This is a genomic window from Prochlorococcus sp. G4PB17, from assembly GCF_059772445.1.
Genome location: NZ_CM186288.1, coordinates 442,900 through 653,230 on the forward strand (window position 1 = coordinate 442,900; position 210,331 = coordinate 653,230).

General features: G+C 33.8%; 310 protein-coding genes, 3 tRNA genes and 4 pseudogenes (1 of these 317 cut by a window edge). 145 read left to right on the forward strand and 172 right to left on the reverse strand.

Annotated elements, in window-relative coordinates:
- Window positions 1-787, forward strand: the 3' portion of a protein-coding gene (locus AC6EJB_RS02620; protein WP_498492167.1) for a phytoene desaturase family protein. The gene continues 743 nt to the left of window position 1, outside the view; the window shows 787 of its 1,530 coding nt (coding positions 744-1,530); the start codon falls outside the window, past its left edge; its stop codon occupies window positions 785-787.
- A 23-nt stretch (window positions 788-810) separates the two neighbouring features.
- On the opposite strand, the gene AC6EJB_RS02625 is transcribed toward AC6EJB_RS02620, so the two are convergent.
- Both AC6EJB_RS02625 and AC6EJB_RS02630 read right to left on the reverse strand, forming a co-directional pair.
- Entirely contained in the window at window positions 811-1,041 is a 231-nt protein-coding gene (locus tag AC6EJB_RS02625; RefSeq protein ID WP_498492168.1) for a hypothetical protein, read from the reverse strand.
- On the reverse strand, window positions 1,025-1,249 hold the full coding sequence (locus AC6EJB_RS02630) for a hypothetical protein (RefSeq protein WP_498492169.1): 225 nt from the start codon (window positions 1,247-1,249) through the stop codon (window positions 1,025-1,027). Before AC6EJB_RS02630 ends, AC6EJB_RS02625 begins: the two co-directional genes overlap by 17 nt.
- A 243-nt stretch (window positions 1,250-1,492) precedes the next feature.
- Between AC6EJB_RS02630 and AC6EJB_RS02635 the strand changes: the two genes are divergently transcribed.
- From AC6EJB_RS02635 to AC6EJB_RS02670, 8 genes are all read left to right on the forward strand, one after another.
- Window positions 1,493-1,786 carry a hypothetical protein gene (locus AC6EJB_RS02635; RefSeq protein WP_498492170.1) on the forward strand — a complete coding sequence of 98 codons (294 nt, stop codon included), beginning with the start codon at window positions 1,493-1,495 and terminating at the stop codon, window positions 1,784-1,786.
- Between the two features lie 127 nt (window positions 1,787-1,913).
- Window positions 1,914-2,054, forward strand: a complete 141-nt coding sequence (locus AC6EJB_RS02640; RefSeq protein WP_498492171.1) for a hypothetical protein — start codon at window positions 1,914-1,916, stop codon at window positions 2,052-2,054.
- Between the two features lie 186 nt (window positions 2,055-2,240).
- Entirely contained in the window at window positions 2,241-2,504 is a 264-nt protein-coding gene (locus AC6EJB_RS02645) for a hypothetical protein (RefSeq protein ID WP_498492172.1), read from the forward strand.
- 133 nt (window positions 2,505-2,637) lie between these two features.
- The gene (locus AC6EJB_RS02650; protein WP_498492173.1) at window positions 2,638-2,811 is read left to right on the forward strand and encodes a hypothetical protein; all 174 of its coding nucleotides are present in this window, start codon (window positions 2,638-2,640) and stop codon (window positions 2,809-2,811) included.
- A gap of 208 nt (window positions 2,812-3,019) precedes the next feature.
- Window positions 3,020-3,580: a CIA30 family protein gene (locus AC6EJB_RS02655; protein ID WP_498492174.1), complete on the forward strand. Its 561-nt coding sequence runs from the start codon at window positions 3,020-3,022 to the stop codon at window positions 3,578-3,580.
- A gap of 192 nt (window positions 3,581-3,772) precedes the next feature.
- A complete protein-coding gene (locus tag AC6EJB_RS02660; RefSeq protein ID WP_498492175.1) occupies window positions 3,773-5,248 on the forward strand; it encodes a polysaccharide deacetylase family protein in 1,476 nt (491 codons plus the stop codon).
- Between the two features lie 90 nt (window positions 5,249-5,338).
- The gene (locus AC6EJB_RS02665) at window positions 5,339-5,530 is read left to right on the forward strand and encodes a hypothetical protein (protein WP_498492176.1); all 192 of its coding nucleotides are present in this window, start codon (window positions 5,339-5,341) and stop codon (window positions 5,528-5,530) included.
- Window positions 5,531-5,578: 48 nt separating this feature from the next.
- The gene (locus tag AC6EJB_RS02670; protein ID WP_498492177.1) at window positions 5,579-5,707 is read left to right on the forward strand and encodes a hypothetical protein; all 129 of its coding nucleotides are present in this window, start codon (window positions 5,579-5,581) and stop codon (window positions 5,705-5,707) included.
- Window positions 5,708-6,310: 603 nt separating this feature from the next.
- On the opposite strand, the gene AC6EJB_RS02675 is transcribed toward AC6EJB_RS02670, so the two are convergent.
- The 3 genes from AC6EJB_RS02675 to AC6EJB_RS02685 all read right to left on the reverse strand — a co-directional run bounded on the left by AC6EJB_RS02675 (window position 6,311) and on the right by AC6EJB_RS02685 (window position 7,330).
- Window positions 6,311-6,478, reverse strand: coding sequence for a DUF8642 family protein (locus AC6EJB_RS02675; RefSeq protein ID WP_498492178.1), 168 nt, complete (start codon window positions 6,476-6,478; stop codon window positions 6,311-6,313).
- A 379-nt stretch (window positions 6,479-6,857) separates the two neighbouring features.
- Window positions 6,858-7,121, reverse strand: coding sequence for a hypothetical protein (locus AC6EJB_RS02680; RefSeq protein ID WP_498492179.1), 264 nt, complete (start codon window positions 7,119-7,121; stop codon window positions 6,858-6,860).
- 5 nt (window positions 7,122-7,126) lie between these two features.
- A complete protein-coding gene (locus AC6EJB_RS02685) occupies window positions 7,127-7,330 on the reverse strand; it encodes a hypothetical protein (RefSeq protein ID WP_498492180.1) in 204 nt (67 codons plus the stop codon).
- Window positions 7,331-7,842: 512 nt separating this feature from the next.
- Between AC6EJB_RS02685 and AC6EJB_RS02690 the strand changes: the two genes are divergently transcribed.
- The gene (locus AC6EJB_RS02690) at window positions 7,843-8,025 is read left to right on the forward strand and encodes a hypothetical protein (RefSeq protein ID WP_498492181.1); all 183 of its coding nucleotides are present in this window, start codon (window positions 7,843-7,845) and stop codon (window positions 8,023-8,025) included.
- A gap of 102 nt (window positions 8,026-8,127) precedes the next feature.
- Window positions 8,128-8,253, forward strand: coding sequence for a DUF3764 family protein (locus AC6EJB_RS02695; protein ID WP_498492954.1), 126 nt, complete (start codon window positions 8,128-8,130; stop codon window positions 8,251-8,253).
- A gap of 176 nt (window positions 8,254-8,429) precedes the next feature.
- Here AC6EJB_RS02695 and AC6EJB_RS02700 read toward each other — a convergent pair whose 3' ends face one another.
- The 9 genes from AC6EJB_RS02700 to purT form a co-directional block, all read right to left on the reverse strand.
- Complete coding sequence (locus AC6EJB_RS02700) at window positions 8,430-8,579, reverse strand: hypothetical protein (RefSeq protein WP_498492182.1); 150 nt, start codon at window positions 8,577-8,579, stop codon at window positions 8,430-8,432.
- Between the two features lie 80 nt (window positions 8,580-8,659).
- A complete protein-coding gene (locus tag AC6EJB_RS02705) occupies window positions 8,660-8,992 on the reverse strand; it encodes a DUF1499 domain-containing protein (RefSeq protein WP_498492183.1) in 333 nt (110 codons plus the stop codon).
- 259 nt (window positions 8,993-9,251) lie between these two features.
- Window positions 9,252-9,554 (reverse strand): nitroreductase family protein, encoded by a 303-nt coding sequence (locus AC6EJB_RS02710; protein ID WP_498492184.1) that lies wholly within the window; start codon window positions 9,552-9,554, stop codon window positions 9,252-9,254.
- A gap of 59 nt (window positions 9,555-9,613) precedes the next feature.
- Window positions 9,614-9,802, reverse strand: a complete 189-nt coding sequence (locus tag AC6EJB_RS02715; protein ID WP_498492185.1) for a nitroreductase family protein — start codon at window positions 9,800-9,802, stop codon at window positions 9,614-9,616.
- Between the two features lie 151 nt (window positions 9,803-9,953).
- The gene (locus AC6EJB_RS02720; RefSeq protein ID WP_498492186.1) at window positions 9,954-10,223 is read right to left on the reverse strand and encodes a hypothetical protein; all 270 of its coding nucleotides are present in this window, start codon (window positions 10,221-10,223) and stop codon (window positions 9,954-9,956) included.
- A gap of 170 nt (window positions 10,224-10,393) precedes the next feature.
- A complete protein-coding gene (locus AC6EJB_RS02725; RefSeq protein ID WP_498492187.1) occupies window positions 10,394-10,570 on the reverse strand; it encodes a hypothetical protein in 177 nt (58 codons plus the stop codon).
- A gap of 379 nt (window positions 10,571-10,949) precedes the next feature.
- Entirely contained in the window at window positions 10,950-11,120 is a 171-nt protein-coding gene (locus AC6EJB_RS02730; protein ID WP_498492188.1) for a DUF4278 domain-containing protein, read from the reverse strand.
- 600 nt (window positions 11,121-11,720) lie between these two features.
- Window positions 11,721-11,978, reverse strand: a complete 258-nt coding sequence (locus AC6EJB_RS02735; RefSeq protein WP_498492189.1) for a hypothetical protein — start codon at window positions 11,976-11,978, stop codon at window positions 11,721-11,723.
- Window positions 11,971-13,134 (reverse strand): formate-dependent phosphoribosylglycinamide formyltransferase, encoded by a 1,164-nt coding sequence (purT, locus tag AC6EJB_RS02740; protein ID WP_498492190.1) that lies wholly within the window; start codon window positions 13,132-13,134, stop codon window positions 11,971-11,973. Before purT ends, AC6EJB_RS02735 begins: the two co-directional genes overlap by 8 nt.
- Before the next feature lie 438 nt (window positions 13,135-13,572).
- Here purT and AC6EJB_RS02745 point away from each other — a divergent pair, with 438 nt between their 5' ends.
- Window positions 13,573-13,788 carry a hypothetical protein gene (locus tag AC6EJB_RS02745; RefSeq protein ID WP_498492191.1) on the forward strand — a complete coding sequence of 72 codons (216 nt, stop codon included), beginning with the start codon at window positions 13,573-13,575 and terminating at the stop codon, window positions 13,786-13,788.
- Window positions 13,789-13,932: 144 nt separating this feature from the next.
- Window positions 13,933-14,325, forward strand: a complete 393-nt coding sequence (locus AC6EJB_RS02750; protein ID WP_498492192.1) for a DUF3804 family protein — start codon at window positions 13,933-13,935, stop codon at window positions 14,323-14,325.
- A gap of 441 nt (window positions 14,326-14,766) precedes the next feature.
- Here the strand turns inward: AC6EJB_RS02750 and AC6EJB_RS02755 are convergent, their stop codons facing one another.
- From AC6EJB_RS02755 to AC6EJB_RS02795, 9 genes are all read right to left on the reverse strand, one after another.
- Window positions 14,767-14,892, reverse strand: coding sequence for a high light inducible protein (locus tag AC6EJB_RS02755; protein ID WP_498492193.1), 126 nt, complete (start codon window positions 14,890-14,892; stop codon window positions 14,767-14,769).
- Window positions 14,892-15,038, reverse strand: coding sequence for a high light inducible protein (locus AC6EJB_RS02760; protein ID WP_498492194.1), 147 nt, complete (start codon window positions 15,036-15,038; stop codon window positions 14,892-14,894). The genes AC6EJB_RS02755 and AC6EJB_RS02760 overlap by 1 nt, the downstream gene beginning before the upstream one ends.
- Window positions 15,038-15,157 carry a high light inducible protein gene (locus AC6EJB_RS02765; RefSeq protein WP_498492195.1) on the reverse strand — a complete coding sequence of 40 codons (120 nt, stop codon included), beginning with the start codon at window positions 15,155-15,157 and terminating at the stop codon, window positions 15,038-15,040. The genes AC6EJB_RS02760 and AC6EJB_RS02765 overlap by 1 nt, the downstream gene beginning before the upstream one ends.
- Window positions 15,158-15,177: 20 nt before the next feature.
- Window positions 15,178-15,384 (reverse strand): high light inducible protein, encoded by a 207-nt coding sequence (locus AC6EJB_RS02770; RefSeq protein ID WP_269624973.1) that lies wholly within the window; start codon window positions 15,382-15,384, stop codon window positions 15,178-15,180.
- Window positions 15,385-15,515: 131 nt separating this feature from the next.
- The gene (locus tag AC6EJB_RS02775) at window positions 15,516-15,716 is read right to left on the reverse strand and encodes a hypothetical protein (protein ID WP_498492196.1); all 201 of its coding nucleotides are present in this window, start codon (window positions 15,714-15,716) and stop codon (window positions 15,516-15,518) included.
- 34 nt (window positions 15,717-15,750) lie between these two features.
- The gene (locus tag AC6EJB_RS02780) at window positions 15,751-16,482 is read right to left on the reverse strand and encodes a type 1 glutamine amidotransferase (RefSeq protein ID WP_498492197.1); all 732 of its coding nucleotides are present in this window, start codon (window positions 16,480-16,482) and stop codon (window positions 15,751-15,753) included.
- Window positions 16,483-16,489: 7 nt separating this feature from the next.
- Window positions 16,490-16,729 carry a non-structural protein (NS2)-like protein gene (locus tag AC6EJB_RS02785; protein ID WP_498492198.1) on the reverse strand — a complete coding sequence of 80 codons (240 nt, stop codon included), beginning with the start codon at window positions 16,727-16,729 and terminating at the stop codon, window positions 16,490-16,492.
- A gap of 157 nt (window positions 16,730-16,886) precedes the next feature.
- Window positions 16,887-17,132 carry a hypothetical protein gene (locus AC6EJB_RS02790; RefSeq protein ID WP_498492199.1) on the reverse strand — a complete coding sequence of 82 codons (246 nt, stop codon included), beginning with the start codon at window positions 17,130-17,132 and terminating at the stop codon, window positions 16,887-16,889.
- 190 nt (window positions 17,133-17,322) lie between these two features.
- Window positions 17,323-17,697 carry a hypothetical protein gene (locus AC6EJB_RS02795; protein ID WP_498492200.1) on the reverse strand — a complete coding sequence of 125 codons (375 nt, stop codon included), beginning with the start codon at window positions 17,695-17,697 and terminating at the stop codon, window positions 17,323-17,325.
- Between the two features lie 186 nt (window positions 17,698-17,883).
- On the opposite strand from AC6EJB_RS02795, the gene AC6EJB_RS02800 reads away from it, so the two are divergent.
- Entirely contained in the window at window positions 17,884-18,168 is a 285-nt protein-coding gene (locus AC6EJB_RS02800; protein WP_498492201.1) for an inward rectifier potassium channel, read from the forward strand.
- 60 nt (window positions 18,169-18,228) lie between these two features.
- Here AC6EJB_RS02800 and AC6EJB_RS02805 read toward each other — a convergent pair whose 3' ends face one another.
- From AC6EJB_RS02805 to AC6EJB_RS02815, 3 genes are all read right to left on the reverse strand, one after another.
- Entirely contained in the window at window positions 18,229-18,705 is a 477-nt protein-coding gene (locus AC6EJB_RS02805) for a hypothetical protein (RefSeq protein WP_498492202.1), read from the reverse strand.
- 334 nt (window positions 18,706-19,039) lie between these two features.
- Window positions 19,040-19,246, reverse strand: coding sequence for a hypothetical protein (locus AC6EJB_RS02810; protein WP_498492203.1), 207 nt, complete (start codon window positions 19,244-19,246; stop codon window positions 19,040-19,042).
- A 7-nt stretch (window positions 19,247-19,253) separates the two neighbouring features.
- The gene (locus AC6EJB_RS02815) at window positions 19,254-19,457 is read right to left on the reverse strand and encodes a hypothetical protein (RefSeq protein ID WP_498492204.1); all 204 of its coding nucleotides are present in this window, start codon (window positions 19,455-19,457) and stop codon (window positions 19,254-19,256) included.
- A gap of 288 nt (window positions 19,458-19,745) precedes the next feature.
- Here AC6EJB_RS02815 and AC6EJB_RS02820 point away from each other — a divergent pair, with 288 nt between their 5' ends.
- The 3 genes from AC6EJB_RS02820 (at window position 19,746) to AC6EJB_RS02830 (ending at window position 21,041) form a co-directional block, all read left to right on the forward strand.
- Window positions 19,746-19,916, forward strand: a complete 171-nt coding sequence (locus AC6EJB_RS02820; protein ID WP_269605936.1) for a hypothetical protein — start codon at window positions 19,746-19,748, stop codon at window positions 19,914-19,916.
- 191 nt (window positions 19,917-20,107) lie between these two features.
- Complete coding sequence (locus AC6EJB_RS02825; RefSeq protein WP_498492205.1) at window positions 20,108-20,521, forward strand: DUF1499 domain-containing protein; 414 nt, start codon at window positions 20,108-20,110, stop codon at window positions 20,519-20,521.
- A 139-nt stretch (window positions 20,522-20,660) separates the two neighbouring features.
- Window positions 20,661-21,041 (forward strand): hypothetical protein, encoded by a 381-nt coding sequence (locus tag AC6EJB_RS02830; protein WP_498492206.1) that lies wholly within the window; start codon window positions 20,661-20,663, stop codon window positions 21,039-21,041.
- Window positions 21,042-21,181: 140 nt separating this feature from the next.
- Here AC6EJB_RS02830 and AC6EJB_RS02835 read toward each other — a convergent pair whose 3' ends face one another.
- On the reverse strand, window positions 21,182-21,316 hold the full coding sequence (locus AC6EJB_RS02835; protein WP_498492207.1) for a hypothetical protein: 135 nt from the start codon (window positions 21,314-21,316) through the stop codon (window positions 21,182-21,184).
- 402 nt (window positions 21,317-21,718) lie between these two features.
- Here AC6EJB_RS02835 and AC6EJB_RS02840 point away from each other — a divergent pair, with 402 nt between their 5' ends.
- The 3 genes from AC6EJB_RS02840 to AC6EJB_RS02850 are packed head-to-tail and all read left to right on the forward strand — an operon-like array spanning window position 21,719 to window position 22,372.
- Window positions 21,719-21,961, forward strand: coding sequence for a hypothetical protein (locus AC6EJB_RS02840; RefSeq protein ID WP_498492208.1), 243 nt, complete (start codon window positions 21,719-21,721; stop codon window positions 21,959-21,961).
- 22 nt (window positions 21,962-21,983) lie between these two features.
- Window positions 21,984-22,232 carry a hypothetical protein gene (locus AC6EJB_RS02845; RefSeq protein ID WP_498492209.1) on the forward strand — a complete coding sequence of 83 codons (249 nt, stop codon included), beginning with the start codon at window positions 21,984-21,986 and terminating at the stop codon, window positions 22,230-22,232.
- Window positions 22,232-22,372, forward strand: a complete 141-nt coding sequence (locus tag AC6EJB_RS02850) for a hypothetical protein (RefSeq protein WP_498492210.1) — start codon at window positions 22,232-22,234, stop codon at window positions 22,370-22,372. Before AC6EJB_RS02845 ends, AC6EJB_RS02850 begins: the two co-directional genes overlap by 1 nt.
- Window positions 22,373-22,567: 195 nt before the next feature.
- Here AC6EJB_RS02850 and AC6EJB_RS02855 read toward each other — a convergent pair whose 3' ends face one another.
- The 3 genes from AC6EJB_RS02855 to AC6EJB_RS02865 form a co-directional block, all read right to left on the reverse strand.
- On the reverse strand, window positions 22,568-22,852 hold the full coding sequence (locus AC6EJB_RS02855; RefSeq protein ID WP_498492211.1) for a hypothetical protein: 285 nt from the start codon (window positions 22,850-22,852) through the stop codon (window positions 22,568-22,570).
- 184 nt (window positions 22,853-23,036) lie between these two features.
- Entirely contained in the window at window positions 23,037-23,270 is a 234-nt protein-coding gene (locus AC6EJB_RS02860) for a DUF1651 domain-containing protein (protein WP_498492212.1), read from the reverse strand.
- 452 nt (window positions 23,271-23,722) lie between these two features.
- Complete coding sequence (locus tag AC6EJB_RS02865) at window positions 23,723-23,899, reverse strand: hypothetical protein (RefSeq protein WP_498492213.1); 177 nt, start codon at window positions 23,897-23,899, stop codon at window positions 23,723-23,725.
- Window positions 23,900-24,689: 790 nt separating this feature from the next.
- Here AC6EJB_RS02865 and AC6EJB_RS02870 point away from each other — a divergent pair.
- The gene (locus AC6EJB_RS02870; protein WP_498492214.1) at window positions 24,690-24,914 is read left to right on the forward strand and encodes a hypothetical protein; all 225 of its coding nucleotides are present in this window, start codon (window positions 24,690-24,692) and stop codon (window positions 24,912-24,914) included.
- A gap of 97 nt (window positions 24,915-25,011) precedes the next feature.
- On the opposite strand, the gene pip is transcribed toward AC6EJB_RS02870, so the two are convergent.
- Window positions 25,012-25,962, reverse strand: coding sequence for a prolyl aminopeptidase (gene pip, locus AC6EJB_RS02875; protein ID WP_498492215.1), 951 nt, complete (start codon window positions 25,960-25,962; stop codon window positions 25,012-25,014).
- 99 nt (window positions 25,963-26,061) lie between these two features.
- On the opposite strand from pip, the gene AC6EJB_RS02880 reads away from it, so the two are divergent.
- Both AC6EJB_RS02880 and AC6EJB_RS02885 read left to right on the forward strand, forming a co-directional pair.
- Window positions 26,062-26,283: a hypothetical protein gene (locus AC6EJB_RS02880; RefSeq protein WP_498492216.1), complete on the forward strand. Its 222-nt coding sequence runs from the start codon at window positions 26,062-26,064 to the stop codon at window positions 26,281-26,283.
- A 944-nt stretch (window positions 26,284-27,227) separates the two neighbouring features.
- A complete protein-coding gene (locus AC6EJB_RS02885; RefSeq protein ID WP_498492217.1) occupies window positions 27,228-27,392 on the forward strand; it encodes a hypothetical protein in 165 nt (54 codons plus the stop codon).
- Window positions 27,393-27,497: 105 nt separating this feature from the next.
- On the opposite strand, the gene AC6EJB_RS02890 is transcribed toward AC6EJB_RS02885, so the two are convergent.
- The 3 genes from AC6EJB_RS02890 to AC6EJB_RS02900 all read right to left on the reverse strand — a co-directional run bounded on the left by AC6EJB_RS02890 (window position 27,498) and on the right by AC6EJB_RS02900 (window position 28,389).
- On the reverse strand, window positions 27,498-27,674 hold the full coding sequence (locus AC6EJB_RS02890; RefSeq protein ID WP_498492218.1) for a DUF4278 domain-containing protein: 177 nt from the start codon (window positions 27,672-27,674) through the stop codon (window positions 27,498-27,500).
- Between the two features lie 233 nt (window positions 27,675-27,907).
- A complete protein-coding gene (locus AC6EJB_RS02895; protein WP_498492219.1) occupies window positions 27,908-28,150 on the reverse strand; it encodes a DUF1651 domain-containing protein in 243 nt (80 codons plus the stop codon).
- 23 nt (window positions 28,151-28,173) lie between these two features.
- The gene (locus AC6EJB_RS02900) at window positions 28,174-28,389 is read right to left on the reverse strand and encodes a hypothetical protein (RefSeq protein ID WP_498492220.1); all 216 of its coding nucleotides are present in this window, start codon (window positions 28,387-28,389) and stop codon (window positions 28,174-28,176) included.
- 314 nt (window positions 28,390-28,703) lie between these two features.
- On the opposite strand from AC6EJB_RS02900, the gene AC6EJB_RS02905 reads away from it, so the two are divergent.
- From AC6EJB_RS02905 to AC6EJB_RS02915, 3 genes are all read left to right on the forward strand, one after another.
- Window positions 28,704-28,910, forward strand: coding sequence for a hypothetical protein (locus AC6EJB_RS02905; RefSeq protein WP_498492221.1), 207 nt, complete (start codon window positions 28,704-28,706; stop codon window positions 28,908-28,910).
- A gap of 977 nt (window positions 28,911-29,887) precedes the next feature.
- Entirely contained in the window at window positions 29,888-30,040 is a 153-nt protein-coding gene (locus AC6EJB_RS02910; RefSeq protein ID WP_498492222.1) for a hypothetical protein, read from the forward strand.
- Window positions 30,041-30,065: 25 nt separating this feature from the next.
- Complete coding sequence (locus AC6EJB_RS02915) at window positions 30,066-30,863, forward strand: TIGR01548 family HAD-type hydrolase (RefSeq protein ID WP_498492956.1); 798 nt, start codon at window positions 30,066-30,068, stop codon at window positions 30,861-30,863.
- Between the two features lie 159 nt (window positions 30,864-31,022).
- Here the strand turns inward: AC6EJB_RS02915 and AC6EJB_RS02920 are convergent, their stop codons facing one another.
- The 3 genes from AC6EJB_RS02920 to AC6EJB_RS02930 form a co-directional block, all read right to left on the reverse strand.
- Window positions 31,023-31,307, reverse strand: a complete 285-nt coding sequence (locus AC6EJB_RS02920; RefSeq protein WP_498492223.1) for a hypothetical protein — start codon at window positions 31,305-31,307, stop codon at window positions 31,023-31,025.
- 56 nt (window positions 31,308-31,363) lie between these two features.
- Entirely contained in the window at window positions 31,364-31,546 is a 183-nt protein-coding gene (locus tag AC6EJB_RS02925) for a hypothetical protein (protein ID WP_498492224.1), read from the reverse strand.
- Between the two features lie 193 nt (window positions 31,547-31,739).
- The gene (locus AC6EJB_RS02930; RefSeq protein WP_498492225.1) at window positions 31,740-31,949 is read right to left on the reverse strand and encodes a hypothetical protein; all 210 of its coding nucleotides are present in this window, start codon (window positions 31,947-31,949) and stop codon (window positions 31,740-31,742) included.
- Window positions 31,950-32,200: 251 nt separating this feature from the next.
- Here AC6EJB_RS02930 and AC6EJB_RS02935 point away from each other — a divergent pair, with 251 nt between their 5' ends.
- The 6 genes from AC6EJB_RS02935 to AC6EJB_RS02960 all read left to right on the forward strand — a co-directional run bounded on the left by AC6EJB_RS02935 (window position 32,201) and on the right by AC6EJB_RS02960 (window position 36,047).
- The gene (locus AC6EJB_RS02935) at window positions 32,201-32,797 is read left to right on the forward strand and encodes a hypothetical protein (protein WP_498492226.1); all 597 of its coding nucleotides are present in this window, start codon (window positions 32,201-32,203) and stop codon (window positions 32,795-32,797) included.
- A gap of 110 nt (window positions 32,798-32,907) precedes the next feature.
- Complete coding sequence (locus AC6EJB_RS02940) at window positions 32,908-33,072, forward strand: hypothetical protein (RefSeq protein ID WP_498492227.1); 165 nt, start codon at window positions 32,908-32,910, stop codon at window positions 33,070-33,072.
- 65 nt (window positions 33,073-33,137) lie between these two features.
- Window positions 33,138-33,209: transfer RNA gene (locus tag AC6EJB_RS02945), tRNA-Gly, on the forward strand.
- A gap of 106 nt (window positions 33,210-33,315) precedes the next feature.
- Window positions 33,316-33,660: a DUF8646 family protein gene (locus tag AC6EJB_RS02950; protein WP_498492228.1), complete on the forward strand. Its 345-nt coding sequence runs from the start codon at window positions 33,316-33,318 to the stop codon at window positions 33,658-33,660.
- 140 nt (window positions 33,661-33,800) lie between these two features.
- Window positions 33,801-33,923 (forward strand): DUF3764 family protein, encoded by a 123-nt coding sequence (locus AC6EJB_RS02955; RefSeq protein ID WP_498492229.1) that lies wholly within the window; start codon window positions 33,801-33,803, stop codon window positions 33,921-33,923.
- Window positions 33,924-34,352: 429 nt separating this feature from the next.
- Window positions 34,353-36,047, forward strand: a complete 1,695-nt coding sequence (locus AC6EJB_RS02960; RefSeq protein WP_498492230.1) for a protein adenylyltransferase SelO — start codon at window positions 34,353-34,355, stop codon at window positions 36,045-36,047.
- Between the two features lie 167 nt (window positions 36,048-36,214).
- On the opposite strand, the gene AC6EJB_RS02965 is transcribed toward AC6EJB_RS02960, so the two are convergent.
- From AC6EJB_RS02965 to AC6EJB_RS02975, 3 genes are all read right to left on the reverse strand, one after another.
- Entirely contained in the window at window positions 36,215-36,340 is a 126-nt protein-coding gene (locus AC6EJB_RS02965; protein WP_498492231.1) for a hypothetical protein, read from the reverse strand.
- A gap of 422 nt (window positions 36,341-36,762) precedes the next feature.
- Complete coding sequence (locus AC6EJB_RS02970; RefSeq protein WP_498492232.1) at window positions 36,763-37,008, reverse strand: hypothetical protein; 246 nt, start codon at window positions 37,006-37,008, stop codon at window positions 36,763-36,765.
- Between the two features lie 82 nt (window positions 37,009-37,090).
- On the reverse strand, window positions 37,091-37,237 hold the full coding sequence (locus AC6EJB_RS02975) for a hypothetical protein (RefSeq protein ID WP_498492233.1): 147 nt from the start codon (window positions 37,235-37,237) through the stop codon (window positions 37,091-37,093).
- Between the two features lie 195 nt (window positions 37,238-37,432).
- On the opposite strand from AC6EJB_RS02975, the gene AC6EJB_RS02980 reads away from it, so the two are divergent.
- On the forward strand, window positions 37,433-37,645 hold the full coding sequence (locus AC6EJB_RS02980) for a hypothetical protein (RefSeq protein WP_498492234.1): 213 nt from the start codon (window positions 37,433-37,435) through the stop codon (window positions 37,643-37,645).
- A gap of 448 nt (window positions 37,646-38,093) precedes the next feature.
- Here the strand turns inward: AC6EJB_RS02980 and AC6EJB_RS02985 are convergent, their stop codons facing one another.
- Together AC6EJB_RS02985 and AC6EJB_RS02990 are read right to left on the reverse strand one after the other, a co-directional pair.
- Entirely contained in the window at window positions 38,094-38,345 is a 252-nt protein-coding gene (locus tag AC6EJB_RS02985; RefSeq protein ID WP_498492235.1) for a hypothetical protein, read from the reverse strand.
- A gap of 218 nt (window positions 38,346-38,563) precedes the next feature.
- Window positions 38,564-39,025 carry a hypothetical protein gene (locus tag AC6EJB_RS02990; protein ID WP_498492236.1) on the reverse strand — a complete coding sequence of 154 codons (462 nt, stop codon included), beginning with the start codon at window positions 39,023-39,025 and terminating at the stop codon, window positions 38,564-38,566.
- Between the two features lie 160 nt (window positions 39,026-39,185).
- On the opposite strand from AC6EJB_RS02990, the gene AC6EJB_RS02995 reads away from it, so the two are divergent.
- On the forward strand, window positions 39,186-39,353 hold the full coding sequence (locus tag AC6EJB_RS02995; RefSeq protein ID WP_498492237.1) for a hypothetical protein: 168 nt from the start codon (window positions 39,186-39,188) through the stop codon (window positions 39,351-39,353).
- A gap of 8 nt (window positions 39,354-39,361) precedes the next feature.
- On the opposite strand, the gene AC6EJB_RS03000 is transcribed toward AC6EJB_RS02995, so the two are convergent.
- Window positions 39,362-39,508, reverse strand: coding sequence for a hypothetical protein (locus AC6EJB_RS03000; protein ID WP_498492238.1), 147 nt, complete (start codon window positions 39,506-39,508; stop codon window positions 39,362-39,364).
- A 236-nt stretch (window positions 39,509-39,744) separates the two neighbouring features.
- Here AC6EJB_RS03000 and AC6EJB_RS03005 point away from each other — a divergent pair, with 236 nt between their 5' ends.
- The gene (locus AC6EJB_RS03005) at window positions 39,745-39,951 is read left to right on the forward strand and encodes a hypothetical protein (RefSeq protein ID WP_498492239.1); all 207 of its coding nucleotides are present in this window, start codon (window positions 39,745-39,747) and stop codon (window positions 39,949-39,951) included.
- 147 nt (window positions 39,952-40,098) lie between these two features.
- Here AC6EJB_RS03005 and AC6EJB_RS03010 read toward each other — a convergent pair whose 3' ends face one another.
- The 3 genes from AC6EJB_RS03010 to AC6EJB_RS03020 form a co-directional block, all read right to left on the reverse strand.
- Window positions 40,099-40,431, reverse strand: a complete 333-nt coding sequence (locus AC6EJB_RS03010) for a hypothetical protein (RefSeq protein WP_498492240.1) — start codon at window positions 40,429-40,431, stop codon at window positions 40,099-40,101.
- Between the two features lie 903 nt (window positions 40,432-41,334).
- Window positions 41,335-41,508, reverse strand: a complete 174-nt coding sequence (locus tag AC6EJB_RS03015; RefSeq protein WP_498492241.1) for a hypothetical protein — start codon at window positions 41,506-41,508, stop codon at window positions 41,335-41,337.
- A gap of 119 nt (window positions 41,509-41,627) precedes the next feature.
- Window positions 41,628-42,182, reverse strand: coding sequence for a hypothetical protein (locus AC6EJB_RS03020; protein ID WP_498492242.1), 555 nt, complete (start codon window positions 42,180-42,182; stop codon window positions 41,628-41,630).
- 658 nt (window positions 42,183-42,840) lie between these two features.
- Between AC6EJB_RS03020 and AC6EJB_RS03025 the strand changes: the two genes are divergently transcribed.
- Window positions 42,841-43,011, forward strand: coding sequence for a hypothetical protein (locus tag AC6EJB_RS03025; protein WP_498492243.1), 171 nt, complete (start codon window positions 42,841-42,843; stop codon window positions 43,009-43,011).
- A 49-nt stretch (window positions 43,012-43,060) separates the two neighbouring features.
- On the opposite strand, the gene AC6EJB_RS03030 is transcribed toward AC6EJB_RS03025, so the two are convergent.
- Window positions 43,061-43,222, reverse strand: a complete 162-nt coding sequence (locus AC6EJB_RS03030; RefSeq protein WP_498492244.1) for a hypothetical protein — start codon at window positions 43,220-43,222, stop codon at window positions 43,061-43,063.
- 409 nt (window positions 43,223-43,631) lie between these two features.
- Window positions 43,632-43,814: a hypothetical protein gene (locus tag AC6EJB_RS03035; protein ID WP_498492245.1), complete on the reverse strand. Its 183-nt coding sequence runs from the start codon at window positions 43,812-43,814 to the stop codon at window positions 43,632-43,634.
- Window positions 43,815-44,070: 256 nt separating this feature from the next.
- On the opposite strand from AC6EJB_RS03035, the gene AC6EJB_RS03040 reads away from it, so the two are divergent.
- Window positions 44,071-44,235, forward strand: a complete 165-nt coding sequence (locus AC6EJB_RS03040; protein ID WP_498492246.1) for a hypothetical protein — start codon at window positions 44,071-44,073, stop codon at window positions 44,233-44,235.
- 22 nt (window positions 44,236-44,257) lie between these two features.
- Here AC6EJB_RS03040 and AC6EJB_RS03045 read toward each other — a convergent pair whose 3' ends face one another.
- The 8 genes from AC6EJB_RS03045 to AC6EJB_RS03080 all read right to left on the reverse strand — a co-directional run bounded on the left by AC6EJB_RS03045 (window position 44,258) and on the right by AC6EJB_RS03080 (window position 48,258).
- Complete coding sequence (locus AC6EJB_RS03045) at window positions 44,258-44,575, reverse strand: hypothetical protein (RefSeq protein ID WP_498492247.1); 318 nt, start codon at window positions 44,573-44,575, stop codon at window positions 44,258-44,260.
- A 311-nt stretch (window positions 44,576-44,886) separates the two neighbouring features.
- On the reverse strand, window positions 44,887-45,084 hold the full coding sequence (locus tag AC6EJB_RS03050) for a hypothetical protein (protein ID WP_269625030.1): 198 nt from the start codon (window positions 45,082-45,084) through the stop codon (window positions 44,887-44,889).
- 546 nt (window positions 45,085-45,630) lie between these two features.
- Window positions 45,631-45,927 carry a DUF3303 domain-containing protein gene (locus AC6EJB_RS03055; RefSeq protein WP_498492248.1) on the reverse strand — a complete coding sequence of 99 codons (297 nt, stop codon included), beginning with the start codon at window positions 45,925-45,927 and terminating at the stop codon, window positions 45,631-45,633.
- 156 nt (window positions 45,928-46,083) lie between these two features.
- Window positions 46,084-46,335 (reverse strand): hypothetical protein, encoded by a 252-nt coding sequence (locus AC6EJB_RS03060; RefSeq protein ID WP_498492249.1) that lies wholly within the window; start codon window positions 46,333-46,335, stop codon window positions 46,084-46,086.
- A gap of 363 nt (window positions 46,336-46,698) precedes the next feature.
- Window positions 46,699-46,902 (reverse strand): hypothetical protein, encoded by a 204-nt coding sequence (locus AC6EJB_RS03065; RefSeq protein WP_498492250.1) that lies wholly within the window; start codon window positions 46,900-46,902, stop codon window positions 46,699-46,701.
- A 477-nt stretch (window positions 46,903-47,379) separates the two neighbouring features.
- Window positions 47,380-47,553, reverse strand: a complete 174-nt coding sequence (locus tag AC6EJB_RS03070; protein ID WP_498492251.1) for a hypothetical protein — start codon at window positions 47,551-47,553, stop codon at window positions 47,380-47,382.
- A 128-nt stretch (window positions 47,554-47,681) separates the two neighbouring features.
- Window positions 47,682-47,954: a cytochrome oxidase gene (locus tag AC6EJB_RS03075; protein WP_498492252.1), complete on the reverse strand. Its 273-nt coding sequence runs from the start codon at window positions 47,952-47,954 to the stop codon at window positions 47,682-47,684.
- Between the two features lie 124 nt (window positions 47,955-48,078).
- Window positions 48,079-48,258, reverse strand: coding sequence for a hypothetical protein (locus AC6EJB_RS03080; RefSeq protein ID WP_498492253.1), 180 nt, complete (start codon window positions 48,256-48,258; stop codon window positions 48,079-48,081).
- A gap of 406 nt (window positions 48,259-48,664) precedes the next feature.
- Between AC6EJB_RS03080 and AC6EJB_RS03085 the strand changes: the two genes are divergently transcribed.
- The 4 genes from AC6EJB_RS03085 (at window position 48,665) to AC6EJB_RS03100 (ending at window position 50,878) form a co-directional block, all read left to right on the forward strand.
- Window positions 48,665-49,291 (forward strand): hypothetical protein, encoded by a 627-nt coding sequence (locus AC6EJB_RS03085; RefSeq protein WP_498492254.1) that lies wholly within the window; start codon window positions 48,665-48,667, stop codon window positions 49,289-49,291.
- A 525-nt stretch (window positions 49,292-49,816) separates the two neighbouring features.
- Window positions 49,817-50,143, forward strand: coding sequence for a hypothetical protein (locus tag AC6EJB_RS03090; RefSeq protein WP_498492255.1), 327 nt, complete (start codon window positions 49,817-49,819; stop codon window positions 50,141-50,143).
- A gap of 11 nt (window positions 50,144-50,154) precedes the next feature.
- A complete protein-coding gene (locus AC6EJB_RS03095) occupies window positions 50,155-50,460 on the forward strand; it encodes a hypothetical protein (protein ID WP_498492256.1) in 306 nt (101 codons plus the stop codon).
- Between the two features lie 136 nt (window positions 50,461-50,596).
- Window positions 50,597-50,878 carry a hypothetical protein gene (locus AC6EJB_RS03100; RefSeq protein ID WP_498492257.1) on the forward strand — a complete coding sequence of 94 codons (282 nt, stop codon included), beginning with the start codon at window positions 50,597-50,599 and terminating at the stop codon, window positions 50,876-50,878.
- A gap of 977 nt (window positions 50,879-51,855) precedes the next feature.
- Here AC6EJB_RS03100 and AC6EJB_RS03105 read toward each other — a convergent pair.
- The 3 genes from AC6EJB_RS03105 to AC6EJB_RS03115 all read right to left on the reverse strand — a co-directional run bounded on the left by AC6EJB_RS03105 (window position 51,856) and on the right by AC6EJB_RS03115 (window position 53,695).
- Window positions 51,856-52,407 (reverse strand): hypothetical protein, encoded by a 552-nt coding sequence (locus AC6EJB_RS03105; RefSeq protein WP_498492258.1) that lies wholly within the window; start codon window positions 52,405-52,407, stop codon window positions 51,856-51,858.
- Between the two features lie 312 nt (window positions 52,408-52,719).
- Entirely contained in the window at window positions 52,720-53,148 is a 429-nt protein-coding gene (locus tag AC6EJB_RS03110; RefSeq protein WP_498492259.1) for a hypothetical protein, read from the reverse strand.
- Between the two features lie 325 nt (window positions 53,149-53,473).
- Window positions 53,474-53,695, reverse strand: a complete 222-nt coding sequence (locus AC6EJB_RS03115) for a DUF2839 family protein (protein WP_498492260.1) — start codon at window positions 53,693-53,695, stop codon at window positions 53,474-53,476.
- Window positions 53,696-54,367: 672 nt separating this feature from the next.
- Between AC6EJB_RS03115 and AC6EJB_RS03120 the strand changes: the two genes are divergently transcribed.
- A complete protein-coding gene (locus AC6EJB_RS03120) occupies window positions 54,368-54,592 on the forward strand; it encodes a hypothetical protein (protein WP_498492261.1) in 225 nt (74 codons plus the stop codon).
- A 115-nt stretch (window positions 54,593-54,707) separates the two neighbouring features.
- Here the strand turns inward: AC6EJB_RS03120 and AC6EJB_RS03125 are convergent, their stop codons facing one another.
- Window positions 54,708-54,842, reverse strand: a complete 135-nt coding sequence (locus tag AC6EJB_RS03125) for a hypothetical protein (protein ID WP_498492262.1) — start codon at window positions 54,840-54,842, stop codon at window positions 54,708-54,710.
- A 248-nt stretch (window positions 54,843-55,090) separates the two neighbouring features.
- A pseudogene (locus AC6EJB_RS03130) lies at window positions 55,091-55,404 on the reverse strand (DUF3764 family protein).
- A 1,267-nt stretch (window positions 55,405-56,671) separates the two neighbouring features.
- Between AC6EJB_RS03130 and AC6EJB_RS03135 the strand changes: the two are divergent.
- The 3 genes from AC6EJB_RS03135 to psbZ all read left to right on the forward strand — a co-directional run bounded on the left by AC6EJB_RS03135 (window position 56,672) and on the right by psbZ (window position 58,012).
- Entirely contained in the window at window positions 56,672-56,815 is a 144-nt protein-coding gene (locus tag AC6EJB_RS03135; RefSeq protein ID WP_498492263.1) for a hypothetical protein, read from the forward strand.
- The gene (locus tag AC6EJB_RS03140; RefSeq protein ID WP_498492264.1) at window positions 56,816-57,187 is read left to right on the forward strand and encodes a DUF3104 domain-containing protein; all 372 of its coding nucleotides are present in this window, start codon (window positions 56,816-56,818) and stop codon (window positions 57,185-57,187) included. It abuts the gene before it with no gap.
- Between the two features lie 612 nt (window positions 57,188-57,799).
- The gene (psbZ, locus tag AC6EJB_RS03145; protein ID WP_498492265.1) at window positions 57,800-58,012 is read left to right on the forward strand and encodes a photosystem II reaction center protein PsbZ; all 213 of its coding nucleotides are present in this window, start codon (window positions 57,800-57,802) and stop codon (window positions 58,010-58,012) included.
- Window positions 58,013-58,860: 848 nt separating this feature from the next.
- On the opposite strand, the gene AC6EJB_RS03150 is transcribed toward psbZ, so the two are convergent.
- Window positions 58,861-59,025 carry a hypothetical protein gene (locus AC6EJB_RS03150; protein ID WP_498492266.1) on the reverse strand — a complete coding sequence of 55 codons (165 nt, stop codon included), beginning with the start codon at window positions 59,023-59,025 and terminating at the stop codon, window positions 58,861-58,863.
- Window positions 59,026-59,419: 394 nt separating this feature from the next.
- On the opposite strand from AC6EJB_RS03150, the gene AC6EJB_RS03155 reads away from it, so the two are divergent.
- The 15 genes from AC6EJB_RS03155 (at window position 59,420) to AC6EJB_RS03225 (ending at window position 65,394) form a co-directional block, all read left to right on the forward strand.
- A complete protein-coding gene (locus tag AC6EJB_RS03155; RefSeq protein WP_011125327.1) occupies window positions 59,420-59,527 on the forward strand; it encodes a high light inducible protein in 108 nt (35 codons plus the stop codon).
- 7 nt (window positions 59,528-59,534) lie between these two features.
- Window positions 59,535-59,654 (forward strand): high light inducible protein, encoded by a 120-nt coding sequence (locus AC6EJB_RS03160; RefSeq protein WP_011294968.1) that lies wholly within the window; start codon window positions 59,535-59,537, stop codon window positions 59,652-59,654.
- Window positions 59,654-59,803, forward strand: coding sequence for a high light inducible protein (locus tag AC6EJB_RS03165; RefSeq protein ID WP_498492106.1), 150 nt, complete (start codon window positions 59,654-59,656; stop codon window positions 59,801-59,803). The genes AC6EJB_RS03160 and AC6EJB_RS03165 overlap by 1 nt, the downstream gene beginning before the upstream one ends.
- Window positions 59,803-59,928, forward strand: a complete 126-nt coding sequence (locus AC6EJB_RS03170) for a high light inducible protein (RefSeq protein ID WP_498492267.1) — start codon at window positions 59,803-59,805, stop codon at window positions 59,926-59,928. Before AC6EJB_RS03165 ends, AC6EJB_RS03170 begins: the two co-directional genes overlap by 1 nt.
- Before the next feature lie 318 nt (window positions 59,929-60,246).
- Window positions 60,247-60,543, forward strand: coding sequence for a DUF1330 domain-containing protein (locus tag AC6EJB_RS03175; RefSeq protein WP_498492268.1), 297 nt, complete (start codon window positions 60,247-60,249; stop codon window positions 60,541-60,543).
- Between the two features lie 159 nt (window positions 60,544-60,702).
- Window positions 60,703-60,849, forward strand: coding sequence for a hypothetical protein (locus tag AC6EJB_RS03180; protein ID WP_498492269.1), 147 nt, complete (start codon window positions 60,703-60,705; stop codon window positions 60,847-60,849).
- Window positions 60,850-60,941: 92 nt separating this feature from the next.
- The gene (locus AC6EJB_RS03185; RefSeq protein WP_498492270.1) at window positions 60,942-61,088 is read left to right on the forward strand and encodes a hypothetical protein; all 147 of its coding nucleotides are present in this window, start codon (window positions 60,942-60,944) and stop codon (window positions 61,086-61,088) included.
- A 335-nt stretch (window positions 61,089-61,423) separates the two neighbouring features.
- Window positions 61,424-61,648, forward strand: coding sequence for a hypothetical protein (locus tag AC6EJB_RS03190; protein WP_498492271.1), 225 nt, complete (start codon window positions 61,424-61,426; stop codon window positions 61,646-61,648).
- 306 nt (window positions 61,649-61,954) lie between these two features.
- A complete protein-coding gene (locus tag AC6EJB_RS03195; RefSeq protein WP_498492272.1) occupies window positions 61,955-62,182 on the forward strand; it encodes a hypothetical protein in 228 nt (75 codons plus the stop codon).
- A 712-nt stretch (window positions 62,183-62,894) separates the two neighbouring features.
- On the forward strand, window positions 62,895-63,200 hold the full coding sequence (locus AC6EJB_RS03200) for a 2Fe-2S iron-sulfur cluster-binding protein (protein ID WP_498492273.1): 306 nt from the start codon (window positions 62,895-62,897) through the stop codon (window positions 63,198-63,200).
- Window positions 63,178-63,552, forward strand: coding sequence for a hypothetical protein (locus AC6EJB_RS03205; RefSeq protein ID WP_498492274.1), 375 nt, complete (start codon window positions 63,178-63,180; stop codon window positions 63,550-63,552). The genes AC6EJB_RS03200 and AC6EJB_RS03205 overlap by 23 nt, the downstream gene beginning before the upstream one ends.
- 62 nt (window positions 63,553-63,614) lie before the next feature.
- A complete protein-coding gene (locus tag AC6EJB_RS03210) occupies window positions 63,615-64,109 on the forward strand; it encodes an SIMPL domain-containing protein (RefSeq protein ID WP_498492957.1) in 495 nt (164 codons plus the stop codon).
- A 149-nt stretch (window positions 64,110-64,258) separates the two neighbouring features.
- The gene (locus AC6EJB_RS03215) at window positions 64,259-64,732 is read left to right on the forward strand and encodes a hypothetical protein (protein WP_498492275.1); all 474 of its coding nucleotides are present in this window, start codon (window positions 64,259-64,261) and stop codon (window positions 64,730-64,732) included.
- A gap of 79 nt (window positions 64,733-64,811) precedes the next feature.
- Complete coding sequence (locus tag AC6EJB_RS03220; RefSeq protein WP_498492276.1) at window positions 64,812-65,093, forward strand: DUF3104 domain-containing protein; 282 nt, start codon at window positions 64,812-64,814, stop codon at window positions 65,091-65,093.
- Window positions 65,094-65,154: 61 nt separating this feature from the next.
- Window positions 65,155-65,394: a hypothetical protein gene (locus tag AC6EJB_RS03225; RefSeq protein ID WP_498492277.1), complete on the forward strand. Its 240-nt coding sequence runs from the start codon at window positions 65,155-65,157 to the stop codon at window positions 65,392-65,394.
- A gap of 640 nt (window positions 65,395-66,034) precedes the next feature.
- Here the strand turns inward: AC6EJB_RS03225 and AC6EJB_RS03230 are convergent.
- Window positions 66,035-66,328 carry a hypothetical protein gene (locus AC6EJB_RS03230; protein WP_498492278.1) on the reverse strand — a complete coding sequence of 98 codons (294 nt, stop codon included), beginning with the start codon at window positions 66,326-66,328 and terminating at the stop codon, window positions 66,035-66,037.
- A 237-nt stretch (window positions 66,329-66,565) separates the two neighbouring features.
- On the opposite strand from AC6EJB_RS03230, the gene AC6EJB_RS03235 reads away from it, so the two are divergent.
- Together AC6EJB_RS03235 and AC6EJB_RS03240 are read left to right on the forward strand one after the other, a co-directional pair.
- Window positions 66,566-66,826 carry a hypothetical protein gene (locus tag AC6EJB_RS03235; protein ID WP_498492279.1) on the forward strand — a complete coding sequence of 87 codons (261 nt, stop codon included), beginning with the start codon at window positions 66,566-66,568 and terminating at the stop codon, window positions 66,824-66,826.
- Window positions 66,827-66,866: 40 nt separating this feature from the next.
- The gene (locus AC6EJB_RS03240; protein WP_498492280.1) at window positions 66,867-67,397 is read left to right on the forward strand and encodes a hypothetical protein; all 531 of its coding nucleotides are present in this window, start codon (window positions 66,867-66,869) and stop codon (window positions 67,395-67,397) included.
- Window positions 67,398-67,458: 61 nt separating this feature from the next.
- On the opposite strand, the gene AC6EJB_RS03245 is transcribed toward AC6EJB_RS03240, so the two are convergent.
- Window positions 67,459-67,608 carry a hypothetical protein gene (locus AC6EJB_RS03245; protein ID WP_498492281.1) on the reverse strand — a complete coding sequence of 50 codons (150 nt, stop codon included), beginning with the start codon at window positions 67,606-67,608 and terminating at the stop codon, window positions 67,459-67,461.
- Between the two features lie 906 nt (window positions 67,609-68,514).
- Here AC6EJB_RS03245 and AC6EJB_RS03250 point away from each other — a divergent pair.
- Together AC6EJB_RS03250 and AC6EJB_RS03255 are read left to right on the forward strand one after the other, a co-directional pair.
- Window positions 68,515-68,697, forward strand: coding sequence for a hypothetical protein (locus tag AC6EJB_RS03250; RefSeq protein ID WP_498492282.1), 183 nt, complete (start codon window positions 68,515-68,517; stop codon window positions 68,695-68,697).
- Window positions 68,698-68,893: 196 nt separating this feature from the next.
- A complete protein-coding gene (locus AC6EJB_RS03255) occupies window positions 68,894-69,241 on the forward strand; it encodes a hypothetical protein (protein ID WP_498492283.1) in 348 nt (115 codons plus the stop codon).
- A gap of 27 nt (window positions 69,242-69,268) precedes the next feature.
- Here AC6EJB_RS03255 and AC6EJB_RS03260 read toward each other — a convergent pair whose 3' ends face one another.
- Window positions 69,269-69,412, reverse strand: coding sequence for a hypothetical protein (locus tag AC6EJB_RS03260; protein ID WP_498492284.1), 144 nt, complete (start codon window positions 69,410-69,412; stop codon window positions 69,269-69,271).
- Window positions 69,413-69,618: 206 nt separating this feature from the next.
- Here AC6EJB_RS03260 and AC6EJB_RS03265 point away from each other — a divergent pair, with 206 nt between their 5' ends.
- Window positions 69,619-69,849 (forward strand): hypothetical protein, encoded by a 231-nt coding sequence (locus AC6EJB_RS03265; protein WP_498492285.1) that lies wholly within the window; start codon window positions 69,619-69,621, stop codon window positions 69,847-69,849.
- Window positions 69,850-70,097: 248 nt separating this feature from the next.
- Here AC6EJB_RS03265 and AC6EJB_RS03270 read toward each other — a convergent pair whose 3' ends face one another.
- The gene (locus tag AC6EJB_RS03270; protein ID WP_498492286.1) at window positions 70,098-70,283 is read right to left on the reverse strand and encodes a hypothetical protein; all 186 of its coding nucleotides are present in this window, start codon (window positions 70,281-70,283) and stop codon (window positions 70,098-70,100) included.
- A 580-nt stretch (window positions 70,284-70,863) separates the two neighbouring features.
- On the opposite strand from AC6EJB_RS03270, the gene AC6EJB_RS03275 reads away from it, so the two are divergent.
- The 7 genes from AC6EJB_RS03275 to AC6EJB_RS03305 all read left to right on the forward strand — a co-directional run bounded on the left by AC6EJB_RS03275 (window position 70,864) and on the right by AC6EJB_RS03305 (window position 77,206).
- The gene (locus tag AC6EJB_RS03275) at window positions 70,864-71,079 is read left to right on the forward strand and encodes a hypothetical protein (RefSeq protein ID WP_498492287.1); all 216 of its coding nucleotides are present in this window, start codon (window positions 70,864-70,866) and stop codon (window positions 71,077-71,079) included.
- Between the two features lie 132 nt (window positions 71,080-71,211).
- A complete protein-coding gene (locus AC6EJB_RS03280; RefSeq protein ID WP_498492288.1) occupies window positions 71,212-71,706 on the forward strand; it encodes a DUF2231 domain-containing protein in 495 nt (164 codons plus the stop codon).
- On the forward strand, window positions 71,706-72,356 hold the full coding sequence (locus tag AC6EJB_RS03285) for a DUF2231 domain-containing protein (protein WP_498492289.1): 651 nt from the start codon (window positions 71,706-71,708) through the stop codon (window positions 72,354-72,356). Before AC6EJB_RS03280 ends, AC6EJB_RS03285 begins: the two co-directional genes overlap by 1 nt.
- A 2-nt stretch (window positions 72,357-72,358) precedes the next feature.
- A complete protein-coding gene (locus AC6EJB_RS03290; protein ID WP_498492290.1) occupies window positions 72,359-73,291 on the forward strand; it encodes a cytochrome c oxidase subunit II in 933 nt (310 codons plus the stop codon).
- Window positions 73,292-73,300: 9 nt separating this feature from the next.
- Complete coding sequence (locus AC6EJB_RS03295) at window positions 73,301-74,992, forward strand: cytochrome c oxidase subunit I (protein WP_498492291.1); 1,692 nt, start codon at window positions 73,301-73,303, stop codon at window positions 74,990-74,992.
- Entirely contained in the window at window positions 74,993-75,586 is a 594-nt protein-coding gene (locus AC6EJB_RS03300; protein ID WP_498492292.1) for a cytochrome c oxidase subunit 3, read from the forward strand.
- A gap of 42 nt (window positions 75,587-75,628) precedes the next feature.
- The gene (locus AC6EJB_RS03305; RefSeq protein ID WP_498492293.1) at window positions 75,629-77,206 is read left to right on the forward strand and encodes a GMC oxidoreductase; all 1,578 of its coding nucleotides are present in this window, start codon (window positions 75,629-75,631) and stop codon (window positions 77,204-77,206) included.
- Window positions 77,207-77,455: 249 nt separating this feature from the next.
- Here AC6EJB_RS03305 and AC6EJB_RS03310 read toward each other — a convergent pair whose 3' ends face one another.
- From AC6EJB_RS03310 to AC6EJB_RS03320, 3 genes are all read right to left on the reverse strand, one after another.
- Window positions 77,456-77,632, reverse strand: coding sequence for a hypothetical protein (locus AC6EJB_RS03310; RefSeq protein WP_498492294.1), 177 nt, complete (start codon window positions 77,630-77,632; stop codon window positions 77,456-77,458).
- 133 nt (window positions 77,633-77,765) lie between these two features.
- Complete coding sequence (locus AC6EJB_RS03315) at window positions 77,766-77,954, reverse strand: hypothetical protein (protein WP_498492295.1); 189 nt, start codon at window positions 77,952-77,954, stop codon at window positions 77,766-77,768.
- A gap of 152 nt (window positions 77,955-78,106) precedes the next feature.
- Window positions 78,107-78,808 (reverse strand): esterase/lipase family protein, encoded by a 702-nt coding sequence (locus tag AC6EJB_RS03320; RefSeq protein WP_498492296.1) that lies wholly within the window; start codon window positions 78,806-78,808, stop codon window positions 78,107-78,109.
- Between the two features lie 69 nt (window positions 78,809-78,877).
- On the opposite strand from AC6EJB_RS03320, the gene AC6EJB_RS03325 reads away from it, so the two are divergent.
- On the forward strand, window positions 78,878-79,060 hold the full coding sequence (locus tag AC6EJB_RS03325) for a hypothetical protein (RefSeq protein ID WP_498492297.1): 183 nt from the start codon (window positions 78,878-78,880) through the stop codon (window positions 79,058-79,060).
- A complete protein-coding gene (gene psb28 / locus AC6EJB_RS03330) occupies window positions 79,032-79,388 on the forward strand; it encodes a photosystem II reaction center protein Psb28 (RefSeq protein WP_498492298.1) in 357 nt (118 codons plus the stop codon). Before AC6EJB_RS03325 ends, psb28 begins: the two co-directional genes overlap by 29 nt.
- A 30-nt stretch (window positions 79,389-79,418) precedes the next feature.
- On the opposite strand, the gene AC6EJB_RS03335 is transcribed toward psb28, so the two are convergent.
- Entirely contained in the window at window positions 79,419-79,775 is a 357-nt protein-coding gene (locus AC6EJB_RS03335; protein WP_498492299.1) for a DUF2834 domain-containing protein, read from the reverse strand.
- 198 nt (window positions 79,776-79,973) lie between these two features.
- Window positions 79,974-80,288, reverse strand: coding sequence for a hypothetical protein (locus tag AC6EJB_RS03340; protein WP_498492300.1), 315 nt, complete (start codon window positions 80,286-80,288; stop codon window positions 79,974-79,976).
- 496 nt (window positions 80,289-80,784) lie between these two features.
- On the opposite strand from AC6EJB_RS03340, the gene AC6EJB_RS03345 reads away from it, so the two are divergent.
- Complete coding sequence (locus AC6EJB_RS03345; protein ID WP_498492301.1) at window positions 80,785-81,051, forward strand: Nif11-like leader peptide family natural product precursor; 267 nt, start codon at window positions 80,785-80,787, stop codon at window positions 81,049-81,051.
- A 691-nt stretch (window positions 81,052-81,742) separates the two neighbouring features.
- Here AC6EJB_RS03345 and AC6EJB_RS03350 read toward each other — a convergent pair.
- Together AC6EJB_RS03350 and AC6EJB_RS03355 are read right to left on the reverse strand one after the other, a co-directional pair.
- Complete coding sequence (locus tag AC6EJB_RS03350) at window positions 81,743-82,147, reverse strand: ExbD/TolR family protein (protein WP_498492302.1); 405 nt, start codon at window positions 82,145-82,147, stop codon at window positions 81,743-81,745.
- Between the two features lie 2 nt (window positions 82,148-82,149).
- Window positions 82,150-82,746, reverse strand: a complete 597-nt coding sequence (locus AC6EJB_RS03355; RefSeq protein ID WP_498492303.1) for a MotA/TolQ/ExbB proton channel family protein — start codon at window positions 82,744-82,746, stop codon at window positions 82,150-82,152.
- 158 nt (window positions 82,747-82,904) lie between these two features.
- On the opposite strand from AC6EJB_RS03355, the gene AC6EJB_RS03360 reads away from it, so the two are divergent.
- Window positions 82,905-83,528 carry an energy transducer TonB gene (locus tag AC6EJB_RS03360; protein WP_498492304.1) on the forward strand — a complete coding sequence of 208 codons (624 nt, stop codon included), beginning with the start codon at window positions 82,905-82,907 and terminating at the stop codon, window positions 83,526-83,528.
- Between the two features lie 4 nt (window positions 83,529-83,532).
- Here AC6EJB_RS03360 and AC6EJB_RS03365 read toward each other — a convergent pair whose 3' ends face one another.
- The 4 genes from AC6EJB_RS03365 to AC6EJB_RS03380 form a co-directional block, all read right to left on the reverse strand.
- The gene (locus AC6EJB_RS03365; protein WP_498492305.1) at window positions 83,533-84,420 is read right to left on the reverse strand and encodes an ABC transporter substrate-binding protein; all 888 of its coding nucleotides are present in this window, start codon (window positions 84,418-84,420) and stop codon (window positions 83,533-83,535) included.
- Between the two features lie 54 nt (window positions 84,421-84,474).
- Complete coding sequence (locus tag AC6EJB_RS03370) at window positions 84,475-86,715, reverse strand: TonB-dependent hemoglobin/transferrin/lactoferrin family receptor (RefSeq protein WP_498492306.1); 2,241 nt, start codon at window positions 86,713-86,715, stop codon at window positions 84,475-84,477.
- 198 nt (window positions 86,716-86,913) lie between these two features.
- Entirely contained in the window at window positions 86,914-87,690 is a 777-nt protein-coding gene (locus AC6EJB_RS03375; protein WP_498492307.1) for an ABC transporter ATP-binding protein, read from the reverse strand.
- Between the two features lie 5 nt (window positions 87,691-87,695).
- A complete protein-coding gene (locus AC6EJB_RS03380) occupies window positions 87,696-88,715 on the reverse strand; it encodes a FecCD family ABC transporter permease (protein WP_498492308.1) in 1,020 nt (339 codons plus the stop codon).
- Between the two features lie 575 nt (window positions 88,716-89,290).
- Between AC6EJB_RS03380 and AC6EJB_RS03385 the strand changes: the two genes are divergently transcribed.
- From AC6EJB_RS03385 to thiD, 3 genes are all read left to right on the forward strand, one after another.
- The gene (locus tag AC6EJB_RS03385) at window positions 89,291-89,479 is read left to right on the forward strand and encodes a hypothetical protein (protein ID WP_498492309.1); all 189 of its coding nucleotides are present in this window, start codon (window positions 89,291-89,293) and stop codon (window positions 89,477-89,479) included.
- Window positions 89,480-89,721: 242 nt separating this feature from the next.
- Complete coding sequence (locus tag AC6EJB_RS03390) at window positions 89,722-90,348, forward strand: TenA family protein (protein WP_498492310.1); 627 nt, start codon at window positions 89,722-89,724, stop codon at window positions 90,346-90,348.
- A 31-nt stretch (window positions 90,349-90,379) separates the two neighbouring features.
- Complete coding sequence (thiD, locus tag AC6EJB_RS03395; protein WP_498492311.1) at window positions 90,380-91,162, forward strand: bifunctional hydroxymethylpyrimidine kinase/phosphomethylpyrimidine kinase; 783 nt, start codon at window positions 90,380-90,382, stop codon at window positions 91,160-91,162.
- A gap of 116 nt (window positions 91,163-91,278) precedes the next feature.
- Here thiD and AC6EJB_RS03400 read toward each other — a convergent pair whose 3' ends face one another.
- A complete protein-coding gene (locus tag AC6EJB_RS03400; protein ID WP_498492312.1) occupies window positions 91,279-92,295 on the reverse strand; it encodes an SDR family oxidoreductase in 1,017 nt (338 codons plus the stop codon).
- 41 nt (window positions 92,296-92,336) lie between these two features.
- On the opposite strand from AC6EJB_RS03400, the gene AC6EJB_RS03405 reads away from it, so the two are divergent.
- Together AC6EJB_RS03405 and AC6EJB_RS03410 are read left to right on the forward strand one after the other, a co-directional pair.
- Window positions 92,337-92,696, forward strand: coding sequence for a hypothetical protein (locus tag AC6EJB_RS03405; protein WP_498492313.1), 360 nt, complete (start codon window positions 92,337-92,339; stop codon window positions 92,694-92,696).
- Between the two features lie 154 nt (window positions 92,697-92,850).
- A complete protein-coding gene (locus tag AC6EJB_RS03410; protein WP_498492314.1) occupies window positions 92,851-92,994 on the forward strand; it encodes a hypothetical protein in 144 nt (47 codons plus the stop codon).
- Here the strand turns inward: AC6EJB_RS03410 and AC6EJB_RS03415 are convergent.
- The 3 genes from AC6EJB_RS03415 to AC6EJB_RS03425 form a co-directional block, all read right to left on the reverse strand.
- On the reverse strand, window positions 92,991-93,200 hold the full coding sequence (locus AC6EJB_RS03415; protein WP_498492315.1) for a hypothetical protein: 210 nt from the start codon (window positions 93,198-93,200) through the stop codon (window positions 92,991-92,993). The genes AC6EJB_RS03410 and AC6EJB_RS03415 overlap by 4 nt on opposite strands.
- A 659-nt stretch (window positions 93,201-93,859) precedes the next feature.
- Complete coding sequence (locus AC6EJB_RS03420) at window positions 93,860-94,171, reverse strand: hypothetical protein (protein ID WP_498492316.1); 312 nt, start codon at window positions 94,169-94,171, stop codon at window positions 93,860-93,862.
- Between the two features lie 69 nt (window positions 94,172-94,240).
- Window positions 94,241-94,408 carry a hypothetical protein gene (locus AC6EJB_RS03425; protein ID WP_498492317.1) on the reverse strand — a complete coding sequence of 56 codons (168 nt, stop codon included), beginning with the start codon at window positions 94,406-94,408 and terminating at the stop codon, window positions 94,241-94,243.
- A gap of 764 nt (window positions 94,409-95,172) precedes the next feature.
- Between AC6EJB_RS03425 and AC6EJB_RS03430 the strand changes: the two genes are divergently transcribed.
- The 4 genes from AC6EJB_RS03430 to AC6EJB_RS03445 all read left to right on the forward strand — a co-directional run bounded on the left by AC6EJB_RS03430 (window position 95,173) and on the right by AC6EJB_RS03445 (window position 96,494).
- Window positions 95,173-95,514, forward strand: a complete 342-nt coding sequence (locus AC6EJB_RS03430; protein WP_498492318.1) for a hypothetical protein — start codon at window positions 95,173-95,175, stop codon at window positions 95,512-95,514.
- Window positions 95,515-95,712: 198 nt separating this feature from the next.
- Window positions 95,713-95,946: a hypothetical protein gene (locus AC6EJB_RS03435; protein WP_498492319.1), complete on the forward strand. Its 234-nt coding sequence runs from the start codon at window positions 95,713-95,715 to the stop codon at window positions 95,944-95,946.
- Between the two features lie 15 nt (window positions 95,947-95,961).
- A complete protein-coding gene (locus tag AC6EJB_RS03440; RefSeq protein ID WP_498492320.1) occupies window positions 95,962-96,144 on the forward strand; it encodes a hypothetical protein in 183 nt (60 codons plus the stop codon).
- 209 nt (window positions 96,145-96,353) lie between these two features.
- Window positions 96,354-96,494 (forward strand): hypothetical protein, encoded by a 141-nt coding sequence (locus AC6EJB_RS03445; protein WP_498492321.1) that lies wholly within the window; start codon window positions 96,354-96,356, stop codon window positions 96,492-96,494.
- 528 nt (window positions 96,495-97,022) lie between these two features.
- Here AC6EJB_RS03445 and AC6EJB_RS03450 read toward each other — a convergent pair.
- The gene (locus AC6EJB_RS03450) at window positions 97,023-97,166 is read right to left on the reverse strand and encodes a Photosystem I reaction center subunit IX (RefSeq protein ID WP_498492322.1); all 144 of its coding nucleotides are present in this window, start codon (window positions 97,164-97,166) and stop codon (window positions 97,023-97,025) included.
- Between the two features lie 399 nt (window positions 97,167-97,565).
- On the opposite strand from AC6EJB_RS03450, the gene AC6EJB_RS03455 reads away from it, so the two are divergent.
- Window positions 97,566-97,727 (forward strand): hypothetical protein, encoded by a 162-nt coding sequence (locus tag AC6EJB_RS03455; RefSeq protein WP_498492323.1) that lies wholly within the window; start codon window positions 97,566-97,568, stop codon window positions 97,725-97,727.
- A 299-nt stretch (window positions 97,728-98,026) separates the two neighbouring features.
- Here AC6EJB_RS03455 and AC6EJB_RS03460 read toward each other — a convergent pair whose 3' ends face one another.
- The 7 genes from AC6EJB_RS03460 to AC6EJB_RS03490 all read right to left on the reverse strand — a co-directional run bounded on the left by AC6EJB_RS03460 (window position 98,027) and on the right by AC6EJB_RS03490 (window position 102,468).
- Entirely contained in the window at window positions 98,027-98,227 is a 201-nt protein-coding gene (locus AC6EJB_RS03460) for a hypothetical protein (RefSeq protein ID WP_498492324.1), read from the reverse strand.
- Window positions 98,228-98,772: 545 nt separating this feature from the next.
- Window positions 98,773-99,081, reverse strand: a complete 309-nt coding sequence (locus AC6EJB_RS03465) for a GIY-YIG nuclease family protein (protein WP_498492325.1) — start codon at window positions 99,079-99,081, stop codon at window positions 98,773-98,775.
- A 44-nt stretch (window positions 99,082-99,125) separates the two neighbouring features.
- A complete protein-coding gene (locus tag AC6EJB_RS03470) occupies window positions 99,126-99,524 on the reverse strand; it encodes a hypothetical protein (protein WP_498492326.1) in 399 nt (132 codons plus the stop codon).
- A gap of 2 nt (window positions 99,525-99,526) precedes the next feature.
- A complete protein-coding gene (locus AC6EJB_RS03475) occupies window positions 99,527-100,219 on the reverse strand; it encodes a helix-turn-helix domain-containing protein (protein ID WP_498492327.1) in 693 nt (230 codons plus the stop codon).
- Window positions 100,220-101,460: 1,241 nt separating this feature from the next.
- The gene (locus tag AC6EJB_RS03480) at window positions 101,461-101,649 is read right to left on the reverse strand and encodes a hypothetical protein (protein WP_498492328.1); all 189 of its coding nucleotides are present in this window, start codon (window positions 101,647-101,649) and stop codon (window positions 101,461-101,463) included.
- A 56-nt stretch (window positions 101,650-101,705) separates the two neighbouring features.
- Window positions 101,706-101,870, reverse strand: coding sequence for a hypothetical protein (locus AC6EJB_RS03485; protein WP_498492329.1), 165 nt, complete (start codon window positions 101,868-101,870; stop codon window positions 101,706-101,708).
- Window positions 101,871-102,078: 208 nt separating this feature from the next.
- Window positions 102,079-102,468, reverse strand: coding sequence for a DUF3804 family protein (locus AC6EJB_RS03490; protein ID WP_498492330.1), 390 nt, complete (start codon window positions 102,466-102,468; stop codon window positions 102,079-102,081).
- Between the two features lie 70 nt (window positions 102,469-102,538).
- On the opposite strand from AC6EJB_RS03490, the gene AC6EJB_RS03495 reads away from it, so the two are divergent.
- On the forward strand, window positions 102,539-102,709 hold the full coding sequence (locus AC6EJB_RS03495; protein ID WP_498492331.1) for a hypothetical protein: 171 nt from the start codon (window positions 102,539-102,541) through the stop codon (window positions 102,707-102,709).
- On the opposite strand, the gene AC6EJB_RS03500 is transcribed toward AC6EJB_RS03495, so the two are convergent.
- The 3 genes from AC6EJB_RS03500 to AC6EJB_RS03510 all read right to left on the reverse strand — a co-directional run bounded on the left by AC6EJB_RS03500 (window position 102,706) and on the right by AC6EJB_RS03510 (window position 103,542).
- Entirely contained in the window at window positions 102,706-102,861 is a 156-nt protein-coding gene (locus tag AC6EJB_RS03500; RefSeq protein ID WP_498492332.1) for a hypothetical protein, read from the reverse strand. The genes AC6EJB_RS03495 and AC6EJB_RS03500 overlap by 4 nt on opposite strands.
- 1 nt (window position 102,862) lies before the next feature.
- Window positions 102,863-103,039 (reverse strand): hypothetical protein, encoded by a 177-nt coding sequence (locus AC6EJB_RS03505; RefSeq protein ID WP_498492333.1) that lies wholly within the window; start codon window positions 103,037-103,039, stop codon window positions 102,863-102,865.
- A gap of 341 nt (window positions 103,040-103,380) precedes the next feature.
- Entirely contained in the window at window positions 103,381-103,542 is a 162-nt protein-coding gene (locus tag AC6EJB_RS03510; RefSeq protein WP_498492334.1) for a hypothetical protein, read from the reverse strand.
- Window positions 103,543-103,826: 284 nt separating this feature from the next.
- On the opposite strand from AC6EJB_RS03510, the gene AC6EJB_RS03515 reads away from it, so the two are divergent.
- The 3 genes from AC6EJB_RS03515 to AC6EJB_RS03525 all read left to right on the forward strand — a co-directional run bounded on the left by AC6EJB_RS03515 (window position 103,827) and on the right by AC6EJB_RS03525 (window position 105,048).
- Window positions 103,827-104,006 carry a hypothetical protein gene (locus AC6EJB_RS03515; RefSeq protein WP_498492335.1) on the forward strand — a complete coding sequence of 60 codons (180 nt, stop codon included), beginning with the start codon at window positions 103,827-103,829 and terminating at the stop codon, window positions 104,004-104,006.
- Window positions 104,007-104,462: 456 nt separating this feature from the next.
- The gene (locus AC6EJB_RS03520) at window positions 104,463-104,666 is read left to right on the forward strand and encodes a hypothetical protein (protein ID WP_498492336.1); all 204 of its coding nucleotides are present in this window, start codon (window positions 104,463-104,465) and stop codon (window positions 104,664-104,666) included.
- 184 nt (window positions 104,667-104,850) lie between these two features.
- On the forward strand, window positions 104,851-105,048 hold the full coding sequence (locus tag AC6EJB_RS03525; protein ID WP_498492337.1) for a hypothetical protein: 198 nt from the start codon (window positions 104,851-104,853) through the stop codon (window positions 105,046-105,048).
- A 406-nt stretch (window positions 105,049-105,454) separates the two neighbouring features.
- Here the strand turns inward: AC6EJB_RS03525 and AC6EJB_RS03530 are convergent, their stop codons facing one another.
- The 5 genes from AC6EJB_RS03530 to AC6EJB_RS03550 all read right to left on the reverse strand — a co-directional run bounded on the left by AC6EJB_RS03530 (window position 105,455) and on the right by AC6EJB_RS03550 (window position 107,211).
- On the reverse strand, window positions 105,455-105,622 hold the full coding sequence (locus AC6EJB_RS03530) for a hypothetical protein (RefSeq protein WP_498492338.1): 168 nt from the start codon (window positions 105,620-105,622) through the stop codon (window positions 105,455-105,457).
- Between the two features lie 591 nt (window positions 105,623-106,213).
- Window positions 106,214-106,342, reverse strand: a complete 129-nt coding sequence (locus AC6EJB_RS03535) for a hypothetical protein (protein WP_498492339.1) — start codon at window positions 106,340-106,342, stop codon at window positions 106,214-106,216.
- 3 nt (window positions 106,343-106,345) lie between these two features.
- Entirely contained in the window at window positions 106,346-106,585 is a 240-nt protein-coding gene (locus AC6EJB_RS03540) for a hypothetical protein (RefSeq protein ID WP_498492340.1), read from the reverse strand.
- An 85-nt stretch (window positions 106,586-106,670) separates the two neighbouring features.
- Window positions 106,671-106,865 (reverse strand): hypothetical protein, encoded by a 195-nt coding sequence (locus AC6EJB_RS03545; RefSeq protein ID WP_498492341.1) that lies wholly within the window; start codon window positions 106,863-106,865, stop codon window positions 106,671-106,673.
- Window positions 106,866-107,004: 139 nt separating this feature from the next.
- Window positions 107,005-107,211 (reverse strand): GIY-YIG nuclease family protein, encoded by a 207-nt coding sequence (locus tag AC6EJB_RS03550; RefSeq protein ID WP_498492959.1) that lies wholly within the window; start codon window positions 107,209-107,211, stop codon window positions 107,005-107,007.
- A gap of 114 nt (window positions 107,212-107,325) precedes the next feature.
- Between AC6EJB_RS03550 and AC6EJB_RS03555 the strand changes: the two genes are divergently transcribed.
- Window positions 107,326-107,574: a hypothetical protein gene (locus AC6EJB_RS03555; RefSeq protein ID WP_498492342.1), complete on the forward strand. Its 249-nt coding sequence runs from the start codon at window positions 107,326-107,328 to the stop codon at window positions 107,572-107,574.
- Between the two features lie 206 nt (window positions 107,575-107,780).
- A complete protein-coding gene (locus AC6EJB_RS03560) occupies window positions 107,781-108,380 on the forward strand; it encodes a PCC domain-containing protein (RefSeq protein WP_498492343.1) in 600 nt (199 codons plus the stop codon).
- A 4-nt stretch (window positions 108,381-108,384) separates the two neighbouring features.
- On the opposite strand, the gene AC6EJB_RS03565 is transcribed toward AC6EJB_RS03560, so the two are convergent.
- The 3 genes from AC6EJB_RS03565 to AC6EJB_RS03575 all read right to left on the reverse strand — a co-directional run bounded on the left by AC6EJB_RS03565 (window position 108,385) and on the right by AC6EJB_RS03575 (window position 109,467).
- Window positions 108,385-108,516 (reverse strand): hypothetical protein, encoded by a 132-nt coding sequence (locus tag AC6EJB_RS03565; protein WP_498492344.1) that lies wholly within the window; start codon window positions 108,514-108,516, stop codon window positions 108,385-108,387.
- A gap of 47 nt (window positions 108,517-108,563) precedes the next feature.
- On the reverse strand, window positions 108,564-109,097 hold the full coding sequence (def, locus tag AC6EJB_RS03570; protein WP_498492345.1) for a peptide deformylase: 534 nt from the start codon (window positions 109,095-109,097) through the stop codon (window positions 108,564-108,566).
- A 199-nt stretch (window positions 109,098-109,296) separates the two neighbouring features.
- Window positions 109,297-109,467 (reverse strand): hypothetical protein, encoded by a 171-nt coding sequence (locus tag AC6EJB_RS03575; RefSeq protein ID WP_498492346.1) that lies wholly within the window; start codon window positions 109,465-109,467, stop codon window positions 109,297-109,299.
- Window positions 109,468-109,771: 304 nt separating this feature from the next.
- On the opposite strand from AC6EJB_RS03575, the gene AC6EJB_RS03580 reads away from it, so the two are divergent.
- A complete protein-coding gene (locus AC6EJB_RS03580) occupies window positions 109,772-109,990 on the forward strand; it encodes a hypothetical protein (protein ID WP_498492347.1) in 219 nt (72 codons plus the stop codon).
- Between the two features lie 118 nt (window positions 109,991-110,108).
- On the opposite strand, the gene AC6EJB_RS03585 is transcribed toward AC6EJB_RS03580, so the two are convergent.
- Both AC6EJB_RS03585 and AC6EJB_RS03590 read right to left on the reverse strand, forming a co-directional pair.
- Window positions 110,109-110,315, reverse strand: coding sequence for a hypothetical protein (locus AC6EJB_RS03585; RefSeq protein ID WP_498492348.1), 207 nt, complete (start codon window positions 110,313-110,315; stop codon window positions 110,109-110,111).
- A 985-nt stretch (window positions 110,316-111,300) separates the two neighbouring features.
- Window positions 111,301-111,453 carry a hypothetical protein gene (locus AC6EJB_RS03590; protein ID WP_498492349.1) on the reverse strand — a complete coding sequence of 51 codons (153 nt, stop codon included), beginning with the start codon at window positions 111,451-111,453 and terminating at the stop codon, window positions 111,301-111,303.
- 220 nt (window positions 111,454-111,673) lie between these two features.
- Between AC6EJB_RS03590 and AC6EJB_RS03595 the strand changes: the two genes are divergently transcribed.
- From AC6EJB_RS03595 to AC6EJB_RS03610, 4 genes are all read left to right on the forward strand, one after another.
- Complete coding sequence (locus AC6EJB_RS03595) at window positions 111,674-111,838, forward strand: hypothetical protein (protein WP_498492350.1); 165 nt, start codon at window positions 111,674-111,676, stop codon at window positions 111,836-111,838.
- Window positions 111,839-112,151: 313 nt separating this feature from the next.
- Window positions 112,152-112,361: a hypothetical protein gene (locus tag AC6EJB_RS03600; protein ID WP_498492351.1), complete on the forward strand. Its 210-nt coding sequence runs from the start codon at window positions 112,152-112,154 to the stop codon at window positions 112,359-112,361.
- Between the two features lie 146 nt (window positions 112,362-112,507).
- Window positions 112,508-112,876, forward strand: coding sequence for a hypothetical protein (locus tag AC6EJB_RS03605; RefSeq protein ID WP_498492352.1), 369 nt, complete (start codon window positions 112,508-112,510; stop codon window positions 112,874-112,876).
- Window positions 112,877-113,380: 504 nt separating this feature from the next.
- Entirely contained in the window at window positions 113,381-113,662 is a 282-nt protein-coding gene (locus tag AC6EJB_RS03610) for a galactose oxidase (RefSeq protein ID WP_498492353.1), read from the forward strand.
- 61 nt (window positions 113,663-113,723) lie between these two features.
- Here the strand turns inward: AC6EJB_RS03610 and AC6EJB_RS03615 are convergent.
- The 7 genes and pseudogenes from AC6EJB_RS03615 to AC6EJB_RS03645 form a co-directional block, all read right to left on the reverse strand.
- Window positions 113,724-114,047, reverse strand: a pseudogene (locus AC6EJB_RS03615) (aminoacyl-tRNA hydrolase); the annotation flags it as partial.
- A gap of 148 nt (window positions 114,048-114,195) precedes the next feature.
- Window positions 114,196-114,360 carry a hypothetical protein gene (locus tag AC6EJB_RS03620; protein WP_413678143.1) on the reverse strand — a complete coding sequence of 55 codons (165 nt, stop codon included), beginning with the start codon at window positions 114,358-114,360 and terminating at the stop codon, window positions 114,196-114,198.
- A 573-nt stretch (window positions 114,361-114,933) separates the two neighbouring features.
- On the reverse strand, window positions 114,934-115,143 hold the full coding sequence (locus AC6EJB_RS03625; protein WP_498492354.1) for a hypothetical protein: 210 nt from the start codon (window positions 115,141-115,143) through the stop codon (window positions 114,934-114,936).
- Complete coding sequence (locus AC6EJB_RS03630; protein WP_498492355.1) at window positions 115,144-115,284, reverse strand: hypothetical protein; 141 nt, start codon at window positions 115,282-115,284, stop codon at window positions 115,144-115,146. It abuts the gene before it with no gap.
- Window positions 115,281-115,454, reverse strand: a complete 174-nt coding sequence (locus AC6EJB_RS03635) for a hypothetical protein (protein WP_498492356.1) — start codon at window positions 115,452-115,454, stop codon at window positions 115,281-115,283. The genes AC6EJB_RS03630 and AC6EJB_RS03635 overlap by 4 nt, the downstream gene beginning before the upstream one ends.
- A gap of 131 nt (window positions 115,455-115,585) precedes the next feature.
- A pseudogene (locus AC6EJB_RS03640) lies at window positions 115,586-115,863 on the reverse strand (cupin domain-containing protein).
- A gap of 176 nt (window positions 115,864-116,039) precedes the next feature.
- Window positions 116,040-116,552, reverse strand: a complete 513-nt coding sequence (locus tag AC6EJB_RS03645) for a site-specific integrase (protein WP_498492357.1) — start codon at window positions 116,550-116,552, stop codon at window positions 116,040-116,042.
- Between the two features lie 88 nt (window positions 116,553-116,640).
- Here AC6EJB_RS03645 and AC6EJB_RS03650 point away from each other — a divergent pair, with 88 nt between their 5' ends.
- A complete protein-coding gene (locus AC6EJB_RS03650) occupies window positions 116,641-116,802 on the forward strand; it encodes a hypothetical protein (protein ID WP_498492358.1) in 162 nt (53 codons plus the stop codon).
- A 41-nt stretch (window positions 116,803-116,843) separates the two neighbouring features.
- On the opposite strand, the gene AC6EJB_RS03655 is transcribed toward AC6EJB_RS03650, so the two are convergent.
- Window positions 116,844-117,008 carry a hypothetical protein gene (locus tag AC6EJB_RS03655; protein ID WP_498492359.1) on the reverse strand — a complete coding sequence of 55 codons (165 nt, stop codon included), beginning with the start codon at window positions 117,006-117,008 and terminating at the stop codon, window positions 116,844-116,846.
- A gap of 21 nt (window positions 117,009-117,029) precedes the next feature.
- On the reverse strand, window positions 117,030-117,362 hold the full coding sequence (locus tag AC6EJB_RS03660) for a hypothetical protein (RefSeq protein ID WP_498492360.1): 333 nt from the start codon (window positions 117,360-117,362) through the stop codon (window positions 117,030-117,032).
- 652 nt (window positions 117,363-118,014) lie between these two features.
- Between AC6EJB_RS03660 and AC6EJB_RS03665 the strand changes: the two genes are divergently transcribed.
- Window positions 118,015-118,296, forward strand: coding sequence for a hypothetical protein (locus AC6EJB_RS03665; protein ID WP_498492361.1), 282 nt, complete (start codon window positions 118,015-118,017; stop codon window positions 118,294-118,296).
- 157 nt (window positions 118,297-118,453) lie between these two features.
- Here AC6EJB_RS03665 and AC6EJB_RS03670 read toward each other — a convergent pair whose 3' ends face one another.
- The 7 genes from AC6EJB_RS03670 to AC6EJB_RS03700 form a co-directional block, all read right to left on the reverse strand.
- Entirely contained in the window at window positions 118,454-118,633 is a 180-nt protein-coding gene (locus tag AC6EJB_RS03670) for a hypothetical protein (protein ID WP_498492362.1), read from the reverse strand.
- A gap of 452 nt (window positions 118,634-119,085) precedes the next feature.
- A complete protein-coding gene (locus tag AC6EJB_RS03675) occupies window positions 119,086-119,256 on the reverse strand; it encodes a hypothetical protein (RefSeq protein WP_498492363.1) in 171 nt (56 codons plus the stop codon).
- Between the two features lie 68 nt (window positions 119,257-119,324).
- A complete protein-coding gene (locus tag AC6EJB_RS03680; RefSeq protein WP_498492364.1) occupies window positions 119,325-119,537 on the reverse strand; it encodes a hypothetical protein in 213 nt (70 codons plus the stop codon).
- Between the two features lie 82 nt (window positions 119,538-119,619).
- Window positions 119,620-120,846, reverse strand: a complete 1,227-nt coding sequence (locus AC6EJB_RS03685) for a di-heme oxidoredictase family protein (protein WP_498492365.1) — start codon at window positions 120,844-120,846, stop codon at window positions 119,620-119,622.
- Between the two features lie 157 nt (window positions 120,847-121,003).
- A complete protein-coding gene (locus AC6EJB_RS03690; protein WP_498492366.1) occupies window positions 121,004-121,987 on the reverse strand; it encodes an imelysin family protein in 984 nt (327 codons plus the stop codon).
- Window positions 121,988-122,147: 160 nt separating this feature from the next.
- Window positions 122,148-122,348, reverse strand: a complete 201-nt coding sequence (locus tag AC6EJB_RS03695) for a DUF2811 domain-containing protein (RefSeq protein ID WP_498492367.1) — start codon at window positions 122,346-122,348, stop codon at window positions 122,148-122,150.
- Window positions 122,345-122,635, reverse strand: coding sequence for a DUF2811 domain-containing protein (locus tag AC6EJB_RS03700; RefSeq protein WP_498492368.1), 291 nt, complete (start codon window positions 122,633-122,635; stop codon window positions 122,345-122,347). The genes AC6EJB_RS03695 and AC6EJB_RS03700 overlap by 4 nt, the downstream gene beginning before the upstream one ends.
- A 747-nt stretch (window positions 122,636-123,382) precedes the next feature.
- Here AC6EJB_RS03700 and AC6EJB_RS03705 point away from each other — a divergent pair.
- The 3 genes from AC6EJB_RS03705 to AC6EJB_RS03715 all read left to right on the forward strand — a co-directional run bounded on the left by AC6EJB_RS03705 (window position 123,383) and on the right by AC6EJB_RS03715 (window position 124,678).
- Window positions 123,383-123,571, forward strand: a complete 189-nt coding sequence (locus tag AC6EJB_RS03705; RefSeq protein WP_498492369.1) for a hypothetical protein — start codon at window positions 123,383-123,385, stop codon at window positions 123,569-123,571.
- 67 nt (window positions 123,572-123,638) lie between these two features.
- Window positions 123,639-124,217 (forward strand): S41 family peptidase, encoded by a 579-nt coding sequence (locus tag AC6EJB_RS03710; protein WP_498492370.1) that lies wholly within the window; start codon window positions 123,639-123,641, stop codon window positions 124,215-124,217.
- A gap of 200 nt (window positions 124,218-124,417) precedes the next feature.
- Complete coding sequence (locus AC6EJB_RS03715) at window positions 124,418-124,678, forward strand: hypothetical protein (RefSeq protein ID WP_498492371.1); 261 nt, start codon at window positions 124,418-124,420, stop codon at window positions 124,676-124,678.
- Window positions 124,679-125,108: 430 nt separating this feature from the next.
- Here the strand turns inward: AC6EJB_RS03715 and AC6EJB_RS03720 are convergent, their stop codons facing one another.
- The 5 genes from AC6EJB_RS03720 to AC6EJB_RS03740 form a co-directional block, all read right to left on the reverse strand.
- The gene (locus AC6EJB_RS03720) at window positions 125,109-125,267 is read right to left on the reverse strand and encodes a hypothetical protein (protein ID WP_498492372.1); all 159 of its coding nucleotides are present in this window, start codon (window positions 125,265-125,267) and stop codon (window positions 125,109-125,111) included.
- A gap of 126 nt (window positions 125,268-125,393) precedes the next feature.
- A complete protein-coding gene (locus AC6EJB_RS03725) occupies window positions 125,394-125,777 on the reverse strand; it encodes a hypothetical protein (protein WP_498492373.1) in 384 nt (127 codons plus the stop codon).
- Between the two features lie 42 nt (window positions 125,778-125,819).
- Entirely contained in the window at window positions 125,820-125,987 is a 168-nt protein-coding gene (locus AC6EJB_RS03730) for a translation initiation factor IF-2 N-terminal domain-containing protein (RefSeq protein WP_498461876.1), read from the reverse strand.
- Between the two features lie 34 nt (window positions 125,988-126,021).
- Entirely contained in the window at window positions 126,022-126,171 is a 150-nt protein-coding gene (locus AC6EJB_RS03735) for a hypothetical protein (RefSeq protein ID WP_498492374.1), read from the reverse strand.
- A gap of 28 nt (window positions 126,172-126,199) precedes the next feature.
- On the reverse strand, window positions 126,200-126,400 hold the full coding sequence (locus AC6EJB_RS03740) for a hypothetical protein (protein WP_498492375.1): 201 nt from the start codon (window positions 126,398-126,400) through the stop codon (window positions 126,200-126,202).
- A gap of 224 nt (window positions 126,401-126,624) precedes the next feature.
- On the opposite strand from AC6EJB_RS03740, the gene AC6EJB_RS03745 reads away from it, so the two are divergent.
- Together AC6EJB_RS03745 and AC6EJB_RS03750 are read left to right on the forward strand one after the other, a co-directional pair.
- Window positions 126,625-126,762, forward strand: coding sequence for a hypothetical protein (locus AC6EJB_RS03745; protein WP_498492376.1), 138 nt, complete (start codon window positions 126,625-126,627; stop codon window positions 126,760-126,762).
- A gap of 62 nt (window positions 126,763-126,824) precedes the next feature.
- Window positions 126,825-127,010 (forward strand): hypothetical protein, encoded by a 186-nt coding sequence (locus AC6EJB_RS03750; protein WP_498492377.1) that lies wholly within the window; start codon window positions 126,825-126,827, stop codon window positions 127,008-127,010.
- A gap of 17 nt (window positions 127,011-127,027) precedes the next feature.
- Here AC6EJB_RS03750 and AC6EJB_RS03755 read toward each other — a convergent pair whose 3' ends face one another.
- Window positions 127,028-127,228, reverse strand: a complete 201-nt coding sequence (locus AC6EJB_RS03755) for a hypothetical protein (protein ID WP_498492378.1) — start codon at window positions 127,226-127,228, stop codon at window positions 127,028-127,030.
- A gap of 265 nt (window positions 127,229-127,493) precedes the next feature.
- Here AC6EJB_RS03755 and AC6EJB_RS03760 point away from each other — a divergent pair, with 265 nt between their 5' ends.
- Entirely contained in the window at window positions 127,494-127,619 is a 126-nt protein-coding gene (locus AC6EJB_RS03760; protein ID WP_498461872.1) for a hypothetical protein, read from the forward strand.
- Window positions 127,620-127,672: 53 nt separating this feature from the next.
- Here AC6EJB_RS03760 and AC6EJB_RS03765 read toward each other — a convergent pair whose 3' ends face one another.
- The gene (locus AC6EJB_RS03765; RefSeq protein ID WP_498492379.1) at window positions 127,673-127,843 is read right to left on the reverse strand and encodes a hypothetical protein; all 171 of its coding nucleotides are present in this window, start codon (window positions 127,841-127,843) and stop codon (window positions 127,673-127,675) included.
- Between the two features lie 257 nt (window positions 127,844-128,100).
- Here AC6EJB_RS03765 and AC6EJB_RS03770 point away from each other — a divergent pair, with 257 nt between their 5' ends.
- Together AC6EJB_RS03770 and AC6EJB_RS03775 are read left to right on the forward strand one after the other, a co-directional pair.
- Window positions 128,101-128,247: a hypothetical protein gene (locus AC6EJB_RS03770; RefSeq protein WP_498492380.1), complete on the forward strand. Its 147-nt coding sequence runs from the start codon at window positions 128,101-128,103 to the stop codon at window positions 128,245-128,247.
- 197 nt (window positions 128,248-128,444) lie between these two features.
- Window positions 128,445-128,609, forward strand: a complete 165-nt coding sequence (locus AC6EJB_RS03775; RefSeq protein ID WP_498492381.1) for a hypothetical protein — start codon at window positions 128,445-128,447, stop codon at window positions 128,607-128,609.
- A gap of 143 nt (window positions 128,610-128,752) precedes the next feature.
- Here AC6EJB_RS03775 and AC6EJB_RS03780 read toward each other — a convergent pair whose 3' ends face one another.
- The 4 genes from AC6EJB_RS03780 to AC6EJB_RS03795 all read right to left on the reverse strand — a co-directional run bounded on the left by AC6EJB_RS03780 (window position 128,753) and on the right by AC6EJB_RS03795 (window position 129,892).
- Window positions 128,753-129,064 (reverse strand): hypothetical protein, encoded by a 312-nt coding sequence (locus tag AC6EJB_RS03780; protein WP_498492382.1) that lies wholly within the window; start codon window positions 129,062-129,064, stop codon window positions 128,753-128,755.
- A gap of 70 nt (window positions 129,065-129,134) precedes the next feature.
- Window positions 129,135-129,263 carry a hypothetical protein gene (locus tag AC6EJB_RS03785; protein WP_498492383.1) on the reverse strand — a complete coding sequence of 43 codons (129 nt, stop codon included), beginning with the start codon at window positions 129,261-129,263 and terminating at the stop codon, window positions 129,135-129,137.
- Between the two features lie 272 nt (window positions 129,264-129,535).
- Entirely contained in the window at window positions 129,536-129,703 is a 168-nt protein-coding gene (locus AC6EJB_RS03790; protein ID WP_498492384.1) for a hypothetical protein, read from the reverse strand.
- Window positions 129,704-129,892: a hypothetical protein gene (locus AC6EJB_RS03795; protein WP_498492385.1), complete on the reverse strand. Its 189-nt coding sequence runs from the start codon at window positions 129,890-129,892 to the stop codon at window positions 129,704-129,706.
- 768 nt (window positions 129,893-130,660) lie between these two features.
- Here AC6EJB_RS03795 and AC6EJB_RS03800 point away from each other — a divergent pair.
- The 3 genes from AC6EJB_RS03800 to AC6EJB_RS03810 all read left to right on the forward strand — a co-directional run bounded on the left by AC6EJB_RS03800 (window position 130,661) and on the right by AC6EJB_RS03810 (window position 131,472).
- Window positions 130,661-130,855 (forward strand): hypothetical protein, encoded by a 195-nt coding sequence (locus AC6EJB_RS03800; protein WP_498492386.1) that lies wholly within the window; start codon window positions 130,661-130,663, stop codon window positions 130,853-130,855.
- Window positions 130,856-131,007: 152 nt separating this feature from the next.
- Window positions 131,008-131,151 (forward strand): hypothetical protein, encoded by a 144-nt coding sequence (locus AC6EJB_RS03805; RefSeq protein ID WP_498492387.1) that lies wholly within the window; start codon window positions 131,008-131,010, stop codon window positions 131,149-131,151.
- Between the two features lie 18 nt (window positions 131,152-131,169).
- A complete protein-coding gene (locus tag AC6EJB_RS03810; protein WP_498492388.1) occupies window positions 131,170-131,472 on the forward strand; it encodes a hypothetical protein in 303 nt (100 codons plus the stop codon).
- Window positions 131,473-131,732: 260 nt separating this feature from the next.
- Here AC6EJB_RS03810 and AC6EJB_RS03815 read toward each other — a convergent pair whose 3' ends face one another.
- Both AC6EJB_RS03815 and AC6EJB_RS03820 read right to left on the reverse strand, forming a co-directional pair.
- A complete protein-coding gene (locus AC6EJB_RS03815; protein ID WP_498492389.1) occupies window positions 131,733-131,942 on the reverse strand; it encodes a hypothetical protein in 210 nt (69 codons plus the stop codon).
- A 3-nt stretch (window positions 131,943-131,945) separates the two neighbouring features.
- Window positions 131,946-132,185: a hypothetical protein gene (locus AC6EJB_RS03820; RefSeq protein ID WP_498492390.1), complete on the reverse strand. Its 240-nt coding sequence runs from the start codon at window positions 132,183-132,185 to the stop codon at window positions 131,946-131,948.
- A 943-nt stretch (window positions 132,186-133,128) separates the two neighbouring features.
- Here AC6EJB_RS03820 and AC6EJB_RS03825 point away from each other — a divergent pair.
- A complete protein-coding gene (locus AC6EJB_RS03825) occupies window positions 133,129-133,404 on the forward strand; it encodes a DUF1651 domain-containing protein (RefSeq protein WP_498492391.1) in 276 nt (91 codons plus the stop codon).
- Window positions 133,405-133,419: 15 nt separating this feature from the next.
- Here the strand turns inward: AC6EJB_RS03825 and AC6EJB_RS03830 are convergent, their stop codons facing one another.
- Window positions 133,420-133,563, reverse strand: coding sequence for a hypothetical protein (locus AC6EJB_RS03830; protein WP_498492392.1), 144 nt, complete (start codon window positions 133,561-133,563; stop codon window positions 133,420-133,422).
- A 213-nt stretch (window positions 133,564-133,776) separates the two neighbouring features.
- Here AC6EJB_RS03830 and AC6EJB_RS03835 point away from each other — a divergent pair, with 213 nt between their 5' ends.
- Window positions 133,777-133,938 (forward strand): hypothetical protein, encoded by a 162-nt coding sequence (locus AC6EJB_RS03835; RefSeq protein ID WP_498492393.1) that lies wholly within the window; start codon window positions 133,777-133,779, stop codon window positions 133,936-133,938.
- A 210-nt stretch (window positions 133,939-134,148) separates the two neighbouring features.
- Here AC6EJB_RS03835 and AC6EJB_RS03840 read toward each other — a convergent pair whose 3' ends face one another.
- The 3 genes from AC6EJB_RS03840 to AC6EJB_RS03850 form a co-directional block, all read right to left on the reverse strand.
- A complete protein-coding gene (locus AC6EJB_RS03840; protein ID WP_498492394.1) occupies window positions 134,149-134,370 on the reverse strand; it encodes a hypothetical protein in 222 nt (73 codons plus the stop codon).
- A 358-nt stretch (window positions 134,371-134,728) separates the two neighbouring features.
- Window positions 134,729-135,043, reverse strand: a complete 315-nt coding sequence (locus tag AC6EJB_RS03845) for a hypothetical protein (RefSeq protein ID WP_498492395.1) — start codon at window positions 135,041-135,043, stop codon at window positions 134,729-134,731.
- Complete coding sequence (locus tag AC6EJB_RS03850; RefSeq protein WP_498492396.1) at window positions 135,040-135,798, reverse strand: NAD-dependent DNA ligase; 759 nt, start codon at window positions 135,796-135,798, stop codon at window positions 135,040-135,042. Before AC6EJB_RS03850 ends, AC6EJB_RS03845 begins: the two co-directional genes overlap by 4 nt.
- 231 nt (window positions 135,799-136,029) lie before the next feature.
- On the opposite strand from AC6EJB_RS03850, the gene AC6EJB_RS03855 reads away from it, so the two are divergent.
- Both AC6EJB_RS03855 and AC6EJB_RS03860 read left to right on the forward strand, forming a co-directional pair.
- Entirely contained in the window at window positions 136,030-137,283 is a 1,254-nt protein-coding gene (locus AC6EJB_RS03855) for a tyrosine-type recombinase/integrase (protein WP_498492397.1), read from the forward strand.
- Between the two features lie 127 nt (window positions 137,284-137,410).
- Window positions 137,411-137,605, forward strand: a complete 195-nt coding sequence (locus AC6EJB_RS03860) for a hypothetical protein (RefSeq protein WP_498492398.1) — start codon at window positions 137,411-137,413, stop codon at window positions 137,603-137,605.
- Between the two features lie 139 nt (window positions 137,606-137,744).
- Here the strand turns inward: AC6EJB_RS03860 and AC6EJB_RS03865 are convergent, their stop codons facing one another.
- The 8 genes and pseudogenes from AC6EJB_RS03865 to AC6EJB_RS03900 form a co-directional block, all read right to left on the reverse strand.
- On the reverse strand, window positions 137,745-137,840 hold the full coding sequence (locus AC6EJB_RS03865; protein ID WP_498492399.1) for a CHAT domain-containing protein: 96 nt from the start codon (window positions 137,838-137,840) through the stop codon (window positions 137,745-137,747).
- Between the two features lie 153 nt (window positions 137,841-137,993).
- Window positions 137,994-138,278: a hypothetical protein gene (locus AC6EJB_RS03870; RefSeq protein WP_498492400.1), complete on the reverse strand. Its 285-nt coding sequence runs from the start codon at window positions 138,276-138,278 to the stop codon at window positions 137,994-137,996.
- Window positions 138,279-138,355: 77 nt separating this feature from the next.
- The gene (locus AC6EJB_RS03875; RefSeq protein WP_498492401.1) at window positions 138,356-142,063 is read right to left on the reverse strand and encodes a CHAT domain-containing protein; all 3,708 of its coding nucleotides are present in this window, start codon (window positions 142,061-142,063) and stop codon (window positions 138,356-138,358) included.
- The gene (locus AC6EJB_RS03880) at window positions 142,057-144,591 is read right to left on the reverse strand and encodes a CHAT domain-containing tetratricopeptide repeat protein (RefSeq protein WP_498492402.1); all 2,535 of its coding nucleotides are present in this window, start codon (window positions 144,589-144,591) and stop codon (window positions 142,057-142,059) included. Before AC6EJB_RS03880 ends, AC6EJB_RS03875 begins: the two co-directional genes overlap by 7 nt.
- Window positions 144,592-144,599: 8 nt before the next feature.
- The gene (locus tag AC6EJB_RS03885; protein ID WP_498492403.1) at window positions 144,600-145,832 is read right to left on the reverse strand and encodes a hypothetical protein; all 1,233 of its coding nucleotides are present in this window, start codon (window positions 145,830-145,832) and stop codon (window positions 144,600-144,602) included.
- Window positions 145,829-147,133, reverse strand: coding sequence for a hypothetical protein (locus AC6EJB_RS03890; RefSeq protein WP_498492404.1), 1,305 nt, complete (start codon window positions 147,131-147,133; stop codon window positions 145,829-145,831). The genes AC6EJB_RS03885 and AC6EJB_RS03890 overlap by 4 nt, the downstream gene beginning before the upstream one ends.
- A gap of 27 nt (window positions 147,134-147,160) precedes the next feature.
- Window positions 147,161-148,060: pseudogene (locus tag AC6EJB_RS03895) on the reverse strand (replicative DNA helicase); the annotation flags it as partial.
- Between the two features lie 209 nt (window positions 148,061-148,269).
- A complete protein-coding gene (locus AC6EJB_RS03900) occupies window positions 148,270-148,635 on the reverse strand; it encodes a hypothetical protein (protein WP_498492405.1) in 366 nt (121 codons plus the stop codon).
- A 478-nt stretch (window positions 148,636-149,113) separates the two neighbouring features.
- On the opposite strand from AC6EJB_RS03900, the gene AC6EJB_RS03905 reads away from it, so the two are divergent.
- Complete coding sequence (locus tag AC6EJB_RS03905) at window positions 149,114-149,530, forward strand: hypothetical protein (protein ID WP_498492406.1); 417 nt, start codon at window positions 149,114-149,116, stop codon at window positions 149,528-149,530.
- A 7-nt stretch (window positions 149,531-149,537) separates the two neighbouring features.
- Here AC6EJB_RS03905 and AC6EJB_RS03910 read toward each other — a convergent pair whose 3' ends face one another.
- From AC6EJB_RS03910 to AC6EJB_RS03925, 4 genes are read right to left on the reverse strand one after another with little or no spacing between them, the layout of a single operon-like run.
- Window positions 149,538-150,287 (reverse strand): neutral zinc metallopeptidase, encoded by a 750-nt coding sequence (locus AC6EJB_RS03910; RefSeq protein WP_498492407.1) that lies wholly within the window; start codon window positions 150,285-150,287, stop codon window positions 149,538-149,540.
- A gap of 36 nt (window positions 150,288-150,323) precedes the next feature.
- Entirely contained in the window at window positions 150,324-150,554 is a 231-nt protein-coding gene (locus AC6EJB_RS03915) for a hypothetical protein (RefSeq protein WP_498492408.1), read from the reverse strand.
- A gap of 56 nt (window positions 150,555-150,610) precedes the next feature.
- On the reverse strand, window positions 150,611-153,775 hold the full coding sequence (locus AC6EJB_RS03920) for a CHAT domain-containing tetratricopeptide repeat protein (protein ID WP_498492409.1): 3,165 nt from the start codon (window positions 153,773-153,775) through the stop codon (window positions 150,611-150,613).
- Window positions 153,776-153,798: 23 nt separating this feature from the next.
- The gene (locus tag AC6EJB_RS03925; protein ID WP_498492410.1) at window positions 153,799-154,119 is read right to left on the reverse strand and encodes a DUF805 domain-containing protein; all 321 of its coding nucleotides are present in this window, start codon (window positions 154,117-154,119) and stop codon (window positions 153,799-153,801) included.
- 278 nt (window positions 154,120-154,397) lie between these two features.
- Here AC6EJB_RS03925 and AC6EJB_RS03930 point away from each other — a divergent pair, with 278 nt between their 5' ends.
- Both AC6EJB_RS03930 and AC6EJB_RS03935 read left to right on the forward strand, forming a co-directional pair.
- Window positions 154,398-154,577: a hypothetical protein gene (locus AC6EJB_RS03930; RefSeq protein ID WP_498492411.1), complete on the forward strand. Its 180-nt coding sequence runs from the start codon at window positions 154,398-154,400 to the stop codon at window positions 154,575-154,577.
- A 123-nt stretch (window positions 154,578-154,700) separates the two neighbouring features.
- A complete protein-coding gene (locus AC6EJB_RS03935; protein WP_498492412.1) occupies window positions 154,701-155,330 on the forward strand; it encodes a zinc-ribbon domain-containing protein in 630 nt (209 codons plus the stop codon).
- A gap of 178 nt (window positions 155,331-155,508) precedes the next feature.
- Here AC6EJB_RS03935 and AC6EJB_RS03940 read toward each other — a convergent pair whose 3' ends face one another.
- From AC6EJB_RS03940 to AC6EJB_RS03955, 4 genes are all read right to left on the reverse strand, one after another.
- Window positions 155,509-155,874, reverse strand: a complete 366-nt coding sequence (locus AC6EJB_RS03940; protein ID WP_498492413.1) for a hypothetical protein — start codon at window positions 155,872-155,874, stop codon at window positions 155,509-155,511.
- Between the two features lie 105 nt (window positions 155,875-155,979).
- On the reverse strand, window positions 155,980-157,092 hold the full coding sequence (locus tag AC6EJB_RS03945; protein ID WP_498492414.1) for an AAA family ATPase: 1,113 nt from the start codon (window positions 157,090-157,092) through the stop codon (window positions 155,980-155,982).
- Window positions 157,092-157,376 carry a hypothetical protein gene (locus AC6EJB_RS03950; RefSeq protein WP_498492415.1) on the reverse strand — a complete coding sequence of 95 codons (285 nt, stop codon included), beginning with the start codon at window positions 157,374-157,376 and terminating at the stop codon, window positions 157,092-157,094. Before AC6EJB_RS03950 ends, AC6EJB_RS03945 begins: the two co-directional genes overlap by 1 nt.
- Before the next feature lie 655 nt (window positions 157,377-158,031).
- Window positions 158,032-158,105, reverse strand: a tRNA-Pro gene (locus AC6EJB_RS03955).
- A gap of 2,104 nt (window positions 158,106-160,209) precedes the next feature.
- On the opposite strand from AC6EJB_RS03955, the gene AC6EJB_RS03960 reads away from it, so the two are divergent.
- Window positions 160,210-160,608: a hypothetical protein gene (locus AC6EJB_RS03960; protein ID WP_498492416.1), complete on the forward strand. Its 399-nt coding sequence runs from the start codon at window positions 160,210-160,212 to the stop codon at window positions 160,606-160,608.
- A 528-nt stretch (window positions 160,609-161,136) separates the two neighbouring features.
- Window positions 161,137-161,604, forward strand: a complete 468-nt coding sequence (locus AC6EJB_RS03965) for a hypothetical protein (RefSeq protein ID WP_498492417.1) — start codon at window positions 161,137-161,139, stop codon at window positions 161,602-161,604.
- A 27-nt stretch (window positions 161,605-161,631) separates the two neighbouring features.
- Here AC6EJB_RS03965 and AC6EJB_RS03970 read toward each other — a convergent pair whose 3' ends face one another.
- On the reverse strand, window positions 161,632-161,808 hold the full coding sequence (locus tag AC6EJB_RS03970) for a hypothetical protein (RefSeq protein ID WP_257473381.1): 177 nt from the start codon (window positions 161,806-161,808) through the stop codon (window positions 161,632-161,634).
- Between the two features lie 219 nt (window positions 161,809-162,027).
- Here AC6EJB_RS03970 and AC6EJB_RS03975 point away from each other — a divergent pair, with 219 nt between their 5' ends.
- From AC6EJB_RS03975 to AC6EJB_RS03990, 4 genes are all read left to right on the forward strand, one after another.
- Window positions 162,028-162,318, forward strand: coding sequence for a hypothetical protein (locus tag AC6EJB_RS03975; RefSeq protein WP_498492418.1), 291 nt, complete (start codon window positions 162,028-162,030; stop codon window positions 162,316-162,318).
- A 603-nt stretch (window positions 162,319-162,921) separates the two neighbouring features.
- Window positions 162,922-163,128: a hypothetical protein gene (locus AC6EJB_RS03980; protein WP_498492419.1), complete on the forward strand. Its 207-nt coding sequence runs from the start codon at window positions 162,922-162,924 to the stop codon at window positions 163,126-163,128.
- Between the two features lie 155 nt (window positions 163,129-163,283).
- Entirely contained in the window at window positions 163,284-163,445 is a 162-nt protein-coding gene (locus AC6EJB_RS03985) for a hypothetical protein (protein WP_498492420.1), read from the forward strand.
- Window positions 163,446-164,491: 1,046 nt separating this feature from the next.
- A complete protein-coding gene (locus AC6EJB_RS03990; RefSeq protein WP_498492421.1) occupies window positions 164,492-164,635 on the forward strand; it encodes a hypothetical protein in 144 nt (47 codons plus the stop codon).
- Between the two features lie 433 nt (window positions 164,636-165,068).
- On the opposite strand, the gene AC6EJB_RS03995 is transcribed toward AC6EJB_RS03990, so the two are convergent.
- From AC6EJB_RS03995 to AC6EJB_RS04020, 6 genes are all read right to left on the reverse strand, one after another.
- Window positions 165,069-166,613 (reverse strand): SulP family inorganic anion transporter, encoded by a 1,545-nt coding sequence (locus tag AC6EJB_RS03995; RefSeq protein WP_498492422.1) that lies wholly within the window; start codon window positions 166,611-166,613, stop codon window positions 165,069-165,071.
- 79 nt (window positions 166,614-166,692) lie between these two features.
- Window positions 166,693-166,872: a hypothetical protein gene (locus AC6EJB_RS04000; protein ID WP_498492423.1), complete on the reverse strand. Its 180-nt coding sequence runs from the start codon at window positions 166,870-166,872 to the stop codon at window positions 166,693-166,695.
- 112 nt (window positions 166,873-166,984) lie between these two features.
- Window positions 166,985-167,281: a DUF3303 domain-containing protein gene (locus AC6EJB_RS04005; RefSeq protein WP_498492424.1), complete on the reverse strand. Its 297-nt coding sequence runs from the start codon at window positions 167,279-167,281 to the stop codon at window positions 166,985-166,987.
- A 35-nt stretch (window positions 167,282-167,316) separates the two neighbouring features.
- Complete coding sequence (locus AC6EJB_RS04010) at window positions 167,317-167,673, reverse strand: hypothetical protein (protein ID WP_498492425.1); 357 nt, start codon at window positions 167,671-167,673, stop codon at window positions 167,317-167,319.
- A 322-nt stretch (window positions 167,674-167,995) separates the two neighbouring features.
- Window positions 167,996-168,349 carry a hypothetical protein gene (locus AC6EJB_RS04015; protein WP_498492426.1) on the reverse strand — a complete coding sequence of 118 codons (354 nt, stop codon included), beginning with the start codon at window positions 168,347-168,349 and terminating at the stop codon, window positions 167,996-167,998.
- 35 nt (window positions 168,350-168,384) lie between these two features.
- Window positions 168,385-168,456 (reverse strand) — tRNA-Lys (locus tag AC6EJB_RS04020).
- A gap of 214 nt (window positions 168,457-168,670) precedes the next feature.
- Here AC6EJB_RS04020 and trmFO point away from each other — a divergent pair.
- Together trmFO and crtH are read left to right on the forward strand one after the other, a co-directional pair.
- The gene (gene trmFO, locus AC6EJB_RS04025; protein WP_498492427.1) at window positions 168,671-170,074 is read left to right on the forward strand and encodes an FADH(2)-oxidizing methylenetetrahydrofolate--tRNA-(uracil(54)-C(5))-methyltransferase TrmFO; all 1,404 of its coding nucleotides are present in this window, start codon (window positions 168,671-168,673) and stop codon (window positions 170,072-170,074) included.
- Window positions 170,075-170,091: 17 nt separating this feature from the next.
- Window positions 170,092-171,654 (forward strand): carotenoid isomerase, encoded by a 1,563-nt coding sequence (gene crtH, locus AC6EJB_RS04030; protein WP_498492428.1) that lies wholly within the window; start codon window positions 170,092-170,094, stop codon window positions 171,652-171,654.
- A 21-nt stretch (window positions 171,655-171,675) separates the two neighbouring features.
- Here the strand turns inward: crtH and AC6EJB_RS04035 are convergent, their stop codons facing one another.
- On the reverse strand, window positions 171,676-172,371 hold the full coding sequence (locus AC6EJB_RS04035; RefSeq protein WP_498492960.1) for a response regulator transcription factor: 696 nt from the start codon (window positions 172,369-172,371) through the stop codon (window positions 171,676-171,678).
- A 157-nt stretch (window positions 172,372-172,528) separates the two neighbouring features.
- On the opposite strand from AC6EJB_RS04035, the gene AC6EJB_RS04040 reads away from it, so the two are divergent.
- Entirely contained in the window at window positions 172,529-172,795 is a 267-nt protein-coding gene (locus tag AC6EJB_RS04040; protein WP_498492429.1) for a DUF6761 family protein, read from the forward strand.
- 34 nt (window positions 172,796-172,829) lie between these two features.
- On the opposite strand, the gene grxD is transcribed toward AC6EJB_RS04040, so the two are convergent.
- The 3 genes from grxD to AC6EJB_RS04055 all read right to left on the reverse strand — a co-directional run bounded on the left by grxD (window position 172,830) and on the right by AC6EJB_RS04055 (window position 174,154).
- Window positions 172,830-173,153: a Grx4 family monothiol glutaredoxin gene (gene grxD, locus AC6EJB_RS04045; protein WP_498492430.1), complete on the reverse strand. Its 324-nt coding sequence runs from the start codon at window positions 173,151-173,153 to the stop codon at window positions 172,830-172,832.
- Between the two features lie 10 nt (window positions 173,154-173,163).
- Window positions 173,164-173,394, reverse strand: coding sequence for a BolA family protein (locus AC6EJB_RS04050; RefSeq protein WP_498492431.1), 231 nt, complete (start codon window positions 173,392-173,394; stop codon window positions 173,164-173,166).
- Window positions 173,395-173,473: 79 nt separating this feature from the next.
- The gene (locus AC6EJB_RS04055; RefSeq protein ID WP_498492432.1) at window positions 173,474-174,154 is read right to left on the reverse strand and encodes a lysophospholipid acyltransferase family protein; all 681 of its coding nucleotides are present in this window, start codon (window positions 174,152-174,154) and stop codon (window positions 173,474-173,476) included.
- Between the two features lie 137 nt (window positions 174,155-174,291).
- On the opposite strand from AC6EJB_RS04055, the gene AC6EJB_RS04060 reads away from it, so the two are divergent.
- The 8 genes from AC6EJB_RS04060 to AC6EJB_RS04095 all read left to right on the forward strand — a co-directional run bounded on the left by AC6EJB_RS04060 (window position 174,292) and on the right by AC6EJB_RS04095 (window position 188,527).
- Window positions 174,292-175,029, forward strand: coding sequence for a pyridoxine 5'-phosphate synthase (locus AC6EJB_RS04060; protein ID WP_498492433.1), 738 nt, complete (start codon window positions 174,292-174,294; stop codon window positions 175,027-175,029).
- Window positions 175,030-175,056: 27 nt separating this feature from the next.
- Entirely contained in the window at window positions 175,057-178,350 is a 3,294-nt protein-coding gene (locus AC6EJB_RS04065) for an exodeoxyribonuclease V subunit gamma (RefSeq protein ID WP_498492434.1), read from the forward strand.
- A gap of 13 nt (window positions 178,351-178,363) precedes the next feature.
- Window positions 178,364-178,924 carry a methyltransferase family protein gene (locus AC6EJB_RS04070; RefSeq protein WP_498492435.1) on the forward strand — a complete coding sequence of 187 codons (561 nt, stop codon included), beginning with the start codon at window positions 178,364-178,366 and terminating at the stop codon, window positions 178,922-178,924.
- Between the two features lie 94 nt (window positions 178,925-179,018).
- A complete protein-coding gene (locus AC6EJB_RS04075) occupies window positions 179,019-182,801 on the forward strand; it encodes a UvrD-helicase domain-containing protein (RefSeq protein ID WP_498492436.1) in 3,783 nt (1,260 codons plus the stop codon).
- Window positions 182,801-184,522: an AAA family ATPase gene (locus AC6EJB_RS04080; RefSeq protein ID WP_498492437.1), complete on the forward strand. Its 1,722-nt coding sequence runs from the start codon at window positions 182,801-182,803 to the stop codon at window positions 184,520-184,522. The genes AC6EJB_RS04075 and AC6EJB_RS04080 overlap by 1 nt, the downstream gene beginning before the upstream one ends.
- A gap of 148 nt (window positions 184,523-184,670) precedes the next feature.
- Window positions 184,671-186,437 carry a DEAD/DEAH box helicase gene (locus AC6EJB_RS04085; RefSeq protein WP_498492438.1) on the forward strand — a complete coding sequence of 589 codons (1,767 nt, stop codon included), beginning with the start codon at window positions 184,671-184,673 and terminating at the stop codon, window positions 186,435-186,437.
- A gap of 11 nt (window positions 186,438-186,448) precedes the next feature.
- Window positions 186,449-186,724 carry a hypothetical protein gene (locus AC6EJB_RS04090; protein ID WP_498492439.1) on the forward strand — a complete coding sequence of 92 codons (276 nt, stop codon included), beginning with the start codon at window positions 186,449-186,451 and terminating at the stop codon, window positions 186,722-186,724.
- A 21-nt stretch (window positions 186,725-186,745) separates the two neighbouring features.
- Complete coding sequence (locus tag AC6EJB_RS04095; protein ID WP_498492440.1) at window positions 186,746-188,527, forward strand: ABC transporter ATP-binding protein; 1,782 nt, start codon at window positions 186,746-186,748, stop codon at window positions 188,525-188,527.
- Window position 188,528: 1 nt separating this feature from the next.
- Here the strand turns inward: AC6EJB_RS04095 and psbP are convergent, their stop codons facing one another.
- Complete coding sequence (gene psbP / locus AC6EJB_RS04100; protein WP_498492441.1) at window positions 188,529-189,074, reverse strand: photosystem II reaction center PsbP; 546 nt, start codon at window positions 189,072-189,074, stop codon at window positions 188,529-188,531.
- A gap of 119 nt (window positions 189,075-189,193) precedes the next feature.
- Between psbP and recR the strand changes: the two genes are divergently transcribed.
- Both recR and lipA read left to right on the forward strand, forming a co-directional pair.
- On the forward strand, window positions 189,194-189,793 hold the full coding sequence (recR, locus tag AC6EJB_RS04105) for a recombination mediator RecR (protein ID WP_498492961.1): 600 nt from the start codon (window positions 189,194-189,196) through the stop codon (window positions 189,791-189,793).
- A gap of 11 nt (window positions 189,794-189,804) precedes the next feature.
- Entirely contained in the window at window positions 189,805-190,728 is a 924-nt protein-coding gene (lipA, locus tag AC6EJB_RS04110; protein ID WP_498492442.1) for a lipoyl synthase, read from the forward strand.
- A gap of 20 nt (window positions 190,729-190,748) precedes the next feature.
- On the opposite strand, the gene AC6EJB_RS04115 is transcribed toward lipA, so the two are convergent.
- The 6 genes from AC6EJB_RS04115 to lysA all read right to left on the reverse strand — a co-directional run bounded on the left by AC6EJB_RS04115 (window position 190,749) and on the right by lysA (window position 196,413).
- The gene (locus tag AC6EJB_RS04115; protein ID WP_498492443.1) at window positions 190,749-191,249 is read right to left on the reverse strand and encodes a hypothetical protein; all 501 of its coding nucleotides are present in this window, start codon (window positions 191,247-191,249) and stop codon (window positions 190,749-190,751) included.
- The gene (gene trhO / locus AC6EJB_RS04120) at window positions 191,246-192,205 is read right to left on the reverse strand and encodes an oxygen-dependent tRNA uridine(34) hydroxylase TrhO (RefSeq protein ID WP_498492444.1); all 960 of its coding nucleotides are present in this window, start codon (window positions 192,203-192,205) and stop codon (window positions 191,246-191,248) included. Before trhO ends, AC6EJB_RS04115 begins: the two co-directional genes overlap by 4 nt.
- A 10-nt stretch (window positions 192,206-192,215) precedes the next feature.
- Window positions 192,216-193,256, reverse strand: a complete 1,041-nt coding sequence (gene bioB / locus AC6EJB_RS04125) for a biotin synthase BioB (RefSeq protein ID WP_498492445.1) — start codon at window positions 193,254-193,256, stop codon at window positions 192,216-192,218.
- 93 nt (window positions 193,257-193,349) lie between these two features.
- Window positions 193,350-194,105 carry an undecaprenyl pyrophosphate synthase gene (gene uppS, locus AC6EJB_RS04130; RefSeq protein ID WP_498492963.1) on the reverse strand — a complete coding sequence of 252 codons (756 nt, stop codon included), beginning with the start codon at window positions 194,103-194,105 and terminating at the stop codon, window positions 193,350-193,352.
- An 11-nt stretch (window positions 194,106-194,116) separates the two neighbouring features.
- Complete coding sequence (gene cdaA, locus AC6EJB_RS04135) at window positions 194,117-195,019, reverse strand: diadenylate cyclase CdaA (protein ID WP_498492446.1); 903 nt, start codon at window positions 195,017-195,019, stop codon at window positions 194,117-194,119.
- Window positions 195,020-195,048: 29 nt separating this feature from the next.
- On the reverse strand, window positions 195,049-196,413 hold the full coding sequence (gene lysA / locus AC6EJB_RS04140) for a diaminopimelate decarboxylase (RefSeq protein WP_498492447.1): 1,365 nt from the start codon (window positions 196,411-196,413) through the stop codon (window positions 195,049-195,051).
- A gap of 97 nt (window positions 196,414-196,510) precedes the next feature.
- Between lysA and rimI the strand changes: the two genes are divergently transcribed.
- From rimI to AC6EJB_RS04165, 5 genes are all read left to right on the forward strand, one after another.
- On the forward strand, window positions 196,511-196,978 hold the full coding sequence (gene rimI / locus AC6EJB_RS04145) for a ribosomal protein S18-alanine N-acetyltransferase (RefSeq protein ID WP_498492448.1): 468 nt from the start codon (window positions 196,511-196,513) through the stop codon (window positions 196,976-196,978).
- Window positions 196,979-197,150: 172 nt separating this feature from the next.
- Entirely contained in the window at window positions 197,151-199,718 is a 2,568-nt protein-coding gene (locus tag AC6EJB_RS04150; protein ID WP_498492449.1) for an ATP-dependent Clp protease ATP-binding subunit, read from the forward strand.
- 26 nt (window positions 199,719-199,744) lie between these two features.
- Window positions 199,745-200,857: an iron-containing alcohol dehydrogenase family protein gene (locus AC6EJB_RS04155; RefSeq protein WP_498492450.1), complete on the forward strand. Its 1,113-nt coding sequence runs from the start codon at window positions 199,745-199,747 to the stop codon at window positions 200,855-200,857.
- 12 nt (window positions 200,858-200,869) lie between these two features.
- Window positions 200,870-201,775 carry an alpha/beta fold hydrolase gene (locus tag AC6EJB_RS04160; protein ID WP_498492451.1) on the forward strand — a complete coding sequence of 302 codons (906 nt, stop codon included), beginning with the start codon at window positions 200,870-200,872 and terminating at the stop codon, window positions 201,773-201,775.
- Window positions 201,776-201,779: 4 nt separating this feature from the next.
- Window positions 201,780-202,427 carry a hypothetical protein gene (locus AC6EJB_RS04165; protein WP_498492452.1) on the forward strand — a complete coding sequence of 216 codons (648 nt, stop codon included), beginning with the start codon at window positions 201,780-201,782 and terminating at the stop codon, window positions 202,425-202,427.
- 1 nt (window position 202,428) lies between these two features.
- Here the strand turns inward: AC6EJB_RS04165 and AC6EJB_RS04170 are convergent, their stop codons facing one another.
- Window positions 202,429-203,316 carry a phosphatidate cytidylyltransferase gene (locus tag AC6EJB_RS04170; RefSeq protein ID WP_498492453.1) on the reverse strand — a complete coding sequence of 296 codons (888 nt, stop codon included), beginning with the start codon at window positions 203,314-203,316 and terminating at the stop codon, window positions 202,429-202,431.
- Between the two features lie 98 nt (window positions 203,317-203,414).
- Window positions 203,415-204,812 carry an Orn/Lys/Arg family decarboxylase gene (locus AC6EJB_RS04175; RefSeq protein ID WP_498492454.1) on the reverse strand — a complete coding sequence of 466 codons (1,398 nt, stop codon included), beginning with the start codon at window positions 204,810-204,812 and terminating at the stop codon, window positions 203,415-203,417.
- Window positions 204,813-204,912: 100 nt separating this feature from the next.
- Between AC6EJB_RS04175 and AC6EJB_RS04180 the strand changes: the two genes are divergently transcribed.
- From AC6EJB_RS04180 to AC6EJB_RS04195, 4 genes are all read left to right on the forward strand, one after another.
- Window positions 204,913-206,559 carry an ABC1 kinase family protein gene (locus AC6EJB_RS04180; protein ID WP_498492455.1) on the forward strand — a complete coding sequence of 549 codons (1,647 nt, stop codon included), beginning with the start codon at window positions 204,913-204,915 and terminating at the stop codon, window positions 206,557-206,559.
- A 49-nt stretch (window positions 206,560-206,608) separates the two neighbouring features.
- Window positions 206,609-207,067: a hypothetical protein gene (locus AC6EJB_RS04185; RefSeq protein ID WP_498492456.1), complete on the forward strand. Its 459-nt coding sequence runs from the start codon at window positions 206,609-206,611 to the stop codon at window positions 207,065-207,067.
- Window positions 207,068-207,137: 70 nt separating this feature from the next.
- Window positions 207,138-207,851, forward strand: coding sequence for a pseudouridine synthase (locus tag AC6EJB_RS04190; RefSeq protein ID WP_498492457.1), 714 nt, complete (start codon window positions 207,138-207,140; stop codon window positions 207,849-207,851).
- Window positions 207,852-207,868: 17 nt separating this feature from the next.
- Window positions 207,869-208,375, forward strand: coding sequence for a helix-turn-helix domain-containing protein (locus AC6EJB_RS04195; protein ID WP_498492458.1), 507 nt, complete (start codon window positions 207,869-207,871; stop codon window positions 208,373-208,375).
- A 33-nt stretch (window positions 208,376-208,408) separates the two neighbouring features.
- On the opposite strand, the gene malQ is transcribed toward AC6EJB_RS04195, so the two are convergent.
- Complete coding sequence (malQ, locus tag AC6EJB_RS04200; RefSeq protein WP_498492459.1) at window positions 208,409-209,899, reverse strand: 4-alpha-glucanotransferase; 1,491 nt, start codon at window positions 209,897-209,899, stop codon at window positions 208,409-208,411.
- Window positions 209,900-210,331 lie beyond the last annotated feature (432 nt).

The following is a 210,331-nucleotide window of genomic DNA, read 5'->3' on the forward strand; positions in this document are numbered from 1 at the left end:
ATTTGGAGGGAATCTTAGACTTAATTCAAAAGTAAGTCAGGTAATTATAAAAAGGAATAAAGCAATCGGAATTGAGCTAAAAAACGGTGAGAAAATATTTGCAGATCATATTGTTAGTAATGCAGACATTTGGAATACCCTTGATTTAATACCAAAAGAAATATCTCAAAAATGGAGGGATGAAAGGTGCACTACTCCAAAATGTAAGTCATTTCTTCATCTACATCTTGGGTTTAATGCAGAAGGTCTAGAAAATATTCCACTCCACTCAATATGGGTTGATGATTGGTCGAAAGGTATTACTGCTGAAAGAAATGTAGTAGTTCTCTCAATACCATCGGCTTTGGATCCAACAATGTCACCCCCCAACAAACATATTCTTCACGGATATACACCTGCTAATGAGCCTTGGGAAATATGGGAAAATCTTAAAATAGGTACTAAAGAATATGAAAAAACAAAAGAGGAGCGTTGCTCAGTCTTCTGGGAGCCGATAAAAAAACTAATCCCTGATATTCATGAAAGAATTGAAATAAAAATGCTAGGAACACCACTTACTCATCAAAGATTTTTAAACACAAAAAATGGAAGTTATGGTCCAGCCTTGTCGGCAGCAGAAGGGCTTTTCCCAGGAAATAAAACTCCAATTAAAAATCTTTTAATGTGCGGTTCAAGTACATTCCCAGGGATTGGGATTCCACCTGTAGCAGCCAGTGGTGCGATGGCTGCTAATACCATTCTGGGTTCCAAATTCCAAAAGAATTTAATTGACGAGCTAGGAATATAAAAATGCCTATATCTCATTGAAAATTACTTAAGATCAATCGTCCAACGTCTTTGCCCCATTCGATCTGACTCTGAATAACAATGTGCAATCAAATCTCCATTTCTTCTCCTAACTGAACATTCTAGGCCGTCCTCCGTTTTAAAGAAAGCAGAAGTAGCCGGTGAGACGTCGTTTGAAAGAGGAGAGCCTAGATTATTTAAAATCAAATTCCAAATCAAGTCTTCATTAGCATCTTTGCTAGCTGTGAATTGCATTTTCTGACGGTTCCTTCGCAGTGGAGACTGAATCTGAATTTAAAATATCAGAGCCAGGAATACCCTTTGCTACGGAACCAATAAGTGTTGTATGAGATTCAGGATCTTTCTTTAAAGTAGTAACTCCAAGATCATTTTTAGATATCAATATAAAAATAATTATCCCAACAAATGTCAAAATAATTCCTAAAGCCAATGATGAATCCATAATCTAAAATTTTCATGTCATTAAAAGCTAATATAAAAATAAAAAACTATCCCCTTAACAGAACAAAAATTTGTCGGGATTAATGCAACCATCGTTTATGAATTGACTATTTCAAAGTAAAAATAATCACAAAAACTAATGATGTATAAAATGAACTTAAAATTAGTAAAAGTTAAAAGCCGTTTATTTATAAATTATTAGATAATCCATCAAGTTTGCATTTGATGCCTGTCAAAAAATAGTATGAATTCTAGTAATCCTGAAACAGCAGACCATCATTGGTTCCCATTCTTAAGATACAAAAAAGAATGTGAAGCTGCTGGTAAAGAAGTCAGTGTTAATGAATGGATGAGGGCTTCAGGACAGCTTGATGCAAAAATTGCACATGAAGAATCAGTAGCATTAGCAGCAAAAATCGCTGCGGAAAAAGAAGCTGATGCAAAGAGAGCAATCGAGAAAGAAGCCTTAGAAAAAAAAGCCCAACTGAAAGAAGAAGAAATGAAAACAAACAAAAATCTCGAAAGTAAAGTTGAATAAAAAAGACGAAAACTAAATACGTTAAAAGAAAACAGCAATTAAAAAGAATATAATTTTACAACCTTTTAATAATTTCAGCTTTAAAGAATATTTAAGTGATAATTGAAATCTATCGATAATCAAATAAATGACTTTTGCGTTAGCAGCTACAGAACTTGGCGTGAGTTCATCAACCATAAATCTAGTACTCCTAACATCTGTAGTCGTTTTACTAGCATTACCAACTTTTTTCCTTATCAAATCAGCGCAAGGTAAATCAGCATTTTAAAAATCTATGAAACAATTTAATTTTTAATACATAAAGGCATTTATCTTTTTACCAACAAAAATGACTATAAACCTTCATGATCTTTTGTAAGTAAAAGGAGCGGACGAGGTTGATAGATTTCGTCATTACATATCAAAGATTTACTAGCTTAGGAGTCATGTTAGATAATATATAAAAACATATCTAATGACTAACTCAGTAAACAAAGCTTTTACAGGAGCAATAGCACTAGCTCTGATAGTGCTAGCTGTATGTCGTGTCCCCTTTTCCAGAGAAAAAGAGCTCTCAAATTTATGCAGAGAATACTACACAATGTACCTTAATCAGAATGACTACTCACTAAAAGAAAAAAACGCAAAGATCAGAGTGATTGCAAAAAAAACAGGTCTTAAAGCTGAGAAAAATAATGTTGGTAATTTTTGTAATTCGTTCTATTTCAACCAAAAATAGATTTTAAATAAAAAAAGAAAAGTTTTCCTCAAAAAATTTATTCAATTTCTAATAGGAACAAATACATCCGTAATTGTATCGATAGATTTAATATCAATTTAATAGTTAAATAAGGGTAGTAACGAGGAAAATCATGAAGAAAGACACTTCATCAAATATCCTTGAAAAAATTGAAGTCGCAAAAGAAAGAATCAAGGAATTACAAACAATGATTAATTATTGGGAAGGCGGGAAAGTTGCCAACTTTAGGGATACTGAATGCTTCGTAAATAAATCTTCTTCAGGTTGCCCTCTCTTTACTGAATGACCATCACTTAATAAAGGTCTAAGCCACAGCAAGGGAACCACGTCAGATCAGCTTCTATAATAGACATATTACAGAATAAAATCGAGACAACTCCCTGTTAATCATTGAATGCATGAAAGGTATATTTTTTTATCTGGTGATAACTATATTTTTGAACCCATGATTCAAAAAAATATTTAATAGAGTTATAAAAAATCGTTTATAAAAAATGTCAAAGCTATCAAAAGTTGTTTCATCCAGTGATTTTGATGATTGGTTTTCATTGAACGACACTGTTATGGGAGGCTCAAGTAAGGCCGTTTGTAGAGCCTCCTCAAAAGGCCTCTCTCTAGAAGGTATTGTAGTTGAGGAAAAAGGGGGTTTTGTTAGTTGCAAATCCCCAATATTTTCACCTCTTATAGATTTATCGAATTATCAAGGTTTTGAATTAAAAATTGAAGGTAAAGGTCGAACTTTAAAATTTGGAGTGTCATGTAAATACGGAATTTTTAGATTTAGAGAATTTTTCTTAGATAAGGCACCTGGTGGGCTCAGATGGGTAGCAGAAATAGAAACCAAAAGATTTGGTACAACAATTATCAAAATTCCTTTTAAAAGCCTTGAACCAACTGTTATTGCAAAAAAAATTTCCTTACCAATTGAATTCAAATCAGACTCTATAAGCCAATTTCAATTACTACATTCCAAATTCGGTAGACCAGGAGAAATTAATCCTAGCTTTAAGCCTGGCAAAATAAATTTTGTATTGAAAACGATTAGTGTTTATTAGTACTATTAGAAAAATAAACATTACTTTTCTAATTCTATAGGTTGTACAAATACATTTAATAGTAAAAGTATTTTCCAGGAATAGAACCGGCAAAGAAAATAAATCTATGAAAAAAATTTTATATTGTATATACTCAAATTAATTCAGAAAATGCCTTTAGCGGGATTGCAATAAATATATAACCTCAATCATATGAAAAACAAAGACTTACCACCGATATGTGGATATGAATTTGCAATTAATAAATTAGTAAATAAGAAAAGGGTTAGTAGACAATTCAAAAAAAAGTTAGGGATAGAAAATGTTAATTCAGGATTTGCATGTGCCCTCCATATGCATCAACCGACAATTCCAGCAGGTAAGAATGGAGAGCTCATTTCACATTTGCAATATATGTTTGAACACACTTCAGAAGGAGATAATCACAATGCCGAACCATTTTCTCAATGCTATAAACGTCTAGCTGAAATCATTCCAAGCTTGATAGATGATGGATATGATCCCAAAATAATGCTTGATTACTCCGGTAATCTTCTTTGGGGAATCGAACAAATGGGTCGTGAGGATATTCTCGCATCGTTAAAACTCCTAACGTGTGATCAAAGAGTTCAACCACATGTTGAATGGCTAGGGACATTTTGGAGTCATGCTGTAGCCTCTTCAACTCCACCGTCCGACTTTAAATTACAAATAACAGCGTGGCAGCAACACTTCTATTCATTATTCGGAGAAGATGCATTGTGTCGAGTGAATGGATTCTCTCTTCCGGAGATGCATCTTCCAAACCAACCAGATGTTCTTTTTCAATTAATCAAAGCTCTTAAAGAATGTGGATATCGTTGGGTAATGGTACAAGAACATAGCGTTCAAAATCTAGATGGCTCAAATCTAAGAGACGAGCAAAAATATATTCCCAATATGCTCAAAGCTCAAAGTAGTAATGGAGAGACAATATCTATTCTCTCCTTAATAAAAACTCAAGGGTCAGATACAAAACTTGTTGGACAAATGCAACCTTATTACGAGGCAATAGGTCTAAATAAACAAAAATTAGGTCAACATGTTATCCCCACGCTGGTTTCCCAAATTGCTGATGGAGAAAATGGCGGAGTAATGATGAACGAATTTCCTCAAGCTTTCATACAGGCTAATAAAAGAATTGGTCCAAAAACGAATAGAAGCTCCACGATTGCTATGAACGGATCTGAATACCTCGACTTCCTCGAAAATTTAAATATAGATGAAGATAATTATCCATTGATTCAAGCAGTCGATCAATACAAAATATGGGAGAAAATATCAGGGCCGATAACTCCTACTTCAGTTAAAAAAGCAATTAATGAATTAAAAGATGAAGATCAATCCTTTTCTTTAAGTGGAGCTAGCTGGACTAACGACTTGAGTTGGGAAGATGGATATAAAAATGTTTTAGAGCCAATTTCAAAACTTAGTTCCTATTTTCACGCAACATTTGACTATTTATTAGAGCAAAATCCATCGTTAACAAAAAACCATAGCTATCAAGAAGCGCTCCTATACCTTTTGCTATTAGAAACTAGCTGCTTCCGTTATTGGGGACAGGGTAAATGGACAGAATATGCTAGAACGATCTTCAGAAATGGGAAAGAGGTGATAAGAAACTTTGAAATTTCTAGGCAGAAAAGTTAATCTATTTTGTAAATGCATCAATCAAGATAAAGAAATAACTAGCAAAAAATAAATTTTTGCGTTAAGGTCACCGATCAAGGCTCTAATAAAATGACTACTACAAGTTTTGACAAATATGGACTTGATAAAGCAGGTATTCATTGGATGCAATATCTCTCAATGACATCAATGTCATTGCTTATATTCCTTATAGCCCTGGACAAAGCAGTTCCTAGCTTTCATCATTTTGTCTTACTTTCAATGGCCAAAGCAGGAATTATTTGTAATGGGATAGCTGGATAAAGCACTTTGACATATCGACTGACCTTGCCATAGAAAAAATATTAAAAGATGGAAGACGATTTGAATCCCGACAACGATTGTTATGATCCATCAGAGGAATACTTTAAAAAGAAGGGTGACACATATGAAAATGAAGAATATTTCCCTCAAGAGACTTCTAAGCCCCCACACTATTAAAGAACTAAGGAAGGGCTGAAGATAATTTAAAATAACTAACTATTAATATCTATTTGAAATGTATGTACCTTCAGGATAGAGCTTTGAGATAGCATTCAATCGCTTTGACATTTGTCGTTCTTTATCAATGTTGACTTTACGATTAAGAACCAACACGTTGTGAACAATCCAAAGAAAAAAACCAATAAGCCAATACCAAGAAATGGGATGAGCCAAAATTTTATATATCGTCTAAATTAAGGATGGCAATGTTGAGAGTCTTTTTCATAAGTATTTAAACCTTTTGTTATTACTCCAACATCAAAATAAATTTTGAGGAATGATTATTCAGAACTATTCGTTATCAATTAAATCCGCTGCTTTAAGGATTAGCTAAAAATGTGAAATATTTAGTAATTATGGAAACATTTGTAGTAAATGACACAAGAAATTAACAAACTTACTAATTGTTACTAGATCATTGCTAATGATTATCAACTGTTATTAGTCGCAGCATAAAACAGTTTAACTATCTATACCTCTAGCTTAAAATTGACTTCCCAAAGCAGATTGAAAAAGATCAGGGATAAAAATTTGACTACTTTATTTTTATTTACAAAAAATCTAAAAATATGAGATTTTCAAATGCCTTTCCATGCATATGGTTTGGCAGTCATTCTCTTCAGCGCTGCTTGATATTGAACAATATGTAACACACTCAAGATAATCATCAATTGGATCATCTTGTATTTTGGACATTTTTTGAGTTTCAATCGTATTCATAAAAATCATTCATATATTTTCTTAATCTATCGTTTCTTTTTAGTTTTATCTATCGGTATTACTTACTAAGTCATAAAGATAAGAAATACAAATAATAAATTGTTCAGTTTTATAGCTCAAAATAATAGTTATTTATGAAAATATCTTAATAAAAAGAAAAAATTCTGAATGAAACTAATTAAAATTAAAATTTAAATAAATATTTTTCTACTTTCTCAATCTTATTCTTATTACTATTCTTTCCCTAATAGCTTTTAACGGGATCATATCTTCCATTTGATCATCAATTTGCTTTCTGATTAAATTTCTAAATAATTGGACAAGCGGAATTAAAATCAAAAGCGATAATACAAGGATCACCAATGCTATTAATGAATAAGTTTCCATTTTAAAATTCTCTATATATAGCCCATTCGTCACCAGCAGCAGTGACCTCAGACAGTAAAGCAACAGCTATATCGGAATGATCAGAGCGCTTAACAATGATCTCTTTGCCACCCATATATGGATCATTGAACTCAGAGTGTGAACGGCTAGCCTCTAACTGTTCAGATGGTGACAGAACTCTAAGAATTTCAATCCATATCTCATCATCGGAAGCGAAAGGAGGAACAGAAAACTTACTCGGACTATTTTCTTTTTCTATATTCATATGATTTAATTTTTAGCTTTAATTTCCTTTACTTCGTTAATTAATCGCTCTTGTCGTTCAGGCGTAATATATCCAAGAGATCCACATTCATTAATGTCTTGAATTGGATCTGATAGTCCATCGTGTTTCTCCAGCCAACCCTCAGTGCATCCTTTACATGCTAATTCATTTAATTCATTAGCCAAAAACTTTGCTTTCAAGCTATCCATCAAAAAAAATTAATTACTTCAATCTTTTTACTTTACAGTCATTCAATAGATCAAGAAAAAAATTAATAAGGATAATCAACAATATTGAAAAGTTTAAAATTTATACCCTTTTCATAGATAAATGGAATAAAAGATAAAAGTACTAAAAACCATTAGAAATAAGGTCATGCAGCTTCCTTTTTGAATTCCCTATAAGTAGCTATATCTATAGGTCTATTAACATCAGATTGAAAATCAACAATGTCTTGATAAATCTCATTAGGTAAAGGTTCCATTTCGCATCTTGAATAACATTTGCTGTTGTCATGCTTTTTTATTGAAAACCTGTTGCTTAGGCGCTTAAAGATAAACAATGTCACAATGCAACTTAAATTAGTTATATCGTTAGAAGCTTTAGATGCAATACGCAAAACTACCAGCATTCCGTATTAACTAAGTAAGTAGTTATTACTAATATTATTTTTTTGTAGTAGTTGCCACTTCATATGATTTTGCATATAGAGCAATATTTAATGAAAATTACAAAAAAACAAATGACTTTATCTCAAAATGAGATGACTCCGTACATAAGAAAAATTCAACAGAAATTTGATGAAGCTCAAACGTTTTTAATGAAAAATGGTTTTCATCAAGCCACAAAAGGACTTTTACAAGATATTGAAAATGCAAACGGCATAAATAAAAAAACAAACTAATATTCTTCCCATACGATGGGATCGAAACAAAGTCTTTAGGAAGACTAGTAAAATGGAAGATAACTATATTCACTAATATTTACCCCTTCCATAGCAACTGAAATCAGCGATTTAGACTTCAAGCTTAGCAATACTTTTTCAGAGTATTGCAATCATATAAATGCGCCAGAGCAGCCGGTGATGTTTAGAGAGATGGGCATTAAACTTTTTATATCGGCGAATGTATAGGAAACTCAAAAAGAGGAAATTTAATGTTTAAATGACCAGAGAATGTTTCAAATAATATTTTTACCAGTCAGGATTCAAAGCCTATTCTTGAAACCTCTAATCATATTTATGAAGAAAAAAAATCACAAAATTGATAAACAATTGTTTTACTGCTAATTTTAACTTGTTAAAGTTTCTCAAGAAATCGTATCTGGAATCATAGGTATTGAATGTTTTTTGCCATCTGGGCTTACATATATATTCTCTTTCCCATATTCTGTATCTATGATTTTTTCAAAATGAGTCCCCTTTGGAAGATGTAAAAAATATTTTTGTGCTCTGTTCATCTTAAAAAATACAGCTATTTAAAAATAACTAAGATATTTCCCAACGACAACTAATTGCCTATTTTATGAAAGTTATGTAGCTAATTATTTAATTTTTCTAAAGCAGTTAATAATCTTCCCACTCTAGTTCCATTAACTCCAAGATCGCCCCCACCATATCTTGATGCTGATTTGATTTGAATCTTCTTGTCAATTTTTAAAATCTCTAAATCATCTGGAAATCTAAAAATCAAACTTCGACAAACCCCTTTCCAATAGTTCTCATTACTTACTAAAACTTTTGTTCTAGGAATTTCTTGAGCAATCCGGACAAGTTGCTCAAAGGTCTTGTCAACATCTTCAAATTCTTTCTGAAAGAAAACGCAATTAAGAGGATTAAAACAGGAACTAAGACCTGATTTAGGATCTGGCATATTTTCTATAAATTCATATATTGATCATGACAAAAAGTTTATTCCCCCAGGTCTTATTTTTTATTAACTTATTACTCAGTGATGTCTAGTTCTCCCTACCTAAAATACACATGGGAAAAAGATTATTCAATTAAAATAAATTAAAAGCTTTTTGAACATGAAACGATTAGATAAGACAGGAATGATGCTAATTGTTTTCAGTGTGGCCTCAACACTTCCTTATCAGTTTCATTATCTCTCTTCTATGAATTAAATAAAATTAATCCCTGTCTCGATAGATGGAGCTAATCAAAGGCCTTTTGATTAAAGGCGGCTCAGTTCCATACCCAATCCATATAAAACCAATAATTTCCTCTTCACTTGAATTTATCTGTGCAATTCTATAGGTATTAGGGTCTTTAGTGATTTTTCCCGTTGACCACTTGCAACCAACATCATTAGCAACAAGTGAAAGCGACAGGTTTTGAATCGCGCAAGCACAAGCAGCATAATCTTCGAGTTTTTGGACTTGATTATCAGTACATACTTGAGTGGCAATAAGCAAATGGGAAGGGTTTAGCATTTTGTCCCTTATCTTTTTCAAACTAGATTCATCTATTGTCCTATCACCAAACTTCAATGTCAGCTGTAGTTGATATAGAAGTTCCCTTTTTTTATACCAATGTTGGTAAAACGCCATGGGAAAGTCCTTCTATGGCAAGGTGCCTGATTAGCTGCAAATATTGATTTTTCAATTACTTCTGTAGGAACACGTCTATTAGAAAAAATATGAAGTGTCCTTCGTTTTTTAATTGCTTCATCTATTTCCATGATTTTTTCTTGACGTTATTAACTACACTATTGGTCATAGTGAAAATTTTACAAAAAGTTAGTTTAGAAGCTTGATTAAATAAAAGGCGTTTAAATCTACCCAGCTTGAATCATACATCTAAAAAAAACATGATGAGTTAAAAATCACTTATTAAGCAGCTTGGTCTTGAATAACATTTGATGGTTTTGAAAATAACGATACGACTTGGCCCATGGGTGTCTTGAACACGCGTTCGACAATTTCTCCATCATTGATAATTACTTTCGTATTCATGGACCCAGAAGGTAAATTTAAAGATCTTTTTTTAAGAACATTCTCTAGCTCTGGATAATGATCATTAGGTTTAAGAACCTCTTTTAACTCAGGATGCAGGTCTAAGATTGCGTCATCAAAAGCCTTAAACTTTTTAGTTAAAACCATATTTATTGAAAGCTGTTACGTATGACTTGTAACCTAATGACCTAATGACGTAAAGAGTATTTAAACCAAGATCGGCATAAAATTAATAAGACTTTAAATAAAGCTTTAGTGAATAAAGAATAAATTCGTATAGATAACTTTTACTGGTAGCTCAAAGCGCAACATAGTGATTAATATCTTGTAGCATCAATGACTCGTTGTGCATGATGAGAAATAGACGTTACCTCAGGATTTCTGTCATTTAAAACTGACTGTGTAAAAACAGTAATAGCTGCAATACTTGGTGTAATAGGTAAAAACATCAACAAAGCCAACACACTACTGTTAGGTCTAAATAATCTTTGCATTAATAAATAATGAATTCACTTATTATTCTCAACAACTTCTAAGTGATTTGCGTGTTCGGTTTCCCTTGAATAAAGCTATTAGTTAGACCTGTAGTACCATCTAAACACTTTTGGTCTTTTCCAGAGCATTGAATAAATAGCTTCAAGTGCCTTTTGAGTTTTAGGAAGCTTGCAACTTGGCCATGACTGTTGAGTAATCATTTTGATTATTTAGGAGTCATTATTATTTCTACATCGGATATAACCCATAAAACCAGAGTAATAGAACTCAGGCAAAAATACATAGAACCAGAACTATTTTTTCAGCTAGATATTTGTTGCGAAAATAAGCATAAAAAAATGGGGGAAATTTTATCCCCCATTTTAGATATCCTTTAAATTACTTTCGGTATGTATTACCTCTGTAAGTTAAGGATGCTTGCATATGGCTTTTAGCTTCTGCTTGCCTAGATGTGTAGACATTAGTTCTGTAACTAAGTTCTACAACTTTTTTTGGAGTAGCTTCTTTATGTTGAAGGTACTCTTTGCCTCTGTAAGTAAGAACAGTCATTGCTCTTTCTCGTAGTGCTCAAGACCCCGTTCCATGTCTCGAGTCTTACTGCAGCCTAAAATTTAGCTGAACGTGGTCTAAAAATAACATAAATCATCTTTAAATGATGTTCCTAGTGATACATAAAACAGTGAATTTTGTAGTGTTAACCGAAATAGTGGCATTTGTTGCTAATAAGCTCCCTTAAAACCAGGAAGAAAGTTAATTAATTATCCTCTTCTTTTTCTTTTTAAACTTTAACCAACCTTCATCATTGATCCTGCTTCATGAAAAAGTTATTAACGACTTAACCCCAGATGAAGCATTATTTTGAAAATTGAAGTAAATAACTTCCATAACATCTCAAGAAGGTAAACCATTTATTAACCACATAAAAGCCTCGTTATTTAATACCCAGTTTCTAAACCCTACTATCACAATTAAATTTGTCAAAAGAAGAATGAACAAACGAAGTTTTGGATCATCTATCCCCATAATTATATTGTAATTTAGTTTTGGCTAGGTAAGATCAGTTACAAAGACATCAACAATTTCGCAACTATAGGAAGTGGATAAGAAGTCAAAATCATATGTATGATGTATCAATATTACTTGTGATAATTAATCCGCTTTAAAAGGCTTACCACCTTTGCTTAAATAATCCATATATTTATCAGACTCTCTAAGGTAATGGTTCCTGCTCTGACCGATATATCTAGCTTCAATTAAGAGGTCTGTAACTTCCGGCCAAAAAGATTCAGGGACCAACTCAAGAGGGTTAATTGCGTTTGGATTCCAATTTAACTCAGTCAAAAATAGAAACCAAATCGACTTGCACTTAATGAAATCAGATAAAAATTCTGAATTAGAATTACTCATTTATAAATTTGACTGATTGAGCTGCTTTATCAGCTTTTATTCTTGCCTCATCGAGGGTTTCAGCTTTTGCTACTGCTACTCCCATTCGACGACCTTCAGTTGAGCTCGGCTTACCAAATATAAATACACTTGTATTTGATTGACTTAAGGCATCTTCAAGCCCCGAATAAGCAATGTTTGAGGTTGTCTGGGAAGCCAAAATCACTCGGCTCGCAGAAGCATCATGACAAACAATTTCTGGAATTGGGATACCTAAAACAGCTCTCAGGTGTAATTCAAACTCATTCAAATTTTGGCTAATCAAAGTTACTAAGCCTGTGTCATGTGGTCTTGGTGATAGCTCTGAAAAAATCACCTCTTCACCCTTAATAAAAAATTCAACTCCAAACAAACCAACACCACCAAGATTATCAGTGACACGCTTGGCAATCTTTTGAGCCTTATCTAAGACACTTTCTCTTAATTCAGCTGGTTGCCAACTACATTGATAATCTCCATTCTTTTGCTCGTGTCCTATAGGAGCACAAAATAATGTTTTACCATTAAGTTGTCTAATAGTTAATAAAGTAATTTCTAAATCAAAATCAATAAATTCTTCTAAAATAATTTTATTTGATTGACCTCTTGATTTTTCAATAGCCAATTTCCAAGCCTGGGCTAAATCATTTTTATTATTAACTAAGCTTTGTCCTTTACCTGAAGAACTCATTACTGGCTTAATTAATAAAGGATAACCAATTGCCTCTGCATGCATATCAAGCTCGGATTGATTCACCGCATAACTAAATTTTGCAGTTCTTATATTCAATTCGTTAGATGCTAAATCTCTAATTTTGTCTCTATTCATAGTTATTGCAGTAGCTCTTGCGTTTGGTATTACTGTTATCTTTTGTTCAATATCTTTTAATACATCTACTGCAAGAGCCTCGATCTCAGGAATAATTATATCAGGATTACATTTATATATTACCTCTTTTAAATCACTATAGTTATTCATATTTAAAACTTCAAATTGATCCGCTATCTGCATAGCTGGTGCATCATTATATCTATCACATGCAATAACATAACAACCTAATCTTTTTGCTGCTATTGCAACCTCTTTCCCTAATTCTCCGCTACCTAAAAGCATTATTTTCTTTGGAAAAATGTTCATAATCATATCTATAGGTTAAAAACTTAAATTAATATAATATCTCTTAAACAGAATTAATAATTGAAAAAAGAAGTAAAATTAACAGAGACACAAAAAGAAGAAATTATTCTCAGTAAATCAGAGCGCTTATTGTTGATGGATAAAATCAATTGATCATTCGCGATTGTTTTTCGAATCAATAAGATAAAAGGATGATATTTTGGCCACAACAATAATTTTTCGCTAACTACTTTTGAATACGGCAATGCTATTGATTTTGGACATTAGGTGCAACCCTTTTGACAATAATGAAAACGAGCTCATATAAGCAATTCCTAATCGGAAAACCATATTTAATTTTCACGTTAGTCCTAAAAAGAATCTATTGGCTATACATGCTCTTTACGAGTGGAGAAAAGTTAGTTAAAAGAAAAGTATAACTTCGACTTACTTATGGGAATGGTTTCTAAAAAGAAAATTAAAGACTTCAAGGATTTGGATCAGTTCCCAGATTTAAAACAAGCTATTGTACCAGCAATTAAGACATTGCCCTCAGGTTCAATAAATACTAAAGTAATCGTTACTGAAGGCGAAATTGTAGAGAGAGTTTATAAGACACCAAAAGGTGAGATTATATCTCTATTCGCAAAGAATTTGTCGAAAGAAGCTGCCTAAATTCTCTACTTAAAATCAATTATTCTAGTATTTCTCTATAGAAAGGGTTACTTCATATTGTCAGCACAACAAGAAAAGATGGCCAAAAAAACATCCAATATTGAACAAATATGTAATCCTAAATTTATTTTTTTTTATTAATCAATGTCTTCTAAAGAAGAAATCCTATCCATCCTAGAAGCCTTTGCCTCAACAGAGAGAATGGGATCATTCTTTTTAGACAATGCAACCCCCGACTTTTTGTTTATAAGACCAAGTGGAAATCCCATTGACGCAAAAGGTTTTCAAGAGATGTGGTCTTCTGGAGATCTTGTATTAGAAAGCGCAGAAATCTCAAAGGTCCACAAATTTGAACTTTTAGGTTCAAATGCTGCAATGTGCGTTTTCACTCTAGGCTCAAAGTTTACTTATAAAGGGACTCAAAATGATGACCTCCCTACAGTAACTTCCATTTTTAAAAAGATCGATGAGAAATGGAAAGTTGCGTGGATGCAAAGATCTTCAGGCCAGTCCGATATGACTTTGTGGAACGACTAATTTATACTTCCTTCTCAATGGTTAAGTATTCGTAAATTCTATTTATATCCTTATGTCTGAAGTAATCATTCAACAAGAGAGATATTTTAAAAGATAAATAGTTAATAGTCGTAAATGCAAGAAAAGCCAAATGTTGAAGAGTTGATTGCAGATTAAATTACATTACTCTTAATTCGAGCCCAAAAGCTACCTAAAAGAGAAAGGCTAGCAATTGCTCAAGAGTTTAGAGAATGGCTCTATGGTAGTTGCAAAGTAGAAGATATATTGATCCTAGATACAATAATCAAATAATATAACTACATCAAGTTGCTAATCATAAATATCACTGAATTAATTTGCATTGCGTTAATAACGAGCTGATCAAAAAAACATTAAAAAAAGCCTTTACCGTAATGACGGGGAAAAGGCTTAATTTATTTTTTTACTAGGGTTTAGACTAAATCAAACAATCCCGGGGATTATCCAGCCTGTTAATCCGTAGTTAAACACAGCAGCAAAGAAGCCCATCATCGCGAGGCGACCATTCATTTGCTCGGCTGTTTTCCAATAGTTGGTTTCTTTATTCATTACACGAAACCAGGAATGATTTGACCGGTTGTAAGATACGCACCAACAAGAGCTAAGCAGCCAATAGATGCAGCTAGACCATTAAGTCTTTCTGCAAACATTTTTTCTTCTTCGACTCTTGCAGTTTCAGTGGTTCGATTTTTCATTAAACGACACCTGGGATTAGTTGACCTGTTGTTAGGTAGATCCCTGTAAGTAGAACAAATGCCATCATGGCTGGCCTACCAATACTTCTTTCTAGGATTACTTTGTTAGATGGTTGCATTGTTATAAGTAGTTGTTGATTTAGAAAATTCCTGGAATGATTTGACCTGTTGTGAAGTATGAAACCAAAAGACTGATCATTCCGATCATTGCCCAACGACCATTTGTCTTTTCAGCTTCTTCTGGATAGCTGGTGTAATCCTCAACAAGCTGGGGCTGTGTTTCACGACCAAAGATGTTTTGCTTGCCGTACTCAGTGATTACTTGAGATGAGGATGAAGTTGTCATTACTGAAATGCGTTTATGTGAAGTAATGTAAAGTATGAATTTATTAAACGGAAGATACGGTCGTGTACGGCTTACTCACTTTAGGAAGATCTTAAAGTCGATTTTCTACAAAAAATTCCAATGAATATTTTCTAGTGGATTAAATAAAGAATTTCTAAATCCTGGTTAGATTCTGCGATTTTTTTTCTTAAAAAAGTTAAAGCCTCATCATTCATACTTGACTCAGCAATCATTTTTTCGGCTTCATTAATACCATACTCAAGATTTTTAATTTTTAATTGAAGAACTTCCCTATCTTTTTTGCACTGCGCCAGTGTGAAGTCATCAATCATCGTAGTAATTATTTTGAGAGCTAAAATTAATTGATTAGCTTAATAGGTCAAATAAAACGTTTAAAAACTCTAATCTAGAATCTAATGTTTTACGACCAAATTCCTTTTGTTGTTGTTTTAAAATGGATTGACCGTCTGGCCCTAATGCTGAAGCAATAAATTTCTGATCTTCTGAAATCCAAGTATTAACCATCTCATCGTCAATCTCAACATGAAATTGTATACCATAAGCTAATGGACCAATACTAAATAATTGCTCCTTACATCTACGACTACTAGCGATAAGCTCTGCAGAATTAGGCAATACAATTCTATCTCCATGCCAATGCAAAACAGGGAAAGGATGATTTATAAGTCTTTTAAGTTTGAAGTTATCCTCTAGTGGTTGAGGATAGATATTGTCCCACCCTATTTCAGCTAATGGTTGATGAGATACCTCCTCCTGAATCAATTCAACATCTCCGCCAGCTGCATAGGCTAAAAGCTGAGCTCCCAAACATACCCCTATTAACCCAAAGCCTTGATTTAAGGCTTGTTTTATCAGACCAACCTCTTCAAAAAGCCATGGATAAGTTGAAGTACCAATGTCTCTTATACCCATAGGTCCACCCAACACCAAAAGTAAATCTCCATTCCTAAGTTCTGGAAGAGAGTCTCCTAGATACAAACGAAAAATACAAACACTAAATCCTCTTTCCTTGGCAAGATTTACAAACAGTCCAGGTCCCTCGCGTTCTAAATGCTGTAGAATAAGTAAACGACTCATAAATAAATTAAAAATCTACATTTTCATTTGGAGTAAAAACCGAGCAATACAATTTGATGAATAGCTCTGCCTCACTTTCATTTTTACCCTCATATTTGAGTTTGAGGTCTTTTATTGCGACTAAAGCACTTTTCTCCTTCAACCTATATCTTGCACAAGTATCTAGAACTTTAAACATTCGAGTAGTAACTGCTTCAGAAGGAGTGCTGAGACCCAACACGACAATCACTAGAAGTAGATATTTCATATAGATAATTCAACCATCTTTTTTAGATAAAACTCCATAGCGTTGAAACTAGTTGTGCTTTTATACAAAAGGAAGAACATTGTAGAAAAAAATAAACGCTTCTAAATAAATAAAAAAATAATCATTTAAATTAATATTTTTCTTAATTTACATTTGATTAAAGTTGCTTTAGTTCTTCATCTGTTAATGGGCAAAAACCATCTGAACATCTCTCAGGCTTATTTAAATCTGCAACAGAATCCGAACCACCGATAATTAAATTATGTTTTGACATTTTATAAAACTTCTGATGAACAGCATGACTAAACTTTTTTTCCTTCTCATACTCTAATTCGCAAGGATCAATATTTTTATCAAACCAATCATCGTATTGAATACAATCTGGCTTTGCATTATATGTCATATAACTAGACTAATACGACATAGAAATAAATACCACCTAGTCAAGTCAAAGCTAGTTTGGGTGTTTCTCAACTAAATTTTTAAGATATTTCTTTTTGAGTAGCTTTTTTCTTTCTTTCAAGAATTTTTTTAATTGTTGCAACTTCACTTCGATTGATGAAAATATTCAGCAGATTCAATGTACATCAAAGTTAGTTTGATGGAGTGCATTTTGGAGAACTATCATTTCCATCAAGCTTTTGAATTTTGGATATATCCAAATCAGAAATCTCCAGCCCATAAAGTTCAGCGATCTTAGTCATCGCGAACACCTCTGCACCTGTCCATGCTTCTGCTAATACCGACCAAGTTTTTTGACTAAATTCAACTCCCAGATTTTCGTTGTTAGCTCTTTTCTTATCTATCTCAACAACTTTCTTTAGTCCCTGGGTAGATAGATGACTTTTGATCCGTAAGAAAACAACCTCCAACATTGAATAATAGAACTTTTCAATAGCTTTGTTATATGCCCATTCAGCTTCTTTTTGAGCTTTTTTTGCGGATTCGGTTGTAATCTCAATACTCATTTATTGCTTCAGGAATCGGATTCTTTCCTTTTATTATAGTTATCAGAATTAAGTCTTAAAAGATTGAATTCGAAAATCAGTTTTAATTGAATAATTTAGATAAGTGCTATGCTCAAAACAAAATAACTTATTAAAAACAGCCTTTTGTTTTAAACCTATGGATTTGTCGATTAGATTAACTGAAAAATGTCTTTAGAACTTACAGAATTAATCAAGGATTTTATAGCAACAAAACTGCTTTCAAAAGTTGAACTAGATTTCTTAGAGAGTGAACATTGGGAGACCCTCGAACATATCGATGAAATAACTTCCTTAACCTCTGCTCCAGTCAATATTTCTAAAGAATTGAAATTAAAAGATGGATCATCATGGCAATTATGTTGTGCAGCAGTACTTGATGCTGCCAGACCACAAAAAAACTCTCGGTCAGAAAAACTTAGAAAACTAATAGAAAAATTTTCTCTCCAATAGTTACTCTTCACAATGACTAAAATTTTAATAATTAAAAATGTTTAAACAGAGATTTAAATCTCACTTATTTGATAAAAATATCTTTCTAAATTTATAAAAAAACATTCCTGTTTTCTCATAAAGATGTTTTGGTTTTTGTTTAAGTTCTAAATTATATGGATTGATGAAAATAGTCAAAAATATTCTTAAGGCAGTATAAAAATTTTTACTAGACTTTATATCCTGATAATTTTCATTTCTCAATTTATAAATTTTATGCTTATCTAATAAAACCTCGAGAGCGTTAAGTACTCTGTCTTTCTCCTTTTTACTGATTGTAGATAACAAAACCATCAAACCTTTTATTGATGAATCATCTCCACTAATAACGTTTTTAAGAACGCTTTGATAGAGATTCTCCCATTTGTAGGGTTCATTCCTAAAAAGGTTTGAAGCAGGTTCCTCCGCATTAAGCATTAACAGTCTTTTTTTATCATCATTCTCATCTTGATCAGAATTCCAATATTCATACAAAGGAGATGATTGTGCGATATTCATGTCTAGATAGTGAAAACGGTGATTAAGGAAAATCAGAAAATAAATTTAACTGGCTATGCATTTTCTCACCAGTTCTTTGCAATTAGAATATTTTTTTACAACTGTATAAGTCTGTTTCAGTAAGTTCTATACATTTTAAGCCAGATTAAAGTAATGTTCCTACAAAGATATTGAAACACATCATTCTAGTAATATTGGAAAGGTAGAAAAAAAATTACAAGATATATTGAAGTTCTCGTTACTTATAAAAACATCTATTTTATCACAAGTGCATAATGTCGATGAGCAAGAATTACCTAACTGCAGTAGATATAAACATAAAAAAAATCAAAAATTACGCGCAAAATATTTTTGCAGTATTATTCACGCCTATTGAATAATCATCAATATTTAGATCTAATGCATCTAAAGTTTTAAAGGCGTCTATTTTACCTTCCGCAAAACTTTCACAAACTGAACTAATTTGATTAGTTATTAATGATTGAGTTTTTGTGGGAAATAAAAAGCATAAGGTTATCGGTAAAACAAGAAATAATTTCATTTTAATCTTAGCTTTTTTGAAAAGTTTTCTCTAATAAACTCACTTGAGCCCTATATGCATCACCTTTTGAACCGCACAATTTCTCATGATCTGTTAGTGGTATCCAAGACCAATCAAGTTTTAAACTTAAAGAACAAAACATGATGATGTGACCAATAAATAGTATGGGCCAATCAAGTCCAATAAATTCAGAATGAAAAACTGGGTGCATTATTCAATCAAACAAAACTAAAGAATCAAGTTGATGTGAACCAGCCATGATGAAAAGAATAGGAAGGTCACAAGTACCAGTATTTCAAGGCTATATGCTTCTTGAAAGCAAGTGATACAAGAAAATTTGATAATATGATCATAACCTCTTCAAGTTTTTCTAATTGGGTGTACAAGGTAGGGACAACCAGTAAGAGTGATGTAAAGCAAAAAGAAAAAAAACCTTAAAAACTAAAAATTATTCTCAATTTCGTCCTAAAAAATTATTCATTCAAAATTGATTCAATTAATGAGCGGCGACAATTTGCTAGGAGAGCAACCTCTAAAGTTTTACTCAGAAGAGGTAACTGAAACCAAAATCGAGCTGGTTCATCGCTTACTAATCCTTAATGCTCAAAAAAATTCAATAGTAGATCTAGATAGAAAACACAAAGAATGGGGAAATGAATTAGCAAGTTAAAAAAACGCCAGATAGGTGTTAAAAGGTCTTTTTATACATAATAATCCATAATTCCATTTACTAGCTTAGATAGTTCCAAGTTTAAGGACAGAAATTTATAAAAAGACTAGAGTTACATAACATTAATTTTTAAGCTAAGATATATTTATTTATGTGGTTTTTATTTCATTTAACTAGATGTTTTTTGATCAATGATTAATCGATTTTTAACTTTCTTCTTTTCAATTCTATTTGTTGTTACGTTTACCCCGAATAAAGCAAATGCCATAACAACTGATCTGCCAGATTGTGTTGTCATTACTCACTGTGTGAAAGAAGACTTTAAAGTAAATGATTTAGATAATGCTTTTAAGAAAGCTGCTAAAATAGTTTCTGAAACAGCAAGAACAAAAATAGTCGAAAAGACTGATTCATTCATTCATGCTGAAGCAAAGACAAAATGGAGAAGATATACCGATGATTTACTCCTCAAAGCAATTCCAGAAAAAGGTATTATCCAAGTCAGGTCAGAATCAAGAGTTGGAGTTGGAGATAATGGAGTGAATCAGAAGAGGGTTGATGATTTTGCCTATCGTCTAATGAAAGAAAGAGACCTCACTAACTAATACACAAAAAAACAACATTAAATACTCCAGTAAAGTCATTGATTTTGAACATACTAAATTTTTCGATTAAGTTTGTTTGCGAAGGTATGGCTTAAGGATAAAAAGTAAGTGATTTTTTATACAAATTGCTTTTCTTTTTATGCTTCTAGCAGCATTTGAACCAGGTAGAGAAATGGCCATCGCCAACTTTTTCCTAGCCATTTTTTGTCTGTTTACCGTTGCCCTTCCTTTCTTACTCATCACCCGTGGAGACAAAACAGAAGCTAATCGGGACTTCATTGCAGCAACAGTCAACCCATGGTCTCAAGTTGTTAAAGAAGCTGATTTAGCACAAGTGGTTCTATCTGAGATCACCTCGTCAGTAATAGCAGAAACCAATCTGGAAATAGCTTCTGAGCAAAATGTCGGACCTAATCCAGAATCAGGAAACGTTATTTCTCTAGAAATACAGGCAAGTGATGATTTGGATGAGTCAATAACTCAAGTATTACCAACTGAGGATGAACCATTAGCTGCTTGATAGCTTTAAACACAACTAGTAAATTTTGATTGAACGACAATTATCAAGGGGCTAGTAAAGTCCCTTGATAATTGTCGTATTAGCTTATATTTCTCATCTGATTCATACAAAGAACTTGAGGGTGCTTATTTCCTTCTTCACTAAACTTTTAGCCATTCTTTATCTTCCTCTCTTAATGCCTGACTGTCTTTATCTCCTAGTTCTTTTATTTTTAGAAGAATGTCGTTCATGGTCACGTCAAGTGTTCTTTTTAAACTTATAGAGGGTGTCTTCATACAAAATTGCCCACAATCGAATCAGCTATGAAAATACAAACCACATAGGCAAATGTTTTTGCTAAAGGTTTTTGAACTAGTTCAATAGATGAGTTTACAAAAATAGTTATCAACTAGCGAAGCATTCTAGTGAAGCATAATTAATAAAAAGCAAGCTCTTCTCCAATGGTTTGCTTGAAAAACGGAAAGGTAGAATTGAGTGGATTTTATTCAATTACGATCAAAACATTTTATAATTTTTGCGTATTCGAGTACCCCATATGACATTGCATACAAATGAGTTGTGAAGATTAGCATGATCGCCATCATGAAAACATGAAACGTTTATTTCCTCTATTGTTAATGTTCTTTGTTCTCTTTTTTTTCTCAGTCATATCAGTTAATGCTGAGTCGGAGTTTAAGATGTATTTAAATGATTTTCATCAAAAACAAGAGAAAGCCAGCAAAATACTGAAGGAAATTGAGACAGATCTAAAAGATGGTTCCAGAGACAATGTTTGTGCAAGACAAAGGGAAGCTGCTAGCTATGGAATCGAAGCTATGGAATCGTTAATTAAAGCATTTAAAATAAATGGTTCTAAAACTGAAATAGAGAATCTTCAATCAGGACTAAATAAATGGAGAGAGTTGAAAAACTATTGCTAAAACATTTTCTCATAAAAAATAAATGAATGTATTAGTTATTGTTTTTTTTATTGCCTTAATTTGGCTCATAAGAAAATTCGCATGGAATGTAGAAGAGGGAACCTATGAACAAAGAGTGCGGAATCCAGAGTTAAATACAAAAAACTTCGATATGCATGAAAGAAGACTTGAACAATTTTCAAAATCAAAATACAAAAACCGTATGTTCTATCTCGGTGCTGATGGTACTTGCTACTATTACTCAGCCACTGGAAGGAAAATTTTTTGCTAATGGATGAAATATTTCAATGGGAAATTGCTGCTTTAATTGGAACGTCTATTTCTGCCTTCTTGGCTTGGTTTAATAAATCCGGTTATGATTTTAAAGACGGATTTGAGCCAAAGAACAAAAGGACGAAAAGGAAAAAATAAATTGAATCCTTTAGAATATCAAAAAGCTTTGTGCATATACCATTTAGAACTCAATTACCCTAGAGGCAACAAGCATCTGAGGCACTACTACAGCAATTATATAAAAATAATCAATCTACTTAAACCTTAATATGGTAACTTATTTAAATGAATAAGCGCCTAAATATTTTTTAATCGCAAATTAATGAGTATTATCTACTTCCCCACTCCAGTAAAAACAAATCCATTAAGAATACAGAAATCATAAGCAAAAAGCTTCAAAACTTCAGGCATATCAATCCATTTCATTTCCTCAATTTTATTTAATTGCTCTGAACTTAGATTCTCTGCTTTAGCATATTCCTCCATCATCATTGACCAACTATCAGAATAAATATCTACGTAAAATGCCTTTTGATTTTGATTAAAGAAATTAATTTTATCTTGATTTGTACTAACCTTTTTAGACAGTTTTTTATAGTATTCAATGTCCGATATCATGATTATTTGCTTGTTTAGAACCCAACCTAATAAATTTGCTTTTAAATAGTGAAGAGATGTTCAAAATCTATACATTAAGTAGTCTGCGCAATCATACGTTGGTCTAATTTTCCTGTTGAAGTGGAAAAGGAAAACATAAAACTAATTTAATTTGAAGATTATGAGCACTTCATTATTTTGATTGTTAATCCCACTGCGGGGGAACACGTCTCCATCCTGTTGATAATAATTCCCTCCATAATTTTATTGCCAATCCTCTTCTCATCCTCCTACGATTTTTCAAAAGTGGGGGACCATTAGATTCAAGCCTTCCTCTCTCAATCCAAACCTTGGGATTTTGATCCCAACTCTCCCAATCATATCGAAACCTCAGTATCCATAGTCCATTTGGTTGCTTAATCCAGCCATCTCGCTTCATACGACCACAAGAATTAATAGTACAAGTGTATTATCGGTGTTGATGACATTTTTGATGTGACTTTTTGGTTATAACTTTACTTTTTCGTTTTGGAAGAGCTGTCATATCTGCCTTAGGGATGCTGAATGGAGTAAACAATTTCACAACGCTTACAAATCAAATACTACTAATAAACTTTAAGAAGACCAAAATTTAATGCATGGGTGAAACTACCCTAAAAACATTCGCATTGCACTACAACATGTGATGCTTTGGAGTAGCTAATTTCATCTAGATATAAGATTAAAATGTTTACTCCCCACCATGCCATATTGTTTGGAATTGTACTAATGACAGGTTCTGCATCTATTTTTCACGTGTCCGAAGGCAAAAACGGATTAAGAAAGAATCAAACAAAGATATCAAAATCAAAATTCGTTTGAACAGTTATTAATTTTTTACTGTAGTACTTTTTAAGCAAAGCAAGTCCAATCTAGGTTTCGATGATTTGTTAGAAATGGAGCTGGTGTACAAACCTTCTCACCATCTGGTGTTACGTAGCACCTTTCAATGCCCCAACTTCGTTCAATAATTTTTACCTCAGTTGAGCCTTTTGGCAAAGGAGGTGCGGAAATTTGAGCTCTCGTCATATGAATATGTAACTATACATTTTTAGCTACTGAAAAAGTTTTATCAATCGGTAAATAAATCCATTGACATTGAATCAAGTACAGCACATACAAACTTAACAAAAATAAATTTAAAGCTTTACGTTAGCTTTTTTATTCTGGAATTTAAAACGGCTAATTGAAGTTGGTATATCGATATTGACCTTTCAATTCTGAACCAAGACAAGGGATCATCAAAACTTGTTCTATTGAAGATTTTTACGAAATAAATAATTTCTCAGTTCTGATGCAAATAATACCACTACTGATGAATTTCATTAAATAGCCCATGAACTGGCTTTAACTTAAAGGGCGAAGAATCAAAGACGTTTCAAAAAACCTTCATGTTATTAAGTAAAAGGAATATGAAACCTATCCTCCTATAGCTTTGGTGAAAGAGTGAATTATAGGTTTTTTACAAAGAAACGAAATGAAAAGAATAAAGCTCAATCATGAATCTGAGGAAGTTGGGAACACTTATAAAGTGATCGTAATTTCTTTAACAGTTGGACTAAATATAATTATCTTTACGTGGTTTTTTCTCTTCTCAGGACTGACGAAATAAACTCGTTAAAAAAATAGAAGTTCGAATATGAAGTTAATCAAAGTATTCATAAATCAAAGGAAGCGGGATAATAATACTTAAATCACCAAATGAATTAGCTTTATTTACTTTTACAAGTATATTTTTTACATACAAATCACAAAAAAACGAGTCAAAAGAAAATACGTAGTTTTTTTTTATATGGTTCATAAATAATACACAAAAAAAATGAAAGTAGATCTAAATGAACTAGCAAATTCATACGAGGTCGTTCCCGTATCTCTTAGTGATCCTTTTAAATCTTTAGTTGCAGAACCTTCCACAATGGAAGTACTTAGATTCATACCCATTATTGCCTTCATTGCTTTAATAATTACAGCTATATGGAGACAGGGTAAGAAGTTCCCAGTAAGAGCTATTGGGGAATTAAACAAAGATGGCAAGCAAGATTAAATTTAAATTAATGGATGAAATTTAAGATTTTCTTGTAATTTCTAATGGGTGTAGGATTTATTAAATATAATTAAAATCAAATAACATCTACTAAAGATTAGAGATTAGATGAGGAATTAACTAACTTATTCGTCAACTCAATTAATTTTTTAGTAATTCCAGTCTCTTTCATTGAGTGTCCTGCATTGTCGATTACATAAAGTTTTGAAGAGGGTAATGATTTTTTAAGATCCCATGCACTTCTCATTGGACAAACCACGTCATATCTTCCTTGAACAATCGAAACAGGAATATCTTTTAGCTTAGTAATGTTTTTTAAAATATAATTTTCCTCTAAAAAAATATTATTAATAAAATAATGGCATTCTATACGCGCAAAAGAATCTGAGAAATTATCATTTGCAGCTTTTTTAATGGATAATTCTTTTGGCATAAGAAAGCTTGTTGACATTTCCCATCTCGTCCAAGCATGTGCCGCTTTGGCTCTCTCGGGACTATGTTGACTGGTTAATCTCTTATAGAAAGCATTAATCAAATCGCCTCTCTCATTTTGCGGAATAACAGACTGATAAAGATCAAATTCTTCAGGAAAAATTTCACTTGCACCTTTTTGATAGAACCAACTTAATTCATTTGTTCTGCACAAAAATATGCCCCTAAGAGTCAGACTTATAACTTTTTCAGTGTGTTGAATTGAATAAATCAGGCTTAATGTTGAGCCCCATGAGCCCCCAAAGACATGCCATGTTTCAATTTTTAAGAGTTGTCTTAATTTTTCAATATCTTCAATTAAATGATGTGTCGTGTTTTCTTTTAACTCAGAATGAGGAGAAGATCTACCGCATCCTCTTTGATCAAATTGAACAATATTGAATTTCTTTGGGTCAAAATATCTTCTATAGGAGGGACTACTCCCACCCCCGGGGCCGCCATGAATAATCAAGACAGAGGATCCATTTGGATTGCCACTTCTTTCCCAGTAGATTGAATGTAGAGGGCTCACTTTTAATATCCCTTGTTCCTTAGGTTCTATTTCTGGAAATAACATTTTTAATTAAATTCCGTCTTTTGCTTTTGAGACACTTCAATCAACTCAAGCATACATAGCAATATTAGCTATAAAGGATTATTAAAAAGGAATTGATCAATGCCTAAGAAAAATTGGCTCAAAAGCTTTCGGTTAAATATTCATTCCCCTGGAACAGGTTTTGCCTTGATGATCTTAGCTTTAACTCAAGTACCAGTAGGAATAAAAAATGCAGCTGAAGTTGTTTGTATTGGTCAAACTTCAAATAAGATTTGGAAATCAGAAAAGAATCATGCGGATGCAAATATGCTTGCAGTTCAAAGATGCAATGGAAGAAATTAATAGGAATCTTGTGTTCGTCTTCAAGCAAAATAAGATAAAAACCAAAAAATGTAACGTTGGTCTAGAACTTGATTTTTAACACGATAAAAAGGGAGTTATTTTAAAAATCTCATTATTTATTACTTCAGAGCTAAGAATAATCGATCAAGAACTAGCTCAGTTTGGATGGGTGGAGTCAATAGCGACTAATTCAATAAGTGATTTCACATCACGCAATATAGATGTTGAAGGACAAACAACTAATGAAAAAAAAATCTGATCTCATAGACACATGTATATGTCATGTGATCTTCTATGTGGTTTTTTGCTATTCCCTATTTCTACATATCTTGATTGACCTTGGTTTTGGTTCCTTTTTAAAAAATAAAGTGAATACATTTTTTAAACTGCAAAAACAATTTGAGTTACCTTCCTTTATCAGTGCTCATTCAAATTAATACAGACTAAGATTGTCCTTAAACAAATTATTTGGGTATTCATTACTATCGCACGATCTTAAATAATCTATTTATATTGGAAGGAAGTAATTCACTAACGGTCTGAGTCTGCACAGACCGTTTTTTCATTCTAAATGCAAAATTTCTTCGCTAAAATATTCTAATTTTATGGAAATGAAATTGGTTAATTCTTTGAAGAGCCCATCAGAGACGATTACTTCTATCCAGATTGGTAAATAGACATCACATCGTTTATCATCGTTCATTTCTAGATTTTGTATTATTACACAACCATTTAAAAAATAAGCCAATCAATTATTCATATGAATGGGAAGAACCACAGATTATATTTTTTTAACTTCGTAAAGCTTTAAGCATAGCTTTTGCTCCTATAATTCTTATCCTTAACTCGTTTATCTACTACTAGTTAATTCTACTTGAGTAAAAGCCGAGGTGTATAAATTTAACAAGATCGATTAGAACTTCTATATACCGATATGGTGGGTTATGAAACTAAAAACTCCTTTGAACATAATCAAAAATGCATTAAGTGATATTCGAACAATGCATGACTTTTCTTACACGGTTCCAAATGAAACTAGAGATGAGTTTTGGGAAAAAGAATGTAATAATCATCCAGCAGCATCTACATGCAAAATTTATGAGGGCTAACAATAATAAACTTTGTACGAGTTAATAGCTGTTCAACTAAGCATGAATCATCTAAGCAAGAAAAAAGGCCCTACCTAGCAGGGCCTTATAAAAAGAGTTAACAAACTAATGCTGATAGCGATGACCACGATAAGCAAAATAGGAATTTAGCTCGGATTTAGCATCGCTTCTGCATGTGTTGTAGTGATTACGCCGGTAAGTCAACTCAACACAATCCTTTTGCGCTTTTGGCTCTTTGTGCTGGACATAGTTTTGTCCACGATATAGAAGAGTTGTCATCATCCATACTCCGAATGTTGATTTAAGTCCCCGTTCCTTGGCTTAAATCGAGATGCGGCTCGCTATAAAGCGAGTTGAACGTTTTTGTAACGGTTGCTACAAAAACTATTATGTTATGACTGGATGGCACCCGTAGTTCATCTCGATACAAAACTATCTAGTGGTATATACTCAAATTTCAATTTTTTTTGTTAAACATCAATCGAAAGAGAATTAGGTTGATCTTTTATTAAGCTTTAATAGGCCTCCCATAAGGGTTTCTTAGAGACTTCCCATTCTGTTTCCACTAACGACCTCCATAAGTGTCGTGCTTTTGCATAAGTTAACTTCTCATTTTCATGTAACTGAACATGAGGTGTAATACCGTGTAGAAATCTGAGCCTGCAGCTAGCGTATTGAACCCTTATGTATTTAGTTCCATCTTCATCAGGGTGTTTATCTTTAAAAATCTTCATTGGCCAGACAAGATCATTTTTCACAAGCCAAGTTTAATTGTGTATTTTCAGTAGGATTTTGGATTATCTCTTTTATGCTGCCGAGCCTTTGAATGACAACTATCTGGGGACCAACGGTTTTTAACAACTTCAAGGAAATCACATATGAATTCATCCGGGCAATCAAGTTCGTCCTGCAATTCAGCTAATTCATCAATAAAGAATTCAAATGTTCTACTTATTAAACCTGACTTTTGCTTTTGGGACGGAATCCATTTTTCCATAACTAGTAAAACATTAATTACCCAAAGTTAAATTTAAACTATTATTCCATAACTTATTTGGTAAACACCTGATATTAAAAACGAAAAAGGAAGGTTTATTAAGACTAAAAGCTTAGCGGCAGTAATTTTATTAATTGCTGTCATAGCTAAATGTTATTAAAAAATAAATCAAAAAATTATCGAGAACATAACCAGAAATTATCCATCCCTAAAGGTCGGTTCAGGTAGGGCTAACCAGTTCGGGCACGAAAAGAGGTAATCACTACAAAAACTTGAATTAATTCCGGATAGAGTTGGTCAGTAGGAGAAGATCTATGAAACGCTATTTATTATTTTTCTCATCGGCTTTATTTTTGACAGGTATGAATGCACAAGCCGAAAGTTTTTGGTTGATCCTTCAAAACAGTAGTTACGGAATGGAAAAGATAGAAATGAAAAACATGTCGCAATGCGAGGAACAAGGCAAGCAGTACACAAAAAGTTCGGGTATTCCTCGTTATATTTGCTTAATTGGCAAATAAGAAAAAGTATCAAAAAAATACCTTAAGAAGAATAACAAGATAATTAACTAAGTGACTTTTGATTAGTAGACGTATGGAATTGGGTTTAACAATATTAACAACAATTTTCAATTGTAATTGAATTTTCTTCAAAAGTATCAGCAATATATTGAAGCATTAATGCAATAAATGGAGGAGGACATTGGAGCTCACTTGCATACTTAGCGTATTACTGAGCAGTTCCCTGCATTGCTGGAAAAATTATGTTTTTGATTTGATCTTCAGCGAGTGAGCACGTCTTTTCACATTTTTCCAGTCATAGTTTGCAGTCACCTAACAACAAAACCATAAATGTATTTTGCATGGAGTCAATGTATTAAATCCATTTACCCTTTGCTCAAGCATTTGATCAAACGACACCTAATTTCATTCCACTTTTCACCTTTGCAAGAATCATGTCGTCTAAGTCATTGTCTGTTTGAAGAACTAGCCACTCAATTGCACTGATAATAAAAGCTTTCATTTGTTTTTTGAAAAATTTTTTCAGCATCAAAAAAAGTACTGGCTTAAGTATTAAGAAAAGGAAACTAACCATTGGATTCCAATTTATTCAATATGGTTGTACCTCATATTCTCAAATTTTGGTGTAACCACCCCAAAAAACTTCGTATTGCACTACAACATCGACTTGATTAATTGGTTAGATTTCTTTTGTAATTAAGTTTCGTCATGCTTACTCCATATTACATAATTTTATTCGCAATCCTTCTGGTGGTTAGCTCTGCCTCAATTTTTCATATGTCAATTGCAGAGCAAAGCTGATGACATCATTTTTCATAATTGCTATGGCTGGTTATTTCTATTTAATGGCCTGCTTATGGAGAGATTTAAGAAGAACCAAAACGAGTTGAAATTCACTTAATATTTAATTTTTCAAAATTGCTTGGTAACTTCAAAGAAGACTCGAACAAAATCTTCTTCATTATCTAACAAAACGCATGAATAGCATTACAATATTTTCAGCTTTTGGTATACCCGCGATAATTGGGATGGGAATTGCCTGGGTCGGTAATCGAATTATTAAAAATGAAAAAGAACTCAAAGATCGTGAATTAGAACTTAAGCTTCAACTAAACAACAAATTTGATTGAACTTTTTGATAAGAAAAACTCAATAATGAATAATATAGGCCTAGTTTTATTTGATATCGATGGGGTTATTCGTGACGTAACCAACAGCTATCGATTAGCTATCCAAGAAACTGTACATTTTTTTTGTGGGTGGAGACCCTCGATAGAAGATATTGATTCTATAAAAAGCGAAGGCTGTTGGAACAATGATTGGGATTTGAGCCTAGAAATGATCAATAGACATCTACAAAAAAACAATCTTTCTTTTTCAGCTCCGTCTAGAAAAATATTAATTGAATGCTTTGAAAACTTTTATTTTGGTGGAGATCCAAACCATGACGCTAGTGAATGGTCAGGTTTTATTAAAGATGAAACGTTATTAATCAAACAAACCCTTTTTCATGAATTAACCCAGCGAAGAATTGGTTGGGGTTTTGTAAGTGGAGCTGAATTACCATCAGCGAAATTCGTCTTAGAGCAAAGGCTCGGCTTAGCCTCTGCTCCCTTGATTGCAATGGGTGAAGCACCTGAAAAAACTGATCCAACAGGATTTATTTCATTATCTTCTAAACTTTCAAAAAAACCTTTAGGCCTTTCCAACCATCCAATTGCGTATATTGGAGATACTGTTGCAGATGTTAAAACAGTTATAAATGCTCGAATTAAGATCCCAGATCAGAAATTTGTCAGTCTCGCTATTGCCCCCCCACATTTACATGTAGCTTCAAGTCGAGAGAAACGTCTCAGATATGAGGCAGAATTGAGAAAAGCAGGTGCAGACTTGATTATTAAATCGATGGACAATTTAAGAAATGAAATTCTAAATTTGTTCATAAACCAATAGATAATTCAATAATCTAATTTTTGAGTTCTCGCAATTGTTCATTTTCCCAAAGAAAAATCCATATAAGATAATCTCTTAAATTGAATTTGTTAAAAAGGTGCTTAAGAAAATTAGTTAATGATGAGTTACCAATCTTTAGAAGGTAACTGCAAAACTAAATCAAGCTGAAACTGCTTCAGCATTAATCACATCATCGCCAGAGATATTTACGTCATCATCATTTGATTTCTTATTCTGAAAAATATAGTAAGCAGCTCCGCCTGCGACTGTTGATGAGACAATTAATCCAGAAATAAGTGTAAGTGCAACAAATCCACCTATCAGACCACCTTTCAAACGAAGAAGGTTTGATTTAATTAAAAGAAGTAAAAGTAATGTTGAAGTTGCTTTTAGGGAAACGATTCTTAAAGCTGTTAAAGGCCAAAAAGGATTAAAGATTAACATTTTAAAATTTCTTTCTTCAAATGTAGAGGCTTTTTTGACTTAATGAGGGAAAAAAACTAGAAAATGGTGAAATTCCTTGTAGTTCCCTCAGGGGTAACAAAGTCTTGTACAACTTCCTCCTTCAAACATTCAGTTGGATAGGAGATCAGATTCTTTGCTGTGAATCCTGCACCAATAGCGACCACTCCAATCACAAAAATCCATTTTGATCTTTCACTTGAAATAAGTCTGTTACTCATTTACGAAATACCCATTTATTTTTATTCTGTCAAATAGACTGAGAATTAGGTCATAAAGATATTCTTAGAGAATTCTATCAGCATTTTGCGAAGTCATTACCCAATAAATAAAAACCCCATGAAGAGAAGAGTTAATATTTTCGGCCAAAAGTTTTCTGGATAATTCGAATCAGACTGAATTCATTTTCTTTTCTCATTGTTTCCAACGTATACGTTCTGGATGATGTTGTTCAATTTTCCTAAGTATCAAAACAACACTCACGATACTCAATGGTCCAATAACAAGAGCACCTTGGATAAAGGTTTTTATTAAAGGATCTAAAACAGCAAAACAATTCATCATCTCAACAACTGACGCCGCCATTACAACCAATAATCTTGAAAGTGAGTCTGCAGGAATCAAGAACATATCTTCTTACTGATTTACTTGTTGCTTTTATCTTAGTATTAGCTTGATTATAGATATTCAATTTAATTATTTTTCGAATGTGCGGTCAGCGTCCAAATATTCGACTTATCCGTCCTCGGTTTGTTATCTGTTAGACAACAAACCGGGTTTCAACCTCTGGTAAGTTTCTTTATAAAATATTAGTTGTTGTACTAAGAAGATTTCAATAATGTTGCTAATTTCAAATTAGCACCAAATTAATTTAATTGACCTTCAGAGCATTACTGTTATTAGTACATCTACAAGCAGTTCTCATCCCTTTACTTATTGGACTTAAGTCCATAAATAGATTCAAGCAAATTAGATTTCCTCTGCTACCGCCATTTGCCTTTATCTCATTAGGTCTTGCCTCAATGTTTGAGATGTTTGATCATACGACTACGGATTGGATATATGTAGATCACTCATCAATATATAATTGGCTGTTTTATTCATTTCTTTCTATTGGATTGTCGTTCTTTACTATTTCAGTAGCTAAAAACAAGTCGATTATAACTAGCAATATTTTATTAATAATTTCCGCGGTTCTTTCTTATTGGTTCCTAGGTAAGTCAACAACTCTTTTAATTCAAATTTTAATAAGTATTCTACTTATATCGCAATGGTGGATCCGATTTAAAGATTGGATCTTTTTTGTTTATCCAATCACCGGAGTAATATTTACAACATTTTTTGGGATTCTACTATCAAGTTCAGGTGAACAAATTTGGCATGTATTTATAGGTCCATCTGGAACTATAAGTGTTTTAGCTTTTTACTCAGTTTTAAAGAGATCAAGAAAAAAAGAAATAATTTCTGCTTAAAAAGATATTGATCAACATCAAGGTCCATATGATTTATTAAAATTACATTTGCGGTGATCTACTTAGATAATATGATTCATCCCGTCACGTTGATTAGTGTTTAAAAGCTAATGAGTCTGAGTTCTCATAGGCAACACAAAATTTATATTGCTGCAAAAATGGGATATGGAATTGGTTCTGAAGATCCAGAAGAATTGGCCTTTTATGAAATGATCAAGAACGAAATAGAAAAAGGCATCAAAAAAAGAAATATGGGCATTCAAATAACTGATTAGAATCTCATTTCAGAAAGTGTCTAAAGATAGAAGTAGGCCATTTGACTTCGCTAACTTAAAGATCTGCGGGTGTAGTTCAGTGGTAGAACGTCAGCTTCCCAAGCTGAATGTCGCCAGTTCGAGTCTGGTCATCCGCTTAAAAGAAAATCGAAACTAAATTCTAATTGTGTGGTGTAACTCACAACAGCAAGTTCAGTCCACAGTCGACAATTGATATCGACATAATTTTATTTTGGAGATTTCATGGATAAACCTACTAAGGAACAAATTCTTGCGGCATCTAGTGGATGGGTAGCTACAACATTAAATTTCCTGCCTGGCTTAGGTGCTGGATACCTTTACCAACGTCGCTGGATTCCTTACTTTATAACTGGAGGTGCAGCTACAGCTTGGTTCGTTCTTGGAGCTATATTAAATGGTGATTCAGAGCCAACAAAAGCCGAACAATTAATTGGAATAGGAGGCTTATTTTTGATCTCAATCACAACAATGGTTGAGGCTAAAATTGCTCAAAAGAAAGCGATATTAGCCGTAGAAGAACAGATTGAGGCAAAGACTACAAAGAAAAAAGGAGGTCTTTTTAGATAATCAGCTATTTAGAAAATTAATAGTGATGACATTAAAAAATCATAATTGTGTTAGAAGAGGTTGAAGATATGATTAATTAGACAGAATTTTATACAAAAATACGCATGCTTTTTTTGGTTCCTAATCATCTGATCAAATAAGTGGAACTTGAAACACCCCTATTCAGCTTAAAGATTTTAATTCCGTTTGAACAATGGGCTGCGATCTATGACAGTGAAGAAAACAAACAACTTATGAAAGAAGAAAAAAATTTTTTTTTATAGTTGAATAAAGAAAGAGGATCCAACTAGTGCCATTGTTATAGAGCAAGTTGAAGAAGGTAAATCAGTCGCAATGTTTTCCAATCCTGAAGTAAGACCTTTAATTTAAGAAGCTGGACACATTTATGATTCAACCGTCATCACTAGTTACTTGCAAAGTTAATTAAAAGATGAAACACTTTCTTTCTCTTGTTGTATTTGCTGTATTTATAAGTGGCTGTACCAAGAACACTTCTCGAGTCAGTTCCTTAAAACAAAATGTAATCTTTGAAACTCAAAGACAAAGAGATCATTGCCTAGATTTAGATTGGTATGCTTAAAAAATTCAAACTGCTAAAGCAATTTAAGAACATTAAAGCTTCGAATCTATGCTAGAGATATAAATAAAAGAATAATCGAATTTAAGACTTAACCAACTAAAAAAAAATCTAAATGAGCAGTACTAAACCTAAGCAGACAATAAGAACTTTCTCTGAGTTTTCAAAACAAGCTGACTACTCATTCATGGATTCACTCGAACCTGATCCGCAGGCAACAGATGATGGTGACGACCACCTAACAAGAGAAGTCTTTTCTGGTCACTATGTACCTGTAACTCCGACAGCAATTCCAAAACCAGAATATATCGCTCACAGTAAAATATTATTTAACGAGTTAGGCTTGAGTCAGGAACTTGCTCTAGATGAACTTTTTCTTCGTCTATTCTCTGGCGACATAAGTGTTGCAACAACACCGATGCGACCAGTTGGCTGGGCTACCGGTTACGCACTATCTATCTATGGAACTGAATATATTCAGCAGTGTCCATTCGGAACAGGTAACGGCTATGGAGATGGGAGAGCTATTTCAGTATTTGAAGGCCTCTTTAACGGCAAAAGATGGGAAATGCAACTTAAAGGAGGAGGGCCAACACCATACTGCAGAGGAGCAGATGGACGAGCAGTGCTTCGTTCAAGTGTTCGTGAGTTTTTAGCGCAGGAATATATGCAGTCACTCGGAGTACCGACATCTCGCTCTCTCACACTATATGTATCTAAATCTGAAACAGTCCGCAGACCTTGGTATACAAAAGACTCCAATTCAATTGATCCAGACATATTAGTAGAAACACCAGCTGCAATCTCAACACGAGTCGCACCATCATTTTTACGGGTAGGTCAGATAGAACTCTTTGCACGTAGAGTACGAAACAATGAGCATCAAGATGCAATGAAAGAGCTCGAGATGATTGTGAAGCACTTAATCGTAAGAAATTACAAGGAAGAAATTGATCCGACCCTTAGCTTTAGCAATCAAGTCGTTGAGCTCGCAAATTCATTCCGAGAAAGACTCACATCATTAGTAGCCAATTGGATGCGGATTGGCTACTGCCAAGGTAATTTCAACAGTGACAACTGCGCTGCAGGAGGTTTCACCCTCGATTACGGTCCATTTGGATTTTGCGAACTCTTCGATCCCCGATTCCAACCTTGGACAGGAGGTGGTGAACATTTTGCATTCTTCAATCAACCAGTAGCTGCCGAAGCAAATTATCAAATGTTTTGGGGGGCGCTTCGACCTCTGCTTGCCGAGAACGCAAATGCGCTGGACAAGCTAGATAGCATCCGCGATGAATTTACTAAAGTAATGAATCAGAAAATGGAGAACATGTGGACAGAGAAACTAGGCCTAGTCACCTATGACGCACCTCTAGTAAATGAACTACAACAGCTCATAATTAATACAAAGGTCGACTACACGATTTTTTTCCGTAAACTTTCAAGTATTCCAAAAACACTAAAGGACTTAAAAGATAGTTTCTATCTACCAATTCCAGAAGCGATTGAGACCAAATGGATCAATTGGCTACAAAGATGGCGGGAGCAAGTAATTAACAAAGGTGATCAAAATGAATTATCAGCCAAAATGAAACGCATTAATCCAAAATACACATGGCGGGAATGGCTCATCACTCCAGCATACGAAATGGCAGAGAAAGGCGATTATAGTCTAATAAGGGAACTACAAGCTGTTTTAGACAAACCTTACGAGGAACAATCGCTAGAGGTACAGAAAAAATATGACAGACTCAAGCCCAAGAAATTCTTTGGAGCTGGTGGGATTTCCCATTACAGCTGTTCCTCATGAATCAACTCCAGCATTTTAAATCGAGTTTATAGAAATTAAAACAAGTTTAATTATCTTCATTAGGAACAACAAACATAGAAAGATTCTTTGGATGGCTGTTTTATATAGGTAACCGAACTAATCATTTTCTCGTTAAAGAAATAAATAACACATAATTGAGGTTTAGTTTAAACGATGTCCGAAGAAACAAAATTTAAAATTAGAATTTTTCTTCCATTTAGTTGGTTCATTCCCGCTCTAATTTCTTTTGGAGTGATTAATTTCCACCAACTATCTGCGGGCATACCACCCATATCAATTTAAAACTATGTCATCACATATTCCTGATTCTACGAATCAATAGTTAAAAATTCCGATAGAGGAGAATTGTGGGGGCTAGATCTGTTTTCAAATAACATTAATCAACTTGAAATCAACTTTGACTTTTTTATGTAAAAATAATGTAACACCTATAAAACTAAATTCTCTGAAGCAAGAACGTACAGAATTACTTTCTTATTTGAAATATACCTTTGACTTTGGGACATAAACTATCATTAGGCAAAATGATGATGAGATAATTTATGAGAGCAAAGTATTACTTATTGAATATATTTAAAATTTATAAGGAGTAACAATATTTTCAACATAGAATTGTTTGATCAAGAGTTTTTTTTTTTCAAAAGGTAGAATTTTATAAATTTTCTAATACCTCCCAAAGTTAAAGAATGAAGTCTCAACTATTAATTTTTTGCCAAATAATTTCAGCATCTCTAAGAAGATAAATAGCTTCTTTCCTGCCAACGGCTCTTTCAGCATCACTCATTAACTTAATATACCTTTCTCTCAAAGCCTGCTTTTCTAGGACAACCTTGGTAAACATATGAAGCTTTTCATGTCGATCATCATATTTACTTTTGGCTACATTCCTTATTAAGCCATGCGGGTGTCTAGCTTTTATCCGAACATTGTGCCTACTCATTTAACAAAATCTTGGTAATTGATTTATCATCCGAATATTCTGAAAAGGGAAATTATCAACCGCGTGTAGGGTTAACCTCCATTTATTTATTAAACTTGGAAGCTGTAACTACTTCGATTCCGTAGTCTTTTGCGAGTTCAATTAACTCTTTCATTGACAAATCAACCAGATAACCTCTGATACATCGATAAGCATTAAAGCTTCCAATACTTTTTCTCTCATTAAACATTACACGAGAGATTCTCAAAGCTAAGGCTTCTTTGGTGAACAGTGCACAAAAAGATCTTTATGAATCTTATTCAACTTCTGAATATGTGTGTGTATAAATTATCTTAAAAAAAACAAAAAATAAGATCAATATAGTTGCCCTCAAAGTCACACTCTGAAAATTAACCTTTTAATATTTTATTTAAATAAAATAGCTATGACAGAATTAAAAAAAAACAAAAAAATTGGATTCATCCCAAAGACGTCAAAGAATTCACAGAAAAAAGAGGTAATTAAAGAGCCCAAAGGAAGACTTATCTCATGGTCTCCCTGGCCGCCTGCTAACTTCAAAACTCGTTACCCAGCATTCCCTTTAGTTACGACTGTTTTGATTTTAATAATTTTACGCTTGCTTTCCTTAACTAATTAGCGCAATTAAGTACTGGTAAATATTGAAAAGTTATATAAGGACAGGTGTTTTTCAAAAGTGAAAATAGGGTATTTCTCTTGGAGAGGCTGGACGCGTAGAACATATACCAAATTGTAAGCACTCCATCACATCATCATCATATTTTGGCTTGTAATTAGAAAACAACTCAGACATTTCATTTCCTTGAAAAGAACTCCCGGAAAAATTTCGAAATAATTGCTTGGAGAATGGCATAGTTAGACATCTAAACAACTTATTTAATTTCTACTCATATTGGTTTAAGAAATCTATGGGGAGGAACACTCAAGTATTTATACAGTCACAGAAAACGAATTCAATACATAGAGACAATGGTCAAAGAATTAATTAGTACTCTTCTTAAAAGACATAATTTTGTTGATACGAGGCAACTTTTTTCACGCATTACTTTGGCTTTTCACTATTATTTTTATTTGTCTCTTTGACTAAAGCTATCCGGAGACTGAAGATATGAAGTTTGGCCTAAATAGGGATCTTCACCAAAAAGATCGTTCATTTGCTTTTCTGTCATTGGCCCAGGAACTTGAACGGTTTCAGTAGGATCCGATTCTCTAAGCGGTGAATCTATTTCATCTGCATTAACAGCCGCAGGGCAAAGAATCAGTAGAAGACCAAGAGAACAAGAAACAATTCGAATTAATAATGCGTCGTTCATATTCATGCAATTACCTATCGGTAGGATCGGAACTATAAACTTGCTCAACCTTCTTATCCTGACTTGTTTTGTTCTTACTAGATAAAAAGCATCCACCTTCACCTCATGCAAAAACAAGAGCTGTTGTAAAAGAAAGGGCAAATACTTAAAGTACAATTTTATTAATAAGAAAAATTGGAAGCACAGCAATATTAAAGCCTCTTAAGAAAGTTCGTTTTACTGACTTAATTCATGTCAATTCCTATTTCCATTTCATTCATAGAAACCTCACTTTGATCATTATTTAATGGTCCTACACTAATTTCAGGCAAATTTTCTTCGCTTACATCAGGTAAAGATGGTTCAATAACTAACCCTAAAGGATTATCTCCATTGTCTTCCATAATTGGCGGCCCATCTAAAAGAAACTTGTCTTCATTTGTCACCAATTCTGATTCTGATAAAAGATTATTATCTTCACTAGCCATTCTCTCACTCTTATCCTCTATTAGTAATTTCGAAAGATCAACAACGTCTATAAGTACTGACTTCTGACTTTTATACATATCTTGTATGACATTAATTATTTCACCAGATTTTGTGGGTTGAGAAATAAAAGCAAAACAAGTCCAGCCAGCCAGAATAATAGAGATTAAGACAATAGAAATAAAAGCAGAATACATTGCTCTTATTATTGTTTTGATCATTCGGTAACTTTAAGATATTGTTAAATCTAGGCATATCATTTGGCACTTAAAACGACATCTTCACACCCTGTAAAGGCGTATAAATACTTTAGGGTTTACTCTCCAGGTTTTTGCTAGCCGGTTTGAGTAGAGATGTTAGAGGGAATTTAAGAACTTAATTATGTCTTTAAATCCATTCAATCTTTTAATTCACAATATCCAAGCATTATTCCTAAGTATTATTCAAACGGAAAAACAACGAAAAGATGAGGAAAAGGAATGCTTACAGTTTGGAATTTGTGGTGTGCAAGCCCAATCACCTAGACCAGAAGAGTTGTATTTTGGATGAAAATAAATTCAGAAATATGCCACTTCAGGGATATTTTCAATAAATTCATCTAATTCTTGATATTTTCGTTCTAAATAAATGATCTTTTTGGTTTTCGTCATTTCATCAGAATAAAATTTTACTTGCAAATGAGAAAGCAGGTTATCACCACTCATCAAAAAAGTTCCACTTAATTTTTACAAACTATTAAACCTAATAATCTAAAAAAGCCAAGCTGTACAACTATAAAAATGTTGTACGCCTCACTTAAAACGTTCACGGATTTGACAGAGAGACAAGTTTATCAAAATGTACAGATCTTGAGAGACTAACTTTTGACGATTGGAACGGAATAAATACTTGAGTGTTTATTCTCTATGTATCATTAACCCAATAGGAGTAGAAATAAATTGTGGATCTTCGACCTCCTATGTCCTACGGAAAACGCTTTGCTCAATTGACTACAGAAGCTGCAGAAAATGCAGCTCGACTTGTTCTTAGTCAATTATCAGAAAGACTGAGTTTTTCAAAGCATCCATCAAACAAAGACGAAGAAATGGAGTGTTTGCAATTTGGTATTTGTAATTATCAAGCTCAACCACAAAGAATAAATTTTTAGTGTCGAATGAAATACACTGAACTAATTTTAATATTTTCGTCATTATCTTTGACGTTTTTAGGTTTCTCTTTTCTCTCTATTTAATAAAGAACAAACCTCATGAAAATATTAGACTAAGTTTTTTTTAATTGTTTAATAGCTATAAAATTATTGATTATCCGAGTCCTCCAAAAGATCAGAATATTCAGATGACTTTGCTATCGGCAACTCAGATGCGCTATTAGTTGATCTCACTAACAAAGCAGTTAATTCTGCTGTCCTTTTGTTATTAACAACATTACTTCCATGAGCAGAAACCGCTGCCCCAGTGACAAGCGCAGAGATTGGCTTCCACCAAGGTAAAGATTTTAAGTCGTTCTTTTGAACTTCAGCCAGGAAAAAACCTACCCCAAACAAAATTCCAAATACAGCTCCTGACCATAAGCATATTTCGGCAGAAATCGTTGTGCTTTTTTCAGCAGCATTAATTTGATCTTCCATCAGTTAAAAAATCGAAAGCTAAAATTGTAATTTCATTATATATAAAAACACTTTTCAAATCTAATGAAAATAAGTAATTAATCCATTAACAAAAACTTAGGTAATATCTAATAAAAAACAAGCAAAGATATTCCTAAAAAAGAAAATGACAATGAGAAAAATATCAAAAGTAGTTCAGTAGTTTTCATTGCCACTCAGAATCTTCTAAAAGATTTGAACATTTCTCGTGATTGAGGGATATACCCTCCAGAGAGATTCTTGATATAAGTCATTTGACATTTCAGAATATTCTTTATCATCAAGCAGTACAAACAAAAGTGTGAGTGGGTGATATTCGGTTTACATGGTTCGGTTTGATGTACTTGTTGCTCTTCCACTATCTCCTTCAGGTCAGTGCAAGAGATGGCTTTGAAGAAAGTAAATAGCTTATCAACATGATTGGGAGCGAATAACACTTTATTTTTAAAAGTGTGGTGTGATAATTTTTTTATTTATTAATGAAACTTATTTAATTCATATGTGCTTCCTGATCAAGAAACACATATGAAAGTGCTAACGTTCTTGTTTAATATGTTGAAGGTGGTTGAGAATCAGACAAGCTTTAAGGTTTCGAAGTCATCAACAGAGTTTTGAATTCTGAGAGGACAAGTGGATGGGCGATTGTAAAAGCATCTGATCACAAAAAAGTTTGGAAAAGTCATGTTGTAAATGGTTTGTGAATGATGTTGAGGTCATTACTGTTCTTACGATAGTGAATATCTTGCTTTGCATAAAGAGTTGGATTAGTTATAAAAGCTTTAAGTCAATGGTTTATTTTAAACAAACCTATTAAAAACTTGTACTAGATGAAAAAAAATTAAAAGTATTTCTCGTATAAGTAATTATTAATGCAAACTAAAAGTCTTAATTCAAATGAAATATCTTATCGTTAAGCAGAAAAATCAAAAGTCCTATAGAACTCATTGCAAGTAAAATTCCACCAAAAATAAGAGTATTACTTTTTTCAGGTTGTCCTTGTTCAAGAACTTTTTGAACATTTTTGGTATTTGTTTTTATTGACTTCTTTTTCTTACTCATCAGCTTATGAGTACTTTGTTTGTAGGACTGAAACTATCTAAACACAACTTCTCATGGATCCCACTATTTCTTCTCATACCAATATTATTTACCAATTAATAGTCATGGACAAATACACTTCATTTTTCAATACTTTTGACTTGTCCCATTTTTAAACCAGTAATTTCAAATAATTCTTTTTTAAGTTTTTTGGAAGTTTTCCTTTTGAGTAGCCTAAAGTTTTGAGCAACGGTACTTCCTTCAGAATTCTGACCAGTTACTGAAAATAAAAAATTCTTCCCTTCCCCTACCTGAGATCCCAAACGACCTCCTCCATACACGCCTCCTAGCAGAGCTGGTATACACAGTATTCCTGCACTTGCACCACATACTGCAATGCCTACAACTGCTCCTGAATAAGTACCACCAGCCGCACCTGCGACACCAAGGATAAGATTATCATCTTGTCGAACTGAATACCACTGCGAAATACTATTCTTGGGGATGAACTCAGTTGGTCCTGAGAACCCCTCCTCTGAGAGAGTTATCAGACAATTAGAAACCTCAATACTAGAGTCGTCATTACTTGAAGTGGATTGATTAACATCACATAACGCATTATAGTCTTCTGCTCTCGCAGCAACTGGATATAATAGCCCTACTATTAGTAGAGAAGAAATAAACAATTTTGACATTTATTACGTGAGTCGAAGTCACGGAATTTTTTTAATTACTCTTCAAGACTACCCATTGTATTTAATTCAACCATCAAAACTAATAAAACTTACAAAGTATGTTTCTCCCTCTACCACTATTCAAATACAGGGTTTAAAAATCTAAAATCAAACACACATACTAAGGTTTCTTTACACCTTTACGCATCCGAATGAAGGGAAGGCTCTATCACTTTCGAAAGCTCATAAAAAATACTTTTACCTAACATAAGTACAAATAATCAATGTTTAAAGTAGATAAACGGCATAGATACTTTCATATTCTTGCAAAACTACAGCTATCAAGCATTCGGATATCATTTTGGAGGGAATAGCTATTTCCTTGACTATATGTTTGTACCCATGGGTATACTTATTATTTTATTTAATAAAAGATAAGACGGGTTGAATTAACTGGTAGCTCAAGGATGCGGAATCTTAATCAAAAGAGAAGTTTGAGGATAAATTATAGAAATTAAAAATTTATATAATTGCCGACTCTTAACTAGTGAAATTTATCAAAGCAAAGTCTTGGGTTTCTATCAAATCCAATACAACCATTTCTCAATAACTTTTACTAAGCCAGTGATCCAGAATGATAGATTTCGAATAAATTTTTGCTGACCATTTAAATAACATCATGCAGAATACAACTTTAGCGTTGGCTTTTTCAGAGTGGGGAATAGGAAGGTTCCCATTGGATTTAATAATATTCCTATCAGTGGTGCTGATCTTTGCTTTGCCAGCGGGTATTAATCGAAAAAAGATTTTTGTTGAAGGAGATGCATTCACAACTAGATTGAAAAACTAGTAGAAAAACAAAAATTGCCATCTAAATCATTACGATATATTGAAAAACTTTAGATGGTGGTCATGTAAGCAAGAAATCCAACAGGAATAAAAAGCAGGGCAGCAATGGAAAATCTTACAAATTTACCTGTTCCTGAATCTCTTGAATAGTCCGTGAAATGTTTTGTGTTGTTCCAATCGGACCAGTTTTTAGGACTTTTAGATGATGGCATTTTTAGAGTTTGATATGAGTGAGAGACTTTCGTCTAAAAATTTATAATATATATAATCTACAGACAAAATTCTTCTCAACGTGGTTTGGTCGCGGTAGTACTAACCCCAGAGATAAATTCCTCAATAAGTTTGTGACTCTCTAAAAAAATTTCCACCCATCAGAGGAGTTATTGATAATAGTTTTTATTGACCATGACAAATACATTTACCACCCTTCCAAGCAGAACACTTCTTCTTTTTGCATTTTTTCTTTTTCTTCTTATCTCCCATGTGAATTAAAGTCTAGAATTTAATTTTAGAAGAAGGGCATTTTGTTCTTTGATTATAAATTTAATTTTTCTTCTATGATATTTTTAAACAGTATCAGCAGCTATAAGAACTGTTTAATAAATAAGTTGAATTCAATTATTATTGATTGTAATACCTGATTAAATCAACGATCAAGAAAATCGCAAACCCAATAGCAAGAACTATTGGCAATATCTGATTTCTACGAATTTTTTGGATGATATTCGGAATATCATCCTTCTTTTGTTTTTTGATAACCCTGGGAGGCAAACCCTGTTCTTTTCTTCTTTTAGCTTCTCCCATTTTTTAAAGCCTTAACATCTACAATCATGACGGTTCTATAGGAAATTTCTCAGATCTTAAAGATTAAAACATGGAGTCCATAAAATATTGGTCCTTTCATGCCGATCCTATACAAAAAGGATTACATCATTAAATTACGTAGACAGTTAAATAAATACGGTGACTAGACTTATGAGAGAAAAAGTTCACTCTGTGACATTAAATACAACCTATTTAGATTCTTTGATACATCCTTATATCCAGAGACTTTATGAATATGACAAGAAAACTCACCTATCGATACGCATTCACATTATTGAAAATGAAGAATGCCGAAGTAAGAAATGAATATATGGATTTAGCAAAAGAAGCAAATTTAATATGGCATCAAAAAGTTAACCAAAAATCTAAGAACACTCCTCGAATCAACTACAGAAAATAGTTAATTTATAAATATTCTATAATCAAGCGAAAGCAGGTTTTTTCACAACAACAGTATTTTTTGCAATTTCCATCAACTGTTGAAATTGATTTTTAATTAACAACCCAAGGCCAAGATCAATAAGTATATGTAACACAAGGGAAATGCAAAAAACCGCATAAAAAATCATGTGACATATAAAAGTATTTATAAAATCATTTACCTCAGTAGCTTTATTTACTTCCGTTTCATTCAAATTTGATGAAACGAAATCAGCTAATGAATTTACACTTGCTGATTCAACCAATCCATGTTGCATCAATTCCTGATCTTTTACTGTTGGAGCAGCAGTAGCAGTCATAACCCAAGCCTTAACTAGATCTACCCTACTTTCTTATTCATAAGTTTGGCTTATGCCTGAATTATTTCGTTTTAAATCTTGTTCAAATAAGCAATTGTTTCTAGGTCTTTCTGCATCATGATTGGAACTTTTTGCACATCAAACCTTTTCTTTATTTTAGAAATCTTTTTTTTCAAGAAAGCTACAATGGTCATAAATCATTTATTTTGTCTTTATTAAAACGAAAAACTAAACAGATTCAATCCGTAAGAATTACCATTTAAAAAGGGGCACCAAGGCCCCAAAAGAAATCGGGTGTCAACTTATAAATGCTACTTTGTAAAAAGAGAGCTTTTAACCCCAGCTTGTTCCCACTTTTTAATTGTTGGCCTTAGGAATGACATGGGTAGAGCTGTCAAAATTGCGAACGAAACAACAAGAATTAGGTCAGTAGTGAAGTGATTTATTCCAAGATCTGTTCCAGCTAGCCAGAGCCAAGGAAATGCAGAAGCAAATAAAGTAGTTAGCATAAATTCTCTTTAATTCAGCCAGAGCTTATAAGACCATTGTATTCATTTTATTCATTGCTTAGTAAAAATTATTACTACCTTTTATCATTGTTTGGAATGTATTTATAGCCATACAAGAGTACAGACTTATTCTTATCAATAAGTCTTACCTTTCAGCAATACATAGGTACATAAAAAAGGATTTGCGATTACAACAATCCAAAAAATATAGGGGTGGACCAGCATCAACAAGAATGTCTGCATTTATTGTGTTGAACAGATCAACTATTAATAAGCAAGACATTAAGACCAACTCGCCTAAAAACTTTTCTAGCAGATTGGAAATTTCTAATGGAACTCGAAACAATTAACTAAAAACCTAGATCTAAATTGCATGCAGCAACAACAAAAGCGAAGCCTCTAACATAAAGCAATGTTTTTGCTGAAACAGATGGAGCAATCCTTTCTACTGAAAAACCAACATGCTTATAAGAAATACACCCAAAAGCAAATGAAGAGATCCAGTGGTTTTTAGAATCATCCTTATATTCAAATCTAGGATTTGCTCTATGGCTTAGTTTTTTTTAACAATGAGATTGTTTCTTCTAGATCTAAACAAGGTTGAATAGATATATCCATCAATTTTCTCCAAGGATGCCAAAGTTTCCAAATCGTATCTAAAGAATCTGCCCTGACCACGCAGTGACCAGTACCATTTTGAATCATAAAGACCCAGGAATGAACCTCATAAGTTTCTGGCCTATTCTCTACTCCTCCTGTTTCATACCATTTAATTAACATATCCCCACCAATTTCTTGATCTTCTCCATCATTAAATTCATAGGAGATCAGATAACGTTGCATAACTTAAGTGTAAACAGACTAATATAACTACATTGAATAAGGTAATCAATAATTCAATTAAATATCATGTTTCTATAACTTTGAGTTAGCAACTATTGATCTACAGAAAGAAAGAAAGAGAGAAAGTATGTATGTGTATATTTTTATACCAATAAATTAGTAAGAACAGCTCTTAATAATAGTTGTTTTGATCAATTTATTATTAATTGGGCTTTCCCAATTTTTTACTTTTCTAAGCTCAGAATTTGCAGGGAATTTACTAAATAATCTATTATCACAATCAATAGCTAATAAAAAGGAATCATCATTTGAAGCGGTTTGATCTTCTGGATTGATATCAGTGTGTTTAACAATAACTGAAAGAAAACCCTTATTATTATATTTAATTGAATTCGGGTTTATGGACAATAATTCATTACTTGTCCTCGAGACTTCCAACCATTCGATCTCCTCAGCAAATATTTTATAAGGTGAAGAGAAAAAAATTAAAAAAGAGATGATAAATAAGAGAATAAAACTGCTTATGTAATTTCTTAAAGTAATCATTATTAATAACCATTTTTACAATTATGCCTATTGAACCTAACCAATAAGAAAAAATAACCTATAGCTTATAGTAAATATATATAAATTATCTTTTCTTAAAGAGCTGAAGTTATACGTCTTGAACATTCTAGTAATAATTTCAATAAAAATTCATATCATACAAAAGAAGTTGATTTAATTCAATTCGATACTCTATGTAATTGTAATTAGCTTCTTATATTCCGCTTACTTATAAAGTTGATGATATGAAAAATGTTGCTCCATTTCTCTTCCTAATGAAAAAAGAACTTCATTAACCATTTTCAACTGCTTCTCCAATTCACATCTCTTAAACTGCAGATCGACAAATCTTCTTTGCATCTCTTCTTGAGACCTCCTTACATAATCTTCATTATGATTAGATGTTTTTTGTGAAACTTGGTTATTCATGGTTATGACATTAATTTAAAGAGAAGAGAAGCATTAAATACTTCCTATGCACTCAGTGGGAAATAGCATTAGTCGTGTATCTATTTCTTTTTTAATAGAAATAAACACCAACAGTAAATCCGTCTTAATGCGGGAGTATTTTGACGTCCGTTTTCTTACCTCAGTATTTACTAGTACTAGAAAAGCCTAGGAATGATTTGACCAGTAATTGCATAAGCACCTATGCAAGAAGTTATAGCAATCATGGCAGCTCAACCATTCTATTTTCAGCTTTCCCTGCATTAAAGTTCGAAGGAAGCCATTTAATAGTTAATTCTTTCATTAATTCTAAGTAATTAAATAAATAATAACAATAAGTTGTTTAATAACAGTTGTAACGGCTACATTCATGAGTAAGCAATATTAATTATAGCTATAAATATTTATAATACTAATAAAAGGGATTCTTGCATACCAGTAAAAGATAGACGTCTAAACTTAAATCAAATAAGTAGTAAGTGAAGAGTCATTAAAGCTTGATTTACTTTTCTTTGTATTTTTATGAAATGAAATCAGGGCTAAGTCATAAGAAGATAAACCAACCTCATTTTCAAAATAGAACTGCTTAACTATTGCTTTTTGCTTAGCAATCATTGCTTTTGTAGAATCCATGATAAACACCTATGTTTATTTTACTTAAATCTACAAATAGCTATTTTCAAGAGACATAAAGACACTTTTGAAATTGTTTAGTTACAATCTAGATTCTACACTTTACTATAAAGTTAAAAAATAAATCACTAGTCATTTAAATCTTTATTCTTTTTTCTTGGTTTTTTTAGCTTATAACCAAACTCAATAAGTTGATGATATGTCAACCTAGCTTGCAGAGCACTAAGAGATAGTCGTTTCTCATCATCTTTTTGAAAATAAAAATTTCCTCTATTATTAGAATTTTTCTCAATAGTTACAGACTCTTTCCCTTTCTTAAGAACCCAAGGCTCTTTTTGATAGTTATTTTCACCAACAGTGATATCCCACGGGACTTGTCCTGTCTTTTTGTTTAATGGCATCCTAAAAAAATTTATACCATATAAATTCATTTTACATCCTAACCTTGCTTTATACAAATTAAAGCTAATTATCTTTATGTATTTTGTTTATTAAAGAATATACAGGCAAGCTCTAGTATTCAAACTACTCTGAAATTAATATTGTTTTATTCGGATCGCTCTTTTGATGAGAAGCTATTAATTTAGAAGCAATTGGATTCAATAAATTCTCATATTTTCTAGATCTATAGATTTCAAATTTACAGATATCATCTCCACTTAAAAAACAATCATCAATAAAATCATCAAGTACTTGTGATGTCATTATAAAAAAAAAGATTAATCAATTAATGCCTTAACAATAAAATTTATCAAGTCCGTCTTAACACCTAATTTATGTGCTAATAATACCAAAAGCTAAAAAACACCTTATGGACAAGCCGCTATGTTGGCTGAATTCCCTGAATAGCTACTGCTCTAGTATTAACCAATGAGGAGGAATAGAAAATCGTATGTAGAAATAAGGTTAGTAGAAAGCTTGAAAATCTATATCTACTTTATTAAATCAATAAGAGCGGGACTTGCTTAGTCTTCTTCAAAAGGTCTCTTGAGCCCAGCTGTTTTGTGCTAATTAACTTTTAATGCCTATTAGTCCATCTCTATGCAAAAATTGATAAAGGATTATAAAGCTATGACTACTTACTAATGACTATCTCTGAAGTTCATGAAAAATGAATATATCTAAATTTCTATTGATTGATATTTTATTAGTAGTTACAGCAATTTCTCTACTTTCTTTACTTGAAGGTAAAAATATAAAGTCTCCTATATTCAGAGATTCAAAAAAAGAAGACTTTTTCAGGAAAAACTTATGGAACCTACCAAATAAAGAAAAGCTTTTAAATCTTGAAAAGATTGCAAAGGCCAAAGGAAGCGATATTAAAATTGATTCTCTTATCGGAACTTGGAAATTCAAATCTATATGGAAGAAAGATAACAAAGAGGAAGATTCTGTTTTCAGTTCATTACTTAGGATCTTTGCTGCAGAAATAGAATTCAAAAATACTAATTCAAAAGAGAACTCCCATGATTTATCTATAGTTACTTCAATTCGATTTGGACTTATTTTCATAAAGTTTTCTGGATTTGGATGCTTAAAAGGAGAGCAACCTTTCGTCACTTTCTTTTTTAACCTTATAGAACTAAAATTAAATAAAAATGTTTTATTGAGAAAAACTCTTAGGGAGCCAGAGGATGAGGGAAAGTCTTATTTTGAACTTATTTCATTAGAAAAACATGGCGAATGGCTTGCAGCCAGAGGACAAGGAGGCTCTCTCATCCTTTGGTTGAAAGATTAAAATAAACAAGTCAGATAACTCAAATGTATCTATGTAAAAATGTATTATTTTTTCTTAGTTGAACTGATGATCTTTCTTAGAAAAACGATTATATCGATAACATTTGCGCATGAAAGACACTGTAAAGACTTTTTTGTAGATCTTGCTATGAAGTCAAAAGCATGTAAACACTAACTCCAATAATTGGATCTTGTTCATTATATTATAGAATTTTTCATTCCTTATCAGCATGCATACATAGTATTACTAACAACTGCATATCAAAAAGTATTTTCTGAAGAATATTATTTTTGATCGAGATAAAAAGAAAGTTTAAATAAGTGAAAAGCCTAAATTTAACTTTTTAAAAGTCAAATATGAATATAGATTTTTAATTTATCAACTTAAAATAATAAATTCTAGGATCTGTAATGGATAGTAAAACTAAATAGTCGTATGTTGTCGTTAACATTACAAACAAAAACACTCAAAATCAAATATGTTAATACTAATGAATTAGTAGATACTCACTGCTAGAAAGACTTCATGAAATTAATTCTACCAATCTATCAAGACCTTAATGATTACTTTGCTGTAAGAACTAAGACGATATCCAGAATAGCAATTGCAGATATAATGGATAATAGTATGCTGATTAGATGGTATAGCAAAATTTTTGATAGCTACTTACTAGTAAAAGACTTGAAAGGCTTTGGATATTTTGAATCTGATTTTTCACACGGTTATTTACAAGCGACCTTTCGTTTTAACAAAATCGCATTAGAGGTGATCAAATTTCAATTAGATTTGCGAGGACTTAATAAAAAAAACACTAGAGAGATTTCGATAATTGAAGCAAGTATGAAAGTCTGAAAGGCAACTGAATGAAAAGTTTATTTCTTGGACCAGTATTACTATGGTTTGCTCTACCTGCCAACTCTGGTATCTATTACTATTCATTATATAGAGAAGGAATAGAAGTTCGTTGCAATGATGGGAAGCCAACTCTTTTAGTAGAAATCAAATCTGTCAGAGGTATGAAACTATTGGGACATGGAGAAGAATACAATTCATGGCCAACAATTTATTTGTATCCAGAAGTTCCGCCAATAACTATAAACACTTCCCAAGTACTGATGGCACACAATGTAGTTATCGAATACTTACCCCAGAGGAAAAATCAGCTTTAATACTAAAGACTTTTAAAATTTGCCTAGGAGTTGAATTGATACCCATAAAGCAAGATTGCTATGGATGGGATTAATCCATCCCTATAGCTAATCGCCAAACTATTGAGCTACTAAAGAAAAATCGCATTATCAGATTATGAACCGATTAAATGATCTAAGAGTTTTATTGAAAAGTGTTTTTAATAAGAAGCAGCCTAGGGAAAGAGAGTTGAAAAGAATTTTCCAGTGGAAAAGATATCTTGAATGGAAAGATTTAACGTCTGATGAAAAACTTTCAGCAAAAAGATTCTTATTAGTCCCTGTACTTGCTTATCTCATCGTTTGGATCTTTAATCAGAATTTTACATTAATTGTTTTACTTCTTATTGGATATTTGCTATATAGGAGATTCGAAAAAGGCGGGATTATAAAAAAATAAACAAACTAATTTATTCTTTTAGAACAGCTCATTGGAGTTTTATAAATAAAGAATGATGAAATACAAATAAGGTTAGCAAAATTTTCTAGAGCATCAGGATCTCAACAATCCCATAGGTAGCAGCTCTCTTATTGCACAATAAAGATGAAAATCACCGTTAGGATGACAAACTTTGCAAAAAAGAAATAGGGTATTAGCGATTTAGTTTTTTGGTGCTGTTGTAGTTTTTGTACCTGAGGTCATATAAGACCTAAATTCCCAAAAGTAATACCAATTCCGCAAAAGAATGCAAATTCTACTAAATCTCTGCATCCTGGCGGGATTGCATTTAAAACCACGTTAATTCGTTGAGCCATTTGACCTTGTACTCGCAGGTAGGTAAAAAAGATACATTAATATTAGAAATAAATAAAAAAATACGTGCCAGTTCATATGTGGGGTTTTCGAGAATTAGATGAACCTATAAGTTGGCGATCTCTTCTCCTGTCACCACTACTACTGCTACTAAGGCTGCTACTGCAAAAGCTGACAATTCCTTTTACAAAAGAACTATTAACAAATTAAATCTCACCCAAATTCGCTTCTACAACTTGAAAAGTGTATAAGATTGTGAAAGTGTTGGTCCATCAACATAAAAAAATTGTTTTAGAGTTTCATCTTCACTTAAGCAAATATCCCAAGGTTCACCTTTTAAAAATCAAAAACTAGGTGAAATTCGAGGCTTAACATTTGTCCCTAAAAGATCATAGATAGGCATCAATAAAGACTTTCAGCCCCAAGAACCACAACAAATCATACAAATGATGGAAGGCCGGTAAAACCATATGAGGTAATCGGACAACTGAACTTCTAACCAGATTGTGAATGCCCTCAAAGCCAAATAAGAATCAAATGAAAGTTTCTACACTTGAATCAAAAAAGTCTAGGCCAGCGCAAAAATCTTTTAATGTCCATAAAAATCACTAAAAACTCGAACATCAATAATTAGATTTATTAGCCTCTTGTTCAATATATTTTTTAAGAGTATATCCATGACAATCAAATGGATAATCTGCTCGTGTCATCTCACTTGCTTGAGTCTTATTAGCATCATTACCTCTAAATTTACGACAATCACATATAAAGTCCATATGAATTCCACTTTTATAATCTTTAACTCTCGCATCTAGCCATTTTTTTGCTTGTACTGGCATCTCTTGACAAGCAACCCAAGAACTCCAAAATAATGCATCAAACATTTTTATTGCCTCAGCTCTTTTATTAGGCCCTGCTAACTCCTCACAAAAATTATTAACAGGACAATCATCTCTACTTATATAAAACTTCTTTGATTGATTCTCCAAAGCTCTCACGTATTTATTTTGGTTCTTTACTGCATCTAAAGCAGCATTTAATTGATCTCCACCATATGTATTTATTATTCGCGCTTTATTAATTGACATCTGATCGATTTCCCCTGTTTTAGACTCAACGGAACAATCCTCTCGCCTGAAATCAAATTGTCCAAACACTTCAATTTGTTCTGTCATTAACAATTTCACCTAGAAGTCGAGAGCAGTAAATAAGGGATTGATGATTGTTTTTATAAGGAGCATTATCGATCATTTAATTTCACAAAAAAAAAATTTCAAATTTCAATAGAACTTTATAAAATCACGCTCGCATAGACGGAAGTAATTGTCAATATCAATTATGTTATTGGAATAATAAAGAGAATCAAACATACTATGGATTAATCGATCAAATAAATTTTTTAGTTGCTATGACTCCTACAAAAACATAGCAAAATCAAAGCTGTATTTATTTGGTATCACCTCAATAGTTGAAAGATCGAGAATAAATTAAATCTTTTTAGCTAAATATTCAATATAACTTTTCAGTGAATAGCCATGAGAGTCATCATTACCTTTTACATGGTCAATGTCATCTATAAGGTCAATGTTATGTCCAGCCATTAGATCCTTTACTCGTGCATTAAACCAATCATTAACGGGTTTCTCAAAAGAATCCTTTTGATGCTTAGACCACAGATCACTATCAAATGCTTTTACAGAATCTGCTCTACTCCACTTTGGTAGCCCTACAAAGTGATTCTTTACTGGGCAATCTTTACTATTAATAAAATACTTTTTAGAAGTTTTAGACATACCTCGTAAATATCGCTCTACAGCATTTTTATTTTTAACTAACAATTGACCTGCCTTATTTTCGTAATTGACTAGCACCTCTCTTCTTAAATCCTTTTTGCCTAAGACTTGTATTGGATCCATAGCTAATAAGCGCTTTTAGTTTGACTGAATTTCAACTGAAGATTTTTGAATACCTTTCTCCAGTAATTCATCACCGAATAAGGAAATGGATTATTTAGAGGCATTTAAAAAAATTACATCAACTCTTATTTTTACTCCTTACTTTGCCTTAAATAGAAATTGTTTAACATACTCACAAAATTGAGTTTCATTACATCTAAGTACTCTTGCAACAGATATACTAAACAAATAAAACATCTATAGCCAATTAAATTCGATTGTTAATTATCAATAATTACCAAATTGATTAATTTTCTATAAACAACACAGAACAATTTGTGGTAGTCTATGTATTACTCAATTGATAGCCTTTTACAAGGTTATATACGCCCCAACCAAGGCCTCCTAAAACAAGACCATAAAAAACAAATGGAACAATAGGATTTTTATATAAAAAAGACCTAACTTTTTTTTGGATATTTTCTTTATCAAGAACAGGCAATTTCAACTCAACTGGTTTTTCTCTTGGAGGCAAGCCTAGTTCCTTTCTCCTTTTTGCTTCTCCCATAGTTAGAGATTCTTATCCATTAACCCATCATGCTTGAAGGTTTCTTATTCTTGCTGATTATTAACATCTTGATTTGATTTGGGTTTGGAGCAACCACCTTCGTACTCGATCCCCAGTCAAGAGATGTTACAGGAATAACCGAAAGAACGGTCAAGGTGTTCATTTTATAGTTCTTCAACAATTGATAGTTGTATTTCTGAGAAAGGAGTTCTCATAGCAATCATCTCTTGGTATTCAAGGGGATTAAAAAAAGAACGTGTAAAAGATTCGACATGGCGTAGCAAATATCACCCTGTCCTTAAAAACGTAATCAAATCGACTAGAAATAGTTCCAAATACCCTTTAAATGGGAGAATACTTTGCAAGGTTCCATTAAAACAATGGCAACAAGGAACACCGATAAGAAGACAAATGCACCTAGCCCTTTTTGGGTTTCTTCGGTTTTGTCTTCAGGAACAGCAGTTCGAGTCCACTTGGTTGCCCCCAGCCGTAACTGATAAAGATTTAGTTACTACTAAAAAAAGATTGGTTATCTATTTACTGATTATCAAATTCTTAGATTATTAAATTCATTCCCTATGGGTGAAATTGGCAATAAATGAAGATATGATTTTAAATGTATAGCTGTTTATGGCCTAATACCTGAAGACATACGAACAATCCATACTCGTAATGGTGGTCAAGAAATTTGGACTATTTACGAAAAGTCAAGAGGTGGTAAGAAAGGAGAAAAGACTGAGGCTAGACGTTTTATATCCTTTGCTCATACATGACATTGATGGACCCATTAACTGGCATATAAAAGAACAATTGGCTATTTCCGTGAAAGAAGGTACGAACTTACTTCCCCCACTTGGTAAAGAGGCAACGCTGGCGATGCATGCAGAACTTACTTAAGTCGTAGAAAAGTTAGAGTTGCATCAGGTAAGAAATAAACCACGCGGCAAATATAATTTTTCCAAAAATGAGATAAGGAAAAAACTTAAAAGCCTTCTTTTCGAAATCTGCTTTATCAGCTGAAGTCATGAGAAAGAAGCAACTGAATTTCTAGCGGGGTTAAATCACTATTTTCTATTCCCCAAAGCTCACCTTTATCTGAGGCTTCGAGGATGGATTCGTAAAAATCAGGTGAAAAATTTGAAGGCATTGTTCTGATTAAACGATTACGGAATAAGCAACATCAAATGAACCTGATGCAAGTAGAAGGGCAGGGATACAGAAAAGAGCAAGGAACTTAGCTGCTGAAGAATTATTGATTGAGGTCATGATAGGTAGAGGTTGAAGAGGTTTTGGTGAAACAAGCGTTGAATATTTAATTCACCAATGCTTTAAATTTAAGAACAAACCATCTACTACTGATGTTCGGTTGAGGTAGGGCTAACCAGGTCTGGTTAATTAGATAAGCTTCGATACTTGGCAATTGGGGCACGTATTAATCCATCGAGTTATGATTGTTGGCTCATAAATATAACCGGAGGCCTCAACAATTGGTTTTGTCTCAGGATTGATGAAGATATCGTATAAAACATTTTCAGGTCCTTCAAACATAACGGTTGCTCTTTTGGGATCGACCTTGGATTGGCCGATATAAAAAGTCTTCACACCCATTTCCTTGAACATTGCTTGTTGTTCAGGAGCCTTCATATGTGTGCAGTATTCTTCAAATGTATTGCTCAACTTGAAGCTAAAACTGTGATTTCAGTAGCCATTGAGTCAGAAAATTTAGAAATTAAAGCACGGAGCCTATCAACATGACTGTTGAAGCAATAACAAAAAGGATCCTGCTAAAAGAATGTTTTTCGCTTTTTAGAAAAATTTAGGGGAGACTTTCCATCACAAGAATTATCTTCACAAGTAAAATTTTTGTCGTATCTATTTTTCCTGTAAACGGAATAGATGTTTAATTAAAACAAAAATTTTAGTTGGTAAAAAAAAGTTCTTAACAAAACCGCTAAGAACTTTTTCTAGATCTTTTCAAAAGGTTTTGAAAAAATTGTTGATATGATTTAAATGTATTGAGCTCCACCTAGAAAATTTCAGGAGTGATTTAACCAGTTGTTGCATATGCACCAGAAGCTGCAACTAAGCCAAGCATTCGTGCTCAAGCGTTAAACTTTTCTGCGACAGGAGTCATGGCAAAAATATAATATGGAGCAAAAATAAAGGGCGCTCATTATTGCCGTGAATTTTTACTCACGATTTTCAATCATGAGAATTGATGCTTTTTATAAGAAAAATTTATTTAATCATCGAGATGATTTGTGCTGAGTGCAATCTTTTCTCTTGCTCTTTTTTTCTGGCTAAGTAACTATTTAAGCTGGAGGAATTGGCACTGCATTTATGAGCAAGATTCAATTCCGACTGATGTATTGCTTTTCTTTTTGTCTTTTGCTTGAGTAGCCGAATATTTAGTTCGGTTGAATTTGAATGACTCGGTCTGGAGGAAAGAAACAGCTCAGCATTGTGGAGTGAGGTTTTCTTGCAAAGGCTTTTTCTGATTAAAGGAAGGTGATTCATCACGTTTCTCGGTAGAGGTAACCCCGTTCCCTGTTACCTAAACATGCATTTCCCAAGGGAAATCGAACGTACACAAAGTGTAGCGGTTGATACAGTTTTATGCGATCGGGCGAAATACTCAATTCTGATTTCATTAAAAAATCAACTTACCTTATTGCTTTTGGTTTGTTCCTTGTAGCGATTGGATACTTTGCTTAAACAGTGAAAATGGCTGAGATGTTTTGCTGGAAAAACAAGAACTAAAGCTAAAGCTATTACTTGGGAGTAAAAACTCAGGAGATCCCGCTGAGATCCCAGTCTCACTTTCGCATTAAAAAAACAGGCTGGGAAACCTACCTTTTTTAATGCTTTACTGCACCCAAAAATCACCCAAAAAGAATTTAAATAATTGGAAATAAAAAGATTTAACAGACTTAGAAAAATGCTCTTAAGATAGTGAATGTACTTACCAAGCTCAAAGTGAAAAAGGTTATTTCATTAGTTTTTGCTCTTTCAGTTATTGCTGGTCCCTCCCTTGCTTGGGGATGGGGTGAAGGTGGTTGCTCTAAAGACAAATCAAATCAAGATGCTAAAACTGAGCAAGTAGAAGAAACAGACACTTAATTGGAAGACCAAGAAAACAAACCATTATTTTTAAAGGTCAAATCCAGGGATACTGTTCTTGTGGGTGAGGATGAAATATGCAAGGTTCTTTCATTTACTGGAGGTTCCAGAGATCCAGACGCTCCCTCACTATTCCAAGTAGCGAATGTTGATACAGGCGAAATTAAACATGTTCATGCTGCTGAAGTTAAAGAGATAGTTTCTACTTACGAGCAAGAAGTAGAAAAAAGACTTGAATCTCCTAATGGAGGGCTGATAACTAACATCCTTCCAACGGTTGAAAACTATGAGAAAAAAATAGGCAAAAAGAAATTGAGTGGGAATGAGCTAAAGAAAAGATTGGATAGCCCTACCTCAACCGAACATCAGTAGTGGAGAAGTTTTTTTATATTGAACTTAAGCAAGAGCGAGTATCGAAAGGATGCGATAGCTCTGGTCAGAGAAGGGGACAGTTGCCGAAATCCTGTCCCTTTGCTCGCACATCATAAAAAGTTCATTAGGTCTGCACTTTTTTTGGTAAACAAATACTCAGGTTAAGCCTTGTATTTCCTACATATAAGGGATAACCCTCTTCAATCTTCGATTAGGAGCTTTGAGTAACTATTAAAGCTATTAAACCCTCCCTAAAAAGAGGGTTTTTTAGTGTCTATGGGGTACTTTTGCTACAACAGAAGCTTGGAAAAATTAGTTAGGTTTACAAAAATTGGTCATTGTTTTGTTCACTCCCTATCACGCAATAGTGTTTGGAATAATGCTCATTTCTGGTGGACCTTCACTCTGGCAACTGGGTGAAGGTAACGACTTTAGATAAAGATCAAAAATCAATTGACTGCTACACGCAACTCAAAACAAAGGAAAAGCCTAAGTTCGATCTTGGTGAGATTTTATTAACTCTAAGCATTAGGCTTGTTGTAGACAGTTAGCTCTTCGTGCTAAAAGTTAAGATACTTCGGCTTCATAAATTGACCTTTAGATTATCCAAAAATGTCTATTATTGCAGGCATACTTGCTAACGCACTTTTGTTCTCATCTTTGCTGTTAGTAGTAGGTGTTCCAGTTTTTTATATGACTCAAGATAGTCCAGAGGACAATAGAAATCCAAACATAAGAAAAATAGAAGCTCTTGGTGGTGTTTGGTTCGTATTGGTTTTATTGAATGGATTAGTGGGTGGAATTGCACAAGGTTATTCTGGTTAAATTAAAAATCAATTTATAGAATCATTGTTCAAAAAATCACGGTTTTTTTATGCCAATTAAATTAATTTATAGTAAATATAAGGCCATGAAACGGTTGAATAAAACAAGTATGTTTTTGATCGTAATCAGTGTTGCTACTACTCTGCCCTATCAATTTCATTACTTAGCATCAATTAAATAAATACAGCTTAAGTTTTTACTTCTATCCCCTTAAGGCTTCATTCAGAACAAATCATCTCAATGAAAAGGTGAAATCAACTTGAAAAACAAGAAAAGATTGGAAAGCCCTACCCCAACCGAACTTAGTTTTAGTGAGCTCACTCTTAGGTTTTTATAGAGTTGATGGGGTAATACGGAAGCACCTTCAAATAAATCAGTGGACGGCCGTCGAAATCCTGTCCTCTCTTCGCAATTCATAAAAAGTTCAACAGGTCTGCACTTTTTTTGGTAATCAAATACTCTGGTTGAGTCTTGCATTCCCTACATACCAGGCATAACCAGTCTCTTAAAGACATTAGTTAGGCGTTTTGAGTATCTATTAAAGCTAGAGAACCATCCTTAAAATGGTTTTTTTTTGTGTCTAATCTGCAAGCCATAGACCACCACCTAAAGTGGTAGAACTCAAGCCATAAATATTAAATTTACTTTTTTAAATGCTTTATGAGAGTTTCTAATTCTTTGATCCTCTTTTCAGCAGCTTTTATTCTTTCTTGTCTTGTCATGATTTAACCTCTCATCATATAAAAAAGAAATACAGAAAAGATTGATAATTTTGCTACTATGGCGTAGCTAATAACCTTCTCGAATCTGTTGTTATTTTTGCTCGTATTAGTTGAAGTCATTTAATTTTAGATAGTAGTCATATAAGCAAGGAAGCCAACAGGTACGAATAGTAAAGTAGCAATTGTAAAGCGAACAAATTTGCTTGTACCTGAATCTCTCGAATAGTCGGTGAAATGCTGGGTGTTATTCCAATCGGTCCAATTTTTTGGGCTGTTATTGAATGAATTCATTGTTAGTTAAGCAAATACAGTAGTAACAACTTCATAAGCACCCGCTAATAAAAAAAGTGCCGGAAGATTCAATAGAACGATTAGTTTTGCAGCAGTGGTTTTATTGATTGCAAGCATGACTAAAAGTTTTAATTAAGTTACAAGACGTTATCAACATATAAAGCAGGACCCATGTGCTGTAGGACGGTTGAAGTAGGGCTAACCGGTTCGGGTTATTTATACTTATAAGGATTATCAATAGATCTAATCATTGGATAAATATCTCTCTGATCACCTGCTGTTGTTAGTGTTTGAGGTTCATAGCTGTTAAGGGTTAGAAGAAGCCGTACCCGACCGTATCTTTGGTCTGCAAAATTAATACCTTACATTGATTCACATCTCCGCATTCAAAGTAATGACTCCTGAAGCAGAAAAGTTTAATGGTTGGGCAGCAATGCTTGGCTTCGTTGCAGCCTTCGGTGCATATGCAACAACAGGACAAATAATTCCTGGAATCTTCTAAATTTATTATGCAACCTTCTAACAAGACAATCCTAGAAAGAAGTATCGGAAGACCAGCAATGATGGCTTTCGTTCTCCTAACAGGTATCTACCTAACAACTGGCCAACTTATCCCAGGTGTCGTGTAATGACTATTCAAAACGACAACAACAGTAGGAAAATTGACCCCGAAAAGGTAACTGCTGAAAGACTTAATGGCTATGCAGCATTGTTTGGATGCATTGCTTTAGTTGGTGCATATGCAACAACAGGTCAAATCATCCCTGGTTTTGTGTAATGGATAAATCAACTAACTATTGGAAAACAGCAGAACAAATGAATGGCCGTCTTGCGATGATGGGCCTACTTGCAGCTGTAATTAATTATGGTTTCACTGGTTGGATCATTCCAGGAATTGTATAGTCCTAACTTTTAAATCTAATAAAAAAGGTCTCTTTTCTGTCATTAGGGTAGGGGCTTTTTTAGTGCTTGGTGAGTACTAGGTCGCAGGTTCGAATCCTGTTGCCCCGATCAGTCAGAAGCTATTTTTCCAGTCTATCTTTTTAATGGTGATAAGTCGTTTATATCATAAGTGAGATGAAAGCTATTGCTGCAGCTGCGGTTTGGCTTGAGGTTCTTTTGTTATGTGAAGAAAGTGCGAGCTTCAGTATTTGAATCTCTGATATTTCTATGCAAACCAGATGGAGTATGTAAAAATCTTTTGAATTGATTTTTTATTTGATGGCTAAAGGGTTTTGGCTCGTTACTACAACAGTTACGAATACAGCTTTTGCTGATTACGTTGAAGCCTTTCAGCCTTGGGTTGAATCAGTGGGCGGTTCAGTTTTTGCTAAGGATATGGAGGGACAAACTGTCGAAGGAAAGGGTGGAAAGTTAGCTGTCATTATTGAGTTCCCATCAAAGCAAGCTGCCATTGATGCTTACAACAGTTCGGAATATCAAGAGTTAAGTAAATTACGCTGGGCTAATTCAACAGAAACCAACATCACCATCATGGATGGCGATGTAACTCATTAAAAAGAAAAATTTTTAAAAGCCAGAGCATCCCAATTAACAAACCCGTTCCTGATTCTGTTATTAATTGCTAGAGAAAGGTTTTTCAAGATTTTCAGTCAAAATTCAGTGGTCCTAAACAATCAGTCTGAGATGATTGTAAGAAACAATAATTAAAGGCTAATGAACAACCTTGTCTATAACCTTTTAGCTCCTTGGCATCTTGGTCTTGATGAGACCTTATTAATTGGATTTCTTGCTTGGGTTTATTTTCATAGAAGGAATAAGGCTGGTAGTTTATGGAATAGCAATCACTTATGTCATTGTTAACCTTGCAGTGCTTGGAATGTTTTTTATTTCACCCATCGGATGACTAGAAAATTAAAAATGCATAATTTACATCTTTCTATTAGAAAAAGCTAATGAATCAATTAAAAGCAGTTTTCCCATTTCTTGCGTCACTTGGTATTTACTTCTTGGCTCTTAATTCGCCGATGTATCAACAAATGAATAAAAAGCCATCAGTCGAAAACGAAATCAAATCTATCCCTGTAGAGAGTTTTAAATAGTTGATCTAAAAATGAGTTTTTAGCTTCTCTTCTTTTATTAGTTTTGATCCTGCAAAGATCGCAGTTGTCTTTTTGAGGAATTGTGAAAGGAGTGAAGAGTTTCATAAGCCCTCCTGACTACACCTTTGGTCTACTCCTCCTATTTAAGAAAAGGAAGTAGTAAAACACTACCTCAACCGAACAGCTGTATTGAATCAATTCTTCCTGTTTTTGTAAATTAGGAAGGTTGGAATGTTCAACTTCGTTTCTCCAAGAACTTCCTCACACAATCTATAGTTAAAACTCCTCCAAGAGGATTTTCTTTTGTCTAATATTCTTTTAGTCAGATTGCTGAAATGATTGATTTAATTGAGAATTTTATAGTTGCTGCTGATGCATGGGCTGGGAATATTCAAAACGATATGGATGCTAGATATGTAGAACAGTCATCACTGACTAATCTTTTTACCGAGCATAAGTTTTGGGGGTGGGCAGGACTTCTTTCGATCTTTGTAGCGTTAGCCGCAATATTTTATTTCCAATTTCAAGAATGGGAACAACAAGACCAGGAACAAAAATGACGAATACAAATGAAGAACCTCAATATTTAACTGAATATTTTTCAGGCATAGAAATGGGAGATTTCTATGAAGAACCTGTCCAGGGCGAGTATCCAGATTGGTAGTTATAATGAATTTTGAGTATTAGTGCTGAGAGCTACAAAAGAGAGTTTAGACCTTTAATAGATAAAAATTCTGCCGATTCAAGAAATGACCAGAAAAGAGTTCATGGATAAGTATTTTGATCTTTGCAAGGACGCTCAAGAAGAAATTCCACAAAATGTGATATCAGAAATCCTCAGAGATTATGCCGATAGGTTGGATTAGATGAAAAAATTGATTTCTTTTGTTCTTGGTTTTCTTTTGTTTTTCTGTCCTATTGCAGTTCATGCAGATGATGTTGAGCCAATGCCTCAAGAGGAAATAGTTGAAGCACCTTCAGAAGACGCACTCAACTATTTGCTGGGTGAGGACATTTATCAAGGCACTCTTATTTGGCAAGGTAACAAAGCTTCTACCAAATTGAATTACGAGATGAACAAGGTAAAAAGATAGATGGCAATATTCGCTGTTTTAGTTCTCATTGGATTTGTCCTGTCTTGGTACTTCCGAAGCTGGAGAATTTTTAATCACATGCTTGGATATTTTGTAATTTTCTCCTCAATACCTTTGGGACTGAAATATGCGTCGGTGGCAGGTCTAAACCCAACAGCTGTTTTCTTAATTTACCTAGCTGTCTTTTGGATTGTTTATTTCTTTATTTATCTAAGAAACCGTAACTCATAGACCTCCTCCTGAAAGCAGTAGTGGTCTATGCCTTAAATGATCTCATTATTCTTCCCTTTTCCACTATCTGTACCATTAGCGATCATCAAGCCATTTAATTAAAGGCCAATTAATGAGTATGGATAAAATTAAAAATGCATAAGTAGAAAATCTTCCTGAATTGATAGCGAATGGAAGAGTTAGAGGTACTGACATTATTATCGATGTAAGGCAAGAACCTCTACCGGACATCTTTGTTCTCATTACTTGATCTTACACTCTCTTAGTGTTTATTCCTTCAGTAATTAAGTATCGAATAAGTTGCTAATTTATTTTTTCATATAGCTATAAGAAGGAGATGTATCCTTTTTCTTGATTTTGATGGTTCCTATCATTTTTAGTCTTTCAACCTAACAATAATGAACAAAATTACTTTCGTATAAAAAGATTTCCTCTGTTGTAACAAATAAGCCATAATCAACAACCGTTCGTCTTGGCAAAAGTGTCTGATCTCTTACTCAAGATAAATATTGAGATTGATCAAGTTCAGAAAAGTTTTAGTTGCAAGTCAGACCAGACCGTATTAGAGGCTGCGGCTGATGCAAATGTGGAACTACCGAGTTCATGCCTTGAAGGCATGTGTTGTACATGTGCCGCATTTCTCAAAGAGGGTTCAGTCGATATGGAAGCAATGGGGTTGAAGAGTGAATTGCAAGAGCAAGGTTATGTCCTTTTATGTCAGGCCTATCCCAAGTCAGATTTAAAAATAGTTTCAAATCAATTTGATGCTGTTTGGGATCAAAGATAAATTTAAAAATAATCCTAAAGTTGAATTACAAGTAGTTAAAAAGTTCTTTAATAGAATGACTGTTCATCCAGATTACGAAATTCAACTCAACATAAATGAGTTGATAGAAAAAAGAATTCCTTGCTGTGATTTACTACATCTAGAGCATTGTTTTACAGAACAACAGATTTCGGAGATAGCACATGATGTTAGTAGAGACTTAAATCTACATGACATTTATAAACAAGTTGATCAGCACATTATGAATTACGCAACTGCTGCTGGTGTTGATAATAAATCTCATTGGATAGAGCCAAATCTTCCCGACCTAGATAGGGATATGAAAGAAGAAGTGGAAATTGATTTTGAATAGTTAATTTGATTGTGTAGTCATTAATGCAATCAAATGGAAAGATAACTTAGTGAATGTGAAAAATTACTTTCCTTGATCGTTATGACGTTAATAACAATGACTACCAATCAGTTGCTCTATTACCAGCCTCAACTTCAAAAGAGATAAACAAGAATCCTAAAACAGGTGAAATAATTTCTAAGAAATGGGTCACGAAACAATGGATAGAAATTGAAAGCAATGATGTTTTTAATATTGATCAAAAATATAGACAGATGAGTGACCTACTGGGTAAAGGAGTTCTTGTAAGGGCAAGTCGACCAGAGTTCACATACACAAAACTCGCAGCCAAACGGGTAGATATGCTTGCAAAAGCAACAAAGGATGCACATACCAGAGCTGAAGCAATTGTCTATCAAACGGGTTCAGTACTTGGCAGTGTAAGGAAGGTTGATACTGGTGTTTTCCAAATTACAGTTCCCAAGTCAACAAAAGTCAGTAGCTGGGGTTCATACGACACAAGCACAATTAATAAAAATATCACCGCTGTGATGAGAGTCACCTTCGAAGCCAATTGAACAGGTTTAAAAAATGTCGTTCATGGAAACAGGTGACTGGCGCATCGTTATGTTGATTGATGGCACTGACACGGAAGGGAAAGCTACGTATCAACAAATCTATCAACATCAAGATGGTAGGAAGGCTTGTGTAGGACCTGGGTATTGCAGTGATCCAGATTTGGAATGGCTTCTATTACAAAAAGGTAGAAAGATTAAGGCATGTAATACAAAACGCACAAAAAGAAAAAAAAATTACTCGTTATGTTTTTTATACAGCTTGGATCTTTATTCTCATTCAGGGAGTTTTAGCAATTCCAGAACACGGAGCTTGGGTCCCATTCTCAGTATGGGGATATGGAGCAACACAAACATTCAGTTTTGGACTAATTCACGGCTTTAGAAATTTACTAATTCCTAGCTCAAATTATCTAGGTAAACCAAAAGATATTTCTCTCAATATCATTGGTTGTTTGATTTTTCTATTACTTAGCCCCTGGCTCATTGATATTGGAAGGTTTAATAGCTTATCGATTTTGTTTTTACAGCTACCACTTTTCTGGTTTAGCTGTTTCATGGGATTCATCGAAGAGTTATTACAAATTTGGACAGATAAAGTCCTTTTTATGAAACATCACTACTAGTTACAGCCGCTGCTTGAATTAATTAATTCGGTCAAAACGGATACTTCTCCTATCTTCTTATTTTTGATAAGAATAAATTATGGATACACCTTTGTTTTTAAAAGTCAGACCGGGTGACGCTGTTCTATATGAAAAGGACCAAATTGGAAAAGTTTTTACTTTTGTTGGCGGCTCTCGTGATTCTGATGCACCCTCACTCTTACAAATTGCCAACGTAGATTCTGGCGAAAACCGCTGTATTCATAGTGAGGAAGTTACCGAAATAGTGGGCAAATATCGGACAATATTTAAAAAGCTTTTTTTTACGAGCAAATACAACAGCAGCAACAGCAATAAAAAAACTCCGTTTAAAAGGTATTAATGCCGATAGCTTCATAAGAGAGTATGGGTTTTTAATAGACCAACGCAGCCAATCAAGGGGGATGAAAAAGCTCTTTTCGTTTGTTATTGGTCTTCTATTATTTTTCAGTCCTTTATCAGTACAAGCAGAAGAGATTGAAATAATTCCCCAAGATGAAATAGCTGAAGCACCTCCCCTTGAACCTATGACCGAAGAGCAACTAAACGATTTGCTGGGTGAGGAAATGTATTTAGGTACTCTTGATTTGCGAGGCAACAAGGTTGATATCAAGCGGGATTACAGCAAGAAAAAGAAAAAATAGATAGGAAAGCTCTAACTCAACCGAACATCAATTTTAAAAAATTTTATTTATGATTTTTTTAGGTTAGAGTGAGTATCGAAATGATGCGTTAGCTCTAGTCAGCGAAGTGGGACAGTCGTCGAATTCATGTCCATTTGATCGCTAACCATAAAAAGTAAAGTAGGTCTGCACTTTTTTGCTAAACAAAAACTCAGGTTGAGTCTTGCATTTCCTACATACCGGGCATAACCAGTCTCTTCAAGACATTGATTAGGCGCTTTCAGTAACTATTAAAGTTAGAAAACCCCCTTAAAAAAGGGGGTTTTCTATTGCAAAGCTCAAAATATACAAATTAGATAACCTTATTAGTCAGCTTTCCTCGGTTTGGCAATAAAGCTGCTAGGTTGCTTGCTTCGTTTTTATCCCATGTTGGATGAACTTTGAGAAACAGCAAGTCAAACTTTTGAAACTTCAAGCGAAAGCGGATGCTTGTACTTCAAGAAAAGAGGCTCTAAAAATTTTAAAAAAGTCTGATAAGGCTATCAGTAAACTTTCTAGGCCTTAGAGCACACCCCAAGATTGTGGAACTAAATCCATAGATTTTTGCAATCCTTCACAGCTCTAGACATATAAGCAAAATCAATTAATTGATTTTGGAAATTCAACCAATCAAACCTGTCTTTTGATAAGTCTCATCCACTTTGATCATTTCATTATCGTCTTCATGAAAAGAACAAGTGTACATAAGATTTATCACACGATCTAGATCAATCTCTCTGTCTGCGACATCCTGCCAAAGTCTTTTCGTTAACTCTTCATCACCTCTGTCAAATTGAGCCTGTACTAAGTCTCTTACAAGCTGAAAAACCGTTTGACGGTCATTTCTTGCTTTTACGTCTTCGTTCCCTACTGGAAATTTGGATAACTTTGCAATGAATTTTTGTTTGGTAGCCAATTTAATATTTCTCAAATTTGTATCTATTTTTACCAAAAAAACTCATTTAGCAATCAGTATTTATTTGGATCTCTCACAGAAGTTGCTTAATAAAAAGTTTTTAAAATCTAACTAGATGACCATCAGCACGACACAAAACCATGCTATTACGCGTGTAACGAATGTCATTTAGATTTTAAAATTTTTGTAATTTTGAGTGAGAACCAACAAGTCCTGCGACTTCGACTCGCTTAGTGTATGTCTTCCATAAAACTTCCTCATAATAAGGTTGCAAGACTTCTTATCAATATTTCTTTCATTGTTGGTTGGTACGCTTTAAGCGAGTTCATAATGAATTTTCTAGCTCACATCACACGTTCCTTCAATCCTGAATACAACACTTTTGGTGTGATTCATAACGTCATAGACTTTCTACTAATTGTGATCCCAATAGCTATTGTCACTAAATTCATCTGGTTTAAACAATCAAAATCACAACATCAATGGATGATTAAATGAAGCATTTACTTAATGCGTATCTTCCATCCCAAGACAATCCATGAATGTCATAAATAAAGAGACTTGGATATGGTGTGAATTTTCTTCCATAGATACAAATTATCTAACAAAAATTCAAGATAGAGTCCAAAATAAATTAATAGGACCTAAATTCAAAATACATTTGACCTTGGCTGGACCATTCCAAAATATTGATAATTCTTCCGTGGAAGGAATAAAAAAATACTGTGACCAAAATTCACCTCTTGTAGTCAATACTCATTGTTACGGCTACAAGGAAAAATTTTTTCAATCACTCTTTATTTCTATAGATAAGTCAAAGGAGTTAGAAGATCTAAGAAAAGAAATGTTTAAAATTAATTGTCAAAATCAAACTGAAAAATTTTTTCCTCATATAAGTTTGTTATATGGAAATTTTCAAAAGAAAATAAAAGAAAATCTAATCCTCTCTCTTCCAAGATTAAAAAAGAATCTTACTATAAATAAGATTTCTCTTGTTGAAATAAATGAGGATATAAACCTTTGGGAAATATCAAAAAGTTTCGCATTCAACTCTGCCTTACTTATTTGAAGTAAATATGAAATGTACGGGTCCTCCCTAGAGCTTCTCGTATGTCTCATCCAAAGTCATGTTAATTCTTGTTCTTCCAGCCGAACATTTCAGCCATTTTTCCAGTTGAGGCAAAAAATCCAATTGCTCCAAGGAACAAAGCAAAAGCAATCAGATTGGGCACGATTCCACCAATGATCTGGGCTTCTCCAAAAGTCAGAAACGTAATCACAACAAAAACCCTTGCCTAGTTTTCAGCGAAGTTCATTCTTACATCATTGCAAATGACATGAAAACATTGAACACTCTTAGTTTCTATCTATATTGAGTCGTTTTCATGTGAATTCTGATCTGTTCTATTAGGTATCGAATAAAAAATAACTATCCTAAGTCAGACCCATTCATTATTTGATTTGAGATCCCAAGTTTGATTAACCTACACCGGAGCAAGAGAAAGAACTAGCAAGGAAATTCTTGAGGATCGGTGCTTGCCACAATCCGTAGAGAGAGAGAAAAAAAAAATTGAGGAGATCCACGTAAGAGCAATCTTGGTGAATCTGTTTAATTTGATATTTGAATTTGGTAAGAGCTGAGTTCATGTGATTTTAATAATCAAATGAATCCAACAGTTCAAAAAATTCAGCCGTATTAATAAATACGTTGATACATAAAAGGGACTGACTTTTGCCAGTCCCTTTTATTCAATTACCCATCAGAGGGGATTGATTTGGCTTTTAAGGTTTATAAGCTAAAAACTTTTTCAATTTGGTCCTTTTCATATAGAACAGCGTCACCAGGTCTGACTTTTAAAAATAGAGGCTCATCCATAAGTTCATTGTCTCCAAATTCATCAATCAAGGGAAGTATCCTTTTTTACCAAATTTCTAAGTCCGTTAAATCCTTTTATTTCCAATAGTTTTAAATTATCTTTGCGTGCCTTTTGCGTTCCTCTAAAATTACCCATTAAAAAAGACAGACTGGGGAACCAATTGATTGGAAGCCACAAGAGCGGCTTGCAATTGGTGAATCACTTCAACCTTTAGGATCAGATGGAAAAGGAGGCGAAGCCCTAAGAACTCACCTCCGAAGTAAAAATGTATGGAATGTTCTACGCAAAGAGGCACAAATGATTGGTGAAGTGTTAGTCACTTATACATTCAGACATCGTTATGCAAAGGATTCTCATGCTAATGGTGTTCCTCTAACTAAGATTGCCGCTGCTATGGGTCACACCACAGAAGTGCATCATCAAAGTTATGCAAGATTGATTCCAGACGTTACGGCTGATCTGCATAGCAAGCGCAACGCCAGGGTGGCATAAATATGGAAAAAAGACTCAACTCGCTCAAATACTTTGCGCCTCTTGTTCAGATAGTCCTATGCCCTGTAACTATTCTGTTTTTATGGACTGTGTTTACAGGTCATGAAGTAATTCCTGAAGTAAATGAAGAATTAGTTCGTAAAGAATAGACAAAGGTCTAATGTTTACATCTCATCAAAGTTGACATAATAGACCTATGAAAAGTTTTTTTAGTTATGCCATAGCATTTCTTTTTATCCTAATCGCACCTTCATCACAAGTTAATAGTTTTGAAAATGAATCGATCCTAGATACGTCTCAAATACTAATTGCAGACAAATACGCAGAGAGATTTTGTAGTGCTAAAGCCGATCATTATTTTGAGGGATTGGACAATGAGAAGACTCTTAAATATTCTTACTTTAATTATATAGGTTTAAAAAGTGAAGAGATAATGTCTAAGGATATGTACAAGCAGTTAATCAATCAAATAAGAGAAAAGTGCTTCATCAGCAATGAAGAAGAAAAAGAAATAAATGAGTTTTTAATAGAAGCTGATATGTAAATGAAGAAACTAAAATAAGCCTATAAATCAGTTCTGATCAATGCTTACTTTTGGATTATCAAAAGGATCATCAGTTAAGGTTGGTAGACAAATTCTTTTTGGAGTCTCAAATTGTTCATGGTGGTGGCAATGTTCCAGACAATTAAAATACCTGTCTTGATTTGACTTCATTATAGAAATGAATTTCAGATAAATTAATCCATAAGGGGTATTATCATAAGTTGATTAAATATAAATTTAAAAAAATTAATCTAAAAGTAAAATTTGATATATAAATTCTGATTAAATAAAACAATTTAGGATGAAATACTATAAAACTATCAATAGATATTTGAAGAGTAATAAGTTTATAATCTAAAATATAAAAAAATAATTTAATGAGTCCTCAGATTTTATTTAATTTTTCTCTAGCACTTTTAACAGCAGGGTTGATTTTAATTTTTAAAGGACTCTTTATACTCGGTTTTGGGAGTTTAATAATATCGGTAGGAACTTCAATTGTTTGGCTTATGTCAGGTTTTTTTGGAAAATTCGAATATGAGCCTAGGGAATCCAAATCAGAAGATGAAAAAGATGAGGAAGGAAAGGGAGTCTTAAAGCCTTTCTAAATTGGGTTTATAAATAATTTATTGGTGATTTACAAAAGAATGAATAATCAAAGAAATTAATATCCCTGTCCAAATACCTTTAAAAAAAATCCGAAAATAAAACTTATTTATAGGTTTATCAATTGGCAATGGTGTTATTAATTCATTCATGTGAGTATTTTTATTCTGACTATATGCTGTTCTGAAAAATTTTGCATAAACAATTAATACGTTTAAGAGTTATATTTATACAAACTAAAAATGAAACTCTAATTCTTCAATTCTACATATTTATCTAAAAATGCGTTTATATATGAAATCAATCTACCGAAGGGAGAAGAAATGGCAAAAGATTGATTTAAATGATTAATGGCAAGGTTTCTATATTGTAGATTTGTATAAGAGTCTGATCCATTACTTGATAAGTAATCAAGATCATCAGCTTCAAAATACAATTGTTCCTCTAAATATGAATTTCTATTATTATTACCATAAAAATTATTGTCTATATTTTTTTATATAGCACAAACTAACAATTGATACATTTTAAAAATCTTTACTCAATAATTATTCTCGTTTAATTCGATCATCATGTAAGTAATAAGTTAATAAACTGAAGTTTACTAACTTATTAGATTTATTTTTTTAATAATTGAAAACTTCTTTACTTTAATAGTTGCGATACCAATACTTTTTATTATTTAGGGCTGAATTGGTTTGCTCTCTTATCATTAAAAGGAATTTTTTCATATCATTATCATATTGGTTGCATTCGAAACCTACTAGAAGCTGCCTATCAATATGCTGGAAATTAATTTCTTTTTTCACATTTGATAATGTCTTTTTTATTTTTTTCATCAATCAACAAATTCAAAAAATTATTCTGCCATCATCAAAAGAATAAGTAAAAGAGTGTAATCACCTAATTCAAAAGCGAGGAAGGTATTATGTATTAAATTTAATACCTAAGTGAATCTTTTATTATTTTCATTTCTGATTATTTTTATATTATTTTAATAGGTTATTATTTATTTGATGTATTTTGCTGCAAGTCTAGGATTAGAATTTCTAGCTCCACAAGGTTTAGTAGGACTACTCATTTTAGTCACAGGTTTAGTTTTTTCAGTAATGATGCTTTATATCGGATATATCTCAATTCGTGAGATGTATCCAAATAAATCTCAGAAGATTAAATTACAGAACTTAAAAAAGCAACAGGAAAAAATAGCCAGGCTTTACCCACAATCCTGAAATATAGGTATTTACTTTTATTCTACTAATGCTAATTAACCTTAATTAGTATGAAAATGCTCAGCTATAAAATAGCCATTGTTCATTTTATTGCACCGACATAATATGTATATGCCGCTTGGTTTAGTAGCAATGAGTCTGCTACCAGCACTGAACGAAAAAAATCTTCCTTGGATCGATGTAATACATCCTATAATTGTTCACTTTGTAATTGCCATGACTTTGATAGCAGTCGTATTTGATATTATTGGTATTTTTACGAAAAGATCTAATCTTTTTGAGGTTAGTTTTCTAAATTTAATAGTTGCTACTATTGCGATTTTTGTTGCTATTATTTTTGGCCAAATTGAAGCAGGTTTAGCAAACCCTTATGGATCTTCAAAGGATATTTTGAACTATCACAGTACGATTGGTTGGTCATTAGCGGCGATCCTTTCAATTATCACTGGATGGCGTTATGTCTCACGACAAAATAACCCCAATAATCTATCTATTGGTTTTTTATTTGTTGATATAATACTTGCTTTTCTTGTATGTGTTCAAGTTTATTTAGGTGATAAACTTGTTTGGATTTATGGACTGCATACAGTTCCAGTAGTTAATGCAATTAGAGATGGGGTAATATAATGATAATCTATAATATATTCACAAAATATTTTTATTTTTTAAATAATATATCATCTCCGATTACAGAGATAAAAAATTCATTGGGTCCGAATGATCTTCCATATCAGATACCTATTCACCCAAATTTAGTTCATCTTACTATTGGGCTATTTGCTATAGGGATTGCTTTTGATTTCGCAGGAGCACTTTATCCTTTTGAAAAGAGAATACTTAGATTTTTAGCTTTTCCAGTAACCAGAGTTGGTTTTCATGATGTTGGATGGTATAACATTCTTGCAGCCTCTTTTATAACATTTTTTACAGTAGCAACCGGCTTCTTTGAAATGCTACTAGCTGTTCCAATAGATAATGTAAAAAGTATTATTGGTCAAGGAGCTATTACGACCATGCTTTGGCATGGAGTAGGTGGAGTTTTAATCTTATTTATTTTAATTATAATGACAATCTGGAGAGGTTATCAAAGATTTGTTTTTAGAAAAGATTTTGGAAGACAAGTGTCATGGGCCTATTTATTTTCAGGCACTATTATTTTATTAGTTATGGGATTACATGGAAGTCTAGGAGCATGGTTAGCAAGTGATTTTGGTGTTCATATTACAGCTGATCAGTTATTAGTTAATGGTCTTGATCTAGATAATTACTTACAATAATAATGAATCTAAAAGATAATATTAATCCAAAAATATCTCTCATAATAGGAATAACTTTTGCTGTTTTTGTAGACTTAATATTAAGCAAATTAATGGCTAATTGGTCATATTCCTGGTTGCCTGTACAAGCATCAAAAGCGGCTCCTTACGTTGATAATCTATTTGCATTCGAAACAGGCATTGGAACATTTATATTTCTAGGATGTTCTGGAGTAATTGGATGGGTCTTATTGTTTAATCGAGCCCCTAAATATGACGAAAGTTACGGAGAACCTATTGAAGGTAACGTCAAATTAGAGATTGTGTGGACACTGGTCCCTCTTTTCCTTGTGATTGCAATAGCTATTTATTCAACAAAGGTCAACACTACTTTGCAAAACTTAGGTGAAAAAACAAAATATGATTCTCAAAAAGAATTACCAACATACTTAGATAATAACGAAGCTTCTGCAGGTACATTCATTGATGTTATTTCTAGACAATGGAGTTGGGAATTTAAGTACCCTGAGGGTTTCTCCTCTTCTGAACTTCATATTCCCATAAATGAAAAAGTTTATTTCCGGTTGATTTCAAAGGACGTTATTCATGGATTCTACATACCAGCTTTTCGTTTGAAACAAGATATTATCCCTGGAAGCATTATTACTTATAGTCTTACTCCTACTAGAAAAGGAACCTACAGATTAAGAGATTCTATGTTTAGTGGAGCTTATTTTTCTCAAAATCAGACTAATGTCATTGTTGAATCAAAAGATGCTTATCAGGAATGGATAAATAAAACTGTAAAAAAGGTACAAGTTGATGGTCTTAATCAGGCTGGATTTCTTTACAAGAAGCGGCTAGAAAAAGGAGATAAAGGTTGGGCAACTATTTCACCATCTCCTTCGCCACAAGTTAATGATCCTGGCAACCCTGATTCACCCCATGAAGGTTAGATATTATTTATGACAATAACAAATTACGACGAAAGGATTATAAAAGTTAATCAACCGGTCCCAGGAGCTCCAAATAACTGGAGAAGATTCTTTGGATTCAATACTGATGCAAAGGTTATAGGTATTCAATATATTGTCACAGCTTTAATTTTCTTATTGCTTGGTGGATTACTAGGCATGTTGATTCGTGGAGAATTAATTACGCCTCCATCCGATTTATTTGATCCGACTGTTTATAACGGTCTTTATACAATGCACGGGACTGTGATGCTGTTCCTGTTCTTATTTCCCATACTTAGCGGACTTACGAATCTACTGGTACCTCCCATGATTGGGGCTCCAGACATGGCATTCCCGAAATTAAATGCTTTAGCTTTTTGGTTGGTTCCTGTTTTTTCAATTGTCTTATTAACCAGTTTTTTTGTACCAGGAGGTCCTGCATCCTCCGGTTGGTGGTCATATCCACCTGTAAGTATTCAGAACCCACTTGGCCATTTTCTAAATGGCCAAATGTTGTGGATAGTAGCTATTGGTCTATCAGGTGTTTCATCAATCATGGGTGCGATTAATTTCGTAACTACGATAATTACAATGCGTGCTCCAGGTATGGGCTTTTTTAAAATGCCTATTTTCATCTGGACTGTTTTAGCTGCGCAAATTCTTCAGCTTCTTGGGCTCCCAGCACTTACAGGTGGAGCAATAATGCTCTTTTTTGATCTGAATTTCGGAACAAGCTTTTTTAATCCAGAAACTGGAGGCGATCCCGTTTTATTTCAACACTTTTTTTGGTTCTATTCACATCCCGCCGTCTATGTGATGGTTTTGCCAGTATTTGGCATCTTTTCTGAATTATTTCCTACTTATTCACGTAAACCATTATTTGGCTATAAATTTGTAGCCGTGGCTTCCTTTGGTATCACTATTTTATCTCTAGTCGTTTGGGTTCATCATATGTTTTATACAGGTACGCCAATGTGGATGAGAAACCTTTTTATGTTTACAACAATGTTAATTGCTGTGCCCACTGGAGTTAAGGTTTTTGCATGGATAGCAACTCTTTGGGGAGGCAATTTAAGATTAAATACACCTATGTTGTTTTGCTTAGGAGGACTTTTTAATTTTATTTTTGGAGGTATTACTGGTGTGATGCTTGCCACAGTACCAATTGATATTCATGTGGGCAATACATACTTTGTGGTTGCCCATTTTCATTACATCATTTTCAACACAATTGCTTTTGGTATTTTTGCAGGAATTTATCACTGGTTCCCAAAATTCACCGGTCGCATGTTTTATGAAGGATTAGGAAAGATCCATTTTACATTGACATTTATTGGGGCAACTCTTAATTGGTTGCCTTTGCACTGGGCTGGCTTATTAGGTATGCCAAGAAGAGTCGCTTCTTATGATCCAGAGTTTGCTATTTGGAATGTAATAGCGAGTATTGGAGCATTTATGCTAGGAGTCGCATCTATTCCTTTTATTTTAAATATGGTTAGTTCATGGTCTAGAGGCAAAAAGGCACCTCCAAATCCCTGGAATGCAATTGGCCTTGAATGGTTATTACCATCACCACCTCCACATGAAAACTTTGAGGATGACATCCCAACAGTACTCAATGAGCCATATAATTATGGATTGAATAAACCATTTGTTGTTGATGAAGAATTTTATATTTCGAAAGCTTTGAATGATAGTTAAATGACTACCACTAAATCAGAAGTATTACTTCATACTCCCGGTCATGTTAAACATGATGGACATAATTTAACGGGTTTTATTATTTTCCTATGTTCTGAAAGTATTATTTTCTTTGCTTTTTTTGTAGGATATGGAGTTTTAAAACTCACTGCACCTACTTGGTATCCTGATGGTGTTAGTGGGATAGCTGTAAGGGAGCCTTTAATAAATACAATTATTTTAGTAAGTTCTAGTTTCGTTATTTATTTTGCTGAGAGGTATTTACATAAAAAGAATTATTGGGGATTCCGAATTGTTTGGCTAGTTACTATGCTGATGGGATCTTATTTTGTATATGGTCAATATATTGAATGGTCTGAATTAAGCTTCAGCCTAAGCAGTGGAGTGTTTGGGAGCTTATTCTATTTACTTACTGGTTTCCATGGATTACATGTAATAACTGGAATACTACTAATGGGTTTAATGTTAATACGTTCATTTATACCAGGTAATTATGACAGTGGTGAAATGGGTGTTGAATCAGTAAGTCTTTTTTGGCACTTTGTAGATGTGATATGGATTATCTTATTTGTCTTAATTTATGTGTGGCAATAGTCTTTATTTAATTATGGAAATTCTAAATAAAGATAGAAAATAATGTTTATAGATGATCATCATTATGACTGCATAATAGTTGGAAGTGGAGCAGGCGGTTCTACTCTTGCAAGTGAGTTGAGTAGACAAGGTAAATGGGTACTACTACTTGAACGTGGAGGTCAATTACCTCTTGAAGATCAAAATATAAAAGGTACTGATTTATTCAGGAAAACAAAATATCACCCATTAGGAGAAAAGTGGTTTGGTCCAGATGGAGATCCTTTCGCTCCTCAAACAGCCTATGCACTTGGTGGTAATACAAAAATCTGGGGGGCAGTATTGCAACGAATGAGAGAAAAAGATTTTCTTACATTGCCTCTGCAGGAGGGAATATCTCCCTCTTGGCCTTTTACTTACGAGGAGCTTGAACCATATTACGAATATGCAGAGAAACTGTTTAATGTTCATGGGCAAGGAGGTGTAGACCCTACAGATCCTCCGCGGAAAAGTAAATATAACAATGTTCCAAGAAAATTAGAAAATTTTTTAGAGTTAATTAGAGAGTCACTTATAAGAAATGGATGCCAACCTTATGACTTACCAATAAGCTGGCCTGACTCAATAAATGAAGATAGTGATAATTTTGAAAATTGCTCTTTTTTCCCTAGAGGAGATGCTCAATTATTTGGTTTATATTCTTCTGATAAGAACCGACTAGATGTAAAAACTAATGCAAATGTCCTAAAACTACATGTCAATCCAAGTGGTAAAGCAATAAAAGGTGTAGAGGTCAAAATAGAAGACGATATTTGGTTATTCTCATCCGATATTGTTGTATTAGCAGCTGGTGCCATTAATACACCAGTGATAATGTTGAATTCTAAAACAGCAAAGCATCCCAATGGTTTAAGTAATAGCTCAGGTCAAGTAGGCCGGAATCTGATGAATCTTCAGCTCACTTGTATTTTGCAAAGATCTAATAAGCAAAACAATGGTCTTTTCAATAGATCGCTTGGTATTAATGACTATTACTGGGGAGACAAGAATGTGAATTTCCCTCTTGGTCATATTCAATCTGGGGGTGGAGTCTTGAAAGACGCATTGTTTGCCGAATCCCCACCTGTCCTATCATTAATAACAAAATTAATACCAGATTTTGGTCTTAGACGACTAGCTTCTAGATCTATTACTTGGTGGGCAATGACAGAAGTGTTGCCAGACCCCGACAATAGAGTATGGGTTGACGATAATAAAATCCGAATTAACTATTTACATAATAATCTTGAGGCACATGATCGACTTGTTTATAGATGGTTAGATACTTTAAATAAGGTCGAGCGAGATTCGAGAACAATGGTAGTAACAAGAACACCTGCTCACCCAAGAGGTTCAGCTCCTCTAAGTGTTGTTGGATATGCATGTGGAACATGTCGAATGGGAACATCACCTAAATCCTCAGTTGTAGATCTGAATGGTAAATGTCATGATCTAGAAAATTTATATATCGTTGATTCAAGTATTTTTCCAAGCTGTCCTAGTGTTGGTCACGGCCTAACGATTATTGCTTTAGCACTACGTATGGCAAATAAATTAACTACTGGGATTAATCCCCAGATCACATGCTGGGGTGGCTCCTAGATCTTTACAAGTCTAAAAAAAGAATTAAAAGTTTAAATTTATCCTCTGATAGTAAAATTTTAGTGATTTAATTGTAGTTAATAATTTATTTAAAATCGAAATATAAGATATAGTCCTTGAAATTTTTTTATAACTTATGTGGGAATCAATGATGTATTTACTTATTGGAAATAATGAGAAATCAAATACAAAATTAAAAGAGAACAAAAAATAAACAACTAATAAAATTAATAAATTTAATTTTACGTATTATTTGATTGGATAATTTATAACCCAAATATCTTCCTCTTTGGTTACTCCATGAATCCATTCTTTAAACTCTTGAGAAATTGCGACTTGGTCTTTCCTTTCAAGGTTTAATGATCTGTTTAAAATCTCTGTCAGAGAATAGGTAATTAAATCTTCTATATTCTTTCTATTTTTCATTAAATTAAAAACACTATTAACAAACTACAAAAACTAATATCAAACATCAAAGAATAAGCTTATTCTCTTAAGTATTGATAGTAAAATTTTAAAGATAGGTATGTATCTATTGTTTCTTTGTTTATCTAAGATTTTAAAGCTTCTCTATTAACCCAGCAAGAATATCTTTTAAATCACTCTGAATTGTCTCTTGTATTAAAGTAATTGCAAAGCTAGCCTTCAAGACAAGAAGTGGTATCGCAATAATAAGTATTAATCCAAAAAAGATAAGGATTGATGAAGAAATTCTTATCAACCATTTAGTAATTGGATCTAATTCCATATCAAAAATACAAATCATAAATATAGTTTTTCTTTTATCTCTTTGTTTACTTAATTGCTACACATCTAGTGAATATATGATCTTCTAGTATTTATCATAAGTCAAAATTAACAAATAAAAAGCCATTTTTATTCCTCAGAATTATTACCATTTCATTCCGATGATTTATTCAACCATTCTTCAACTTTATTTTTAGAGCCATACCATTCCTTACCAAAAGCCTTTCCATGTGCTGTTTCTTTCATCACTAACTGTTTTGAGCCAATTAGTAATGCTGAATCTCTAGGGACTAGTCCATCTCCAACAACATCTCCATTTCCATTCAATGCCCTATAAGATGACTTGCTTAATTTAAGCGATGTTTTGGTCGCAATAGTTCCGTTCAAGTCTAATTCACCAGCAACAGATATATAATTAACGTCTGCACTATAGAAACTACCAGGCAATTTAGAGCTTACAAAATTACGTAGATAAGTAGCTCTTTTTGCTTGATTAGGACTTCCTAGTGTAATCAAGCAATTGGCATAATCCTTCCCATTGTAGATCTTCCGACTAAATAAAAGATCGGATAAATACAATCGGAGGATCATGCCTCCAGAGCTATGACCTATCAAAGTGACTTTATTTGTAGACGATTCTTTCGATAATTCAGTCACTATTTTTTCAACTTTATCAAGAATATTCTTCCAACCAAATGACCAATTAGTGCTAAGCCACTCTATTTTATTTACTGGAACTATTACTACTTTGTTATTTGTTCTACTTTTAATATATTCTGCCATTTCCTTATAAGCACTACCATCAATCAAGAAACCACCAAGGATTACAATTGGCTGATCAAAATAATTATTCATATTTAGTACAAAACCTCAAACGAATTTATTCTGAGAAGCATTGTAATCATTAACTAATTGAAATTAAAAATGCTTAATTTTAATCAACTGACTAATTTATTGAAAAAAGCTGTTAGAAGATTCGCTGATAGTAATAGCGACTACATTTCGATGTATGCAATGACATTCTCTAAAGTTCTCTCTAAAAAAGCATTTAAAGTAAAAAAGAAAACAAAGAAAGTAGATGAAGGATGTTGCGATACAATTTTTTAACGGTGTCGACGAAAAAGTTATTCCAGAAATAAGGCTTACAAAAAGCAAAGATGGAGAAGCAGGACAGGCTTTTTTCAGATTTAATAGTCCTGACGCATTATTGTCAGATAATTTCAAGGAAATACAAGGAATGTATTTAATTGACGAAGAAGGGAAAATAACTAGTAGAGAAATAAATATCGCTGTTTCAAAAAAAAATGGAAAATATACGGCTATAGAGGCTATTTACTGTTGGAGATCACAAAGAGATTTTAATAGATTCATGCGTTTCGCAAATCGATATGCCAAACAAAATGGTCTTGCTTATGAAGCGAATAATGACAAGTAATTAAAACCAAAGACAATAATCTTTAGTTTTCTAATCGCAGTTGATTGTTCGTTCTCTCATAAACATAAAAGCACCAAATGAGAAAGCTAATGAAATCAGAAAAGTAAGAGGGAAGTAAACACCCCACAATTTCATTTGCAGTCTTTTCCCCTCGGCAGCATAGAAAGCAAATATTCCAATTAATAAAACTGCTGTATCAGCAGAAACGAAACCAGATGTTGGTGTTGCCCATGCTCCATCAATAAAAGTATTAGCTATTTCGATAAGTGAGCTTCCGACAGAGCCACTTTGAACCTGACCGACAAATTTCGCTATAAAATAAAAAGGCCAAATCAATCCAGCTAGTGCTGTTAAGCCAAAAATAGAAAGTCGAATGTTAGACCACATTTGTTTAAATAAAAATCATTTATAGCTAAAAAGGATTATGTCTTGATGTATAAAAAATCAACAAAATACATATTTCCCTGTTTTCTAAAAGTTAGCGAAAGGTATAGGAGGTAAAAATTTAGGTTGAAAACCAATCAATCTTGCTATTAATATCAGCCCTTAGGTAGTTAGGGACTGAAAGAACTACACAATTATTGATCAGCCAAGATTGTTATAAAAATGATCAGTATATTTAGTGATTAATTTCCCATCTTTATTGGAGTGGATTAAATCCAAGCAAGTCGCTACCACTAAGAACCAATTAGCTCCTTCTTCGAGGTCAATCTCCCGACAAATCCATGCTGGGGCAGAAACTATTCCACTTACAACGCCTCTCATATCATCTCTTAGATTTTGATAATGTTGTTCTTTTAGGATTTCAATTTTTTCTTGTGAAAGGGTTCTGCTTGGATAGCAATAAATCCACTCTTCAATAATTTGCTCAATAATTTTTAGCTTTGACTGTTGAAGCACGATGAGAACCGAACATATCAGAAGATAATGCTAACGAAGTACATGTAAAAGGTTTAGCCCATAATGCACAAAACCCAGTAAAAATTAGAACTAACTTTAGTTTTTCAACTGGCAAAAAACACTAAAACTTACATCATAAAATTGAGCAATCTTTTTCCAACTCAACTTATTACTCTGGTTTATATAAATAATCAGTCATGAAAGCGAATCACTCTTTATGCTCTTACGAACAAAAAAATCTCTTTTAAAAAGTGACTCAAGTTAATTCTAAAGTGTTAACTCAATCAGAGAAACCCGTGGAATTTAATACCACAAAAACACAAGAAGGTTTCGTATCTAGGATATTTTCTCTTATGAATAAGAACCCCAATAACAAAATGTTGGGAGCACTTGGAATGATGCTAGTGAATTTTTCTGTCTGCGTAACAATCGCTAATTGGCTAAAACATTCAAGTCTGGTCTCCTAAGGGGCAAAAGGTTTTGTCATAATAAGATCATGGCACTAGATCAACTAAAGGCTTTTCTTACAGAGCTTCAAAACAATAAAGAATTACTCAATGCCATAAGAGTTGCTGCTACCGCGAATGAAATTGCAGAAATAGCAACGGGATTTGGTTATCAATTTTCAGGTGATGAGTTAAAAGCGGCCTCAAAAGAAAATATTGCTGGTATAAAAATTAAAAAACAAGACACATCTCCCTCCTATAGCTTTGGTGAGAGTGGAATAGACCCAAATGAAAAAAATTATAAAAGTGGGAAATAATGTTAATTGCCGTTAGTTATGCCGTCGCAAATCTTGTAATACTTGGATTTTTCTTTTACGTCACTTATCGAATGACAAGGAAATAATCATGCAAAGATCGCAGTTGTCCTTTTTGGGGATAGTAAAGGGAGTAAAGAGTTTCATAAAACCTCCTTTCTTACACCTTTGGTCTAATCCTTCTTTATATTGGATGGGAGTAGGAAAACAGCACTTAAATTGTCGTAATGCCGGTTTTACCTTTTATTCTCATTTCTATTCCGTTCGCTCCAGATTATTGGGTGCATGAGATGGGAGTAGGGAAAACGATTTCCAGTAATTGAATAGGTCATAACAACCTACCATTAACTAAAAAGCGTATTAAGAAAGCAGAGAGGCTTCACGCTGCTCAACTTGCAACATTTAAGAAAGAAGTATTTACTTCTTACAAACATTCAGTTTTTGAAGAAAGAAAAAAGCAAGCACGTGATGTCTTTGCAGCAATAGATTTTTAATCAAGAATTTAATTGTTGACAGTCGATCGCTAAGGGCTGTTAGGCCCCTTTTTTCATGCCATAGACCACCGTCTAACAGTTGTAGGACTAACTGCATAAATTCTAATAATCTTTATGCAACTCCACCCGTGGGAGCGATAGCTATTATTTCTTGTTCGCTTATAGGTTTAAGTATTTAAGTTTATCTTCTAAGAAAATCCTTAATCTATAGATATAGTCGAAATTGCTAATTTCAAGCCATCAATACTCCTAAGCACATCTAAAACACTAATTACATAACCATGAGAAATATTTTCATCAGCATTTAGAACAACTAAATTCTTACTTTCATCAGCCAAATTAATTACATTAGCTTTCAAGTCCTGAAATTTTATACTTTTCTTATTTATAAATAAATTACCAGATTTATCAATAGATACATTCACGAATTTATTATTCTGCTTGATCGAATTACTTGCCCTAGGCAAATCAACAGATATTGTCTCAACTCGCGTTAAATACAGACTAGAAATAATAAGAAAAGCTAAAATAGAAAAGATAATATCTATCATGGGCAAAATATCAATTTTATTCTTGTTATTAATATCTTCTTTGAAATAGATCATTATTATAATTTATTTGTTCTATATAGCATTTCAAATCTACCACAGTATTGATTAAGGATAGAATTTTGCTTCCTCCATAAACTATTAAAATAGTTAGAAAAGATAAGTGTAATAATAGCAATAATTAAACCAGTTGCTGTGGAAATCAATGCCTCACTTATTCCGCCAGTAACTTCTTGAGCATTAATACCAGATTCACCTAGTTTTATAAATGAAAAAGAATTTATAAGCCCAAGAACTGTCCCTAGGAGTCCAAGTAAAGGAGAGACAGTAATAATGGTAGAGAATAAATTACTAAACTTTCCAAATTCAGATTGAATTGATTGAATTGATATTTCTAATGCTAATTTTAGATCAATAGTATTTTTGTCAGTTAAAAGACTTCTATCTATAATTATCAAGGAATCTAACAATACTTTTTCTAATGGAATTGAAGAAATCTCATTTTGTTTTATAGTATCCACAGAAGAAATAGTTGAATATTTTTCAACTGTAATCATTAGTTTACTATCATTTTTTTTTATTACATCTTTCCAGTATGCAATTCTTTCAAATATGCACGCTAAAGAAGTAATTGAAATGAACAATAATGGCCACATAACTATGCCACCTGATTTAAAAAGATCAAACAAGAAGACTTACAATGAATATAACAATTATAATCCTAATAAAAGAAAGCTAATTGAATTAATAGTTTCCTAGAAAAATGAATAGAATCAAAATAAATAGAATCAATTATTACATCCTTCTGTCAGTAATGATTCACTCATCCTTGTTTTTATTTATTGAAAAAAAGAGAGACGCTACTTTAGGTGAGAAAATTATTCCAATAGAGCTGGTTGATGATTTATCAGAGGCAGGATTTGGTGAAGCCACACAAAGAAGCAAAAGATTGGTTAAAAAACCTTTAATAAAAGAAGAATTAAAAAATCAGATTGAGAAGAAAAATCCTTTAGATGAGCAAGAATCATTTGAAGATAACAAGATAAATGAGAAAAAAATTCAACAAAAGAAATTTAAAAGTAATTTAATAAATCAAGCTATGTCAAAAGAAGAAAAAGGAAGCGGATTTATAAAAGGTATAAAAAATAATGAGCCAGAAAAGGGATCTTTAAAGGGTAAAGGAACAATAAAAGTGACTTGCTTAAAATGTCTTCGACCTATATACCCTCCAATTGCTCTTAGAAGAGGAGCAGAGGGGACTCCAACAGTAAAAGTATGGATTAACAAAAAGGGGGAAGTTTTTAAGGCAGAGTTAATAATTATTAGTGGGCATGAATCAATTGATAGAGCTGCTAAAAAAGCCGCAATTAATTCTACTTTTTATCCTATAGGGCAGGAAACTTCAATAAATATTGAATACGATTTAAAAATAAGATAAGGAGTTAAAAGATTTCTCTAAGTTTTAAACATGCACTATTAATACTTTCTAAGCTACCTGCATTTATTAGCCCATAGTAATTAAAACGATATACTTGATCAGATTTAACTGCTTTCAAATTTGAAAATGGCTTAGATTTTTCAAAGTCAACGTATTGACCAGGCCTTGTTTGGATAATAATTAAGTTATCAGGATCTTCTTTAACTAACCACTCTGGGGATAAATTTACGTAACCACGAAACTCACTCTTTGAATCAAGATCTTTAGTTAGACTATTAATACCAAATCTTTTAAGAAGATTTCCAGCCCAACTTTTTGAGTTAGGAGAGAGAATAGGTTTTGTACTAGCAAGAACAACTACACTAGGGTTTTCATTTTGTTCATTGGCAACAACACATTCTTTCAACTTAGTGTTGATTATTTCATTAGATTTCCTCGAATTATTTATATCTAATTTAGTAGAAATTAAGTTAATAGTATTTTCTAGGCTATTCCAATCAATTAATTCATACGAAATTGTTTGAATATTAATATCTTTAAGCTTGCCTAGTATTTTGTCATGAAAGCCCTTTGTCCCAATTACCAAGTCTGGCTTCAAAGAAACAATTTTCTCTAAATTAGGTGGAGTTCTGCCCTGACTTATTCTTGGCAATTTCTGATAGTCAATTTTACCTTTAAAAAGTGAACTTCCAGGAATAGCTACAAGTTTATCCCTTGATAGAGCACTAACAATATCAGTACTCAATGATGTTAAAGTAATTACTTTATTAATACTCTTACCTTGTAAATGCTTTGAATTATTATCACTTATTGCTCCATTATTAGAATTAAATGACGAACAAGAACTTAATAACAAAAATGGTAAAAAGTAGAAATAATTTAGAATCTTCATTAACTTTTTTGTTTAATTAAAAACTTAACTTAATTTATACTTACTATATAAAATTTAAAATCTGAAATTAAACCCAGCCTTAATATGCCTAGAGGGTTGAGAATATCCCTCTAAATTGGCAGCTGTCTTAGACAATCCTTTGACATCGGAGTAATAGTAATATCTTTCGTCAAACAAATTATAAACTCCTAAATCAACTTCTAATCTATCTGATTGTTTTAGACTACCAATCAAATCAACCTTATTATAAGAATCAGGAACGTATGTAGTCGTTCCACTTTCTACTCTCGGTCCTCCTACATGAGTGTTCTTCAAATCAAGTGTAATTTTATTATCTGAGGTTTTATATCTAATAATAGCTATCGCTTTAAGTGGTTCTATTGACTCAAGAGCCGTATCTGTTTTTGTATTTTCTCCATGCTGGTAGCCCAAGGATGCTATCAAGCTTATGCCAGTTGAATCAGGATTAAACCTATATTCAGCCTCGATTTCTGTTCCATAAATATCTATCTCATCTTTATTCATTGACTTATATTCGGTGAATCCACTTGCTGAAGTACCTATATAACTATGTTGTTCAATGTAATCATCATATTTACTAAAAAATCCTGAGATATTCCAATCAAATTTATCAGTAAATTTTCTCAATCCAATTTCAAATGTATCACTTGTCTCAGGTTTTAAATCAGGATTAGAATAAGTTGTATATCTTCTTTGGACATTAGTAAAACTACTATTCATATCAACATAATTTGGTGCTCTAAAACCTCTTGCATATAGACCATATAAAGAGAGTTCAGGATTAACCTTATATATTGCCGACAGTTTTGGGCTAATAGCACTTTCATTATAGCCAACTGGCTCTAGAACACCTACACCATTACCTAAATATGCTGCATCAGATTCGGCCTCTAAATCAAAATTATCATATCTAATACCAGCGATAATATCTAATTTATCATTTACAGCAATTTCATCTTGTATGTATACACCAGTTCGTTGAATAGTCGAATCAGGTGTCTCTTTAAGGCTTTCTGTTACCCCAGTTAAGTTATTGGTAACCTTTCTTTCTCTTTCATTATCACTTTCAGAAAAATCTAGGCCATAAGAAATTTGATGTAGAGAATTTCCAACGTTTCTATCACTCCTAAACTGTAACTCTGCTCCATATGAAGAATGTTCAAAAGGTTGGTCTCTATTTTGATTTGATGGCATGCCATAACTAATAGAATTGCGACTATATTTGTGATCAGCTTTTATATCTTGAAAATATGCTTTAACTTTTGAGTATTGAACCGCCTTACCGTTAGTTGAATTGTCATAGACATATGATATTGAATATCTATTTGTTTGTGTTTCACTTTCAGAATCTAAAAAAGTATAGTTGCTTGGCAAGTTGTCTGGCTTGACTGGATCTTCATCTGTTGATTTATTTATACTTTCAGCTATAAAGTTTGCTTTTGAATAATCATCAATATTTAACTCTAGATTAGAAAATAATGTTTTACCTGAACTCTCTCCTCCATTTATATATTTATCATCTGCATTTGTTGCAGGATCTCCCCCTCTCTCCCCACTAACAATAAATAATCCTGAGAGTCTTTCCGATAGAGGTGCGGCAATTTTTATCGCTCCTCCTAACCCTTCATTTGCTCCATCGTAATAGGTTGGCAACTCAACAGCATATGTGCCGTCTTCTTTTAATAAATCAGATGGGGCTAGCTGTCTAAATGTAATTGCTCCCCCAAGAGCATCACTTCCATAAAGTGTTGAGGCTGGACCTTTAAGAACTTCAACTGATTTGAGAGTATTGAAATCTACATAACTACCTCTGCCAAATGTGTAATAACTTGAATAAGAATAAGTTGGTAATCTTATGCCATCAACTTGCATTAAAACTCGATCGCCATTCATTCCCCTAATATTTACGTCTTCTTGACTTGTTATTCCCCTTACTCCACTTTGAGTGAATTTCTTTGTACTAACACCAGGTACATCCTTTAATAAATTTCTTAATGTCGGAGACTGATTTGAGTATATTTCCTCGCCTTCTATTACAGTTACACTTCCTGGATATTCGGAGGTTGCTCTTGGTGTTTTAGTACCAGTAACTGTAATTTTAATTTTTCCCGTTGTATCTTCCTGCTCTACTTGAGCAATTAAAGTTGAATTTCTTTTTGAGTTAACTCCAAATCCTTTAGAAGAATTTGATTCAACTTGTAATGCAATTGCAGCAGAAGAACCTAAAAAAGAAATTGCCGCAGGAATAACTAGCAGCTTAGAAAAAAGTTTCACCCTTGCCTCACACAACAAGATATATACCTATTTTTATAGACGTAAACGCAATCAAAGACTTTTCCAAAGAGTATCGATCTATACAAATAAACCAGACAAAAGATTCGGTGTATTAATAAATAAAATAAAAGGTGATATTAGATCCTCTTGCAAGTATAAAGCTTTACGTGTATATATAAATCAATTAATTCTGCACTTTCAGGAAGATTTAATTGTACATATTTGAAGACCAATAGGAGTCTCTATTTGGCAAGTCTCAACTTGAAAAGCTTGTTTCATTAGCCCTTCAGTAAGAACTTCTCTTGGTTTGTCGATAGCTAATAATTCGCCGTCTTTAAGTACTGCAATACGATCACAATATCTCGCTGCCAAGTTCAAGTCATGAATAACGGTAACAATTGAAATTTCCTGTTCTTGATTTATTTTCTTAAGTAGTTCTAAGAATTGGAGTTGATAGCGAAGATCTAAAAAAGTTGTTGGTTCATCCAGTAAAAGTATTTTTGCATCTTGAGCAAGGGCTAAAGAAAGGAAAGCTCTTTGTCTTTGCCCTCCAGATAATGTATCAACAGGTTGATCCTTAAAAGCTTTCATATCAGTTAATTCTATGGATTTCTCAACTTTTAAATGATCATTTTCATCAAGCTCGAGTTCCCACCATTTTTTATGAGGAGAGCGTCCAAGGCAAACTAATTCATAGACAGTAAGAGTTAAATTAAACCTCTGATGCTGTGGTAATACAGAGATCTTTTTTGCGATCTCTTTTGTAGAGGCATGATGAATATTATGCCCATCTAAACAAGCAGTACCTGTATAGGCATCAAGTATACGGCTAATACCTTTTAAGAAAGTAGATTTACCTGATCCATTCGCTCCAACAATTCCTAACCATTCAGATTTCTCCAATGAGAGACTTATCGATTTAATGATTTTATTTTCTTCATAACCGGTGGAGAAATCTTTTGTTATTAGTGTCATTACGTCTATTTCAAACTAGTTAAGGATTTTTGTCTTTTATACAATAAGACTATAAAAATTGGAGCGCCTAATAATGATGTGATGATTCCAACTGGCAATTCAATATTCCCTGATCTTGCAATCAAATCGGCTGAACTGAGTGTTAAAGCACCTAATAAGGCAGAAAATGGAAGAACAACTTTATAGTCTGTCCCAAATAAAAATCGTACGGCATGAGGGACAATCAAACCTACAAATCCAATCAAGCCCCCAACGCTAACAGAACTTGCAGCCAAAAGAGTTGCAGACGCACCAATCAAGCATCTTGAACGAAATAAAGAATTTCCTAAACCTACAGATAATTCATCTCCCAAACCTAATAAATTCAATTGTCTTGAGAGTAATAATCCTACAACTAAAGCAAAGACGATTGGCGGCCCAGCTAACTTGATTTCAGTCCACCCTCTGGAATTAAGGCTACCTATTAACCAAGTCAAAGCAGCTTGAACTCTTCCATCTTCTGTTTGTAGGAGAAGCATTGACTGAATAGAACCAAAAAGGCTACTTAAGGCAACCCCTGCAAGAATCAATCTTTCAACTGATATGGAAGTCCCGGATTTTGCTAACCAATAGACAATTATCGTCGTAATAATTGCTCCTATCCATGCAGCAATTGGGATCCAAGAGAGCCATAAACCCATGCTTATCAGGAGAACAATTACTAAGCCTGAGCCTGCAGAGATACCGAGCAAGTAAGGACTTGCTAATCCATTTCTTAGCATTCCTTGTAGGAGAGCCCCAGACATACCTAAGGCCGAGCCAACAAGTAAAGAAGCAATTAATCTAGGAAGTCTAAGTTCCCAAAAAATAATTTGATTAGTTAAATCACCTTCTCTTATGAATGCTTTGATTATTTCATGACTACTTAATTCAACAGACCCATTACTTAAAGACAAAACTATGACTAAGGCAATAAGTAATAAAAGAACTGTTGCGTTTAATCTATTCTTTTCTCTAAATATGTTTAAAAATTTTTGATAGGACACTTCAAAGAAATTATTTGGGCTTTACGATAGTCATTCTATTATTCATGCTATGTACAAATATTACATACCTGCCTTTTAAACTTGATGAAGGTTCTTTCCAGCAAAAACAATAGAAATTTTAAATAATTACTATTAATATAGTTCTAAAGATAAAATCAGAATGTAATTTATACATGTTTCCAAAGATAATGAAAATATATTTTAACCTTGCATTTATTACAATTATATGGAAAACATTTTATAAAATAGAAAAAAACCATTTGCCTTAAACGTAGCTCTAATTAAACTTTGGCGAGTGTCATACTAAAAACCAAAGCATTAATATTAAAGAAAAAACTTTTAGGTCTTCATTAAATCATATTTTTACGATAAATTTTAATGGCTAATTTAGTAAAAATAGGTGTATCTAAAGAATACATTAAAGACAATTTATAATTAATAGTATTTCCTATATGGAAATTGGAATAAGTTTGTATATCAGTAATCGAGATGAATATCCATTTGATACATAAAATTGTTTAAAAAATTATTTCGCAAAAACTAATTTTTAGTCATAAATAAAAAAGATTCTTTTTATGGAATCACAACTAAGGAAAAGTATTTTATTTGATGTGCTTGATGGAATACCTCCTTCAGGGAAAAAAAGTAAAATGGTGCTTAATTATAGAAAAGATATTGAACAAAGTCACTTAACCTTGGAAGAAGAAGCGATGAGACTAAGAATAAGTAGAGACGTTATTGAGTTCACTGAGGATTTCAGATAGATGTCCAGACAATCTCCTAGAGAAGTTAAACTTCTTGAAATATGTGACTACTTAGAAAAGGTTTTAAGAGATGGATCTAGAAGCTCTATAGCCTCAACGCTTAAATTGCTATATAGATAATTGCCCCTTTACTCCAATTCTTAAAGCGAAGGAAATTATCGAGTAGCAAAAAGCAAACCAAAACAATGTTGAAGCAATAACAAAAAGAGGCATGATGTGTTTACGCAACAATTACTTAATCAATGCTGATAACTCAAAAATTATGGGAAAGCAATGATGATCTTGCTTCACTTAGCCTAAATACTAAATTCGTCCAAGGGATAAAGAATGGAAATCTTCCTAAAACAAAATTCCAAGAATATTTAGCTCAAGATTATTTTTTTTTAGAAAGTTTTGCTCGTGCATACGGATTAGCAATTTCCAAATCAAGAAATAAACAAACCATCAAAACTTTAAGCGTACTTTTATCAGGAGTATCAGAGGAGTTAATTCTGCATGAAACTTATGCAAAGAAATGGGAAATTGATTTGACTACTAATTCAATAGAACCTGCAACAAAAAAATATACTGATTTTTTAGAAGATGTCTCCAGAAACCTAAGTTTAATTGAAATCATGAGCGCAATGACGCCATGCATGCGTTTATATTCTTGGCTTGGGAAAAATTTATTAAATATGATTTCCGACAATCCTTATAAAGAATGGATCTTAACTTACGCTGATGAAAGTTTTGATAATCTTGCAAAAGCACTAGAATATCTAATAGATGAATATGATGATTCTTATGATATTGACCAAGTTAATTTTCTATATAAAACAGCTATGGAATTGGAACTAGAATTTTTCAATGCCTATTCTTCTTTCTCCTAAATTAGTAAAATTCACCTTGTAAGAGGAAATTATGTATTCTAAAGTTGCTCTCTCAATTGGTGGTAGTGATTCTGGAGGAGGTGCAGGTATTCAAGCAGATCTAAGAACATTCATGTGTATTAAAGTTCATGGATGTACTGCAATTACATGCATTACAGCACAAAATAGTATAGAAGTAACTGACGTAGAAGCTGTTCAAAATGATATGTTAATCAATCAGATTGATGCTTTATTCTCTGATTTCGAGATTCAGTGTTTAAAAACTGGAATGCTATTAAACGACAGTATTATTACAAATGCTGCAACAAAATTAAAGGAATACTCTATTCCTAAAGTTATTGATCCAGTTATGGTTTCAAGGACTGGGGCAAAATTAATCGAAGATTGTGCAATTAATGCTTATAAGAAATTACTTTTTCCTCAGGCAGAAATAGTAACACCCAATATTTATGAAGCTAATTTACTTTCAGGTGTGCAAATAAAAAATGAAGAAGATATAGAAATTTCTGCTCAAGAAATTTTAAAACTTGGCCCTAAAGCTGTATTAATAAAAGGAGGAGGATTAAAGTCCTTGAAGGGTAAAGATTTTTATTTTGATAGAGAAGGTAAAAGAGATTGGTTAATTAATAAATTTGTAAATACCTCAAATACACATGGTAGTGGATGTACATTAAGTGCTGCTATTTGTAGTTATATTGCTTTAGGATTTAACTTAATTGAATCAATCAAAAAGGCAAAGTCTTTTATTGAAAAATCTTTAGAAAACTCCTATAAGATTGGATCTGGTCCTGGACCTCTTGGACATCACCAATAACAGATAGGCTGACGATTAAAACGATTTTCTTAAGTTAATAAAGAATATAACTTTTAGGACAAAAGAAATTTTACAACCAATTAACTCATTAAAAGAAACATTTAATATTAAAAGTTTTAATTTAAAATTATCTTTAAAGAACTAGTCATATCCTCTAATGTTTTTTTAAAAGGGGTTGGCTCCCAATCGAAGATCGAAATAGTTTCGGATATATCTGCTCCATATCGACCTCTTTTAATCATAGAGGAAGTGCTTTTCATATCTCTATTAAACATTGCTAAAGAATTTATTACTTGAGTAGGGACCAAACTCTTTGGAGATTTATTAAATCCAAGTTCTCTTAAAATTTCTGAAATTTCTAAGAATGGAATACCTTTTTGAGACGTTGCAATTATTCTTTTATGATCACTATGGTGATTCGTTAATGACTGAACATGTAACTTCGCGACATCTCTTACATCAACAACCGTGAAATAAATATCTGGCAAAGCTGGGAATTTACCCGTAATCATTTTCGTAATTAAACTCGCTGATATACCCTCTATATCATTGCTAAGTAATGGTCCAAAAACCATTCCAGGATGAATAGTAGTCATTGAAAATGACTCTTCGGTTTGGTTGTCAACAAAATCCCAAGCAGCTTTTTCAGCTATTGTCTTGCTTTTTATATATGCCCCTACATCCTTTGAGGTATCAGTCCAATCATTAGTATTGCAGTAACTCTTCTTATGTCCGTAAGCTATTGCACCCATTGATGAAGTTAAGACTACCTTTTTAATTTTTGATTTGTGCGCAGCTTTTAATGCCCTTAGTGTTCCTTCTAATGCAGGGGTAATAAGTTCATTTTCATCCTTTGGCTCTTCGACAAAGCATGGAGAAGCTATGTGAAAAAGATAATCACAATCAGAGGCCGCATCGTCCCAGCCTTCATCATTAAGTAATTCCAATTTACAAAATTCAAGATTGTTATTGTTAAATTCTGTCCCTAATGATTTTCTTACTTCATTCTCGCGTTTTAGATCTCTTAAAGATCCCTTTACTTCATATCCATTGTTTAATAATTCTAAAATACAATGCAGGGCGATATACCCTGAAGCACCAGTTACTAGAACCTTTCCTTGATTAACAGTCATTGGATAATATTATCAATAAAATAAAAAGCCTGTTCTTTTTTGTGATCGAAGCTATTCATTTACAAGTCAAGTTGAACCTTTGTACAAGTTTTATTGTTAAAGAAGTTATCGCACTAGATCCACTAGCAAGGAGACAATGGCTGTATACCTACAAAGGTATTATTCAATACGCTGATTCTCATGGAAGTGAACTTACCCAAGAACAGATTATTGGAGCAGATATTTATAGAGACCTTATCCAGCAAGTAGAAAACTTAATTGAAAAAGAAGATTATGAAGGGCAAAACTACAACGCCTATAAAAGCCGTGATCCTAATTACGAAACTATTTACAAAAAACGTATACAACAAATACGAGAAGATTTTCCTATACCTGATCAATTCAAAGAGATCTTCATATAAATAACTAATGCCAAAACTTACTCCCCCTTTGTTAAGGGCCCTAGAAAGAAAGGCATAATGGAAGAGTTAATACATTATTTGGAAGATGACTGAACAATGCCAGGCAAGGTAGGAAGCGACTGAAGAACAAATTGAGAACATAATTATTCCTGCAATGAAAAACATTGCTCAGCAATGCGCAGAAATCGGGGAAAAGCTTCAATGTCCTCCTGCTTTTATTGCTGTAATGCTTAGAGATATTTCAGATGCCTTTAATGAAAAGCCAGCAGAAGGCGAAAGTAGTTGTGGGTGTTGCTAACTATCTCCTCTTGTTGGGAACTGTGTTTGGGATTCCTTCGAGGAATATAAGAAAATAATAATCAATAGAAACCATATACCTCCTGCCAAGAAAAAAACAGGATCATCATTAAACAACTCAATGGAAAAAATACTTCTTGAAATTGGTATTAAACCAATAGAGACAAATGAAATTCCTGAAGGGTATGCAAGTTGAGATTTATTCATTATTTTATCCATTTATTAGAAAAAAAAAAAAAAAAAAAAAAAAAAATTAATGTTCTGATAATGGATCTGAAGTTGATATTTCTATTCCTTTTCAGGTGGACTAATTGAATCCTCTTTTAATCTGGTAATTCCAAAATCATCTCTCCCAAAAGCAAAAAATGCTATTCCTAATATGAAGAATGCTGCAATAGCTATTAATGGAAAAATTTATTTTTTAAAAAATTCTTAATATTTATATCCTGATTTTTTGTCTTATTGCTCCTTAGGATTTATAACTTTATATTGATGTGATTTATAATTATATATTATGCACTTTATTTACAATTCTTGGTTTTATAAATAGACACCTAATATTATTTTTTTACAATTCTTTGATCTTATTAATTCCCATCTTGTGATTAAGTTGTCATAAGAGGTAATCAAAAAAAATATTTTTGATTCCTATAGATCTCTAAGAGATTTTAAGAAAATTTAGATATTTTAATTTTTTAACGATAACTATAATTTAGTTGACTTGTAACTAGAGAGAGTCAAGGCTCATTTAGAACAAATATACAATCTGAGAACCTTTAAAGACTCTGTGCATCAATAATTAAATCTTTTAAGGAATTATCAATACTGATGAGCAAGATCTTTTTTACATCTTAATTTCATTGTAATTAAACTTTCATTTTAAGGATTTTTTCTAGCCACTTTTTTTGTTCTGTTAGGGAGACTTGTTTTTGTATGATTTCTGATTGATTTATATAATTTTGATTATTTGAAGCTTTATTTTCTTCTATATATTTTTGGGAAAATAGTCTTCTAGACTTCAGAATCTGATTGCCAAAAAAATAAATTAGTTTGCTAAGTCCATGAAACATTCTTTCACTGAAAATTAAAACTAATAAACCAACACATGCGAATGATAAGAGGGTTCCTATCATTGCAATTGAGGTAGAAGTTGAAGCAAGATTATAATTAAATTCCATTTTTTAATCAGGAGAAGTCAACAAGACCATAATGAAAACTTTTTACTTTAAAATGAGTAGTTTTGAACTCTAATTGGTAGACGTTGCCTCTTTCTCTACTACTAATTGATTAATCATATGAGGCGGAATCTTTGGGACATCAAATCTACTAATTAAGTTTGAGATTCTTTTTTTAATTACTTTAGGAATAAAAGCCATAAAAACTTCTCTAATTGTTGGTGTTATGACAACAGCCAAGTACTTTTAATTTTCAGATTTACTGTTGAGTTTTAGCACGCGCAGGGTGCGTGTCATTTATATCTTTCTAGCATTACTATGATCTAGCGGCATCCCTTACATGAGTGATGCTGTCGCTTTGTGTCGCACTATTGTCACCCTTGATGCTCTTTATCTGGATATTAGATACAAAAACGAGGATTAACAGGCATGTGAGTTCTGGCTGTGGCTTGAGGAAAGATTGGTTCTATTTACAACGTTAGTCCTTTCATGTGATTCAAATTGAACTAGCCACAAGAAGAGGCATGCTGATGTAGAGAACTTTTAATCCGTACAAAATTTTTAAGCGTTGGCGTTGGCTTTACTAAGTCGTAGTTTTAAATAAAAATTGTTTAGTGGCTCTTTTATGGAAAGTATTTTTCCGTAGAACTCTTCGCAATGTTGGATTAACGGCTTGAAAGGATTCATGTCCATTTTTTTAGTTCTAAACGATTAATGAAAAAGAAAACCCAACGTTGGAGGGTTAACTAATGGTTTTGATTACAAAAAAAGTGCAGACCTAATGAACTTTTAATGAGTTAGCGAAGAGGGGACTGGGATTTCGACGACCGTCCCCCGATCTAGCTTGATGATGCTTCCGTATCACGCCATCAATATGTAACTAATTTAGAAAGGATTTATTGAGTCCTGATGTTCGGTTTAGGTAGGGCTATCCAATCTTTTCTTGTTTTCTAACTTGATTTCGCCTATATATTTAATTGAGGCCAAACCTCATCAAGACATAATTGACTTTATATAGTACGAGTCGATTAATAACCCCTTTAGTTATTGGAATTTCTAGAGGGGTTTCTTGTTGGTTATTGCTGCTGTTAATGATATTTGGAGCTTATGCAAAGTCACTAAAACTGAATGGCCTTATCATTACAACTAATTGGGCTGAAGATATTAAGTCCTCAGGTAAACCTGAACTTCAGTGGATAGAACCTTTTACAAAAACCGATGGAACTGAGGTTAAATGTCATTATCGAACAGAAGCAAATGAAACAATCGCGGATAATCTTGGAACAGAGGTAGACAAAGATGGGATAGTTGTTTTTTTGCTGCTGATGCCAATGGGGACGGGATAGATGAAGTACTTGATATTGATAATGATGGAATAGCAGATGGTTTAGAAGGATTAATGGATTTAATGGGATAAATTTTGTTAAAAAAACATCAATAGTCCAATTTATTGAAGGTTAATAATCGATTGCTATCGGAACCAGAGGGGCTGACTTAGGTCGGCCCCTTTCTTTGTTACCAATCGAATCAATAGGAAGTAGTACTTGAGTAAAAACCGAGGTGTTAAATCAATCAAGAATCAAGTAGAACATATTCATCCGAATAGGAGGTTTATGAGGCTAAGAACTCCATTTTCTGTCATCAAAAATGCTTTGAGTGATATTCGAGTAATGCATGATTTCAATTACGAAGTTCCTGCAGAAACCAGAGAAGAGTTTTGGAAAGAAGAATGTGATGTCAACCCAACTTCTTCAACATGCAAAGTTTATGACGACTGATCTAGCAACGATCTGATGGATCCCTTAGATCCGGCCCTTCACACTACTGCTGTCTCAGGAGTTAAACCTTTACTGACTCTGGCAATTTTTGCTGGAGTGGGTTCTTTTTTTCTTGGAGCACTTGTTACTGCTATTAGAAGAGGAATGAATGAAGAAGGTTGGTTCAAATTCAACCAAGACAAAGAAGAGCAAGACTAAGCAATTTCTTTTTTAAGGCTCTAATCTAAACAAGATAAATTGGAGTCGATAAAAATAGAAATGGAGTTCTTTGATGAGTTCGAAATAATTGGTGGGATAATACCTAACTTGGTTGGATTAGCATTTTTCTGTGGGGTGATTATTTATTTCGATCAAACCAGAAAGGCAAAAGTCAGACGAGGAGAGAAAGTACCGCCTCATCAATAAAAATGATTCTCTTAGCTAAAGCTCAAATTATTGGTGGAATCGTTCCAAATTTGATTGCTTTTAGTATGTTCCTTGGTGCGATTGGCTATTTTGTTCTAACTGGAAAAATGGCTGAAATGTTCGGCTATAAAAACAAGAATTAACAGCTATAAAAGTTACGGCTGGAGTGGGAAAAAAATTGCTGGAATTTATGGAGTTAGTCCAACTACTGCTAGGCGGTTGTCTATTGCTTAGAGGACTGGGCAAAAGAAAACCTCCTTTTTAGGGGAGGCTCTCTACTTCTTAACCTGAGCTAGCAGTTGCTAGCAGAGCTAAGTCTTAACTTGATTGGTTTATTTTAACCTTCCCTTCCTAGATTTTGCGAGGAAGGGAATTGCTACCTAGAACAACTCCCCGACTCTGATTAGTAGAAATTCCAATAACTACCAACGTGATAAAAATTTAAGAAAAAGTATCAACAGAAGACTCACTTAGAACTGAACTTTTGTACGAAAACTATGTCACTGATGACAAAGGAAAAATCGGTAGACGTTTTTCTATTACTTAACTCAGTATTTATATATATGGATAAGCTTCGATGCTTTCGACTTAAGCTATGACGCCTGAATAAGCAATGGCTGTGAATATTGTTATCTTTGAAATCAAAAAGAACTGTATACGCTTATTCACTTTTAGGACATTGGATGGAATAAAAGATCTGGAAAAAAGTAATTAAAAATAATGATGTTGGTAGCTGTGATCGACATGAAAATTGTTGCAACAACTGGGGCTGATCTAAACCATTTAGTTCGAAATATTTTGAAAAACGATTTCATAATCTTTTAAACGATTACAGAAGATCCAACTTGAAATGCACCAGCAAGTAAAAGTAATGCGGGCAGATTCCAAAGAACCAGAACTTTTAAAGCAGTTGATTTATAAGTGGCAGCAGTCATGTTTTATTGGAGGTTGAATGTTTTTTTAGTAAAACGATTACTTGAATTACTCTTACAAATAAAATAAGAGACTAGCCGTGAAGCCGTTGTTCGGTTTTGGTAGGGCTAACCAGTTCGGGTTGTGAGGGAATAATTACTGAGGACTATCTAAGAAACCGTACTTGAAATTCATTTCAGTTGTTTTGCTAGACTTGCTAAGTTAAGTAAACGTTCGCTCCATCTTTGAGGGGTGCATGAAATGGAAGTATGGAACGGGATTTCCAGTAATTGAAAAAAGTCATGAACGGTTTAGTTCTAACTAAAAAACGAATCAAAAAAGCAGAGAGGCTTCATGCTGCTCAACTTACAACCTTTAAAAAAGGAGTATTTACTTCTTACAAACCTTCTGTTTTTGAGGATAGACAAAAGAAGGCTAGTGAAGAAGTCGCAGCGATGGGGTAATTGATGATAAAAAAGAGAATTTATTGAAGGAGTATTTTTTAATACTGCAAAATTTAATTGAGTGACTTGTATTATCTCAATTATCTAATGCATATGAATTCCACTCTTACCAAAGCATCAATTATCAAGTTAAACAGATTCTCCAAGATTGCTCTTAAGTTGACCTACTCAGCTTTTTCCTTTACGTATTAGAACAGGCGCCAATCTTCAAGAATTTCCTTGCTAGTGCTTTTTCTTGTTTTGTGCGGGTTAATCAGATATAAATTCTCAAATCAAATAACAACGGGGACTGACTTAGATCAGTCCTTTTTTATTTTTTTGTTCTTCCTGCTTTCTCTAGCATTTGAATCGTTTTCTAGTGTCGTGTTGATCAACCCTTGAAAGTCACCAAAAGCTGAAGCTAGACCAAACATCACGACAAAACTTAAACCAGCAATAATCGTCACGACCCAAGTACCGGTTCCCATATTGAGTGGTACTGCAAATAATGGGTTAGGCATTTCAAACTCGATCAACATAAAAATCCTAGACACTTTATTTACCTACGCAGAAATCAAATAGCATAAACTCATTTAATCATTTCAGATATTACCAAGATTTTCATTTAGTAAGAGGTTTCTATGGTGGTTGCTAATTTAATATCAAAATGATTTTCACGTTAAAAAAAGTAGTTAGTAAAATTTTAAATATTAGTTGACAGAACTAGTCTTAGGCTAGTCACATCTTTATATTCATTATCGATATCTGTGTAGACAGGAATCGATAATTCCACTACTGTCTAGACATAGATGATCTCTAAAAGGTTAAGGCATTACTAAATAATCTTCCTTTACATCTTTCTAGCTATTTTTTAGTCATTCGATAAGTGACATAAAAGAACAGTACAAGTACTGAAAGGTTTGCAATGGCATAGGTGATTGCAATTCTCATTAGCTACCAGCCTTATTTCTTCTTAAGAAATAAACCCAAGAAAGAAATCCAATTAATAAGGTCGCATCAAGAGCAAGATGCCATGGCGCAAAGAGGTTATGGAGAAGAGCATTCATTAGTCTTCAATTACTGGAGGTTTATAAAGCTTGAAATATTCAGATTGAGGAAGTCTTGCATCGGCATATTTTTTATGAGCAGCTTTTTCAACTTGACGAGCATTTTTAAAATAATCACCTGAAATTTCTTTAGCTGTTAGTCCTTCACCAAGTTCATCAAATCTGCGATCAGGGTTTTTTGTATAACCAATTTTAAAAAGGCCACTATCAAGATCTTGAATGACATAAACATAACCAGAGCTATCTGACTCAGAATCTTGGGACCAAGGATCATTTGAATCATGCCATACAGGATCTTTTATATTCATCAGAAATGTCTCCTATAAGTTGAGAGAAAAAAAAGGCGCTTCATCTAATTCCACCCAAAGCAATACTTTTTTCTTTTTTCTATTCTCTCCTCTTCTGTTCCTTCTGTCCCAACGCAAGTCTTAAAGGCTTTGAGTATTAGTGAGTTCTTTTCTTCTACATCGAGTTTTCGATAGCTGCATACACTAGTGGTACTTGGAAAGTATTTGTATTTTTCGTCGGAGGCTTCTGGAAATAAATAAGTTATCGGCCATGAGTATTGATCATCTCCATGTCCTTCTAACTTCAGTCCTCTACCAGACTTAGTAATTTCTACAAGATGCTTAGGCTTGCCATCCTTACAACGGACTTCAATTCCATCTTGATAAGAGGGGTAGTAATAGATTCCAGCATTTACAGGTACATTAATTCCAAGTATTAACGGTGCAAGTAGCAGGCGTTTCATGATTAAAATTCTAAATTGTTCATTGCTTCTTGCAGTTTTTCGTAGTTCTCGGGAAGTCCATAACTAGCTCCAATTATTTTTAGAAGGTTATTTTCATTGATCTTTTTAAATTCATCAGGACTGAAATCATCCAGACCAGTTAAAACCTCGCCAAGTTTACCTCTCAAGTTTTTGCTTACGTTTTCAGAGATGTAGTTCCAAGACTCTTTTTTTGCTTTACTTACGTCTTTTTCATTTACCCAGCCTCTCTCAAAAGTCTCTCTGCATTTTTCAGAAAACCTTTTTGCAATTTCCTCTGAAGAAAGCGTGTATTCCTTGGGCGGTTGTATTTGGCCTACAAAGCATCCCCACCAATGCATTGGTGTGAAAATTCCCTTGAATTTTCCACTAGTGAGATGTATCGCTTTTGGATTACAGGATGCGAGCTTATCTTTTGTAGTTCTCTTTGTTATTTTTTTGAATTCCCCTTCTTCAAAAATTTCCATTAATTTTCCAAGAGCTATAAATAGCTCCGTTTTTGGTTCAAGTTTTGCATTCTCGAGGTGACTGAATTGTGAACCATAAATCTTAAGTCCATAAGCTTCTGCTATGTCATGGAGGTTGGATTGGGATAACCCCATGGATTCCCTCCAGCACTTAATCATGTTGCCCATTGCAACTTTATATGGATTCGTAGCGTTTGACTCTGTGGGCATAAGTCGTATTAAGCACTTAAACCATACGCATGCATATTGCCGTTGTCAACGTATCGAAAGATACTTGATGTGGTTGGCCGCATTTACGAGTACGTAAATGCTCAGCGACCTAGTGCTCCCCTAGCACCCGCGCTATGAAATTTTGTACCTAGTGCAAGTGAAGCACTAGATCATTAGCTGGTTGAACCTAGTAATAGCAGTATTTTTTAGGTTCGGTTTATGTGGCGGGTGCATGTGAAGCACCAGGTCATCGGTTTTAGCCCTTTTGAGAGCTCAATATGGGTGCAGAGCTAATACGTTGGCTTATTACTTCAAATATCAAAGATTGAACCGCTTCTTTCTAGGGAAGAAACTTGCTCTTTTAGCGAGTCGAGCTTGTGTCTTAATTCGTCATCAGTTATCCCTTCTTTGATGATTTTGAAGGTATCAACGCAAGCACTTTCGGCTACGTAGTCTTTAGTTTAAAGATTGAGAAATTAATTCTGACTACTTTCTACGAGCAAATACAGCAGTAACAACAGCAATGAAAAAAAGAGAGGCTATTGGCCCCTCTTCTGATTATTCCTTTTAATCCTGCAAAGATCGCAGTTGTCTTTTTTGGGGATAGTGAAGGGAGTAAAGAGTTTCATAAAACCTCCTTTCTTACACTTTTGGTCTAATCCTTATTTTTGTTGTATGGGAGTAGGAAAGCACTACCTCAACCGAACATCAGCTTTAAATAACTTTTTTTAGATTCTTAATACGCAAGGGCGAGTAACAAGGTTAAAAGCTGTGTTGCGGATCGAGCTCTAGTCAGAGGAGGGGGTAGTTGTCGAAATCCTATCCTCTCTTCGCAAAACTTCCTCACACGGTTTTTGAAACCCTCCACTGCGAGGGTTTTCTTTTGCGTAGTTCAAAATATACAAATCGGAGAACCCTACGACTAGGCTTTCCTCGCTTAAAGATTAAAGTTGTTAGGTTTCTTATCTTCTTTATCTGAATCCATGACTTTTATTGGAAGAGCTTCAATGATGGCTTTCGTTTTTATGGCAGCTAGCTATTTCGTGACGGGGCAAATTGTTCCTGGTGTTGCATGAACTTAGAGAAACAACACGCCAAACTTTTAAAACTTCAAGCAAAAGCTGATGCTTGTACCTCAAGGAAAGAGGCTCTAAAAATATTAAAAAAGTCTAATAGGGCTCTCCATAAACTTTCTAAGCCATAAATACCCGTATCTAATCAAGACAAAACAAAGATATAGTTTAAGACTTTTTATTTCCTATCCAGTCTTCTGGCTTTTTCATCATCCAATCCATAATTCCATCACTATCCATATTCTTTGAGCTAAGGCCAAAGGCAACAATAAATAAAAGACTAAACGAAATTATAATTACGAGTAAAAGAGGGCTTATACCCATTTCAGAAAAAGTAAGACTAAAAAGATTTTGCATAATTAGAAAGTGAATTTTTTTTAATTGGAATTTTAAAGCTGAAGTTTTGAGGTTGATTATCCATGCCACAAGAGCTCAGATAATTCACTTTTATCCATAGAAATGAATTGTTGAAACATTGTTTCTTCATATAACCTTCTTAGTTCTATTTCATTAGCTTTTCCCGCCATGGTCTTAGCTAATTTTCTGGCTATTTCTTGATGATTAGATTCCTGTTCCATATTTTCAGAATTAAATTAATTAACCTTTTCTAGAATCAACAAACTCTTTTCTTTTTGTATTGTTTACATAATGTATTTCGTATGTATCAATATTAGCTAGTTAAATGATACTTCTTTTATACGAAGAAAAAAAAAGGGGGGCATGGCCCCAAGATAAATCGACTCTCAAACGAGCTTTTACTTTAAATGTTCGACATGGAAGTATTGGTTAATTCCAAGTTGAAAGATCTGTGGTTCCTTGTGATCTTTGTATCCAGGAAATTTTCCAAGTGCCATCAATTTTCTTGAAAATCAATGAATAACTAGATAAATCATTGTTTAACTCACCTTTATAGCTAAATGCTTCTTTCAAAGTGAATGCAGCAAAGCCCCAATCAGAATTAGCTTCTAATCGATGAATCTTTACTAATTCGGAGAATTCAATAACCAAGTCTGCACTGTCATACATTTCTGCAAGACCCTCTGCGGTTATGGAGTTACCACTTGGCCTGATAGCCAAGAAATCATTTGTAGTGTTAGCGGGTAAAAATGTCTTGTTTTGAGCCCTATCCGTAAAACCTTGAATGAGTGCTTCTAGTTGCTGTGAATCTGAAGACAATGTCCTTGAATAATTTCTCTAAAGCATCTCAAAATTCTAATAATCAGGATGCTTTATTTAGCAAACCAAAATGCCAAGTCCGTTCAATCCCTATCAGCATCGGGTGACTGAAAGAGACTATCTAGCTGATACCTTTTGCGAATCAAAGCAAATCATTCAACTTGCAGGATTAGCTGCCGATTCTCAATACAACTCAAGAGGAAAGAGAACTTTTCATTTGAGTGTGTTGATTATTAATTAAGCACTTTTGTTTTTAGCCGAAACCTTTCGGGCTTCAGTTCGTGCAAGAGTAGCCTCAACTTGAGAAAGTACTTTATCTAGTTCATCAGTTTTTTTTAATGATTTTTCAGCCATTACTCTAAGTTTTTTAAGTTCTTCAGAAGCTGATTTCATATCATCTTTTTGCAATAATTTTTGATGTTAAAGGGGTGTCAATAAATAAATAAGTAAAAGTTAATGTAAAAAAGGCTAGCAATGCACTTAAAAATAAAAACAGTATGAATAAACCTGTACTTGATTCAATATGTAAAAAATCAGCAGCCTTTATTAGTTCGTTGCCAGTAAAACCCATTACAAAATAATCTAACTTCTTCTAAGAATAATCATTTTAAAAATATACGAAGTAATTAAAAGTTGATCAGTCAGACTAAAAATACATATTTCAATGTGACTTATAATCCAATTCGAACTTTCAAATGCTAATTGAATAAAAAGTCAAGTTATTTATATTCAAAAAAAAGTTCTCTCTATGGGCTAGAGAGAACTAAAAATGCTTTATAAATTAACTATAGATAAAATCAGTTTAAGTGTAAAATTTTAATTACAATGGAAAGATCAAAATATACATAATAAATAAATTTTAAATACTTTACTATGTAAGCATTTAAAAATCAGTTGATTGATATTTTTAGATTAATCATCTTTCTTGGACTGGCTTTCCCCAATCGCTGGGGCATTTACACCATCAAAATTAGGACCAACTATTAATCCTACAATAGCAAAAAGAGCTATAGAAAGAACACCTGCTAAAACTGCTGTTGGAGCAGGTGTGCCAACTAATGAAGCAATAATCATAAGTCAATAAAATAATTAGGAAGAAGCTAATTTAGCAAAAGCTTTTTAGTGCTAGAAACAAGAGATATGTAATTGATATGTATTTAAATGATTTTAAAAATGTAACGAATAATAGATTGAGGACTCTTTTTTTGTATAGATAAATCTTTTAGAAGTCAATTTAGATCAATTTCATAGGAGCTATTCTTCAAGAGCGGAAATAATGAATATAAATACTTACGAGTAAGCCGATCTATTATTTTTTATTTAATTAATTTACCTTTGTCCGACTTTTTCATTTATTGATGAGTCAAATTCAAACATTACAAGAAAGCTTATCCGTTTTTTATTTGCTTCTATTATGTTTTAGTCTTTTGCTTCCTTTTTTATATTTTGAATTAGTTTCTAAATTACTAAAGAAAGACGATAACGATGGCGATGATAGAGGTAGTAGAATCAATGTCTTACTTATTAGGCTTAAATAAACTAAGTAAAATAATTCTTATCTTTATTACTAAATTCCAAGAACAATAGGTATATTTACTGTAATTATTTTTGCTCTTTGGCTGATAAATTGATACCAAATAATATGTTTTAAAACACAAATATTAATTAAGTAAAGGTTAAATCAAAAGATGGAGGTTTACAAGATAAGATTTCGATTCATTTAATCTGAATTAATGAAATCAGATTAAGATAGATATTTTTATTGCTTGGAAAGTTGTCACCACCATGAACAAATTGAGACTCCAAAAAGAATTTGTTAATAAGCGTTAACAGATGATCCTTTTGACAATCCAAAAGTAAGTATTGTTCAGCCTTAATTTTATCAAACAAAATATATTGCTTTTGATTTTAAAACTGTAATTGAAGATTTTTGTGGAACAGGAAAACTCTCAGAGGAAGAAGTTGATTTCTTAGAGATAGAACATATCAAAACAATGAGTACAATTAGTGAAATATTATCTCCATCAATTGCTCATTGGAATATTTGCGAAGCTTGTAATCTTGAAAAAGGAAGTTACTGGATTACTTTTAGTGCCTCAATTCTTGATAGGCTTCGGCCAGTTAGGACGGGAAAGCCAAGAGCTTACAAATTATTTGATGCTCTTTGCCAATACAAGCTTTATAGACCAGATATATAATTCAATTTAGTAAATATACTGTTCATGGTTGAAAAAGATTTCTAATTAACATATACCTAGCTAGTACATACTGGATGAAAGAGATAATCTAAAGAAAAAATTATCACTTACATTTTTGATGAAAATATGAACTATTCAAATTTCTAAACGGATGTAGTTTATAAAAACTACAAGTTTGATAATTATGCTTTCAAGAGAAAATGCTCATGAAGCAATAGTAATTATGTTCGAGCAAGCAGTAAAGCGTATGGAAGAACTAAATGAACCTGGCAGAAGGTGCCTTTATGAAGAATATAGAGAATGGATAGAAGGTCTTGGCGATAAAGGGAAAGGACAAGATGCCATGATCTTTAAATATATGGGCAATCCCCAGATCAACTAAACATTTATTTCACCCAAGCAATTTGAATTAAGGAATGAATCCTATAAATTCTTTCTGAAAATGGTTGCTAAATATCTTAATGCCTTATATAGAAGGAAAAAGGAAGCAAAAAGTAAGGGATAAAGAATGAATGATCCTTGGAAATAGATTAGAAGGCTGAAAGATATGTATGACTAAGATCAATTGTTTAGAAGATTGAGGACTTAACTTCAGAAAGTAAATAGGTTTTTAAATGACCAGCCTCAATTCCTAGGCAAAGAACCTAGCTTGGTTTACTGTTTATATTAGAAGATGACATTCTCTTAAGCTTTTTAATCATTCCTGATATTTTGAAGATTCCTAAGGGAACTAACACAAAAATCGAAAATACTACTGCCAATTTATAGTCATCCATGGTGAAGAAATTCTAGTTAGCCATCATAAAAAATATAAAAGCACCACCAATTATTATTTTTGCGGCGATACCGAAAGCAATTATTTTCCCAAATCTAATTTTTGATTTAAGTTTTGTGGTATTATTTTTAGCTGGATTAGTGGAATTTATTATAGAAGTTCTTCCAAAAAGTGTTTGCATGATTATCGATCAAAATTATCTAAACAAACTAACAACTTTGTAACTTGGTTGAGATAAAGGTGACTAGCATCGAACTTCTTTTCTCTAATTTTGTAAAATAAGGTGGTATTGTTTTGTATTATTTTTATTTGAACAGGTCTCTCTTTTTACAAGTAAAGTAATTCATCAACCCTTTCCGATTGTTTTTACTATATTTAAGTATCAAAAATTCTTCTAGACTTTATTCAAATGTCATTGATATTGTTTTACTGCTTATCAATTTCACTTCTATTTGTAATAGTTTTTACTTTTATATCAACTTTTATCGCAAAAAGTAAACCTAAATTTGTTCATCAAATTCAAGTAGAAATAGTTAAAAATCATTTAGAACAAATATACAATCTAAATACTTTTAAAGACTCAGTACATCAATAATTAAATTTCACTATAAACAATCAAAATGTATGCTCAAGATAACTTAAATATTGTTTATTTGTCCGTTAGATAATAAGAAAAAAAATAATTAGCAGTCATTGAATTTCTTTGAGGAGTAAAAAAATATTGATGATATTTACGCTGTAATTGCATGTGATTTGATGCTGTTGACATTTTCTAATCCTTCTTCCCGTACTTTATCATTGCAACAGGAAGTCCAACAGTAAAGGCAACTCCGATAACAAGAATCAAAATCCCTAATGGAGAAAAGATTTCAACACCAAGTCCATTTTGAGCAACAAGCATTATTTAGAGACTCCTGCAGTAATTAGAAACATTACCCTCTTCATTACGAATAAACTTTTTTTGAATCTTTTCGCTAGCAAGGAATCCCTTATTTGAGTCTTTAAGCGAATAATATTCAGCACATAAAAGTTTTGCTTTATTTACTTTGAATTGAGGAATTAATCCGACAATAATCGCAACCAAAGCTGCAGTTGAAGTTATGACGCAATACCTAATTATTTGAGGACCTTTATGTGGTGACATAAAAAAAGTGGCTAACAGATACCAAAATAAATCGACTTCAACCCAGAATTTATAATGTGTTAATAGATAATAATGAAATTTGTATTTAACTCCTTTGTAAAATAGGAATCATTTTCCCCCCACCAAAATCATCATCATCATTATCATTTAAAAATCTCATTCCAAAATCCCAACCTAGATAGCCTAAGAATGTGAAAAATAAGGTTTTCATAAGTATTCCATGAGAAATATATGTCGCGATTCCAATAATTATTCCAAAACAGATTATTAATATTTCCAAGGGTTTTATTGAAAATTCGATGCTAACAAAGCGATTTTGTTTTTGATGTCTCTTATTTTTATATAAGTATTGATATTAAAGACATAAAAATAGTTCATTTAATCCTGGCTTTACCATTATTTGTCAGGCGGTGGTCTGGTTAATGATTTGCGTTGCTTTTCATTAATTGGTGGACTTCTTCAACCTGTGCTGGTGTTAGTCGAAAGTATTCCGTTTGAGGTATTCGTGTATCTGTGAACTTGGTATGGAGTTCTTTTTCTAGTTCTTTGAAATTGGAACATCTGACGACATCTAAACCTTCGCTTGGCTTGAGTTGTTTTAAACGCATTAATAGATTTTGAGTGATATCGAATCAACAAAGCTAATACAGAAGTTCCTAGTGCAGCAGATAGAGCAAACCCACTGCTTTTGCTTGCCGCTTGGGAGCAATACGAACACTACAAGGTCTAAGAAAAGGGGGATGAAAAAGCTCTTTTCGTTTGTTCTTGGTCTTCTATTATTTTTCAGTCCTTTAGCTGTACAAGCAGAAGAGGTTGAGATAATGCCCCAAGAAGAAAATGCTGAAGCACCTGCACTTGAACCAATGACTGAAGCTGAAATAAATGCTCTCTTGGGTGAAGATCCTTATCTTGGCGAAACTGATTGGCGTGGCAACAAGGTTTCAACTAAAAGGGATTACAGCAAGAAAAAGGGAAACAGACCCTTTTAAGCCATAAAACACCTGCAAACAGTAGTTGGACTTAAGCCATAAAAATCAGCGTTAATTTGTTTACAGCTAGAAGCTGAGTTGATCTAGATCAGCTAGAAAGGTTTTATATAACTCTTATCGCTTCAATTATATTTTTACAAAAAACTCCATAAATTCAAAAAAGTTCTAAATAAGAAGATAATATTTTTTGGGATTATGCTAGAAATTTGATTTATCCAAAAACATTACAACTTGAATCTGGAAGTGATCTTCTTAATAGTCTTCAAGCTCTGGCAATAAAAGAGAATAAATTTGGATATGTTTTGAGTGTAGTAGGTAATTTATCTATAGCTAAATTTCAATGTCCGGGGAAAGGACAAGCTACTACAGTTAAAAATCATCTAGAAATAATAGCCTTAAATGGAACAATCTCTCCGAACAAATGTCATCTTCATATAAGTCTTTCAGATGCAGAATGCAAGGTATGGGCCGGTCACCTAGAGGAAGGAACGATAATATTTAAAGGCGCTGACTTATTAGTAGGATTTCTTGATGAGACTATAAATAAAAAAGACGTCAATACTAATCAACAAACAGTTGAAATATTTATACTTCCAGATTGTCCATGGTCCTCGAGAGCTGTTCGGATGCTGAGAACATTACAAATACCACATAAAATAAAAGTGGTCGAAAATGATGATGATTTTAATTCCCTTCATAAAAGAAGTAATTATTCTAGCTTCCCTCAAATTTTTATAGACGAAGAATTTATCGGTGGCTACTCAGAATTAGCTGAACTTCACGCTTCTGGCAAATTAAGCCAATAGCAAGTTATTGAACTCCACCTCCTGACAGTCTTAGGAGTAACTCCATAGGTCTTTTTAATCTTGTCCAGGTCCATCCATAACTTCTATATATGTTCATTCTTGCTTTCTCGCTATCTAACGCTCTGACAAACAGCATGAGAGAAACAATAAGAACTGCACAAACCGAAGGTAAAAATATGAGGCTTAAGGAATACGTCCATGAGCCTGAAGCTCATCCGTAAATCCAAAAGCAAGTGGACTAGTTAGACTGTCAGGGAAAAGCACACCATTCAAGTGGTCATTTTCATGCTGAACGACTCGTGCATGGAAATCTTGTAACTCTTCTGTATGGAAAGCCCCTTCTCGGTCTTGCCATTTCAGGTGAATACGTTGCCATCGCTCCACTTCACCGCGCAAGCCAGGCACGCTAAGACAACCCTCCCAACCAGCTATCAACTCATCACCAATTGATTTGATTACGGGATTTATCAGTGCACGTTCAGGCAAAGGATCAGCATCGGGGTATCGAGGGTTATGCCCCATACCGATCACGAAAACCCTCCAAGGTTCATCGATCTGTGGTGCCGCTAGCCCTGCTCCAGAGAAAGCTAACTTTGTTTCGAAGAGATCATCTATTAGCTGCTGTAGACGTTTACTGCCAAACCAGTCATCAGGGACTTCTGTAGCGCGTGCACGCAATGCTGGATGGCCAATTCGAAGAATATTTCTAGTCCCCATGCACCAATCATGCCGCAATTAATAGCCTACATCGGCCCAACGCAGATAAATGACATTGTTTTTATGCTTCGATGTCAAATAAAAAAACTTACGACTTCGATGTGTTTAGTATCTGCCTCTATCTAAGCAAGATTTAGAAAATCCTGGAAAACACTTACGTCCTTTTCTTATCAAACGAGGCAACAGGAATGATCTCTAATCAGGCTGCTTTGAGAAAATCTTTTTCATCTTGCCAGCTTTGCTCAACAATTCTGACCATTAATTCTCTACTACCATTACTAGAAAGTTTTTTGGAATATTTTCGGGCTCTTACTTTTGAGGCACCTCTAAAAAGCCCTTCCATTGCCAGTTCTATTTCTTTTTCTGTCATGGATATTTTGTGAGGGCACCAAACTTAACCGGAGGGATTCAGAAGCACAATGCGTCTTTAAACCTAAACAAACGAATAGGTAGAAACACCACATATGGTGGTCATATGTTTCTATTTGTGAGCACTTATGCTATATATTTGCCAGCCCTGTTGAGTTTTCAAGGAGCTTGAGTTTACTAAGCGCTTAAGTTTTCTTGAGAATCAACCTTCATTTTTTGGAGTCGGACACCCGCAAAAAGGTGATACGTTAGCCCTTTTTGCAGACAGGTGAGATCGAGTGGGATGTTGATCTCTTATTTCTTACATGACTCGTTTTAAACAAAACAAGTTCTACAAAAGTTCAAAAATAAATGGCAATTATATTGCCGTACCTTTTAACTCAGATAAAACAACATCTCAAATCGATCAAGGCCTAGATCAACTTACGAAAGGCAAAGAAGCCCTTCGTTGGGAAAGGATTGGTTTACTTGAAGATCGTTTTGTTCAAGCGGTTGCGAAAAAGAAGGGAATACCACTCGCGTAAATTTTGTATCAATTAAATAACGAAAAATATTAGAAATAACAACAGAAAAGCAAATAGCTGCATCTACCGTTAAAACTAGTATCTAATAAAGTTCAAATAAAAAAAGTTCTACTGACAATTAGGCTCTCGGATGTAAATCTGGGTACCTTGTCGTTTCATCTTTAACTCTGTTTGGATTTTCACGATCAGAATTTCTTGCTGCGTTAAAAATTATTAGGAATGGAATAGCTATTGCAAAGAAATAAAAATGCAATAAAAGAAGGTCCCAAGGAACTCCTGAACTTCCATAGTCGGGAAAAAACAAGGCAGTCAATAACAGCATCATACGAAAGGACACCTTATTTTTATAGACTAAAAGGATTCTGAACAATTCGTGGGATATTTTGCTTTAACTGGAAGAATGGCTTAGATGTATGGCTGGAAAAATATTAAATAACAGATATTGAAATTACCGCTGGAGTTGAAAAAAAAAAAATCGCCTGAATTTATGGAGTGAGTCCAACTACTGCCAGGCGTTGGTCTATTGATTAGTAACGAGCGTAAAGATCAAACAGAATCCCACCAATAAACTCGCCTAGTCCGAACCATGATTTCTTCCTTGGTTGTGCTGGTGTAGACGTGGTCATTACATACATTGGCGAAGTCTATTAACAAGGATTGTTGAAAAGCCAATGAAAAACCCAGCGGTTTTAGCCAAGCCTGCAATAATTGTTGCTTCGTTAATTCCGTACATAAGATTTAAGCGTTAGCTTTGCTTAGTCGTAGTTTTAAATAAAAATTGTTTAGTGGCTCTTTTATGGAAAGTATTTTTCCGTAGAACTCTTCGCAATGTTGGATTAACGGCTTGAAAGGATTCATGTCCATTTTTTTAGTTCTAAACGATTAATGAAAAAGAAAACCCAACGTTGGAGGGTTAACTAATGGTTTTGATTACAAAAAAAGTGCAGACCTAATGAACTTTTAATGAGTTAGCGAAGAGGGGACTGGGATTTCGACGACCGTCCCCCGATCTAGCTTGATGATGCTTCCGTATCACGCCATCAATATGTAACTAATTTAGAAAGGATTTATTGAGTCCTGATGTTCGGTTTAGGTAGGGCTATCCAATCTTTTCTTGTTTTCTAACTTGATTTCGCCTATATATTTAATTGAGGCCAAACCTCATCAAGACATAATTGACTTTATATAGTACGAGTCGATTAATAACCCCTTTAGTTATTGGAATTTCTAGAGGGGTTTCTTGTTTTAACCTGTTTTTACTTGATCCATAAAAATGGGGGCCAATGCCCCCAAGTAAATCGACTGTCAACCTAGTAAGTGTTTAAGTCGAATTTTGATTCAGTAGCCTTAACTGGAATTTGATTATTCGCTAAAGAATCATCTCCTGAGGAGGCTTTAAAAATAACTCCAGCCCCACCTATCAATAAAACTGCGAATATGATTGCGTGATATGCAGTAAACATTTTCTAAAAACCTATACTTTAAAAAATCTAATCAGTTGAGATATAGCAGTGATGTAGTATAAAGCGAATGTTTCTGGGGTGTTTCTGCTACTACTGCTAGGCGGTGGTCAATGGCTTAAATGGTCACTTTTATTACCGAATGAACAATATGAGTAATTTTATTCATTTACTAATGATTATCTTTTTTACCAAAGTAACTGGTTAAATCCCTACTTCGACTATGGATTCTTTTAAAAAAGATACTCATAGGTATGCTTTCGGGCTTGTAAAAGCAGCAAGAGAAATGGCTGTAGATATAGCCGAAAAGCTCCCACATCTAGCGGAAATAAGAAGTAATTATCAAGCCGAAGCCTTAAAGATAAGAATCAATAAAAAATTTAATTAAACAGCTACGGACTCTTCACAAGGATCATGTGAAGGTAGTTCCTTGAATGGTATTAATTTAAAATCACCTCTCCTAATACCACTACAGATTAATCCATCTGGATGTTCGCTATTAAAAATGATGCTAGAAGAGGAAAAGATACTTGTTGTGATCTGTTGTTAGTTGTTTTCATGTGATGTCTGATGGAGCTAGATCAGCTAGAAAGGGTAATGATTAATAGATTTGAATGAGCAACAACAATTTATTTAAGGCTTTAGCCGCTGTCAGTACTGCATCAGGAATGCTTCTACAAAAAACTATTGGTGGTAATTAAATGAAACGCTTTTTACTATTCGCCCTAACTGTTGGGATGCTCTTCCCTTCCCTTACAAAATCTGACACCAATCACTTTGGTGCAGGAGGAGTCTTTGAATTGGATCTAGGAGATAGTGAGATACCTTTGTCACCGAAACAAGAAAGAGAACAAACACTTCTAGAAGAACAGTTAAAGAAGAAAGCTATAAAATCATCAGTCTCTGATTAGATTTTATCCAACCACCTCCCTATACAGGGAGAAGAGATATTTGGGGTACATAGGGAAGTACCTCTACCGTCAGCCAGGACTAGATACCAACTTCGGTAGGCAATGAGTTTCGTAACGTTAAGAAACTGAAATTACCAAATATGAAAATGACATTACTCAACATATATGAAGTAGACGTCTCTAGTGAGTTTAAAAACTTCTTAGATCAGATAAAGACAAACATAGAGGCTTACAGCGAAGCAAAGCACAAAGCTCAAAAAGAACGAATGATTATCATTGGAAAGATATCTGAGTACAAAGAATCTTTCCCTCAACAATCAAATGATCATCGTCTTTTAGTTAACGCAATGAATGAAGAGGGGTGGAGTGATGATGTCGTAAGTAATAACCTTGTTGAGTTTAAGTACTATCAAAGTTATATGAATGAACATTCTGATTGGCATCCATTAGTTCAAGCAGCCTCAGTCTCTCACTTATTAGTAATGGCTAGAGCCGAAACTGGAGAAGTGTCTTAGCACGCTTTGAAGTTCCTTAAAAGACATAAGAAGTTACCCTCTGTGTCTGCAATGCGTGGATATCTAGCTGGTTGGTTTGATGAGCAGTTGACCCATAAGAAGAGGTTCAGGCGGAGGTTCTTCATCTGAGTTCAAGTTTGAGAGTTTCAATAGATCATCAAAGGTTGAATTCGCATTTGTGAATGAAGAGCAGTTTGTCTTAGGTGAAAAGTGTATATCAATACTTAGAGAAATCAATATGGAGATGGCTTTTATCAATGATGGTTTAAAAAAAAATTAAAATCTCACAATCATCAACTAGAACTTCTTCTTGCTTGGAGTAAGCCTGAAAAAATTTAGAGGCTTTATCAATTAATACATTAACGAACTACTTGACAACACCTCCTTGTCATTGCTAGTACAGATGTACTGCTACAGACACATGACTCCAACGTCCTCACCCTATGCCGTTTTTCGTGCATCAGATTGGAATTCAGTGGTAGCAGAACCTATTGGATTAAGGCAATGTCTTCGTATCGCACCCAAAAAGTTCTACCCCAGAAGCGTTGCAACCCAGCAGAGGAGTGGGACTATCTCGAAGAAGACACTCTTAAACACACACGTTCAGCTAGCGTTTGCATGACATGTCAACATTTCAATTATTGCTGCGACAGGCATTGCAGAACGATTCTTACCTGTCACCTCCATCAACGTCTTATTCCTCATGGAGATCATCTGACTTCAAAGTGTCAATGCTGGATGCAGCGACTAGAGAGAAAGATTGGATGGTGTCCAGAGGCTGCTTAGACTTCTGAGATGTAAGGAGTAAAGAATGTAGGAGAAGTCTTTCCGTGATCTTTTTATTGTTTCAGTAATCTATTTTTGATTGTCTGCTCTTCTTTAGTTCACCTCTTTTCTTGTTTGACTCAACCCTCTTCCTTTTAGATAAGCGTGTTGGTGTGGTCTCCCTTCTTTTCTTTGGAGGTGGCTTTAGTATATCTCGTAAAATTGAAGCAAGCCTTGTTAAAGCTAATTGTCTGTTATGATATTGAGTTGTCTTATCCTGAACAGCTATACAAATACATCCATTGGTTAACTTAACTTCATCCTGAATTGAGATCCTATGCTTCTGATATGGAGTTAATTTTTTTGATTCAGATACGTTAAATACAATTTCAACTCGACTGTCTGTCTTGTTTACGTTCTATCCACCTGCTCCTGATGATCTAGAGAATCTCCACTGTATTTCGTTGGCTGGTATTTCAAGTTTAAAATTAACCTTTAGATTCATTTGTCTTTTTAATTTTTCTCGTCAAAACTTTTAGAGACTTCAACATTATTTATGAGTAATAACGATCAGCCATCTCTTTAAGCATTTTTCTGATGTGCTCATCTTTGGCATTAGTTTCTTCTTTTAATTTCTCACATGCACCTTTAACTTGCATCCAAACTGCTTCCATCACTTCCCGTTCTTCTTCTGTAGGTTTCCACTTAGATGATTCCATGCAAGAGATAATAATAGAAATTGAACTCTTAAAACTCAATGAAAAGTAGATCAGAAATATTAGATGAGATCATGTTCTATATCCTTGAACGTGCCAAGTGCGAAGAATACACTGACAAGTACCTTGAGCATGTGCTCGATTACTGCAAGAAGGATTACCAAAAAGTTTATGACAAGAAGAAGGAAGATTAGTCATCTCCTACCTTCTTCAGCCAATAAGGAATAAAAGTCTTTTCCTGTTTCGCAGAATCATATAGATAGTCAGATGTCCCTTCCAATAATGCTGCAAGGCTTATTCGCACGCTAGGGAAAGTAAGACCAAAAAGAATAGCAATCAAAAAGATTATTTTCACTTGTTCATTTTTATGAATCTAATTGGTTCATCACCAAAATTTTCTTTTACCAGTCCAGTTATACAATAACCAAATCACAAATCCAACCATAAACAACGGCATAAAACTATCGAGCAGTAAATAGGCTGAATAAACAATTAAAGGAAAAAACATTACACGTTTAATATTTAGACGTCTACCTCTTGATGTTCTTCTCCATAGTTTTATAAAAGGCATATATTCTATTTCTGTTTAGTAGGGGATAATCTATCGATTTTAGCTTGTTGATTTTTTAGTTTTTCTCTTTCTATTTTTGCAGCTCCATAAGTACTCCTAACGCTAAAAGTTATAAAGATTGCATTAATGGCTCCAACGATAATAATCCCTACAATAATTTTATTAATCCCCTCAGGTGAACTTAGATATTCCAATAGGACTTCTTGATTAAACATTTAGTGAACAATCAATCTTTCTAGTAATAGAGCTACAAATACTCCTTTAAAAAAGACAAGCCAAAGTAATCCATAATCTGTCAGACCAAGCTTCTCTTTATACCAAGCAATTAGTTGCTTATGCTTGTCTATAAGTTTCATTCTTTTATCTCAATAATTTCATAATAGGGACGGTCCCCATAATCAGCATCAGAACAACAAACATCGGAATAAATTTCTTCTAATAGATCGTATGCCTCGTCATAGCTGTTGAAAGATTGCTGAGTAATTTCGTCAGATTCTTTATCTTGTCTAACGATTTTATAAATCATGGCGAGATTGATTAGCTTGATAAAAGAGTTCCGAACAATCCCGCAAAGGCAGAAAGGACAAAAATTGCAACGATACCGATTGCAATAACTTTGGATATGTTTTTCATCTGATTTGATAGTGCTTACCTAGTTTAACCACCAAATTGATAATGCTTTCGGACTGCCTTATGAACATCCCATCTACAGTCCATTCCAGCTGGGAAGACAACTAAGTCTCCTGCACCAAACTTTACTGCTTCTCCCCCCCCTCAGGAGTGACTGTGACTTCACCCTCAAGCAACAAACAAGTCTCTTTATCGTCATAAGTCCAATCAAAAGAGCTTGCTTCACACGTCCAGATTGGCCAGTCTTTAATTCCTAGTTCCTTAATTTTGCTTTCTGGACAAGGAGAAGTTACAGATATAGACAAAATTTGAAAACATAGTGAACTTGTTTTTAGCTTCTCATGGGAACAGTTGTCTAATGGCTACTCAGATCTTTAACAAAAATGTTTGAAGTCTAATTACCTGTATGACGAAGACAGGATTACCCCCAATAGGGGTGAGGAGCCGCAATCACTAAAAGACTTTTAAGCCATCTCTGCCATTACTTACTAGTTAAATCTCTAAATTTTATAGCTCTATCCATAGAACTTTCCAGCATAGATTCAGTACTCCACTGAGCGTAGGTGGAGTTATGAACAGGGACACTGTGACCCATGAAAGCTGCAACTTCTGTATCACTTAATTTATAAGTTTGATGAGCTCGCTTGCTATAGGAATGACGGAAAGAGTATGGCACCACTCCTTGTTGAGTCTTGAGTCGTTTCCATATTTCGTTAAATCTCAAGTAATTCTTTAATACATCTCCAGCTCCAGCTTTCATTCTTGGGAGTGGATCTTTGTGTTTGATTCTTTCTAGTAGATGCCATTCTTTTTCCCACTCTGGATGTAGAGGCCATAACCTCCTTGGTTTCGTTGTTCCTCCTCCTGCTTTTTTGCAGTAATTACACCAAAGGTATTCATTCTTATTCTTTTTAATTTCTAAGTATTCATGACTTACTTCATTTGGTCTTAATCCATAAACTATCGAGAGTTTTATTACGAGATCCCATTCCATTGCTCTATCTCTAAGACGATGTTTCTTTTGACTCTTATCAACGTCAATCGGTAATGAGTTAATTAATTCAATTAGATCCTTATCTTCTATGGCTACAGTCGGAGCAGATGACTTTTTCTATTTCTCTGCCGACTTCCTCCCTACATATTCTCATAAAGCATTCTTTGGTGGTGGACTCCAGTTCTCGTCTGGTAAGAGGAAGCCTGATTGCTTAGAAGTAGCCCATCGCAAGAATGCAGCAATATGTTGAACTCTAATTTGTCTTCCTCTCGTTCCATGCTCAAACTTCTCTCAAATTCTTAAAAACAATTCATTTGCGTTGTCAGCTTTGATTTCTCTAAGCCTTAAATAGGTTTTCCCTTGTGGTTTGTTTCTTGGTGGAAGGATTGCATGATTAGGCTTTCCTACGTATTCCTGGTTCCAAGTTGCTTGAGTGACATCTCCAACGATATTCACTTTGTGGTTCTCATATCTTTCCTATGCATTTAGCAGCAGCTTTGGGTTAGGAGTTGCAGCAAGATTCAAGGCTTTGTTCCTTGTCTTCCTTACACGTTCAACGGCTTCATCAAGAGGAACTTTTTTCTTGATGGTTAAGTGATGGATTTCTTGTACTGTTTTTAGAATTTTTGGTGCTTCTGATTTCGCCCAATCAATCCCATGCATTTTTTCAACTCTGGTCCCATCGTCAAAACGGATTCTTATTTTTGTCTTTCCTTTATTGGGCTTGATCTGCCAGCTAGTTCCAAGAGAATCTCTGATGAGTGTTCTAAGGCTCTGTACCCAGTTGTCTGACTCTGAACGTGCTTGCAAATGAAACGAGTAAACGGGTCCCTCGTGGGTCCCTCTAGTATAAATTAAAGCCAAAATATACATGTACATTGATCAATCCTTTGTCTTCAGATATGCTCCAATATCTAGTCTATCTCAAGTCTTTTCTAGGGTTTTACGCACTGCTTCTGTTTAACAACCCAGTGTTTTGGGAGCATTAGGTCACAGGTTCGAATCCTGTCGCCCCGATTGGGATCTCACGGTTTGAAAGAACAGCTTGCTGAAGTTTTTAAACAAGAAGCTGCCTGGGGTTTTGTCTAAAGGCCCTGCTCTGACTTGGATTTATCCTTTTACCTTTTCTGACTAATGGGTTCTTAGGGAAAAAGAACGTAACCAACCGACCAAAGAAATAGCTTCCAAGTAATACAAAGCCTCCTCCTAATACATGGAGGAGAATCGCTTGAAACTTTACCTCTTTAATCGCTGCCTATTAAGATTTTAAGTCTTTTCGAGAATCAAGCTTTCAAAAAGATTTAAGGGAATAATGTAGTAGTTAATACATTTCTGTTACTTTTTGTCTTTTAGCGATTCGCAAAAAACGGTATCAACCGCTACACTTTTAATACGTTCGTTTTCCTCGCGGAAATGCATGTTTGGACAACAGGGAACGGGGTTGTCTCTACAGAGAAACGTTATGAATCACCTTGCCTTAATAAAAAAGAGTCTAAGCAAGAAGGATCTACTTCATCAAGCAGAATTGATTTTAGCTTCTAAGCCGTGTAAGGCAAAATCAGCTGAATTGAATATTCGTTTGATAGAGCAAAATGCCAAAAGAAAAAAGTTACATCAATCAGAATTGCATCTAGCTTCTAAGAGTTCAAAAACTTCTTCTGCATTTTTAAATAGTCGTTTAGCAGAAAAAGCAGCTCATTTTAAAAGGCTTCATTCAGCACAAATGATCTCGATGACTAAATAAAGATTCGTGCTTTGGGAGCACTAGGTCGCAGGTTCGAATCCTGTCGCCCCGATCAGTCATAGCAGCGGTTCCCAGCCGTTGCTTTTTTATTTGAAAGGCTGACACAGCTGTTTGTGTCAGATACGTGTCAGGAATGAGATCAAAGCTGATTGCTCTACTAGCTTTTCCAGCCGAACATTTCAGCCATTTTTCCAGTTGAAGCAAGGTATCCAATCGCTCCAAGAAATAATCCAAAAGCAATCAGATTTGGAACTATGCCACCAATGACCTGAGCTTCTCCAAATGTCAGGAAAGTAATCACAACAAAAACCCTTGCCAAGTTATCAGCGAAGTTCATTCTTCCCTCATGATTTTTTAGGTAAGACCTGAGAAGAAGAAATACTAAATAAAAACAATAGCGTTTAAGCCAAAGGTCACTGAAATCCCAATGATCTTGAATTTCATCCCAACATCATCGGATCCAGAATTTAATTTCACATCAGCCATCGTTTTTCTCCTTTGTTTGATTTGAGGCCTTCTCAAGAAACTCGACAAATTCTTTTTGTTTGGGTGTAAGTCCCTCGTTCTATTCCTTTTGTCTGTTGGACATTCTTTGAAGCTTTTTCACCATGCCAGTAATCTTCCAGCCTGCTATTGGAACTTAAACGAGTACTGAAAATAATAAGGCTATTTGATAATCATCCATTACTTAAGAATTAAATATCCGTAAACAGTAATTATGAGAAAAATTGGAATTGCTAAGTAAGTGATTACGAACCACTTAAACGTATTATCTTTTCCCATACTGATTCAGAGAAAGAGAATTGCAATAGCTAATCCCATTACTAATCCGATTGCCCAACTAAGGCAAAGCATTTGATAGTTGCTGAAATTTAATTTTTTCTGAATACGCTCGGCTAAACGTTTATCAGCCTTGATCAATCTCATTAAAACCATTTCTACTAAAAATGTTCTTTCCATAATCATGCTGCTTTTACTAATTAATTTCTATTGGCATATAAAATTTAAATTCCTTTTTGAGCTGATAGTTAGCAACACCCACAACTACCTTCGCCCTCTGATGGCTTTTCATCAAATGCATCTGCAATATCTCTAAGCATTACAGCAATAAAAGCTGGAGGGCATTGAAGCTTTTCCCCGTAACCAGCGCATTGCTGAGCAATGTTTTTCATTGCAGGAATAATTATGGTCTCAATTTGTTCTTCAGTTGCTACCCACTTGGCTTGGCATTCTTCAGTCATTTACTAATTAATATTAGATCTATAAGTAACTTACCTCACAAATAAATTGAATACCTTCGTTTAAGGTTATTACATAAGCTTTTTATAGTTGTTTTAACCATTTAAGTAATTGAGATTTTTTAGCACTATTTAATGATACGTATTGATTCTTAGACTCTTCTGCTTCTCCTCCATGCCAGAGAATTGCTTCATCAATAGTTCTGGCTCGACCATCATGCAGGAAGCCCACATAGTGATTAACTCTTTTCGTAAGGCCTAAACCCCATAGAGGAGTCGTTCTCCATTCAAATGTCTCGCTTAATCCATGCTCAGCAACTCCATCATCTAATTCAGGACCCATATCATGAACAAGAAGATCGGTATATGGCCAAATTGTTTGATTATTAATAACTCCAGCTACAGCATTAGAATCAAATCCAGTTTGTTGTTTAGCGATATGACAGCTAGCACATTTAAGCTCGTTAAAAACCTTGAAACCCGCTCTGACTAATTGAGTATCGGTCTTCTGGGCTGTTGCTGGGGCAGCAAGTGTTTGGCTGTAATAAGTCACTCCGTCTAATTCTTCCCAACTAATATCTGCAGGCATTCCATCTTTAGTTTTATTTGTATCAGGTCCAGTAGGTGTTGTGATACCCATATCTTCGTTGTAAGCATCTACTGTTTGCTGATGAAGGGTTGCAGAAGTTGCTTTCCATCCAAAGCGACCCAAGCGATCTATTCCGTTTTCATCTTTAGTACGTACCGCTTTGCCAGATATCCCATCATTGTTTTCATCATTGATATCTTCATTCATTAAAATATCTTTTTCAGGTATAGCTTCTAAGAGACCCAAACCAATCAATGGAGGAGGAATCCTTAATGATCGTGCCACATCTTCTGATGGTAAAACTTTTCCATCAGATGTTGTGATCGTGGTTTGTAACTTTCTAAGTTTTTCCTTTTCAATCCATTCTCTTACGACAGAAGCTTCAGGATCGTAGCCAAATGTTGCCCTATCTTGAAGTTGAAAACCCATACCAGGCACTGGTTTATCACCCTTATCCTTATTTAGAGAAATTCGAAACAGTGATTCACCAAGGACTGCTCTTCCTCTCCCATTAAGCACATGACAGGCTGAGCAAGACTTTGCATTATGTAGGGGACCAAGTCCAGCATTCTTATGATCATTTAGTGGTATGTGACTTCTATCAAAAAGAGGATCCGTATCCATATGACGTTTTAATTCTTGATCAGTTAATCCTTCTGCAGGTAATTCAAAAGCAGCAAAAGAACGACTAAAAATGGTAGTAGAGCCACCAGCGAGCTGCATATTCTCTACTAATCTTTTTGCTTGGAAGGGACTAAAAAATACTGACCCTAACAATGAAATTAGAATCAGTATTATAAAAATAAAGGATCTAATCCTCATAAGTACATATTGACAATGAAGATTTTTCCATAAATGTAATTAATTGTTTTTTATATATTTAAAGCTCCGAGGCTAGAGATACAGCTGTTTCTGCTGCAGAGGTAAGAACAGTTCTCAGCTTATCAACTGTTTCCTTAGTGCTCTTATTATTGAGCTGATCATTCAATGTTGCAGGTAATTTATTCGCTAACTTGAGTGATTCGTCAATTTGATTTGAGAGAGTACTGCTCAATTCATTGTTTTTATTTAAAGCATACTCTTTTAATTTTGATTTCTCCCAAGCTGTTTTAACCCCTTTGATATTGAAAACTATGTCAGTTCCAGTGTTTCCACTGAAAGTACTTTCTAGTTCACCAGCATCATTGGCATCAAAGGCACCACCAAGTTTTCCATCAGCTACTTCAGCTAGACATCCTTCCATTCCTGCTAGGATGTCTGCTATTGCACTACTAGGATCAGCTTTAACTACTGTTGAACCAAAACCTTCTGAACCAGACCAAGCCTCAAGGAGACCATCCGCATTGTTTTCAAGATCTTCTCCAGCACTCTGTAAATAAGCAAGTTCATTAGAACTTAAATCCTCTACTAAGTTATTATTTCTACCAAACAAGACATATTCAATTCCATGGAAACCACGACTAGTTGTATCAAGATTTTGTAGGGTTCTAGCAGTGAAGTCAGATTTCGAATCAAGAGTCGCTGTCAGCTCATTTGTGCTGACGGGCCAGTCATCAAGATTAGGGTCAAAATCCAATGTTTCAGCAGGTCCATATGCCCATGTTTCTGTTACTTCCCAAGTCTTACGCGCTGACCTCCAAGAGCTTTTAGCTTTATCAAAAGTGCTTTGAGTTGGCTTGTTTACAAGGTTCTGAAGAGCCTGATTAAGTTCTTTACTAGCACTTGCAAGTTTTGCATAGCTTGGTAATACAACCGCATCAACCATTGCATTACTTACGTCGGCTTGATCAGTACCGCCTCCACATCCTGTTATTAGCGAGGCGGAGATAGCGACTGCTCCAAAAATACCGAGAGGTTTTTTCATTAATTAAGAGTTAATAACTTACAGTATTCGCTTGGTTTATTTAGGTCTTGTCTTGAGCACCAATTAACCACTCAAAAAATACAATTTTGTGTAGTCAGAGATAACAAACGTCATTTTTTATTCTTATTAAATTTGAACGTACCCAAACAAATAAAATTGCTTAAATTGATTCAGATGGAGACTGATCAAAAATATCATTTAAATAATTTTCTGCAACTCTTCTATCCTCGCATCCGTTTTTGTATAAGAAATTATTCAAGGCTGAAGTTAAGAAATTGTGCTGATCAAAATCAGATTTTGATTCAATAAAATCTTTCATCTCCTTGAAAAGTATCTCTGGAATTTCTGTTTCTATATTCATAGACTTTGAACAAATATTTTTTTGCAAAACATACTTTTAAAATAAAGTCGATTAAGTTCTCTAGAATAAATTCCTTTTTCTAAAAGGTAACCAGATATAGCAGACTGAACCAATCTATATTGATCCCAATTTGGATGCTTATCTATAAAATCAGACATGGCCTCTTTAAGATAAACAGGAATTTCCTGAACAAAACTTACTAATACATCATTTTCATTTGATAGAGATGAATTCGATCCCTGATCTATTTTTTTCTTTTGAATAGTCTCTAGTGACAAACTTTGCATTTAATCCTTTTCTGTTGAAGCACCAGTATTAACGTTTTCAAGCTGAAGTCAAGCGGTATAAAAATACAAAGTCTCAACTTATATCAACTCTAGACAGACTGCTATCAAAGAATGTCAAGCTAAAAAAAAAGTTTAAAAACAAATTTGACTTTAAATTAAGAAAATGAACACTTTGTCTATGATTTTCCACTGAATTAAGCTCTGAAAGGGATTTTGTTTTTATGCTGTGGAAAAAGTGTTGAAAACTATTTGTATTTTCTTGAAAAGAAAGGGAAAATTTGATTGATTAGATTATCTTATGATCTATATAAGTTATTTTTTGCGTCTTATATGTCTTGAGAATAGGCAAAATCTGGTTTATAAGCTTTTTTTCAAAAAATTTATTTAAAGAACTTATTAGTACTGGTCAAGGCTATTTATTCGAATATTCATTCTTTAAATCCATTTCTACAACTAAATACTAAGAAAAAAAGAGAAATGAATAATTTTCTTTGCCTCTTTAAAAAATAAACAGAAAAACCTCGTAATTAGCTTTCTATAATTATACTTTTAAAGTTTATAATTTAGATTACTTTGAGTTTGTGATTCCTTTTTATTTTTGAAGGAAGAATGAGCACCAAAAAACATGAGCTGTGGAAAAGCATCAAATTATACGAATAGTTATCATGGATTATTAACACTTCTCTATGTTTTTTAGAAGATCGGAAACTAATTTTTAGGCATAAATAAAAAAGAGGTTACTTTCTTATGGAATCGCAACTAAGGAAAAGTATTCTATTCGATGTACTTGATGGAATCCCTCCTATAGGAAATGAAAGTAAAGCGATGATGAATTATAGAAAAGAAATTGAACAAAGTAATTTAACCTTGGAGGAAGAAGCGATGAGACTAGAAATAAGTAGGGATGTAATTGAGTTCACTGAGGATTTCAGATAGATGTCTAGACAATTATTAGAAATTGATAGCGCATACAGTTTAAATTTAGTGTAGGGAACATCCAAGAATGAAACACTTACTACTTCCTTTTATTTCTGCTTTTGTATTGCCGCTCACTGTAAAGGCTGAAGTCTCAGAAGAGATTCACAAACGTTGCCTAGAAGCTAGAGATTACTCAGGTTGCGTAATGACTAACCGGGGTAAAACTCCAAATATCAAAAGAGAAATTACTGGTATTGGTATAACGCTTTTTCTGAATAGTGATACTGCAGAATTAACAATTCAATCAGTTATTAATAGCTCTCCTGCCAGTGATACAGATATGGAATCAGGTGATGTGATCCTAAAGATAGATGGAAAGTCTACGAAAGGAATGGGTTTAAAGGAGGCAATTAAATTAATCAAAGGTCCTAAAGATAAGCCAATTAAATTAGTCATTGGTAGAACTAACGAAAAAGGTAAAAGAAAAAAAATTGAGGTGAACTTGATTCGAGATACATTTGTTATTCCTGAACGAGAATCTTTGAATCAATTAAACATAAGAGAATTTTTTAAGTATGGTTTTCCACGGGATCTGCAGCCAATGAATCCACAAGGTTACCCTCCTGAGTCAAATAAAGAATTATTCCCTAATAACCAAATCTAATTCAATTGCTAACTCCATTTTGCACTAATTAATAGTAAAGAGTTTTGTGTAAGACTTATCTGTAATTTATCGGTATACCCAACCAGGATGTAGTATCAACCGATTTTGGTCGTAGAGGCCGTATCAAATTCTTCGGTATGCAACATTTTAAATTCCAAGTAGTCGAGTCAAAGTAGATATGTCCTTTGAAAATAAATGTAATGTATTCCTCTTTATTTGACGCAGTATTCGCTGATTCATTCTTCTCTCCAATGAGAACAGTTTATGTGGTCTCAGATAGTCAGTTAGAAGAACTTAAGCGTAAGCAACATCAAGAAGAGCTCGACAATATTGAAGCCTCTCGTAAGAGACTTGAGGAGAACTATCAAGCACGAGTCAAAGTATTGGCAGATCGTGAGGTTGAGTTGCAGGAAGAGATCAAAGCTCTAGCTCCAGCTAAGAAAGAGAAAGTCTCTGCTTAAAAAGTAACTTGAGGACGTTAGTTATTTAGAGTATTGATTTTTCGATTAGCCTCTTCCCTCGAGTAACGGGGGAGGGGCTTTTCTCTGATTTAGTTACTTCGAGTATTAGGTAATACAGGCCTATGATGTTATCCGAATAGCAAATTATCAGGAAATATGGTTCAATTGTCCTATGACTACTTTTATTAAGAAGAAGACAAGCTCGTCCAAGTCTAAAGACTATTTGAAAACATCCGACAGAAAAAGGCCTACATGGCATTTTGAAGTAGAAGGAAGTGGTCAAAGAAAGAGATATTTAAAATCTCTAAATAAGTAGACGCAAGCTTAGTTTTCTTACTTTCCAATTAAAACTCTAGGGCATTTTTTAATGTCTTCAGTTCATATTGAGCTTCTTTCCTCGATTATGTGGGGAGAAGAATTTTCTCAATGCTTAGCAAAGCGGATCTAATCGTTGCAGCAAACTGATTAGTTCAAAGCCATCGAAGTTATCTTTGGGTGCTCCATTAGCAATGTATTGCTCGAATAATTGATAACCCTCTGATTGAGCAAATGTGTCAGGAATTAAACCGTGGACGTGGTAGTAAGCCATCAAATTGAGAAAACTGAAATTAAAGGATTACATACTGCTCCCAATTTCGATGTATCAAATGGAGTCAACGTGTGGGACTAAACATCTTGCTAGCTCTCTTAGAAAAAAGACTGATTTAAATCATTCCTATTGTTCCGATAGCAATTGGCTGTCAACTCTGAAAGAAGAAGATATTGCAGCCTTCGCCTTGAAGATGCTTTGAAAGTGATGAGTTTTATTCATTAATTTGTTCAAAACCCGACTGCCTGTTATCGGATCCTTGATGACTTTGTATTTATAAATGTCTTTAAGGAATCCAAAATCTTTATTGTTTGGCTTAAAGAAATGGCAATACATAGATACTTTACTGCGACTAGTTTGCCAGTCATTATTCCTAGTTCTGTAAAAACCAAGTTTTATAGCAGCACTCAAATCATCAATTTCATTAGCAAAGAAAAGAGCACATAGATTTTTATTTCTTGATTCAGTAATTACTGGATTAAACCACCAGCCGAATAGCAGCAAAGCCAAGAAAGGCTAGACGTGCAAAAAGAGCAATTAAAGCAGTAGCTGCTAAGTAGTCTCTCTGTAATAACTAATGATCTTCTGAGCGTTCTCGTCGCTCAAACAGCTAATCCTTGAGTTAGCTGGAATATCTAATAAAACACAGATAGCAATGATGTCTTCTGCATTTTTTTGTATCCGCTCGGACAATTCCAGAACTCTTATCAACTTTCCCATTACTCAGAATCGTTGGCATTGTTAGCGATGTCTTCTAGTCGCTGCATTTGTTCTTTGATCCCTCGTTAATCGCAGCGGTCAACGCACCGAAGAAGAAAGTCCCAATCATTAACATGATTAGTCTTACGTTATCGAAGATTGTTACGCCTCCTGCTACTGAATTAAGAGGATCTAATGAATCCAATTAAATATAAAACTCTTATCTCTTTTGCTTAATCTCTCCCATGAGCAGTTCTTAGATTACTTGAAAAATAAAATTGAACTCCGTTATTGCCTGATCCTAAATTCTGAATGAGTTTTGACGTAGTGAAACGAGATTGCTTTGCTGCATATAGGGATTTTTCTCCTATGTTCAAAGTTTCGATAGATCTTTGAGGAGAGGTCTTTTTAGAAACAGGAGTAGCTACAGCCATGAAATTAAATAAATCATATTTATAAGGTAATTATAAAAAGACAAGTTGGATGCCGTTCTTTACGAATCAAGGAATCCATTAGGCAGCTAAGTAGTTCTAATCACTAACAAATAACAAAAGAACAAATTGCACTCAAGATTGCTAGAGAAATCTAGAAAGGGAAAGGAAAGCTAGAGAGCTTTTACGCCTTTCAATGTATTAGCAGTTATTTCGCTGATCTTTCTTTGAATAATCTAGAGGGTATAGCTGGACAGTATGGAATCAATATTAATTGGACGAATTTAAAGGCATCTAAACAAGATTCACACAAGACGGAATTGCAGATCTATACACCAAAGGAAAAAACTACTAAAGCTGTATAAAGTAAGAGAAGCTATGTTGTTGTTCAAGCTGTTGAGAGTCTTTTTCTAATATTGATCGAGACATGACACAAAAGAAGCTACCACCACACCTAGTGCTTAAAGAATCAAAAGAAGTGATTTTCTACTTGGAAAACCCATTGCCTTCAGAAATCACAATTCCTACATGGATGAAATCTTTCCCTGATGATTACATAGGAATGATTATGACAAATGCCTGCTTGTTTAAAAGATTAAAGGATCACTCATAAATCGGAATTAATAGAATTTATTGAGAGTTATCTTCTTTCTTTTCAACAGGTTGAACTTCTTCGACAGACTGAGTCTCTTCAACAGACTTAGCTTCTTCAACTGGTTGATTTCCTTTAAAGAATTCAGAAATTTTGTCGCTAATTCCCTTTAAAAGCTCAGCGATTTTCTGACTTACCTCTTTTAAGTAGTCAGAAAGTTTTTGCAGAAAGTTTTTCATTGATTTAGAACACCTCTAAAAATCAGATAACCTTATGAAGATTGCGGACTCATATAAACATTTTTAATACAGAGTGTCACTGGTGGCTAATACTCAAAACAAATGCAGTTGTGCTTTTTTTGTCGCTCCAATAATTAATTCGGATACATTAGGCGTTGAGAATAATATTCTTGGTATTTTCTTTACTTACTCTTATATGTCTAATTCGTACTTTTCATTAAATGAATTAACTCACAATATATCTATAAATCATAGTTAAAAACAAATGACTCTTGAGATTTCAGAAATTGTTCTAGCTAAATCATTTTTAGTCTTAGGCTTGCTTGCGTTTGCTTGTATCGGATTCGCATCGTTAGTTAATCAAAAGCAAAAAGGAGCTGCTGTTAAATAAACCTATACTCTACGGTTTTAATACAGCAATACCTGCTGAAAAGAACCAAATAGTTAGTCTCCTTTTTTATTATCCTCACCTGTATAAGGTTGAGTTCCTATATCTGGTGGTGGATTATTACCAAATTCATCAACTAAAGCATCTGCTTCGCTGGTAAATAGTTTGCTGAACCATTGCTTGGTTGCAATGATGGCAGTCCAAATTTTGTCTCTTTTTCTACTCATAACAATATTCCTTGTATAGTTTTAATCATTATAAAACAGATGTTTTTTCTAATTCTATACTTTTCCAACAGGATTAAAAAATAGATTAGGAGACAGGGCACGTTAGGTAGAAAAAATAAGTACCTGTCTCAAAGGGAGCGACCAAAATCTCGCCCCCTTCTTCATGGCTTTTTTTTCTTTGACTTTGTATAAAGCGAACTTGCTAATAATAAGTTCTTCGTACTAAATAGATATGAAATGTCTATCCATTATCTGCTATGAGATTTGCAGTCACAATGGTTAATTCAAAAGGAAAGGCACACGAAGAAACCATCATTGCAAACAATAAACAAGAGGCAATTTGGCAAGCACAGGATTGCAATCCATTCTCAAAAATTATTGAAGCCAATTGGGTTTACAAGTAAGAGAATTTCTTAAGGAACTCTTCCTCGCATGTTGAACTATTCAACCATGTCGACAGGATCTAAAACAGCTAGAAAATCTTCGTGCTGACTTTACCTTCTTGTTTTCATTTGTTATGGTATGCAATACGTTCGTCTGGTTATAACTGGACGCATGACATGGAAATAGGGAACGGGATTTCCATTAACAGATAAGGGTTATGAACAGCCTTTTACTCACTAAAGAGCGAATCAAAAGAGCAGAAAGGCTTCACGCCGCTCAACTTGCTGCGACGCAAAATGGAATGCTTATTTCTTATAGGCGTTCTGCTTTTGAAGAAAGGCAAAAACAAGCTCGTGAAGAAGTCGCAGCGATGGATTTTTAATTGAGAATCCATTGCTGAAAATGATAGCTAGGGGGCAATTAGCTCCCTTTTTTTATTTACACCTCTAACCTTGATTACCCAATTCAGATAAGCATATATCCGATTTAGTGGAAAAATAAATAGACCAAAAGCTATAAAGGCTCTCAAACTTTCATTTTTAGGATTTTTTCTAGCCTCTCTTTTTGTTCTGTTAGAGAGAGTTCTTTGTGGGTGATGTCTGTTTGCTTTATGTAAAGTTGATTATTTGAAGCTTTATTTTCTTCTATATATTTTGTAGAAAACAATCTTCGAGATAGAAGTATCTGATTGCCAAAAAAGTAAATTAGTTTGCTAAGTCCATGGAACATTCTTTCACTAAGAATTAAAATCAACAAGCCAACACCTGCGAATGAAAAGAGAGCTCCAATCATTGCAATTGATGGGGACGTTGAAGCAAAATTAAAATAAAATTCCATTTTTCAAACCTAGCAAAGTCAAGAAGACCAGAATGATTATTTTTTACTTAAAGATGAATAGTTTTAAACTCTAATGGGTAGACGTTGCTTCTTTCTCTACTCCTAATTGATTAATCATATGAGGTGGAATCTTAGGGACATCAAATCTGCTAATTAATTTTGAAATTCTTTTTTTAATTTTTTTAGCAATAAAAGCCATAAATCTTTTAGACGTGGTTGTTTTGACGACACACCAAGTACTTTCTATTCTCTGCTAGCTGTTGAGTTGTCGTAAGTGTATGGTGTGTCTTTATTGACTTTTCTAGCATTTTTTAAATGAATGACACCCATTACATTCTTGATAGCAGGGCTTTGTATCACAATATTGTAACCTGTGATGTTATTTATCTAGGCATTAGATACAAAACTAGGGTTAATAGATATGACAGTTATAGCTAGATATAGAGATTGTTGAGTTTGATTTACTTTGTCCTACTGGATAATTCCTTTTGCCTTAAGCATTGGTGTATATGGGCAATCATCTCTACTGAGCAATTCAAGTACTGAGGTTATAGAGCTTCTAGATCCATCTCTTAAGACTTTTTCTAAGTAGTCACATATTTCAAGAAGTTCAACTTCTGTAGGAGATTGTCTAGACATCTATCTGAAATCCTCAGTGAACTCAATTACATCTCTACTTATGCCTAGTCTCATCGCTTCTTCCTCCAAGGTTAAATGACTTTGTTCAATTTCTTTTCTATAATTCATCACCGCTTTACTTTCATTTCCTGTAGGAGGGATTCCATCAAGTACATCGAATAGAATACTTTTCCTTAGTTGCGATTCCATAAGAAATTAACCTCTTTTTTATTTATGCCTAAAAATTAGTTTCCAAGAAATAATTTTTTAAACAATTCTATGTATCAAATGGATGGTTATCTCGTTCACTAATATGCAAACTTATACGAACCTCCATATAGTAAATATTATTAACTAAAAACTGTATCTAATGTATTCTTATTGTACACGTATTTTTACTAAATAAGCCATTAAATTTTATCTAAAAAAATAAGATTATACCTAGATCTTAAGTATTTTTTCTGCTTGAATAATGATGCTTTGGTCTTTAGTAGGACGCACACCAAAGTCAACTAAAGCTACGTTTAAGGCGCGTAGCTTTTTAATATTTCTAATATAATTGTAATAAATGAATGATTTAAATATATTTTCCTATGCTTGCAAAAGATTTATTTATTACACTTAGATTTTATTACTAGAACATCATTAAAAGTAATTATTTAAACTTTCTATGGGCTTTACTGAAAATGAACTTCTAAAGGCGGCCGATTTTTTACATGTTAGTTCAATTACTGGTATTTTTATTTTCTACTTATTTTTAAGTGCTTTATTAGCTTTCTTTGTATTAGCTTTTAGCTATGCTTTTATAGACACACCATTAACATCTAAAATTATCTCAAAAAGTTAAAACGAATTAACATGACGAAGTGTTCTGTGTGATTTTTAAAGATCCAAATGTCAAATAAATTAATACATATATAGAATTTCTGATATAAAGCATAAAGTATTTTTGTTATATTTTCATTTTTAATAAAGCTCTTGAAAATATTAATAATCATTTTTGGAATTATCATTGGACTAGGTTCATATATTTTCCAAGGACTACTTTTGAAAATCCTATTTTTTGCATTATTAGGATTTTTAGGATGGGATTTTGGAATGAGGTTTTTAAATGATGATGATGATGATGATTTTGATGGAGGCAAATTGATTCCTGTATTACAAAGTATTTAAATCATAAATTTTAATATCTACCCGATAATTGTACTTTTAAGTCAGATAATATTAATCAAATTTTACAATGATATTAATTAATTTAAAAAAATACAAATTAAACAAATAATACTAAGTATTAAGGATTAATTTAGCTGAAATTTATTTATAAAATGAAATCAGCCCAAGATAGATATTTAAATTGCTTGGAAAATTGTCACATGCATGAGCAATTTAAAACTCCAAAAAAAAATTGTGTAGCAGCTCTAACAGATGATCCACTGGACAATCCAAAAGTAAGTATGGAACAGCCTTGAAGTGTAACAACTAAACATATGTCTTTTAACTTTAAAGCTATTATTGAAGACTATTGTGGCACAGGAAAACTCTCCGAGGAAGAAATTGATTTTTTAGAGAGAGAGCATATTAAAACAATGAATACTATTAGTGAATTACTAACTCCATCAATAGCAAATTTGCATATTTGTGAAGCATGTAATCTTGAGCCAGGAAGTTTCTGGATTATTTGCAATGCTTCAATTCTTGATAAGATTAGACCAGTTAGAACCGGCAAGCCAAGAGCTCATAAATTATTTGATGGTCTATGCCAATATAAGATTTTTACTAGAGAGGACTGATTTTATAAGAAGAATGAATCCTATAAATTCTCTCAAAAAATGATTACTAAATTTTTTAGTTCCATATTTCGAAGGTACTAATAAAAAAGGTTACGAATAAAAAATGAATTATCTTTTTTAAAACAATTTGAAAGAAGAAAGATATATCTGCTTAAGCTAAGGCTTCTATCACTTAGAGAGTTGGCTCTAAAAAATAAAAAATTAACTTGGTGATCTGCTCAATCCTTAGTGATTAAAACTACCATAGACTTAAATAAAGTCTAACTATTTCCTCTTGTTGGGAATTGTCGTTGGGACTCCTTCGAGGAATATAAGAAAACAATTATCAATAGTAACCATATCCCTCCTGCCAAAAAGAAAATAGGAGCATCATTAAACAACTCAACAGAAAAAATGCTTCTTGCAGTTGGTATTAAGCCAATAGAGACAAAGGTTAATCCTGAAAGGTATGCAAGTTGAGATTTAGTCACGATTTAATCAGAAGTATTACTACCTGAGTCAATCTCAGATGAACTTTCTGCACTTACTAGTTCCTTCTTCTTTTCTATTGACTCATCGTTTGGAGCTAACTCTGGATTTACAACCTCCTTTCTTTTGACAGAAGTATCATTAGAAACTTCTTTTACTTTTTTAATTCCGAAGTCATCCTTACCAATAACAAAGAATGCTATGCCTAAGATAAAAAATGCTGAAATAGCTATTAATGGAAACATGTCATTTATAATTAAGAGTTATATATATATATATATTGATTTTTAAATTCCTTACTCGCGGGGATTTAAATATTTATATTGATGTTCATTCGAAAGGTATATTAATTACTTTAATTACAATTCTATGTTAAAAAATGGCTGAAATGCATCAATGAGTAAGTCAGAGTTTTTTATCATTTCATTAATTTGAGCTTTGAGACAATCAAATCAAAAACCTTTGTTTCTCATCATCGGAATATAGGTTTGACTTGAAAGAAGCCCTATTACAATAAAAGAACATACCAATATCTTTTTAATTTTTTAAGTTCCTGCTAATCGGATATTATCTCTTTTTTAAACATAATTGTAATTTCAATAGATATTATTTTGTAGCCTTTTTACTTAAAATAAGTTCTCTCTATACACACCGCTTAATTCTTCAATCCGTTTCAAATTATTCAAGTAATATAATTTTCAAAAAAATTCATAAGAATAAACTTTATTTCAATGCCATTAGTTTTATATTACTGCTTCTCAATTATACTTTTATTTGTGATATTTTTTACTTATACTTCAACTTTTATAGCAAGAAGGCAGCCAAAATTTATTCATAAGATTCAGGTAGAAATGATCAAAACCCATTTGAAGCAGGCTTATAAAATAAATACTTATCAAGACTCATTCCATATATAATTAACTTCCTTAGGTCTACTAACTTGACAATTACAGAAATACTATGAAATAGTTTTTTCAATTCAAATCAATTAGACATTGATTTAATTCTTGCTATTTTTTTACTTACTATTAAAAAAAGTGATTTGGTTTTATCTGATTTTACGCTACACCTACTAGCAATGAAAGTACCATTGAAAAGATTATTTTTTAGCTCTAATTCGTATTCCCTTGCTTGACTTTTATTATCAGAATCTCTAGAGGAATTGAATTTTAATCAGACTTCAATTATATGAATCAATTAATCAGAGAATCATTGCCAATTCCGACAGGCTGGCTAGTCTCTCCAACCAGAGACTTATGTATGTTTTTTATTCGCGATCCGAAATCACTCATGAATTATCCAAGCGTGATGACTCAACTCTGGCACTGTACAGAAGAAGGAATACCTACCAAATTGAAAAACACAAGAAGATTGGAATATAAAAATGCACTAAAAACATGGCATGAGCTTCAATCGGACGGTTGGCAATTAATAGAACGTCAAATCAACGATGATGCTGCCTAATTCTTCACTTTTCATTTATTCCATCAATACTTTTCGGCTGACTTGTCTGCAAAATTTATTTCTAGACTTTGCTGCTTTTTCGGCATCTTCAAATTTATCTACATGAACAATTTCTTTGATATCCATCCCTCCAATGAAACAAGAAACCTCGACTTTCATTGTTGACCTCCTCCTGGTTAGGAATAAAGGGTTCATTTTTAAGAATTATCCATATAAAAACTTATTTAACAATCTCAAGCAATAGTAAAAAAATTGGGTCTTTCAGATCAAACAAATAGGAGGAGAATCACTGTACGTTTCTATAGATGAAGATAACATTGAGGAAAGTCCTCTAGAGAAAGAGATGCTTCTTATTGATACCGATAAAAATCAATGAACAACCTCGCAAAGATCACAACCATAGGATTCCCAGCTGCAATTGGTTTAGGACTCGCATGGGTAGGCGTTCGAATTATGAGTAACGAAAGAAAACTTGCAACTAGAGAAATGGAGCTACGACTTCAACTCGATGTAAAAGCTATTAAAGGTTTATAACTTGGTCTGACTTGGATCAGTCATTTTTATCTTTTGTTCTTCCAGCTTTCTCTAGCGTTTGAATCGTTTTCTAATGTTGTATTAATCAAACCTTGGAAGTCTCAAAATGTCTACAACTTTGAGAGGTCGACGCTAAACAACAAACAAACCTTTCGATGACCTACGATGATTAGCCCAGAAAGAACCTATTATTTAGTTCTTACACAGGATTTATTTAGATTCTACTTTTTCAGGTTCTATTTTTTCAGGTTCTATGTTTTCAACCTCTGTTTTTTCCGCATCTGTTTTTTGAGAAACAGCTGATTTGCCCTGACTTGACTTAAAAAGAAAGAAAGTTGGCAAAGCTAATAAAACAACAATAGCCGTAAGAAGGATGAGATTAATGGTGAAGCTATTGACTCCTAGCTCGGAAGACGTTAAAGCTAAAATCATTTGAATAAAATAAAATAATCTTATTATTATATCTATCCTTAATAAACAAACCTAATCTAAAAAACTGAGACAATTCATAGCAAAAGAATAAGAAAAGATATTCTACAAAGTACTATTAGATACATGCGTCTGTAGTAAATAGACAGGGGAGAAAAGACCATTAGTTAGGGCAAAGCCTCCTTTTACCAGTCCAGTTATATAGCATCCAAATATACAAAGCCAATCATAAACAAAGGCATAAAACTATCGAGTAATAAATAGGCTGCATAGACGATTAATGGAAAGAAGATGACACGTTTTATATTGAGACGTCTACCTCTAGATGGTTTTTTGAATGGTTTAATGAAGAAGCGGTTCATTATTTATTCTTTTTAAATTTAAAGATACCCATTATTTGTTCACCAAATGAACTCCAAAATATGACAACAAATGGGCTTAATGCTATTAGTCCAGTGACGAAACGAAAGCTTTTGCCAATTCCAAATACTATTAAACAGAAGACTAAGACCCCAACGATTAAGGTGCTTTTTCTTTTCTTAAATAAGTCTCTAAATCTTGGCTCTTGAGATAAATCCTTCTTTTTCTTGTTAGTGCCTTCGAGGTATGGCATTCCTTCTATGTAAGGCACCAAGATATTTAATAACCATTTCTTGAAAGCATTTATAGGATTCATTTCAAAGCTAAAGCCCAATTTGGTGTTTTTGAATTTACACCAAGCTTTCGCTTAACTTCACCTGAGTTGATCTTGACGACTAATCCATCACAAGGAAGGTTCTCAAATAATTCACCAGCCAACCATTCTTTGTGCCATCGCTTCACTTGCCTAGGTTCTGCTGTTCTATTAGTTGGAGGAATTTCAAAGAACCAATTTTCTAGACGTTTAATATCATCAATTTCATTTTCAGTACTTCCAAGAATTTCATAAGCCACAAAACCAAGACCAGCACCATTTGGATTTTTCTTTCTTAAATGTCCAGCGGCTAAAGCTTGAGATTTAGTTCTAGACAGGTTCGGTGCATAAAGTTCTCCACGAATCTCAAGTGGTTCTTCTGAAACTGCAATTCCATCCTCTGGAAGTTCTAAGGGAAGATTGCAAATTGTCCTAGCGGCCTCGGTAACATCTTTTCCACTTCTAGTGAAGGCTGCTACTAAGGTTCCAGATTGGTATCGAAGCCCCAAAGCACAACCATCAAATTTAGGTTGAACAATCATCGTTTCACCGTTGGCAAACTTAGACCACCATTCACTAAAACAAGAATTATCCAAACTAAGCAACTTCATTTTCTGCTGGAAATATGAGTTCTGAGGATCTATTTCCCTAAGACTATTTTCTAATTGATCAAATTGCTTGTCAGCTAATTGAGCATTACCCGATCTGTAGGCCCTATCTAGCTTTTCAACCAAGGCCGAAAGATCTTTTGAGTGCATTTAATTTTTCCATCAAAAAAGCAACGGCTGGTAACCGTTGCTATCACTGATCGGGGCGACAGGATTCGAACCTGCGACCTAGTGCTCCCAAAGCACTTGGTCTTATAACCGCACTGACAAGAATCTCAGTCGTAAAGGCAGTTATTGTTTAAAGATACGCGATCACAGATTCTCAGAGACAGCCACAGATGTTGACTTTTGCACACATTTTGCACACAATCTAATTAATTAGTGACCAAGTGCTCCTTGCCATTCATTACTCGAAAAGAAAACTGGGTTCAATTGTTCAGGGATCAGATAAGCCAATCAACAGCAGGGCAATTTAAAGTTCTTGATTGTCGAGGAAGGATGCGTTTGCAATATCGGCCTACTGGAGGAAAAGCTCAATCTTTAATGTTGCCCTTTGACTTTGATAAGAAAGAAACATCAAAAGCACTTAGACGAATCGAAGAAATATTCAAAAACTTTGTAAAAGCCAAAGGAAGTAAAACGCTCTCTAAAGCCGCAACAGTTACAGAAGCATCAAGTTCAAAGCATCAAATCAACTGGGAGGAATTAGTTGAGAGCTATAGGCAGTTTGTCCCTAATGCAAGTGAAGCCACCTGGAAGAAAAGTTATATCCCCGTCTTAACGAAGGCTGGAACATTAATGAATAGGTCCAAAGGGAAACCTCAGGACGGTGAATCATTAATGATGCAATCGCTTATCCAATGGGAACAAGGGACAAGATCCAGGCAAATTGCCAGACGTGCTCTAAAAGGTTTTCTTGATTGGGCAGTCTTAAGAGAAAAATTAATAGCTGCTTACGCACCACCTGAACAAATTCCGGAGACCAAAAATCCAATTGACATAGGTTATGCAATAGACGATCAAGAAATTATTGAATTACTAGATTTAATTCCGAATGGAAGAACAGCAAGAGAAGAAGAAACTTACAATGCTTGGAAATTTGCAATTCAACTATGTGCCGTCTATGGGTTAAGACCTGAGGAGCTTCGTCACCTAACAATCAAAAAAGGGATTAAGGGAAAAGAATTATGGACTACCTATCAAAAATCTAAGGGTAGGGAAAAAGGTCATAGAACAGCACCAAGGAAATTACATGCTCTATTCGTTAAAAATTTAGACGGGAATCCAATTGATTGGAACTTACAGAAACGATTATCGATAGGTGAAAAACTTCCACCCCTAGGACAAGAAGGAAAAGGTGGTGAAGCACTTGGAACATTTTTAAAGAGGCGCAAGTATTGGAAGCAATTAAAAGAAGTTGTTAACGCAACAAAAAAAGAGGTTCTAAAACCTTATTCATTTAGACATCGCTACGCAAAACAATCTCACGCTGCAGGATTCCCTATCGCAAATATCGCCTTAGCCATGGGGCACACAGTCGAAGTACACCTCCAGAATTATGCAAGGTTTACACCTGATTTGACTACTGATTTATACGCCAAAGAGAATGAAGTTAAAACTGCTAAGCGGAAATGAAAAACTCCATCAGATTGGTATGCTCTAAATTAATTAAATTCATTATCAATTACAAAAAGTGATTCCCGAAGAAGCCGTAGAACAAGTTTGAGAAAACCTTTCGCCCCCAATACTTCCATGTGTAAAGGTGGTTCCACTAGAAGTTGTATTACTAGTTGCATTTACGCTTACGCCATTAATTGATCCTGAGCAAAAAGTTGTCCCCGATGAAGTTGAAGAACAACTATATCCAGCATGGGAAACAGAAGTCATACCAATTAATCCGACAAATGAAATACTGGTCGCAAACAATAGTTTAATTGGCTTCATAGTAAAAAAATAGCAATTACATTTTTTATTAGTTCTAGATATTTCAAGGTGATTCCAAAATCACCAATCAATCGGCCTCCAGTCACCACTGATCTGAAAAGCCCTCAAAAGTAAGGATGTCGCGAACTAGGTATTGAATATTTTCTAAATTCTTATTGCGTAGCAGCCAAAGCATCTGCTCGTCTTTCTCCTGCTTTTAGATTTTGATAGAACTTTTTCATAAAATCTGCCGTTGCAGCATCATCCACTTTTTATAACGAAAGAATGACTGATTTATACGCCAAAGCAAACTAGGCAGAAGCGGCATAGAAACTTTACTTACGACAAGAAAACTAAAAAATGTGAGATAAAGCAAAGCCCAGAAAAATCTGGGCTAAGTCAACTATGTTTATACAGGCAATTTATCTGTAATAAGTTTTATATGTCTGTCTTTTGTAGGGATTACCACTTCTGTAATACGTAGTCCTTCCATTACTACCTCTAGATGAATAAGTTGCATTTGGACCGCCACGCCCGTCACAACGACGATAATAACCAGTGCCATAGCATGAAGCAGCGGCAGGTTGAGGTAACATGAAAGCTAACCCTGATAGAGAAAGAAAGCTAGCTGCAATAAATGCTTTTGCTCTATACCATTTTTTCCCTTTTTGATCGACAACACCAAGGGTATGAGGTGAATTTGTCATTTGTTTTGAAAGTTAATTGTGGGGTATCCCCCGTTACACCATTTCCTAGTTCTGACTACATAAAGGTGATTCCAAAATCACCAATCAATCGGCCTCCAGTCACCACTTAACTGAAAGGCAGCCCAGACATAAGGATGCCGCCAGCCCGGAATAGGATGATTTCTAAATTCCTTTTGAGTAGAAGCTAAAGCATCTGCTCGTCCTTCTCCTGCTTTTAATTTTTTATAGAAACTAGTCATAAAAGCAGCCGTTGCTCGATCATCTACTTTCCATAACGACAACAAACTTGATCTTGCACCGGCAACAGCAATAGCTCGTTTAAGTCCATAAACACCTTCGCCTGATTGAATATCACCTTTACCTGACTCACACCCCGAGATAACAACCATCTCCGTTCCCTCCCAATCTAACTGAGTTATTTCCTGTGCTGTTAAATAACCATCATCTTTTGGATTGGACTCTGGTTCATTAGCACCAGCTAAAACGATGTAGCTTCTTAGTAATGGATTTTCTCCTTCAAATTTTATTTGTAGAGGATTAGATGAATCCAGACTGAATGTAGAGATCTTATTTTCTTGGTTTTGATTAGCCTCAAAAGCCGCATGAGTAGCAATATGAACGGTTTGTGGCGATATGGATTGTTGAATTGAAAGAGAAGTTGCCTCTTCTTTTGTATACAACTTTGCATTAATTAGTTGAGAAATTTGCTTTCCTTCATTGGCTGTTCCAGGTAAAGCTATCCAATTACGTTGTCCAACTTCACTTGATCTTTTCTGATCTACAATAATATCTCTATTCTGATTTTTAGTAGATAATTTCTTTTCTAAACTAAAGCTTGGATTGGCAAATACAAGTGACTCTTTATCAGAGTTTCCTGAGTCTTTAATTAGTTTTAGCAATGAACGTCCAGTTGTAATCAACCTTAGATTGATACCTTCTCCGAGTAATCCGTCACCTCTAGGATTTCTTAGTGCTGCAAAAGGTATACGATTTATTTCAGCATCAGGTGAAACGAACCAAGTATCTGCACCTTGAGTAGCTATTGCTAAGGGTTGAATGAGCAGTTCTCCTACCTCGCCCCATAAACTCAATGCATTAGGTAATTGTTTTTCTGAAGCAACTGAAGCCTTGTTGATTTTTTCTTCAATTGATTTGGCAAAACCTAAATCAATACTGACTATTTGACGATTGGGTCTCAGTACTAATGCTAAGTATTTAGGTTCTCCATAAAATTGACCATCTTCAACTTGTTTCTGAAAAGGTCGAAATTTTTGGAACTCAATCAATAAAGAGTTCTTCGGTAAAGAATTTGCAATTTGACCTACCTCTACAATTTGAGGCTTTAGTTCAGGTAGCTGCAAAAAAAGTTCCTCTTCAATTCTTTGTTTTTTAGCTCTGATTTCATTTCGCTCATCAATTCCTATAGATCGATCTGAGAATTGAATATTTAAAGCATTTAGCTCTGCAACCTTATCCCTTTGTGATTTATCTAATAGAGGAAGCCTAGATTGATATTTCTCAATTTCTTCTAAGAGTCCTTGTCTATTCAACCTTGCTTTCAGTGCTAGTTCCTCGCCATTAGGTAAAAACCCAATTCCAGCAAATGAAGCTAAATAAGAACCAGATATAGCCTTCGAGAAATTTAAACGTTGATCAATTGGCAAATGCTGTGCCTGCTCCTGTATGTACAAAACAGAACCATCAATAGCTTTTTCAAGAAATTTCTTTGTTTCTTCAGGCGATTCTTTTAATGCATACAGTAAAGCTAAATAGTCATAAAGCCCAATCAGGTCTTGAGAAATAATTGAGTCGAGCATTAATGATTTATAAATTTCAATTGCTGCTAACAAATTTTTCTCTGCGTTTAATAAGTCATCAACCATTAGATAGCTCAAACCAAGAGACTTATATATAGAAGCCATATCAAAATTATTGGAACCGCGCATTCTATTATGAATTTTTTTTGCTTTTTCAAAAGCTGTTATAGATGCTTCGAAAGAGCCGACCATCTGCAGCATTGAACCATTTACTTGTAATTTTAAAGTTGCTTCAGGATCATCTTCCGGAATCTGATCAATTAAAATATTGTTAGCTATCTGACTATCTTTATTTGATGATAACTTTTCAAGTGCAGATATTATCTTTTTCATTTGTTTGATAAAGTCAAGCTCAAATTTATACTCTTTTCTATCTATTTTATAGATTCTTTGGGCATCATTAAAGAAATTTTTTGCCTCTTTAAAATCGAAAGAATAAAATGAATTAATGCCTAACGAAAAATAACTATCTGCAAGAAGAGGGCTATCTTCATCAAGCAGACTTTTCCTAATATTATAAGCTTTTATAGTGTTACTTTTGCCATTTCTATGATCTCCTAAGCGATGATAATCAGTAGCAATTTGAGAGTATAAAAAGGCTCTATAAATAGGAATAGGTTCATACCAATCATCATTATCATCTACTCTCTCAGCTATCTCTAAGGCAACTTTTCTAAGCTTAATAGATTCATTAAAATCTCCTTTACCAGAAAACAAAGCAGCTAGATTTTGATAACTTGCGGCTGTTTCAATATGACTCAAACCTAATTTAGATTTTGTAATTTCGACTACTCGATACCTAATTCTCTCTACTTCATTAAAGTCATTCTTGCTAGGAGAGACTTCCCCTTTATTAAATGTGTGTGCTAAAGCAGTTAAATAATTTGCGACTTTAATAGAATCATTACCGGACTTCAATTCTTCTATTGATATAGCCTTTCGATAAAATTTAATCGCATTATTATAATCTTCTAATTTGTCATAATTATAAGCAATCTCATAATAAGGGTATGAACCAACAATGTCACTTTCTCCTGTTTCTATAATTAATTTCATAAGACGAATAACTTCTAGATAATCATTCTTTTCTTTAGCGACCTTCACTTTCTTATTTATTGCAATTATTTTTGAATTTGACTGTATTTTTCGTTCTTTATTGGCAAGACGCCGAAAATCTTTTGTCGATTCGTTTTTTGGGTTTAATTCTAATGCTTTGTCGAAGTCCTCTATCGCACTCTTAAATTCACCTAGTTTTGATTTGGCCAGGCCACGATTATGATATGCCTCTGATTTAATCTGCAAATCGTCTAGATCAAATTTAATTACCTTTGAAAAATCTTCAATAGCTCCAGGGAAATCACTTAAAATATTTTTATGAAACCCACGAAAGAAATATGCAAATACGCTCAATTTTTTATTTAAACCAAATTCAATAGCTTTTGTGTAATCATTAATTGCTCCTGCTGAATCTTCTTTTTTATCTTTTAAAACTGCACGAAAATAGTATGCCATTGACTTATTTTCAATAGGCAAACCAAGATCAATAGCCATTGAATAATCAGAAATTGCTCCTTCGATATTGCCTATTTGCTGTTTATTAATTGCACGACCATAGAAGCTTAGTGACCATGGTTGAGAATTAAAATCTATCGCTTTTGAATAATCTGAAATCGCACCTATATTGTCTTTTAGACCCTCTTTACTAAGTGCTCTATTGTGATATGACCTCCAATCATTTGCATCTATATCAATAGCCTTAGTGAAATCCTTAATAGCTCCTAAATAATCATGATCTTTTAATTTCTTCCTGCCACGATTTAAAAAAGTTTCATAGGGTTTAACTTTTTCTTCAGCAATTAAAACTTCCGAATCAATCTCAAGCGAATTTACAATCAAACCACTTTCAAACATAACGGGTATTAATAAAGCTGTTCCAATTGAAGCCAATCGATTAATACGTCTTACCATTTAATCGGTCTCCAATCACCACTTAATTGGAAGGCAGCCCAAACATAAGGATGTCTCCAGCCTGGAATAGGATGACTTATAAATTCTTTTTGAGTCGCAGCTAAAGCATCTGCTCGTCCTTCTCCATCCTTCAATTTTTTATAGAAACTAGTCATAAAAGCAGCCGTTGCACGATCATCCACCTTCCATAAAGACAACAAACTAGACCTTGCTCCTGCAACTGCTATTGCGCGCTTAAGTCCATAAACACCTTCCCCTGATTGAATATCACCTTTACCTGATTCACAGCCAGAGATGACTGCTAACTCTGTGCCTTGCCAATCAAGTTTTGTCACTTCTAAAGCTGTTAAGTATCCATCATCATTAGGGTTGGATTCTGGGTCATTAGCACCAGCTAAAACAATGCCACTTCTAAGTAATGGGTTCTCTCCTGTTTCTTGATCTGGTAAGAAATAAGCATGGCTTGCGATATGTAGAACCTTGGGAGCATCTTGCTCTTGAATAGCCAATGCTGTTGCTTTGTTCTTGGTTAACAGTTGAGCTTTCGTGAGTTGGGCAATTTCTTTCCCTTCTTTCGCTGTTCCAGGTAATGGACTCCAATTGAAAGAAGCTAGATCGCCTGAACGTTGTTGAGATGTATTGCCAGCAATTAGATCAGATGTTTTTTCAGGTGAGTAGGTTTTGATCAAATCAAAAGCTGGATTAGCAATAACAAGTGGTTTTTGTTTAGTTGCTTTTGATGCTTTAGCGAGATAAAGTAATTCTCGCCCGGTTGTTAGTAGACGTATATTGACAGCTTCTCCAAGTAAATCATCACCTTTATGAGAGCTGAGTGCAGCAAATGGAATACGGTTGAGTTCAGCATCAGGAGAAATGAATAAAATTTCCGCATCACCCATCACTTCTCTCAACGGTTTAACAACTAAATCACCTACTTCATTCCAGAGTTGTTGTGCATCTCCCAAACCTTCTTCTGAAGATCTTGATGCTTGTTGAATTTTTTTTTCTATTGGCTCTGCGAGACCTAAATCAATAGTATCCAGCTCTCCATTAGGCTTAAGGATAAAAGATAAATAACGTGATTCTCCAAATTTCTCATGGTCTGATTTTTTGGCATCAAGAGATTGATAACGCTGATATTCAAGTAAAACTGCGCCATGAGGGATTTTTTTAGCAACTTGATCGACTGAGACAATCCGAGGCCTTAGTTCAGGGAGCAAGCGGTAAAGTTTTCGTTCAAGTTCTTTTTGGCGTTTACTTAACCTTTTTCGTTGCTCTTGTTTAAGATCTTTTAATGAAATTTGTTGGGTAACTTGGCGTAATTCACGAGCAATTACTTGTTGCGGTCCCGATAAATTAGCAAGTTGTGATTGACGTCTTTCTATTTCCTCTAAAAGTCCTTGTCGATTAAGCCTTGAAAATAGTGCCAGCCTCAATCCTGTTTTTGTTTTTAAAGCTACTGTCGATGAGAAATAAAAAGAAGATGGGTGAAGATCAAGAAAAGATTGTCTCTCAGCAATAGGCAAATAAGGTGCTTCTCTTTGGATAAAGATAAAGTGTGTTTTTAAGCCTCTTTTAAAAAGCGGTTCTGCTTTAATATGCAGACCTTGCTTCATATAAAGCAGAGCCAAGTTATTACGGGCGGTTGTCATATCTGGATGTTCTGGTCCGAGAACCTTTTCAGCAATCGCTAAGGTTCGCTTATACAGCGGTTCTGCTTTTATATTCAGACCTTGGATGTCATAAAACTTAGCTAAATTGTTCAAGGACACTGCAGTATCTGGATGTTCTAGTCCAAGAACCTTTTCATTAATCGCTAAGGCTCGTAAATATAATGATTCTGCTTTGCTATATAAACCTTGCTGCCTATAAAGTATAGCCAAGTTACCAAGGCTTACTGCTGTAACTCGATGTTCTGGTCCGAAAACCTTTTCAGCAATCGCTAAGGCTCGTGTATACAGCGGTTCTGCTTTGCTATATAAACCTTGCCACATATAAAGCCGAGCTAAATTGTTCAAGTACATTCCCGTATCTGGATGTTCTAGTCCAAAAACCTTTTCATTAATCGCTAAGGCTCGTGTATACAGCGGTTCTGCTTCGCTATATAAACCTTGCTCAACATAAAGCGAAGCCAAGTTATTCGAGCTGAATGCCGTATCTGGATGATCTGGTCCTAATACTTTCTCTCTAATAGCTAGAGCCTGTATATAGAGTGGTTCTGCTTTGCTATATAGACCTTTGGCCTCATAAAGCATCGCCAAGTTATCAAGGCTGGTTGCTGTCGATGGATGTTCTGAACCGAGAGCCTTTTGGGTAATAACAAGTACCTGCTCCGCAAGATTTATTGCTTTTTGATACAAGCCAGTCGTATAGGCCTGATCTAACTCTTTACTTAACCGATTAATATCATCCAAACCTAATTCTTCTTTCTTCTGAACAACAAGACCTTCAGGAATAACTTCAGCTAATAAGACACCATCAATAGCAAATGGCAGTAATAAAGCTAATGTCAGAGCTAATCGTCTCATTTATTTAGTTATCTAGGTTTTAAGCAACCTTCTTTCTCAAGTACAACTGATCTTGCCTGATCTAATACCTTTGATTTAGGTGCTTGATCTGAGAACAATAGAGTCAGAGCAAGGCTTTTATCTTTCTCAAGATTTTGATTAATGATTTTGATCCATCGCGATTTACTGTCTCCAAGTGAATCAATAATATTATCTAATTTTTGAAATTCATCATCTGACTTGGCTTGCAAAATTATCTTTGCTTCTTCACCAAAAGAAGCTCCTTTTGGCCTAATACTAAAAACTAGTTTCTCTCCTGCTTTTATTGGTGCAATAGGCCATGGAATTGACCCTCGTATACGTTTTTCAATAGTTGCACTTTGACTCCAAAGTATATTCCCATTACGAGAAATCTTGATCTCATTTAAAGGATCCATTGAAAAAATCAATGGTTTATCAATTGATAATAATGAGATTGCATTTGAGTTTTCTTTATCTTTCACAAAAGCTGGGGATAGCAAGCAGGCTGTTATTGAAGGTTCTTCTTGATCGCTCCCTTTTACTAAACCTTGATAACTCCGTGTATAAGTAGTTATTTCAATCGGATCACCTGACAACATTGCAACACCACCTAGTAATCTTGGCTTAAAGATTTGAGGACCAAGAACGATCGCGGCAACTCCAACAGCTGCAATAGAAAGTGATGACTTGATTCTTTTCGTAATTGGTTCCCATGACCAATCAGCTTTATTTGTAAATCCCTCTCGAGTTATTGCAGACGGCTCAAGTAATCGAACAAAGCTCAATAAACGATCAACTCCTCCTTTAAATTCATTTACCGAGAGAGAAACTTCTTTTTGATTATTTAATTGATCAGAAAATAGTTGTTTAAACTCCTCGCCCGTAAGAACTCCAGGGAAAGAAACAACATTATTTTCCTCATCAATTTGTGCCACCAAAAGAATTTGTGGTGCAGCGCCAGCTCGAAACCAATTTTCTAGAGGAATAGAAATTTCATCTGTAGTTATTCCTGCTGTTACAACTTGAATAGCAAATCGATTTAAGATAAGAAGTCGCTTTGGATTATTTAGATCTAATTCAGGGCCGAGTGGAAGAGTAAGTTCTCGGTCATTAATGATTTTCTGTAAGGCAGCTATTGCTAATTCTCGTAATGTCAGGCCTTCACCAGAGTCTAGAAGGACTGCTCCTTCAGGAATCGGGAATGCTTCCATCTCTTCAGGTGATGAAGTGTTTTCAATCATTGGTTCAAAACTTCATGAATGATTTGACGAAGAAGTGGTACTTTTTCTTCTTGTTCTGACGAAAATAAATAATTCCGTAGTTGTTCGATCATTCGATCAACTCTTAGTGGATCTTTTCTCACAGGTTGAAATTCTGGACGTCGAATTAATTCGACTGCCGCTTCTTGTGCAATATTCTGTGAAAGAGTTTTCTCGGAAAGTAATTTACTAACCCAAGCTTGTTTATGTTCACATCTACTTGCAATATCCCTTTGACTTAAGCCTTGAGAATAAAGTTCCCAGGCTAACTTACGGCTAGGGTCTTTATCCCACTTAGCTCTATCTGCGTTAATTACATTTTTTACATTTGGTATGGCTGAGCGTTTAAGTGATTGTTGAATTAATTTAATAAGTTCTGTACTTGAGTCTTCCTCATTATCCCTGTATGGATTCTCAATTTGTGATTCTTCTCCTTCTTCAAATTGACGGGTAAAACTTGTGCCTGCAAGATATTGACGTATTGCTTTATCGATAGCTAATAATCCATTCCTATCTTTTTGTGGGGGTTTAAGTGAGGATAAGAAACTGGAATCTGGTACCCATCCTGAATTTTTACCTGTAGATTTTTTATAAAGCTCTTTCGCTTGTTTGTATTGGATTAAATAAGAGTTATGCAGTGATTCAATATCTTTAATTACAAAATTCCCATCACCGCAACGTTCCCAGGCTTTCTTGACTCGTGTAGGAGTGCTATCAGCAATTAAGGCCCAAGGACTGATTAATAAAATTCCACAGCCTCTTAAATATGTTTTGAGTTCTATATTTGCTTGAACTTTATTTTTTGTCCATGTAGACAGACCTGATAGATCCGGGTCAAAGCTGTAAATTACATCTGCACTAAAAGGTTTAATCTGATTACTGGAAAGTTCTTTAAGAGTTTGCCAACAAAACGTTTTTCGAACAGTTTCAATTCTTCCATCTTCTTTCTTTTTTGGAAGTCGTAAAAAAAGATCTCCAGTATCATCAAGAACGCAAATCAGCATATCTCTCAAGTCAAGTTCATATCTATCTTTAAATTGGTTAAATAGTATTCTGACCTTTTCTAAAAGAGGGTGACTTACTCTGCATCTAAGGGAAAGTAAAGTTTCTGTTTCCTCTTTCTGCGTTCGACAAATTTGCCATAGTGATCGATCACTATTAGATGAAGTTTCTTCAAGTTGAATATGTTCCCTTAACGATTCAGAAGAGAACTTAAATTGTTTCTTACCTATGCCGTTAGTGGCAACATCTAGCATGCATAACTCGCTATATGGACTCGACAACTTGAGAACAATTAATTGGAATATTTATTAGTTTAATTCTAAATTTCTAAATCTTGTAAATTGTGGTTCAAAAAGTAATTTAACTGTTCCTAGTGGACCGTTTCTATGTTTGCAAGTAATGAGCTCAGTTATACCTCTATCTACTGTTTCAGGGTTGTAGTACTCATCTCTATAAATCATCGTGACTAAATCAGCGTGACTTTCTAGAGATTCTGTCTCTCTGAGATCACTAAGCATTGGACGTTTATTCCTTCTGTACTCAACAGATCGATTCAATTGAGATAAAACAATTACTGGCACTTGTAAGAGTTTTGCCATCTCTTTTAGTTGAATCAGAATCTTAGAGAGTTCTTCATCTCTCGATGAATATTGAATCCCGTCCATAAATTGTAAATAATCAATTACTACTAAACCTAATTCACTCTTTTTTTGCTCTTTAATTTCTTGGCACTTGGCAATCATCTCAATAACGGTGATCTTGCTGTTATCTGTTATGAAAATTGGAAGTTGGCCAAGACTTTCAATAGCTTCCCCTAAGTATGGCCATTCATCATCTTGTAATCGTCCAGTTCTTAATCTTGATGTTTCAATACCAACCTCCATTGAAAGAAGTCGATATGTCAGTTGTTCTATACTCATCTCCAAAGTAAAGATGCATACAGGAAGCTTATGAATTTGAGCAATATTCTTACCGATGTTTAGTGCTAGCGAAGTCTTCCCCATCGCTGGTCTTCCCCCAAGAACAATCAAATCGCCTCGTTGTAGACCTTGAGTCATTGCATCAAAGTCATAGAAGTTTACGGGTAAGCCTGAAACAGAAGTTCCTAAAGACCTACTTTCTATTTGTTCAAAGAGTCCGGATAGAATTTTTGTTGTTGACGTTAACTCAAGAGAAGTGTTGTTTAATGTCATGAGATAGATTTGTCTTTAAGGTTTAAGAATGTGGTTAGAAGTAAATTTTGTTGTGCTTGGAAATAGAGGCCAAACCAATTCCTGTAAATTTGGAGTTATCTTCAATCCAATAAATTAGAGCTGAAGATTATTTAACTAGAGCGAATGAAAACACCTACTAAGAACCAGCGCAAAAAGTAATGAAGATTGCCTCTACTAATTTTTGATAATAATTTCCACATGCTTTAGAGCATTCCAGGATGGATGATTGAAAGAACAAGCCAACTAGAGCCACACAGCGCAATCATTCGCACCCAACTCCATGGGTTGATGCTCCTGCTAAATCCAATCAGAGGGAAACCAAAAGCTCCTGCACAACCACCGCATAAAACAGCAAGGAGTATGAGACCCCAATTCATTGAACTGGAAATAGCTCGTTCTCTCCATTCTTGAAGTTCTTCCTCACTGCTATATGTATGTCCCGACTTTTTTAGGTTCTCTACTTGTAAACCGTAAAGCCAACCTCCAACAACTGGTCCTAAAGATTGAGCAACTATTTGCCAAACGAATGTTACTAGAAGTAATCCTAAAAAAAAATAACCAGGATTCATTTTTGAAATCTTGAATGACAACATCTACTTGTTCTGAATTAAAAAAAATGATTCCAAAAAAAACCCGACTCACGTCGGGGTTAAATATGTGTTGAGGACTTTTAAGAATTAGTGCATAGATTAAGGAATAGTGGGGGTAAGCCCCGTTTACGACCTCTATTAGTTCCGGCTACCAAAAGCTGATTCCATTCTCACCCTTTAATCGATTTCGAAACCTGCAGGAGATACAAAGTCGATTCTTTAATCAATCTTTCAGGTAAATGGAAATGCAATTTAGAGAGAGGATGCAAATATCGATTCAGGCATAAAAATACCCAAGAGCATTACTTTATTAAAGAGCAGATGAATCAATATGATCATTAGTAAAGGTAGAAAGATCTGACCAGCAAAGGAAAGTCTTAGATGGATCGGATCAAGCTAAATTCATAATCGTAAACTTCTTTAAGCACGATTAATTCATCGAACTAGCATATATACAATGTCTATCCAATCAATGAAAAAGTTCCTTGCTCTTTCAAGTATATTTTTAAGTTTCTTTCTACTAGAGAATCAATCGGCAAAAGCTGCAAAAGATTTAACGCCCTATCAATCAGTTGTCTATGCTTCTGCAGTTAATTATTGTGGCGCTGAATATGGTTATATAACTGACAAGCAAGCTTTCGAATACATTGTTAGTTGGGTAAAAGATGAACATGGTCTTGAACCATATCAAATTTATAATTTAATGCAAAGAAAAAGTTGGGGTAAAGATACTGACAATTTCATTGATAAAGTAGGAGGCTGCAAAAGAATTAATGAAATAGTTTTAAAAAGTCTTGATAGTAAGCCAACTGGTTTTCAATCTTTAACAAATAGAAAAAAAGATTATGAGTATTACTACAACATAGATTTATAGACCTTTGTTACTTCGCTAGTCCAATTGAGCCAAGTATTGTCCTTGGATAAGGTGTTTTATTCAGATTAACGTTTTCAGAAAGAGATCTAGTGTTAGAAAAGCTTGAAGTATCAATTTTCCCTTCTGCAAGAAGAGACATATGATTCGCTTCGCATGATCCCTCTATAACGCCCATTCCGACAGCAAGTGCATAGGCACGTTGTTCGCCAGTTCCATGGGTAGGATCACCAATAGAATAAGCAACTTTTGAGATAGCTATCGTATCTTCTCTTGTAATACCAAGTTCTTCACTACCTTCATCAATCATTACTCCTGCCATACAATCTGCTTGTAATTCCATTTGAGGATTAGGTAAGCGAACCTTATAAGCAGTCTGTATAGCATGACCAAATTCATGTGCAACGACATATGCAGTAGTTGATGGACCAAATTCTTCTACAAAACCTCGAAGCTGTTCTGGGACCAGAAATATTGTGTTAGTTCTAGGGCAATATGAACTTCCACCTATATCATCACCGGACATATAAGAACCACAGACTCCATAGACCGTAGTACCAGCTGCAATTGGAATTACTTGAGGTGGCAGAAGCGTAATTTCATCATTTGAAGTCCATTTTCTTAAAAGATAGCCAGTAGTTTTTTCAATCACTGAGTTGATTTTTGCATTTTTCACCTTCTGAAAAAGATTTGTATTAGCTGAGGCACTTACTGGCATCACACTCAATGCAATTAATCCTGCAAGGATTTTTCTATACATTTCTGAGCTTGATAATCATTATTTTTCCATTCTAATTCACCACTGAATATAGGTCTCACTCGTGTAATTACCTTCAGAATCACGGCCGTAATGCTTAAAAACACCTGGGGATGTCTCTATTGTGGTTGAAGAGCGGCCATTGCTTGACCAACACTTATTAACTCCAGGAGAGGTTTCAATACAAGTGCCTGCATAAGAAGCGGACGATATGCCGAGAAAAGGCACAAATGAAATAATGGATGCGATCAATAATTTAAAGGTAGTCATTGAATTAACTCAATTACATCCTCTTATGGTTTTATTATTTAATAGTGATTCCAAAATCAAAAATCAATCGGTCTCCAATCACCACTTAATTGGAAGGCAGCCCAGACATAAGGATGCCTCCAGCCAGGAATACTGTGATTTCTAAATTCTTTTTGAGTAGCAGCTAAAGCATCGGCTCGTCCATCTCCATCTTTCAATTTCTTATAGAAGCTAGTCATAAAAGCTGCCGTTGCACGATCATCCACCTTCCATAAAGACAACAAACTAGACCTTGCTCCTGCAACTGCTATTGCGCGCTTAAGTCCATAAACCCCCTCACCTGATTGAATATCTCCTTGACCTGATTCACATCCAGAAATCACAACCATCTCAGTACCTTGCCAATCTAATTTGGCAACTTCTAAAGCAGTTAAATAACCGTCATCGTCTGGATTGGAATCTGGTTGATTCGCACCAGCTAAAACAATTCCACTTCTTAGAAGGGGATTTGCAACCTGCTGATTATTCTGCTGATAAAAAGCATGGCTAGCAATATGTACAACTTTAGGAGCAGTATGTTGCTGTAATAAAAGTGCTGTAGCATTCTCTTTTGAAAAAAACTGAGCATTAATAATTGTTGAAACAACTCTTCCTTCTTTGGCCGTTCCAGGAAGTGGTTGCCAAATGCGTAAACCTAAATCACTAGAACGTTCTTGAGATATAACAAGTTCAATCTCTGTTTTAATAGAACTTTCTTTTTCAAAATCAAAAGTTGGATTGGCTACAACTAAAGGATTAGAAGTAATTGCCGTTGAACCATTTGCAAGGACAAGTAATTCACGACCAGTTGTCAATAATCGTAAGTTAACGGTTTCTCCCAAAAGAAGATCGTCGTCATAGGAACTTAAAGCTGCAAAAGGGATTCGATTGAGTTCTGCATCAGGTGAAATAAATAAAGTTTTTGCATCATCAATACTCTTATTTAATGGCTTAATAATTAAGGCACTAACTTTATCCCACAATTCTTTAGCATCTTGTTTCTGCTTCTCAGATGCAATTAAAGCTTTTTTAATTGCTTTATCTATTGATATAGCATTTCCTAAATCAACAACTTTTATTTCTAGATTGGGTTTCAGAATAAATGCTAGATAAGCTGCTTCGCTATTTTGCTCATCATATTTATTAGATCTATCTATTGGTTGATAACGCTGATATTCTATTAACACTGAATTTAGAGGGATAGATTTTGCAATATCTGATAACTCAACTACCCTTGGTTCAAGCTCAGGCAGAACGCTGTAAATTTTACGCTCTAACTTCTCTTGTTGATCTATAAGAATATTACGTTGATTTTTGTTAATAGTTTTAGATGCAAGTCTTTGAGTTATCTCTCGAAGCCTATTTATAGGTATTTTTTTTGGTCCTGAAAGAGTCGAAAGTTTTGTCTGACGTTTCTCAATTTCCTCAAGTAAACCTTGCCAATTTAGCCTTGAAAAAAGGGCAATTTTTGCAATTGATTTATCAAAGATTGCATCTGAAAAAATCTCATCAGGTGTATGACTATGACCTAATGATTCGAGAAAAGATTTACGCTTGGATAAAGGAAGAAAAGGTATTTCTCGTTGAATTAAGGTCAGGTCAATTTTCTGACTTTGACGATATGCAGATACTGCCTTTTGAAAAATCCTTTGTTGTGCATAGAACGAACCCAAATTATAAAGGGCAAAGCTCATTTTTGAGCTATTGGGACCAGGGTTATTCCTATAAATATTAATTGAACGACGATAAAGAGGTAAGGCTTTCTCATAGAGTTCCTTATTATTATATAAGGATGCTAGATTAGTAGTAATATCAGCTATACTTGGACTATCAGGAGGTAGTGAATCTTCAACAATAGCTAAAGCACGTAGATATAAATTCTCTGCTTTTGAATACATATTTTTCTTACTGTATATAACAGCTAAATTTTGTAGATTATTAGCTATGTTTGGATGATTAGATGAAAGTACTTTTTGATTTATATTTAAAGCACGCTTATTGAAATCCTCAGCTTTATCTAATAAATCTTTCTCGCCATATACAAGACTGAGAGACATTAAAGTCAAAGCTGTATCAGGATGCTGGTCTCCTATAGAATTTTTTTGAATAATTAAAGCTTTTGAGAAAATATCCTCAGCTTTATCATATAGTCCTTGCGCTAAATAAATTAATCCTAGGCTATATAAATTTGATGCTATTACTGGATTACTTGGACCAAACTCTTTTTTAAATATTTCGATTGTGTTTTCAAAAAGAGTTTGAGCTTTATAAAATAATCCTTTCTCCCAGTAAACCGTGGCAAGATTGGCCATGGCATAAACAGCATTGTGAGGATTAGTTTTTAAAGACTCCTCAGAGAGTGAAATAATATTATTAAAGAGAGATTCAGCTTTATCTAGAAGCCCTTGATCTAAATAAACTAAACCAAGATTATTTTTAGATAATAAAGTACTTTCATTCTTTGAACCTAAAGATTCCTCAAGTATCTTTTGAGATTGGAGGCAGAGTCTCTCAGCCTTCATGTAGTCAGCTTGATCCTTATAATTCAGACATAATTGCCCCATAATTAAAGCTGTTTTTTCATGGTTCAGTCCATATTTCTTTACTTTGATATTCAAAATACGTTTTAATAATAATTCAGTTTTTTGATATTCTCCTTGCCCCGAATGAATAACAGCCAAACTTTCAAGTGTTGAAATTGTATCTATATGATCTATCCCAAGAGCTCTCTCATTAATTCGTAAAGCCTGTTGGAAAAGAGGAATAGCTTTTGTGTAGATGCCTAGCCTAGAATAAGTCCAAGCCAGCCCTGAGCGGCTAAGGTTGGTATCTAAATGGTCAGGTCCTAAAGCATTTTCATAAATCTTTAATGTCTCCTCAAAAATAGGTATAGCATCACCATAAAGATGTTGTTTTGTATATAAAATAGCTATGATATTGAGAAGTGAAGCTGTGGACGGATGATCACGTCCCCAATAGTCTTCCGCAAGTAAAACAAGCTTTTTTCTATAAAAAATTGCTTTTTCATATAAACCAGCTTTTTCAGCTTTATTAGCTTCATCAACTAATAAGTCTATTTCATTGGGAATAATTCCTTTGTTCTCCTCTGCAATTGTTTCAGATGAATAGGCAATTAAACCACCATCAAATCCAACAGGTATTAATAAAGCTATTAATAAAGTAAAGCTTTTCTGAAAAATCAAGTTAATTAATTAGGAATCAACTCTCATACCATTGGTACAGATGGTCGACACAAAATAATAAGGATCCAAATTGCTCCAATTATTGGAATAAGAGTAATAAAAATCCATTGCCAAGACTTACCCATATCCCTAATGCGACGAATTGCAATAGATATACCTGGAATTATTGCAGCAAGGCTATAGATCGCAGATAAGAACGTCAGGGATTCTATTAATCCTGCTAGTGCCGTAAAACATAAACCAACTAAGTAGTACGCAAGACAAGCCCACCAATAGTCTGACCTACTTGATCTACCCCTGAAGTCAAAAGCACGTGTCCAAAATCTTTTATAGGCTTCAATCATTAATAGTTTTACTTACTTATGTTTAAATCTAACTAGAGAATACTAATAATTTTTTTTTATTAAGAAATTACCACTGAATCAGACTCCAATCACCACTTAACTGAAAGGCAGCCAGGACAAAATATTTTTAGCTTCCTTATTCCAGCTAATTCAAGATGATTCCAAATATTGAAGTTTTTTCTAGCGATGATGTCTCTTCCAAATAAAAACAAGAATCACATACAAAGAACCAGAACAATAACGATGTACAAAGAGCTATCTCTCAACTATTTTTTCTTATGACCTATTATGTTTTATTTGGTGCGTTTTTCTTTACCTATATTGGATGGCATATTGGTAAAGGCTCAAAGGCTGAAACTGAGCAAAGATTAGCGAAAGCAAAGGAATTACTTGATAGAAAGGTGGTTACTGAAGACGAATATATCTCTATAAGAAGAAAAATAATTTTAGACAGCTAAATAAAGATTTTATATCTACAAGCCATTATCAACGATCTATTAATGTCTTACTTTTTCTTGATTAGGAATCATTTGATTAAGTCAAGAACTAAGTGAAAGAGTCATATTAAAAGGATTAGTTCAATGATCATTTGGGGAAGTCGGAGCAAAGCTCGTACAACAGAAATGGGTAGATTTTATTGCCCTGAATGTGATGGTTATAGACAATATGAACTTAAGAATGCCAAACAGTATTTTACTCTTTATTTTATTAGGATTTTTCCTACTGCTGATTTAGGGGAATACGTTGAGTGTTGCTCATGTAAATCTACTTTTAAGAAATCAGTCCTAGATCATGATCCAGAAAAACAAGCAGAAGAAATGAAAACTTTATATTTATCTGCCACCTTGGATATTATTGTTAATGTCGCAATATCTAATAAAAACATTGAAGAAATTGATTTAGGTGGAATAATTACTTGTTTCCATCGGCTTACAAACATAATGCTTGAGAAAGATATACTCATGGAAGCTATTCAAAGAGTTAAACATAGTGATCATTCAACTAAAGAAGTAGCAAGATCAGTTTCTCCTTACTTGAGTGATAATGGTAAAGAAGCAATCCTGAGAGCTTCTATTGAAATGGCTAAGTCATATGGCTCTATTGATTGCCTCAGTTTAGAAATGCTTAATGAATTGGCTGACGACTTGCTTTTGCCTAAAGCTTATTCAAAGGGAATATTTGCTGAAGAGGATATAGCTAGGAAGAATTAACTTTTCAAGAAAACCTCAAAAAAGCGATGAATAACTGTTTGTACGACAGTTACGCATCCAGTTTTTGAGACTGGCTAACCTATTTGCAATGTTTTTGCTGTCTCATCTGGCTGACATTCGCAATTGGAACCCAGTCAATATTGTCCAGTCGCAGTCCAATACCTAATGAGATCAATAATCACCTTTTGCAGTTGCCATGAAAAGTAGACGTGGATTGTCTTTTTTTCATGTCTTTAAAAATTAAATCATAGATCAATCGATAGCAACCAACAGCAGCCCCATACTGTTTATCTTCCTCAGACTTAACAGCTACACGTTGAATCTGTGTCAAAAGCCAAGCCAACATATCAGTATTTTCAGTCTTATCGAAGTTCTTGCAAAGTTCAGTACTTGCCCACGCGACATCCAGATTTGCGCTTCTACGTGTGATTTCGTAGTCCTTCACTAGATAGTTGATAGTATCACCCACCCCCCAACCAGTATTTAATTTTGCGAGGGCATCTAGACGTCTACGTTTCCTTTCTGCTCTAGTAGTTATTGTCATGTTTTTAAATCGAATTTTGATCGATATAGTTTAAGGGAAAGAAAGATTAAAAAATTCTCACTATATTGATGAATTATTAAGGCGGTGGGGTTTTAGTAGGAAAAGTCATTCAATTACATATTCATACTTTGGTCTACCAACATCAACATGAATCTTTTTTCGTTTAACCAAACCTTCTGAATACATTTCAGCAAGATAACGTCTTACTGTCTCTTCTTCACTTATTGGTAATAGCCCTACAGCAATTGATCGTGGGTGGCAATAACAACCTGCTTCCTTTAGATAATCACTAATTCTGTCCCTTAACTTTTTACGTTCAGTTGGTAATAAGTCATTAACACCAACTTTAACTAAATCAAAGGAATAATCTTCTTCATTACCGTCAATTTCCCAACGTGTATTAATTAAGCAATTTCTTTTACCAAGACAAATTAAGCGAAATTTATCTTGTGTTTGTGGAACTCTTACGAGCCCCCAAAGGTCACTAATTGCATTCCCAATTGTTGAAAGTCCTGCAACATCATGAGCGGTTACCGTTTGTCTTTCTTTTTTATCTATCGGTTGATTTAAGTGAGTAGTGATAATTGCACTAACTTTCGCTTTTGCAAACATTTTCCCAATCTTGTACAGCTTTCTAGTGAAACCTGTATCAGTGACTTCGCAGTTGTCAGATGCAAGACCTTTTGTTGCACTGTCTAGGATTATTAATTGATAGTCTCCTGTATCTATTTGTTCTTGTAAGAAATTCAGATCAAGGGTTTCATCAAGCCAAACAACATCACATATCCCATCAGGTAAACCCATACGCCTTAATTTCGTATATGTATCCTCTTCTGGTTCATCACATTGAATAAGTAATACCTTTCCTTTCTTTGTAGAGAGTTGATTCATAAATAATCCACCTTTACAAACAGCTTCAATCAAGCGAAGCAATAGCGCGGTTTTACCAGCTCCTTTTTCAGCAGCCAAAAGGACAACAGCGCCAAGAGCAACGAACTGATCAACCAGCCAAATTCTTTTTCCTACTAAGTCCCCCCCTCTTAATTTTTTAATTTGGATTGATTTCTTTTGATTCGATAATTCACGGAGAGGAGATGTCAAAGGTCTACCAATTTTTTTTTCTTCTGCTAAAAGTCTTTCCTCTTCCTTTCGCCGCCATTCCAATTCTTCTTCCTTCGAACTAGGAAGCTCAACATAACCATAATCTCGGAGATCCATTATCCACCTCCCATTGAAGCGAAAGTTTCTATCTCGCTAGCTGCTTTGGTTGGTGCATCAGCAATTAATTGAGACTGTTTAATTTGCCAGTTTTCTATTGCTTCCAGATCCCATCCCACTGGACCGCCTTTCTTACCAGTCAAATAACAATATTCAATTCCAGGAGTAAAACTTTCCTCGGCTTTTAATTTTCTGAGTTGCGATGCAGATATTCCTGAAGAATTGACGGCATCTTGTATTTTTCTCCATCTACCTTCTTTTTGATTTGATCTATTTGGTTGCATTGAGGGTGCTCCTTAATAAGACCCTTTTCCTTCATGAGAGCAACAGTCGCTTTTGAATACTTTTTACTCAAATCACCCTGCGGATATTGGGGAAATTTCCCAGTCACAGCAGCCTTGATAATGTTTGAAGCGTTCTCCTTATGAAGACGTTGCTTTAAGTCTTCAATAAAAATTGACAACAAAATTTTCTCTTTGGAGACTTTTTTTGAAGCACAAACTGTTTTGCCAGAAAAGCGAACTTCTCTAGCCCTCTTGAGCGCATACTTACGGCGACGATTTCCCATAAGAGAAAAAGGAAGTTTTCAGTTGCGCTCCCATCTTGCAATTCTTGTTTGACTAAGAATCTTGGTCTTTAACCAAAGGGGAAGTAAAAACTGAATCAATTCCTACTTATGGAGAAATTTTTCTCCCCCTTGTAGGGGACCCGAGCAAAAACTCAAGGTGGGTGAGAGATACCCTCACGCTCTTAACGATAGCTACATACTACATCTAGTGCCTGCATATATGCAATTGCATTGAAACCACCCCATAAATAAGTGTGCATAAATCCTCTGCAACCTAAAAATCGGCTCAAATACTGAGACTCTTGCACACATTTTGCACACAAAATTATTCGCATTAAAAAAGACAGGCTGGGAAACCTGTCTCTGACTGATCGGGGCGACAGGATTCGAACCTGCGACCTAGTGCTCCCAAAGCACCCGCGCTACCAAGCTGCGCCACGCCCCGCCATCTAAGATTGTAGACCCTTATAGCTGAGAAGAGAAAATAAATCCTAAAAGTTTGACTCAAAAATTTTAGATACCATAATTAGAAACTTTTCTATCTAGTAATCGCAGCTATAAGTATCAAAAAATTTTTTTTAGAGCTAAACCATTTCTCAGTAAGAATTAAAATCCAAGCAAGTTGAGCTAAAAACTTCTCTCTACCACAAAAGTTAAGGCTAAAGATGTCATTACTTACCAGTAAATAAAAATAATTCTCGAACCACTTGCTACTATAAATAAATTTAACTTCTACACACTATATGCCTAACAAAAATAAATTTAACACCTATAACAATATTCAATCAATTAAAAATAAATTATTCTAAAAAAATGAATTGATTCTTGGGTAAATAATGTACGAGTCGTTACTGAATACACAGAAATATATCAACATGCAAATTCATTAATAAAACAGTAATTGCTGTAGTATTAGCACTTTTTACAATATTTATACTTATCTATATGGTTTTGTTGTTTAATTAAGACTATGGTGTAAGTAAGATAAATTAGACAAAAAAATATTTCAAAAACTTCGGTTGATAATTGAAAAAGTAAAAATGGATTATTCTAGAAATATAAAATGCGGAAAATTATTTAGGCCTAATTATTTAGTATTAATTTAACAAATAAATGGAATAACCTGACATTTAGTAGCATATGCACAAATAGCTGCAAGCAAATAAGCATTGCCTGCCAACCGTTAAACTTTTCCGCTTAGGAGACCTAGCCAGATTTTTCTTTATTAAGCAATATTACATCCATGATGAAGAAATGTAAACCAATGGAGCTTTTCCTCTGGGGCGGTTTTGCGCGATATTTGCACTTTATTTTTAAATACCAACTCGTAAAAATTATTCCTATTCGTTAGATTGTTTTTAGATTTTAAATTTATTGTGTCTCCTCATATAGATCACCCCTTCTTAATATTGTCTTGGCATGTCCTCGTAGGCTACCTTCTTACCGTAAGTTCCGACTGGAACTGGATTCCTTTAACAAAAGAAGAGAGGAAAAGAGGTCCATCTATCGATCAAATCAGGGGTCGAATTTTTAGTTAGCGAACTAGTTTCCAAAACCTATTAATTACAAGAGGCAATTAAGTAAATTCAAAAAAATATTTTTAAAATATTCACTTTCTAACGTTCAAGATTCTAAAAGTGACTTTTTAGAACAACCACAAATAAGTAGAAATTATAAAAGTACGGTTTGACGCAATAAAACAGGCCCCAACTTATAAAAATTTGTATTATCTTTCTTTTTTCACCTGAGAGTACAAGGTCAAATGGCTCAAAGAATTAACGTTGTTTTAAACGCAATCCCGCCAGGATGCAGAGATTTAGCTGAATTTGCATTCTTTTGCGCCGTTGGTTTTACAGCTGGAAACTTAGGCTTGATATAATCATTACTTTTTTTATTTTTAATTAGTGCTCTTTTTTATACGTTGGCATCTCTCTGCGAGATCTTCTCAGAAAGCAAGTGCTGTTTTAGTATTTGACATTAAATTAACTAATGTTGTCAAATATTTTTTAAATAAACAATTTTTGGGTACAAAAATCAATTTTTAATTCGGTTTAACTTAACTTAACTATTTATGAATACTTAATATATCTAACACTGCTTTATAATTAACAGGTATTTATTTATCAGGTAATTATTTACAACAAGAAGTGAATCAAATCGAATAAACAATATACAAGTCCATAATAATTTTTTATGTAAGTGAAATCAAAAATTAACAATGATGATCTATTAAAAGAGGGATTAAGGACAGATATTTTTAATGATTAAATGAGAATAAATAACTAGTGACTTAATGATTAAAAAAGTGTTAATCATAGAAGATGAAGAACACAATCGAGAGAAATCTTTCGAGTTCTTTAAGTGAGCGAATTGAAGGCAGTTTTTTTATTTGATTTTAAACTGCCTTCTTTCCATATAAATTTTTTTATATGAAAAAATTATAGGTTCATTGAGTTAGATTTAAAATAATAGGCAATATCTTCAATGTTTTTCACGGAAAGAAAGAAAATCTTACATAATTCTAGAATACTCATTTCATAGAGAGAGAAGTGAAACTAATATCAAATTTTGCTAAGCTTTTGCATGAAGTCAAATTGCCCTCACCAGAGAAATGCTTCGTAATTGAGCCAGGCGACGAACAATACATAGAGAAATGGATAGAAAATGGAGAACTTACATGCGAATTAGAAAATCTATTTGAATGGATGAATATCGAGTACAAATTAAAAAAAACAAATTTAGATCATACCGAAAATAAACTTGCCAACGCAGTAAAGAAGAGATTTCCTATAGATAATTGGCGAGTAATCAAGATCATTAGCGACCATCAAAGAAAGTATAGATACTACAAAAAAGCAATAGAAGATGTAAAAAAGCGCACTACTCCTCACATGAACGAACAGACAATAATGACCATTTTCAGCCCTGGCTGGGGTATAAATACCTAGTATGGTATAATTACCTATAAGATTTCAAACTTCCAAAACCAATGATTGAAAAGTATCCACTTTTACCCTTTCTAATTTTTGCAGGCGCTTTAATAAGCACAGCAACATTAGGCTTGCCTGTTTTTGCTGGATGATTTTTTAATCACAAATTTCCATATCAGAAAAATACAATTTCTTATAACCCATTTACAAATTAGTTAAAAGTTAATGACAAAATATGATTTTAAAAAAGATTTTCTAAAATGAATATCTCCTTATTTTGCTAAAATTACAGACCAATAATTAAATAAGAAATAAGAAGAGTATAAAAATATTACTAGGTAAACCCAGTTCATCCAAGCAGGACGCTTATTATTCTTATTCATTAATACAAAAAACGAATCAATAGATAATATACTTGATAGATCAAATATTTGACATTAAACTTACAAGGCTAGACTTAATTGTAAAAACCACAAATTACAAACAAACGTAACTAAATAAGTAGAGGTGTCTATGAAAAAACAATATAAGTTTCTCCAAAAACATATGAATGAATTTAATAAAACATACAAAAACTTACGTGGACATAGATGGTCATTGAATTTTCCAGTATATCTTTTTGATAGAGATTGGTTCAATCTTAAAAAAGTTGCCTTATATGATTTAGCTAAAGAACTTAAGCCAGACAACTCTCAAGAAGCTCCAGAAATAATTCAATATCAACAATTACTCAAGGAAGGTCATGATCAATTACTCGCTATTCAAGAATGTTGGAATGAATTTGGCATTGAAGATTTTCATCGTTCTCTTAGAAACACTTCTGAATGGGTATCAAAAGGGAACAATGGATGGACATTTAAAAAATACGCTGAACTAATAATCGGATACAGAAAGCTTATTGAAAATAATGAAATTCGTATACCATTGATTATCCTAGGAAGAAGCCCAGATGAAGATCATGAACTAGAATGGATAAGCAAAGAATTCATTTCAAAATTAACTATCGCTGAATAAACACAATAAATATTTAATTAAAGTCTTTCAGGCAATAGTTAAATCATCAGACCTTGTCCCCCACTCAGTGTCTTCTAAAAGGTCCGAATATCCAGAAGCATTTACCAAATTATATTTTTGAAACTTCCAATCTGAATCTTCAAGGTAGTCGGAGTACTCAAAAGTTTTTGCTAGAAGAGAAAATTCTTTACTAAAAGGGCACATAGATTTTAATTGTTTTATTAATCATTCACACTTAAAAAGATAAAAGCAACTAAACATTATAATTCCTAAATATTTAGGTAATAGTAGTATGAGGAAATATATTAAAACTAAAATCAAATTTAAACAGCCAGAAGCAAAGAGTTAAGTGAAAAATACCTACGGCCACTTGATTTTAATAATAGATATAGAGTATGAATAGTTGAGCATCTTCAAAATCAATTGGGATACATTAACACTAAAAAAGATGGGGAGTTTGATTTTGAACAACTTCCTGAAGGAAATTATTACTTTTCTGGCCAAGAGGGTTTCGTAAAGGTTGAGGTAGATAAAAATGGTCAGCAATCCTGGGATTTAAAGAATTGGTTTACCTCATTGGACCCTGATGTTAACGAAATGGAACGACCTAAAATAATTAAAGATATTAAAAGAAGACTTAACTCAGATACAGGAATGATTAGTCCACCTAAAAAAAATGAAAAAAGAAAATTTTTAAATCTCTTTAAAAAATAGATTAAAGCAAAAATTTATGTTAAATATAAAAAAATTTGATTACCTGCTATTCCAATTAACAAATACCTTAATAAGGTACACCAAGCATATAAATAAACACATTCATGATCTGACTTTGAGTTTTCCTCACCTTTCAGTTTTATTAATACATTAAATCGATAGTTTGAATTGTTTTTAATAATAAACAAAGCACATAGCAGCAATATTAGAAATATATTACTTTTAAGGAAAAAGACCGAAATTAAAAAAGAGAGATTAGCTAAAAAGTCAAAATTGGGAATAACTATGGCTGGCATAACAAGCAAGTTAGATAATATATATGTGATTCTGCTAAAATTTAGCCAAGGAAACATTTCAAGAACCCAATTATAAATATATCTTTAGCAAATAAGTAAAGAGATAGCAAATTTTAAAATAATTTATAAACATTAAAGATGAAAGAGTAGAAACTGGGGTTTAAAAGGCATGAAATAAGATAACGATCTATAATAAGTTTATATATTTTTTTTTCATCTATCAAATAAAATCTTGATAAGAAGTTATAATTAAAAAACCAAACGTTTTAAAATGAAAATATTTCTTTTATTAACTATTATAATAATAGTGATTTCATTCATTGTAAGAAAGTTTTTTCACTATGCAAAAAGAAATCTTTTGAAGGATCAGACTGCATGGTCTGGAAAAGATATAAATATAAAATATAATAACTCAAGATTAATTAAAAGCTCTGATGCAAATGAAAACTATCTACAAATGATTGCTGATCAATCAAAAATCTATTTAGATGATCAGTCCAAGGAAGAAGACTAAAGAATCAATAAGTTTATATGTCAACATAACAAATTAAGAACTCAAATGAGAAATACTAATTTAAAATCACAATAGGTCTAATCATTTAAATGTTTTACATATTTTTATTAATTCAAAATATACCTTTCATTTTAATAAAAAACACTTTACTTGATATGACTATAAATAATCCTATTTTTATATTTGCAGTTATAACAGTGGTTTGGTTCATCCCTGGAATTGTTGTTAGAAGGTATAACCAAATAAATAAAATAAAGAAAAAGAAAAAACTTCAATCTGAAGCTATTGAAAGACTATATCCTAAAACCAAAAAATAACTAAATAAATAAATTATGATTTAAATAGAAGCATTAGAACCTATGAATATTAAACTTTTATTTGTATTCTAATTTCTAGAGAATTAAATATTGTAAATTATTCATAAAAATAATATCAACTATTAGTTTCAACATGATAAGGAATCCTGACATAAATATCTTTTAGCAGTAAGACTATTTTTGAAGATATAGTGATGTACTCTATTTCAATAGACTGAGTTCAATGATGATAAAGAAGCTAGGTCAATATGGGGGTTACTTGCTAAGTGGAATATTAATAGCATGGCTTATAAACCCAATAGCAGCACTAGCCTTCATTAAGGTTTTTTTAAAAATGACCATCTTAATATCGATTCCCGTTTCTGGAGCATATGTTTTAGATAAGATTATTCTTCTAAAACATGAAAAAGCTTGGAATATTATTTTTCCCATTTGGGTAATCGTTAGTATCTATTTTAGTTTTAGGCTTGTAAAATTAATCGAGGGGCTAATTAATTAAACAAAATATTTGTTCAGCTAACAGGTGCTATCAATTCCGTTTTCTTAGTCAACTCTAGATTTTAATTATAAGAAGAATGTAACGCGCAACAGCATTTGCAAAATCCATAGCATTTCTAGAAGTTAAAATATCTCACCTTATCGAGCGAATCCATGCTTTATGGATAATGATTGATAAAGTAAAAAATTCGAACAACCATGGTGCTTCCTTTTCTTACTGCAATATTTTTTCCCGACTATGGTTACCAGGGAATCCCGTGGGATTTATATCTACTTCATTTCTATTTCTTCGCTATCGTCATCCCCTTTCATGTAATTATCTTTGCAGCTCGGAATGCTCAGAAGGTAAAGCCTAATGGTGTTAAAGACTGGCTAAAGGGGGAAACCAATGCAATCCAAGACGAAATGGATACTATTTTTCCAAACAATTTTCCCAGCGCTTAATTCTTTCTAAAGCCTTTAAAAAGTGTCTGAATTTATCAAGGTGCTACAACTTCATTAAATTTGGGCAATTTTAGGTTTATATATATACCTGCATCTAAAAAAAAATGCTTCATTTGCCATTCTTAACCTTTGCTTTGGGAGGGGGAAGCCTCTCGGCGACAATTGTCGGTGTTGTATCACTTGTTCTTTTTGGACTAGTTGGTGTAATTGCAGGGCCAAATCTTTCTAAATTTGATTCTGAAGGTTAGGAAGATAGCCAGTAGAAAAATCTATTAGCTAAATTTCCTAAATTAAAGATAGGTTTTAAATTTAAAAATCTATCAAATTAAATTACTTAAAAAAACAAAATACATTAAGTGTGAAGACGCTTAATGTATTTTGTTTTTTCTACTTTCAGATTACTTAAAAAAAACGCAAAAAGCCAATCCCAGAATTCAGAAAATCTAATTTGAAAGCTTAAATTAATTATCATCCGTAGCGAAGGAAGTCATACAACACATAAGAAAAACTTATATGTTGTATGACTATTAGAAATGAAGCTTGATTAGTTACAGCTCTGGCTTATACATTCACTTGTAACAAATTTACAAATTCACATCAAATGGAAATGAATCCTTATAAGCCGCTAATACAAACTCTTAAAAAAATTTGCAAGAATTTCAAATAAAAGCTCATTCAAACTTAATGAGCTGATTTAAATTCTCCTCCTCGTCCTCCAGCTTCAGTGGCTTGTCCTATTCGAGAAAATAAATTCAAGCTTTCATCATTTAGATTAATCACCTCAACTTCAGTTCCCCCTAATTTTATTCTTCTGATTACTTGATCAAGGACAGTTACACCACTTTGATCCCAAATATGAGCTTCGGCCATATCAATTGTAATTTTCCTAGGATGTTCGTGTAGCTCAAATCCTTGCCTAAAATAAATACTGCTTACAAAGAATAACTGTCCTTTAACCTTATATATCCTATGGTCTTCACCATTTAAAGATGACTCAACCTTAATCACTTTTGCGACCTTTCTACTAAATAGTATTGCGGCAAGTCCTACACCAGCAAGAAGACCCAAGGCTAGATTATGAGTAATAACAGTTACAAATACAGTTAAAATCATAACTGAACTATCACTTCTAGGGATACGGCTTATCTCTTTTATTGAGATCCAATTGGCAGTATTAATTGCAATCATTATCATCACACCCACCAATGTTGCCATTGGGATTTGATTCACCCAATCTTTAGCCGCAAGAATCATTGCTATTAAACAAACTCCTGAACTTAATGTTGAAAGTCTCGTTCTTCCCCCATAGCCCACATTCATGACCGATTGCCCAACTAAAGCACATCCAGCCATACCTCCAAAAAGAGAACTAACAATATTCCCGATACCTTGCCCTCTGGCCTCAACATTCTTGTTTGTACTTTGATCAGTCAAATCATCAAGAATATCTTGAGTAAGAAATGTCTCCATAAGACCTACCAGAGAAATGGCTAAAGATGTGGGCAGAATTAAACCAAGTGTTTCAAAATTAAAAGGTACTTTTGGAAAGCCAAAGCCAGGTAATCCATTTGGAAGAATTCCAAGATTAGATACAGTTGGTACGTTTAATTTAAAACCTATTGAAATTGCGGAACAAAGAAAAATTGCAACCAATGCTGAAGGCAAAATCTTGGTAACTTTTGGAAGCAAATAAATAATCAATAAAGTAAGTATAGTCAATCCCCAAACGGCAGGTACTTGAGTTGCAGTAACTACTTTCGCAGAATGCGCCAAGTCAATCCCCAAATGAGGCAATTGAGCAAATAAGATTAGTATAGCCAAACCATTCACAAAGCCATCCATAACAGGTTGAGGCACAAATCTCATCTGATGTGCAAGTCTTAAATACCCCCAAGCAATCTGAAGAACTCCCGTAAGCAATCCAGCAGCCAAAAGATATTGAAGACCAAGACCAGGGCTAATATTTTCACCTTGTTGAACAATGCCAGTCATCAAAAGAGCAGTTGAACCAGTTACCGAGGTGATCATGGCCATTCTGCCCCCAAATATTGCGAGGGATACAGAAAGCAAAAAAGCACCAAACAATCCAACTCTTGGATCAACTCCTGCAATTCCAGAAAAAGCTATAGCTTCTGGAATCATTGCGAATGCGACCACAAGTCCGGCAAGAATATCTCGAGAGGGCGAGACAATTCTCTCCTTTGCTAATAAATTTTTCAATTTCAAAAATACGCTTTTACCATCCTGCCTTATTAGATAAGAGAATTCATATTAGTAAGAAGATCTTCTTACTAATATGAATAAATCAATCAGATTCCTCTTTCCTTTCAATAAATGAATCCATCAATTTTTTGTATTCATTCTCTCTTGAGCTTTTTGCGAAGCCAACAATAAAAACGATAGATGAAATTACTATTAAGGCTAGTATAGAAGGACTGAGGCCCATTTCACTAGCAGTCAAAGCAAAGAAAAAATGAGATATCATTAAATTTACAGATAATTTAAGATACTAAGTTGAGCAACACTATCTTGATGTTTTTTTAGACAGAAATTTATTTTTTATATAAGTCAAATATAAGAAATACAGAAATTTATATCTATTTTTCTTTTATTAAGCTAACAAACTCCTCAGTAGTTAAGGCAGGTTTATACTCCCAAGTCATTCCATATTTATCTCTCCAGGGTCCAAAAACCTTAAATAAAGTTGATGCACTTGAAGCTCTGCAAATGATCACTCCTGTTCCATCTTGAGGTGTATGGGCCAATGCAATTCTCTCATAGCCATCAGCAAGATCCTCAGATTTTCCACTTTCGACATAATCTACAAAGGCTTCGGATGAATAATTTTGATCCTCAGATGATTCGAATTTCCAAGTAACTATATAAAGCTGCATTTTTTTTTTGATAGGGCTTTTATTGTATCTGAGTATTATTTTTTATTCCTAAAACCAGGCTCAAATTGCCTTCGTGCTGCCTGCGTTCTTAGGATGAATTGCCTTCCAGAGCTAGATAGTGTAAACCTTAATGCTTTGCCAGACTTAAACATCGCCTCTCCGATTGCCTTTGTTCTAGATAATTCAATTTGGTATGCACGACTAACCGCTCTCTCAGCATCAACATTTGCTAACTTTGCCTGTTGAGCTAAACGTTTGGTTTTTGATTTAGGGATTACTGAGAGTTCACTTTCAGGTTCTGCCCACCTCCATAACCAATTAGAATTGGATTTTGTAATTGAAGAAGATTTCTTAACCATACCCCCATTTCCATAAAACAAAGAGGTTTTCACCTCTTAAAGACCCTAACCGCTTTAGGTAAAAAAAAAAGATTGAGAATGCAAAAAAAAATGAAAGTTAAAAAAGTGCTTAAAAATACAAAAACTAAAAAATTATTATTTTAAACCCTGAGCTTTTTTATTATTACAATCAATAAAAAAAATGATTAAAATCTAATGGGCATGTCCATTAAGGCCCAAATATACAAAGATATGTTTAACGCAATTGCTGCTCCTACAGTAAGTTTCTTCATGATAAGTGAATTTCTATATTTTTAATTCAGCAAAAAATTATCTTTTTAGAAAGTATTTATATTCTCATCAACACATTAGTTATTTACTCATGGTTTTCAGGAAGGAAAAGAAGGCCTGACCTGCAATCATCAAGAAGTTGTTTAATCTTAATTAATTTTGAATCAATAACTTGATCAGCCTTAACAGATATCCAGATAGGTTTTATCAATTCATTATTTGGACCAAGTCTTACCCGAGATCCAAACCAATTTGCATGCGAAGGTATTGAGGCTCTGCATTTTGTCTCATTGTTAACCAAATCAACCTTCCTCTCGATAAGCCAATCTTCAACGAAAATCAAATTAGTAAACATATTTAACCCAGCGTTTGCTGATGTAAAAGTGAAAGGCAAAAGGATCCCAAAAAAATAATTCTTCAAATTTTCAGAAGTGGACATCACTTCAAGTTATCTAAAAATTGTCTTAAACAAAATGGGTCGCCTGAGATTCGAACTCAGGACCAGCCGGTTAAAAGCCGGATGCTCTACCACTGAGCTAGCGACCCCCCCAATACACAATAGTAATGGTCCAATATGAAAAATATCACGTTGTAGAAGCATTAATGGCCTTAATGTTCCTTTTTGAGGACTAAAAAACAATTTAAATATATTTATTTCCCTTCCTCATTGATTTTTTAAATACTTTTGAAGTCTTAATAAATAGTTGAGGGACATAAGAATATTATTTAATTAAGCTTTTAAAAAGAAGATCACGACAGTTTGACAGAAGATCCCTCGGTAACCGTAATAGGCGCTGGTCTCGCAGGTTCAGAAGCAGCATGGCAAATAGCCAATGCTGGAATCAAAGTAACTCTCTTTGAAATGCGACCAAAGAAGAAGTCTCCAGCTCACCACTCACCCGAATTCGCTGAATTAGTATGCAGTAATAGCTTTGGAGCGCTTAGTAGTGATAGAGCGGCAGGACTTTTACAAGAAGAATTAAGAAATTTAAAATCTATTGTCATCGCAAAAGCTGATCAGCACTCTGTCCCTGCTGGAGGGGCACTTGCAGTAGACAGAAGTCAATTCAGCCTATCAATCACAAATGAACTTTCCTCTCATCCTTTAATAAGAATCATTAGAGATGAATGTCCGTGCCTACCAAATGCTCAACAAATTACAATTTTGGCTACAGGTCCTTTAACAAGCGAATCGCTAGCCGAAGACATCAAAGAATTCACAGGAGAAAATGAATGTCATTTTTTTGATGCCGCTAGTCCAATAATTACTGGGGAAAGTATTGATTTTTCAACAGCTTTTCGGGCTAGTAGATACGACAAAGGCGATGCTGATTACGTTAATTGCCCGATGAATGAAGAGTCATATTTAAAATTCCACTCTGCTTTAATCAACGCTGAACAAGCTGAACTAAAGGATTTTGAAAAAGAATCAGCTCTTTTTTTTGAAGGCTGCCTTCCCATAGAAGAGCTTGCGAAAAGAGGCCTAGAGACTATGCGTTATGGCCCATTAAAGCCAATAGGCATTTGGGATCCAAGATGGGGAGATGTAAACGACAAAAGTCTCCGAAGGGTTAAAAGAGCTCATGCTGTCGTTCAATTAAGACAAGAGGATAAAGCAGGTCAACTATGGAATCTCGTTGGTTTTCAAACAAATTTAAAATGGGGCGAGCAAAAACGTGTATTCAGAACGATTCCTGGCTTGTCGAATGCAGAATTTATTCGCTTGGGAGTAATGCATAGAAATACTTTTCTTGAATCCCCAAAGCTTTTAGAGCCAACACTTCAGTTCATTAAAAGAAAAACTTTATTTGCAGCTGGACAGCTCACTGGTACAGAGGGATATGCTGCGGCTATAGCTGGAGGCTGGTTAGCAGGAACTAACGCAGCACTTTTAGCAAAGGGATTAAATACAATTACTTTGCCATCGTCTACCATGATTGGGGCATTGACAAACTTTGTCAGTAATAGTCAAGCAAGCTTACGAGTTCAAAATAAAAAACACTTTCAACCTATGCCAGCCAATTTCGGATTACTGCCTGAACTCGAGAATAGAGTTCGCAACAAACGTGAAAGATACAAAGAATATAGAATTAGAGCTTTGAGTCAAATAAATAAGTTAAGAGAAGCATTAAAAGATAAAAAATCTACTCAACCGTCCAATTAAAAAATTTCTTTAAAATCATGACTCAATTAACAAATAAAACTAAAGCTTCTTGCAACTGGGATTCGATAGTTATTGGTTCAGGTCTTGGTGGATTAGTGACTGCAAGTCAACTAGCAAGCAAGGGTGCAAAAGTTCTTGTACTGGAACAGTACAAAATTCCTGGTGGAAGTGGTGGTTCATTTAAAAGAAAAGGATTTACGTTTGATGTCGGAGCATCTATGATCTTTGGCTTTGGTAAAAAGGGGTACACCAATTTACTAACACGAGCTCTCAAAGATGTTGGCCAAGAATGTGAAACGGTTCCTGACCCAACACAATTGGCATATCATCTACCTGGTCAATTAGAAATTAGCGTTGATAGAGATTATCAAAAATTCATTACTAAACTAATTGATTTATTTCCCCATGAAAAAAAAGGAATAAATCATTTCTACGAAACATGTTGGGATGTATTTAATTGTCTAAATTCGATGCCTTTACTTTCAATAGAGGACCCGGGATATTTAATGAAAGTTTTTTTCAAATCACCCTTATCATGCCTAGGACTCGCAAGATGGTTACCAGTTAATGCCGGAGACGTTGCTAGACGACATATCAAAGATCCCGCACTTTTAAAATTTATAGATATTGAATGTTTTTGCTGGTCAGTCATGCCCGCCGATTTAACACCTATGATAAATGCAGGTATGGTCTTTTCTGATAGACATTATGGAGGTATTAACTATCCAAGAGGAGGTGTTGGGATAATTGCAGAAAAGTTAGTGCAAGGAATTGAAAATTTCAAAGGTGAAATTAGATATAAAGCTAAAGTAAAAAAAATAATTTTTGAGAACGGTAAGGCAATAGGTGTTTCATTAGAAAATGGTGAAGAAATTTTTGGTAAAACAATAGTCTCTAATGCCACAAGATGGGATACATTTGGTGGCCAAGGAATCAATGATCCACTTGTTGAACAAGATAAAACTCCAACAGCCGAGACAAAATGGAAAAATAGATACATCCCTTCTCCTTCGTTTTTATCTCTTCATTTGGGAGTAAGTAAAGACTCAATTCCCTCCAATACACATTGCCATCACTTGCTTCTCGATACATGGGAAGAAATGGAAGATGAACAAGGAGTTACTTTTCTATCAATCCCCACTCTATTGGATCCATCATTAGCACCTTCAGATAACCATATTGTTCATGCCTTTACTCCTTCTTCAATAGATTGTTGGGAGGGGTTGAGCAACAAAGAATATCTTGATAAGAAAAAAGAAGATGGAGATAAACTTATATCTAAGTTAGAAAAATTATTTCCAAACCTTAGTCAAAATATTTTACACAAAGAAATAGGTAGTCCACGAACACATAAAAGATTTCTTGCTAGAAACAAAGGCAGTTATGGGCCAATACCTTCAATGAGATTACCTGGTCTTCTTCCTATGCCATTTAATACTACAAAGATTAAAGGACTCTACTGTGTTGGAGATTCTTCTTTCCCCGGTCAAGGATTAAATGCAGTGGCTTTTAGCGGCTATGCCTGTGCTCACAAAATAGGAGCAAAGCTTGGGATTAACAAATGGGAACTTCCTGAATAACAAATAAAAAAATCAATAAAGTTAAGAAGGTAAGTTATCAAGACTAAACCTATACCCCTGTTGACGAACAGTTGTAATTCCTCCACCATCTCCAAGACCCGCTTGTTCTAATTTTCGTCTAAGGGTCAAAACCTGAGTATCAACTGAACGAGGTCCACCACTAAATGGAGGCCAGGCCATCCTTAATAGTTCATGCCGGCTTCTAACCATGCCTGGAGGCATCAACAAAGCACAGAGCAAGGCAAATTCCCTAGGACTAAGTTCTACAGGTTTCTCTCTCAGAGTGACCTGCCTTAGAAGAAGGTGAACTTCTAATGGTCCTACAGCGACACGTTCCTGCAAACCAATTCTTCCTCTTTTCAACAAAGTCCTGCATCTAGCAGCTAATTCTTCTAGACCAAAAGGTTTTCTCAAAACATCATCAGCCCCATCATCTAAAAGGCCCACAACGGGTTCAACTCCTGTTCTTGCAGTAAGAACAATCACCGAACAACCCAATTGTTCCGCAAGTCTCAACGCTGAGCTTTTTTCTAATAACTCAGCGCTAACTAATAAATCTGGTGATTGATCTCGACAAAGATCAACAGCCTCCTCAGCAGAACCAACTGCCGCGGCAAGTTGGCCATCTTGCCTTAGCCTCTGAACTAAAACAGTTCTGAGCGTAGGATGTGGCTCAACCACAAGTACCTTGGAGGGAGATTGTGTGGTCGCTTGCATAGGAGAAGAACCTGATGAGGATCCACGGATTTGCTCAGTAGCAAGCTGATCTGCAGGTATTAATGTCACAAGTCAGAAAAGTAGACCCTTAGACTAGATGAAATATTAAAGCAAACTGTTCGCTGACTACCAAGAATAGTCAGTGTCTTAGCAAACCATGACATCTTTTGATGCTCCAGAAACAATCAAACACTTCCAATCAATTTGTGATGCCTGCCAAGAGCTAACAAGTCGATACCACAGTCCATCTGAACTAAGAATCTATGCAGATGGGTATTTACATTCTCTCAGGAATTGCAAGAGGTTAGGCTCTCGAGATCAAGAAAAATTAGAGGCATTAATTGATAGATGGATCATGGATCCATCGAGCTTTATTGGTCCTGACGGTGACATTAATAACCTTTTTTTTCAACAGGAACCCTAGGCAAAAATAAAAAAAGTCACAGCTTAGTAACAGGTTATGAAGCTAAGGCTATTTCAAGTTTTTCTTTCAATTCACCAGTGTTGTACATGCTTATCAAAATATCTGAGCCCCCAATAAATTCTCCTTTCACATAAACCTGGGGTATCGTCGGCCAATTTGAATATTCTTTAATACCCTCTCGAATTTCCATATCTGAAAGCACATCAAAAGTATCAAAGCTTATTCCCAATGAATTAAGAATTTGAACAACATTGTTAGAGAAACCACATTGAGGCATCAACTTATTTCCTTTCATAAAAACAAATATTGGTTTTGAATTAATTAAAAGTTCAATTTTTGAACGAGTGTTGGAATCCATGACGTAAAATTTAGTGAGGAGCTGAAGTTTTCAAGGCCAAAGCATGAATTGTTTCGGTTTTCAATTCATTTTTTAAAGCACCATAAACAAGTTGATGTTGTTGAACAAGAGATAAGCCTGAGAATTCTGCAGAAACAACATTTACCTCAAGGTGATCCCCACCTCCTAAATCTTTTACATCAATTTGTGCGTCTGGAATTGATTGCTTAATTAGGAGAGTAACTTCTTTGACTGTGATCATGTTCAAATAAGAGATTAGGAAGAATTAGACAAAAATAAATTTCAACGTGACTGCAAAGGATGGAATTACCATAATAATATTATCTTCGACCAACAGCTAACAAAGCCGATTGCTCAGCAGAACGCATTCTTTCAGAAAGTTGAATATTAAAATCATTTGTAGGTTGCTTAAAACCTTTAGAAATAGTTATTGGTTCGGAGAAACAAATAGATGCTGATCCACGAAACTTGGGAATAACTTCGCTATAAGCCAAACCGACTGGGACTATATTTATGTCTAAACCTTTATTGGAAGCTAATTGAGCTAGGCGAATTAATCCTCTTTTAAGTTTTACAGGTTCACTAAGTCTATTTATCTTACCTTCTGGAAATACAACCAATTGCTGACAAGATACCAACAAATCCACAGCAAATCTAAGAGTAATCAAAGATGGTCTTCCTTGGTCTATGGGAAAACAACCCAACCTGTTTAAAAACCACCCTTGTAACCCTCTCATTTCTGACCGAGTAACCATATATCGACAATCTCTATTAGTAATCCTTCTACCAGCTGCCATGGTAAGCATCAAAGCATCCCATCTAGATCTATGAGTAGGAGCGAGAACAACAGCACCTTTTAAAGGTAAATTTTTTCCACCAATAACAATTCTTCTTCTAAAAAAATTATTCAAAGCAATATCCTGAGTCGCCACCATGGCCAATCGACTCCAAAAAGGGTCAACCCCAAGACATATTTTTTTTTCTCTCTGAAGAAGAGGCAAGGAATCCCTCTTTGATCACTTTGTAATGAAGTTAACGCCGAAGGCTATATTATTTACCTTCCTACTGGGCAGTTACTTCAGCGGCTAAAACTTATTTTGCTTTTGATGAATACAATTGAAGTATATTTTTAATTCCAATGGCAAGTCTTGGCGTAAACATTGATCACATAGCAAATGTTCGAGAAGCTCGTAAGACATTCGAACCTGATCCAGTAAAAATGGTTCTTTTAGCGGAATTAGGTGGTGCTGACGGTATAACTGTTCATCTAAGAGAAGATAGAAGGCATATTCAAGATAGAGATTTAAATCTTCTAAAAGAGACTGTGCACACTCGACTAAATCTAGAAATGGCTGCAACTGAAGAAATGACTTCAATAGCACTTAATCTCAAGCCAGATATGGTTACATTAGTTCCTGAAAAAAGGGAAGAGGTCACTACAGAAGGAGGACTCGATGTCATTAATCACAAAAACAAATTAAAGGAAATAATCCAACGTCTTTCAGACGAAGATATTCCAGTTAGTCTTTTTGTTGATCCAGTCCAAGCTCAATTAGAAAATTGTGCTGAAGTAAAGGCTTCCTGGATTGAACTGCACACAGGTAAATATGCAATCACAAAAAACAAGGCTAAAGATTTGGAATTATTCATTCTTAAAGAGAGTACAGCTAAAGCAAAATCCTATGGTTTGAGAGTAAACGCAGGGCATGGATTGACATATCAAAACGTTGAACCGATTGCATCTATTGAAGGTATTGAAGAATTAAATATAGGCCATACAATTATTTCTAGAGCACTTTCCGTAGGTCTTTCTCAAGCAGTAAGAGAAATGAAAAGCCTAATTATCAATCCAAGAAAAGATAACTTCTTACTTTAAAAATATCTTTAAATCGCATTTTGACCCTTGCTAACAATTTATCGAAGTAATAAAGCTGAATGGTTAGCAGAAATACTGGGGCAGGAACTCCGATTAAATCCACCTGAAATAACTGAAGAAGTTAATATTATCGTAAGTACATGGCCATCAAGCAGATGGCTTAGTGAAAAACTTTCAATAATTAATAATATCAATGCATTGGTTAAATACCCATTTCCTGGGACATATTTAAAAAGGTTAGTCAAGAGAATTATTGGTATTGATCCTAATGAAAAAGATCCATGGGAAAAGAATCATCTTGTTTGGAATATTTTAGAATTATTACCAGAATTAATGAAAGAAGAAGAAGCACAGATCATTCGGTCCAGTCTGAAAATAAGCGATAATGAAAATGATCAAATTGATCTAAATTTATGGGATCTAGCAAACAATATTGCAGAGATATTTGATGATTATATACTTTATAGACCTGAAATTATCAAGCAATGGTTAAGCAAGAAAGGAAATAAAACTTCTAGAGAAATAAGTGCTAATGAAAATTTCCTTTGGCAAGAAATTTTATTTAATTTATTATATAAGAAGATAAACAAAGATCCGTTCTGCATACAAGTCGATAAAGCTATTAAATATTTAAAAAAAGATGATATTTCTATACTAGATTATCCAAAAAATTTATACATCTTTGGACTTAGTAGTCTAGCACCATTGCAAATAGATTTAATTCAAGCATTTTCAAAAGTAAGTAATATAAAAATTTATATAATTTCCCCTTGTAATGATCTTTGGCAAAGATTTGAAGCAAGAAGAATGCAATTTAGAAACACATGGAATACTCCTCCTGACAGACACTGGTTACTAGAATCTCCTAGACTCGAAGCCTTCCTTGGAAGGATGGGGGCTGAATTTCAACAGTTGCTAGAGGGGAGTGGTGAATATCAATTGGGAAATAAACATGAGGAAGATATTTTTTCCCTTACAGCAGATATCGCCACTAATAAAGGAACGCAACCAAATTTATTAGAACAACTACAACAAGAATTATTATTCACAAAAAGTGAAAGTATTCTAACTAAAGAAAAATCCGATAAATCACTTCTTTTCCTTAAATCGCCAGGAAAATATCGGCAAGTGGAATTAATACGGGACCATATATTACAGCTCTTGAGCAATGATAAAAAACTTCAACCTAGAGACATTCTAATAATGACACCACATATTGATAGCTATGCGCCAGCAATTGCCTCAGTATTTAACAATATAGATCACAATACTTGTCAACTACCTTGGGTGATCACACATAGAAGTCAAGAAGATAAAATAGGTTTAATACATTTTGTATTAAACTTGTTAGAAATTTCTGCATCTCGTCTAACCGCATCAATTTTTGAAAACTTATTAACTAATCCAGCATTACAAGCTCAACAGCGTTTAAGTATTGACGAGGTGAGTGACATAATCAAAAGCCTTCAATCCGCTGGCTTTACTTGGGGGCTTGATTCTTCAGAAAGATATGGAGAAGAAACTCATACCCTATGTTGGTGTCTAGAAAGATGTCTACTTGGTCTTGTTTTACCAGATGATTCAATTAATGGAATAAGAAATATCTCCCCTTATTCAGAAAATATTTCAAATACACAGTTTATAAAAGCTTGGGGTATGCTTTCAAAGCTATGCAATTATATCGATACTATTCGAATTAAACATTCATGTAAAGAATGGGTAAAAATAGTTATATCGCTAGTAAAGGATTTATTTGGTGATGGTGGGGAATGGGCTTGGGAAGAGCAACAACTACTAACTATTGTCAATAACTGGGGGGATATAACAAATAATTGTGAACTAGAAGTTGATTGTCTAGTAGTCAAAGACATTATCACAAAGGCATTAAATTCTACAAATGGCAAATTTGGTCATAGGACAGGAAAAATTACGATCAGTGCCTTAGAACCCATGAGAGCAATCCCTCATCAAATCATTATCATCATGGGACTAGAAAGTAGAACTTTTCCAAGAATAGATAATAGAAGAAGTTTTAATCTCCTAGAAAGAAAAAGAGAACTTGGAGACCCTAACCAATATGACAAAGACCGCTATTCATTGTTAGAAGCCTTAATCTCAACTCGTCAAAATCTTTTAGTTTCTTGGAATTCCAAAGATGAAAAGACAGGCGAAGATCTTGAACCTCCAAGCCCCATTCAACAATGGTTGAATTACTTAAAAATCAAATTAGGAGCCAATACCTTTCCTGAGATTCTCATTGAGCCACCAACAAATCCTCTTGATCATTTCAACTTTATAAAAACGGAAAATCCACAAATTTTAAGTTGCGATAGGAAGAATCTTGAAGCTAGAGAATGGATTGAAAAAACATTACCTACTAAAAATGTCTCATTAGCATTACCAATAAATTGGAAAGAAATAAACGTAAACGAATTAAGATCTTATTCCTTCGAGAAAACTAAAGAATGGTTACTCAATCCACAAATAACATGGTTAAAAGAAAATGAAATCCAATCAAAAGAATTTGTCAATCTTATTAAAGACGATGATTTACTCGAGCTTTCAGAATTAGAAAGATATAAACTCCTTAAACATCGACTAGAAAATAGTGATCTTAGTAATAATAACGATACAAAAAATAATTTAAACTACTGGAAAGAGGCCTATTCTGGTAAAGGTGTTTTCCCTCCAAAAGGGTCTGGATTAATAGAAGAGGATCTTCTTGAGGAGCGATGGAATAATTTAATATCCGCAATATACGCTACAGGGCAAATCACAAAAAAGAGTATTGAGATGGAAGAGTTAGAGGGTGAATTTTACTTTGGAGGTAAGAATTTAATACAGATTGAAGTTGGGAGTTTAAAATATAAAACTCTTATGAATGGTTGGCTAAATCATTTATATTTATCTGCTAATAGTTCATTTAAATATAAAACACTTATAATTTCTAAAAAAATAAACAATCGCAAAAAAATAAATTTCGAGGTGAGCAAGGAAATATCACCAATAAATACAAAAAAAGCCACTGAAACGCTAAGACAAATACATCAATTAGCAGCCGAAGGAAGAAATAATTGTTGGCCCATACCACCAGAAAGTGGTATGGCGTATGCCCTTGCGACAAAAGATAAAAATAAGAATGAGCAAGATTTATTTAAAAAGAGATGGGAAGGTGATTTATATATGCAAGGAGAAAGAGAAACTCTAACAATGGAACTTTGCTTTGGCAAAAAATGCAAAGCCGCTACTCTTTTAGAAGTTGAATCATTTAATGATGTATTAATGAGTCTCTATGAACCACTACTAAAAAACACCAACTAATAAAGCAACTAAAATGAAACTAAATAAAAATAACATCTTTAAAAAAATTAAAACTCTCATATCAAAATGGGGATTTAGCAAGCAGGGGCTATTTAATAATTCAAAAGGAGAGTGGTACTTATTTTCTCAAATATTTGTAATCCTCCTACATTTAACACCTCAATACCCCAAAATAAAATATATACCATTTCCAATAAATATTTTTTGTATAATCCTAGGGTTAACGATTTCAATTCTAGGTTTATTCATTGTCATTAAAGCATGCATAGATTTAAAAGAAAATCTTACACCCCTGCCTTATCCAATGAATGGATCAAGTCTGATAAAAAATAATTCATACCAATATGTCCGACACCCCATTTATATGGGATTATTATTTATTTCATTAGGCATATGTATTTTGTTAGTTAGTCTAATTCATCTATATCTACTAATATCATTAGCTTATATTTTAAAAATAAAAGCATTAAAAGAAGAAGAAAGGCTTAAAATTAAATTTCCTGAATATAAAAAATATATCAAGAAAGTACCAGCTATAATAAAACAAATAAAATATTTAGATTGGAGATCATAAAATGTTAATGGTATACAATTTAAAACACCAAAATCAAGGCATAAAAGATTGTATAAGGCTTAATACTTCATTTATAATTTTACCTATTTAAAATATGACTAATATAGAATTATTTCAAGCGAATAAATATCCTTTAAACAATGGTATGCGTCTTATAGAAGCAAGTGCTGGAACAGGGAAAACATTCTCCCTTTCTCACCTTGTCTTAAGGTTATTGACTGAAAAGGAATATTCAATAAATGAAATACTAGTTGTTAGTTTTACAGAAGCAACAGCATCAGAAATCAAAGCAAGAATTATTGAAAGATTAATTTTAGCATTAAAAATAATTGAATCAAAAAATGAAAGCGTGGAACCATATAAAATAGATAATGTATTAAATGAATGGGTCGAATTAAATATAACATCTAAAGAAAGAGCTCTATATATCTCTTCCCTGATATTAGAAGCATTAGAGAGAATTGATAATGCAGACATAACAACAATCCATGGTTTTTGTAGCAAGACACTTCGTAGAGAGGCTATTGAGAACGGATATAATTTAAATCCAACAATCAAAAAAGATTCAGAATCACTAATAAATGAAATTGTGGAAGAATATTGGAATAAAGAAATATTAGAAATAGATATTTCAGAATTAAAAGGAATATTTAAAACCAATTTCAATCGTAAGAATTTAATTCAAGTTCTTAATACATTGGATAATGATCCAAGTAATATTTTCAAGCAAACATTTAATAACTTAAAAATAGATGAAGGTCTTTCAAACCAATTAAACAACTATATTAAATCATTATGGATAGAGTTTACGACTTTATGGAAAGAAAAGGGCCAGAAGCTTGAAAATCGCTTCATAGAAATTGCGAAGGATCTAAGATCTAAGGGTATTAAAGAGACAAAGCCATACTCATCCAAGCCAAGAAAAAATCGTTTTGAGCTTTTAAGTAACTGGGTTGAAGAATATACAGAGATAACGCGTCCATCATATGAAGATATTCAAAATCAAACCCTTATAAATAAATATTTTCATCCTAAAAATATTTACCAATTAAATATGAAATACAACATTGATTATTGTTCAAAAGAACTGAAGTCAATTCTTGATATTATTGGAGATTTATATGATAGCCCAGGGGAATTCGTTTGGGAACATGCTTTACTATGGTCTAAGAGAGAGCTTGAAAAAAGAAAATCTAAAAAGGGTTTGATAAATTATTCTGACCTACTTAAATTGTTAGATCCAAAAAAACGAAATAATACTGGGATCAACAATGAAGTTAAGCCTGATAATGTCTATAAAAATCTAAAACTTAGATATAAAGTAGCACTAATTGATGAGTTCCAAGATACTGATCCCGTCCAGTTAAGATTACTAAAAGAAGCCTTTGGAAACCAATCAACACATCTATTACTAATGATTGGAGATCCAAAGCAAGCAATCTATAGTTTCAGAGGTGGAAGCTTAAATACATATATGAAAGCCAGAAAAGATTGTGCTCAAATTCATATAATGAATGCAAATTATAGAAGTACAAAGCCTCTAATTTTAATACTCAATAAATTATTTCATGATGGTTTAATAAGATCAAAACTCTCAATCCAAGAACTTAATCCATGTTCACAAGAAGATCAACTAAGACTGAATGGAATAAAAGAACCATTTAAGATAATAAATCTAATAGGCAATCATCAAAAAGAAAACATACCAAAAATGCAATTAGAATCAAAAAGTAAAATAGAGGATAAAATTCCTAAAGTTATTGGATATTATTTGTTAGAATTATTAAGCAATAATACCAAAGATTTAAATCCCTCAGATATTTGCATACTAGTCAATAGACACGATCAAGCTAAAAATATCCATTGCTATTTATCAAAAATAAAAATTCCTTCACAACTCCTAAGTAATGAAAATATATTTACTAGAGAGGGTGCTCAAATCCTACAGATCTTCCTTAACTGTATCGTCAGTCCATATAACCAACAAAAACTTGCCCTACTAGCTTGTTCTGAGCTGATGCAATGGGAAAAGGAAAAACTTGTTGAATCAAAAATTAATGGAGATTTTGATTCATTATCATCGAAGTTCTATGAACTTGCAAAATCATTTCCAAAGATTGGATTATTAGGCTGCTTATCAAAATTTCTTGAAGGGAAATCAATAGCTGATCTTTCTCATAGAGGAACTTTATTAGGTGATCTTTACCAATGCTCTCAGTTAGTAGACGAGCAGATCCATCGACAGAAATTTAATCCTTTAAGAGCATCACAATGGCTGAGTAGTCAACGGTTCCAGCCCATTGAGCCCATACCTGAAGAATATCAACCTAATAGTGCCATTAGTAACAGCTCCATAAATATAATTACAATTCACAAGAGTAAAGGACTTCAATTTAAAATGGTGATTTGTCCATACTTGTGGCAAAAGCCTCCAGATAAAAAAAATCATTTATGGAAAGATAATCAAAATCTATTAATTTCTAAAAAGTATAAATGGTATAAAAAATACAGTTCATATCAAGATTTCATTAGAAAAGAATCATTAAATGAAGCAGAGCGATTAGCTTACGTTGCTTTTACAAGAGCTAAAAAACAATTAATAGTCCTGTGGGCAAAGGCTGCTGCTCAAGAAGGGAACCCTCTTTCAGGATTTTTATTTGGATCTGAATCAATAAATCTAAATATAGAAGACCATACAAAAGAAATGATGGAAAAATCATTTCAGAAAAGGGAACTAAAAGTTGATATTCAAGATATAAAAGCTTTTGAAACTAATAAAACATGGACTCAACCTAAAAGTGAAGTCAAATTATCACTTGGAGCAATTCCTAAGCATCAATTCGAAAATAGTTGGGGAAGGTATAGTTTTTCAAGATGGATAACACAAAAAAATAACGAATTGACTCTGGAAGACTTATCAGATGAGTTAAATGAAGATCATGCATTTAAAGATGAAATTGAGGATATATCTCCCCAAGAAATTGATCAGGTATTTTTAGAGAAAGAACAAAGTATTGACATAGCGGGCGAGAAGATATGGTCAAAAGAAAGTCCTATTGGTAATTTTCCTCGAGGCCCTATAGCAGGGACTTGTCTACATAAAATACTTGAAAGAATAGATTTAAATGATATTGAAAATAAACTAAAAGTTTTAACTATAATAAATGAAGAATTAAATAAAGTTAATATAAGTAATTCATTTGCTGAACCAATTAATATTTTATTAAATAGAATTGCAAATATCCCTTTAGGAGGTCCTTTAGGTAAATTTAAAATGAAAAATTTAAATTCTAAAAGCTCCATTAAAGAATTAAAATTTGATATTCCAATTTGTCATGACGCTAATCCAATTAATACTCTCGAATTATCATCAATATTTAGAGAAGATGACCAAAATAAATATGGCTCAGACTATATAAATAAACTGATGAATCTAAATATCTATAGCAGCGGATTCCTAACCGGATCTATAGACCAAGTGTTTGCAGATAACTCAAATCAAGAAATTGCTAAATGGTGGGTTTTAGATTGGAAAAGTAATTGGATAGGAAGTTCTCTATCAAAAGAGGATGATTCTTCTTGTGGTCCATCAAATTATTCAATTTCCAGAATGGATGAGGAAATGTACCATCATCACTATCCACTACAAGCCCATATATATTTACTTGCTTTACATAGATTTTTAAATTGGAGGCTCCCTAATTATTCACCTCAAAAACATCTTGGGGGTTACATTTATGTGTTTTTGAGAGGACTCCCAGATAAAGTGGATTTAGAAGAAAAAAATCTTCATCAAAGGACTCCAGGCTTAATCGTCGAACCTGCTCCTATTGAAAGAATTAAAAAATTAGATTTATTAATCAAAAGACAACAATAATGAGAGAGCCTTTGAAAAAAAAATTTTCAACTGATTTAAATAAATCATTATTAGCTACTCTTATTCGCTATTTCCCACCTATAGAGTTTAACGAAGCTTTAATTGATGTCGTAAATGTATTAATGGATGGATTATCAAGAGGTGATATTTATGTAGATATGAAGGAAATTCCTAAAAATCTAGAACTTAAATATAAAGGTTGGCCCAGCTCTCATATGAAAGCGTTATTAGAGAGTGGCTGGACAAAAGGAGATCGCTCCCCAGTAGTCATAAATGGGGATTTGATAAGTTGGCGTAGATCACATAATGAGATAGTTGAGACCATTGATAAAATTCTCGTAAGGAATCATTCTATTGATCATTTCTCAAAAGAATTACCTATTCGAATTGATGCTAAGAATTTAGAGCATCTAAATAATCAACAAATAAAAGCTATTAACCTTGTTAAAAGTGAACAAATCATCTTATTAAGTGGTGGGCCAGGCACTGGCAAGACTAGTACCATTCTTCAAATGCTTTTACAAGCACTAACAAGAAATCCAACTCTTGATATTGCAATGGCTGCTCCAACAGGGAAAGCCGCAAAAAAACTAAAAGATACTATTCAGGCAGGTATCGAAGATTTTGAAGATCCTTTAAAGGATAAGCTTTCTAATATTCCTTCTAAAACATTACATAAATGGTTGGAAGCAGGACCAAATGGCTTCAAAAGAAATTCTCAACGTCTATTAAATGTAGATCTTATAGTTGTAGATGAAATGTCAATGGTTGACTTATCAACCATTAATGGATTGTTCGATGCATTAACAAAATCATGTCAAATAATCTTAGTAGGTGATCCTGACCAATTATTACCAATAGGAAGTGGTGGTATATGGCAAATTTTGATAGAGAAAGAAACGAAAACTAACTTTCAATCAAACTCTATCAAACTTACAAAATCATACCGAAACAAAGGAGATATAGCTATTTTAAGAAAAACCCTAAAAGATAAAGGCGTAGATGCCTTTTGGCAACGGCTTTCAAAGAGTGAAGATTCATCAAATACACGTCAGTACCTTTCATCCCTAAAAACTATTCCAGATCCCGTAGTAAGAACTCTTTTCAACTACAGAAAGAAGCTTAAAAAGTTAACAGCAAATTGTATCAATCATATTCCTACTGAAGCATGGCAATCAAGCATCATAGAGGTACCACATTCGGTTGAGATAATAAAACTCTTTAAATTCATAGATAATCTTCTTATACTTTGTCCGCAAAGATATGGACCCTGGGGTGTAAAAAAAATCCACGAGTTCCTATTAGGGAAGAGATTTGAGGATGAAGTATACAGGTGGGGGGAGGGAACACCAATCATGGCAAAAAGTAATCAACCTGAAATAGGTTTAGCCAATGGAGACGTAGGGATAATTATTGGCAATAGCGAGAAAAGACGTTTTTTATTTAATGTTTTTTCTGAGGAACAAAAACTAGTAACTCGATTAATAAACCCATCTAGATTAAATAAGTATGATGCGGCATATGCAATGACAATCCATAAAGCACAGGGGAGTGAAGCTGATCAAGTTCTTTTACTTTGGCCAAATACCTCAAAAGATTTAGAAGAGAATACACTCAAAAAATATTATTCTGATGATTATGAAAAAAGAATGCTTTACACAGCAATAACTCGTGCAAAAAAACAATTACTGGTGTTTACAAATAAAGAAGAAGACTTTTAAAGATGTGGTCAACTTTTTCCTAAAAGGATTTTTGAGATGATAAAATTAATCTTATATCCCTTTAACAAGGCGAGTCAGCAAAGCACGGTTATACACCGATCGGAAGTTGCCTGCCTAATTTGAAGGACAAAAAGGCAACCATTATTAGATGACAAATAAAAATCTACATGAGGATTCTTCATGTCCAGTAGAACAAGATGTTCTCAATGAATCTTCTGAGGCAATATTGGATGAATGTGATCAAAATTCAGAAAATGGATTTTCTGAATTTAACTTTAGTGAAGAACTAATTCAAACAATCTCTGATAAAGGCTACTCATCACCCACTCCGATTCAAAAAGCTGCAATTCCTGAATTACTTCTTGGTAGAGATCTAGTTGGACAAGCTCAAACAGGTACAGGTAAAACAGCAGCATTTGCATTGCCAATCCTTGAAAGACTGAAAAAGAATGTTGGACATCCACAAGTTTTAGTTCTAGCTCCAACTCGCGAGTTGGCTATGCAAGTGGCCGAATCATTTCGAACATATTCCGCAGGACATCCGCATTTCAAAGTACTCGCAATATATGGAGGCTCTGATTTCCGAAATCAAATAAACACTCTTAGGAGGGGAGTTGATGTAGTTGTGGGGACTCCTGGGCGAGTCATGGATCATATGCGCCAAAAGACTCTAAATACTAGTCATTTGAGTTGTTTAGTGCTAGATGAAGCTGATGAAATGTTAAGAATGGGATTCATTGATGATGTTGAATGGATTTTAGAACAATTGCCAGAGGAGAGACAACTGGTTTTATTCTCAGCTACGATGCCATCTGAGATAAGAAGATTATCAAAAAAATATTTAAATAGTCCTGCGGAAATAACTATAAAAGCAACTGAATTGAAGGAAAGGCTTATCAGGCAAAGGTATATAAGCGTACAAAATGTTTATAAAATTAATGCACTTCAAAGAGTACTTGAAGCTGTTTCTGAAGAAGGAGTAATAATATTTGCTAGAACAAAAGCAATTACAATTGTAGTAGCTGAAAAATTAGAATCATATGGATATAATGTAGCTGTTTTAAATGGAGATATTCCTCAAAATCAAAGGGAAAGAACTGTTGAAAGATTAAGACAGGGTTCTATAAATATTCTAGTAGCTACAGATGTCGCTGCAAGAGGCCTCGATGTCGATCGAATTGGTTTAGTAATTAATTACGATATGCCCTTTGACCGAGAAGCTTATGTTCATAGAATTGGCAGAACTGGACGTGCAGGAAGAAATGGTGAGGCAATTCTATTTGTTAATCCTAGAGAAAGATCTTTTTTAAGTAATCTTGAAAGAGCTGTAGGACAACCAATTGAAAAGATGGAGATACCAGACAATGAACTTATAAACAGCAACCGAATTAAGAAGCTACAAGAAAAATTATTAAAAGCGGCTTCATCAGAGAGGGATAATCCAATAGAAACAGATATTTTAAAAGAATTAATTAAAAAAATTGAAAATGAATTAGAAATAGATCCAAAAGACTTAACACTAGCAGCTTTAAATTTAGCTGTTGGTTTTAACTCACTTCTTGAGCATGGAAGTGAAGAATGGATCAAGCAATCATCTCAAAGAAACTCAAGGATTGATCGAAGAGATAACAAATTCAAACAACGACGCAGGGGAGATTTTGATAACAACAGGCTTGAGGATGAAATGGAGAGATTTAGAGTTGAAGTTGGCCACCGAGATAGAGTTAAACCGGGAAATTTAGTTGGAGCGATCGCAAACGAGGCTGGCTTAAAGGGAAGGATGATTGGCAGAATAAGAATATTTGAAAATTACAGTCTTGTGGATTTACCAAAACAAATGCCCGAGAATGTTTTTCAAGCTTTAAAAAAAGTAAAGGTAATGAATAGAGAATTACAAATAAACAGGACTGATTAAAAATTAAAAAAATGTTTGGCAAATTAATAGTCAAAAGCACAATTCCATTAATTATCTTAAATATAGGTGTACCTCTAAAAATTCAAGCTGAGCATAAAAATAGTCTGATTAATAAATTCTGTATTGCCACATTAAAAGCAAAACTTAATATTAAGAATAAAAAGAGGTTGGATCAAATTAGTCATTATACATGTGAATGTTTTTCGAAGAAGTTTAAGGCTGGATCTTCAATAAAAAACTCACGAATTTACTGTAGAGATAAAGCTGCAGAGAAGTTCAATCTCTAAATAAAAAGGAATCCTCATATAATGAAAAATCCAAAATCCAATAAACCATTAATAAGACTTTTGAGTAATCTTAAAAGTCAAAAGCCTCTAATATATTCGGCGATTATTTGCTCTATATTAAATAAATTTTTTGATCTTGCACCACCTGTTCTAATTGGTATATCAGTAGATGTGGTAGTCAGACAAGAAAGTTCATGGCTTAGTTCAATAGGCTTTATTAGTGTCCCAGATCAATTAATCGCACTTGCAATAATTTCATTTTTGATATGGACAGCAGAATCATTCTTTGAATATTTATATGGATTAATGTGGAGAAATTTAGCTCAGAAGGCACAGCACTATTTAAGAATCAAAGCATATGGCCATTTACAAAAATTAGAGATGACATTCTTCGAATCAGATAATACAGGAAGGCTTATGACTGTACTGAATGACGATATCAATCAACTAGAAAGATTCTTGGATGAAGGAGCTAATAAAATTATTCAATTAATAATTACTGTTTTTATCGTTGGTGGGGCAATGATTTTATTAGCTCCCGGTATTGCATTGCTTGCATTCATTCCTATTCCATTTATTCTTTGGGGTTCGATTAATTTTCAGAAGAACCTAGCTCCTCGTTACCGTGAGGTCAGAGATAGAGCTGGAGATCTTGCCTCAAGACTTAACAATAACCTCAGTGGAATGGTTACTATTAAAAGTTTTGCTACTGAGGATTGGGAACTTGAAAGATTAAGATTAGATAGCAATTTATATCAAGAAAGTAATAGAAAGGCAATTAAGCTATCAGCGGCATTTATCCCATTAATTAGATTCGCAATACTATTTGCATTCCTTGCAATATTAATTGCTGGAGGCTTCCAAACCTGGAAAGGATTAATGCCAGTGGGAACTTATAGTTTTTTAGTATTTATTACTCAAAGATTATTATGGCCCTTAACGACATTAGGACATATTTTGGATGATTATCAAAGATCAATGGCTTCAACAAATAGAGTTTTAGATTTAATAGATACTCCAATAAAAATTAGAACTGGAAAAATCAAATTAGATCCTAATAATATTCAAGGTGGAATAAAATTTAAAAATATTGATTTCACATATCAAGGTCGATCCCAAATCATCAAAAACTTTAATTTAGATATTAGTCCTGGCAAGAAAATAGGCATTGTAGGTGCTACCGGTTCTGGCAAAAGTACACTTGTAAAACTATTATTAAGGCTGTATAAAATCAGTGAAGGTTCAATAGAAATTGATGGGAAATCAATTGAATCATTGGATTTGAAAAGCCTACGACGATGTATTGCATTAGTAAGCCAAGAAACATATTTATTCCAAGGCACAATTGAAGAAAATATTTCTTATGGATCACAAAATACTGCTAAATCAAAAATTAAAAATGCTGCTGACATTGCCGAAGCAACTGAATTTATTAGTCAATTGCCAGAAGGGCTAAAAACAATAGTGGGAGAAAGAGGACAAAAGTTATCTGGTGGACAAAGACAAAGAATTGCTATCGCAAGGGCAATCTTAAAAAACGCCCCAATATTAATATTAGATGAGGCAACAGCATCTGTAGATAATGAAACTGAAGCAGCTATTCAAAGGTCTCTTAAGAAGATAACAAATAGTTGTACAACAATTGTTATTGCACATCGTTTAAGTACAGTAATAGATGCTGACGAAATTATAGTTTTAGATAAAGGTAAAATTATCGAAAAGGGAACACATAATTCTCTTCTAAAAAATAAAGATTTTTATTACTACCTTTGGAAAATCCAAGCTGGTGAAAATAATATTTAAATTATATGAAAAAAGTAAAAGAACTAACTACTCTTTTAAAAGTATCTTGCATTTTTGACCAGCGTTGTTCACTAGTGCTAGCAGCGAGTGTGTACAAATAACCTCTTTCCACGACAACAGTGGCTATTTCGTGCCTACTGTTTCCTGCTAAGTCAACAAAGTATTCAAGATCATAGAATTTTCGTTGATCAACTTCCCTCTCCGAAGCATCAATTAATTGAATAGGATTATCACTATTTTTTTCACCAAAAAGTCTTTCCCCTACAGCATCCGCTCCACCCAAATCATCTAAATCCACTTCGTTTTCCAATTTAGAAATAACAAGACTGAGAGTTTCATCAGAGTTGATCAAATCATGGTAAACAACCTCTGGCCCATTATCGACAGCCACTCTCGTCCATCCTGTTGGGAAAAGAAAACCATATCTTCCATCTTGACTTTTAAAAGGTTCCAACCCTGCGGATACCCCCGTAGAGCAAGCTCCGAGCGTCAAGACCAACGCTATAGCCAAAAGAGATTTAAAAGATGTTCGAAAAAATTTGATCATTTTGGAGACTCAAGCATCACTATTTTGATACATTTCCAATTTAACTGACGGTAATCTTCTTTAAATTAGTGCAACCTAGATAAAACTCTGACTAAATTCAAGTTAATTGCTTCTGAACTCTGAGCGGCTTCACTAAACCATTATCAAAATTAATTGATCAGTTTGAGCAATTGCCTGGTATCGGCCCCAGAACAGCTCAAAGATTAGCTCTACATCTTTTGCGCCAGCCAGATGAAAAAATAAGATTGTTTTCAGAAGCTCTGGTTAATGCGAAATGTCAAGTAGGTCAATGTAAGACGTGCTTTCATTTAACTGCTGGAGAGCAATGCGAAATTTGTTTAAATAAGCAAAGAAATCAAGAACTCATTTGCGTTGTTTCTGAGTCAAGAGATTTGCTTGCCCTTGAGCGCACTAGAGAGTACAAAGGTCTTTATCATGTGATTGGGGGGTTAATTTCTCCGATGGATGGGATTGGGCCAGAAATGCTTGAAATATCAAGCCTTATCAAAAGAGTCGATAAAAATAATATCAAAGAAGTCATCCTTGCCCTAACACCCAGTATTGAGGGGGATACCACTAGCCTTTATGTGGGTAGATTACTAAAACCGTTCACAAAAGTCACTCGCATTGCTTATGGACTTCCTGTTGGAAGTGAGTTGGAATATGCCGATGAGGTAACACTTTCGCGTGCTTTAGAAGGTCGTAGAGACTTTGATTAATCATCAAACATATGACAACAACAACAAGAAAAACAACAAAATATAGTAGCTTCCCGCCGGAAGAGCGTTTACCTAATTGGATCAAGCCATCCATAGGGAACGCAACTCAACTGGAAAAAGTTCAAAAGCTCGTAAAAGAAAATAGATTACATACGATTTGTGAGGAAGGTAGATGCCCAAACAGAGGTGAATGTTATGCCGCTGGTACGGCTACTTTTTTACTAGGTGGTTCAATATGTACAAGGAGCTGTGCCTTTTGCCAGGTAGAGAAAGGGAAGTCGCCCGAAAAAGTAAATATTTTTGAAGCAGAAAAAGTAGCAAATGCTGTTCAAATTTTGAATCTTAAATATGTGGTACTAACCGCAGTCGCAAGAGATGATTTACCAGATCACGGTGCAAGTCTATTCACGACAACAATGGATGCAATTAGATCATTGAATCCTGGTGTCGCAATAGAGGTGCTAACACCAGATTTCTGGGGCGGCAACAATAAGGACAATGTCGAAAAGCAAAGGGAGCGACTTAGGCTAGTTCTCTCAGCTCATCCTATTTGCTTCAACCATAATCTTGAAACAGTAAAGAGACTTCAAAGAGAAGTCAGGAGAGGCGCTACATACGAACATTCACTAAACCTTCTCAAATTCGCCAGAGAAATTGATCCAAAGATTCCTACAAAATCAGGAATAATGCTTGGACTGGGAGAAAAATTCCATGAAATAATTCAAACCCTTAAAGACCTTAGAGAAGTCGATTGTCAATATTTGACTGTCGGTCAATATTTACGACCTTCACTTGCTCACATTCCAGTTTCTCATTATTGGTCACCAACAAAATTCAATGATTTTGCTGAAATAGCAAAGAGACTAGGTTTTAAAAAAGTAAATAGCGGTCCTTTAGTAAGAAGCAGTTACCATGCGAATGACACATTAAATTAGTCTTCTTAAAAAAGTTTTTGCTACTCCGACCAACTCCGATAACTTCTTTCAAATACTTTCTCGCAATTACCTACCATAAACGCTCCTGCACCTCCCCAAACAAGTCTCAAAGGCAAATCCAAGGGAGATGATCCAACTTTACGCACAGTATTAAATCCACGCCTCCGAAAATAACGTTGCAAGATTTCATGCTGATTGTTTTCATCATAAATAGCCAATAATCTCGCGCTACGACATGGAGTCTCCTCTAAAGCCCAGGCCATAGTTGCAACCCAGATTAAATCACCTACTTTAGAAGTGACGTTCTTACCAACCTTCATCGTATCAAGCTGAAGACCATTCGTATTTTGATAGGCCCATCCTTTCATTTCACCCAACAACTGAATTTTATTATTACTGGTTATTTCGCCAACAACTAACTTAAACGACCAAATATTGAGAGGTCTCCTAACTTGTATTCGCAGCAACAAACCCCTATCAGAGGCTTCTTTTTCTAATTGTATTAAATTAGGTTTAGTCATGAAGATGGCCATATGGAATTTTCAGGTAGACGTTTCATTATTTCATCAATTTGACGTTGTCTTTCCGCAAATCTTGCTCTATCACTATCTGTAAATTTGTCAACACAAGCCTCGCATTGCAAGCCTTTGATATACGTTGGTTTTTTCAAGTCCTCCGGAGAGATCGGTAGCCCACAAGCATGACACATCCGATGTGAACCGGGTAATAGTTCATGATCTAAAGAGACACGTTGATCAAAAACAAAGCATTCACCTTTCCATAAACTATTCTCAGAGGGAACATCTTCCAAATATTTTAGTATTCCACCCTGAAGATGATATACGGCGGAAAAACCTTCTTCTAGCAAATAAGAGGTAGCTTTTTCGCATCTTATACCACCCGTACAATACATCCCTATTTTTAAAGAGGGATTCTCTTCGATTAACGGTTTTAAATGCTTTTGCACCCATTCCGGGAATTCACGAAATGAGCTTGTGTGAGGATTTAGAGCACCTGCAAAATTTCCAATTTTTATTTCATACTCATTACGAGTATCAATAACAACACTATCAGGATCTTCTAAAAAATCATTCCATTCACAAGCTTTTATATATTTACCAACAGCTTTATTAGGATTAATTTGTTTTAGCCCAAGCGTGACGATTTCTTTTTTCTTACGAGCTTTAAAGCGGCGAAAAGCCTGTTTCTCACTCCAACTATATTTGACATTAATCTCCGATACCTTTAAAAGTTTCTCTAATGTTTCAATGAATTGAACTATCCCATTTTCAGTTCCACAAACCGTTCCGTTGACACCTTCAGAAGCTAGTAAAATAGTTCCTTTTATTTCTTGATTCGTTGCTAAATTCGTTAATTCTTCTTTGATTAAAAGAATTTCTTGATCAATAATCGATATAAAATTGTAAAACGCAGCAACTTTATATTTGGATTTCATTAGGCTATCTTCTGTTTTCATACCTACTTTTTTATTGAGAGAAATTGGCCGTAATTCCAGCATCCGTTAAAAGCTTACGGTCTGCCTCTACTTCCGGATTGCTTGTAGTCAAAAGTGTATCTCCATAAAATATAGAATCAGCTCCCGATTGTAGGCATAGTATCTGAGCCTCCCTACCTAATTGTTGTCTTCCTGCGCTAAGTCTTATTCGACTTTTAGGCATAATAATCCTTGCTGTCGCAACCATGCGAACCATCTCTAATGGATCAATAGAAGACAAATCCTCCATTGGTGTCCCCTCCACTGCCACTAAGGCATTGATAGGTACACTCTCAGGATGAGGATCTAAAGTTGCTAAAACTTTAAGTAAAGATGCTCTATCGGATACAGATTCGCCCATACCAATAATCCCACCGCAGCACACTGTAATTCCTGCCATGCGTACTCTTCTCAATGTTTCAAGTCGATCTTGATATGTTCTTGTTGAAATGATATTGGAATAATGCTCAGGACTAGTATCTAAATTATGGTTATAAGCTGTTAAACCTGCTTCTGCCAATCTAGAGGCTTGAGAATCAGTAATCATTCCAGCTGTGACACACGCCTCAAGTCCAAGTTCTCTAACACCTCTGACCATTTGAAGCATTGAATCGAATGCGTTTCCGTCTTTGATCTCACGCCAAGCCCAACCCATACAAAATCTATCCGCTCCTGCATTTTTAGCCGCTCTTGCCCTATCGAGAACTGATTCAACTTGAAGTACAGGGTCAGCTTGAACGCTTGTTTTATTGTGTACAGATTGGGGACAATACGCACAGTCTTCTGAACATCCGCCTGTCTTTACACTTAAAAGAGATGCAAGTTGAACTTTGTAACCTGGGTTGTACGACCTATGAACTATTTGAGCTCTCCATAACAAATCCATTAATGGCAAATCAAGAATCTCTTTAACTTCCTCTAAAGACCAATCATGTCTAATGTCTCCACCCTTTATGGTACTAAAATCTAAATATGATTCATCTTTTAAAGTGAATTTATTAGATTTCTGAATATTAGGATTAATTAGAGTCATAAAAGAATTTGAATATAAAAAATTTAAATGCTATTTAGTTTTAGCTGATAATCTATAAAAAATCACAGAACTCAAGATATTCAATTGTTTTAGTTATACACCTCCAAATCTCCTTCTTCTAGATTGATAGTCAAGTAGAGCCTTAGCAAGAGTATCGGCGTTAAAATCCGGCCACAATACGTCTGTGACATGGATCTCAGCATAAGCTAATTGCCATAAAAGAAAATTACTTATTCTTTTTTCACCACTAGTTCTAATGAGTAAATCTGGATCCACCTCACTAGCTGTAAATAATTCAGAAGCAAATACATTTTCATCTATCAAAGAAGGGTCTAGCTCTCCTCTTACGGAGCGTTCAGCAAGTTTTTGGGCAGCACGAACTAATTCTCTTCGTCCTCCATAATTTGTACAAACATTAAAATGAATTCCTTTATTATTGGAAGTTGATTCAACCGACTCCTTTATCAAGTCTTTTAATGCATTTGGTAATGGATCAAGGTCCCCTAAGAAATTAATTTTGACTTCTTCAAGTTTTAAATTAGTCAATTCTCGCTTAAGAACACTTTCAAAAAGAGTCATTAAAAAATTTACTTCTTCACTGGGTCTAGACCAATTTTCAGTTGAAAATGCATAAACAGTTAACGCTCCTATTCCCCAATTACCACATAAATTTAAAGTTGTTTTTAGAGACTCAACTCCAGCGGTATGTCCTATTGATCTTGGCAAACCCTTTGCTTTTGCCCACCTTCCATTTCCATCCATAATCACCGCGATGTGATCAGGCAACTTAAGACGATCCAATTCTTTAGGTAATGGTGATACCTCTCTAGAATTATCAGTACTGATCACAGAAGGGTAAGTCAATTCAAAGACTCCTTGCTGTCGTTGATTTTCTCAAGATTAACTCTAGATTGAGCAACTTTAGGGTCAATATTAGTGAAAGACGTTTTCAATGAAGAATTAATACCAGTGGACTTAGATGAAGAGGAAGTTGAAGGATCTAATAATTCTTTCAAAAGATCAAGCAATCGACTGCTTGTAATAGGTCTCTCGAGACGTCCTTGACTAGCTAAAGATAAAGTACCTGATTCTTCTGAAACAACCACACAAATACATCGATCAAATCGTTCAGTTATCCCAAGAGCAGCTAAGTGTCTAGTTCCGTACCTACTAATGCCCTGTCGGGAAAGAGGCAAGATTACCCCTGCTGAAATAATTCTATTTCCCTTGACCAAAACTGCCCCATCATGAAGAGGGGTATCTGCAGCAAAAAGATTTAACAATAATTCAGAAGATAATTGGGCATCAATTGGAACACCAGGGAAAAGGAAATCTTCAGGGCGTAAGTCACTTCCCATATCAACAACTATTAATGCCCCTTTTCTATTTTGAGATAAACGACCTGCCGCTTCAGTTAATTGTGCGAAAGTATTCGAACTTGCCCTAAATTCTTTTTGAGTATTACCAAGAATCACGGCTAATCTTCCAGTCCCTAATAATTCCATTAATCTTCTTAGCTCTCCCTGCCATAAAATTGCCAAAGATAACGAGCAAGCTAAAACCAAAGCATCAACAAGTTTTGAAGTAATTGGTAAATTTGCAAACCGCTGAACGAACCACGCTAATGAAACCAAAAAGAGATACCCTCTTAAAAGCCATAATGTCCTCTGTTCTTTAACTCTTGTAAAAAGAAGAACTCCAAGAGAAGAAGCAAACAAGACATCAAGGAGGACACGCAAGTTTATAAGCCACCAAAAATTCACTCCTACACCCCAACGTTATTTAAACTTACCTAATTCTTGGTAATAAAGCGATCAGGTAATACATCTAATTGCAAAAGATCTTCAGGAAGCTCCCTCTTTTGGATCAACTCAACCCATCCTTCCCCAACCATGACTGTTGCAGGTCTAGGAATTCTGTTGTAGTTAGAACTCATTGAATAGTTATATGCTCCAGTGCCGAATACAGCAAGAAAATCACCACTTTCGCAAGACGAAAGATAAAAATCTTTCAATAAGATATCTCCTGACTCACAGTGTTTGCCTGCGATAGTTACTTTTTCAGCATTAGTATTCAATGCTTTATCTACGAGGCAGGCACTATAGAGAGATTGGTAAGTTATTGGACGAGGATTATCACTCATTCCTCCATCGACCGAAAAATAAGTTCGAATTCCTGGAACAACTTTTTTAGCTCCGATTTTGTAAATGGTAAGTCCAGAATTAGCGACGAGAGATCTTCCAGGTTCACACATTAATCTTGGCAAATCAAGATTCCTCTCTCTACAGGCATTAACAACAGCGCAAGAAATCACCTCAACCCATTTTTCAATTGAGGGTGGATTATCTTCTTGAACATATTTAATCCCAAGGCCTCCTCCTAAATTTAAATCACTAATAGGATGGCCTATTTCTCTAGCAAGTTTTAAAGTATCTGCCATAACGCCAGCAAGATCAACATGCGGCTGAACTTCAAAAATCTGAGACCCAATATGTGCATGTAAACCAGTTAAATTTGCCCACTCATACCTCTTTAATTCTTCTAAAACTAACTTAACTTCATCAGGGTCAAAACCAAATTTGCTATCTAAATGGCCAGTCCTTATATATTCATGAGTATGACACTCGATTCCTGGAGTAAACCTCAACATTAACTTTGCTGTTTTTTTTGCAGAAACAATTTTTTTTAATAGCTCAATATCGTGATTGTTATCTAAAACAATAGTCACATTGTTTTTATAAGCAAAATTCAATTCATCCTGAGATTTATTATTTCCATGAAAAACAATATTCTCCCCTTTTACGCCTCCTTTTAAAGCAGTCAGTAATTCTCCTTCTGAAACTGCATCAAGTCCAAAGCCTTCAGATGCTATTAATGAGCAAATTGCTAAAGAACTATTAGCTTTTGAAGCATATAAAGGAAGTGAGTCTCCTGGATAATGTTTTTTTAAAGAACTAATGTAAGTTTTACATGCAGTTCTTAGTGACAATTCATCAAAAACATAAAGAGGTGTACCATATTTTTTTGCAAGTTCACTTAATTGACAACCCCCTACTAATAACTCTTCAGTCTCACTAATTTCTGTAGAAACAGGAGCTATATTTCGATTTGGACTATTAATATCCCTATTGGGTTCGTAAGCTTTTAAGCCAAACATGGAAAATTTCTACTTAAATTTTTATACAATCTAGAGATCAATCAACAAATTAGTATTCTTTTTAAAGAAAGAGGGATGAATCAATTAAAAATTCGATATGAACCTAACAACAATTCAACTTGGATTAGTGCATTTAAATGCTTGTATCGACTTAGACAAGAAATCATTAAAAGGTCTTTGGACAAAAACTCAATGGGAAAGAGAACTAACTGACTCACAAAGAATTTGCATTGGAGTCATGGACATTGAAAATCAAAAACTACTAGGCTTATGCTCTGCTTGGTTGGTAATGGACGAAATTCAAATAACCTCCATAGCTATTCATCCATCATTTCAAAGAAAAGGACTAGGCAAATTACTTTTATCAGATTTAATCAAACGTACAAACTCACTTCTAACAAATCAGATATATTTAGAGGTTAAAGACACTAATGAGCCAGCAAAAGCTTTTTACAATTCCATGGGTTTTAAAATCATAGGTAATAGACACAATTTTTATAAAGATGGAAATGATGCCCTTATTTTTAAAAAACAATTAAATAAAAATCATACAAGAAATAATTAAGTACGGTTTACCGAAACAAAAACAAACAAATTTACTGTTTTGCATCAATTATTACCTTAAATTATTTTTCAATGAACATTTAATATTTACCCTTTATAAAAAAAAACCTAACCGTACACATTTCACACTTAACCCTGATAAATTAGATTAAATAGTTAAAGGTCAAAGCTAAATGTTTGAGAGGTTTACAGAAAAGGCAATAAAAGTGATCATGCTTGCTCAGGAAGAGGCAAGGCGCCTAGGGCATAACTTTGTTGGAACCGAACAAATCCTTTTGGGTCTTATAGGAGAAGGTACTGGCGTCGCTGCCAAAGTTCTTAAATCAATGGGAGTCAATCTGAAAGATTCAAGAGTAGAAGTTGAAAAAATAATTGGCAGAGGTTCGGGTTTCGTTGCTGTTGAGATACCTTTCACCCCAAGAGCTAAAAGAGTTCTTGAACTTTCATTAGAAGAGGCTCGTCAATTAGGTCATAACTATATTGGAACAGAACATCTCCTACTAGGTCTTATTAGAGAAGGGGAAGGAGTAGCTGCAAGAGTTCTAGAAAATTTAGGTGTTGATTTAACTAAAGTCAGAACACAAGTTGTTCGCATGCTTGGAGAAACTGCAGAGGTTACAACTGGTTCAGGATCTTCTAAAGGATCAGTCAAAACTGCGACTCTTGATGAATTTGGTACAAATCTAACCAAATTAGCCAGTGAGTCTAAGCTAGATCCAGTTGTAGGGAGGCATGAAGAAATAGACCGTGTAATACAAATATTGGGTAGAAGAACTAAAAACAATCCGGTTTTAATTGGAGAACCAGGAGTAGGAAAAACAGCCATAGCCGAGGGCCTTGCTCAAAGAATTCAACAAGGCAACATACCTGACATACTTGAAGAGAAAAGGGTTTTAACACTTGATATTGGCCTACTTGTAGCTGGCACAAAATACAGGGGTGAATTTGAAGAAAGATTGAAGAAGATAATGGAAGAAATCAAATCTGCTGGAAATGTAATTTTAGTAATTGATGAAGTTCATACATTGATTGGAGCAGGAGCTGCTGAAGGTGCTATTGATGCTGCAAATATTTTAAAACCTGCTTTAGCAAGAGGTGAACTTCAATGCATTGGAGCTACAACTCTAGATGAATATCGAAAGCATATCGAAAGAGATGCTGCATTAGAAAGAAGATTCCAGCCTGTAATGATTGGCGAACCTTCTATAAAAGATACAATTGAAATTCTCAGAGGATTAAGAGAAAGATACGAGCAACATCACCGATTAAAAATTACAGATGAAGCATTGGATGCTGCTGCGAATCTTGGAGACAGATATATTTCCGATAGATTCTTACCTGATAAAGCGATAGACCTCATAGACGAAGCAGGCAGTAGAGTCAGATTACTAAACTCAAAATTGCCTCCTGAAGCAAAAGAAGTCGATAAAGAATTACGAATAGTGCAAAAGAATAAAGAAGAAGCAATAAGAGATCAAAACTTTACTCAAGCTGGTGAACTTAGAGAGAAAGAAGTTGAGCTTAGAGATAAAATTAAAAATCTTTTACAAAATATAAGACAACAAACCTCTTTAAATCCAGATCCTGTTGCTAATGACAGTCAAGATTCAAACAAAGAGAGTACAGATAAAGTTGTCCCTAAATCTGATGAATTTAAAGATTCCCAACCTATAGTCAATGAAGAAGATATTGCTCATATTGTAGCTTCATGGACAGGTGTTCCTGTACAGAAATTAACCGAAAGTGAATCAGTCAAGCTATTAAATATGGAAGAAACATTACATCAAAGATTAATAGGTCAAGATGAAGCTGTTAAAGCTGTTTCAAAGGCAATCAGGAGAGCAAGAGTTGGTCTTAAGAATCCAAATAGACCCATTGCTAGTTTTATATTTTCTGGCCCAACTGGAGTAGGTAAAACTGAATTGACTAAAGCTTTAGCTGCCTATTTCTTTGGTAGTGAAGAAGCAATGATACGACTCGATATGTCTGAATTTATGGAAAGGCATACTGTGAGTAAATTAATAGGCTCCCCTCCTGGGTATGTTGGATTCAATGAAGGTGGGCAACTCACTGAGGCCGTTAGAAGAAGACCTTATACGGTTGTTTTGTTCGATGAAATAGAAAAAGCTCATCCAGATGTTTTTAATCTTCTTCTTCAATTACTTGAGGAAGGAAGGTTAACTGATTCCAAAGGAAGAACTGTTGATTTCAAAAATACATTAATAATAATGACTTCCAATATTGGATCTAAAGTAATAGAAAAAGGTGGTGGTGGACTTGGCTTTGAATTTTCTGGTGAAAGTTTAGAAGATACACAATACAATCGAATAAAATCATTAGTTAATGAAGAACTTAAACAATATTTCCGTCCAGAATTTCTTAATAGGTTAGATGAAATAATTGTTTTCAGACAGCTATCAAGAGAAGAAGTAAAGGACATAGCCGAAATTATGCTCAAAGAAGTATTTTTAAGAATAAAAGAAAAAGGAATATCCTTAACTGTATCTGACGATTTTAAAGAAAGATTAGTTGAAGAAGGCTACAATCCTTCATACGGAGCTCGCCCTCTAAGAAGAGCGGTGATGAGGTTATTAGAAGATAGCCTCGCTGAGGAAGTTTTATCTGGCAGGATCAAAGATGGAGACAAAGCTGAGGTTGACATAGACGAAAGCAAAAAAGTAATTGTCAAACATCTCGGTAAAGATAGTTCCACGCCAGAATTAGCAAGCGCTGCTGTTTAACTTCCCAAAGTGAAATAGTAATCTATATGACATTAAATATTCACAGCATTTCACCATTAAACGTAATTAGAGGTAAAGAAGCTTGGCTTAAGTCATTTGAGATTATAAATAAATTAACCAAAAGACCTTTAATAATAGGTCGAAGTAACTCAACAAAAGAATTAAGATCTTCATTAAAAAATGATCTTTTAGCCAAAGGTATTCAAGCGAAATCTTATGAATTAGCGAACGATTGCTGTGAATTAGATATCAAAAATGCATCTCAATTCTCAAAAAATAATAATTGCGATTCGATTATTGCTGCTGGAGGAGGGAAAGTTCTTGATGCAGGGAAATTAATAGCTGAATTACTTTGCATTAATTGCATCACCGTTCCTTTAAGCGCTTCTACCTGCGCTGGATGGACTGCGTTATCGAATATTTACACACCTGAGGGAAAATTTCTTAGAGACGTAACTTTAAAAAGATGTCCAAACTTATTGATCTTTGATCACACAATTGTCAGAACCGCACCACCACGAACACTTGCTAGTGGTATTGCTGACGCAGTTGCAAAATGGTATGAATCATCCTTAACAAGTAGTCAGAGCGAGGATGGCTTTGTTCAACAAGCAGTTCAGATGGCTAGGGTTTTAAGAGATCAATTATTTATTAATGGATACAAGGCATTCAAAGATCCACTAAGCAATTCATGGGAAACGGTTGCAGAAGGCTGCGCTTTGACGGCTGGAATAATTGGAGGGCTAGGAGGCGCAAGATGCAGAACAGCCGCTGCTCATCCAATACATAATGGATTAACTCAACTTACATATAAAAATAAACCACTTCATGGGGAACTTGTTGGATTTGGTACTCTCGTACAATTGCATTTAGAAGAGGCACATTCAAATAGTCAATTACCAAGACAAGCAAAGTCACAGCTTATTGATTTTTTCTCGCAATTAAATCTTCCTATTTCTCTTGAATCTATATCTCTAAAAAATGGATCTTCAACCGAACTATTTCAAGCTTGCAGATTTGCTTGTAAAGTTGATTCGGACATACATCGATTACCCTTTCCGATAAGTGAAAAAAACCTACTAGAAGCTATTCAAAGTTTTCAATCCATCTCAACAATTTCCAACCTAACTCTAAAGTAATTTTTAAGAACTTTGATTCAAGAAAAAATTAATACTACCAACCAAACAAATGCATCCAAAGCATACATCAAAACTATAAAAGATAAAATTATTGATAAACAAGCAATTAGACTTTTTGAAGATCTAAAGTGGATAAAGTTAGACGAGGTTTCACAAAATAGATCAGATTTATTTCCAACAGTTTTTACAGGTACAGGAAAGAAAGTCCTTCTTTTACATGGCTTTGATAGTTGCTTTCTAGAATATAGGCGTCTAGCACCTTTTTTAAAAAAGAAAAATAAATTAATCATTCCGGATTTGTATGGTTTTGGATTTTGTCCTAGGTCCAGTGGTAACAAATATGGGTTTAAATATTTAATGAAACATTTGAATTCTGTTCTGGATTATTTTTCAAAGGATCAACCCATAGGGATCATAGGTGCCTCAATGGGGGGAGCTTTAGCACTTGAACTTGCGAGACAAAACCCAAAAAAGATCAATAAGTTGCTTCTCTTATCACCCGCAGGTATAGCAGGTAAAAATCCAAAAATACCATGGCCTTTAAATCATTTCGGAGCCTATTTCCTTAGCCAACCTTTTGTCCGCAAAGGATTATGCAGACAGGCCTTTGCAGATCCAGGAAAAAGTGTTGGTCCTGCAGAAGAGCAAATTGCTTCACTACATTTAAAGGTTCCTGGTTGGCAATCTTCTCTAGCAGAGTTTGCTGCAGAAGGAGGGGTATCTGATTGCGGACGTCCAAAACCAACTCAACCAATCAAAATCATTTTAGGAAAGTACGATAGGATTATTTCAAATAATGAAAAGAAAGAAACAAACAAGATCTATCAATCAAACATACAAATAGCTGCAAATTCTGGACATCTACCTCATCTAGAAGAACCAAAATTAGTTACTGAAACTTGGGAAAAATTTAAATAACTAAATGCCACCTAATCTGAATAAAAAAAAAGGACTTTTTTCAAATTTATTAGAAAATGGCATAAAAATCTTACTCAAAAAGCAGTGTAAAAAAATTGGTCAACTTACAATAGATATTACGGCAGGACCAGTTGATATTTTAAAGGGTTTCATAAAAAAGTTTTATATTAAAGCTAAGGATATAAATTATCAAGATCTATTATTTGATGAAATTGAATTAGAAGCTAATGAAGTTAAAATTATTTTCAAATTAACCAATAAAGAATTAAGCTTCAAAAATAATTTAATAGTTCAATTTAAGATATCAATATCTGAAAATTCACTAAAGAAAATTTTACTTTCTGATCATTGGAGTTGGCTAGAAGAAATTATTAGTAAAAAATTACTAATCAACTCTAAATTGGAAGATTTAAAAATAAGAAATGACAAAATAACAATAATAACAACGCAAATAACAAAGCAAATAACAAATCATCCTAACGAAGCAGTTAGAATTAATATAAAAGTAATAAACAATAAGATTTATTTAGAAAGCCCAAAAAACAATAAATCTATTAAAATCCCCCTTGAGGATAAAGTTAAAGTTAAAAATATTAATATAAAAAATAATATAATTATTATTTCTGCTAATTCGCTTGTTAGCTTTAATTAGTTTAGGAAATTATTAAGGGAGACAATAGAATTACTATATAAAAAACTATAGCAGGTGTAAATAAATAACTATCTATTCTATCAAGAATTCCTCCATGACCTGGCAAAAAATTGCCTGAGTCTTTTAATCCCGCATTTCTCTTCATCATTGATTCAGTCAAGTCTCCAACCAAAGAGAACAAAGCGACCAAAATACCAATAAAAAAACCAATAAATATGCCAAATTTCCATTTTAATAGATAGCCCCAAGACGCTCCAATCAAGACAGAAAATAATAACCCTCCAAAAACACCCTCGATGGTTTTTGAGGGTGAAATTGGTGATAATGAATGATTGCCAAATTTCTTACCTACAAAAAAAGAGCCAATATCAAATCCAACTATCATTAAACAAGTCGCAAAAGTAATTAACATCCCAAAGGTAAAAGATGGCGACCATTCAGCAGGAACTAAGTTAACACTATTTGTCAAATCAGACTCCAAAAGATTTCTTAATTTGATCCAATGACTAGGCAAAAATCCTAAATAAAACAATCCGAATATTGATGCTGCGACATCTGCTATTGAACCTGTGACAGGTTGAAGCAATAACCAACCACAAATAGCAGCTCCTGATAATGGCAAGATTGCATCTGATATTTCAATAGATAGATATCCATGAGAGGATAATTGAGTGAAGAAGAGTAATATTTGACAAGCAACTAAAGTTGTCTTAGTAGCTGGTCTTATACCAGTAAATTCAGCCATACGAAAAAACTCGAGAAGAGCTAAATGCACAATTAAACTTATTGAGATAGAGAACCACCAACTTCCCAAAGAGACAACTAAAATCCCGAAAATACCAACCAAAAGTCCACTTAATAATCTTTTTTTTGAAACAGCTAAAAACATTAAATCAGATTAGAAAATATAGTTTTCTTTTATAAAACATACTCCAAATGGGTTCTTAATAATATATTTCATTATAACTGATAATTAGAAACTATTGTTCAAGAAACAACTCTAACAAAATCAGGAATTTGCTCTGGCCAAAAGCTTCTTTGATCTATTAACCAATCAACTCGCGCCTCGTCCAAAATCTCACCAGGAATTAATAAAGGTATACCAGGAGGATAAGGGCAAACCATCTCAACAGAAATTCTTCCTATCGATTCCTTCAGATTCACCTTCTCAAAATTAGATCTCCAAGAAGAAGAAAATGATCTATATGGCTTAGAAACGATACTAAAGGGTGGTCTCGTAAATGATGAAACTTTTTGATGGCTAAAAGGTGACTGAAGAATTTTTTCCCAAATTGTTATGAATTTTTTTGCCAATCCTTTGTGAGAAGAAAATCCAAGGCAAAAAGTTAATGTCCCTGGTTCTGCCAATTCACCAATAATTCCCTTTTGTATGAATTTTTTATCAACTTCGATACCTGTCAAACCTAATTTGGAAGTGTGGAGGATAATTCTCAATGGATCTTGGTTTTCAAGAAGAGGGACCCCATGGCTAGTCAAAAATTCTGAGAAAGCCTCAGCCTCTTCTAAACGATTTCTTATTTTCTTTTGGCCTTTCGATTCAATAAGTTCTTTTATTGAGCTTTCGCAGGATGCTAGCAACAAGGAACTTGGACTTGAAGTTTGCAGCAATTCAATACTTCTCTCAATTTTAAACGGATCAACTTTGTCACCTTGCGACCACAAAACAGCAGATTGTACTAATCCTGGTGCCGATTTATGAAGAGAATGAACAACAAGATCTGCACCGAAGGAGAGAGCTGACTTGGGCAAATCGGGTCTAACTTGACTTATCAAATATGAACCATGTGCCTCATCAATTAATACGGGTAACGAATTAGAATGAATTTCATTGATCAAAGATTCGATATCAGCAGAATAACCTTGATATGTAGGATTAACCAAAACTACTGCGGCTAAGTCCTCTTCTAAATCTTTTACTTTTCTAAAAACCCTTTGCAGCCAATTTCTATCAAAAACATAAGCATGGCCACGATCAGAAAGAAAAGGAACGTCAAAAAGTATTGGTGTTAAACCTCCAAGGAAACATGCTTGGAGGCAACTTTTATGAATATTCCTGGGCATAAGTACAGCCTGACCAGGTTGAGCTAACGCAAGTAATGAACTTTGAAGTAAACCCGTTGCACCGTTTACTCCATACCAACATCTATCTACGCCCACTTCAAAAGCAGAAGATTTTTGACTTTCAGCTATTGCTCCTTCTCCTATCAATGGGCCGCCAATTTCAAAAAGTTCAGGCAAATCCCAAATTCCAGGCTTCAGCCGTAGTAGTTTTCTAAGATTTTCAGGAAGAGCTTTTCCTCTACCATGGGCGGGCAAGAAAAGATTTTCGCTTTGGCTACCAGAAAGTAAGGTAATAAGCCCCATAGCATAAAATGATTTCCTAGACTCAATGTAGTTAAATTTTTCAGTAAGCAAATCAAGAGAACGTCTTAGAGCATTAGCTAAGAGAACTTATGATGGGTAAATGAAATACGATTTCAAAAGAGATTTAATCTGGCTAATATCAAGGCCATGGGTATTGGTACCTAGATTCATTCAGATTGTTGGTGCAATATCTCTGCTTTTAGCAAGACTAATTTTTCAAGGCTCAAGTAATGATGATAAGACACAAAAGAATCTAGCTAAGTTTCTGCTAAAAACACTTATTGGACTTGGTCCCTGCTTTATAAAAGTAGGCCAAGCACTATCGACTAGGCCAGATCTAATAAGAAAAGATTGGTTGGAGGAATTAACAAACTTACAGGACAACTTACCTGCATTCCCCCATGAAAAAGCAATGGAAATTATAAAAAGTGAACTTGGGAAACCAGCAACTGAACTTTTTGAAGAATTTCCATCCGCACCAATAGCATCGGCTAGTCTTGGCCAAGTGTATAAAGCAAGACTATCCAAAAACTATTGGGTAGCAGTAAAAGTTCAAAGACCACTTCTAATCTTCAATATTAGAAGAGACATTGTAATTATAAAAATACTTGGTGTTCTTAGTGCTCCAATACTTCCTTTAAATCTTGGATTTGGATTAGGTGAAATAATAGATGAATTTGGAAGAAGTTTATTTGATGAAGTTGATTACAAAAAAGAAGCAAATAATGCTGAAAAATTTTCCAACCTTTTTCACAATAATCAATCAGTAACGATACCAAAAGTAGAAAGACATCTATCATCAGTAAAAGTATTAACAACAAGTTGGGTTGATGGCACAAAGTTAAAAGATAGAAATGAATTAATTATAAACAATTTAAATCCTTCACAAATAATTAGGACGGGGGTAATCAGTGGGATTCAGCAATTATTAGAATTTGGATACTTTCACGCAGATCCTCATCCAGGGAATATGTTTGCCCTAAATGGATCTAAAGGTGATCTTGGAAATATAGCTTATGTTGATTTTGGAATGATGGACTCAATATCAGAAGAAGACAGATTAACTCTTACTGGGGCGATTGTTCACTTAATTAACAACGATTTTCAATCTGTAGCAAGAGATTTCCAAAAGCTTGGATTCTTAAACAAAGACCAAGATCTAAAACCTCTAATTCCAGTTTTAAGGGAAGTACTTGGTAGTGCAATTGGTAAAGATGTTGCATCTTTTAATTTCAAAGAAATTACTAATAAATTTTCAGAATTAATGTTTGATTATCCTTTTAGAGTTCCAGCAAGATTTGCTCTAATAATCAGAGCCGTAATTAGTCAAGAGGGACTTGCTTTAAGATTAGATCCAAATTTTAAAATAATTGATCTAGCCTATCCTTATGTAGCGAAAAGATTACTCACTTCAGATACGAACGAAATGTTAAACATATTATTAGATGTAATATTTGATCAAAATGGTCATATAAGAGTTGAGAGAGTAGAAAATTTATTTGATGTTCTCGTTCAAGATTCAACTACACCTGCAAAAGAATTGATTCCAGTAGCAGGAGCAGGTCTAAAACTTCTAACTAGTTCTAGAGGATCCTTAATAAGGAAGAGTTTATTAATGAGTATTATCAAAGATGAGAGAATAGATACGAAAGATATGAAGCAATTAGTTAAATTAGTAAGAAAAACATTTAATCCTTTCAAAATCGCGTCCGGGCTCATAAAACAAAATAATACACAAGTTGCATAGTTGATTATTTTAAAATATAATAACACTATTTTAAAGACATAATAAAAATATGATTAACAATAATATTAAAGATATAATCACATTTATCAGTGTAAAAACTAATGATATAGACATTCAAAGTGTTGAGGGTTTTATTGCAGATTATCAACAAATCAAGCCAATTGAAGATCCATTGTTTTGGCTTTCCTGTGGAGCATTCATTTGTCTGATGTCTGGTTTAATATTTGCAGATATAATGAAATCTAAATTAAATAAATGGACTTCAAAAAAGATACCTCCTACTCCGCTAGAAAACTCCAGAACGATATCAAGTTGGTTCTCATTCTTTACGGGCCTCACAATTATTTTCGTAAGCGCATTAAGTATAATAAACTTCTCAATAATAAAATCTCTAATATTTTCGTCAATAATCTCAATACTTTTTGGGGTAAGCATGTGGAAAGCTATAAAAGATCTATTAATCCAAGTAGAAAAAGGAACTGTAAAGGAAATAGATGATTATTTCTAAAAAAAATAGTATCTTTAGCCTTTCTTTAAAATTGGATAAATATTTTAATTAAAAATATAATTTAGATATAATGACACTTATCAGATTACAAAAAATAATATCTGAATCTGGTCTTTTATCTAGACGAAAAGCTGATTTACTTATAAAACAAGGAAGGGTTACTTTAAATGGGAGAAAAGCCATTATTGGAGAGAAAGCAGATCCTTACTCAGATCAGATTTTAGTCGATGGTAAAGACTTACCTAAAAAGCTAAATAATAAAGTTTTCCTATTAAATAAACCTCTAGGAGTCATATCAAGCTGCCAGGATAATCGTGGAAGAAAAACCATTTTAAGTTTAATCCCACAAAATTTACGGAATGGCATCCATCCAGTAGGTCGCCTAGATTCAGATAGTAGAGGAGCAATTCTATTGACCAATAATGGAGACTTAACTCTAAGACTTACTCATCCAAAGTTCTTACATACAAAAACCTATCTGGTTTGGGTAAGCGGCAATCCAAGTCAACCAATATTAGATAATTGGAGAAACGGAATTTCACTTGATGGCAAAATGACAATACCAGCAACTATAGAAGTGAAAGAAAAAATGAAGAAAAAGACTCTTCTTAAAATTATTTTAAAAGAAGGACGTAATCGTCAAATCCGTAAAATAGCTAATCTTATTGGTCATCCAGTTCAAGATCTTCAAAGAATAGCTATTTCAAACATAAAATTAAATGGATTAGAAGAAGGGAAATGGCGCGAGCTTAAGACTAAAGAATGGATTTCTATTCTTAACTAGAAAGTAATTTTTATGTTATGGCTTTAAATTTTCCTTTTAAAAGAACTTCAAAAAAAGTTTCAGACCGAAAAGATAGCAAAGAAATTAATAATGAATTCTTAGATGCAATTAACTTATTTAAATCTCAAAGAAAAAAATTTGATATCTCATTAGAAGAGTTAGCTAAGAAGACAAAGATTTCTAGAAATGTATTAATAGCGATTGAAAATGGATGGGAAAAATATCTACCTGAGACAACCTATTTAAATTCAATGGTTAAAATACTTGAGATCGAGCTTAATTTAGAGAGTGGAAGTCTAAATGGACTATTAACACCAAAAGTTAATATAAAAAAAAGTATATCTAGATTTAAGTTTAATTTTATAAATATCAATTTTCTTAACAGTCGCATTGGAAGTTTGTTGTATTTTATATTTATGCTTTTATCAATACTAGCTCTTAATAGTCAACAAAAATATCTTCTAAAGATACACAGCACTTCTACTGAACCAATTATGGTAAATGATATAAATTTAGAAAATTAAAAAAGAGATACCAATCAAAATCAAACAAAGTATTCATCTTTGATATTTTTCAGCTAAATTTCCATATTTTTTTAAAGCTTCTTTAATATGTAGCTCATTTTGAGTTAATCTCCATGACCAATTATTTTCTGTTGTACCAGGTTTATTTAATCGAGCACAATCATCAAGGTTTAATAAATCTTGCATTGGAGCAATAAATAATTTTGCTTTAGTCTCCATGCCTAAACGAATCAATTCCCAAGAAGAAAAGTTCTCACAATCAAGAATTCGATTTTTAATAATTTCTTTTCTTTCTTGATCCATATCTTTCCACCAACCGAGCGAAGTTGAATTGTCGTGAGTTCCTGTATAGGTAATCCAATTTTCATCTTTAATATTCTCCGGTAAATAGGGATTATCCGAATTACCATCAAACGCAAATTGAAGTATCTTCATACCGGCTAATTCATAATCATCTCGTAATTTTTCAACACTTGAATTGATTAGACCTAAATCTTCTGCAACCAAGGGAAGTTGACCACCGCAATCTTTTTTTAATAAACCAAGAATCTCTTTACCGGGCGAAGGTAACCAAAATCCATTCTCAGCTGTTTGATCTTTGCCAGGAATGGCCCAAAAAGCTTCAAGTGCTCGAAAATGATCAAGCCGTAGGAAATCCGCCTGCTCTAGGTGCCTCCGAATTCTCTTTCTCCACCATCTGTAACTGTTAGCTTTATGCCTGCTCCAACGATAGACGGGATTTCCCCAAAGTTGACCAGTCTCAGAAAAATAATCAGGTGGTACCCCACTTTGAAGATATGTGTCTGAATTAGTTAAAATAGAAAATAATGATCGATTGCTCCATACATCTGCACTGTCTTTAGAAACATAAAAAGGAACATCTCCAAATAAAAAAATCCCTAAACTCTTTGCCAACTTTCTTATTGATGTCCACTGTTTATCTAAATGCCATTGGACCAAATTATGTCCTAATAATTCTTTTTGGTTATCTTTTTTCCAATTAGCTAGTACTTTCTTATCGCAAACTGCAAATTTCTCTGGCCATTCCCACCATGGAATAAAATTGTTCTGAATCCTTAGTTCCATAAATATTGAATGATCATGTAACCAAAATTGTCTTTTAGTCCATGATTCAAACTCTTCCTTGATAGTGGTATTTTGTTTTTCCCAATTAGCAACTAAACAAGACCTTAAAGATTTAACTTTCAAATCAGCTAATTTAAATTCAACGCTCTTTTTACATTCCTTAGAATTAGAAGAAAAGATTTCTGGATTATTACCTAAAAAACCATCTCTTATTAAATCATTTTCATCTAGAAACCATGGATTAAAGGCGAAGCTTGATGGCGAGCTATATGGAGAACCTAATGAGTCAGGAGGTGCAAGAGGTAGAAATTGCCAAACCCCAACTCTAGAATTCGCAAGGTTATTTAACCAAACTCGAGCAGGTTTGCCGAAAGTACCGCAAACAGGAGTATCAGGTAAGGAGGTTGGATGAAGAAGGATCCCTGAATTTCTTTCCAATTTTTACTTAGTGTTATTTCTAAAAAATAGAAAAGAAATACAAATAAAGCTAGTTTTTACTAAATTCAAAATTAAAATCCAAAACAAATAAAAAATAATTTAGTTTAATATCATCTAAATTCAATTTATAGTGTAGGGATATTGAAAGGAGAATTTTATAAAAAACCATTTATAAAACTAGAAAAGTTGAAATAAGTATAGATTATCTAATTTAGTCTATAAGAAAAATCAAATGAAATAAAAAAAAGATCTAATTATAATACAAAAATTAAAAACTATTAGTTAAATTATAGATATTTTTTCATAAAAAAAAGGAGGACAATTTCTTAAAAACTATTCATATATATTTTTCTTCACATTGTTTATATTGTTTTTGAAATGCTTACATTAGATCATGATAGAAATCATTCATAGAAGGGAAATTTCAGCTCG

Bases quoted from the DNA above. Each gene is read 5' to 3' on its own strand.
- AC6EJB_RS02625 (WP_498492168.1), bottom strand. From the start codon at position 1,041: ATGCAATTCACAGCTAGCAAAGATGCTAATGAAGACTTGATTTGGAAT.
- AC6EJB_RS02630 (WP_498492169.1), bottom strand. From the start codon at position 1,249: ATGGATTCATCATTGGCTTTAGGAATTATTTTGACATTTGTTGGGATA.
- AC6EJB_RS02635 (WP_498492170.1), top strand. From the start codon at position 1,493: ATGAATTCTAGTAATCCTGAAACAGCAGACCATCATTGGTTCCCATTC.
- AC6EJB_RS02640 (WP_498492171.1), top strand. From the start codon at position 1,914: ATGACTTTTGCGTTAGCAGCTACAGAACTTGGCGTGAGTTCATCAACC.
- AC6EJB_RS02645 (WP_498492172.1), top strand. From the start codon at position 2,241: ATGACTAACTCAGTAAACAAAGCTTTTACAGGAGCAATAGCACTAGCT.
- AC6EJB_RS02650 (WP_498492173.1), top strand. From the start codon at position 2,638: ATGAAGAAAGACACTTCATCAAATATCCTTGAAAAAATTGAAGTCGCA.
- AC6EJB_RS02655 (WP_498492174.1), top strand. From the start codon at position 3,020: ATGTCAAAGCTATCAAAAGTTGTTTCATCCAGTGATTTTGATGATTGG.
- AC6EJB_RS02660 (WP_498492175.1), top strand. From the start codon at position 3,773: ATGAAAAACAAAGACTTACCACCGATATGTGGATATGAATTTGCAATT.
- AC6EJB_RS02665 (WP_498492176.1), top strand. From the start codon at position 5,339: ATGACTACTACAAGTTTTGACAAATATGGACTTGATAAAGCAGGTATT.
- AC6EJB_RS02670 (WP_498492177.1), top strand. From the start codon at position 5,579: ATGGAAGACGATTTGAATCCCGACAACGATTGTTATGATCCATCAGAG.
- AC6EJB_RS02675 (WP_498492178.1), bottom strand. From the start codon at position 6,478: ATGATTTTTATGAATACGATTGAAACTCAAAAAATGTCCAAAATACAA.
- AC6EJB_RS02680 (WP_498492179.1), bottom strand. From the start codon at position 7,121: ATGAATATAGAAAAAGAAAATAGTCCGAGTAAGTTTTCTGTTCCTCCT.
- AC6EJB_RS02685 (WP_498492180.1), bottom strand. From the start codon at position 7,330: ATGGATAGCTTGAAAGCAAAGTTTTTGGCTAATGAATTAAATGAATTA.
- AC6EJB_RS02690 (WP_498492181.1), top strand. From the start codon at position 7,843: ATGAAAATTACAAAAAAACAAATGACTTTATCTCAAAATGAGATGACT.
- AC6EJB_RS02700 (WP_498492182.1), bottom strand. From the start codon at position 8,579: ATGAACAGAGCACAAAAATATTTTTTACATCTTCCAAAGGGGACTCAT.
- AC6EJB_RS02705 (WP_498492183.1), bottom strand. From the start codon at position 8,992: ATGCCAGATCCTAAATCAGGTCTTAGTTCCTGTTTTAATCCTCTTAAT.
- AC6EJB_RS02710 (WP_498492184.1), bottom strand. From the start codon at position 9,554: ATGCTAAACCCTTCCCATTTGCTTATTGCCACTCAAGTATGTACTGAT.
- AC6EJB_RS02715 (WP_498492185.1), bottom strand. From the start codon at position 9,802: ATGGAAATAGATGAAGCAATTAAAAAACGAAGGACACTTCATATTTTT.
- AC6EJB_RS02720 (WP_498492186.1), bottom strand. From the start codon at position 10,223: ATGGTTTTAACTAAAAAGTTTAAGGCTTTTGATGACGCAATCTTAGAC.
- AC6EJB_RS02725 (WP_498492187.1), bottom strand. From the start codon at position 10,570: ATGCAAAGATTATTTAGACCTAACAGTAGTGTGTTGGCTTTGTTGATG.
- AC6EJB_RS02730 (WP_498492188.1), bottom strand. From the start codon at position 11,120: ATGACTGTTCTTACTTACAGAGGCAAAGAGTACCTTCAACATAAAGAA.
- AC6EJB_RS02735 (WP_498492189.1), bottom strand. From the start codon at position 11,978: ATGAGTAATTCTAATTCAGAATTTTTATCTGATTTCATTAAGTGCAAG.
- purT (WP_498492190.1), bottom strand. From the start codon at position 13,134: ATGAACATTTTTCCAAAGAAAATAATGCTTTTAGGTAGCGGAGAATTA.
- AC6EJB_RS02745 (WP_498492191.1), top strand. From the start codon at position 13,573: ATGGTTTCTAAAAAGAAAATTAAAGACTTCAAGGATTTGGATCAGTTC.
- AC6EJB_RS02750 (WP_498492192.1), top strand. From the start codon at position 13,933: ATGTCTTCTAAAGAAGAAATCCTATCCATCCTAGAAGCCTTTGCCTCA.
- AC6EJB_RS02755 (WP_498492193.1), bottom strand. From the start codon at position 14,892: ATGAATAAAGAAACCAACTATTGGAAAACAGCCGAGCAAATGAATGGT.
- AC6EJB_RS02760 (WP_498492194.1), bottom strand. From the start codon at position 15,038: ATGAAAAATCGAACCACTGAAACTGCAAGAGTCGAAGAAGAAAAAATG.
- AC6EJB_RS02765 (WP_498492195.1), bottom strand. From the start codon at position 15,157: ATGCAACCATCTAACAAAGTAATCCTAGAAAGAAGTATTGGTAGGCCA.
- AC6EJB_RS02770 (WP_269624973.1), bottom strand. From the start codon at position 15,384: ATGACAACTTCATCCTCATCTCAAGTAATCACTGAGTACGGCAAGCAA.
- AC6EJB_RS02775 (WP_498492196.1), bottom strand. From the start codon at position 15,716: ATGATTGATGACTTCACACTGGCGCAGTGCAAAAAAGATAGGGAAGTT.
- AC6EJB_RS02780 (WP_498492197.1), bottom strand. From the start codon at position 16,482: ATGAGTCGTTTACTTATTCTACAGCATTTAGAACGCGAGGGACCTGGA.
- AC6EJB_RS02785 (WP_498492198.1), bottom strand. From the start codon at position 16,729: ATGAAATATCTACTTCTAGTGATTGTCGTGTTGGGTCTCAGCACTCCT.
- AC6EJB_RS02790 (WP_498492199.1), bottom strand. From the start codon at position 17,132: ATGACATATAATGCAAAGCCAGATTGTATTCAATACGATGATTGGTTT.
- AC6EJB_RS02795 (WP_498492200.1), bottom strand. From the start codon at position 17,697: ATGAGTATTGAGATTACAACCGAATCCGCAAAAAAAGCTCAAAAAGAA.
- AC6EJB_RS02800 (WP_498492201.1), top strand. From the start codon at position 17,884: ATGTCTTTAGAACTTACAGAATTAATCAAGGATTTTATAGCAACAAAA.
- AC6EJB_RS02805 (WP_498492202.1), bottom strand. From the start codon at position 18,705: ATGAATATCGCACAATCATCTCCTTTGTATGAATATTGGAATTCTGAT.
- AC6EJB_RS02810 (WP_498492203.1), bottom strand. From the start codon at position 19,246: ATGAAATTATTTCTTGTTTTACCGATAACCTTATGCTTTTTATTTCCC.
- AC6EJB_RS02815 (WP_498492204.1), bottom strand. From the start codon at position 19,457: ATGCACCCAGTTTTTCATTCTGAATTTATTGGACTTGATTGGCCCATA.
- AC6EJB_RS02820 (WP_269605936.1), top strand. From the start codon at position 19,746: ATGAGCGGCGACAATTTGCTAGGAGAGCAACCTCTAAAGTTTTACTCA.
- AC6EJB_RS02825 (WP_498492205.1), top strand. From the start codon at position 20,108: ATGATTAATCGATTTTTAACTTTCTTCTTTTCAATTCTATTTGTTGTT.
- AC6EJB_RS02830 (WP_498492206.1), top strand. From the start codon at position 20,661: ATGCTTCTAGCAGCATTTGAACCAGGTAGAGAAATGGCCATCGCCAAC.
- AC6EJB_RS02835 (WP_498492207.1), bottom strand. From the start codon at position 21,316: ATGAAGACACCCTCTATAAGTTTAAAAAGAACACTTGACGTGACCATG.
- AC6EJB_RS02840 (WP_498492208.1), top strand. From the start codon at position 21,719: ATGTATTTAAATGATTTTCATCAAAAACAAGAGAAAGCCAGCAAAATA.
- AC6EJB_RS02845 (WP_498492209.1), top strand. From the start codon at position 21,984: ATGAATGTATTAGTTATTGTTTTTTTTATTGCCTTAATTTGGCTCATA.
- AC6EJB_RS02850 (WP_498492210.1), top strand. From the start codon at position 22,232: ATGGATGAAATATTTCAATGGGAAATTGCTGCTTTAATTGGAACGTCT.
- AC6EJB_RS02855 (WP_498492211.1), bottom strand. From the start codon at position 22,852: ATGATATCGGACATTGAATACTATAAAAAACTGTCTAAAAAGGTTAGT.
- AC6EJB_RS02860 (WP_498492212.1), bottom strand. From the start codon at position 23,270: ATGAAGCGAGATGGCTGGATTAAGCAACCAAATGGACTATGGATACTG.
- AC6EJB_RS02865 (WP_498492213.1), bottom strand. From the start codon at position 23,899: ATGACGAGAGCTCAAATTTCCGCACCTCCTTTGCCAAAAGGCTCAACT.
- AC6EJB_RS02870 (WP_498492214.1), top strand. From the start codon at position 24,690: ATGAAAGTAGATCTAAATGAACTAGCAAATTCATACGAGGTCGTTCCC.
- pip (WP_498492215.1), bottom strand. From the start codon at position 25,962: ATGTTATTTCCAGAAATAGAACCTAAGGAACAAGGGATATTAAAAGTG.
- AC6EJB_RS02880 (WP_498492216.1), top strand. From the start codon at position 26,062: ATGCCTAAGAAAAATTGGCTCAAAAGCTTTCGGTTAAATATTCATTCC.
- AC6EJB_RS02885 (WP_498492217.1), top strand. From the start codon at position 27,228: ATGAAACTAAAAACTCCTTTGAACATAATCAAAAATGCATTAAGTGAT.
- AC6EJB_RS02890 (WP_498492218.1), bottom strand. From the start codon at position 27,674: ATGATGACAACTCTTCTATATCGTGGACAAAACTATGTCCAGCACAAA.
- AC6EJB_RS02900 (WP_498492220.1), bottom strand. From the start codon at position 28,389: ATGGAAAAATGGATTCCGTCCCAAAAGCAAAAGTCAGGTTTAATAAGT.
- AC6EJB_RS02905 (WP_498492221.1), top strand. From the start codon at position 28,704: ATGAAACGCTATTTATTATTTTTCTCATCGGCTTTATTTTTGACAGGT.
- AC6EJB_RS02910 (WP_498492222.1), top strand. From the start codon at position 29,888: ATGAATAGCATTACAATATTTTCAGCTTTTGGTATACCCGCGATAATT.
- AC6EJB_RS02915 (WP_498492956.1), top strand. From the start codon at position 30,066: ATGAATAATATAGGCCTAGTTTTATTTGATATCGATGGGGTTATTCGT.
- AC6EJB_RS02920 (WP_498492223.1), bottom strand. From the start codon at position 31,307: ATGTTAATCTTTAATCCTTTTTGGCCTTTAACAGCTTTAAGAATCGTT.
- AC6EJB_RS02925 (WP_498492224.1), bottom strand. From the start codon at position 31,546: ATGAGTAACAGACTTATTTCAAGTGAAAGATCAAAATGGATTTTTGTG.
- AC6EJB_RS02940 (WP_498492227.1), top strand. From the start codon at position 32,908: ATGAGTCTGAGTTCTCATAGGCAACACAAAATTTATATTGCTGCAAAA.
- AC6EJB_RS02950 (WP_498492228.1), top strand. From the start codon at position 33,316: ATGGATAAACCTACTAAGGAACAAATTCTTGCGGCATCTAGTGGATGG.
- AC6EJB_RS02960 (WP_498492230.1), top strand. From the start codon at position 34,353: ATGAGCAGTACTAAACCTAAGCAGACAATAAGAACTTTCTCTGAGTTT.
- AC6EJB_RS02965 (WP_498492231.1), bottom strand. From the start codon at position 36,340: ATGGGTGGTATGCCCGCAGATAGTTGGTGGAAATTAATCACTCCAAAA.
- AC6EJB_RS02970 (WP_498492232.1), bottom strand. From the start codon at position 37,008: ATGAGTAGGCACAATGTTCGGATAAAAGCTAGACACCCGCATGGCTTA.
- AC6EJB_RS02975 (WP_498492233.1), bottom strand. From the start codon at position 37,237: ATGTTTAATGAGAGAAAAAGTATTGGAAGCTTTAATGCTTATCGATGT.
- AC6EJB_RS02980 (WP_498492234.1), top strand. From the start codon at position 37,433: ATGACAGAATTAAAAAAAAACAAAAAAATTGGATTCATCCCAAAGACG.
- AC6EJB_RS02985 (WP_498492235.1), bottom strand. From the start codon at position 38,345: ATGAATATGAACGACGCATTATTAATTCGAATTGTTTCTTGTTCTCTT.
- AC6EJB_RS02990 (WP_498492236.1), bottom strand. From the start codon at position 39,025: ATGATCAAAACAATAATAAGAGCAATGTATTCTGCTTTTATTTCTATT.
- AC6EJB_RS02995 (WP_498492237.1), top strand. From the start codon at position 39,186: ATGTCTTTAAATCCATTCAATCTTTTAATTCACAATATCCAAGCATTA.
- AC6EJB_RS03000 (WP_498492238.1), bottom strand. From the start codon at position 39,508: ATGAGTGGTGATAACCTGCTTTCTCATTTGCAAGTAAAATTTTATTCT.
- AC6EJB_RS03010 (WP_498492240.1), bottom strand. From the start codon at position 40,431: ATGGAAGATCAAATTAATGCTGCTGAAAAAAGCACAACGATTTCTGCC.
- AC6EJB_RS03015 (WP_498492241.1), bottom strand. From the start codon at position 41,508: ATGAGTAAGAAAAAGAAGTCAATAAAAACAAATACCAAAAATGTTCAA.
- AC6EJB_RS03020 (WP_498492242.1), bottom strand. From the start codon at position 42,182: ATGTCAAAATTGTTTATTTCTTCTCTACTAATAGTAGGGCTATTATAT.
- AC6EJB_RS03025 (WP_498492243.1), top strand. From the start codon at position 42,841: ATGCAGAATACAACTTTAGCGTTGGCTTTTTCAGAGTGGGGAATAGGA.
- AC6EJB_RS03030 (WP_498492244.1), bottom strand. From the start codon at position 43,222: ATGCCATCATCTAAAAGTCCTAAAAACTGGTCCGATTGGAACAACACA.
- AC6EJB_RS03035 (WP_498492245.1), bottom strand. From the start codon at position 43,814: ATGGGAGAAGCTAAAAGAAGAAAAGAACAGGGTTTGCCTCCCAGGGTT.
- AC6EJB_RS03040 (WP_498492246.1), top strand. From the start codon at position 44,071: ATGACAAGAAAACTCACCTATCGATACGCATTCACATTATTGAAAATG.
- AC6EJB_RS03045 (WP_498492247.1), bottom strand. From the start codon at position 44,575: ATGACTGCTACTGCTGCTCCAACAGTAAAAGATCAGGAATTGATGCAA.
- AC6EJB_RS03050 (WP_269625030.1), bottom strand. From the start codon at position 45,084: ATGCTAACTACTTTATTTGCTTCTGCATTTCCTTGGCTCTGGCTAGCT.
- AC6EJB_RS03055 (WP_498492248.1), bottom strand. From the start codon at position 45,927: ATGCAACGTTATCTGATCTCCTATGAATTTAATGATGGAGAAGATCAA.
- AC6EJB_RS03065 (WP_498492250.1), bottom strand. From the start codon at position 46,902: ATGAATAACCAAGTTTCACAAAAAACATCTAATCATAATGAAGATTAT.
- AC6EJB_RS03070 (WP_498492251.1), bottom strand. From the start codon at position 47,553: ATGGATTCTACAAAAGCAATGATTGCTAAGCAAAAAGCAATAGTTAAG.
- AC6EJB_RS03075 (WP_498492252.1), bottom strand. From the start codon at position 47,954: ATGCCATTAAACAAAAAGACAGGACAAGTCCCGTGGGATATCACTGTT.
- AC6EJB_RS03080 (WP_498492253.1), bottom strand. From the start codon at position 48,258: ATGACATCACAAGTACTTGATGATTTTATTGATGATTGTTTTTTAAGT.
- AC6EJB_RS03085 (WP_498492254.1), top strand. From the start codon at position 48,665: ATGAATATATCTAAATTTCTATTGATTGATATTTTATTAGTAGTTACA.
- AC6EJB_RS03090 (WP_498492255.1), top strand. From the start codon at position 49,817: ATGAAATTAATTCTACCAATCTATCAAGACCTTAATGATTACTTTGCT.
- AC6EJB_RS03095 (WP_498492256.1), top strand. From the start codon at position 50,155: ATGAAAAGTTTATTTCTTGGACCAGTATTACTATGGTTTGCTCTACCT.
- AC6EJB_RS03100 (WP_498492257.1), top strand. From the start codon at position 50,597: ATGAACCGATTAAATGATCTAAGAGTTTTATTGAAAAGTGTTTTTAAT.
- AC6EJB_RS03105 (WP_498492258.1), bottom strand. From the start codon at position 52,407: ATGACAGAACAAATTGAAGTGTTTGGACAATTTGATTTCAGGCGAGAG.
- AC6EJB_RS03110 (WP_498492259.1), bottom strand. From the start codon at position 53,148: ATGGATCCAATACAAGTCTTAGGCAAAAAGGATTTAAGAAGAGAGGTG.
- AC6EJB_RS03115 (WP_498492260.1), bottom strand. From the start codon at position 53,695: ATGGGAGAAGCAAAAAGGAGAAAGGAACTAGGCTTGCCTCCAAGAGAA.
- AC6EJB_RS03120 (WP_498492261.1), top strand. From the start codon at position 54,368: ATGGTGGTCAAGAAATTTGGACTATTTACGAAAAGTCAAGAGGTGGTA.
- AC6EJB_RS03125 (WP_498492262.1), bottom strand. From the start codon at position 54,842: ATGCCTTCAAATTTTTCACCTGATTTTTACGAATCCATCCTCGAAGCC.
- psbZ (WP_498492265.1), top strand. From the start codon at position 57,800: ATGTCTATTATTGCAGGCATACTTGCTAACGCACTTTTGTTCTCATCT.
- AC6EJB_RS03150 (WP_498492266.1), bottom strand. From the start codon at position 59,025: ATGAATTCATTCAATAACAGCCCAAAAAATTGGACCGATTGGAATAAC.
- AC6EJB_RS03155 (WP_011125327.1), top strand. From the start codon at position 59,420: ATGACTCCTGAAGCAGAAAAGTTTAATGGTTGGGCAGCAATGCTTGGC.
- AC6EJB_RS03160 (WP_011294968.1), top strand. From the start codon at position 59,535: ATGCAACCTTCTAACAAGACAATCCTAGAAAGAAGTATCGGAAGACCA.
- AC6EJB_RS03165 (WP_498492106.1), top strand. From the start codon at position 59,654: ATGACTATTCAAAACGACAACAACAGTAGGAAAATTGACCCCGAAAAG.
- AC6EJB_RS03170 (WP_498492267.1), top strand. From the start codon at position 59,803: ATGGATAAATCAACTAACTATTGGAAAACAGCAGAACAAATGAATGGC.
- AC6EJB_RS03175 (WP_498492268.1), top strand. From the start codon at position 60,247: ATGGCTAAAGGGTTTTGGCTCGTTACTACAACAGTTACGAATACAGCT.
- AC6EJB_RS03180 (WP_498492269.1), top strand. From the start codon at position 60,703: ATGAACAACCTTGTCTATAACCTTTTAGCTCCTTGGCATCTTGGTCTT.
- AC6EJB_RS03185 (WP_498492270.1), top strand. From the start codon at position 60,942: ATGAATCAATTAAAAGCAGTTTTCCCATTTCTTGCGTCACTTGGTATT.
- AC6EJB_RS03190 (WP_498492271.1), top strand. From the start codon at position 61,424: ATGATTGATTTAATTGAGAATTTTATAGTTGCTGCTGATGCATGGGCT.
- AC6EJB_RS03195 (WP_498492272.1), top strand. From the start codon at position 61,955: ATGAAAAAATTGATTTCTTTTGTTCTTGGTTTTCTTTTGTTTTTCTGT.
- AC6EJB_RS03205 (WP_498492274.1), top strand. From the start codon at position 63,178: ATGCTGTTTGGGATCAAAGATAAATTTAAAAATAATCCTAAAGTTGAA.
- AC6EJB_RS03220 (WP_498492276.1), top strand. From the start codon at position 64,812: ATGGATACACCTTTGTTTTTAAAAGTCAGACCGGGTGACGCTGTTCTA.
- AC6EJB_RS03225 (WP_498492277.1), top strand. From the start codon at position 65,155: ATGAAAAAGCTCTTTTCGTTTGTTATTGGTCTTCTATTATTTTTCAGT.
- AC6EJB_RS03235 (WP_498492279.1), top strand. From the start codon at position 66,566: ATGTCTTCCATAAAACTTCCTCATAATAAGGTTGCAAGACTTCTTATC.
- AC6EJB_RS03240 (WP_498492280.1), top strand. From the start codon at position 66,867: ATGAATGTCATAAATAAAGAGACTTGGATATGGTGTGAATTTTCTTCC.
- AC6EJB_RS03255 (WP_498492283.1), top strand. From the start codon at position 68,894: ATGAAAAGTTTTTTTAGTTATGCCATAGCATTTCTTTTTATCCTAATC.
- AC6EJB_RS03260 (WP_498492284.1), bottom strand. From the start codon at position 69,412: ATGAAGTCAAATCAAGACAGGTATTTTAATTGTCTGGAACATTGCCAC.
- AC6EJB_RS03265 (WP_498492285.1), top strand. From the start codon at position 69,619: ATGAGTCCTCAGATTTTATTTAATTTTTCTCTAGCACTTTTAACAGCA.
- AC6EJB_RS03275 (WP_498492287.1), top strand. From the start codon at position 70,864: ATGTATTTTGCTGCAAGTCTAGGATTAGAATTTCTAGCTCCACAAGGT.
- AC6EJB_RS03280 (WP_498492288.1), top strand. From the start codon at position 71,212: ATGAGTCTGCTACCAGCACTGAACGAAAAAAATCTTCCTTGGATCGAT.
- AC6EJB_RS03285 (WP_498492289.1), top strand. From the start codon at position 71,706: ATGATAATCTATAATATATTCACAAAATATTTTTATTTTTTAAATAAT.
- AC6EJB_RS03290 (WP_498492290.1), top strand. From the start codon at position 72,359: ATGAATCTAAAAGATAATATTAATCCAAAAATATCTCTCATAATAGGA.
- AC6EJB_RS03295 (WP_498492291.1), top strand. From the start codon at position 73,301: ATGACAATAACAAATTACGACGAAAGGATTATAAAAGTTAATCAACCG.
- AC6EJB_RS03300 (WP_498492292.1), top strand. From the start codon at position 74,993: ATGACTACCACTAAATCAGAAGTATTACTTCATACTCCCGGTCATGTT.
- AC6EJB_RS03305 (WP_498492293.1), top strand. From the start codon at position 75,629: ATGTTTATAGATGATCATCATTATGACTGCATAATAGTTGGAAGTGGA.
- AC6EJB_RS03310 (WP_498492294.1), bottom strand. From the start codon at position 77,632: ATGAAAAATAGAAAGAATATAGAAGATTTAATTACCTATTCTCTGACA.
- AC6EJB_RS03315 (WP_498492295.1), bottom strand. From the start codon at position 77,954: ATGGAATTAGATCCAATTACTAAATGGTTGATAAGAATTTCTTCATCA.
- AC6EJB_RS03320 (WP_498492296.1), bottom strand. From the start codon at position 78,808: ATGAATAATTATTTTGATCAGCCAATTGTAATCCTTGGTGGTTTCTTG.
- AC6EJB_RS03325 (WP_498492297.1), top strand. From the start codon at position 78,878: ATGCTTAATTTTAATCAACTGACTAATTTATTGAAAAAAGCTGTTAGA.
- psb28 (WP_498492298.1), top strand. From the start codon at position 79,032: ATGAAGGATGTTGCGATACAATTTTTTAACGGTGTCGACGAAAAAGTT.
- AC6EJB_RS03335 (WP_498492299.1), bottom strand. From the start codon at position 79,775: ATGTGGTCTAACATTCGACTTTCTATTTTTGGCTTAACAGCACTAGCT.
- AC6EJB_RS03345 (WP_498492301.1), top strand. From the start codon at position 80,785: ATGGCACTAGATCAACTAAAGGCTTTTCTTACAGAGCTTCAAAACAAT.
- AC6EJB_RS03350 (WP_498492302.1), bottom strand. From the start codon at position 82,147: ATGATCTATTTCAAAGAAGATATTAATAACAAGAATAAAATTGATATT.
- AC6EJB_RS03355 (WP_498492303.1), bottom strand. From the start codon at position 82,746: ATGTGGCCATTATTGTTCATTTCAATTACTTCTTTAGCGTGCATATTT.
- AC6EJB_RS03360 (WP_498492304.1), top strand. From the start codon at position 82,905: ATGATTCACTCATCCTTGTTTTTATTTATTGAAAAAAAGAGAGACGCT.
- AC6EJB_RS03365 (WP_498492305.1), bottom strand. From the start codon at position 84,420: ATGAAGATTCTAAATTATTTCTACTTTTTACCATTTTTGTTATTAAGT.
- AC6EJB_RS03375 (WP_498492307.1), bottom strand. From the start codon at position 87,690: ATGACACTAATAACAAAAGATTTCTCCACCGGTTATGAAGAAAATAAA.
- AC6EJB_RS03385 (WP_498492309.1), top strand. From the start codon at position 89,291: ATGGAATCACAACTAAGGAAAAGTATTTTATTTGATGTGCTTGATGGA.
- AC6EJB_RS03390 (WP_498492310.1), top strand. From the start codon at position 89,722: ATGCTGATAACTCAAAAATTATGGGAAAGCAATGATGATCTTGCTTCA.
- thiD (WP_498492311.1), top strand. From the start codon at position 90,380: ATGTATTCTAAAGTTGCTCTCTCAATTGGTGGTAGTGATTCTGGAGGA.
- AC6EJB_RS03400 (WP_498492312.1), bottom strand. From the start codon at position 92,295: ATGACTGTTAATCAAGGAAAGGTTCTAGTAACTGGTGCTTCAGGGTAT.
- AC6EJB_RS03410 (WP_498492314.1), top strand. From the start codon at position 92,851: ATGAAAAACATTGCTCAGCAATGCGCAGAAATCGGGGAAAAGCTTCAA.
- AC6EJB_RS03415 (WP_498492315.1), bottom strand. From the start codon at position 93,200: ATGAATAAATCTCAACTTGCATACCCTTCAGGAATTTCATTTGTCTCT.
- AC6EJB_RS03420 (WP_498492316.1), bottom strand. From the start codon at position 94,171: ATGGAATTTAATTATAATCTTGCTTCAACTTCTACCTCAATTGCAATG.
- AC6EJB_RS03440 (WP_498492320.1), top strand. From the start codon at position 95,962: ATGGATCCCTTAGATCCGGCCCTTCACACTACTGCTGTCTCAGGAGTT.
- AC6EJB_RS03445 (WP_498492321.1), top strand. From the start codon at position 96,354: ATGATTCTCTTAGCTAAAGCTCAAATTATTGGTGGAATCGTTCCAAAT.
- AC6EJB_RS03450 (WP_498492322.1), bottom strand. From the start codon at position 97,166: ATGAAATCGTTTTTCAAAATATTTCGAACTAAATGGTTTAGATCAGCC.
- AC6EJB_RS03455 (WP_498492323.1), top strand. From the start codon at position 97,566: ATGAACGGTTTAGTTCTAACTAAAAAACGAATCAAAAAAGCAGAGAGG.
- AC6EJB_RS03460 (WP_498492324.1), bottom strand. From the start codon at position 98,227: ATGCCTAACCCATTATTTGCAGTACCACTCAATATGGGAACCGGTACT.
- AC6EJB_RS03465 (WP_498492325.1), bottom strand. From the start codon at position 99,081: ATGAATATAAAAGATCCTGTATGGCATGATTCAAATGATCCTTGGTCC.
- AC6EJB_RS03470 (WP_498492326.1), bottom strand. From the start codon at position 99,524: ATGAAACGCCTGCTACTTGCACCGTTAATACTTGGAATTAATGTACCT.
- AC6EJB_RS03475 (WP_498492327.1), bottom strand. From the start codon at position 100,219: ATGCCCACAGAGTCAAACGCTACGAATCCATATAAAGTTGCAATGGGC.
- AC6EJB_RS03480 (WP_498492328.1), bottom strand. From the start codon at position 101,649: ATGCAAAATCTTTTTAGTCTTACTTTTTCTGAAATGGGTATAAGCCCT.
- AC6EJB_RS03485 (WP_498492329.1), bottom strand. From the start codon at position 101,870: ATGGAACAGGAATCTAATCATCAAGAAATAGCCAGAAAATTAGCTAAG.
- AC6EJB_RS03495 (WP_498492331.1), top strand. From the start codon at position 102,539: ATGCCAAGTCCGTTCAATCCCTATCAGCATCGGGTGACTGAAAGAGAC.
- AC6EJB_RS03500 (WP_498492332.1), bottom strand. From the start codon at position 102,861: ATGAAATCAGCTTCTGAAGAACTTAAAAAACTTAGAGTAATGGCTGAA.
- AC6EJB_RS03505 (WP_498492333.1), bottom strand. From the start codon at position 103,039: ATGGGTTTTACTGGCAACGAACTAATAAAGGCTGCTGATTTTTTACAT.
- AC6EJB_RS03510 (WP_498492334.1), bottom strand. From the start codon at position 103,542: ATGATTATTGCTTCATTAGTTGGCACACCTGCTCCAACAGCAGTTTTA.
- AC6EJB_RS03515 (WP_498492335.1), top strand. From the start codon at position 103,827: ATGAGTCAAATTCAAACATTACAAGAAAGCTTATCCGTTTTTTATTTG.
- AC6EJB_RS03520 (WP_498492336.1), top strand. From the start codon at position 104,463: ATGAGTACAATTAGTGAAATATTATCTCCATCAATTGCTCATTGGAAT.
- AC6EJB_RS03525 (WP_498492337.1), top strand. From the start codon at position 104,851: ATGCTTTCAAGAGAAAATGCTCATGAAGCAATAGTAATTATGTTCGAG.
- AC6EJB_RS03530 (WP_498492338.1), bottom strand. From the start codon at position 105,622: ATGCAAACACTTTTTGGAAGAACTTCTATAATAAATTCCACTAATCCA.
- AC6EJB_RS03535 (WP_498492339.1), bottom strand. From the start codon at position 106,342: ATGCTTGTTGCTCAAAATGGACTTGGTGTTGAAATCTTTTCTCCATTA.
- AC6EJB_RS03540 (WP_498492340.1), bottom strand. From the start codon at position 106,585: ATGTCACCACATAAAGGTCCTCAAATAATTAGGTATTGCGTCATAACT.
- AC6EJB_RS03555 (WP_498492342.1), top strand. From the start codon at position 107,326: ATGAAAAAGCTCTTTTCGTTTGTTCTTGGTCTTCTATTATTTTTCAGT.
- AC6EJB_RS03565 (WP_498492344.1), bottom strand. From the start codon at position 108,516: ATGCTGTTTGTCAGAGCGTTAGATAGCGAGAAAGCAAGAATGAACATA.
- def (WP_498492345.1), bottom strand. From the start codon at position 109,097: ATGGGGACTAGAAATATTCTTCGAATTGGCCATCCAGCATTGCGTGCA.
- AC6EJB_RS03575 (WP_498492346.1), bottom strand. From the start codon at position 109,467: ATGACAGAAAAAGAAATAGAACTGGCAATGGAAGGGCTTTTTAGAGGT.
- AC6EJB_RS03580 (WP_498492347.1), top strand. From the start codon at position 109,772: ATGACTCGTTTTAAACAAAACAAGTTCTACAAAAGTTCAAAAATAAAT.
- AC6EJB_RS03585 (WP_498492348.1), bottom strand. From the start codon at position 110,315: ATGATGCTGTTATTGACTGCCTTGTTTTTTCCCGACTATGGAAGTTCA.
- AC6EJB_RS03590 (WP_498492349.1), bottom strand. From the start codon at position 111,453: ATGTTTACTGCATATCACGCAATCATATTCGCAGTTTTATTGATAGGT.
- AC6EJB_RS03595 (WP_498492350.1), top strand. From the start codon at position 111,674: ATGGATTCTTTTAAAAAAGATACTCATAGGTATGCTTTCGGGCTTGTA.
- AC6EJB_RS03600 (WP_498492351.1), top strand. From the start codon at position 112,152: ATGAAACGCTTTTTACTATTCGCCCTAACTGTTGGGATGCTCTTCCCT.
- AC6EJB_RS03605 (WP_498492352.1), top strand. From the start codon at position 112,508: ATGACATTACTCAACATATATGAAGTAGACGTCTCTAGTGAGTTTAAA.
- AC6EJB_RS03610 (WP_498492353.1), top strand. From the start codon at position 113,381: ATGTCTTCGTATCGCACCCAAAAAGTTCTACCCCAGAAGCGTTGCAAC.
- AC6EJB_RS03620 (WP_413678143.1), bottom strand. From the start codon at position 114,360: ATGGAATCATCTAAGTGGAAACCTACAGAAGAAGAACGGGAAGTGATG.
- AC6EJB_RS03625 (WP_498492354.1), bottom strand. From the start codon at position 115,143: ATGTTTAATCAAGAAGTCCTATTGGAATATCTAAGTTCACCTGAGGGG.
- AC6EJB_RS03630 (WP_498492355.1), bottom strand. From the start codon at position 115,284: ATGAAACTTATAGACAAGCATAAGCAACTAATTGCTTGGTATAAAGAG.
- AC6EJB_RS03635 (WP_498492356.1), bottom strand. From the start codon at position 115,454: ATGATTTATAAAATCGTTAGACAAGATAAAGAATCTGACGAAATTACT.
- AC6EJB_RS03645 (WP_498492357.1), bottom strand. From the start codon at position 116,552: ATGGAATGGGATCTCGTAATAAAACTCTCGATAGTTTATGGATTAAGA.
- AC6EJB_RS03650 (WP_498492358.1), top strand. From the start codon at position 116,641: ATGGCTACAGTCGGAGCAGATGACTTTTTCTATTTCTCTGCCGACTTC.
- AC6EJB_RS03665 (WP_498492361.1), top strand. From the start codon at position 118,015: ATGAATCACCTTGCCTTAATAAAAAAGAGTCTAAGCAAGAAGGATCTA.
- AC6EJB_RS03670 (WP_498492362.1), bottom strand. From the start codon at position 118,633: ATGAACTTCGCTGATAACTTGGCAAGGGTTTTTGTTGTGATTACTTTC.
- AC6EJB_RS03675 (WP_498492363.1), bottom strand. From the start codon at position 119,256: ATGGAAAGAACATTTTTAGTAGAAATGGTTTTAATGAGATTGATCAAG.
- AC6EJB_RS03680 (WP_498492364.1), bottom strand. From the start codon at position 119,537: ATGACTGAAGAATGCCAAGCCAAGTGGGTAGCAACTGAAGAACAAATT.
- AC6EJB_RS03685 (WP_498492365.1), bottom strand. From the start codon at position 120,846: ATGCAGCTCGCTGGTGGCTCTACTACCATTTTTAGTCGTTCTTTTGCT.
- AC6EJB_RS03690 (WP_498492366.1), bottom strand. From the start codon at position 121,987: ATGAAAAAACCTCTCGGTATTTTTGGAGCAGTCGCTATCTCCGCCTCG.
- AC6EJB_RS03695 (WP_498492367.1), bottom strand. From the start codon at position 122,348: ATGAATATAGAAACAGAAATTCCAGAGATACTTTTCAAGGAGATGAAA.
- AC6EJB_RS03700 (WP_498492368.1), bottom strand. From the start codon at position 122,635: ATGCAAAGTTTGTCACTAGAGACTATTCAAAAGAAAAAAATAGATCAG.
- AC6EJB_RS03705 (WP_498492369.1), top strand. From the start codon at position 123,383: ATGGAATCGCAACTAAGGAAAAGTATTCTATTCGATGTACTTGATGGA.
- AC6EJB_RS03710 (WP_498492370.1), top strand. From the start codon at position 123,639: ATGAAACACTTACTACTTCCTTTTATTTCTGCTTTTGTATTGCCGCTC.
- AC6EJB_RS03715 (WP_498492371.1), top strand. From the start codon at position 124,418: ATGTATTCCTCTTTATTTGACGCAGTATTCGCTGATTCATTCTTCTCT.
- AC6EJB_RS03720 (WP_498492372.1), bottom strand. From the start codon at position 125,267: ATGGCTTACTACCACGTCCACGGTTTAATTCCTGACACATTTGCTCAA.
- AC6EJB_RS03730 (WP_498461876.1), bottom strand. From the start codon at position 125,987: ATGGGAAAGTTGATAAGAGTTCTGGAATTGTCCGAGCGGATACAAAAA.
- AC6EJB_RS03740 (WP_498492375.1), bottom strand. From the start codon at position 126,400: ATGGCTGTAGCTACTCCTGTTTCTAAAAAGACCTCTCCTCAAAGATCT.
- AC6EJB_RS03750 (WP_498492377.1), top strand. From the start codon at position 126,825: ATGACACAAAAGAAGCTACCACCACACCTAGTGCTTAAAGAATCAAAA.
- AC6EJB_RS03755 (WP_498492378.1), bottom strand. From the start codon at position 127,228: ATGAAAAACTTTCTGCAAAAACTTTCTGACTACTTAAAAGAGGTAAGT.
- AC6EJB_RS03760 (WP_498461872.1), top strand. From the start codon at position 127,494: ATGACTCTTGAGATTTCAGAAATTGTTCTAGCTAAATCATTTTTAGTC.
- AC6EJB_RS03765 (WP_498492379.1), bottom strand. From the start codon at position 127,843: ATGAGTAGAAAAAGAGACAAAATTTGGACTGCCATCATTGCAACCAAG.
- AC6EJB_RS03770 (WP_498492380.1), top strand. From the start codon at position 128,101: ATGAGATTTGCAGTCACAATGGTTAATTCAAAAGGAAAGGCACACGAA.
- AC6EJB_RS03775 (WP_498492381.1), top strand. From the start codon at position 128,445: ATGAACAGCCTTTTACTCACTAAAGAGCGAATCAAAAGAGCAGAAAGG.
- AC6EJB_RS03780 (WP_498492382.1), bottom strand. From the start codon at position 129,064: ATGGAATTTTATTTTAATTTTGCTTCAACGTCCCCATCAATTGCAATG.
- AC6EJB_RS03785 (WP_498492383.1), bottom strand. From the start codon at position 129,263: ATGGCTTTTATTGCTAAAAAAATTAAAAAAAGAATTTCAAAATTAATT.
- AC6EJB_RS03790 (WP_498492384.1), bottom strand. From the start codon at position 129,703: ATGTCTAGACAATCTCCTACAGAAGTTGAACTTCTTGAAATATGTGAC.
- AC6EJB_RS03795 (WP_498492385.1), bottom strand. From the start codon at position 129,892: ATGGAATCGCAACTAAGGAAAAGTATTCTATTCGATGTACTTGATGGA.
- AC6EJB_RS03805 (WP_498492387.1), top strand. From the start codon at position 131,008: ATGAAATCAGCCCAAGATAGATATTTAAATTGCTTGGAAAATTGTCAC.
- AC6EJB_RS03810 (WP_498492388.1), top strand. From the start codon at position 131,170: ATGTCTTTTAACTTTAAAGCTATTATTGAAGACTATTGTGGCACAGGA.
- AC6EJB_RS03820 (WP_498492390.1), bottom strand. From the start codon at position 132,185: ATGTTTCCATTAATAGCTATTTCAGCATTTTTTATCTTAGGCATAGCA.
- AC6EJB_RS03825 (WP_498492391.1), top strand. From the start codon at position 133,129: ATGAATCAATTAATCAGAGAATCATTGCCAATTCCGACAGGCTGGCTA.
- AC6EJB_RS03830 (WP_498492392.1), bottom strand. From the start codon at position 133,563: ATGAAAGTCGAGGTTTCTTGTTTCATTGGAGGGATGGATATCAAAGAA.
- AC6EJB_RS03835 (WP_498492393.1), top strand. From the start codon at position 133,777: ATGAACAACCTCGCAAAGATCACAACCATAGGATTCCCAGCTGCAATT.
- AC6EJB_RS03840 (WP_498492394.1), bottom strand. From the start codon at position 134,370: ATGATTTTAGCTTTAACGTCTTCCGAGCTAGGAGTCAATAGCTTCACC.
- AC6EJB_RS03845 (WP_498492395.1), bottom strand. From the start codon at position 135,043: ATGAATCCTATAAATGCTTTCAAGAAATGGTTATTAAATATCTTGGTG.
- AC6EJB_RS03850 (WP_498492396.1), bottom strand. From the start codon at position 135,798: ATGCACTCAAAAGATCTTTCGGCCTTGGTTGAAAAGCTAGATAGGGCC.
- AC6EJB_RS03870 (WP_498492400.1), bottom strand. From the start codon at position 138,278: ATGACAAATTCACCTCATACCCTTGGTGTTGTCGATCAAAAAGGGAAA.
- AC6EJB_RS03875 (WP_498492401.1), bottom strand. From the start codon at position 142,063: ATGGTAAGACGTATTAATCGATTGGCTTCAATTGGAACAGCTTTATTA.
- AC6EJB_RS03880 (WP_498492402.1), bottom strand. From the start codon at position 144,591: ATGAGACGATTAGCTCTGACATTAGCTTTATTACTGCCATTTGCTATT.
- AC6EJB_RS03885 (WP_498492403.1), bottom strand. From the start codon at position 145,832: ATGATTGAAAACACTTCATCACCTGAAGAGATGGAAGCATTCCCGATT.
- AC6EJB_RS03900 (WP_498492405.1), bottom strand. From the start codon at position 148,635: ATGAATCCTGGTTATTTTTTTTTAGGATTACTTCTAGTAACATTCGTT.
- AC6EJB_RS03905 (WP_498492406.1), top strand. From the start codon at position 149,114: ATGTCTATCCAATCAATGAAAAAGTTCCTTGCTCTTTCAAGTATATTT.
- AC6EJB_RS03910 (WP_498492407.1), bottom strand. From the start codon at position 150,287: ATGTATAGAAAAATCCTTGCAGGATTAATTGCATTGAGTGTGATGCCA.
- AC6EJB_RS03915 (WP_498492408.1), bottom strand. From the start codon at position 150,554: ATGACTACCTTTAAATTATTGATCGCATCCATTATTTCATTTGTGCCT.
- AC6EJB_RS03925 (WP_498492410.1), bottom strand. From the start codon at position 154,119: ATGATTGAAGCCTATAAAAGATTTTGGACACGTGCTTTTGACTTCAGG.
- AC6EJB_RS03930 (WP_498492411.1), top strand. From the start codon at position 154,398: ATGACCTATTATGTTTTATTTGGTGCGTTTTTCTTTACCTATATTGGA.
- AC6EJB_RS03935 (WP_498492412.1), top strand. From the start codon at position 154,701: ATGATCATTTGGGGAAGTCGGAGCAAAGCTCGTACAACAGAAATGGGT.
- AC6EJB_RS03940 (WP_498492413.1), bottom strand. From the start codon at position 155,874: ATGACAATAACTACTAGAGCAGAAAGGAAACGTAGACGTCTAGATGCC.
- AC6EJB_RS03945 (WP_498492414.1), bottom strand. From the start codon at position 157,092: ATGGATCTCCGAGATTATGGTTATGTTGAGCTTCCTAGTTCGAAGGAA.
- AC6EJB_RS03950 (WP_498492415.1), bottom strand. From the start codon at position 157,376: ATGCAACCAAATAGATCAAATCAAAAAGAAGGTAGATGGAGAAAAATA.
- AC6EJB_RS03965 (WP_498492417.1), top strand. From the start codon at position 161,137: ATGAATGAATTTAATAAAACATACAAAAACTTACGTGGACATAGATGG.
- AC6EJB_RS03970 (WP_257473381.1), bottom strand. From the start codon at position 161,808: ATGTGCCCTTTTAGTAAAGAATTTTCTCTTCTAGCAAAAACTTTTGAG.
- AC6EJB_RS03985 (WP_498492420.1), top strand. From the start codon at position 163,284: ATGACTATAAATAATCCTATTTTTATATTTGCAGTTATAACAGTGGTT.
- AC6EJB_RS03990 (WP_498492421.1), top strand. From the start codon at position 164,492: ATGCTTCATTTGCCATTCTTAACCTTTGCTTTGGGAGGGGGAAGCCTC.
- AC6EJB_RS04000 (WP_498492423.1), bottom strand. From the start codon at position 166,872: ATGATATCTCATTTTTTCTTTGCTTTGACTGCTAGTGAAATGGGCCTC.
- AC6EJB_RS04005 (WP_498492424.1), bottom strand. From the start codon at position 167,281: ATGCAGCTTTATATAGTTACTTGGAAATTCGAATCATCTGAGGATCAA.
- AC6EJB_RS04015 (WP_498492426.1), bottom strand. From the start codon at position 168,349: ATGTCCACTTCTGAAAATTTGAAGAATTATTTTTTTGGGATCCTTTTG.
- crtH (WP_498492428.1), top strand. From the start codon at position 170,092: ATGACTCAATTAACAAATAAAACTAAAGCTTCTTGCAACTGGGATTCG.
- AC6EJB_RS04035 (WP_498492960.1), bottom strand. From the start codon at position 172,371: ATGCAAGCGACCACACAATCTCCCTCCAAGGTACTTGTGGTTGAGCCA.
- AC6EJB_RS04040 (WP_498492429.1), top strand. From the start codon at position 172,529: ATGACATCTTTTGATGCTCCAGAAACAATCAAACACTTCCAATCAATT.
- grxD (WP_498492430.1), bottom strand. From the start codon at position 173,153: ATGGATTCCAACACTCGTTCAAAAATTGAACTTTTAATTAATTCAAAA.
- AC6EJB_RS04050 (WP_498492431.1), bottom strand. From the start codon at position 173,394: ATGATCACAGTCAAAGAAGTTACTCTCCTAATTAAGCAATCAATTCCA.
- AC6EJB_RS04060 (WP_498492433.1), top strand. From the start codon at position 174,292: ATGGCAAGTCTTGGCGTAAACATTGATCACATAGCAAATGTTCGAGAA.
- AC6EJB_RS04070 (WP_498492435.1), top strand. From the start codon at position 178,364: ATGAAACTAAATAAAAATAACATCTTTAAAAAAATTAAAACTCTCATA.
- AC6EJB_RS04075 (WP_498492436.1), top strand. From the start codon at position 179,019: ATGACTAATATAGAATTATTTCAAGCGAATAAATATCCTTTAAACAAT.
- AC6EJB_RS04080 (WP_498492437.1), top strand. From the start codon at position 182,801: ATGAGAGAGCCTTTGAAAAAAAAATTTTCAACTGATTTAAATAAATCA.
- AC6EJB_RS04085 (WP_498492438.1), top strand. From the start codon at position 184,671: ATGACAAATAAAAATCTACATGAGGATTCTTCATGTCCAGTAGAACAA.
- AC6EJB_RS04090 (WP_498492439.1), top strand. From the start codon at position 186,449: ATGTTTGGCAAATTAATAGTCAAAAGCACAATTCCATTAATTATCTTA.
- AC6EJB_RS04095 (WP_498492440.1), top strand. From the start codon at position 186,746: ATGAAAAATCCAAAATCCAATAAACCATTAATAAGACTTTTGAGTAAT.
- psbP (WP_498492441.1), bottom strand. From the start codon at position 189,074: ATGATCAAATTTTTTCGAACATCTTTTAAATCTCTTTTGGCTATAGCG.
- lipA (WP_498492442.1), top strand. From the start codon at position 189,805: ATGACAACAACAACAAGAAAAACAACAAAATATAGTAGCTTCCCGCCG.
- AC6EJB_RS04115 (WP_498492443.1), bottom strand. From the start codon at position 191,249: ATGACTAAACCTAATTTAATACAATTAGAAAAAGAAGCCTCTGATAGG.
- trhO (WP_498492444.1), bottom strand. From the start codon at position 192,205: ATGAAAACAGAAGATAGCCTAATGAAATCCAAATATAAAGTTGCTGCG.
- bioB (WP_498492445.1), bottom strand. From the start codon at position 193,256: ATGACTCTAATTAATCCTAATATTCAGAAATCTAATAAATTCACTTTA.
- lysA (WP_498492447.1), bottom strand. From the start codon at position 196,413: ATGTTTGGCTTAAAAGCTTACGAACCCAATAGGGATATTAATAGTCCA.
- rimI (WP_498492448.1), top strand. From the start codon at position 196,511: ATGAACCTAACAACAATTCAACTTGGATTAGTGCATTTAAATGCTTGT.
- AC6EJB_RS04150 (WP_498492449.1), top strand. From the start codon at position 197,151: ATGTTTGAGAGGTTTACAGAAAAGGCAATAAAAGTGATCATGCTTGCT.
- AC6EJB_RS04155 (WP_498492450.1), top strand. From the start codon at position 199,745: ATGACATTAAATATTCACAGCATTTCACCATTAAACGTAATTAGAGGT.
- AC6EJB_RS04165 (WP_498492452.1), top strand. From the start codon at position 201,780: ATGCCACCTAATCTGAATAAAAAAAAAGGACTTTTTTCAAATTTATTA.
- AC6EJB_RS04170 (WP_498492453.1), bottom strand. From the start codon at position 203,316: ATGTTTTTAGCTGTTTCAAAAAAAAGATTATTAAGTGGACTTTTGGTT.
- AC6EJB_RS04175 (WP_498492454.1), bottom strand. From the start codon at position 204,812: ATGGGGCTTATTACCTTACTTTCTGGTAGCCAAAGCGAAAATCTTTTC.
- AC6EJB_RS04180 (WP_498492455.1), top strand. From the start codon at position 204,913: ATGAAATACGATTTCAAAAGAGATTTAATCTGGCTAATATCAAGGCCA.
- AC6EJB_RS04185 (WP_498492456.1), top strand. From the start codon at position 206,609: ATGATTAACAATAATATTAAAGATATAATCACATTTATCAGTGTAAAA.
- AC6EJB_RS04190 (WP_498492457.1), top strand. From the start codon at position 207,138: ATGACACTTATCAGATTACAAAAAATAATATCTGAATCTGGTCTTTTA.
- AC6EJB_RS04195 (WP_498492458.1), top strand. From the start codon at position 207,869: ATGGCTTTAAATTTTCCTTTTAAAAGAACTTCAAAAAAAGTTTCAGAC.